General features: G+C 62.5%; 214 protein-coding genes and 3 pseudogenes (1 of these 217 only partly in view). 58 read left to right on the top strand and 159 right to left on the bottom strand.

The features are described 5' to 3' along the window. On the bottom strand, positions 1–223 hold the 5' end (the start) of the coding sequence (gene erdR / locus U873_RS0107850) for a response regulator transcription factor ErdR (RefSeq protein WP_025127722.1). The gene continues 428 nt to the left of window position 1, outside the view; only the first 223 of its 651 coding nucleotides appear in the window; the start codon lies at positions 221–223; the stop codon falls past the left edge of the window. Between erdR and U873_RS36610 the strand changes: the two genes are divergently transcribed. Together U873_RS36610 and U873_RS0107840 are read left to right on the top strand one after the other, a co-directional pair. Beyond that, on the top strand, positions 216–374 hold the full coding sequence (locus U873_RS36610; protein WP_157838069.1) for a hypothetical protein: 159 nt from the start codon (positions 216–218) through the stop codon (positions 372–374). The two genes, erdR and U873_RS36610, sit on opposite strands and share 8 nt — an antisense overlap. A gap of 87 nt (positions 375–461) precedes the next feature. After that, positions 462–1,370, top strand: coding sequence for a DMT family transporter (locus tag U873_RS0107840; RefSeq protein ID WP_025127721.1), 909 nt, complete (start codon positions 462–464; stop codon positions 1,368–1,370). Here U873_RS0107840 and U873_RS0107835 read toward each other — a convergent pair. Beyond that, positions 1,351–2,064, bottom strand: a complete 714-nt coding sequence (locus U873_RS0107835; protein WP_025127720.1) for a tRNA-uridine aminocarboxypropyltransferase — start codon at positions 2,062–2,064, stop codon at positions 1,351–1,353. The genes U873_RS0107840 and U873_RS0107835 overlap by 20 nt on opposite strands. 191 nt (positions 2,065–2,255) lie before the next feature. Here U873_RS0107835 and U873_RS0107830 point away from each other — a divergent pair, with 191 nt between their 5' ends. Beyond that, positions 2,256–2,681 (top strand): quorum-sensing-regulated virulence factor family protein, encoded by a 426-nt coding sequence (locus U873_RS0107830; protein WP_025127719.1) that lies wholly within the window; start codon positions 2,256–2,258, stop codon positions 2,679–2,681. Here U873_RS0107830 and U873_RS0107825 read toward each other — a convergent pair whose 3' ends face one another. Then, positions 2,682–2,876, bottom strand: a complete 195-nt coding sequence (locus U873_RS0107825) for a hypothetical protein (protein ID WP_025127718.1) — start codon at positions 2,874–2,876, stop codon at positions 2,682–2,684. A gap of 452 nt (positions 2,877–3,328) precedes the next feature. Here U873_RS0107825 and U873_RS0107820 point away from each other — a divergent pair, with 452 nt between their 5' ends. After that, the gene (locus tag U873_RS0107820) at positions 3,329–4,447 is read left to right on the top strand and encodes a TIGR00730 family Rossman fold protein (protein ID WP_025127717.1); all 1,119 of its coding nucleotides are present in this window, start codon (positions 3,329–3,331) and stop codon (positions 4,445–4,447) included. Positions 4,448–4,487: 40 nt separating this feature from the next. On the opposite strand, the gene recX is transcribed toward U873_RS0107820, so the two are convergent. From recX to U873_RS0107540, 55 genes and pseudogenes are all read right to left on the bottom strand, one after another. Next, positions 4,488–4,955: a recombination regulator RecX gene (gene recX / locus U873_RS0107815; protein ID WP_025127716.1), complete on the bottom strand. Its 468-nt coding sequence runs from the start codon at positions 4,953–4,955 to the stop codon at positions 4,488–4,490. A gap of 8 nt (positions 4,956–4,963) precedes the next feature. Further along, positions 4,964–6,016, bottom strand: a complete 1,053-nt coding sequence (recA, locus tag U873_RS0107810; protein ID WP_025127715.1) for a recombinase RecA — start codon at positions 6,014–6,016, stop codon at positions 4,964–4,966. A gap of 83 nt (positions 6,017–6,099) precedes the next feature. Beyond that, entirely contained in the window at positions 6,100–6,600 is a 501-nt protein-coding gene (locus U873_RS0107805; protein WP_025127714.1) for a CinA family protein, read from the bottom strand. A 176-nt stretch (positions 6,601–6,776) separates the two neighbouring features. After that, entirely contained in the window at positions 6,777–7,055 is a 279-nt protein-coding gene (locus tag U873_RS36605) for a hypothetical protein (protein ID WP_157838068.1), read from the bottom strand. Positions 7,056–7,285: 230 nt separating this feature from the next. Next, positions 7,286–8,128: a putidacin L1 family lectin-like bacteriocin gene (locus tag U873_RS0107795; RefSeq protein WP_025127712.1), complete on the bottom strand. Its 843-nt coding sequence runs from the start codon at positions 8,126–8,128 to the stop codon at positions 7,286–7,288. 8 nt (positions 8,129–8,136) lie between these two features. After that, positions 8,137–8,322, bottom strand: coding sequence for a Com family DNA-binding transcriptional regulator (locus U873_RS35070; protein ID WP_081818619.1), 186 nt, complete (start codon positions 8,320–8,322; stop codon positions 8,137–8,139). Between the two features lie 75 nt (positions 8,323–8,397). After that, a complete protein-coding gene (locus U873_RS0107790; protein WP_029978240.1) occupies positions 8,398–8,913 on the bottom strand; it encodes a hypothetical protein in 516 nt (171 codons plus the stop codon). A 156-nt stretch (positions 8,914–9,069) separates the two neighbouring features. Beyond that, entirely contained in the window at positions 9,070–9,633 is a 564-nt protein-coding gene (locus tag U873_RS0107785) for a glycoside hydrolase family 19 protein (RefSeq protein ID WP_025127709.1), read from the bottom strand. Positions 9,634–9,682: 49 nt separating this feature from the next. Then, positions 9,683–10,063, bottom strand: a complete 381-nt coding sequence (locus U873_RS35065) for a phage tail assembly chaperone (protein ID WP_025127708.1) — start codon at positions 10,061–10,063, stop codon at positions 9,683–9,685. Positions 10,064–10,358: 295 nt separating this feature from the next. Then, positions 10,359–11,190 (bottom strand): annotated as a pseudogene (locus U873_RS0107775) (phage tail protein); the annotation flags it as partial. Between the two features lie 11 nt (positions 11,191–11,201). Then, positions 11,202–11,801: a YmfQ family protein gene (locus U873_RS0107770; protein ID WP_025127707.1), complete on the bottom strand. Its 600-nt coding sequence runs from the start codon at positions 11,799–11,801 to the stop codon at positions 11,202–11,204. Continuing rightward, positions 11,789–12,829 carry a baseplate J/gp47 family protein gene (locus tag U873_RS0107765; RefSeq protein WP_025127706.1) on the bottom strand — a complete coding sequence of 347 codons (1,041 nt, stop codon included), beginning with the start codon at positions 12,827–12,829 and terminating at the stop codon, positions 11,789–11,791. The genes U873_RS0107770 and U873_RS0107765 overlap by 13 nt, the downstream gene beginning before the upstream one ends. Further along, entirely contained in the window at positions 12,819–13,217 is a 399-nt protein-coding gene (locus U873_RS0107760) for a phage GP46 family protein (protein ID WP_025127705.1), read from the bottom strand. The genes U873_RS0107765 and U873_RS0107760 overlap by 11 nt, the downstream gene beginning before the upstream one ends. A 2-nt stretch (positions 13,218–13,219) precedes the next feature. Then, complete coding sequence (locus U873_RS0107755; RefSeq protein WP_025127704.1) at positions 13,220–13,726, bottom strand: phage baseplate assembly protein V; 507 nt, start codon at positions 13,724–13,726, stop codon at positions 13,220–13,222. A gap of 57 nt (positions 13,727–13,783) precedes the next feature. Then, positions 13,784–14,824 (bottom strand): phage baseplate assembly protein, encoded by a 1,041-nt coding sequence (locus tag U873_RS0107750; protein WP_025127703.1) that lies wholly within the window; start codon positions 14,822–14,824, stop codon positions 13,784–13,786. A 3-nt stretch (positions 14,825–14,827) separates the two neighbouring features. Further along, positions 14,828–16,072: a DNA circularization protein gene (locus tag U873_RS0107745; RefSeq protein WP_025127702.1), complete on the bottom strand. Its 1,245-nt coding sequence runs from the start codon at positions 16,070–16,072 to the stop codon at positions 14,828–14,830. Then, positions 16,062–17,783, bottom strand: coding sequence for a hypothetical protein (locus tag U873_RS0107740; protein ID WP_025127701.1), 1,722 nt, complete (start codon positions 17,781–17,783; stop codon positions 16,062–16,064). The genes U873_RS0107745 and U873_RS0107740 overlap by 11 nt, the downstream gene beginning before the upstream one ends. Positions 17,784–17,913: 130 nt before the next feature. Continuing rightward, positions 17,914–18,210 (bottom strand): phage tail assembly protein, encoded by a 297-nt coding sequence (locus U873_RS0107730; protein ID WP_025127700.1) that lies wholly within the window; start codon positions 18,208–18,210, stop codon positions 17,914–17,916. Further along, the gene (locus U873_RS0107725) at positions 18,207–18,554 is read right to left on the bottom strand and encodes a phage tail tube protein (RefSeq protein ID WP_025127699.1); all 348 of its coding nucleotides are present in this window, start codon (positions 18,552–18,554) and stop codon (positions 18,207–18,209) included. The genes U873_RS0107730 and U873_RS0107725 overlap by 4 nt, the downstream gene beginning before the upstream one ends. A gap of 66 nt (positions 18,555–18,620) precedes the next feature. Next, positions 18,621–20,117 carry a phage tail sheath subtilisin-like domain-containing protein gene (locus U873_RS0107720; protein WP_025127698.1) on the bottom strand — a complete coding sequence of 499 codons (1,497 nt, stop codon included), beginning with the start codon at positions 20,115–20,117 and terminating at the stop codon, positions 18,621–18,623. Next, positions 20,117–20,299: a DUF2635 domain-containing protein gene (locus U873_RS0107715; protein WP_025127697.1), complete on the bottom strand. Its 183-nt coding sequence runs from the start codon at positions 20,297–20,299 to the stop codon at positions 20,117–20,119. The genes U873_RS0107720 and U873_RS0107715 overlap by 1 nt, the downstream gene beginning before the upstream one ends. After that, positions 20,296–20,880: a hypothetical protein gene (locus tag U873_RS0107710; RefSeq protein WP_025127696.1), complete on the bottom strand. Its 585-nt coding sequence runs from the start codon at positions 20,878–20,880 to the stop codon at positions 20,296–20,298. The genes U873_RS0107715 and U873_RS0107710 overlap by 4 nt, the downstream gene beginning before the upstream one ends. Before the next feature lie 220 nt (positions 20,881–21,100). Further along, a complete protein-coding gene (locus U873_RS36600; protein WP_157838067.1) occupies positions 21,101–21,820 on the bottom strand; it encodes a hypothetical protein in 720 nt (239 codons plus the stop codon). A 286-nt stretch (positions 21,821–22,106) separates the two neighbouring features. After that, positions 22,107–25,199 carry a host specificity protein J gene (locus tag U873_RS0107700; protein WP_025127695.1) on the bottom strand — a complete coding sequence of 1,031 codons (3,093 nt, stop codon included), beginning with the start codon at positions 25,197–25,199 and terminating at the stop codon, positions 22,107–22,109. 60 nt (positions 25,200–25,259) lie between these two features. Further along, positions 25,260–25,865, bottom strand: a complete 606-nt coding sequence (locus tag U873_RS0107695; protein WP_029978237.1) for a tail assembly protein — start codon at positions 25,863–25,865, stop codon at positions 25,260–25,262. Between the two features lie 62 nt (positions 25,866–25,927). Further along, positions 25,928–26,560 (bottom strand): tail assembly protein, encoded by a 633-nt coding sequence (locus U873_RS0107690; RefSeq protein ID WP_025127693.1) that lies wholly within the window; start codon positions 26,558–26,560, stop codon positions 25,928–25,930. Between the two features lie 55 nt (positions 26,561–26,615). Next, positions 26,616–27,392, bottom strand: a complete 777-nt coding sequence (locus tag U873_RS0107685) for a C40 family peptidase (protein WP_025127692.1) — start codon at positions 27,390–27,392, stop codon at positions 26,616–26,618. 2 nt (positions 27,393–27,394) lie between these two features. Next, entirely contained in the window at positions 27,395–28,078 is a 684-nt protein-coding gene (locus U873_RS0107680) for a phage minor tail protein L (protein ID WP_019093175.1), read from the bottom strand. A 63-nt stretch (positions 28,079–28,141) separates the two neighbouring features. Beyond that, complete coding sequence (locus U873_RS0107675) at positions 28,142–28,345, bottom strand: hypothetical protein (RefSeq protein ID WP_025127691.1); 204 nt, start codon at positions 28,343–28,345, stop codon at positions 28,142–28,144. A gap of 348 nt (positions 28,346–28,693) precedes the next feature. Next, positions 28,694–30,340, bottom strand: coding sequence for a pyocin knob domain-containing protein (locus U873_RS0107670; RefSeq protein ID WP_025127690.1), 1,647 nt, complete (start codon positions 30,338–30,340; stop codon positions 28,694–28,696). Further along, positions 30,337–30,675: a phage tail protein gene (locus U873_RS0107665; RefSeq protein ID WP_025127689.1), complete on the bottom strand. Its 339-nt coding sequence runs from the start codon at positions 30,673–30,675 to the stop codon at positions 30,337–30,339. The genes U873_RS0107670 and U873_RS0107665 overlap by 4 nt, the downstream gene beginning before the upstream one ends. A gap of 38 nt (positions 30,676–30,713) precedes the next feature. Then, positions 30,714–32,129, bottom strand: coding sequence for a phage tail tape measure protein (locus U873_RS0107660; RefSeq protein WP_025127688.1), 1,416 nt, complete (start codon positions 32,127–32,129; stop codon positions 30,714–30,716). A 58-nt stretch (positions 32,130–32,187) separates the two neighbouring features. After that, a complete protein-coding gene (locus tag U873_RS0107655) occupies positions 32,188–32,442 on the bottom strand; it encodes a hypothetical protein (RefSeq protein ID WP_019093181.1) in 255 nt (84 codons plus the stop codon). Positions 32,443–32,471: 29 nt separating this feature from the next. After that, positions 32,472–32,819 (bottom strand): phage tail assembly chaperone family protein, TAC, encoded by a 348-nt coding sequence (locus tag U873_RS0107650; protein ID WP_025127687.1) that lies wholly within the window; start codon positions 32,817–32,819, stop codon positions 32,472–32,474. 8 nt (positions 32,820–32,827) lie between these two features. Beyond that, positions 32,828–33,319, bottom strand: a complete 492-nt coding sequence (locus U873_RS0107645; RefSeq protein ID WP_025127686.1) for a phage tail tube protein — start codon at positions 33,317–33,319, stop codon at positions 32,828–32,830. Positions 33,320–33,409: 90 nt separating this feature from the next. Then, positions 33,410–33,601, bottom strand: a complete 192-nt coding sequence (locus tag U873_RS0107640; protein WP_025127685.1) for a hypothetical protein — start codon at positions 33,599–33,601, stop codon at positions 33,410–33,412. A gap of 67 nt (positions 33,602–33,668) precedes the next feature. Next, on the bottom strand, positions 33,669–34,805 hold the full coding sequence (locus U873_RS0107635; protein WP_025127684.1) for a glycosyl hydrolase family 18 protein: 1,137 nt from the start codon (positions 34,803–34,805) through the stop codon (positions 33,669–33,671). A gap of 50 nt (positions 34,806–34,855) precedes the next feature. Further along, complete coding sequence (locus tag U873_RS0107630) at positions 34,856–35,899, bottom strand: phage late control D family protein (protein WP_025127683.1); 1,044 nt, start codon at positions 35,897–35,899, stop codon at positions 34,856–34,858. Positions 35,900–35,960: 61 nt separating this feature from the next. Further along, a complete protein-coding gene (locus tag U873_RS0107625) occupies positions 35,961–36,167 on the bottom strand; it encodes a tail protein X (RefSeq protein ID WP_025127682.1) in 207 nt (68 codons plus the stop codon). Beyond that, positions 36,142–36,987 (bottom strand): phage tail protein, encoded by an 846-nt coding sequence (locus U873_RS0107620; RefSeq protein WP_025127681.1) that lies wholly within the window; start codon positions 36,985–36,987, stop codon positions 36,142–36,144. The genes U873_RS0107625 and U873_RS0107620 overlap by 26 nt, the downstream gene beginning before the upstream one ends. A 9-nt stretch (positions 36,988–36,996) precedes the next feature. Then, positions 36,997–39,570 (bottom strand): phage tail tape measure protein, encoded by a 2,574-nt coding sequence (locus U873_RS0107615; protein WP_025127680.1) that lies wholly within the window; start codon positions 39,568–39,570, stop codon positions 36,997–36,999. A 141-nt stretch (positions 39,571–39,711) separates the two neighbouring features. Continuing rightward, on the bottom strand, positions 39,712–40,017 hold the full coding sequence (locus tag U873_RS0107605) for a phage tail assembly protein (RefSeq protein WP_025127679.1): 306 nt from the start codon (positions 40,015–40,017) through the stop codon (positions 39,712–39,714). A gap of 13 nt (positions 40,018–40,030) precedes the next feature. Continuing rightward, a complete protein-coding gene (locus tag U873_RS0107600) occupies positions 40,031–40,540 on the bottom strand; it encodes a phage major tail tube protein (RefSeq protein ID WP_015634355.1) in 510 nt (169 codons plus the stop codon). 12 nt (positions 40,541–40,552) lie between these two features. Next, positions 40,553–41,719 carry a phage tail sheath family protein gene (locus U873_RS0107595; RefSeq protein WP_025127677.1) on the bottom strand — a complete coding sequence of 389 codons (1,167 nt, stop codon included), beginning with the start codon at positions 41,717–41,719 and terminating at the stop codon, positions 40,553–40,555. Positions 41,720–41,820: 101 nt separating this feature from the next. Further along, positions 41,821–42,270 (bottom strand): phage tail assembly chaperone, encoded by a 450-nt coding sequence (locus U873_RS35865; RefSeq protein ID WP_256244300.1) that lies wholly within the window; start codon positions 42,268–42,270, stop codon positions 41,821–41,823. Further along, complete coding sequence (locus tag U873_RS36595; protein WP_157838066.1) at positions 42,267–43,037, bottom strand: hypothetical protein; 771 nt, start codon at positions 43,035–43,037, stop codon at positions 42,267–42,269. The genes U873_RS35865 and U873_RS36595 overlap by 4 nt, the downstream gene beginning before the upstream one ends. After that, entirely contained in the window at positions 43,037–44,062 is a 1,026-nt protein-coding gene (locus U873_RS0107580) for a phage tail protein (RefSeq protein WP_025127674.1), read from the bottom strand. The genes U873_RS36595 and U873_RS0107580 overlap by 1 nt, the downstream gene beginning before the upstream one ends. Next, the gene (locus U873_RS0107575; RefSeq protein ID WP_025127673.1) at positions 44,059–44,664 is read right to left on the bottom strand and encodes a phage tail protein I; all 606 of its coding nucleotides are present in this window, start codon (positions 44,662–44,664) and stop codon (positions 44,059–44,061) included. Before U873_RS0107575 ends, U873_RS0107580 begins: the two co-directional genes overlap by 4 nt. Position 44,665: 1 nt before the next feature. Beyond that, positions 44,666–45,547, bottom strand: coding sequence for a baseplate J/gp47 family protein (locus U873_RS0107570; protein WP_025127672.1), 882 nt, complete (start codon positions 45,545–45,547; stop codon positions 44,666–44,668). Further along, entirely contained in the window at positions 45,544–45,870 is a 327-nt protein-coding gene (locus tag U873_RS0107565; RefSeq protein WP_025127671.1) for a GPW/gp25 family protein, read from the bottom strand. Before U873_RS0107565 ends, U873_RS0107570 begins: the two co-directional genes overlap by 4 nt. A 4-nt stretch (positions 45,871–45,874) precedes the next feature. Then, entirely contained in the window at positions 45,875–46,078 is a 204-nt protein-coding gene (locus U873_RS0107560; RefSeq protein WP_025127670.1) for a hypothetical protein, read from the bottom strand. Between the two features lie 90 nt (positions 46,079–46,168). Then, positions 46,169–46,759, bottom strand: a complete 591-nt coding sequence (locus U873_RS0107555; RefSeq protein ID WP_025127669.1) for a phage baseplate assembly protein V — start codon at positions 46,757–46,759, stop codon at positions 46,169–46,171. Beyond that, positions 46,756–47,277 carry a hypothetical protein gene (locus U873_RS0107550; protein WP_025127668.1) on the bottom strand — a complete coding sequence of 174 codons (522 nt, stop codon included), beginning with the start codon at positions 47,275–47,277 and terminating at the stop codon, positions 46,756–46,758. The genes U873_RS0107555 and U873_RS0107550 overlap by 4 nt, the downstream gene beginning before the upstream one ends. Positions 47,278–47,495: 218 nt before the next feature. After that, positions 47,496–47,846: a phage holin family protein gene (locus U873_RS0107545; RefSeq protein WP_025127667.1), complete on the bottom strand. Its 351-nt coding sequence runs from the start codon at positions 47,844–47,846 to the stop codon at positions 47,496–47,498. Positions 47,847–48,363: 517 nt separating this feature from the next. Beyond that, a complete protein-coding gene (locus U873_RS0107540; RefSeq protein ID WP_081818618.1) occupies positions 48,364–49,107 on the bottom strand; it encodes an XRE family transcriptional regulator in 744 nt (247 codons plus the stop codon). Positions 49,108–49,293: 186 nt separating this feature from the next. On the opposite strand from U873_RS0107540, the gene mutS reads away from it, so the two are divergent. Continuing rightward, entirely contained in the window at positions 49,294–51,873 is a 2,580-nt protein-coding gene (mutS, locus tag U873_RS0107535; RefSeq protein WP_025127665.1) for a DNA mismatch repair protein MutS, read from the top strand. A 142-nt stretch (positions 51,874–52,015) separates the two neighbouring features. Further along, entirely contained in the window at positions 52,016–52,339 is a 324-nt protein-coding gene (fdxA, locus tag U873_RS0107530) for a ferredoxin FdxA (protein ID WP_007924025.1), read from the top strand. Positions 52,340–52,853: 514 nt separating this feature from the next. On the opposite strand, the gene rpoS is transcribed toward fdxA, so the two are convergent. The 8 genes from rpoS to U873_RS0107495 form a co-directional block, all read right to left on the bottom strand. Further along, on the bottom strand, positions 52,854–53,861 hold the full coding sequence (gene rpoS / locus U873_RS0107525) for an RNA polymerase sigma factor RpoS (protein WP_016964675.1): 1,008 nt from the start codon (positions 53,859–53,861) through the stop codon (positions 52,854–52,856). A gap of 106 nt (positions 53,862–53,967) precedes the next feature. Beyond that, a complete protein-coding gene (locus U873_RS35060; protein WP_043274494.1) occupies positions 53,968–54,828 on the bottom strand; it encodes a peptidoglycan DD-metalloendopeptidase family protein in 861 nt (286 codons plus the stop codon). A 211-nt stretch (positions 54,829–55,039) separates the two neighbouring features. After that, complete coding sequence (locus U873_RS0107520; RefSeq protein WP_177330254.1) at positions 55,040–55,675, bottom strand: protein-L-isoaspartate(D-aspartate) O-methyltransferase; 636 nt, start codon at positions 55,673–55,675, stop codon at positions 55,040–55,042. A 41-nt stretch (positions 55,676–55,716) separates the two neighbouring features. After that, entirely contained in the window at positions 55,717–56,466 is a 750-nt protein-coding gene (gene surE, locus U873_RS0107515) for a 5'/3'-nucleotidase SurE (protein ID WP_025127663.1), read from the bottom strand. Beyond that, positions 56,454–57,512: a tRNA pseudouridine(13) synthase TruD gene (truD, locus tag U873_RS0107510; RefSeq protein WP_025127662.1), complete on the bottom strand. Its 1,059-nt coding sequence runs from the start codon at positions 57,510–57,512 to the stop codon at positions 56,454–56,456. Before truD ends, surE begins: the two co-directional genes overlap by 13 nt. Next, positions 57,509–57,982 carry a 2-C-methyl-D-erythritol 2,4-cyclodiphosphate synthase gene (gene ispF, locus U873_RS0107505; protein ID WP_025127661.1) on the bottom strand — a complete coding sequence of 158 codons (474 nt, stop codon included), beginning with the start codon at positions 57,980–57,982 and terminating at the stop codon, positions 57,509–57,511. Before ispF ends, truD begins: the two co-directional genes overlap by 4 nt. 52 nt (positions 57,983–58,034) lie before the next feature. Beyond that, positions 58,035–58,880: an S-formylglutathione hydrolase gene (gene fghA / locus U873_RS0107500; RefSeq protein ID WP_025127660.1), complete on the bottom strand. Its 846-nt coding sequence runs from the start codon at positions 58,878–58,880 to the stop codon at positions 58,035–58,037. A gap of 89 nt (positions 58,881–58,969) precedes the next feature. Then, on the bottom strand, positions 58,970–60,082 hold the full coding sequence (locus U873_RS0107495; RefSeq protein WP_025127659.1) for an S-(hydroxymethyl)glutathione dehydrogenase/class III alcohol dehydrogenase: 1,113 nt from the start codon (positions 60,080–60,082) through the stop codon (positions 58,970–58,972). 103 nt (positions 60,083–60,185) lie between these two features. Here U873_RS0107495 and U873_RS0107490 point away from each other — a divergent pair, with 103 nt between their 5' ends. Beyond that, positions 60,186–61,085 carry a LysR substrate-binding domain-containing protein gene (locus U873_RS0107490; protein ID WP_025127658.1) on the top strand — a complete coding sequence of 300 codons (900 nt, stop codon included), beginning with the start codon at positions 60,186–60,188 and terminating at the stop codon, positions 61,083–61,085. 113 nt (positions 61,086–61,198) lie between these two features. Here U873_RS0107490 and ispD read toward each other — a convergent pair whose 3' ends face one another. The 23 genes from ispD to rpsB all read right to left on the bottom strand — a co-directional run bounded on the left by ispD (position 61,199) and on the right by rpsB (position 87,334). Then, the gene (gene ispD, locus U873_RS0107485) at positions 61,199–61,906 is read right to left on the bottom strand and encodes a 2-C-methyl-D-erythritol 4-phosphate cytidylyltransferase (RefSeq protein ID WP_025127657.1); all 708 of its coding nucleotides are present in this window, start codon (positions 61,904–61,906) and stop codon (positions 61,199–61,201) included. Further along, positions 61,903–62,181 carry a cell division protein FtsB gene (gene ftsB, locus U873_RS0107480; RefSeq protein ID WP_011059544.1) on the bottom strand — a complete coding sequence of 93 codons (279 nt, stop codon included), beginning with the start codon at positions 62,179–62,181 and terminating at the stop codon, positions 61,903–61,905. Before ftsB ends, ispD begins: the two co-directional genes overlap by 4 nt. Positions 62,182–62,353: 172 nt before the next feature. Then, positions 62,354–63,643, bottom strand: a complete 1,290-nt coding sequence (gene eno, locus U873_RS0107475) for a phosphopyruvate hydratase (RefSeq protein WP_025127656.1) — start codon at positions 63,641–63,643, stop codon at positions 62,354–62,356. A 155-nt stretch (positions 63,644–63,798) separates the two neighbouring features. Beyond that, entirely contained in the window at positions 63,799–64,644 is an 846-nt protein-coding gene (kdsA, locus tag U873_RS0107470) for a 3-deoxy-8-phosphooctulonate synthase (RefSeq protein ID WP_025127655.1), read from the bottom strand. A gap of 5 nt (positions 64,645–64,649) precedes the next feature. Beyond that, entirely contained in the window at positions 64,650–66,281 is a 1,632-nt protein-coding gene (locus tag U873_RS0107465) for a CTP synthase (protein WP_025127654.1), read from the bottom strand. Between the two features lie 274 nt (positions 66,282–66,555). Next, entirely contained in the window at positions 66,556–67,872 is a 1,317-nt protein-coding gene (gene tilS, locus U873_RS0107460) for a tRNA lysidine(34) synthetase TilS (protein WP_025127653.1), read from the bottom strand. Between the two features lie 137 nt (positions 67,873–68,009). Beyond that, a complete protein-coding gene (locus U873_RS0107455; RefSeq protein WP_025127652.1) occupies positions 68,010–68,957 on the bottom strand; it encodes an acetyl-CoA carboxylase carboxyltransferase subunit alpha in 948 nt (315 codons plus the stop codon). A gap of 139 nt (positions 68,958–69,096) precedes the next feature. Beyond that, complete coding sequence (dnaE, locus tag U873_RS0107450) at positions 69,097–72,618, bottom strand: DNA polymerase III subunit alpha (protein ID WP_025127651.1); 3,522 nt, start codon at positions 72,616–72,618, stop codon at positions 69,097–69,099. Positions 72,619–72,687: 69 nt separating this feature from the next. Next, positions 72,688–73,320: a ribonuclease HII gene (gene rnhB, locus U873_RS0107445; RefSeq protein ID WP_025127650.1), complete on the bottom strand. Its 633-nt coding sequence runs from the start codon at positions 73,318–73,320 to the stop codon at positions 72,688–72,690. Between the two features lie 11 nt (positions 73,321–73,331). Beyond that, complete coding sequence (gene lpxB / locus U873_RS0107440) at positions 73,332–74,462, bottom strand: lipid-A-disaccharide synthase (RefSeq protein WP_025127649.1); 1,131 nt, start codon at positions 74,460–74,462, stop codon at positions 73,332–73,334. A 2-nt stretch (positions 74,463–74,464) separates the two neighbouring features. Further along, complete coding sequence (gene lpxA, locus U873_RS0107435) at positions 74,465–75,241, bottom strand: acyl-ACP--UDP-N-acetylglucosamine O-acyltransferase (protein ID WP_025127648.1); 777 nt, start codon at positions 75,239–75,241, stop codon at positions 74,465–74,467. Then, positions 75,238–75,678, bottom strand: coding sequence for a 3-hydroxyacyl-ACP dehydratase FabZ (gene fabZ / locus U873_RS0107430; RefSeq protein ID WP_007924058.1), 441 nt, complete (start codon positions 75,676–75,678; stop codon positions 75,238–75,240). Before fabZ ends, lpxA begins: the two co-directional genes overlap by 4 nt. 109 nt (positions 75,679–75,787) lie before the next feature. Continuing rightward, entirely contained in the window at positions 75,788–76,843 is a 1,056-nt protein-coding gene (gene lpxD / locus U873_RS0107425; protein ID WP_025127647.1) for a UDP-3-O-(3-hydroxymyristoyl)glucosamine N-acyltransferase, read from the bottom strand. A gap of 3 nt (positions 76,844–76,846) precedes the next feature. Next, complete coding sequence (locus tag U873_RS0107420) at positions 76,847–77,350, bottom strand: OmpH family outer membrane protein (RefSeq protein ID WP_025127646.1); 504 nt, start codon at positions 77,348–77,350, stop codon at positions 76,847–76,849. Between the two features lie 45 nt (positions 77,351–77,395). Continuing rightward, positions 77,396–79,786 carry an outer membrane protein assembly factor BamA gene (gene bamA, locus U873_RS0107415; protein WP_025127645.1) on the bottom strand — a complete coding sequence of 797 codons (2,391 nt, stop codon included), beginning with the start codon at positions 79,784–79,786 and terminating at the stop codon, positions 77,396–77,398. 74 nt (positions 79,787–79,860) lie between these two features. Further along, positions 79,861–81,213 (bottom strand): sigma E protease regulator RseP, encoded by a 1,353-nt coding sequence (gene rseP / locus U873_RS0107410; protein ID WP_025127644.1) that lies wholly within the window; start codon positions 81,211–81,213, stop codon positions 79,861–79,863. 49 nt (positions 81,214–81,262) lie between these two features. After that, complete coding sequence (gene ispC, locus U873_RS0107405; RefSeq protein WP_025127643.1) at positions 81,263–82,453, bottom strand: 1-deoxy-D-xylulose-5-phosphate reductoisomerase; 1,191 nt, start codon at positions 82,451–82,453, stop codon at positions 81,263–81,265. After that, positions 82,450–83,256, bottom strand: a complete 807-nt coding sequence (locus U873_RS0107400) for a phosphatidate cytidylyltransferase (protein WP_025127642.1) — start codon at positions 83,254–83,256, stop codon at positions 82,450–82,452. The genes ispC and U873_RS0107400 overlap by 4 nt, the downstream gene beginning before the upstream one ends. After that, positions 83,256–84,011 (bottom strand): polyprenyl diphosphate synthase, encoded by a 756-nt coding sequence (gene uppS / locus U873_RS0107395; RefSeq protein WP_025127641.1) that lies wholly within the window; start codon positions 84,009–84,011, stop codon positions 83,256–83,258. The genes U873_RS0107400 and uppS overlap by 1 nt, the downstream gene beginning before the upstream one ends. 15 nt (positions 84,012–84,026) lie before the next feature. Next, positions 84,027–84,584 carry a ribosome recycling factor gene (frr, locus tag U873_RS0107390; RefSeq protein ID WP_025127640.1) on the bottom strand — a complete coding sequence of 186 codons (558 nt, stop codon included), beginning with the start codon at positions 84,582–84,584 and terminating at the stop codon, positions 84,027–84,029. Further along, a complete protein-coding gene (pyrH, locus tag U873_RS0107385; protein WP_011059526.1) occupies positions 84,581–85,324 on the bottom strand; it encodes a UMP kinase in 744 nt (247 codons plus the stop codon). Before pyrH ends, frr begins: the two co-directional genes overlap by 4 nt. Before the next feature lie 207 nt (positions 85,325–85,531). Further along, positions 85,532–86,395: a translation elongation factor Ts gene (gene tsf / locus U873_RS0107380; RefSeq protein WP_025127639.1), complete on the bottom strand. Its 864-nt coding sequence runs from the start codon at positions 86,393–86,395 to the stop codon at positions 85,532–85,534. A 201-nt stretch (positions 86,396–86,596) separates the two neighbouring features. Further along, the gene (rpsB, locus tag U873_RS0107375; RefSeq protein WP_011059524.1) at positions 86,597–87,334 is read right to left on the bottom strand and encodes a 30S ribosomal protein S2; all 738 of its coding nucleotides are present in this window, start codon (positions 87,332–87,334) and stop codon (positions 86,597–86,599) included. Between the two features lie 406 nt (positions 87,335–87,740). Between rpsB and map the strand changes: the two genes are divergently transcribed. From map to dapC, 3 genes are all read left to right on the top strand, one after another. After that, entirely contained in the window at positions 87,741–88,523 is a 783-nt protein-coding gene (gene map / locus U873_RS0107370; protein WP_025127638.1) for a type I methionyl aminopeptidase, read from the top strand. 79 nt (positions 88,524–88,602) lie between these two features. Beyond that, the gene (locus tag U873_RS0107365; protein WP_025127637.1) at positions 88,603–91,305 is read left to right on the top strand and encodes a [protein-PII] uridylyltransferase; all 2,703 of its coding nucleotides are present in this window, start codon (positions 88,603–88,605) and stop codon (positions 91,303–91,305) included. Between the two features lie 39 nt (positions 91,306–91,344). Further along, positions 91,345–92,544, top strand: a complete 1,200-nt coding sequence (gene dapC / locus U873_RS0107360) for a succinyldiaminopimelate transaminase (RefSeq protein WP_025127636.1) — start codon at positions 91,345–91,347, stop codon at positions 92,542–92,544. A 72-nt stretch (positions 92,545–92,616) separates the two neighbouring features. Here the strand turns inward: dapC and U873_RS0107355 are convergent, their stop codons facing one another. Next, on the bottom strand, positions 92,617–94,263 hold the full coding sequence (locus U873_RS0107355; protein ID WP_025127635.1) for a Na+/H+ antiporter: 1,647 nt from the start codon (positions 94,261–94,263) through the stop codon (positions 92,617–92,619). A gap of 235 nt (positions 94,264–94,498) precedes the next feature. On the opposite strand from U873_RS0107355, the gene U873_RS0107350 reads away from it, so the two are divergent. From U873_RS0107350 to U873_RS0107335, 4 genes are all read left to right on the top strand, one after another. Then, entirely contained in the window at positions 94,499–94,861 is a 363-nt protein-coding gene (locus tag U873_RS0107350) for an ArsC family reductase (protein WP_025127634.1), read from the top strand. A gap of 33 nt (positions 94,862–94,894) precedes the next feature. Further along, entirely contained in the window at positions 94,895–95,929 is a 1,035-nt protein-coding gene (gene dapD / locus U873_RS0107345) for a 2,3,4,5-tetrahydropyridine-2,6-dicarboxylate N-succinyltransferase (protein WP_025127633.1), read from the top strand. Between the two features lie 236 nt (positions 95,930–96,165). Next, entirely contained in the window at positions 96,166–97,371 is a 1,206-nt protein-coding gene (locus U873_RS0107340; RefSeq protein WP_025127632.1) for an aminotransferase class V-fold PLP-dependent enzyme, read from the top strand. Beyond that, the gene (locus U873_RS0107335) at positions 97,368–97,784 is read left to right on the top strand and encodes a SufE family protein (protein WP_025127631.1); all 417 of its coding nucleotides are present in this window, start codon (positions 97,368–97,370) and stop codon (positions 97,782–97,784) included. Before U873_RS0107340 ends, U873_RS0107335 begins: the two co-directional genes overlap by 4 nt. Before the next feature lie 301 nt (positions 97,785–98,085). Here U873_RS0107335 and tcdA read toward each other — a convergent pair whose 3' ends face one another. Then, the gene (gene tcdA, locus U873_RS0107330; protein ID WP_025127630.1) at positions 98,086–98,898 is read right to left on the bottom strand and encodes a tRNA cyclic N6-threonylcarbamoyladenosine(37) synthase TcdA; all 813 of its coding nucleotides are present in this window, start codon (positions 98,896–98,898) and stop codon (positions 98,086–98,088) included. A 218-nt stretch (positions 98,899–99,116) separates the two neighbouring features. On the opposite strand from tcdA, the gene U873_RS0107325 reads away from it, so the two are divergent. The 4 genes from U873_RS0107325 to U873_RS0107310 all read left to right on the top strand — a co-directional run bounded on the left by U873_RS0107325 (position 99,117) and on the right by U873_RS0107310 (position 104,319). Then, positions 99,117–101,708, top strand: a complete 2,592-nt coding sequence (locus U873_RS0107325) for a glycosyltransferase (protein WP_025127629.1) — start codon at positions 99,117–99,119, stop codon at positions 101,706–101,708. A 186-nt stretch (positions 101,709–101,894) separates the two neighbouring features. Continuing rightward, positions 101,895–103,046: a succinyl-diaminopimelate desuccinylase gene (gene dapE, locus U873_RS0107320; protein WP_025127628.1), complete on the top strand. Its 1,152-nt coding sequence runs from the start codon at positions 101,895–101,897 to the stop codon at positions 103,044–103,046. Next, on the top strand, positions 103,046–103,855 hold the full coding sequence (locus U873_RS0107315; protein WP_025127627.1) for a putative RNA methyltransferase: 810 nt from the start codon (positions 103,046–103,048) through the stop codon (positions 103,853–103,855). Before dapE ends, U873_RS0107315 begins: the two co-directional genes overlap by 1 nt. Positions 103,856–103,941: 86 nt before the next feature. Then, positions 103,942–104,319, top strand: a complete 378-nt coding sequence (locus U873_RS0107310) for a hypothetical protein (RefSeq protein ID WP_025127626.1) — start codon at positions 103,942–103,944, stop codon at positions 104,317–104,319. A 102-nt stretch (positions 104,320–104,421) separates the two neighbouring features. Here U873_RS0107310 and U873_RS0107305 read toward each other — a convergent pair whose 3' ends face one another. Beyond that, positions 104,422–104,631 carry a cold-shock protein gene (locus U873_RS0107305; protein ID WP_011059510.1) on the bottom strand — a complete coding sequence of 70 codons (210 nt, stop codon included), beginning with the start codon at positions 104,629–104,631 and terminating at the stop codon, positions 104,422–104,424. 247 nt (positions 104,632–104,878) lie between these two features. Here U873_RS0107305 and plsB point away from each other — a divergent pair, with 247 nt between their 5' ends. The 3 genes from plsB to U873_RS0107290 are packed head-to-tail and all read left to right on the top strand — an operon-like array spanning position 104,879 to position 108,547. Further along, complete coding sequence (gene plsB, locus U873_RS0107300) at positions 104,879–107,383, top strand: glycerol-3-phosphate 1-O-acyltransferase PlsB (RefSeq protein ID WP_025127625.1); 2,505 nt, start codon at positions 104,879–104,881, stop codon at positions 107,381–107,383. 51 nt (positions 107,384–107,434) lie between these two features. After that, on the top strand, positions 107,435–107,833 hold the full coding sequence (locus U873_RS0107295; protein ID WP_025127624.1) for a YbaY family lipoprotein: 399 nt from the start codon (positions 107,435–107,437) through the stop codon (positions 107,831–107,833). Between the two features lie 24 nt (positions 107,834–107,857). Beyond that, the gene (locus U873_RS0107290; RefSeq protein ID WP_025127623.1) at positions 107,858–108,547 is read left to right on the top strand and encodes a DUF4197 domain-containing protein; all 690 of its coding nucleotides are present in this window, start codon (positions 107,858–107,860) and stop codon (positions 108,545–108,547) included. A 90-nt stretch (positions 108,548–108,637) separates the two neighbouring features. Here the strand turns inward: U873_RS0107290 and U873_RS0107285 are convergent, their stop codons facing one another. The 4 genes from U873_RS0107285 to U873_RS0107270 all read right to left on the bottom strand — a co-directional run bounded on the left by U873_RS0107285 (position 108,638) and on the right by U873_RS0107270 (position 114,942). Further along, positions 108,638–109,786, bottom strand: coding sequence for an aromatic ring-hydroxylating dioxygenase subunit alpha (locus tag U873_RS0107285; protein WP_025127622.1), 1,149 nt, complete (start codon positions 109,784–109,786; stop codon positions 108,638–108,640). A gap of 25 nt (positions 109,787–109,811) precedes the next feature. After that, positions 109,812–110,405: a TetR/AcrR family transcriptional regulator gene (locus U873_RS0107280; protein ID WP_025127621.1), complete on the bottom strand. Its 594-nt coding sequence runs from the start codon at positions 110,403–110,405 to the stop codon at positions 109,812–109,814. Positions 110,406–110,790: 385 nt separating this feature from the next. After that, on the bottom strand, positions 110,791–113,847 hold the full coding sequence (locus U873_RS0107275) for an efflux RND transporter permease subunit (RefSeq protein ID WP_025127620.1): 3,057 nt from the start codon (positions 113,845–113,847) through the stop codon (positions 110,791–110,793). 6 nt (positions 113,848–113,853) lie between these two features. Then, positions 113,854–114,942 carry an efflux RND transporter periplasmic adaptor subunit gene (locus tag U873_RS0107270; RefSeq protein WP_025127619.1) on the bottom strand — a complete coding sequence of 363 codons (1,089 nt, stop codon included), beginning with the start codon at positions 114,940–114,942 and terminating at the stop codon, positions 113,854–113,856. Positions 114,943–115,036: 94 nt separating this feature from the next. On the opposite strand from U873_RS0107270, the gene U873_RS0107265 reads away from it, so the two are divergent. After that, positions 115,037–115,681, top strand: coding sequence for a TetR/AcrR family transcriptional regulator (locus U873_RS0107265; protein ID WP_025127618.1), 645 nt, complete (start codon positions 115,037–115,039; stop codon positions 115,679–115,681). 108 nt (positions 115,682–115,789) lie between these two features. On the opposite strand, the gene U873_RS0107260 is transcribed toward U873_RS0107265, so the two are convergent. Next, complete coding sequence (locus tag U873_RS0107260; RefSeq protein ID WP_025127617.1) at positions 115,790–116,572, bottom strand: class I SAM-dependent methyltransferase; 783 nt, start codon at positions 116,570–116,572, stop codon at positions 115,790–115,792. A 93-nt stretch (positions 116,573–116,665) separates the two neighbouring features. Here U873_RS0107260 and U873_RS0107255 point away from each other — a divergent pair, with 93 nt between their 5' ends. Then, a complete protein-coding gene (locus U873_RS0107255) occupies positions 116,666–117,283 on the top strand; it encodes a hypothetical protein (RefSeq protein WP_025127616.1) in 618 nt (205 codons plus the stop codon). A gap of 9 nt (positions 117,284–117,292) precedes the next feature. Here U873_RS0107255 and U873_RS0107250 read toward each other — a convergent pair whose 3' ends face one another. The 7 genes from U873_RS0107250 to ppc all read right to left on the bottom strand — a co-directional run bounded on the left by U873_RS0107250 (position 117,293) and on the right by ppc (position 124,544). Next, the gene (locus tag U873_RS0107250; protein WP_025127615.1) at positions 117,293–117,991 is read right to left on the bottom strand and encodes an extensin family protein; all 699 of its coding nucleotides are present in this window, start codon (positions 117,989–117,991) and stop codon (positions 117,293–117,295) included. 12 nt (positions 117,992–118,003) lie between these two features. Beyond that, a complete protein-coding gene (locus U873_RS0107245; RefSeq protein WP_025127614.1) occupies positions 118,004–118,834 on the bottom strand; it encodes an oxaloacetate decarboxylase in 831 nt (276 codons plus the stop codon). A 33-nt stretch (positions 118,835–118,867) separates the two neighbouring features. Continuing rightward, positions 118,868–119,728, bottom strand: a complete 861-nt coding sequence (locus tag U873_RS0107240; RefSeq protein WP_025127613.1) for a DUF72 domain-containing protein — start codon at positions 119,726–119,728, stop codon at positions 118,868–118,870. Continuing rightward, entirely contained in the window at positions 119,725–120,027 is a 303-nt protein-coding gene (locus U873_RS0107235) for a hypothetical protein (RefSeq protein WP_025127612.1), read from the bottom strand. Before U873_RS0107235 ends, U873_RS0107240 begins: the two co-directional genes overlap by 4 nt. A gap of 195 nt (positions 120,028–120,222) precedes the next feature. Next, the gene (gene tsaB, locus U873_RS0107230; protein ID WP_025127611.1) at positions 120,223–120,897 is read right to left on the bottom strand and encodes a tRNA (adenosine(37)-N6)-threonylcarbamoyltransferase complex dimerization subunit type 1 TsaB; all 675 of its coding nucleotides are present in this window, start codon (positions 120,895–120,897) and stop codon (positions 120,223–120,225) included. A gap of 90 nt (positions 120,898–120,987) precedes the next feature. After that, positions 120,988–121,635 carry an adenylate kinase gene (adk, locus tag U873_RS0107225; RefSeq protein WP_025127610.1) on the bottom strand — a complete coding sequence of 216 codons (648 nt, stop codon included), beginning with the start codon at positions 121,633–121,635 and terminating at the stop codon, positions 120,988–120,990. A 278-nt stretch (positions 121,636–121,913) separates the two neighbouring features. Continuing rightward, positions 121,914–124,544, bottom strand: coding sequence for a phosphoenolpyruvate carboxylase (gene ppc, locus U873_RS0107220; protein WP_025127609.1), 2,631 nt, complete (start codon positions 124,542–124,544; stop codon positions 121,914–121,916). A 204-nt stretch (positions 124,545–124,748) separates the two neighbouring features. On the opposite strand from ppc, the gene U873_RS0107215 reads away from it, so the two are divergent. The 3 genes from U873_RS0107215 to U873_RS0107205 all read left to right on the top strand — a co-directional run bounded on the left by U873_RS0107215 (position 124,749) and on the right by U873_RS0107205 (position 126,632). Next, a complete protein-coding gene (locus U873_RS0107215; RefSeq protein ID WP_025127608.1) occupies positions 124,749–125,093 on the top strand; it encodes a hypothetical protein in 345 nt (114 codons plus the stop codon). 286 nt (positions 125,094–125,379) lie between these two features. Further along, a complete protein-coding gene (locus tag U873_RS0107210) occupies positions 125,380–125,793 on the top strand; it encodes a DUF4398 domain-containing protein (RefSeq protein WP_025127607.1) in 414 nt (137 codons plus the stop codon). Between the two features lie 50 nt (positions 125,794–125,843). Continuing rightward, entirely contained in the window at positions 125,844–126,632 is a 789-nt protein-coding gene (locus U873_RS0107205; protein WP_025127606.1) for an OmpA family protein, read from the top strand. A gap of 77 nt (positions 126,633–126,709) precedes the next feature. Here U873_RS0107205 and U873_RS0107200 read toward each other — a convergent pair whose 3' ends face one another. The 7 genes from U873_RS0107200 to prfB all read right to left on the bottom strand — a co-directional run bounded on the left by U873_RS0107200 (position 126,710) and on the right by prfB (position 133,594). Continuing rightward, positions 126,710–127,036 (bottom strand): hypothetical protein, encoded by a 327-nt coding sequence (locus U873_RS0107200; protein WP_025127605.1) that lies wholly within the window; start codon positions 127,034–127,036, stop codon positions 126,710–126,712. Next, positions 127,033–127,962 carry an alpha/beta hydrolase gene (locus U873_RS0107195; RefSeq protein ID WP_025127604.1) on the bottom strand — a complete coding sequence of 310 codons (930 nt, stop codon included), beginning with the start codon at positions 127,960–127,962 and terminating at the stop codon, positions 127,033–127,035. Before U873_RS0107195 ends, U873_RS0107200 begins: the two co-directional genes overlap by 4 nt. Before the next feature lie 149 nt (positions 127,963–128,111). Further along, a complete protein-coding gene (locus U873_RS0107190) occupies positions 128,112–129,389 on the bottom strand; it encodes a flavohemoglobin expression-modulating QEGLA motif protein (protein ID WP_025127603.1) in 1,278 nt (425 codons plus the stop codon). Between the two features lie 35 nt (positions 129,390–129,424). Then, entirely contained in the window at positions 129,425–129,970 is a 546-nt protein-coding gene (locus U873_RS0107185; RefSeq protein ID WP_025127602.1) for a hypothetical protein, read from the bottom strand. Positions 129,971–130,062: 92 nt separating this feature from the next. Then, positions 130,063–130,779: a TetR/AcrR family transcriptional regulator gene (locus U873_RS0107180; RefSeq protein WP_025127601.1), complete on the bottom strand. Its 717-nt coding sequence runs from the start codon at positions 130,777–130,779 to the stop codon at positions 130,063–130,065. A gap of 104 nt (positions 130,780–130,883) precedes the next feature. After that, positions 130,884–132,386: a lysine--tRNA ligase gene (lysS, locus tag U873_RS0107175; RefSeq protein ID WP_025127600.1), complete on the bottom strand. Its 1,503-nt coding sequence runs from the start codon at positions 132,384–132,386 to the stop codon at positions 130,884–130,886. Positions 132,387–132,498: 112 nt separating this feature from the next. After that, positions 132,499–133,594, bottom strand: a protein-coding gene (prfB, locus tag U873_RS35860; RefSeq protein WP_103741041.1) for a peptide chain release factor 2 whose coding sequence is annotated in 2 segments (ribosomal slippage) — positions 132,499–133,521 and positions 133,523–133,594 — 1,095 coding nt in all. Because the reading frame shifts where the segments join, the coding sequence is not laid out codon by codon here. A gap of 290 nt (positions 133,595–133,884) precedes the next feature. Between prfB and U873_RS0107160 the strand changes: the two genes are divergently transcribed. Further along, on the top strand, positions 133,885–134,403 hold the full coding sequence (locus tag U873_RS0107160) for a hypothetical protein (protein ID WP_025127598.1): 519 nt from the start codon (positions 133,885–133,887) through the stop codon (positions 134,401–134,403). 18 nt (positions 134,404–134,421) lie between these two features. On the opposite strand, the gene U873_RS0107155 is transcribed toward U873_RS0107160, so the two are convergent. The 8 genes from U873_RS0107155 to U873_RS0107120 all read right to left on the bottom strand — a co-directional run bounded on the left by U873_RS0107155 (position 134,422) and on the right by U873_RS0107120 (position 143,829). After that, positions 134,422–135,423, bottom strand: coding sequence for a PleD family two-component system response regulator (locus U873_RS0107155; RefSeq protein ID WP_025127597.1), 1,002 nt, complete (start codon positions 135,421–135,423; stop codon positions 134,422–134,424). 48 nt (positions 135,424–135,471) lie between these two features. After that, a complete protein-coding gene (locus U873_RS0107150) occupies positions 135,472–136,482 on the bottom strand; it encodes a chemotaxis response regulator protein-glutamate methylesterase (protein ID WP_025127596.1) in 1,011 nt (336 codons plus the stop codon). Then, positions 136,479–138,779 (bottom strand): hybrid sensor histidine kinase/response regulator, encoded by a 2,301-nt coding sequence (locus U873_RS0107145; RefSeq protein WP_025127595.1) that lies wholly within the window; start codon positions 138,777–138,779, stop codon positions 136,479–136,481. The genes U873_RS0107150 and U873_RS0107145 overlap by 4 nt, the downstream gene beginning before the upstream one ends. Further along, on the bottom strand, positions 138,776–139,462 hold the full coding sequence (locus tag U873_RS0107140) for a chemotaxis protein CheW (protein ID WP_025127594.1): 687 nt from the start codon (positions 139,460–139,462) through the stop codon (positions 138,776–138,778). The genes U873_RS0107145 and U873_RS0107140 overlap by 4 nt, the downstream gene beginning before the upstream one ends. Then, entirely contained in the window at positions 139,459–140,730 is a 1,272-nt protein-coding gene (locus tag U873_RS0107135; protein WP_025127593.1) for a CheR family methyltransferase, read from the bottom strand. The genes U873_RS0107140 and U873_RS0107135 overlap by 4 nt, the downstream gene beginning before the upstream one ends. Beyond that, positions 140,727–141,263 carry a chemotaxis protein CheW gene (locus tag U873_RS0107130; RefSeq protein ID WP_025127592.1) on the bottom strand — a complete coding sequence of 179 codons (537 nt, stop codon included), beginning with the start codon at positions 141,261–141,263 and terminating at the stop codon, positions 140,727–140,729. Before U873_RS0107130 ends, U873_RS0107135 begins: the two co-directional genes overlap by 4 nt. Continuing rightward, positions 141,263–142,885, bottom strand: coding sequence for a methyl-accepting chemotaxis protein (locus U873_RS0107125; RefSeq protein WP_025127591.1), 1,623 nt, complete (start codon positions 142,883–142,885; stop codon positions 141,263–141,265). Before U873_RS0107125 ends, U873_RS0107130 begins: the two co-directional genes overlap by 1 nt. Positions 142,886–143,100: 215 nt before the next feature. Further along, complete coding sequence (locus U873_RS0107120) at positions 143,101–143,829, bottom strand: tellurite resistance TerB family protein (RefSeq protein WP_025127590.1); 729 nt, start codon at positions 143,827–143,829, stop codon at positions 143,101–143,103. A 909-nt stretch (positions 143,830–144,738) separates the two neighbouring features. Between U873_RS0107120 and U873_RS0107115 the strand changes: the two genes are divergently transcribed. The 4 genes from U873_RS0107115 to U873_RS0107100 all read left to right on the top strand — a co-directional run bounded on the left by U873_RS0107115 (position 144,739) and on the right by U873_RS0107100 (position 148,149). Next, the gene (locus U873_RS0107115) at positions 144,739–145,149 is read left to right on the top strand and encodes a hypothetical protein (protein ID WP_025127589.1); all 411 of its coding nucleotides are present in this window, start codon (positions 144,739–144,741) and stop codon (positions 145,147–145,149) included. A gap of 35 nt (positions 145,150–145,184) precedes the next feature. Further along, complete coding sequence (locus tag U873_RS0107110) at positions 145,185–146,213, top strand: hypothetical protein (RefSeq protein WP_256244296.1); 1,029 nt, start codon at positions 145,185–145,187, stop codon at positions 146,211–146,213. Between the two features lie 134 nt (positions 146,214–146,347). Beyond that, positions 146,348–146,950, top strand: a complete 603-nt coding sequence (locus U873_RS0107105; RefSeq protein WP_025127587.1) for a TetR/AcrR family transcriptional regulator — start codon at positions 146,348–146,350, stop codon at positions 146,948–146,950. Then, a complete protein-coding gene (locus U873_RS0107100; RefSeq protein ID WP_025127586.1) occupies positions 146,947–148,149 on the top strand; it encodes a DUF418 domain-containing protein in 1,203 nt (400 codons plus the stop codon). The genes U873_RS0107105 and U873_RS0107100 overlap by 4 nt, the downstream gene beginning before the upstream one ends. Here the strand turns inward: U873_RS0107100 and U873_RS0107095 are convergent. Next, the gene (locus U873_RS0107095; RefSeq protein ID WP_025127585.1) at positions 148,146–148,679 is read right to left on the bottom strand and encodes a GNAT family N-acetyltransferase; all 534 of its coding nucleotides are present in this window, start codon (positions 148,677–148,679) and stop codon (positions 148,146–148,148) included. The genes U873_RS0107100 and U873_RS0107095 overlap by 4 nt on opposite strands. Before the next feature lie 198 nt (positions 148,680–148,877). Between U873_RS0107095 and U873_RS0107090 the strand changes: the two genes are divergently transcribed. Beyond that, positions 148,878–150,497 carry a glucan biosynthesis protein D gene (locus U873_RS0107090; RefSeq protein WP_025127584.1) on the top strand — a complete coding sequence of 540 codons (1,620 nt, stop codon included), beginning with the start codon at positions 148,878–148,880 and terminating at the stop codon, positions 150,495–150,497. A gap of 258 nt (positions 150,498–150,755) precedes the next feature. Here U873_RS0107090 and U873_RS0107085 read toward each other — a convergent pair whose 3' ends face one another. The 4 genes from U873_RS0107085 to U873_RS0107070 all read right to left on the bottom strand — a co-directional run bounded on the left by U873_RS0107085 (position 150,756) and on the right by U873_RS0107070 (position 155,330). Continuing rightward, entirely contained in the window at positions 150,756–151,862 is a 1,107-nt protein-coding gene (locus tag U873_RS0107085; protein WP_025127583.1) for an NADH:flavin oxidoreductase/NADH oxidase, read from the bottom strand. Between the two features lie 233 nt (positions 151,863–152,095). Continuing rightward, positions 152,096–152,479, bottom strand: a complete 384-nt coding sequence (locus U873_RS0107080) for a DUF6124 family protein (protein WP_025127582.1) — start codon at positions 152,477–152,479, stop codon at positions 152,096–152,098. Between the two features lie 541 nt (positions 152,480–153,020). Further along, positions 153,021–154,730 (bottom strand): single-stranded-DNA-specific exonuclease RecJ, encoded by a 1,710-nt coding sequence (recJ, locus tag U873_RS0107075; RefSeq protein ID WP_025127581.1) that lies wholly within the window; start codon positions 154,728–154,730, stop codon positions 153,021–153,023. 57 nt (positions 154,731–154,787) lie between these two features. Then, on the bottom strand, positions 154,788–155,330 hold the full coding sequence (locus U873_RS0107070; protein WP_025127580.1) for a YaeQ family protein: 543 nt from the start codon (positions 155,328–155,330) through the stop codon (positions 154,788–154,790). A 219-nt stretch (positions 155,331–155,549) separates the two neighbouring features. Between U873_RS0107070 and U873_RS0107065 the strand changes: the two genes are divergently transcribed. Together U873_RS0107065 and U873_RS0107060 are read left to right on the top strand one after the other, a co-directional pair. Beyond that, positions 155,550–157,286, top strand: coding sequence for a hypothetical protein (locus tag U873_RS0107065; protein ID WP_025127579.1), 1,737 nt, complete (start codon positions 155,550–155,552; stop codon positions 157,284–157,286). 68 nt (positions 157,287–157,354) lie between these two features. Beyond that, a complete protein-coding gene (locus U873_RS0107060) occupies positions 157,355–159,076 on the top strand; it encodes a hypothetical protein (protein WP_025127578.1) in 1,722 nt (573 codons plus the stop codon). Between the two features lie 29 nt (positions 159,077–159,105). Here the strand turns inward: U873_RS0107060 and U873_RS0107055 are convergent, their stop codons facing one another. From U873_RS0107055 to U873_RS0107030, 6 genes are all read right to left on the bottom strand, one after another. Then, on the bottom strand, positions 159,106–159,795 hold the full coding sequence (locus tag U873_RS0107055; RefSeq protein ID WP_025127577.1) for a phospholipase D-like domain-containing protein: 690 nt from the start codon (positions 159,793–159,795) through the stop codon (positions 159,106–159,108). Positions 159,796–159,976: 181 nt separating this feature from the next. Continuing rightward, positions 159,977–165,226, bottom strand: a complete 5,250-nt coding sequence (locus U873_RS0107050) for a DNA repair ATPase (RefSeq protein ID WP_025127576.1) — start codon at positions 165,224–165,226, stop codon at positions 159,977–159,979. 156 nt (positions 165,227–165,382) lie between these two features. Further along, positions 165,383–167,461 carry a flotillin family protein gene (locus U873_RS0107045; RefSeq protein ID WP_025127575.1) on the bottom strand — a complete coding sequence of 693 codons (2,079 nt, stop codon included), beginning with the start codon at positions 167,459–167,461 and terminating at the stop codon, positions 165,383–165,385. A gap of 36 nt (positions 167,462–167,497) precedes the next feature. After that, positions 167,498–168,139, bottom strand: a complete 642-nt coding sequence (locus U873_RS0107040) for an OB-fold-containig protein (RefSeq protein WP_025127574.1) — start codon at positions 168,137–168,139, stop codon at positions 167,498–167,500. Between the two features lie 66 nt (positions 168,140–168,205). Continuing rightward, positions 168,206–168,901, bottom strand: a complete 696-nt coding sequence (locus U873_RS0107035; protein WP_025127573.1) for a PspA/IM30 family protein — start codon at positions 168,899–168,901, stop codon at positions 168,206–168,208. Between the two features lie 15 nt (positions 168,902–168,916). Next, positions 168,917–169,537 (bottom strand): YjfI family protein, encoded by a 621-nt coding sequence (locus tag U873_RS0107030; protein ID WP_025127572.1) that lies wholly within the window; start codon positions 169,535–169,537, stop codon positions 168,917–168,919. A 95-nt stretch (positions 169,538–169,632) separates the two neighbouring features. Between U873_RS0107030 and U873_RS36590 the strand changes: the two genes are divergently transcribed. The 3 genes from U873_RS36590 to U873_RS0107015 all read left to right on the top strand — a co-directional run bounded on the left by U873_RS36590 (position 169,633) and on the right by U873_RS0107015 (position 172,006). Then, complete coding sequence (locus U873_RS36590; protein ID WP_157838065.1) at positions 169,633–169,815, top strand: hypothetical protein; 183 nt, start codon at positions 169,633–169,635, stop codon at positions 169,813–169,815. A 51-nt stretch (positions 169,816–169,866) separates the two neighbouring features. Then, a complete protein-coding gene (locus U873_RS0107020) occupies positions 169,867–171,066 on the top strand; it encodes a CaiB/BaiF CoA-transferase family protein (RefSeq protein WP_025127571.1) in 1,200 nt (399 codons plus the stop codon). A gap of 70 nt (positions 171,067–171,136) precedes the next feature. Beyond that, complete coding sequence (locus U873_RS0107015) at positions 171,137–172,006, top strand: TIGR02285 family protein (RefSeq protein ID WP_371261285.1); 870 nt, start codon at positions 171,137–171,139, stop codon at positions 172,004–172,006. A gap of 166 nt (positions 172,007–172,172) precedes the next feature. On the opposite strand, the gene U873_RS0107010 is transcribed toward U873_RS0107015, so the two are convergent. Next, positions 172,173–172,460 (bottom strand): DUF3509 domain-containing protein, encoded by a 288-nt coding sequence (locus tag U873_RS0107010; RefSeq protein ID WP_025127569.1) that lies wholly within the window; start codon positions 172,458–172,460, stop codon positions 172,173–172,175. A 209-nt stretch (positions 172,461–172,669) separates the two neighbouring features. Here U873_RS0107010 and U873_RS0107005 point away from each other — a divergent pair, with 209 nt between their 5' ends. Beyond that, positions 172,670–173,332 (top strand): response regulator transcription factor, encoded by a 663-nt coding sequence (locus U873_RS0107005; RefSeq protein WP_025127568.1) that lies wholly within the window; start codon positions 172,670–172,672, stop codon positions 173,330–173,332. Here the strand turns inward: U873_RS0107005 and U873_RS0107000 are convergent. The 6 genes from U873_RS0107000 to xerD all read right to left on the bottom strand — a co-directional run bounded on the left by U873_RS0107000 (position 173,329) and on the right by xerD (position 183,118). Further along, positions 173,329–174,591, bottom strand: a complete 1,263-nt coding sequence (locus U873_RS0107000; protein WP_025127567.1) for an EAL domain-containing protein — start codon at positions 174,589–174,591, stop codon at positions 173,329–173,331. The two genes, U873_RS0107005 and U873_RS0107000, sit on opposite strands and share 4 nt — an antisense overlap. A gap of 89 nt (positions 174,592–174,680) precedes the next feature. Beyond that, complete coding sequence (locus U873_RS0106995; RefSeq protein ID WP_025127566.1) at positions 174,681–178,289, bottom strand: ATP-binding protein; 3,609 nt, start codon at positions 178,287–178,289, stop codon at positions 174,681–174,683. A 97-nt stretch (positions 178,290–178,386) separates the two neighbouring features. After that, positions 178,387–179,796 carry a threonine synthase gene (gene thrC, locus U873_RS0106990; protein WP_025127565.1) on the bottom strand — a complete coding sequence of 470 codons (1,410 nt, stop codon included), beginning with the start codon at positions 179,794–179,796 and terminating at the stop codon, positions 178,387–178,389. A 104-nt stretch (positions 179,797–179,900) separates the two neighbouring features. After that, positions 179,901–181,205, bottom strand: coding sequence for a homoserine dehydrogenase (locus tag U873_RS0106985; RefSeq protein WP_025127564.1), 1,305 nt, complete (start codon positions 181,203–181,205; stop codon positions 179,901–179,903). A 135-nt stretch (positions 181,206–181,340) separates the two neighbouring features. After that, positions 181,341–182,072, bottom strand: coding sequence for a thioredoxin fold domain-containing protein (locus tag U873_RS0106980; protein WP_025127563.1), 732 nt, complete (start codon positions 182,070–182,072; stop codon positions 181,341–181,343). Positions 182,073–182,221: 149 nt separating this feature from the next. After that, complete coding sequence (xerD, locus tag U873_RS0106975) at positions 182,222–183,118, bottom strand: site-specific tyrosine recombinase XerD (protein ID WP_025127562.1); 897 nt, start codon at positions 183,116–183,118, stop codon at positions 182,222–182,224. 107 nt (positions 183,119–183,225) lie between these two features. Here xerD and U873_RS0106970 point away from each other — a divergent pair, with 107 nt between their 5' ends. Continuing rightward, the gene (locus U873_RS0106970; RefSeq protein WP_025127561.1) at positions 183,226–185,028 is read left to right on the top strand and encodes a sodium:proton antiporter; all 1,803 of its coding nucleotides are present in this window, start codon (positions 183,226–183,228) and stop codon (positions 185,026–185,028) included. Positions 185,029–185,095: 67 nt separating this feature from the next. Here the strand turns inward: U873_RS0106970 and U873_RS0106965 are convergent, their stop codons facing one another. The 6 genes from U873_RS0106965 to ffh form a co-directional block, all read right to left on the bottom strand. Next, entirely contained in the window at positions 185,096–185,509 is a 414-nt protein-coding gene (locus U873_RS0106965) for an acyl-CoA thioesterase (protein ID WP_025127560.1), read from the bottom strand. 91 nt (positions 185,510–185,600) lie between these two features. After that, positions 185,601–185,951 carry a 50S ribosomal protein L19 gene (rplS, locus tag U873_RS0106960; RefSeq protein WP_009047143.1) on the bottom strand — a complete coding sequence of 117 codons (351 nt, stop codon included), beginning with the start codon at positions 185,949–185,951 and terminating at the stop codon, positions 185,601–185,603. Between the two features lie 45 nt (positions 185,952–185,996). Further along, positions 185,997–186,770 (bottom strand): tRNA (guanosine(37)-N1)-methyltransferase TrmD, encoded by a 774-nt coding sequence (gene trmD, locus U873_RS0106955; protein WP_177330250.1) that lies wholly within the window; start codon positions 186,768–186,770, stop codon positions 185,997–185,999. Further along, entirely contained in the window at positions 186,752–187,288 is a 537-nt protein-coding gene (gene rimM / locus U873_RS0106950; RefSeq protein ID WP_025127558.1) for a ribosome maturation factor RimM, read from the bottom strand. Before rimM ends, trmD begins: the two co-directional genes overlap by 19 nt. 5 nt (positions 187,289–187,293) lie before the next feature. After that, positions 187,294–187,545 (bottom strand): 30S ribosomal protein S16, encoded by a 252-nt coding sequence (rpsP, locus tag U873_RS0106945; RefSeq protein WP_007927680.1) that lies wholly within the window; start codon positions 187,543–187,545, stop codon positions 187,294–187,296. 249 nt (positions 187,546–187,794) lie between these two features. Next, positions 187,795–189,171: a signal recognition particle protein gene (gene ffh, locus U873_RS0106940; RefSeq protein ID WP_025127557.1), complete on the bottom strand. Its 1,377-nt coding sequence runs from the start codon at positions 189,169–189,171 to the stop codon at positions 187,795–187,797. A gap of 208 nt (positions 189,172–189,379) precedes the next feature. Here ffh and U873_RS0106935 point away from each other — a divergent pair, with 208 nt between their 5' ends. From U873_RS0106935 to U873_RS0106925, 3 genes are all read left to right on the top strand, one after another. Beyond that, positions 189,380–190,192, top strand: coding sequence for a cytochrome c biogenesis protein CcsA (locus U873_RS0106935; protein ID WP_025127556.1), 813 nt, complete (start codon positions 189,380–189,382; stop codon positions 190,190–190,192). A 9-nt stretch (positions 190,193–190,201) separates the two neighbouring features. Beyond that, positions 190,202–191,431 (top strand): HlyC/CorC family transporter, encoded by a 1,230-nt coding sequence (locus U873_RS0106930; protein ID WP_025127555.1) that lies wholly within the window; start codon positions 190,202–190,204, stop codon positions 191,429–191,431. 353 nt (positions 191,432–191,784) lie between these two features. Continuing rightward, a complete protein-coding gene (locus U873_RS0106925) occupies positions 191,785–193,101 on the top strand; it encodes an MFS transporter (protein WP_025127554.1) in 1,317 nt (438 codons plus the stop codon). A gap of 77 nt (positions 193,102–193,178) precedes the next feature. Here the strand turns inward: U873_RS0106925 and purT are convergent, their stop codons facing one another. The 5 genes from purT to U873_RS0106900 all read right to left on the bottom strand — a co-directional run bounded on the left by purT (position 193,179) and on the right by U873_RS0106900 (position 196,451). Beyond that, complete coding sequence (purT, locus tag U873_RS0106920) at positions 193,179–194,360, bottom strand: formate-dependent phosphoribosylglycinamide formyltransferase (RefSeq protein WP_025127553.1); 1,182 nt, start codon at positions 194,358–194,360, stop codon at positions 193,179–193,181. 98 nt (positions 194,361–194,458) lie between these two features. Next, the gene (locus U873_RS0106915; RefSeq protein ID WP_025127552.1) at positions 194,459–194,926 is read right to left on the bottom strand and encodes a VUT family protein; all 468 of its coding nucleotides are present in this window, start codon (positions 194,924–194,926) and stop codon (positions 194,459–194,461) included. Between the two features lie 132 nt (positions 194,927–195,058). Next, positions 195,059–195,274, bottom strand: coding sequence for a DUF1289 domain-containing protein (locus U873_RS0106910; RefSeq protein WP_025127551.1), 216 nt, complete (start codon positions 195,272–195,274; stop codon positions 195,059–195,061). Further along, on the bottom strand, positions 195,271–195,795 hold the full coding sequence (locus U873_RS0106905) for a gamma carbonic anhydrase family protein (protein ID WP_025127550.1): 525 nt from the start codon (positions 195,793–195,795) through the stop codon (positions 195,271–195,273). The genes U873_RS0106910 and U873_RS0106905 overlap by 4 nt, the downstream gene beginning before the upstream one ends. Before the next feature lie 56 nt (positions 195,796–195,851). After that, on the bottom strand, positions 195,852–196,451 hold the full coding sequence (locus U873_RS0106900) for a CoA pyrophosphatase (protein ID WP_025127549.1): 600 nt from the start codon (positions 196,449–196,451) through the stop codon (positions 195,852–195,854). A gap of 148 nt (positions 196,452–196,599) precedes the next feature. Between U873_RS0106900 and U873_RS0106895 the strand changes: the two genes are divergently transcribed. From U873_RS0106895 to nagE, 7 genes are all read left to right on the top strand, one after another. Next, positions 196,600–197,151: an NUDIX hydrolase gene (locus tag U873_RS0106895; protein ID WP_025127548.1), complete on the top strand. Its 552-nt coding sequence runs from the start codon at positions 196,600–196,602 to the stop codon at positions 197,149–197,151. Positions 197,152–197,200: 49 nt separating this feature from the next. Next, the gene (locus U873_RS0106890) at positions 197,201–197,704 is read left to right on the top strand and encodes a murein L,D-transpeptidase family protein (RefSeq protein ID WP_025127547.1); all 504 of its coding nucleotides are present in this window, start codon (positions 197,201–197,203) and stop codon (positions 197,702–197,704) included. Between the two features lie 273 nt (positions 197,705–197,977). Further along, on the top strand, positions 197,978–198,709 hold the full coding sequence (locus tag U873_RS0106885; protein WP_025127546.1) for a GntR family transcriptional regulator: 732 nt from the start codon (positions 197,978–197,980) through the stop codon (positions 198,707–198,709). 29 nt (positions 198,710–198,738) lie between these two features. Then, entirely contained in the window at positions 198,739–199,845 is a 1,107-nt protein-coding gene (gene nagA / locus U873_RS0106880; protein ID WP_025127545.1) for an N-acetylglucosamine-6-phosphate deacetylase, read from the top strand. Further along, entirely contained in the window at positions 199,826–200,848 is a 1,023-nt protein-coding gene (locus U873_RS0106875; protein ID WP_025127544.1) for an SIS domain-containing protein, read from the top strand. The genes nagA and U873_RS0106875 overlap by 20 nt, the downstream gene beginning before the upstream one ends. A 29-nt stretch (positions 200,849–200,877) precedes the next feature. Next, complete coding sequence (gene ptsP, locus U873_RS0106870) at positions 200,878–203,412, top strand: phosphoenolpyruvate--protein phosphotransferase (protein WP_025127543.1); 2,535 nt, start codon at positions 200,878–200,880, stop codon at positions 203,410–203,412. Between the two features lie 22 nt (positions 203,413–203,434). Further along, positions 203,435–205,153: an N-acetylglucosamine-specific PTS transporter subunit IIBC gene (gene nagE, locus U873_RS0106865; protein WP_025127542.1), complete on the top strand. Its 1,719-nt coding sequence runs from the start codon at positions 203,435–203,437 to the stop codon at positions 205,151–205,153. Positions 205,154–205,267: 114 nt separating this feature from the next. Here nagE and U873_RS0106860 read toward each other — a convergent pair whose 3' ends face one another. After that, entirely contained in the window at positions 205,268–205,579 is a 312-nt protein-coding gene (locus U873_RS0106860; RefSeq protein WP_025127541.1) for a YqfO family protein, read from the bottom strand. Positions 205,580–205,584: 5 nt separating this feature from the next. Continuing rightward, positions 205,585–209,481 carry a phosphoribosylformylglycinamidine synthase gene (purL, locus tag U873_RS0106855; RefSeq protein WP_025127540.1) on the bottom strand — a complete coding sequence of 1,299 codons (3,897 nt, stop codon included), beginning with the start codon at positions 209,479–209,481 and terminating at the stop codon, positions 205,585–205,587. A 286-nt stretch (positions 209,482–209,767) separates the two neighbouring features. Between purL and mltF the strand changes: the two genes are divergently transcribed. Then, a complete protein-coding gene (gene mltF / locus U873_RS0106850) occupies positions 209,768–211,228 on the top strand; it encodes a membrane-bound lytic murein transglycosylase MltF (protein WP_025127539.1) in 1,461 nt (486 codons plus the stop codon). Positions 211,229–211,351: 123 nt separating this feature from the next. Here mltF and pdxJ read toward each other — a convergent pair whose 3' ends face one another. The 8 genes from pdxJ to lptF form a co-directional block, all read right to left on the bottom strand. After that, a complete protein-coding gene (gene pdxJ, locus U873_RS0106845; RefSeq protein ID WP_025127538.1) occupies positions 211,352–212,095 on the bottom strand; it encodes a pyridoxine 5'-phosphate synthase in 744 nt (247 codons plus the stop codon). A 49-nt stretch (positions 212,096–212,144) separates the two neighbouring features. Then, complete coding sequence (recO, locus tag U873_RS0106840; protein ID WP_025127537.1) at positions 212,145–212,834, bottom strand: DNA repair protein RecO; 690 nt, start codon at positions 212,832–212,834, stop codon at positions 212,145–212,147. A 118-nt stretch (positions 212,835–212,952) separates the two neighbouring features. After that, positions 212,953–213,855 carry a GTPase Era gene (gene era, locus U873_RS0106835; protein WP_019094760.1) on the bottom strand — a complete coding sequence of 301 codons (903 nt, stop codon included), beginning with the start codon at positions 213,853–213,855 and terminating at the stop codon, positions 212,953–212,955. After that, a complete protein-coding gene (rnc, locus tag U873_RS0106830) occupies positions 213,848–214,537 on the bottom strand; it encodes a ribonuclease III (protein WP_025127536.1) in 690 nt (229 codons plus the stop codon). Before rnc ends, era begins: the two co-directional genes overlap by 8 nt. A 216-nt stretch (positions 214,538–214,753) precedes the next feature. After that, positions 214,754–215,608: a signal peptidase I gene (lepB, locus tag U873_RS0106825; RefSeq protein WP_025127535.1), complete on the bottom strand. Its 855-nt coding sequence runs from the start codon at positions 215,606–215,608 to the stop codon at positions 214,754–214,756. A 5-nt stretch (positions 215,609–215,613) separates the two neighbouring features. Beyond that, complete coding sequence (gene lepA, locus U873_RS0106820) at positions 215,614–217,413, bottom strand: translation elongation factor 4 (protein ID WP_025127534.1); 1,800 nt, start codon at positions 217,411–217,413, stop codon at positions 215,614–215,616. 168 nt (positions 217,414–217,581) lie between these two features. Continuing rightward, a complete protein-coding gene (lptG, locus tag U873_RS0106815; protein WP_025127533.1) occupies positions 217,582–218,643 on the bottom strand; it encodes an LPS export ABC transporter permease LptG in 1,062 nt (353 codons plus the stop codon). Continuing rightward, positions 218,636–219,754, bottom strand: coding sequence for an LPS export ABC transporter permease LptF (lptF, locus tag U873_RS0106810; RefSeq protein ID WP_025127532.1), 1,119 nt, complete (start codon positions 219,752–219,754; stop codon positions 218,636–218,638). The genes lptG and lptF overlap by 8 nt, the downstream gene beginning before the upstream one ends. 306 nt (positions 219,755–220,060) lie before the next feature. On the opposite strand from lptF, the gene U873_RS0106805 reads away from it, so the two are divergent. The 5 genes from U873_RS0106805 to rlmF all read left to right on the top strand — a co-directional run bounded on the left by U873_RS0106805 (position 220,061) and on the right by rlmF (position 226,668). Next, positions 220,061–221,551 (top strand): leucyl aminopeptidase, encoded by a 1,491-nt coding sequence (locus U873_RS0106805; protein WP_025127531.1) that lies wholly within the window; start codon positions 220,061–220,063, stop codon positions 221,549–221,551. 60 nt (positions 221,552–221,611) lie between these two features. Then, positions 221,612–222,040 (top strand): DNA polymerase III subunit chi, encoded by a 429-nt coding sequence (locus U873_RS0106800; protein ID WP_025127530.1) that lies wholly within the window; start codon positions 221,612–221,614, stop codon positions 222,038–222,040. A gap of 7 nt (positions 222,041–222,047) precedes the next feature. Then, positions 222,048–222,503, top strand: coding sequence for a hypothetical protein (locus tag U873_RS0106795; RefSeq protein WP_025127529.1), 456 nt, complete (start codon positions 222,048–222,050; stop codon positions 222,501–222,503). 119 nt (positions 222,504–222,622) lie between these two features. Then, positions 222,623–225,469: a valine--tRNA ligase gene (locus U873_RS0106790; RefSeq protein ID WP_025127528.1), complete on the top strand. Its 2,847-nt coding sequence runs from the start codon at positions 222,623–222,625 to the stop codon at positions 225,467–225,469. A gap of 173 nt (positions 225,470–225,642) precedes the next feature. Beyond that, positions 225,643–226,668: a 23S rRNA (adenine(1618)-N(6))-methyltransferase RlmF gene (gene rlmF / locus U873_RS0106785; RefSeq protein WP_025127527.1), complete on the top strand. Its 1,026-nt coding sequence runs from the start codon at positions 225,643–225,645 to the stop codon at positions 226,666–226,668. Between the two features lie 95 nt (positions 226,669–226,763). On the opposite strand, the gene U873_RS0106780 is transcribed toward rlmF, so the two are convergent. Continuing rightward, complete coding sequence (locus U873_RS0106780) at positions 226,764–227,045, bottom strand: HU family DNA-binding protein (protein WP_003440137.1); 282 nt, start codon at positions 227,043–227,045, stop codon at positions 226,764–226,766. 394 nt (positions 227,046–227,439) lie between these two features. Here U873_RS0106780 and U873_RS0106775 point away from each other — a divergent pair. The 3 genes and pseudogenes from U873_RS0106775 to U873_RS0106765 form a co-directional block, all read left to right on the top strand. Then, a pseudogene (locus U873_RS0106775) lies at positions 227,440–227,724 on the top strand (nucleoid-associated protein); the annotation flags it as partial. A gap of 132 nt (positions 227,725–227,856) precedes the next feature. After that, on the top strand, positions 227,857–229,005 hold the full coding sequence (locus U873_RS0106770; RefSeq protein WP_025127525.1) for a site-specific integrase: 1,149 nt from the start codon (positions 227,857–227,859) through the stop codon (positions 229,003–229,005). After that, positions 229,005–229,503: pseudogene (locus tag U873_RS0106765) on the top strand (hypothetical protein); the annotation flags it as partial. The gene U873_RS0106770 and the pseudogene U873_RS0106765, both read left to right, overlap by 1 nt.

Here is a 229,503-nt window from a genome sequence, read left to right as displayed (position 1 = left end):
CGCGCAACAGCACCAGGCCGGAAAAACCATAGGCGCCGGGCATGTTCAAGTCCAACAGCACCAGGTCCCAATCGGCTTTTTCAGTGAGGCGGGCTTCCAGTTCGGCAATGCTCGCCACTTCCACCAGGCGCACATCGGGCCCGAGCCCCAGAGTGACAGCTTGATGCAGGGCTCCGCGAAACAGCGGATGGTCATCGGCAATCAGGATTTCGTATGTGGCCATTTTTCAGATGATCCTGTTTTTCATGGCAGGACTGATGCATTCAATCCTCACCAAAGCAACACGGGAGCGCGCCAGAATTCGGCACCCGAAGAGCACAAACACCGCGAAAAACCTGCACGGCGCGCGGGTCGAAACAGCGCTGGCGCCCTAATCGGCGCCAAGCATGCCCAGCGAAGCCGGGGTGGTCAAGCATGAAGCTTTGCGGCATCGTAGCCGGCTAACTAATAAGAGAGCCATCATGCGAAGCCAAGCCTTGCGTGCCGATGTCCTGATGCTGATTACTGCGGTCATCTGGGGTTCGGCGTTCGTCGCACAAACCTCCGGTATGGATCACATCGGCCCCTTCCTCTATTCCGGCCTGCGCTTCGCCCTGGGCTCGCTGTGCCTCTTGCCACTGGTGCTGCGCAGAACTTCCGCCGATCGCCAACCCGAGCCCTTGCTCAATCGCGGATTGTTGCTGGGCGGTGTACTGATGGGCCTGGCCCTCGCCCTGGGAATCAACCTGCAGCAAGTCGGGCTGATGTTTACCAGTGTCACCAACGCCGGGTTCATCACGGGTCTCTATGTCATTGTAGTGCCGCTGCTGGGGCTGTTGATCGGCCACAAGACTGGCCTGGGAACCTGGCTCGGCGCCGCACTGGCCGTGGTGGGCATGTTCCTGCTGAGCGTCGGTGACAGCTTTCATGTGGCTTCGGGCGATTGGTTGCAATTGATCGGCGCCTTTGTCTGGGGCGGGCACGTCATCCTGGTGGGTGTATTCGCCAGCCGGCATGACCCGATTCGCCTGGCATTCCTGCAATTTGCCACCTGCTCGGTGGCAAGCCTGATCCTGGCACTGTGCCTGGAGCCGATTCACTGGGACGCGATTGTCGCCGCGGGCCCTGCGATCCTCTACGGCGGGGTGATTGCCGTCGGCATCGGCTACACCTTGCAGGTGATTGCGCAGAAGGATGCGATTGCGTCACACGCCGCGATCATCCTGTCCCTTGAGGCGGTATTTGCCGCCATTGCCGGGGCCTGGCTGCTGGATGAGTCACTGCAGATGCGCGGCTACTTCGGCTGCGCACTGATGCTCTGCGGGATGCTGGTGGCCCAGCTATGGCCGCAGAAGCCCCAGCTGCCTCCCACTACGACACAAAAGGCTTGAGACGGGCATGCACCTCGTCATCCGGATCGATCGCTTTCTGGAACTTCGCCGACAGGTAGTGGGTACTGAACACATCCAGGTAGGCATCCACTACCTGGCTGACTTGTTCGTCCCCTGCCAGGTCCAGGCATAGGGCCGCCACTTCGGCGGTGCAGAAGTGATCATCACGCTTGGAACGGCGCAATTTGTAGCGCGAGAGCTTTTCGGAGGACAGGCTCAAGACCGGCAAATGCTCCAGGTAAGGACTCTTGCGGAACATCTTGCGGGCTTCGCTCCAGGTCGCATCCAGCAGGATGAACAGTGGGCGCTTGCCCGGCTCCTGCCTGACTTCGCCCACCACCCGCTCAGGCGCCACAAACTCCCCCGGGAAAACGATATAAGGCTGCCATTGAGGATCGGCGAGCAATGCCAACAACTGCGGATCGACCTCAGTACGGGCCCAGTGAAACGCCCAGGTGTCAGCAATCACATCGGCAATCAGCCAACCGGTGTTGCTCGGCTTGAGCGGTTCGACATCATGCATCACCAGGCACATGGCCGACTTGGCACTGACACTCGGCCGCCAGGCACACAGGCAATGGCTGGGAATCACCCGACAGCGCGAGCAACGTTCAGCCCGTGAGCCCCGTGCGAAGAAAGGCTTGAGCGAACGCTCCATACGTAAATCACGTAGACGGGATACCGCATGGCTCATCGCGGGCCACACCGGTACAGCAAAGGAATAGACACGGGAAACACTCAAGAGGGTAAAAAGTCGGACAAGTTTATCAGAGCTATCTGTTCAAACCTGTACCGCCTGCCTGGCACTCCCCCTATAATTCGTCGCCACTGAACGCACAGTCGAGTGGCGGGTCGAAGCATCAGTCACTGCACCAGGAGAGTTTCATGTTGCGCTTTACCATCCCTACCGTCGCCCTGCTGCTGGCCCTGCCCCTGGGCGTCCAGGCTGCGTCCCTGCAAGAGTTCGAACTGGGCAAAATGCTGGAAAAGGTCGCTGCGGAGAGCAACGTCGGCACTCCTCGGGAAATCAACGAGAACATTCTCGACCAGGGTTATACCGTTGAAGGCAAGGAACTGATCAACCACCTCAGCGTGCAGGCCGGCCACGCTGAACAGATGCGCGCCAACCCCAAGGCGGTCTACCTGCAACTAGGTGCCAGTGTTTGTCGCAACCCCAACTACCGCAAATTGATGGCCAAGGGCGCCATCATGCGGTACGAGTTCACCGAAAACCGCACCAACCGCCCGGTAGCCTCGGCGCGCTTTCAGGAGTCGGACTGCCCTTCGCAGGGTGCACAAAAGAAAAAGTGATCACGAACGGGTAGCGCGCCGCTGTTGATCATCGGCGCGCAACTCCGCCACCAGGGCCTGCAAATAACGCGAGGGCCGTTCTTCTGCGGCCAATCGGCGCCGACACTCTTGCTCCAGGCTCAAATGATGGGCCGCGGCTGCAGCTTGCAACAGCTGATACAGCGACGTATCGATATCCAGCATGACAGTCGTCATCCCTGCCTCCATGCCCTCGGCTGCACCGGTGAAAGCACCCTCGCCCTTGCCGGAGCACTTGCTCCTGAACCTGGGCTGTACCTTAGTAAATCAGAGCCTCGAACCCTTGCCACGCCTCCTGACCAGCGGCGCCGAGCCCCGTGGAATCAGCAAGAAGCGGTTGCCAGCCCAGACTTCATGGGCACATGATAAAGGCCTGTCCGAAACATGCCATTGATGGCTTATGGGCGGTTCAGGAGGCCGCCCCTTGGCGTCTTGCAGTGCAGTTGTTTTCTCAATAAAGGAAAGCAGGACCTCTGTGGATGACTTGAGCACTGCCCGGCAACTGTCAGCAGTGATCACGTTAGAAGAAGGCTCACCCGTTGAGCTGAGCAGACAGCGACACAGGCAGTGTCGTGGCACGTTCGAATATCTCGGCCGTGCACAAGGTTCTGTGCAGAAGGAGAATCTGAATGCCCTACCCATCGAACGATCTTTCAAACCGTCACATTGACAACGGCGGTGTCGACCTCACGAACCTGGTCGAATCACAGCTCAACCAGATTGCCCCCAACAGCCCCAATCTCCCCCTGTATCGCGACATGGTCCTGACCATCCTGCGAATGGCCGCGGACGACCTCAACCGCTGGAACGCCAAGATCACCCTGCAGGCGCTGCGCGAACTGGAACACGCTTTTCGGGTACTGGAACAGTTCAAGGGCCGACGCAAAGTGACGGTATTCGGCTCGGCACGCCCCCCCAGCGAACACCCGCTCTATGCCATGGCCAGGGAATTGGGAGCGGCTCTGGCTCGATCTGACCTGATGGTCATTACCGGCGCCGGCGGCGGCATCATGGCCGCAGCCCACGACGGTGCTGGGCTGGATCATAGCCTGGGATTCAACATCACCCTGCCTTTCGAGCAACATGCCAATCCCACGGTCGGCGGCACCGACAACCTGCTGTCATTCCATTTCTTCTTTACCCGCAAGCTGTTCTTCGTCAAGGAAGCCGACGCCCTAGTGCTCTGCCCCGGTGGTTTCGGCACTCTCGACGAAGCCCTGGAAGTACTGACCCTGATCCAGACCGGCAAAAGCCCACTGGTACCGGTGGTGCTGCTCGACGTGCCTGGCGGGCAGTTCTGGCAAGGCGCCCTGGACTTTATCCATAACCAGTTGGAGGCCAACCGCTACATCCTGCCCAGCGACATGAAGCTGGTCCGCCTGGTACACAGCACCGAAGAAGCCGTCGAGGAGATCCAGCAGTTCTATGCCAACTTCCACTCCAGCCGCTGGTTGAAGCAGCAGTTCGTCATCCGCATGAACTACAACCTCAATGAACAGGCCCTGCTGTCTATGCAGACGGTATTCGCCGACCTGTGCCTGAGCGGTCAATTTCAGCAACATGCCTACAGCGCAGAGGAACACGACGACGTGCAATTCAGCCACCTGGCACGGTTGTCATTCGCCTTCAATGCCCGAGATAACGGCCGGCTGCGCGAGTTGATCGACTTCATCAACCTGCCAGAGAACTGGTCCAGGCCTCAACCCAAGGCCAATCAACGCGAAAGAGAAACCAGCAAAACCATCTGACCACCGCCGGCGCCCGCTGCATCATGCAGCGGGTATGGCGTCAGTCGTCGATGTTTCGGCCACTCAACAAGCGGCCGATCATTTCCATGGAATAGCCGCGATAACTCAGAAAACGCCCTTGTTTGGCACGCTCCCGGGCATCCACAGGCAACTGCCCAGAAAACTTGCGCCGCCAGACATCTTGCAGTTGCTCCTGCCAGTCAATACCGCACTCGCGCAAGGCGAGTTCGATATCGCTGCGTTGCAAACCACGCTGGCTGAGTTCTTCACGGATACGCAAGGGTCCATATCCCGAACGGGCACGGTAGGACACAAAGCTTTCAAGGTAACGGGATTCGGACAGCAGCCCATCCTCCGTCAAACGGTCAAGGGCGGCTTCGATCATTTCAGGAGGGGCGCCGCGCTGACGCAGTTTACGCGTCAGCTCGACTCGACCGTGCTCGCGTCGCGCGAGCAGGTCCATTGCAGTTCGCCGCACCGCGACGAGGGTATCGAGTACGGCGGTCATTGGATCAATCAGATATCAGCGTCAGCCATGTCGTCTGACGTTTCTTTGACCGGGTTGGCCTTGACGTCTGGCGAAGCGGTCAGCAGCTTGTCGCGGATCTGCTTCTCCAGCGCGTTGCCGATCTCCGGGTTGTCCTGCAGGAACTTGGCCGAGTTGGCCTTGCCCTGACCGATCTTGTTGCCCTGATAGCTGTACCAGGCACCGGATTTTTCCAGGAAACCGTGCAGCACACCCAGGTCGATGATCTCGCCGTTGAGGTAGATACCCTTGCCGTAAAGAATCTGGAACTCGGCCTGACGGAACGGCGGAGCCACCTTGTTCTTGACGATCTTGACCCGGGTTTCGCTACCGACTACTTCGTCGCCTTCCTTCACCGCGCCGGTACGGCGGATGTCCAGGCGAACCGAAGCGTAGAACTTCAGCGCGTTACCACCGGTGGTGGTTTCCGGGCTGCCGAACATCACGCCGATCTTCATGCGGATCTGGTTGATGAAGATCACCAGGCAGTTGGCGTTCTTGATGTTACCGGTGATTTTACGCAGCGCCTGGGACATCAGACGGGCTTGCAGGCCCACGTGCATGTCACCCATTTCGCCTTCGATTTCAGCCTTGGGCACCAGGGCCGCCACGGAGTCGACGATGATCACGTCAACCGCGTTGGAGCGCACCAGCATGTCGGTGATTTCCAGGGCCTGTTCGCCGGTGTCCGGCTGGGACACCAGCAGGTCATCGACATTGACCCCCAGCTTGCCAGCGTATTCCGGATCCAGTGCGTGCTCGGCGTCGACGAATGCACACGTGGCGCCGGCCTTCTGTGCCTGAGCGATCACCGACAGAGTCAGCGTGGTTTTACCGGACGACTCAGGACCGTAGATTTCAACGATACGGCCTTTTGGCAGGCCGCCAATGCCCAGCGCGATGTCCAGACCCAGAGAGCCGGTGGAAATGGCCGGGATCGCCTGACGGTCGTGATCGCCCATACGCATTACGGCACCCTTGCCGAATTGACGTTCGATCTGACCCAGGGCCGCAGCCAAGGCTTTCTTCTTGTTGTCGTCCATTAAAGTCCTCACGTAATCAATAAGGCCTGACGGCCAACACCTGTATAAGTAGCCAGTATTATTCCACAGCGTTCGAGGATCGCCTACCCCTGATTTGCGATTTCTGCCGCGGCATGTTGCAGCAACCCCTCTAACGCGGCCTTCACCGTTTGTCGGCGGACCTCATCACGGTTGCCGGGAAAGTGTCGACACTCGGTGGTCAGCGTCTCTCCCGCGCCCCAGGCCAGCCACACCGTACCCACTGGCTTCTGCGCGGAGCCACCGTCGGGGCCGGCGATGCCACTGACGGCCACAGCGAAACGCGCATGGCTTTTGGCCTGAGCGCCCAGAACCATCGCCTCGACCACTTCGCGACTGACTGCACCGACCGACGTGAACAACTCCGTCGGCACATTCAGTTGCTGGGTTTTCTGCCGATTGGAATAGGTGACATAACCGGCCTCGAACCAGGCCGAGCTTCCCGGAATTCGCGTAATGGCCTCGGCGATCCCCCCGCCTGTGCAGGACTCCGCCGTGGTGACGTGGGCATTCAGAACCTGCAGACGCCTGCCGAGTTCAGCGGCAAGCTGGGTAATTTCTTTCACAGTCCTCTCCTGATGGGGCTGGCGTGTGCCTACCGTACACCAGGCGAGGTGGCTTGCAAGTGACAGGTTGTCAGGAAACCGGACGGCTCTGGAACACTGCTTCAACTGAACCTTGCGAGCATGCTTCAAGAAGCAGGAAGGCGCTCGTGCGAGATCGCGCGCGCCCGGCAGAAAGGTCAGGCCAGCAAGTCCCAGGTCAATGCGATTGCGCCGCCCGGAGTCGACGCGTATGCCCACAACGCCTGGCCCACGGGAATACGGATCGGGTATGGCATGACAATCTCGGAGTCACTGCCGGAAATGGTAGAGCCATTGCCAGAGAAGATGACGGCCGCATTGGAAATGGAAGAACCGGTCGGCCCCACATACAGGTCGACGACGCCTGTCGAGGTCTTGATCAAGCCCGTCTGGATGATCAGGCCACCTGTGTTTTGAGCAGCCGAAACGTTCTCCACAATCCCTTATGGGAATACGGTAATGAAGTGCTTGCCCATGGTTACTGCGTTCATATTTTTCACCTTTGAATGGCATGGTCGGTCACGGAAAGTGCCGTTTTCATGTCGCTCAAGGGCGATGAATTCGAAGCTCATGGCTTTCTCAATGGGCAAGCCGCGACGGCAAACCCACCGAGCTCTCGAAGAGGATCGGCAAAAGCCCCGCACCATCGCGAGGCTCCCGCAGGCTTTTAGAACACGTTATTCCAGGTGTAACTAGCCGTTTGCCACCTGTGATCCGGGTAGAAGACACGCGGAGGCTTGATGGTGGGGGTATAGCCGAAACGGGCCCAGATCGGCCGCTCGGTCACGATGGTGAAGCTGCCGTTGGCCTGCAGGCGAATGGTTGCGCCAGGACGGCCGCTCGTACCGCTTTGCCACACAACGGCATTGCTGGCCGTGTAGATCACCAGGTTGCCGTCTTCCTGCATGACGCAGCGCACACCCCCTTTGTTCTGGGTATAGGTCGCCCAGACAACGCTCGTGTTGGGACCGTAGACCACCAGGTTGCCATCGCCCTGGAAGACCAGGGAATGATCGCCCGCACGGTAGAACTGGCCCGGTACCAACTCCGTAGCGCCACCGATGATCATGGCCGCCCCGACTGCCGGAGTGAACACGCGACCGTTGGGTGCATACCAGTGCGGGATGGTGTCGACGGTCACGATGTTGCCGTCATCCTGAACCTGAGTGAAGGCACGCAAGGACGCATCCTCGCGAGAGCCCATGGTGGGATCGCTCGGTGTCGTCGACCAGATACGGCCACGCAGCGGGTCATCCAGGACGAAGCCATAGTTCATGAAGACCATCATCGGGTCTTTCTTGTTGCCCTTGCTCACATTGGTGAAGGGAGTGTTCTGGTCAGCGACCCAGGCCAACTGCGCACCGTCATAGAGCGCGAGATTGCCATCTGGCTGAAAGAGCAACTTGAAGCGCTTGTTGGGCGACTGCAGATACTGGTTCGGCGCCATGTAATAGCGAGCCGGGAGTACAGAAGAACCGTTATCGGTAAAGTCGTATCGAATCCAAGCCATAGTGATACCTATTGAGTCGAGTGATCAGTCGCGGGGAAGTCCGCTCCCATGTCGCTCATAGGCGATTGCCCGAGGCTCGAGGCCTTCACATGGTTCAAGGTTCCACAGCGGGAACACTTGATCTGGAGCTCAGTAAACTCACCCACGCGGGCGAGAAGCCGTTTGCAATGACCGCACCTGCATTCTTTTAACATCTAAAAATCCATTTAGTTTCAACCACTTAACGCGATTGTAAAAAGCCGCGACAGTGATCCATTTGCATACAAGCCTCAAGGCCGTCGTTGCATCGCCGGAGCACCTTGCAACAACGCCTGGGACTCCCGCACCCACTGCTGCAACGCCCTCAATTGCTCGGTATTGGCGTGGCATTGGCTGTAGTTGTCGACGACGCTGGCGGCGACGGTAGAGAGTGCAAGGCCCGAGGCGCTGCCATCAGTGACGCTGGGGCCTGCGGCCAGGGGCAGGTTGGCGGCGCCGGCGTCGTGCACCCGGACAAAACCGTCAGGCACGACACAAGCGTCATCCGCAGTTTTAGTGACATAGATAGGAACCTCTTTGATAAGGCTGGCGCCCGCCTGGTGGACCTTGACGATGCGATCGACGTACTCGACCACCACCTTTTCCTTGACCGTGCCCAAAGCCTGGCCTTGCTCAAAGGATTGCCTGAGCCGAGTCTCTTCAAGCGCCTGGTGGTTAATCCGCTCATTACTGGCACCGCTGACGTAGCCGAGGGCATAGAGCAGCCCGGCCGCGATGACGATGGCCAACCAGTTGCGTAGGTTCATCGCAAGGCTCCTTTGCCGAGATGAAGGACGAGATTCGGTAGCGCTGCGTTCGCCCCCAAAGAGGCGCCGCGGTTGATAGGACTGGACGCCTGCAGCCCGTGTCGCCCGAACCAAACCCGACTCTGTGGCAGCGCAGAAATACCTCCTGCCTACCGCTCAGATCGCCGGCAGACACAACACCGCCCGCGCCCTGGCCCAGAGCTGCAGGCGATCCTGCAGGCCGTTCAGACCGCCATTGATCCGCCGGGTAATGCTGTTGAACTCGTCGCGATCAGCCAGGGCATTGAGCCCGCCACGCTCCCAGAACCAGGCTGCCGATTCGGCAGCCCATTGCGCTTGCTCCAGCAACTCCGGCAATTCCAGCAGGCGTTCATCGCCGAACAGCCCGAGGCTGCATTGGCGATAGTTGCTGCGGCCGGTGATCTGGATCAGCCCACGCCCGCGATACCGCTGGCCATCGCCATCGGCCTCAGGTGTATTGCCCAGGCGCGCGGCGAGAGTGCCGGTGTCGTACTTGCTCAGGTATTGATCACTGCCGAGCTCGCGCACGTATTGCAGTTGCCCGGATTCGTGGCCGATCTGGGCGAGAAAGGCCGCCTGGCGCTTCGGCGTATCGATCTGCCGGTGGGCCATGGCGGTGTTGAGTGGAGAAACAAAAACGCCCGCTTGGCGGCGGGCGTTGGGGAGGATTTGTTGCAGTTGTTGTTCGGTGATAGGCATGGTCTGGTTTTCGAGGTTGGATAAAAAACGCCCCGACAATGCGGGGCGTCTACTCGGTCTGCTCGGCGGCCCAGGAAGGCGCCACAGGACGGTACTGGGTATCCGGAAAATCCGAGGACTGTGGCCAGTCGCGCAAGGCCTGCAGATACACAAGCAGCTCCTTGAATTGAACGGCCGTGAGTGTCGTCGTCGCTTCGATTTCCAGCTGATCGTGGTGACGCTCACGCAGCCACATCAACGAAGCCAACTCGGTATCACGCCAATTGCGCTCGCTACCCTGAGTCGCAGGCAATGATGCGGTTGCACTGTTGATGTAGGCTTGCACCTCTTGTTCGGACATCGGCACCAGATGGCTCGGAATGAAGTGCGCGAGGGCATCGTCATCATAAGCATGGACATTGTTTGCCTGGGGGTTATGGAAGTACTTCATGTACGTAGCTCCGACCAAAGCGGACTAACCGCATTATTAAGCGTCACCGAGTAGGTGGCACCGGCCGGTACAACGAACGTTGTGTAATATGCAATATTTGTCACAGTCACCCCCCCGCAAGTAGCAGAAACTGCACCGGAGTTTATTGATACCTGGACCTGAATTGGGCGGCCAGTGGTGTTGGTGTAGACGGTGCCTGAAACGCGGCTAGCCGTGACGTTCTGCCAGGTCTGCCCATCACCCAAGCCCCGGGGCCGAGCCTCCAACGCTGAGATGTTTACGGCCAAGCCGGAAATATCGATATTTCCCTGGTTAACAGCGGCATTCCAGGCTTTTATGCACCACATGACGGCCAAGTTGCGAGGACGTGTTTCTGTCGCGGTTCTAACAACTCTCGATGCATCAAAATTGACAACGGAGAGCCGCCCGCCGGCGCCTTGGAAACCACCGGCATCGGCGGTTGCATAAAAAGCCCCGCTCGGCAGCGTCGGAGCGCTATCGTTACGCACCCCTCCCACGTTACCTAAAATGTTCTGCAGCGCATCATTCTGATAGCTACCAAGCACCCGCCCAGCATCAACGCCCCGCCCATGATCCCACCCCCGCAGAAACTCCCCCCGCGACTCAGGCAACCGGAAACTCCCCGCCCCCTCGCCTCCGGTATTGAAAGCAGTCCCCAGGTACGCCGCCAGATCCGGATAAGCCGCAGCGCTCTGCACACTGCCATCCACCTCCAGGAACCCCGCCGGCACCGTGCCCTTGGGAAACGGCACCATGGCCCCCACCGGCAAGGCCGACATGTTCTTCAGCAGCGCCTCGATCTCGGCCTTGGTGTAGGTCACCGACTTGGTATAGGCATCGGTAATCCCATACTCGGCCAGGGTGGTACGAATCTTCTCCGGCGGAATCGAATCGCGGACGATCTTCTGGATCGCCGCCAGCAGCTGATCATGCTCGGCTTCGGCCGGCTGCTTGCCTCCGGCTCGAATTACATTGAGCAGTTCATCAGTCACCGCATTCCCCCACTCGGAAGAAATCAATGAGCCGACTTGCCCCGTGACCGGGTTCTCATCGACAAACTTGCCATTGACCAGCCCGACACTGGCCACACTCTTTGGATAATCCACTCGTTCATCCTCTAGTCATAGTTGATGTACACCTGGGTATGTGCCGGCGTACTGCGATGGATCAGGCACTCCAGGGCGCTGCCCGGGTTCGTGCCAAAACGTTCGCCCCAATAGCTCGCGCCGAAGCGCCGGCCCAGTTGCAAGCGCCCGCCGGTATTGAGGGTCCACATGAAGTTCGCTCGCCAGGTGCCAAAGTGCGCCTGGCCGAAGCGTGAACGCCCCATACGCGGGGTGCTCTGTTCGCTGACGCTGGCGTTGGGGTAACCCTGACTGCGGGCGATCTCGACGAAATAGGCGGCGCGTTGGCTGCCGACGGCCAGCAAGCGCCGGCGCACCGCCAGGCGCCGGTCTTCGAACAGCGGGGCCAGGCCCAGGCAGGGATCGGGCAGGTCCATGACCTTTTCCCAATCGGCCACCAGTTCGCTGACGCCGGCCGGATCCATCTCGTTTTGCAGGTCCACGGCTCGGGCGTCGATGCGCGCCAGCTCCTGGGACAGGCCCAGCAACACTCGCTCAAGCTCCGGCACCCGCTCCGGATCCCAGGCCGGGCCACTGGGCAGCAGGCTGCGCAGTTGCTCCTGGTACTGGGCGGCACTTCTCAGGGCTGCCATTCACAACCTCCGAATACCAGCAGTTGGTTGTTTCCGGCAGGGACATCGGCCAACGGTGCCAGCAGCCGGTGATCCTGCTCACCGGTGGCGCTGCTGATGGCTTCGCGGACATGACTCAACAGCAGGCTCTGGCCAAGGCCGGCCTCACGGCTGTGCAGGTCGCGCAACTGGTCCTCGACCGCGGCACGCACCGCGCTGGTGTCGGGAGTCAGGCGCAGTTTGTAGGTCACCGGCTGCATCACCGGGGCCAGCACATACACCTGGGCCGTCACCGGACGCAGTGGCTCGATGTAGGCCGCCACCAACGCCAGTTGCTCAGCATTGGGAATGGGTTGCGCATCGTCGTCACGCATGACAAACAGGCCCACGGTGCCTGGCCCCAGATAATTGCGTCGGCACCAGGCACGGGTGATTCCTGGACATTCCAGGGCCCAGGTTTCGTAGTCGTCTGCCGAGCCGCCGTGGGGAATGATCCGGTATGAGCGGATCACCCGGGCCCGCAGGGACTCGAGGCTTTCCTTGGCCACACCTCCGGTCAGGCCCGGGGCCTGCACCGTGAACGGGTTGCTGATGCCCTGCACTGGCTGTACCGCGATCAGGCTCAGGCCGGCATCGGCATTGCCCAGGGCGCCACCATCGACCGCCTGGATCGTGGTGCGGTTGAGCCCAGCGCTGGTGGTGCGGGCCGCGGTCACCTTGTAACTGCGACCGTCGCTGCTCTGCAGCAGCGTGTCGACATCCAGCACCGCACCGGCCGCAGCAGTGAAACTGACGCTGCCAGTGGCCGCTTGAGCAGCTTTGCGTGGCTGGTTCAAGCGCAGGGCAGCGATGCGCTCCAGGGTCGACTCATCGGCCTGGTCCGGTAGGATCTGCTCGGCGATCCAATCCAGGTAGCCATACAGGCCAAAGGCGGCCCCGCTCAGGGTGCGGGCCAGCACTTGGGCATCGGACTGGCGCAGCGAATCGCTGGCCAGGTCGCTTTGGGTGCGCTGAATCAGCACCGGCAGCGAAGGCGTTTCAAACGGCATAGGTCACCTGCCAACTGTGAATGGGGTTGATGTCCAGGCGCTCACCGTCGGCCAGGATCAGCACCGTGCGCAGGTTCAGGCGCTGGGCATCGAGGCGTTCGCTGAGGATCTCGATCGCCTTGCAATGGCCATCGTCGATCAGCCACTGCAAGGCCTCACGGGCATAGAACTCGGCGTCGAGCTGGGTCTGCCGGGTCAGCTTGACCCGGCGTAGCAGCCACAGCCGCGAGCCGATACGGTCGTCGGCCACGCTGGGAAAGCTGTCGCCCCACCAGCCATAGCGCTGGTCGTCGTCCAGGGCGTCGTCATCGGCGGCGCGGCGCCAGGTGAACAGGCTGATTTCCACCGCTCGGGTCAGGGCGTTCTTCAGGTCATAGGTGGCAAACATGCTTAACCTCCCACCGGCGCGCCGGTCTGCCCCGGGCCGGGTTGCACGCCGCTGTGGACGTGGTTGATCTGGCTGATGCCGGCGGCAACCTGATCGCCCTGGGAGACGATCTTGCCGCTCATGCTCAGGGTCGGGCTGTCGATGGTGACGCCGCTGCTGGCGCGGATATTCAAGGTGGCGGTGTCGATGTCGATGACCCGCCCGCGCTTGAAGTGGATCTTGTCGCCCTCGTCGGTGTAGATCGCCACTTCACCGGCGGCCAGGGCCTTGAGGCGATAGCGCCGGTCGGCGACCACCAGCACCACCCCATGGGAGCGATCGCCGCCGAGGAAGGTGGCGATGCCCTCGGCGCCAGCCAGGGGGTTGCTGGTAAAACCGTAAGGCTCGAAATGCTCCATGTCGTCGTTGACCTCGCCGGCGGTGAGGCGCATTTGCAGCGATTGCAGTTTGTTGGCCGAGTGGGCGAGCACCACGGTGCCCCGCGCCAACAGGCGTGTCAGTAGGCTCATGCTGGGTTCCTTCGGAGGGTAGGAGCCGGCTTGCCGGCGAACGGGGATTGCGCGGTTTCAGGCCTTGGGCGAGCCGGGGTTGGCGTCAAAGGTCTGCGGCGGCGCCACCTGCAAGGTGGTGATGGAACCCCGGTCGGACAGCGACCAGGTGACCTTGGAGATCAGCATGTCCTGGTCGAAACCCAGCACCGGGTCGATGACCCGCACCAAAGTGTTGTGTCGCCACAAATCACCATTGCTCTGGCGCCAGCCCTGCACCTGATAGGTGGTGGTCAGCGCCTTGCCGGTGCGGGTGCCGCACTCCCAGTCAGCCCGCTGCTGAGCCAGTTCGACACTCAGTTGCGCCGCTTCGTTGATCACCGTCACTCGCTTGCGCGGGGCGCTGGTATCGCTGGACTGGCCGGACACCTCGCAGACCGCGACACCGCTGCTCTGGTCGCTGCCCTTGTGCTGGCCGATCACCCGGTACTCGGAAAACACCGCGGAAAAGTCCATCGGCGCATTGGCCGAGAGAATGTTCTTGCCCAGCTCCAGCGCATCGCCGGCACGCCCGCCGCTGCCTGGTGCCGCCAACAGCAGGTAGCCGTCGGCATCATCGGTGGAGAACACCCGGTACAAGGTCAGCAAACGGTCGATGGAGGCGAACACTGTCTCCCCGGGCACGATGCTGTGGGTGTGCAACTTGCTGGTGGGTGCAATCTCGCTGCGCACTCCCACGCCGTAAGAGCCGGCCAGGGCGCGGACGATACTCAGCACATCCTGCTGGCGCCACTGGCTCGGCCGGTTGATCGCCGCGCAATCCACCAGATCCTGGGTCAGGGAGCTGCCCTGGATGCTCAGGCTGATCTGCTTGCCGTCGTAGCTCACCGGCGCCTGGTAGACATGCCCGGTGAGCACCAGGTCGCAACCGATGCGCACCTGGCAGCGAGCGCCCGGGCGGATCCGTACCTGCCCATCCTGCCCCGGCCATTGCCAGGTGATGTTGAGGCTGAAGGTGCGGAACTGGCGCTCCAGGTCCGCCGTGATCTCCACGCTTTTCCAGCCGCTGTAGTCCAGCCCGTCCACCGTCAGGGTGACGATATTTGCCAGTTCGTCCATGGATCACTCCCGCGCAATCTGCAGATCGGCCGGCGGCAGGAAGCCCGGATGGGCCACCCGGTTGCGCTGCACCACTTCGCCGACCCGCGTCGCATCGGCAAACCGCTCATAGGCCAGGACCAGCGCCGGCATGCTGCTTTTGGGGCTGAGGCTGACCAGCCGCACACCCGATGAAGCCACCGCATTGAGGTGGCCCTGCAACTGCTGACGCAGGGTGTTGAGCGCCTGGTAGTGCACGGGCTCGGCCTTGAGCGCAGCTTGCCAGATCACTTCGTTGAGCTGGTCGCGCAGGGCCAGTACATCGTCAGCCACTGGTACCTCCAGGCGCTGCACTGGTTGGCTGGCCTGCTGAGCCAGGGGCGGCGTGCTTTTGAGCTGTACCACCGGGGTGGCTACCGGCAAGGCCGACACCAACCGGGCGATCTGCACCAGCAGCGCATCCTGGACCAGGTTCGCCACCGCCTCGGCCGCTGCCGTGGTGTCCTTGCCGGTGGTCAGCTTCGGTGCATCGATGCGCCTGGCCGCCTCCACCTGCTGGGAAATATCGGCGAGCATCTGCCGATAGCCGGTACGGGCAAAATCCTTGAGCCCGCGCACATCCTCCAGCAACCCCTTGAACTCCGTGCTCAGCTCCTTGGGTATTTCCTTGACCGCCTTGACCAGGGTGTTGAGGTCGCCATAGAACTCGATCAGCGGCTTGAACTCGTGTTCGATCACCGCGTAGACCTCGGTCAATCCCTTGCGCAGCGAATCCACGCCGATCCGCGCCTGCTTGATCAGGTGGGTGGCGAACTCGAAACGCAGCAGCGCCGAGCCCAGCAAGGTATCGCTGGCCACCAGCACCTGCTGCTGGGTGTTGACCACCGCCGAAGGAAAGCGCAGCGGCAGGTCCGGGTAGAACTTCAGGCTGAAGGTCACCAGGCCGCCGTCCTGGCGGCTCTGGGTCATCTCGCACTCGCCGACCTTGACCTGCATCCGTCCAAGCCACGGATGCACCAGCTCGCCGCTGCCCTCCTCCAGGGCCTTGAGCAACTGGTCGCGCTGCTCCAGGCAATCGCTGCCGACAATAAAGGCCGTCAGGTCATGGACTTTCGCCTGCTGGCCCAGCCCTTCGAAAAATGGCTGGTCGCGCTGCGGGTATTCATGCAACTGGCCTTTTTGCCCCACCGGGGTTTTCGCCTGGTCGACCCAGAAGGGCACGCCGCGAAAGGATGCGGGCAACAAACGATCACGCCAGTTATCCGCCATGGGAACCTCCTAGGGAAAGTGAGCGATAGCCCAGAGTCGAAGCGATGTTCAAACCCGGTTGATTGGTCGTGGCCTGTTCGGCGCGCAGGCCAGCCGGGGCGTTTTCGAAACGCAGGGTCAAACCGCCTTCGAGTTGGGTGCGGTTGTTGGCGGCGTTGTGCTGGATCAGGGCACTGGAGCTCTGGGTCAGCGAGCTGCCCTGGGTGGCGGCAAAGGGTGAGGCCAGCCCGCCTGTACCCTCGGCATTGATCTGCTTTTGCGCCTCGGTAAAGCCTTCGACCTTGCCGGTGACAGTGGCAATCAGCCCGCCGAAGCCGCCCTCGAACAGCTCCTTGATCGGCACCATCAGTGCTTGAAGCTTGCTCCACAGCCCGGAAAACCAATCGGCGATGGGCGCCCAGTGGGTCATGATCAGCTCCATCGGCGACCAGTCGAACAGGGCTTCAATAACCTTCCTGATCGAGTCGATACCCGGTTGCAGCTCGGCCCAGACCGAACTGAAAAAGCCCGTGACCGCACCCCAGTTGTTGTAGAGCATCCCCAGCGGGGAAAAGTCGAACAGGGTTTGCAGAACCTTCTTGACCCCGTCGATACCCGGTTGCAGCGCCGCCCAGATCGAACCGAAGAAGCCCGTGACCGCGCCCCAGTTGTTGTAGAGCAGCACCGATGGGGAATAGTCGAACAGCGTCTGCAACACCGTCTTGATCGCCTGAATGCCCGTTTGCAACACAGCCCAAATCGACGCGAAGAAGCCGCTGACAGCCCCCCAGCTCTGGGTGATCAGGTCCATCGGCACCCATTCGAACAGGCCTTTCAGAAAGGCCATCGCCGGCACCGTCAAGGCCTTGAGGGACTCCCAGATAGAGGCGAACAGCCCCGTCAGCCCAGCCCAGTTATCGATGATCAGTCCCAGAGGCGACCAGGAGAACAGCTCCTTGAGGAAGCCGAACACCGAGGCCGTCATCGCCTTGATACTGTCCCAGAGCCCGGCAAAGAACGCCGTGATCGCCCCCCAGTTGCCAATCAGCATGCCCAGGGGCGTCCAGCTGAACAGGGTGCTCAGCACCTCCATCGCCTGCGCCGCGAAGCGCTTCACACCTTCCCAGAGGCTGACAAAAAAGGCCGAGATCGGCGTCCAGTTGGCAATGATCACCCCGGCGGCCAGAGCAATGCCCATGGCGATCAACATCACCGGGTTGGCCTTGGCCACGGCGCCCATCAGGTCGAGCACCTGGGTCGCACCGGTCACGGCGGTTTGCATCGCCGAGAAGGCGATGGCACCCATCGCCAGTCCTTCGACCAGCTTCGGGTTCTCGTCGAGCAGCGTGCCCACGCTGTTGAGCATGGGCTCCAGGCCGACCACCAGCGCCCCCACCGCCGGCACCAGCGCAGCATCAATGGCCGAGGACACCTTGGCCATCGACTGACTGAATACATTCATGCCTTTGGCCGCGTCGGCCGGCGCACTGGAATCGCCGACCTCGGTCAGCTTGCCCTTGAACGCATCGCAGGCTTTGATCCCGTCCAGAAACGGGGTGATCAGGCTGCCGCCCTTGAACAGGCCGCTGATGTCCAGCTTGCCCAGCCCGGTCTGCTCAAGTTTTTTCCTGAAAGAGTCGACCTTGCCTTGAAGGGCGACCAGTTTGGGTGACAGTTCGTCGATGCCGGTCAACAGCACCGACTTCTTCTCTACGGTTTGTGTCTCTGCCATCACTGCACCTGCTGCATCGCATTGATCCGTTGCGCGTGCTCCAGGGATTCGCGGAGCACATCCAGTGGCCTGGCCATCATCTGTTCGGGGTCAACCTTCCAGAACCAGGCCAGGTCATAGGCGACAGCGATCAGGTCGGCGATGGCTGCGATGCCGCACTCATGAAAAAACTCGCCACCGCCCAGCTCAGGGCGTTGAGGTCCACCAGGTCCAGCTGGTTCACCGAGGACGGTGGAATGCCGGCGCAGACCGCGATGTACTTGGCCGCGACATCCATGTCGAGGCTGACCTCTTCGCTCTTGTCGATCTTGTACGGCAGCGCCTTGATCGCCCGCACTTCCTGCACCGTCGGGCGGCGCAGGGCGAGTTCGGCCAGGGGCTCGCCGTGGGCCTCGATGGGCACCTGCAGCTTCACCAGGTTGCTCATTGCCAGGTCCCCTTCTGCCCTTCGAAGTTCAGCTCGATGCTGGCGTCGTCGCCCTTGGCCACCGGCTCATCCACCAGGTAGGCGCCGGCCAGCACGTAGACCTTGCCGTTGGCGAACTCGCAGGTGACGGTCATGTCGACGCCTTCGATCAGTGGCTTGAGCGGAAAGTCCGGGGTGTGCAGCGCGGTGACTTTGAACGACGGGGTGAGGTCGGTTTCCTTGTAGAAACCCGGAACCACGGTTTCCCGCTTGACGGCCATCAGCGGCGCTTCGCAGCCGCCGCTGATGGTCAGTTGGGCGCCGTCCACTTTGACGTAGCAGGTGCCCGCGATCAGTTGACCCATGATGTTTCTCCCAAAAAATAAGCCCGCTCATGGCGGGCTGAAAAAGCGTATTGATGCAGGTCCGGCTCAGGCCGCCGCGTCGTACTGCAGGCGGAATTGGTTGAGCAGCGCGAACACCCGCAGGCCGTTGATGTAGTCCGGCGGGAACAGCACGTTGACCCGGCTCGGGTCCTGCACGTCGCGTTCGACGATCAGGTGCTCGGCGAACAGCTCGGCGTTCTCCACATGGCCTTCCAGCTCCAGCTTGGCGTACTGGGCGATCAGCTCACCGCGAATGGTGCTCGGAGTGACGATCGGCTGGCCGGCGCCGAAGCGGGTGCCGTCGGCGGCCAGCTTGTGGCGTCCGTACTTGCTGGTGATCACGCTTTGCAGGCGACGCACGATGAACGCCGACTGGTGCATGGTTTCGCTGTCCAGGTAAGAGTTGTCGGCCTGGCCGTAGGCGTTCTTTTGGTAGGTGGTGATGGCCCGCTGAATGCGCATATAGCCGCCTTCGTAGTAGGCGGTGGCGATGCCGTAGTTCAGCAGCGACTGGCGTTCGGTCAAGGTGAAGCGCTCGCTGGCCGGCGCCGGATCGACGCCCGGCAGGCTGCCGCTCTGGGTCGGACGGCTGGCGTCGGCGGAGATGAACACCGAGGTCCGCGCCGCCAGGGCCGCGGCCTGGACCCACACCGGTTGCGGCACGCCGTTTTCCAGGGCCTGAAGGGTGATGTGCTGGTCGTTGCGTGCCTGACCGGCCGCCACCAGGGTGCCGACGGTGCCGCGCTTGGCGCTGTAGACATGGCCGAACAGCTGCTTGGCCCAGGACCAGCGACCGGTGCTGTCATCCATGACGGCTTGCCAGGCATTCAGGCTGGCGGTGTCGGTCCAGGGCATGCAGATGAACTCGAACGGCTCGTCGCCCAGGGCGGCCAGCGCCGCGACCTGATCCGGTACACCGGTGCCACCGGCCATCTTGCCCAGCACCAGGGTCAGGCCCGCCGGAGTCTGTTCGCCATTGCTCTTGCCCAGGCGATTGAGTTGCAGGCTGATGTCGTTGCCGCTGTCGCCGGTCCACTTGGCGTTCAGGGTCACAGTGCCCTCGACGGCGGTCGCAGTCACCGGCAGATCCAGCGCCGCGTTGACCTTCAAGGCCAGGGCGCTGGCCGCCTGGACCGCAGTGGTGCCGCTGACGATGGACGCCTGCACCCGCACACCGCCCACGTAGAGGTTGAGCAAGCCGCTTTCACTGGCAGCGCCGGTGATCTTCACTTCGGCCTTGGCCACGCTGCCTTCAGTGCTGTGCAGCGGCAGGCACCAGATCTCGCCCACCGGGTCGGTCTTGCGCCAGGTTTCGTACATCGAAGCAAGCATCGAACCTTGCCCACCAATGCTCTTGGCCAGGGCCACGCTGGACACCAGCACCAGCTTGCCGAGGTCGTCACCAGTCTGGTTGTCATTGACTTGGGCGACGATCAGCCGGCGCATGGCCGAAGACGCGCTATTGGCCGCAGAGTTGTCCATCTCGGCGTAGAACAGCGGTACACGGATGTCCGCCGGGATATTGCTGAAACCGATCGCCATTATTTGGCTCCTTGAGATTTCGCCGCTTTCACGGCTTTGCTAGTGATATCGCCATCGGCCAGGCGGCGACGCCACCAGGCGTTGTCTGGCACTTCACGGCCCTCTGCCGGCAGCAGATCGCCTGCTTGCGGATCGGGTACGGCACGGCCGGCAACCGGCAGCACGATGATGCGTTTGCTCATTGCTTCAGCTCTCCTGAGAAAGTCAGCTCCAGGCGCCCGTCGGGCCCCGGGCGTTGCAGATTGGGGTCCGCCGGATCGATGGCATCGACCCGCACCGTGACCCCGGTAAAGGACGGCAAGCCGTCGAGTTCACGCTCATGCCAGGTTTCCGCCGGCTGGCTGGGCAGGTTGCGGCCCAGCTGGAACTCGGCGAAAAAGCGCAGGCGGTAGAGCAGGCGGGTGGCGTCGAGGGACAGCAGTTCGCCGCCGTCGTACTGGATCGGGTTGTATTCGGGACCGGGCTTGAAGCCGACCAGGGCGCGCCAGACTTCGGCACGCATGTCGTGGAGTTGGTCCAGGGCTTGTTGTGGGTTGGTGGCGTCGAGAAGCAGGACGACTTCGAAGCAGTCGCGGATGGTTAAAGCGGCAGTGTTTTGAGTGGTATTACGAATCGCCCGATCAGCCAAGGGCAGGACATAAGCTAAGGGGGGGAACAGCGCACCACTACCTTCAAGAGTAGGCAGATCAATACTGACCATCAGCAAATTAAAATTGCTGGAACAACAAACTTTCAGTTGATTAAAGACTGGTGTTGACTTCACGTGGAACTCCACCAATTGTGATGGATCTGGCGGAAAGGTTCTGGATGGTGATTTCAACCATCAGATAGGCTCAGATCAAATTGAATTGCGGCAACCAGCAGTCAGTTCCCGAGAAAACTAGTCGTGATACTTTCCGCCAAAGGCTGAGAAACACCTATTCAAAGCAGACAGCAGTCCAACAAACGAACTAGCTAAACATCTGACCAGGTTTAAAAAAAGCTCAAATATTCAGAATTGGCATCGCTGGGAGATCATAAAAAACCGCCCCAGGGATACCACTTGGAAACATACCGGACGGAGCATCCATAAAAGATTCCAGATACAACGAAGGAACTCCAGAAGATGCCCAGCCCAGGCCGACTTCGGTAACAACAGAAACTTGCCCACGATTGGTATTTACAACTCCAAAAAAACTGTAAGGCAAAATTCCGATAGCAACATACTGACCGTTCTGCACCGAACTAAACTTATAATGATAAAGGTCATCACGACCATTAACATATGGACTTCCTCCGACTCTCATCCAGTCAGTTGTTTTTCCGGAAACCTCTCCAGAGAAGGTCAGCATCCGCCGGCCTGCATCAAACACTTTGTTGCCGCCTTCGTTGAAAACTGACAAGGTCCATTGTTCACCAGAAGGGAGGTCTGTAGCATAAACCTGCCATTGCAAGGAGATGACTGCGGTTCTCACACGGACCGAAAAACCAGACCATGCTCCTGGTACGCCAATAGCCGTAACCCCACCGATTTTCCCGCCTCCTGTCCATTGAGATGCACAGATGACAGGCGGACTATTTGAAGTTATCAAAAAAGAAAATTTGATATCAGTAACACCAACGCCACAAACAGTTACTCCCGATGTAGCCAATGAATAATTCAGAAATTTAGAATCAACCAGCATGTCTCCGTCAGTATTTTTTATAATTATTCCGAAGCTCATAATTTAACCACCAAAATCAACTCACTAGGACACAAATATGCTGGTCGGTAGTACCATGCATAGCTCCATACGATTTGACCATCCAAGAGATAGACCGAAACACCTACCTGCCCAGGAAGGCCTTTAGGTATTGAGTAAACGTAAGCATTATGAGGCCCATACCCAGGTACCAACTTGCTACCGGCCTCAATCTGACCAACCGAGAATCGCTCTACCACACGCAAAGCCCGACCGGTCATCGAATTTATGAGAGTTCCTTGGGAGTCAAATGTCGCCAGTCCGAAACTCATGCGCTCAAGTCTCCTATCTGTACACGCATCTTCCCAGCAAGATCGAAAACCTTGATTGCACGATTCGTTACCATCAAGCGCCCACCACCTGGTACCGAGCCGTTAAACTCAAGTTTCCCCATCTTGTCTAGACGCCAACCCTGCACATTTTCAACAAAGTCATCCGACTGAATATATTTACCGATCATGGCGTTCGTAATTGTCCCACTCTTGATAAAGGCGGTATCAATATAAGCAGCACCATCTTGAATGACGAATGGAGAGTAGATTTTATTAGAGTTCGGATCAACCACGGCAAATCGATTGGCCGCTATTAGTACTTGGCTAGTAATGTGACCTTTCTTGTTCTCAACCCCAACACCAATACCTGCCAAATAGGGTGTTCCGTCAACGGTAAGTTGGGTCTTGACCGAGTACATAGCTGCGAGTTCGGTTTTCAACGCATCAACTTCAACCTGAGCGCCTCCGCCTGAGTCGATCTTTTCCAGCAAGTGCTGGCTCAACTGAGTCTCGGTGATCTGGTCATTGAGGTAATCCAGAATCGGACCAGCATCAGCCGAAGACTGGCCCGTCACAGGCCCAAAGAACGCTCCCACGTTACCGATGCGATCCACCAAACGAGCCCAAAAGAAAAACCGCACGCCGGCAGCCAACCCCATGATCGTCAGATCCGTCTGCGGATAAGCGTAATCACCAAACTTGCTAGCCGTTCCGACGTCATTGGTCTGGCTGTACCAGATCTCGGTTCGCTGCAGATCCGCAGTGACAACACCCGCCGGAATGCCCCACTTCAACTTGATGCCAAACACAATCGACTCGGCGGTGAACGACGCCACCACCGGCGGGGGCGTGGTCTTGCCATTGAGTACGGTCTCAGTGGAAGTCGCGAACACCGAGCCAATATCCAGCGAATTGATCGCTCGCACCTTGGCCACATAACGACCGGCATAGATCCCGCTGACTTCAATCGAGGTCGCGCCAGTACGCCCGGCGAACACCCACTCACCCTCGTTCTTGCGCCAGTACACCTCGTAAGCAATTGCGTTTTCAGGTCGATCCCATTCAATGGTCATGACACTGACCGCGGTGCCCTGGTCGACAAAGTGATCATTGCTCAGTCGCACATTGCTCGGCGGTCGCTGCACACTCGGCGGAATCACCGTCACCGGGGGGTGCTCGATCCGCGCGCCGTTATCAATCGCCTCAAACTTGCTGGCTACGTGCTTGACCGCGCTGATGCTGTATTTGATGGCGTCATCGCTGAAGTCTTCAGCCACTGACAGCACCCGGAATTGTTGGGCTGCCAAGGTCGGCGAGTCGATCGCCCACATCGATTGCTCTGGCGGCAGCGCCTCCAGCTTCTTCTCCAGCACCACTCGCTGGACTTCAGCAGGAAAGCCGGTGGTATCGAAGGTTATGTCGCCGTTGTCCCAGGTGATCCCGGTGCTGTCCCAGGTCAGTGGATACCCCACCGACTTGATCAGCCGCGAGATGGCCTTGCCAGTGGACATGATCAGGGTGACGGTATCGCCCGGATAGGCCTTCACATCGGCGTCGAGCACCAGGGTATCCAAGGTCGCAGAACGCAGTCGCCCGCCAATCCTGCGCCCTGCCCTGTCGTTGTCCGCCACCCGGATGATCTGCCCCGGACGCGCCAGGGTGCCATCCAGGCCCACGGCGAAACTCACGCTTTCGGTTTCCAGGCGGTTGGTCAGCAGCGCCCATTTGCCAATGCGCTGGGCCTGGGCCTGGGAGGTGCAGCCGGTGGCGGTGATTTCGGTCTGTTGCACACCGTAGCGGGCTATGCCTTCGGGGTCATCGACGTACTGCACCTTCTGCCGGTAGAAGTCCGCCGGGTCGTTCCAACTGACCAGGGCCACGCTGAAGCGGGTTTTCTTCGCCGAGCCGCCGTAGACGAACTTGCCATCAACCACGTTGGCGTTGCTGTAGGTGTACACCGGGTCTTCGGGCATATCGGCCACGGCCATTACCGAGCCGGCACCCCAATAGGCCATGCCACGGAAGGTGGTGGCCAGGTCCTGTAGCACTTTCAGGGCGTCGGCGCGCACCGACAGGTAGAGGTTGCAGGTGAAACGTGGCTCGGTACCGCCCTTACCGTCGGAGACCGGTTGGTCGCAGTACTGACCGATGCGGTACAGCTCCCACTTGTCGACCTGGGCAGCGTTGAGCAAATGCCCCAGGCCATAGCGCTGGTGCAGCAGCAGGTCGTAGTAGATCCAGGCCGGGTTGTCGGTCCAGGCCGACTTGAAGGTGCCATCCCAGACGCCGCTGTAGATCCGGGTCTGCGGGTCGTAGTTGCTGGGCACACGAATGATCCGCCCCTGCAGTTCGAAGGAACGGGTTGGAATGGATTGGAACTGCGAGGCATCGAATTGCAGGCCGATAATCGCTGAACCCGGGTAGCGCAACTTGGCATCGATCACATCGGTGATGGACTCGACGCTGGTGGTGTCGGCAATCGCACCGCTGCTGGAGTTTGGCGTCAGGCGCCGCACACGAACCGTCCAGCCGGCAGTGGCCGTCGGCAGGTCAACGCGATGGGAGCGCTCGTACTTGCTCGAGGTCTTGCCACTGAAGGCCGCTTGCAGCACTTCCACGAAGGCACCGCCATCGGTGGAGAGGTCAATGGCATAGCGCACCGTATAGCCATTGGTGTCGCCGTTGCTGGTATTGGTCTGCGCCAGCCGCGAGACCGCCAGGCGAATGCGCACCGCCGACAACTGCAGGTTGGTGATGGCCTTGCTCCAGGGCTGATCGCTGCGCAACTCAACGGCCACCGAAGACTCGTTTTCCACCGCCGGAAATCCCGGGATGTAGGTCTGGTCCTGGCTGCCATTACGGACATCAAGGGTGACCCCGGAGAAGTTCAGGCTGCCGTCGGCGTTGGCCAGGGGCGTCTCGTTGAGAAACACAGAGCGCTTGCCGTTCTTCAAGCCCAGGATCTCGCCTTCGCTGACGAGGTCGAGGATCCGAGCATAAGCCGTGCTTTGCAGGCTGTCTGGCGCCTCCACGGAGGGACGGGGCTTGGAGCCGCCGCCTTTGCTGCCAGCGAGATTGAGATCAGTCATGACTTTCCTTCAGGCGAAATAAGGCCCGCGCAACGGCAGGCTGATGAAAGACGGATGTGTTTAGAGTTGGTCTTGGGCGTAGATGCACGCGCTGATCACCGCGCTGCCGACAGTCAATTGGCCGTACAGCAAACCCACTGGATTACCCTGAGCACTGATATTGGCTGGGCCATTGAAGCTGTAGCTGGGACGGTTTTCCGGACGGTCCTGGGCACCCAGCCCCTTGGCCTGAGGAGCCAGCATCTGCATTGCACCGCCGATCATCAGGGCTGCCCCCATCTGATAAAGAAACGGGGAAGATCCCGCCAGGGGGGTAAACGACAAGACAAATGCTGCCGCCACCAGTACCGCACCAACGATGGTTTGCAAGCCGCCAGCCCGTTTAGAACCGCAGATCACCGGCACAATGCGAATCGTTTCCTTACCGGTAGGCCGCTCCAGGTCTTCTTCGGCCAGGTTCTCTCGCCCCTTGAATACGGCAAACCGCAACCCTTTCTCGGCACTCCCCATCATGTAACGTTCAAAGCCCGGAAACTGCCGAAAATAGCTCATCACATCCTTGAAGCCCCCTGCCGTGGTCACTCGATGCTCACGGCCAAACAGACGTGCCAATGAGCCTGACAACAGCACGGTTTGCATTTTTTGTTGCTCTATCGCCAAGCCCATGGGTCTCTCCAGGCAATAAAAAACCCGCATCGGCGGGTTTCATCTAAATTGGGTGGCGTGGTTCACAGCTGATCCTGTGCATAGATCCCAGCACTGATCACTGAACTGCCCACAGTCAACTGACCGTACAGCAGCCCCACCGGATTGCCCTGGGCACTGGTATTGACCGCGCCATTGAAGCTGTAGCTGGCGCGGTTGTCGGGACGGTCCATGGCTCCCAGCCCCTTGAGCTGCGGTGACATCATCTGCATGACCCCGCCCATGGCCATCGCGATGCCCATCTGTGCGGCAATAGTCCACCCCGTGGTGCCCGTGGTACCGACAAATGTCGACGTTCCTCCAGCAGCCAGCGCACCACCGGAGAAGTAAGAAGCCGCCACCACCAACGCGACGCCAATGATCGTTTGCAGCCCACCTGAACGCTTGCTGCCGATCAAGACCGGCGCAATACGGATATCGCTGTTGCCACTGGGCGCGTTCAAACGGTCGTGACCGATATTGTCGCGCCCCAGAAACAGCGAGTAGGTCAGTCCGCGGTCCTTGGACTCCATCAGGAAAGCCTCGAATCCCGGAATCAGGATGCACAAGGCTCTTACCGCTTCCGAGGCATTGCTGACCGCCAGCCTGTGCACCCGGCCAAAACGTGCACCCAGGGTGCCGTAGAGGCGGATGACCCGGATTTTTTGCTGATTCATCACATCACTCCCGGGAACAAGATCCTCGGTTGAACTCAAGGAAAGGCGATGCACTTCAAGCCATCGCCATAAGCTGGCGATGTCGCCAGATGCTGACCGTTACCTCGTCCCAGTAACCGCCATAGATGTCGCGCTTGCTGTCACGTCCATAGAGGTGATGGAGGATCGAGCCCGGTGCGGGGAAATGCTCCGGTTCGCTCTTGAGCACGCCATCGGCCAGGTAGATCGCTGCGTGATTGGGCACCGGTGAGCGAATCTGCATCAGCACCACATCCCCCTGGCGCAGATCACTGACCCGCTCGAATCCGGCCTGGGGCAAATGCTCCAGATAGAGATTGCCGCCCTTGTCCCACCAACCGTCTTCACGCTGGTAGTTGCCCAGCTCGATACCCAGCTCCCGACGGTAGTAATCCAGGATGATGCTCAGGCAGTCGTGGATGCCATGGGCAAAGGCCCGGCCAATCAACGGCGCTTGATACCCGGTGGGTGCCAGGCTGGCCCAGTCGCCCTTATGCAAGGTGCCAGCATCGTCCTTGCGTACCTCCAGGATGTGCCAGGGCAGGCCCGAAGCCTCGCAGGCCACTCTGTCCGCCTCGCTGGGAGCCGGCGGGTAATCCGGGTGGCTGTGGATCACCGCCAGCACCTCGCCACGTTCTTCCGCCGCCGCGTAATCCTCGGGCGCCAGGCGAAAATGCTCGCTGGGCGTGGCAGCGGTATTGCGACAGGGCACATAGACCCGCTTGCGCCCCTCGCGGATCAACAGCCCGCAACACTCCTTGGGATACTCGGCCAGGGCATGGCGCTCGATGGCCGACAGGTTCGCTTTGTTCATGGTCAGCTCCGTAGCAGCCCGGCCGCTGGGAATGAACCGAAGGGCAACGGATTGTTTTCGCCGAAACGCAGCTTGCAGCTGCTCAATCGCCCACCGCATTTATCCTTGGCAGCATCGGTGACGATCACATCATTGAGATCCGCCACCGGGCCGCCGTTGTACCCGCAGTAAGGCCCGCGATACCCGCCACAACTGAGCCACCAGCAGACGTTGGCGACAATCTGCCGTCGTGGCAGTTGCACGCCGTTGAAGTCCAGGGCGCTGGCCAGTTCGAACTTCACCACCTCGTTGTCTTCGCTAGACTTGCGCTCGACATACCAGATATCCGGTGGCAACTCCTCTTCAGGGTCGGCTTCCGGCTGGCCATCCAGGTACTTGCCGAGGGTGCGGTGACGAATCAACCGGGCCCCGACCAGGTCCTCGAAGTACAGCACCAGGGCCGTGATAAAACCGCCGACGTTACCGACTGACAGCGTCGGTGTCGGCTGCGCGCCCTTGCCGGTCATTTCAAAACCCTCGGCCTGAATCGGCCAGGGTGAATACTCGAGCCCCTGCCAGAAGATCGACGACTGCTGGGGGTAACCGTGAAAGCGATAAAGCTCGGCGCCGAGGCTGGTGGCGTCGAGCTCAAAAAGCTCCACCCACGCGCCTGGCTCCAGGGTCTGGATATCGGCCGTGATCGGCATGGTGTTTCCTCGGGCAAAAAAAATCCCGCTCAAGGGCGGGCCTGTGGGGCTCAGCGTAGGAACCTATGGGGCTTCGATTCCTGCACCGATCATGGTGCGGGCTTGGGTGCGCTTGGCGGATACATTTTCTGGAATGGTCTTTCCAGTTTCCAACAACCGCATCACATACCAATCGGTTTCAAACAGGTACTTCCGGGCCTCGCGGTCCTCCTGCTCTTTCTGGATGCTCTCCTGGGTAGGTATCGGCTTGATCTTGGACAGGTCCATCTTTCAGTTCCTCGATGACTGGGGGGTGTTCTGGTTCCGGGTCAGGCTGTGGAAGGTCGACGGGACCGTCGCCGGTTGTTGTGACCTTCTCGGGGTACGCCATACGGCGCGGCGCCTGTAGTGGCGTCCTAAATAGAATGGTCAGGTGATACCCGTCCTCGCGGTGCTCGATACCCCCTCGGAAAACAACCTCGTGAACGTCGGCCCCATCAATCATGCTGCCGACCGGAATCGGCGACAGGTCGAAGTCCTGGCCGTCAATCGTGATCACGGCCCCTTTTACAGATATCGTTGTAGGTGTGTAATTGCTTACCTGTGCCTGGGGGCTCAGCTTGATATAGAAGTTCATTATTTCCACCTCCCGATGGCTACGCACGAAATATCAGCGGCTGCGCCAGAAATGACGGAAACAGTCCTAACGTCTAGAACACCGGTAAGTGACGCTACCGTGTTTGATATGCACCAGCAGGCGCTACCAGCAGGGTTATCAGCGGAAAACGACACTGCCGGCCTATCGCCGACAAACGGAATGGCCCATGAAAACCACGTACCAAGGTCAAGCCAGAGCGACCCTTGCTGTATTGACGTGTTAGATGATCTTTTTCTTGCCGTCCAGCAAATCATAGTCCCGTCAGCCAGCAGCACGGCGCGGCCGTTGACGTTCTCGACGTACTGGGTGTCAAGCCGGCGCCACGGAAGAACGGTCCCGTTGATTGATCCCCTAAACCCGAAGTAGCTTGCGTCAAGCGTCATACCAATCTGATTCCAGCTACCTGTTGGTACGTCATAGGTGACGTCGACAAGGGTCCCGAAGTGGTCGGATGGCCTCGCGGGAGAGCCCGGCTCAAATCTTGAGAACCCTGCGACTGGCGGTGTTGCCGTTCCGCTGTACGGAGTCGAGGCGGCTCCCAGCCCGAAGTCGCCAACCTTCAGGATCTCCATCCATGGACTGAAGGTGGTAGGAGTATTTGTGTAGGACCTGTACCATTTCTTTTCACCGAATGGGTGCCCTTGTGTCGCGGTAAACACCTGCGAGCCGCTAGTTGCCGAGTGTGGTGATACCTCAAGGCTCCCAAATACGTCCGCCCTTGGAGCGCCAGTCGCTCCAAGGGCGCAACTGTAGACGCCCTGAGTGAGCGCTTTGTTGAGGTCAGTGATCTTTGGCGGGGAGTTGGTGCCAATCCCGTAGTCACCCTGGAGAACGAGGCGAACTGGCGGCTGATCAACGCCAGCGCTCCAGCGCTTAAACCAGAGCTTGTCGGAGTTGATCGACATGATCAGCTTGCAGCCCCAGGCGGCAGCTCGGCTACCATGGATCGCAATTCCACCCTCGGTATTGGAAGGCGCCCCTGCGGTGTCAGCGGCCCACCCATAGATACCCGTTTCAGGGTTGGTCGAAAGGGTATTACCGGGGATCAGCGCGGTATCTTTGGTCCCGACCCCGTAGTCGCCAGTCTTGAGCACTCGACCCCATGGTCCGGGAGCCACCCCGGCCTGACTGCGAAGCCACATTGCAGCGCCTGCGCCTTGACCGAACGCGAGCTGGGTCCAAAAGCCGGGTGAGTGGGAGACGTGCTGAAGCGAGCACCCGCCCTGCCCTGGCTGGTTCAAGGTGGCAGACGTGACCTTGTGGTAGCCGCCCTTGGTGATCAGGTTGCAATCGTCTGCATCGGCGCCCGTGTCACCGCCCAGGCCGAACTCGCCCTTCTTGATGCTCTGGTTTATCTGGGCCTGCAACTTCGCAAAGGCCTGCAGGACTGTGTCCGTGGCCACGATGGCAGCATTAACCAGCGACCCCAGGCCAGCCAGCGTCGTCGAGCGCACACGGGCGCCAAGCTCAGAACCAGGCACTGCTGCATCAGCCTTCGCCTGTGCGGCCGCGGTACGGGCATCGAGTTGGGCGAAGTTTGCATTGATGATGGCACCGCCAGAACGCAGGTCATGGCCACTACCATCATTCGGCGTACTGCCGATGTTGACTGGATCAATACTCATGGATGAAATGCCTGTTCAAAAGTCGCACTGAGCGAATAAATTCCCGCCCCCAACGGCGAGGGTTGATAAGTCTTGCAGCGATACAAAGCCTGCTCGCCCAAGGGCGGCGTCCAGTAAAACGGCATCGCTCCGGCATGGGCGTCGATAAAGGCGACGATGGGTTTGATCGTCTTGTCGTCGCCGACAAAGGTCAGCGGCCAGGACTGACTCTTGTTGTTGATCCCGTCCTGGGCCACTTGCTGGTAACCGTCGCCAAAGCGCGCCGACTTGAGGCGAAATTCGACACTGCCCACGGGCTCGATCTTGGGTACCCAAGTGAATGTTTCGATAGTCATGGTGTTCTCCGGGCGTGAGCCGTTGCGGCCGCTGGGAATCAGCGGCCGTTGATGACGGACCAGATCTGGCCGCCCGGTTTCAGGTCACGCGCGATCTGCTCGGCAGCGCCCTGTTTTGCCGCGCTGGCGTAGGCATTGGCCAGGCTCTGGGAATTCATGCCGGCACCCGAAGCACCGGCTTGTCCGTCAGGCACGTTGATGGTCTGTTGGATCAGCACTTGCTGATTGCTGGTGGTGCCGGACTGTCCGCCACCCAGTGCAACGACCCCCAGCGAACCGTCGGCAGCGCGACTTAAGGGCATGATTGCCTCTGGGCCGGCTTCACCGAACAGGGCCATAGGAGCCAACATTGGAGCGGTGGCCACCGTGTTGGTGAAGGCACCGCCCTTGGCATGAGGGAATACAGGAGGGGACAGGCTGGACGCATCGATCTGCGGCTTGAATACAGTCGTGGCGCCATCAACCGTGAACGTGCTTGCAGCCGGAGCAGCGCTGGGCCAAAGGCTCATCACGGCCGAGCCGACCATTCCAAACAACGAACTCAAGGCTTTGGACGCCGCCGTCTTCGCCGCCAGCATCGCCATGTCCTTGAGCACCGACTTGGCAAAATCGGAGAAGGAAAACTTGCCCGTAGTGGCGAACTGGAGAATCGCCGCGTCCATCTGCTCGAAAGCGCTGGTGAACACCGCCTTCGACTGAGCGGCGACGTCACCGGCCTTGTTCATGTAATCGTCCCAGGCAGAGGAGGCACCATTTTTCCAGTCGCCGAGAGACTCGCTCATCTGTACATAGTTGCTTTGAATCTGCAGTGTCATGTCACTGTGCTTGGTCTTCAGCTCATCCAGTTTGATGGCATAGTCGTCGGCCCTCTCCGCGCCACGACCATAGGCATCTCCCGCTGGAAACCTGATTCCCGCTGTGTCGGCATAGGTCGCTGGTGCCTGAGTCGCGCCTTGTGGGTATTGCTTGTCCAGGGCCTCGCGTGCCAACGCATACTTTTCATCGTTGGCACTCAGTTGCGTGGCCAGGTCCTGCTGACGCCTCCCCCGCCCCAACTGAGAGGCGGCAAGGGCACCGGAAGTACGCAGTGACTCAAGCTCGGTGGAGTACGCCCGAAACTTTTTTCCAGATGCCTCCAAGGTTTGCGCATACTCGGTTCCAGCACTTTTGTTCTGCTGGAGCAGTGCGTTCAAGGAGCTTTGGCTTTTTGAAAAATCATCGGCCGCTCTGGCAGCCGGGTCGTAAGCCTTGCGTAGATCATCAAAGGCACTGGCAGTCGTATCCAGTGCCGAAGCCTGCGAGTTCGCCAGAGCAGCGGCGATTTTCCTGCCGGCCTCTTCGACCCGTAGCTGCATGTTGCGCATGCCTTGGTCGGTAATACGCTGGGCCTTGTTCAGGGTCCGCTCCAGGTCGCCAAGGTCCAGTTGCAGACTCCCTCGGGAAGCAGTTGCCATAGGTTTCTCCGGGTCATGAAAAAACCCGTCGAAACGGGTTTGGGAAAAGTGGCCTGGGTCAGCGCCACTCGTTCATTGCGCGTTCGAGCGAAAGCCCCAAACGTTGTTCGTGAGGCATGAAGTCCAGTAACTCCGCCATGCCTCCGCCCAGCCGGTGGGTCTGCAGCGCCACCAGGGCGCTGCCCGCCTCCAGCCGCCTACCGGTATGCAAGGAACCATATCGGTCGATATAGCGCCCCCATGCCAGGGCTTCCTGGTAGGTCATGCGTTCCTTGGCTTCGGCAATGGTCCGGCCGCCAACTCCGTTCAGCACCAGCTCGTGCCAGAACTCATCGGCGGCCGTCAGTTTTTTGCCGCACCACCGGTGCCATTGACCTCATTCACCGCATTGAGAATCAGGAAGCCCAGAGACGGTTCCAGCCCGTAGGCATCGTCATAGCTGAGAGCCTCCGAGCCGTCAGCACCCAGCGCTACCGACGCGGCGATGTAGCGGGCATTGCGGCTCAACTCGCCGTCACTCTCGGCAAACAGACGCTCGATGACACCGAAGGACTGTCGACGTACATGCAGGGTCAAGGTGTCAGTCACCTCCTTGCCGGTCTTGTGGTCGAGGTGGGTCCAGCTCACCTGTTTCTTCACGGGCAGGGCATCGACGATGCCGCCCTTGGCTTTCAGTTGTTTGAGGTTCATGACGTGGTTCAGGCCTTCTTGATCCAGGTGGAACCGCCGGTGCGCTGAATGGTGACGGTGGTGGTGACCACAGCGTTCAGCGCGAAGTTGAACGGGAAGTCCGAGACATAGCCATCGAAGGCGAACCAGGTGCGGGTCGCAGGCAGTTCGAAGTTGTCGCCCTTGGCGTTGACGGTCGGCAGCACACCCTTGCCATCGGACCAGCCGACGACCCATTTGACGCTGGTATCGCCATTGGCTTCGGACAGTTGATGCAGGCGGATATGGCTGGCGTTGGCCGGGTCGGCGTTCAGCCCCAGGCTGGCGGTGCCTGGGGTCCGCAGGCCCTTCTTGTAGCTGCGCTCTTGGGCATTGAGGCTGGTGTCTTCGATCTGCTCGGCAGGTGCACCGCCCGGATCGAAGGAAGTGGCGTGCTCGATTTCCAGCACCGTGTAGGGGCCGCTGCCAGTGACAGAGGGAACCAGGGCAAAGATTTGCGTACCTTGGGTAAGAATCGACATCAGGTGTTCTCCAGACAACATAAAAAAACCCGCGACGGCGGGCTGTGAGTGTTACTCGGGGAGGAAGCTCAAAACGCTGGAACCCTGGGTTCAGGGGGCCGGCGAGCCATCCAGATAAGGGGGAGCATTGGGGTCCGGCTCACGACTCTTGATCAGATCCACCAGCGCCTGGTTGCTGTGCGCCAGCAGGCGAATGGCGCTGTTCAAGGCAGTCTGTCCATCGGTCTGGACCTGAAGTGCGGCGATCAGCCGATTGATCGCCGCAAGGTCTTCGTCATTCATGGGGGCAGTCCTCTCTATCCGTCGAACGTTACCCGGGGCAGCCCCCGGAACTCTGGCGTAGCCAGGATCACTCGCGCCCTGCCGGCAAGAGTTCACTGCCGGCCTTGAGCCCGGACTGCAGCGCCGTCCAGAACTCGGCATTTTCATAGCCCATGGCCCAGACGCTGGTGCCAGCCAGGCCCAACCTGGCCACCAGGGCGGTCTTGGTCTTGATGCTGGCGGCGTCGTCGTACCAGAGCACCGGTTGCGCTCGCTGCGGGGTCCACTCCACGCCATCGGCGAAGGTCTGGACCGGGCCCCAGGTGGCGTAGGGCGTCGCGGAGGCTGGATCCCGATGAGTAACCGCCCGGTGTTCGACAATGATTTCCGAGTAGGCCGACCAGTGCACCCGGTTGCCGATGCTGTAGTCCTGGCCATAGGCGGGCAGCCCGGAAAGGACCTTGCTCGCCGGTACACGTGACACGGCGTAGCTCAGCAACGCCAGCTGCCAGTCAGCGCCCGATTCCGGGCCGGGCCAGACTTCACGGTGGAAGCCGCCACTGCTCCAGCCCGGCCCGACCTGGTCGTAGGTCATCACCTGGAAGTAGTCCACCGCCGCGCCCAGGGCCTTGTAGTCATAGCCTTGCAGGTATTCGGGCTGGGTGTCGCTGAGCTTGGGCGGGATGCTGATGATCAGCTTCTTGTTGCCGGCATGCAGGGCGTTGCCCAGGGCTTTGACGTAGGCGGAAAACGCCGCGCGGTTCCTCGGCTCGACCTTCTCGAAGTCCAGGTTGATGCCGGCGAATCCACCGTCCCTGGCCAGCTTGACCAACTGCTTGATGGTGCCCGTGCTCAAGGCCCGGTCGTTGAGGATGGAGTGGGAGATCGCCGGGTCGAAGGCGCCGATGTCTTCGTTGTAGTCGGAGACGGTCGGGTACAGCGCCAGGGATTGGCTCTTGGCAAAACGAATGATGTTCTGCGTGGTTTCGTTCATGCCGTCCTGGTGCAGCTTGCCGGTGACGGTCAGGCCGTAGGTGCTGCCCAGACCGACGGCAGACAGGTTGCGGTGGAACGCCTGCAGGTTGCTGTAGGACGCTTCGACCTGGCCGTCGGTGTAGGCCAGGACAAACGGAGCCCCATGGCTTGCGGTTGCCAACAGCAAGCTGCACGTGGCGATCAAGGTGCGGAAAAAATGCCGGATCGGCAGGGTGATACCTGGATTCATGAATACTCCTGGAGGCGGCTTGCCGCGTCAGTGGGGAAGATGATCAACGCTCAGAGCTGCTCGACCCTGAGGGGTTTGCGGGCCTGGGGCGGCTTGCCTTTGGCCTTGGCCTTGCCCTTCTTGCCGCCGTTGCACTCGACCGTGGTCGTCCACCCGGATGGGGTGAACAGCTGCTCGACCGAATCCACCAGGTAGTCGCCATCGAGCCCGGCCTTGAACCCCTGGGCATTGATCATGCGCTCGGCAAACAGATCGGTACGCCCCGCAAGGTCCAGGCGCAGGCTGGCGGTGCTGCGATTGAAGGCCGCCAAGCGAGCCTTGGCGGCCTGCTCGGCGGCGGCTTTGTTCGGGTACAGGTGGCGCTCGGTGTACACCGCCGGCGAATCACTCGGCGCGTCGTCGTTACCCAGGTCGATGACCCGCAGCTTTCCGCTCTTGGGGTCCTGGTGTCGGGTCTGCACCGCCTTGTGGGTGCTGCCGTCACTCAGGCGAAACTGGTAGCGACTGACGTCGCCGCGGCCGAGGGTGACAAGCCCCAGGGCCTTGCCGCTGGCACTCTGGCCGCCCTGGCGGGGCAGTACCAGCAGCTTGCCTTCGGCCACCTTGGCGGTGCAGTCGTATTGCCGGGCCAGGCGGGTGATGAAATTGAAATCGGACTCATTGAGCTGATCGATGCGCGGCACCTTGATGGCGAGCGGGCAGATCGGCTGCCAGCCGTTGCGCGCCGCCAGATCACGGACGATCAGCTGCAGCGGGACATTCTCCCAACTGCCACTGCGGCTGGTCTTGCCAATGCCGCGCATGTCGCTGGCCTTGCCGCGGATCTCGATGGCATCGGGCGGCCCGCTCACCACCACTTCATCCACGGTGTAGCGCCCCAGGCGGGTCAATTCCTGGCCGGCGTAGCCGAGGAAGACTTCGATGTTCGCACCCCGCCGGGGCAGGGCCACGGCACCGTCGCGGTCATCGATGCGCAGCTCGAATTCGTCCGACTCCATGCCGGGCTTGTCCGTGGTGCGCAGGGTCAGCAAGCGGTCGTTGATCTGCGCGGTGATGTCCCGGCCATCAGCGACGATTCGAAACGCTGGGGTCATGAACCTTGCTCCAGAAAAAGCCCACCCCGTACTCGACGGGGTGGGTGGATTGAACCCGGGCTCAGTCCCATAGCTGGACCATGGCCTCGGCGCGGGACGGCAGCTTTGGCAGCCGGATCAGTACCCCGGCGCGAAACGGCTGGGGCTCGTCGGCCAATCCCTGGTTGGCATCCAGCACCTCTTCGACACAGCCGTTGAGGTGGCCGTAGTACTGGTGGCACAAGGTATCGAGCAAGTCCCCGTCAGACGTTCTGCAAGTCGTCGCCATAGCTTACGAACTCCAATGAAAAACCTTGTTTGCGAGGGATGCCACCGGCCAGCAGATGGCTCTGATCTTCCTCGATGCTGGTGAGGCACCAGGTGCCCAGTACTTCTCCATAGCCCGTGGTCAGGCTCAGCGGCTGCAAGCGCTGGCCGATGCTGCGCAGGGTCTGCAACTGCCCCAGGCCGCCCTTGAACCCGGGGAACACCGCGCCCTTGAGGGTGATCCGCTCTTCGCCCTGGCCCACTGCTTGCTGGGCGACACTGCGGCTCAGGCGCTCCTGGCCGGCCCAGCGAAACCCGGTCTGGCGCCGCAGTTCCTCGAAGGCTGCGGTGTCGACGTTGAAGTAGTAAGGCTGGGCGCCCGCCCCAAGGGGCTGCAGGATCAACAGGTGGGGAAAAGGTTTTACCGCCTCGGCCGCCGGTGTGGTTTGTTCGACAAACGCCGCCGTCGGGAAGATGTTGCCCAGGGCGGGGCTGATCTGCCCGCCGATCCGGTTGACCGCCGCGCCAGCCTTGGCCACCTGTTCCTGCAGCGCGCCAAGGCGCTGCTGGACCTGCCCCGCCACCGTCACCGCCTGGCTGTATTGGGCCGCCACCTCTCCGACGGCCGACTGCGCGGCACTGATGCCACGCATCGTGCGCTGCAGCTTGGCGCCCAGCACCGGCCCGACCAAGGGCAGGTTCTCCAGCTCCAGGGCGGCGCCGCCGATGTCGCTGATGGCGCCGTTCATGGGCCCCAGCATTGCATCCGCGCTGCGCCGGCCCGCCTCTGCTGCCGCCACCAGGGAACCCAGCCCCGACTGCAGCTGTTCCATGTAAGCCATGCCTTCTCCTTAAACGTGTGCGGCGTCGAACAGCTGGCGAGCGGCAGCCTGGCGGCTGTACTCGTCGAACTGCCAGCGCAGGTGCGGTTCCAGTTCCCGAGCCAGTTGCGCAGGGTCGCGCACATCGCCCTGGACCGAGATCGACAGGTAGGGCGCGAAGCTGAACTGCTGTTCGATGACGGGGGGCAACTGAGACTTGAACGACTCCGGCGGATTGATCGTGGCCGGCGTCGCGGTGGACGCCAATGGACTGGCCATCGAACGCACTGCCTGCCCCATCAGCGGCGGTGTCTGACCGCTCTGGAAGGATTTCGCGATGTCGCCCATGACCGGCGGGAGGTTCTGCCCGGCGTTGCGCATCATCAGCGGACCGGCGGCGGGCATTTGCTTGAGCGACTCGTCAGAGCCAAACATCGCCTTGCCGGCATAGGCGCCCAGTGCGCCGCCGCCCCAGTAACCAAGAGCACCACCAAGGACGGTTCCTACAGCGCCGCCAAAGGCAGTGCCAAGCCCTGGTACGACAGAACCAATGGCAGCCCCGGCAGCCGCACCCATTTTCGCCCCCGCCCAAGCGCCGACCAACCCTCCAGCCGCGCCGCCATAGCCTTCGGCCTTCTCGTCGCGGGTCTTGGCATTCTGATAGGTGTCTGCGATCTGAAGACCGGCATCCAGTACCGACAGGACACCACCACGCTTGACTAGCGACTTGGCGCCACGCAACAGAGACATCAAGCCGTTCCCTGCAACCGTGCCGACTCTCATCCCAGCCTGGGCCAAACGGCTCAAATTGCCTGGGCTGAATACATTTTTCAGGGTCTGGAAAACGCGACCGAGCACGCCGCGCTTGGGCTTTGCGCCAGCGCGACCATTGCCGCCTTTGTTGCCCTTCCTGTTCCTGCCTCCGTCGAGGTCGTAATCACCCGCGCCCATTCCCAGTGCATTGGTGACAAACACGCGCTGGACAAGGTTGGGGTCGACCTTCAACCCACCCCGCAAGACATTCAGCAGGCCCTTGCCCATGGTGTAGACGGCCATGAGTTTTTTCACCGCGACATAAGCGGCGCCCAAGGCAGCCACACCCTGCACCAACGATGGGGTCTGTTCCGCCAGTTCGCTCAGCTTGCCGACCAATAGGGTGATGCCCTTGGCCGCTAGGTCCGTCGCGGGTCGCAGGGCCTCTCCCACCACCCGCTGGCCTTCGTCGATGGCCTGCTCGGCTTCAGCCCACAACTGCCTGGAGGCTTCTCGGCGCTCGGCGAGGTTCCTGGCGAGAACGCCAGAGGCGCTCAACGAATCCTTCTTCACTTGCTCGTACTGCTGCCGGCCCTGGGTCTGGGCCAGCAAGGCCGCCTTGATCTGCATATCGGTGAACAGGTCGCCGGTGCGCAGGGACTCTTCCAGAGCCTCAAGGGTTGCCTTGGCCTTGGCCGGGTCGGTTTCCTTGCTGATCTGCGCCTGGGCCTCGGCCATCTTCGCGGCCTTGGCCGGATCGATGGCCCTGACGTAACGCATGGCCAGGGCAAAGCTCGCCTCCAGGCTCGACATGCCCTTCTGGATGCCGGTGTTCAGCGAAGCCTGATAATCAATGCCGGCCTCTTCGTAGGCTTTGACCGCCTCACCGGAGCCGATCTTGCCTATCCAGTTCTGCAGTTGCCCCGCGGCCTGATCAGCACCGCCCGCGGTGTTCATCTGCACTTGCAGCATCGCCCCCAGCTGGCTCACCGCATCCATACCGGCAAGCCCTTGCGCGCTTGCGCTGTGGAGCAGCGCCGGGAGCAGACGCGCCATGTCGGCGGCTTCAAAATTGCCCGACTGCCCCTGCAGGGCGATAGCCTCCAGGGCCTGCTCCATGACCTTGGGATCACTGATTCCAGCTTTCAGCTCCAAGGCCCGCATCAGTTTTGCGGTGTCTTCGACACTCGCGCCCTGCCCCACCGCAAACTTGGCGGCCAACCCGGCGTAGCCTTGCGCCTTGTCCAGCGACATGCCGCTGCTGGTCATCTGGCTCACCAGAGCGGCCACGTCGTTACGGGCCATCCCCGTGTCACGCGAGGTCTGAGTGACCGTGCGGCTCAACTGTGCTTCCTGAGGCTGGTTGGCCACATTGGCCTTGATCGCGATGTCGCGGATCAGCGCCTGATAATCGGCATTGATCTTGACCGGGATGGCCAGCTTGCCGATCCCGTCCTTGGCCAAGCCATACGCCGCCTTGAAGTCAGCCTTGCCCTGGTCGATCTGCTGCTGCCCCCGGGCCTGCAGGGCGGAGCCACGGGCCACCTTACCCAGGGCCTGATACTCCTGACGCAGTTTGTGCACCTGCACACCCTGCTGACGCAGGCCATCCCGACTCTGCTCCAACCGGCGCAACAGCCCGGCGGCGGAAGCGGCGCCGGAGTCATGGGCCTTTTTCCATTGGTCCTGCAGGCGCAAAGTCTGGCCAATGGTCTGTTCCAGCACCCTGGCCTTGCTGCCCTGCTCCTGCAATTGCCTGATCCGGCCTTCCACTGTCTTGAAGGCGGCGTCCCACGTCGAACTGAGGGCAGTACCAATCACCACCAGTCCCGATTCCAGCTTGCTCGCCATCTGCTACTCCTGCTCTGTGGGTGATGGGCTCAATCCGTGAGCCACCAGACCATGTCGGAAAACCTCATGGTCATGATTTCCTCAGCGGCGAAATGCAGCTCGCTGGCGAGCCGCTTCGCCGCCATCTTCATCACCGCAGGGTCAAAGCTCGTCGTCTTGCACCAGGCGAAAATAACCGGCCTGCAGGCGCTGATAGTCCTTGAGCGCCATGCCCTCCAGGTCCTTGGCACTGATTTGCGCCAGGCTGGAAAACAGCATCAGCTCGCGCTGTTCGTCATCACCGGAAGCCCCGGCATTGGCCGCGCGCACATCACGCACAGTGGGGGCGCGCAAGGTGACCTGGTCGCAGACCACGCCGTTCATCTCCACCGGCTTGCTGAGGCTGATCACCACGTTTTCCGCGCTCAGGGTCATCCACGCCGGGGTCTTGCTGATTGCTTGAGACATGCTGGTGGTTTCCTTACAGGCCCAGGGCCGAACGTTGCGCCGCCAGTTGGTCGACACCGTTGATCACGCGCTTCATGCCCAGGGCATCGATCTCGTAGATCAGGCGACCGTCGACTTCCAGCTTGTAGTAGGTCAGGGCCACGTTGTGCTTGACCTCGGCCTTGTCGCCGGACTTCCAGTCGCCCATGTCGACCTCTTTCAGCAGGCCGCGCAGGGTGACGATCACCGGGGTCACCTTGCCCTTGAGGCCCTTGAAGGCGCCACGGAACACACCGTTGAAACCGCTGCCATCGGCCAGGCCGAACATCTTCAGCGACTCGCGGCGCACGCCGGTGGTGGTGAAACCGGCCTCTTGTTTCTCCATGCCCATGTCCAGTTCCACCGGCACATCCATGCCGCCGACGCGATGCTCCTCGGTCTTGAGGGTCAACTTGGGCAGGGTCAGGCTCGGCACGTCGCCTTGAAAGCTGATGCCATCGACGAACAGGTTCATGTTCGCCAGGGTTTCGGGAATCATTGCCATTGCTGCTGCTCCTTAAGCGGTGTGTTCGAGGACTTCGGTCAGCCATTGGTTGGTGACCTCGACGCGGAAGTTGGGGTTTTCCGCCGGTGGCACGTCGGTGAAGCGGATGTTCCAGTACACCTTGCCCTGCTCCAGCTGGCTGGCGGTGTTGAGTTCGGTGTCGGCGTAGACCTCGAAATTGATGATCGCGCCCTGGTTCTTCAGATCACGCATGAACGCCTGCAGGCCCTCGGTGACGTCCTTGACGTAGGTCGCGGTGATCGAGCGGTCCACTGCCCATTTGTGGCCGTAGAGGATCGCGTCCATGACGATGTCCATCGTCCGTACCCGAGTGACAAAGGCCCACTTCGGATCGCTGGACAAGGTGCGGTTGCCCCACAGGCGGAAGCCGTCGTCGCGAATGATGGTGGTGATGTTGGCGTTGTTCAGCAGGTTGGCGCGGCAGGTTTCATCACCGTCCAGGAACTCGATGGAGCGGGTGGTGCCGGTGATGCCGACGAACTCCTTGTTCGACGGCGAGGCCCAGAAGCCGTACTCGTTGTCGGTCCAGGCAAACAGGCCCGCAACCCAGGCCGAAGCCGGCGCATCGACGCTGGCGCTGGCGCCGTTGTCCCAGTACTGAATGCCCGGGTCGACCATGTAGGCGCGCTTGGCACCGAAATTCTTGGCATACGCCATGGCCGCTTCGTCGGTGCTGTTGGGGCCATCGATGATCGCCAGGCCACGCAGCTTGTCGGCCAGGGCCACCAGCGCAGTGCCGACCGCCTGGGTCGAACTGTGCTTGGGGGTGACCAGCAACCGCGGCTGGGCGTTGAAACGGCTCTTGCCGTCCAGCAGCGCCTGCAGGCCGGTGCGCTTGCCGTCGGCCAGCACCCCGCCGATGATCGCCGAGGTCTGCTCGGCCGCGTCCGCCACCTTGGCCACGCCACAAGCGACGATCACCGCCTTGGCCCGCTGATAGATGGCCTGGCAGGCCTTGGTGATGGCCGCATCCGGGCCCCAGGCTGCAATGGCCTCGCGCTCGTTGGTGATCAGCAGCAGGTCATTGACCTTGGCAGTGGCGGTCGGACCTTCGGTGAAGGTGTCCACCAGGCCGATGATCGAAGACGACGGCAGCGAAATAGTCCGCGTGCCGGTGTCGACGTTGGTGACGGTAACGCCGTGGAAAAAACCACTCATGGATAAACTCCAGACATGAAAAAGCCCCGGGTGAAGGGGGCTGTAAGGGATGTTTGATTAATGGGAAGCGGGAAGGAAAACGCCCCGGCGGTGCGGGGCGTTTATTGGCTTTGTTCGGCGATCCAGGACGGGGCCACTGGACGCTGCTCGATCTGCGGAAAGTCCGGGGATTGCGGCCAGTCGCGCAGGACTTGCATGTACACCAGCAGCTCGGTGAACTGCTGATCCGAGAGGTTGGTGGGTGCCTTGATTTCAAGCTGATCACGGTGACGATCGCGCAACCAGGTCACCGCAGCGAGCTCGGCCAGGCGCCAGGCTCGTTCATCATCCAGGTTGAAGGGTTCCACTATTGCCTGAAGTGCTGGTGGCAGTTCCAGGGTGACCGCAGGAGCCGGACGCATGCCCTCGATCACATTCGCCAAGGCCAATGCATCGATGTCGGGAGAAGTTAAGATTTCTTGGGGGATATAGTGGTTCAGCGTCACATTGCCCCAGTCGACAAGCATGGTGCCAGCGCTAGCCGACACCGAGAGAACTTTAAATCCGCTCATAAGATATTCCCCTTTACTCGATCGGGGCTATTGCCCCCTTCAAAGATCAAGTTGTTGCCATTTTTCTCAATCGAATAACCGCCAGCACCACCTGGATTGCTTGACGCAGCACCAGGGGCACCCGGTGCACCGCCGGCACCACCGTTCCATCCAGCCGTGTACCAACCACCGGCACCACCAGCATCCAGACTGCCAGCCGCTGGGTAGCCGTATCCGTAAGTCGAGTTTTGATACATCCCACCACCCGCGCCACCGGGGCGTCCCGCGCCGCCGCCACCACCGGTATGCAGTACGTTGGGCCAGTAGGCATCCCCACCACCGCCGCCACCGCCGAAAATGTAACCGTTGCGGTTGTCCAGCGTTGCTGGGTAATCCAGTACAAAGGCTGTGGCCCCAGGCAAGGGACGAGGAGGATAGGCACCTGCTCCGCCCGCACCACGGATGTAGTGCTCATTAATGATTTTCAGCGTGGAACCTGGTGGGAAAACACCCGTTCTCAACGAATACCCCGCACCACCGCCGTAGATCATTGCACGGTTGATAAAGAGGTAATTTCGCGCCTTGGTCGGTTTGCCCATGAGCTCGAAAATGCTCGCACCCGCTCGTTCCACCGTATTGATGAACACAACGGTTCGTCGCCAGACCGTGCGCCACCCATTTTCGGTTTTGATGAACAGTTCCGCTCCCTCTCGCCAACCCTCTGCAAGCTTTACATAAGGCATGACACCCGGCCGGTAACCGCCATCGAGTTTTACGTGGAAATTCATTAGGGTTCCTCGTATTGCAGCCAAAGCGTTCCGACCGAGCCGTCAGTTGGAGCAGGGGCGTTTCGAGAATAGATAAAACGGTTCGCCGGCAGTGCATCGGTGATGCCATACCCCGCAAGCGTGGTCGCCTTGTCCGCTTTTCGCGCCGGGTCAAAATTGCCGGAGTTCCATAGCAGGTTGCCAAAGACGGTTGCGGTCTTGTCTGGAAGACTCAAAAGAAGTGGCGTCGTTGTCTCGCCGCCATAACTTGAAAAGATCCTCACGTTGTTGTTCACAAGGTCCATGCGGGCTTCACTAGTGGGCGTCACCCAGCCAAACTCCGGCGAATCGCTACTGTCATTCGACAGCAGTATCGACCCGTTCAGCCGTCCACCCGTAATGGGAAGCAACTTGCTGACTGCACTCGCCAGCTCTGTCTTTGTTGCCCCATCTGCAATGCCATAACCGGACAGTGTCGTTGGGTTGTTACCACTGATAACAATGCCTCGCCTATCGATCGTGACCTGCCGATAAGTGCCTGCAACCTTATCCGCCGCAAGTGCCACTGCCAGGGAGTCGTCCACGTACTGGCGGGTAGCAAGCACCACCGCCGGATCGATCTTCAGCACGATCTGCGCCGTATTGGCCACGATGAAATTCATGCGGATGATCTGGGTCTTGCCGGTACCCTGGACCAGCAGGGGCTTGAAGCTTGGGGCGCAGTTGGCCACCGCCACCAGGTCGCCATCAGCGTCGAACAGGCCGATTTCACGGATCCAGCGCCCGCCGACATCCGGCGGGATCACCTGCTCGGTGATGATGATGTTGGGATTTGCCGGATCGGTACGCACCTGGTTCACCGAGGCACGGCGCCATTCATTGATCAGCTTGGTCTGGGTCTTGCTGGGGATGGGGTCGGTGCCATTGGCATCCCCCACAGCCATCTCCTTGAAGGTCCAAGAGGTGCCCAGGGCGGTGGCGTTGGCCTGTTTCGCCTCGCCCACCGCAGTGAGGATGGCGAAGAACTGACTGTTGGAATCGATCATGAGTACACATCCAGGGTGTCTGTTTCATCAATGCACATGACCTGGCCGTATCGACCGGTCACTTCAATATCGCGGGGGGTCGGGGGATACACGTCGAGCACTTCGCCCTGATCCACGTAGGCGCCGTAGCCGATCACCCCGGAGGTTTCAAGGCTGATGGCCAGGCCCGTCATGTGCCGGCTCACGGGCCTGGCGTCATCGATCAGCCGGGTTAGCTCCTGGTACATCTCTTCGGTGATACCGGTATCCAGCACCCCAACTTTCAGGGCGAAGGTAGCGGCCTCGCCCAGAGGGACCGTCTGCCACCATTCGACCACTTCAATCAGGTAACCCAGCGGCTCCACCACGCGGCGCAGCGCACCGATGGTGCCCTTGCGGGCATGGATGAAGAACGAGGCGCGAATGGCGTTACGCTTGACCGTCTCGCTCCAGCGCGGGTCCCAGCGATCCACCGACCAGGCCCACGCCAGCTGGGGCAGCAGGTGCACGGGGCAGGTCGAGGGGTTGTACAGAGTGCGCAACATGGTGGCGGTGTCACCGCCGTGAGTCGCCTCCAGGGCACGCTCCAAAGGTGTGCTGTTAATCGGCAGCAGGCTGGTCATATCAACTCCCCAGAGTGACGCTGTAACCGGTGCAATACGCGGCCTGGGCCTTGCTTGGGACTATGTCTTGCCACCCACGCAGCTCAACCCGGGCCACGCCGGCCACATGCAGCTGGGCATCGATGGCAGAACGCGCCACTTCGATACCCAGGCGCCGACGTGGGTTGACCCAGGCGGCCAGCTTGCGCTCGGCCTCTGCCAGGGCGGCGTCGCTTTCCGGGCCCGGCCCTTTCATGTGCAGCACCGCATCGATGCGATACGGCAGGACCTGGGCACTGTTCACCGTGACCCGATCCCCCAGCGGTCGCACGTCTTCATCGTTGAGCGCCGCGGCAACCGTCGCCAGCAGTTCGGGCGCGGCGGCACCGTCACCTTCCAGGCTCAGCACCGTGACCGTGACACAGGCCGGCGACGGGCTTTCGGCCTCCGCATCCGCCACCAGGGCCGAGGCGTTACGGGCATGCAGGATGTAACTGTTGCGCGGCCCGGCGGTGGTCAGCCCTTCGTAGGCCAGTTGGACCCGTTCACGCAGCGCGTCGTCGGCTTCCTTGACCTGCGCCAGCGGCGGCACCGCCTGCGGGTCACCGGCCTGAATCACCAGGCGCTGCAGGTTGACGTTGGCGGCCAACTGGTCCAGGTCCGTGCCCTTGGCATGGGCCAGCAGCAGCGCCTTGGCCGCATCGTTGATCCGGGCCCGCAACAGCATGTCGCTGTAGGCAGACAGCTCCAGCTGCTTGGTGACCGGGTCGCTTTCCAGGTTGGCCGTCCAGTTGTCACCCATGTAGCGGCGAAAGGTCGCCAGCTTGCCCTGGTACAGCACTTCAAAATCCTGGGCTTCCAGCACCTGCGGTGCCGGCAGTGCCGACAAGTCCAGCATGCTCATGCCGTCACCTCCAAAACCACATCGTTACCCAGGTAGCGGCCCGTCAGTTGGAAACTGACCTGGCCCTCCACCACCGCTACAACCCCTACCCGCTCCAGCTTCAAGCGGGGTTCCCAGCGCAACAGCGCCCTGGCCACCTCGGCCTGCACCGCGCTCTTCCAGCCGCCGGTCACCGGCAAATCAACATAACGGCGCAGGTTGCTGCCGTATTCAGGGCGCATTCGCCGGCTGCCCAAAGGCGTGGTCAGGATGTCCTCGATGGACTGCCGCAGATGCTCGATGCCGGACAGCGGCAAGCCGGTACGGCGATCCATTCCGATCATCGTGTTACTCCTGCAATTGAAAGTCCGGATGCTGTTCCAGGTAGTTCCGAGCGAAGGTGTCGCTGGCCGGTACCGAGACCGCACCCTGGGCCACCGACAGCTCGCGGCCATCCGTCAGGATCAGAAGGCGCGATGTGTAGAGGGTGTCGCGAAACACCGCAGCGCCAGTGGTGGCCGTGCGGCCGGGCTTTTTTTTCGGGGTTGCCATGTTTTTCTCCGGGTACAAAAAATCCGCATTCGGCGGATTGATCGGGTTTATCGGCGTTGTAGGGGGGAGCCGGCATTGATCGCCAAGGCATCACTGCGGCGTGGCAGTCGCTCCCGGGCCGGGCATCACGCCCTGGTGGATATGGGTCGAGCCGACATTCACCCCGTTGTGCTTCAAGCTCGCGCCGTTGATCTGCACGTCGCCATTCAAGGTGATTGCTCCTGTCAGGGTGATGCTGTCGGCCCTGCCGGTGATGGCGCTATCCGTCACCACGGCCGAGCTGTCGCCCACTTGAATCGAAACCGTACCGCTGGGCAGGCTGATGCTGTAGCGCTTGGCTTGCCAGTCGTAGACCAGCGAGCCGCCATCGTCGAAACGCCAGACCTCGACATGCTCGCGGTTGTCCGGCGCAGCACCGGCATCTCCATACAGTCCCGGCACAAAGGTGCCCTGCGCCGGTTCACCACTGGGGCTGATCAGCACGCCCTGCTCGCCCAGGCTCGGCGCCCGCCAGTGTCGGGCCTTGCCCGCGGCCTGGCTGTGCCAGCGCACCCAGGCACTGGTCCAGCCGGCGCCGTCGGATACCCGGACTCTGGCGCTGGCCAGGTCCACGCCGATGACACTGCAGGGGATGATCAGGCCGGCGAGCATGCGGTCGTGAGCGGAGGAAACGTAGCTCATTGCATGTGCTCCGGTGACTGATAGGCATCCTCGCTCCCTGGTCCGGTATCGGGAGCAAAACCGAATGCCAGGGAGCCCGGGCCTTGATTGGGCCAGGGCCATTCCTCCTGGCCAAAGTAGATGATCTGCTGCCACTGCACCGTCCAGCTCAGGTAGTGCAACGACTGGGTCGAAACATTTGTCGGCATGGCCCGGACCGCGGTGGTCCCCTCGACAAACTCGAGGCCCCAGGCCTGCAGCCGCAGAAGATCCACCAATTGCGCCGCCAGATTGACGGCCGCCAGCGGGGTGTGAGGAAGATTGGCATCAACCAGCACCCTGGCCTCAAAGGTGACCTTCACCCCACTGCGCCCATCGCCCGGGTCTGCTCCCGGGTCCATCCCGGTGAGCGCAAAGGCAATCGCCGGTTTCGTCAGCCCATCCAGCCCCTCGGGGAAGGCTTCAACCGTCTCCACCTGTGGCATCGCGGCCTTGATGGTGGCGGTGATTGCGTCATGCAAGGTCGTCAGCTCGTTCATTATCCATTCCCGCAATCAAGTCGACCGCGCCACCACCTTCGGGCACGAGCCGGTAAACCCTGCGACGCCAATTTCCGCCAGCTCGCGCAAGAGCGCGGCGCAGGAAGCGGCGTCACTGTCGATCAACCCAGGAGAAGAACCCGACGCTCGGCAACGTGTCGGAAGCCGTGCGGGGTGTTCTCCTGAAGTCCTGCAGATTTGCTCCATCGTTGATAGGATCAAGACCGATCCGAGTGAGAATCACGGTCCGGGGTTTCACACACGCCAATGCGCCTGGCGGCCCAGCGCTCGTAGAGGCCAATGGCGACATCAGCACCCGCCATCGCCGTCAGGCAGCCGAAGGCGCAGGCGGTCCAGATCGACAGGCCGGCGCCGTACAGCAGCATGATTGCCGAAACCCCGCAGACCACACAGGCGCCGGAGCGCAGTGCCAGGCGTCGTACCAGCGACCAGCCGCGGGCGCCCTCCTTGTCGGCGCGCCACATTTCGCCGGAGACGCCACCGACCAACGCCAGGACGATGACCAGCCAGATAGGCATGTCCAGCAACGCTTGTTGCTCGTTTGTCATTCACGTCTCCCGTGCGGATTGGGGCCAGCAAAGTGGCCCGTTATGGAAAGCTGAAAAAGCGGTTTCAAAGGGTCCCTGTCTGTCAGTGGCCCACATTAGGCAGGCATTCCAAAAAGCCCGGTCGCCCGGGCTTTTCAGTAATGCAAACCTTGATCTTTCGGCGCTACTGGCGCGGTACGGATCCATTTAGATTGTTCCTCCGACCGCGACCCTGTCCGCCGGATAACTGCTTCTGGTGCTTTACGCTGCACACCCGGGTCAGTTGCCAACCCTCTGAACCGTCGAGGCCGGTTCATCGCTGCCTTTGCTTTGTCACTAAAGAGCGTCTTTGCAGCCGCTTTCGTGCGGCTTGGGGCTCATATTATGCATTCATGCATATGCAGTCAATGCAATGATGCATTTATTTATGCAGAGAATTTGCTGAAATGCATGGAAGGCGCATAAGCAAAGGGCGCGGGACATTTCGCAGGCGAAAAAAAAGCCCGCTCAAGAGCGGGCTTTATCTGACGGTAATGGGTTAGCGGGCGTACATGCCCCACCAGAAGACGTGACCGAGGATGCTGATCTGCTCCTCCTGGATCTCCTGGAAGCTGTAGTCCTCATCCGGATGCTCATCGCGGTTGAAGCTGCGCAGGCGAATCCCCGTGGGCAGGCGATACAGCTGCTTCACCCGCAACTGGCCGTTGTGGTTGATCGCGTAAAGGTCACCATCGACGATATCGCCAATGGCGCACTTGCCAGCATTGACTCCGACCGTGGCGCCGTCCCGCAGTACCGGCAACATGCTGTTGCCGCGCACCGTGACGCACTTGGCCTGGTCGAACTGCACGCCGTTGTGCCGCAGGCTGCGCTTGCCGAAGCGCAGGCTGGCGCGTTCGCTTTCCTCGATGACGAATCTTCCTGATCCAGCAGCCAATTCAACCTCACGCAGAAAGGGAACCGACACCTCGTCGTCATCGACAGGGGTGTCGTCGTCCCACAGGCTTATGTCCTTGAGTTCCGAATGAATCTCGTCACGGGTAGCTGGCCGGGCAGACGCGATATCCACGCGCCCACGCAGTTGATCGGTGCTCACCTGGAAATAGTCGGCGATCCGCGAGATGTGTTTATCCGAGGGATCGACGATCTTCCCGCTGAGAATCCGCGAGAGGGTGGATTGAGGCACGCCGGTGCGACGGTGAAGCTCCGTGGGGGAGATTCCGTCGCGATCCAGCAGCTCTCTTAAGACGGTAGAAACGTTGCGTATTTGCATAGAACGCATAGTGCTTGATCTTTTTCTCAATGACAAATGCTGTTTTGCATGTTTGTAATGCATTTGCCGGACAAACGCAGTAGCGCCTTGGTGCCTGCGAGGCCAGGGCGCCCATGGTAACCTTGCCGCCATCTGCAAAAAGCCGAGCCCAGTGCTCCTTTGTGTCACCCATTCAACGAATCCGCCTGAATACCAATGAGTAAAAATACCTCCGATCTGTCCTCCCACACGCCGATGATGCAGCAGTACTGGCGCCTCAAGAACCAGCACCCTGATCAGTTGATGTTCTACCGCATGGGCGACTTCTACGAGATCTTCTATGAGGACGCGAAGAAGGCCGCCAAGTTGCTGGACATCACCCTGACGGCGCGCGGACAGTCGGCAGGCCAGGCAATTCCCATGTGCGGCATTCCCTACCACGCCGCCGAGGGCTACCTGGCCAAGCTGGTGAAGCTCGGCGAGTCGGTGGTGATCTGCGAGCAGGTGGGCGACCCGGCGACCAGCAAGGGCCCGGTGGAGCGCCAAGTGGTGCGCATCATCACCCCGGGCACGGTGAGTGACGAGGCGCTGCTGGATGAGCGTCGCGACAACCTGATTGCCGCGGTGCTGGGCGATGAGCGCCTGTTCGGCCTGGCGGTGCTGGATATCACCAGCGGCAACTTCAGCGTCCTGGAAATCAAGGGCTGGGAGAACCTGCTGGCCGAACTGGAACGGATCAACCCGGTTGAGCTGTTGATCCCCGATGACTGGCCACAGGGCCTGCCGGCGGAAAAACGCCGCGGCGTGCGGCGTCGTGCCCCATGGGATTTCGAACGCGATTCCGCGCACAAAAGCCTGTGCCAGCAATTCTCTACCCAGGACCTCAAGGGCTTTGGCTGCGAGAGCCTGACCCTGGCTATCGGCGCCGCTGGTTGCCTGCTGGGCTATGCCAAGGAAACCCAGCGCACCGCCCTGCCCCACCTGCGCAGCCTGCGCCATGAGCGTCTGGACGATACCGTGGTGCTGGACGGCGCCAGCCGGCGCAACCTGGAACTGGACACCAACCTGGCGGGCGGGCGCGACAATACCCTGCAATCGGTGGTCGATCGCTGCCAGACCGCCATGGGCAGCCGCCTACTGACTCGCTGGCTGAACCGCCCGCTGCGCGACCTCAAGGTCCTGCAGGCGCGTCAGTCCTCCATTACCTGCCTGCTGGACGGTTACCGCTTCGAACGGCTGCAACCGCAGTTGAAGGAAATCGGCGATATCGAGCGGATCCTCGCGCGAATCGGCTTGCGCAACGCCCGTCCGCGCGACCTGGCCCGGCTGCGCGATGCCCTGGCCGCACTGCCGGAGCTGCAAGAGGCGATGACTGAACTGGAGGCGGACCACCTCAAGCAACTGGCGGTCACCACCAGCACCTACCCGGAGTTGGCAGCACTGCTGGCCAAGGCAATCATCGACAACCCGCCAGCCGTGATCCGTGATGGCGGCGTGCTCAAGACCGGCTACGATGCCGAGCTCGACGAACTGCAATCCTTGAGCGAGAACGCCGGGCAGTTCCTGATCGACCTCGAAGCCCGCGAGAAAGCCCGTACCGGCCTGGCCAACCTCAAGGTCGGCTACAACCGCATTCACGGCTACTTCATCGAGCTGCCCAGCAAACAGGCCGAACAGGCGCCGGCAGACTACATTCGCCGTCAGACCCTCAAGGGCGCGGAGCGCTTCATCACTCCAGAACTCAAGGAGTTTGAAGACAAGGCGCTGTCAGCCAAGAGCCGCGCTCTGGCTCGCGAAAAAATGCTCTACGACGCACTGCTGGAAACCCTGATCAGCCACTTGCCGCCACTGCAGGATACGGCCGGCGCTCTGGCCGAGCTGGACGTCCTGAGCAACCTGGCCGAGCGCGCACTGAACCTGGACCTGAACTGCCCGCGCTTTGTCAGCGAGCCTTGCATGCGCATCACCCAGGGCCGTCACCCGGTCGTGGAGCAGGTATTGACCACGCCGTTCGTGGCCAACGACCTGAACCTGGACGACAACACCCGGATGCTGGTAATCACCGGGCCGAACATGGGCGGTAAGTCCACCTACATGCGGCAAACCGCGCTGATCGTGCTGCTGGCCCATATCGGCAGCTTCGTCCCTGCGGCAAGCTGCGAACTGTCGCTGGTGGACCGGATCTTCACCCGGATCGGCTCCAGCGACGACCTGGCCGGTGGACGCTCGACCTTCATGGTGGAAATGAGCGAAACCGCGAACATCCTGCACAACGCCACCGAGCGCAGCCTGGTGCTGATGGACGAAGTGGGGCGCGGCACCAGTACTTTTGACGGTCTTTCCCTGGCCTGGGCTGCGGCAGAACGTCTCGCCCACTTGCGTGCCTACACCCTGTTCGCCACCCACTACTTCGAACTGACCGTACTGCCGGAAAGCGAACCGCTGGTAGCCAACGTGCATCTCAATGCCACCGAGCACAATGAGCGTATCGTCTTCCTCCACCATGTACTGCCAGGTCCTGCCAGCCAGAGCTACGGTCTGGCCGTAGCCCAGCTGGCCGGGGTTCCCAGCGCAGTCATCGTCCGCGCCCGTGAGCATCTGAGCCGCCTGGAAACCACCAGCCTGCCCCATGAAACACCGCGACCAGCACCGGGCAAGACCGCGGCGCCACAGCAAAGTGACATGTTCGCCAGCCTGCCGCACCCGGTACTGGACGACCTGGCCAAGCTGGATCTGGATGACATGACGCCACGCCGTGCACTGGAAATGCTCTATACATTGAAGACGCGCATCTAACGCGAACGCCTTCAAGCTGTTAGAATCTCGCGCGGTTTGGGATGCTGCGGACTATTAGCCTGGTCCGCAGACTATCGCTCCCAAACCTGGCGACCCCGTCATGTAGGGGCTCCGCTGCCGCCGCCTGAGGAGAGAATTAGAAATGACCTTCGTCGTCACCGACAACTGCATCAAGTGCAAGTACACCGACTGCGTAGAAGTCTGTCCGGTGGACTGCTTTTACGAAGGCCCGAACTTCCTGGTGATTCACCCGGATGAGTGCATTGACTGCGCGCTGTGCGAGCCTGAATGCCCTGCTGTAGCCATTTTCTCCGAGGATGAAGTCCCGGAAGAGATGCAAGAATTCATTCAGTTGAACGTCGAGCTGGCAGAGATATGGCCGAACATCACTGAAAAGAAAGATTCGTTGCCGGATGCCGAAGAGTGGGATGGCGTCAAAGGCAAGATCAAAGACCTCGAGCGCTGATTGCCCCGAGTTCAAGAAAAGGCCCCTTGCGGGCCTTTTTGCATTTCTGGGTTCCGGGTTACGGCTGGCGGGGTTTTCGACAGGCAAAAAAAAGGGGCGGTATGACCCGCCCACATTTTTCCCTAGTCCCTTTATTCCTTTTCATCGTCCTGATGAATCGCTTCCTGCGATGTCCTGACCATCATCCTTGATGGCTGGTCTATCCGTCGACACAGGGCTGATATTAAAGAGTTCCCTGGTAAGAGCAATCGCACTATTCGTAGGAAACTTTGTCGAACTCAGCATTACAGAATTAATAAATCCTTATAAATCAATAATATAAAAAATGTCCTAGGCCAAACTAGACAAGTAAGAAGCAGTCGCGAAACGAACACCTACAGAAAAGTAATCTTTGGCTTACACGTCAGTTAAGAATAATCCCAGCCCCTATCAGAACTAGAGAACTTTGAAACAAAACCAGCGGGCAATAAAAAGCCCCGACTGGATCGGGGCTCTTATGGATCAACAAGAATAGCTACTGAAACAGCGACTCGCTGGACAGCCCATTCTTTTCAAGGATCTCCCGCAGTCGCTTGAGCCCCTCAACCTGAATCTGCCTAACCCGCTCACGGGTCAAGCCGATCTCCAGGCCAACATCTTCAAGGGTGCTGCTCTCGTGCCCGCGCAGACCAAAGCGGCGCACCACCACTTCGCGCTGCTTCTCGGTCAACTCGGAAAGCCATTGATCGATGCTTTGCGAGAGGTCATCGTCCTGCAACAGTTCACAGGGATCCGTAGGACGGTCGTCGGTCAGGGTGTCTAACAAGGTCTTGTCGGAATCCGGTCCCAGCGAGACATCAACCGAAGAAACCCGCTCGTTCAAGCCGAGCATGCGTTTGACTTCGGCCACCGGCTTCTCCAGCAGGTTGGCGATTTCTTCGGGAGAGGGTTCATGATCGAGTTTTTGCGTCAACTCACGAGCTGCGCGCAAGTAGACGTTGAGCTCCTTGACCACATGAATCGGCAACCGGATGGTCCGGGTCTGATTCATGATCGCGCGCTCGATGGTCTGACGAATCCACCAGGTGGCATAGGTCGAGAATCGGAAGCCGCGTTCAGGGTCGAATTTCTCCACCGCTCGGATCAGCCCGAGGTTCCCCTCTTCGATCAGGTCCAGCAGCGACAAACCACGATTGACATAGCGTCGGGCGATTTTCACCACCAGTCGCAAGTTGCTTTCAATCATGCGCTTGCGCCCTGCCGGGTCGCCACTCTGCGATAAACGCGCAAAGTGCACTTCCTCTTCGGGAGAGAGCAATGGAGAGAAGCCGATTTCATTGAGATACAACTGCGTCGCATCAAGTGCACGCGTGTAATCAATGTACTTGTGTTGCTTGAGTGAAGCGGAGCTTTTGGATTTGGCGCGAACGGAAGGTGGAGTTGCCCCCTCATTATTCGACATCGAATCCATATCGATGCTGCTCTCCATAAGGAGAACCTCATCGTCGATGTCAAACTCCGGCACTTCTTTACTGAGAGCCATTGTTATAGTCCTTTGGTGAGTTCGACCTCAGGCTCAAGCGGCGCCTTTATCCCTGGCAACGCTGGAGCCTGTTCCCTCTACGTGAGCGGAACAGGCTGGTAACGGATCAACGACGTGGCAGGAATTGCAGCGGATCTACAGGTTTACCTTGTCGGCGAATCTCAAAGTGCAGTTTCACCCGGTCTGTACCAGTTGATCCCATCTCGGCAATTGTCTGTCCGACTTTGACCTGCTGTCCCTCCCGAACCAATAGCTTGCGGTTGTGGCCGTAAGCACTGACGTAGGTTTCGTTGTGTTTGATGATGACTAATTCGCCGTAGCCCCTTAAGCCACTCCCGGCGTAAACCACCGTCCCATCAGACGCAGCTAAAACAGGCTGTCCCAAATCCCCGGCGATATCAATGCCTTTATTCAAACTACCGTTTGAAGAAAATTTTCCAATCAGAACACCGCTGGAAGGCCAGCCCCAGCCCGTCGGAGCAGGGCCTGCAGGCGTGACCGGAGTGGGAGCCGGCTTGCTCACCGGAGTCGTTGCAGCACCTGCAACTGGGGCCGTTGCAGTGCCCGCCGGGCGACGAATAACCGTGGTCTTGCTGGAAGACGAAGCCCCGGACTGGGTGCTGGTCACTACCGTGGTCGGCGCCGCACCCGTACGCCCATCAAAGCGGATGGTCTGCCCCGGATGAATGGTGTAAGGCTCGGCAATGTTGTTGCGAGCCGCCAGCGCCTTGTAGTCCCAGCCATAGCGGAAGGCAATGGAAAACAGCGTATCGCCGCGACGTACGACATATTGTCCGGTGGTCACCGTTGGCCGTTGCGGCGCTGCAGTATGGCTGCGCTCAACCACGCCCACGCTGCTGGACTTGGTGCTGGAGCAACCGACCAACAAGGAACTCAAGACAAGGCCAATCATCAGTCGCTGAAAGCTTGATATACCCATACGCTGCGCAATGACTGTGAGACTCACCCGCCGCTCCCTTTGTGGTGGTTGACGATATAGATTGCCTGGCAAAGGCATGAAGTAACGCCAGTATAACTGCACGCCGAGGCTTTACCGCTGGCAAAGCGCTAGGGACCGTTGCAAGTGGGTGCTACTGATCGGCGCTCCACTCATTGACGATCAATACGCCACTAAGACACAGCCAAACAGACAGAATTCACCCAGGCTCGATAAATGCTCAGGCCAGCGGCCCATTAAGCAGGGGCACAAAACGCACCGCTCCCAGCACATGCCGGGCAAAGCCGTGTTCTTCACGAACGATCAGCATCAGTTGCTGTACTTCCCCGGCCCCTACCGGAATCACCAGGCGCCCGCCAGGGGCCAGTTGATCGAGCAGGGCCTGAGGGATATCCGTGGCCACGGCGGTGACGATAATGCCGTTGTAGGGCGCCAGTGCCGGCCAGCCTTCCCAGCCATCGCCCCAACGGAAGACCACATTGCGCAGGTTCAACTCCTGCAGGCGCTCCTTGGCTCGATCCTGCAGGACCTTGATCCGCTCCACCGAAAACACCCGCTCCACCAGTTGCGACAGGACTGCCGTCTGGTAGCCGGAACCGGTGCCGATCTCCAGCACCTTGTCCAGCGGGCCGGCCGCCAGCAGCAGCTCGCTCATGCGCGCCACCATATAGGGCTGGGAAATGGTCTGGTTGTGGCCGATGGGCAGCGCCGTGTCTTCATAGGCACGATGGGCCAGTGCTTCATCGACGAACAGGTGCCGCGGCGTGCGCCGAATGACCTCCAGGACCTGCGGGTTGGACAAGCCCTCGTCATACAGGCGCTGAATCAGGCGTTCACGGGTGCGCTGGGAGGTCATGCCGATCCCCCGGCGCAACAGATCATCTTGTTCGCGAGCCATCAGTTGAGCCCCTCCAGCCAGCCATCCAGGCTCCTGAACGCCTCATTGAAAGTGCGATCCAGCTGCAGTGGGGTGATGGACACGTAACCTTGCATGACGGCATGGAAGTCGGTACCCGGACCACCATCCTCGGCGTCGCCGGCGGCAGCTATCCAGTAACCCGACTTGCCCCGGGGGTCGACGACCTTAACCGGAGCCGCAGCACGGGCGCGATGACCCAGGCGGGTCAATTGGATGCCGCGGATATGATCAAGCGGCAAGTTGGGAATATTCACGTTCAACACCGTCCGTGGTGGCAAATCCAGCAAGCCCTGCGCCTGCACCAGCTTGCGCGCGAAATAAGCGGCGGTCGCAAGGTTTTCCACCTGCCGCGACACCAGTGAAAAAGCCATGGCCGGGCGCTGCAGGAAGCGCCCTTCCAGCGCTGCGGCGACAGTCCCGGAGTACAGCACGTCATCACCGAGGTTGGCCCCCAGGTTGATGCCCGACACCACCATGTCCGGTTCGAGCTCCAGCAGGCCGTTGAGCCCCAGGTGCACACAGTCGGTCGGTGTGCCATTGAGGCTGATGAAACCGTTGCCGAGGGTCTGCGGATGTAACGGACGGTCGAGCGTCAGCGAGCTGCTGGCGCCGCTTTTGTCTTGATCCGGTGCGATAACCACACACTCGGCATAATCCGCCAGCGCAGCATGCAGCGCAGCGATACCGGGTGCAGTTACCCCATCATCGTTAGAAATCAGAATACGCATGAGCTGTCCGTCTGCCCCACCGGCACCAGATCGACGAGTTCACGCACCAAGGCGGTGGCGAAACATCCGGCCGGCAGGACGAATTCCAGTTGCAGAATATCAGGCACGGGATAATGCCACGTCAAACCGCCAATGGGCAGCCGCAGGATGCGTCGTTCGTGACCCATGCCGGCTTTTATCAGCCAATCACAGAGTGCCGCCTCGCGCAGGCCGATCTGCTGCTCGAGCTCGTGGGCCTTACCACTCGCTGGAGAGGGGCCTTCGCCCCACAGCGGGCCGGTCGGGTGCAGATCGAGGATCGCCAGGCGCGGGTCCGAACATTCGGCCTCCCCGGCCATGAAGAAACTGCGACTGTCGGTAAACGCCAGCAGGTCGCCCACCTGGGCCTGCTGCCAGCTGCCATCGGCCACTCGCGCCGCCAGCACTTGGTTGAACAGGTAGCTGCGGGCCGTGGACAACAGCCGCGAACGCACATTGCGCTGCTCCGGCAGTGCTTGCCGCGCCGCCCAATCACGGGCATCCACGAGATTGCCGCCGTTATGGCCGAAACGCTGGGCACCGAAATAGTTGGGGATTCCCTGCTGGGCAATCAGCTTCAGGCGCTGGTCAAGCGCCGCCGGGTCCGCCTTGAGCTCTGTCAAACGCAGGGTAAAGCCATTGGCCGCATGGGCGCCGCGCTGCAACTTGCGCTTGTGGCGGGTGGCCTTGAGGATTTTCAGGGTGTCATTTTCCGCAGCGCCAAGATCCGGATCGGCCTTGCCAGGGAGTTGCACACTGAACCATTGGCGAGTCAGCGCCTGTCGATCCTTGAGCCCGGCGTAACTGACCGTGCGCAGCGGCACTCCCGCGGCCTTGGCGATTCGACGCGCCGCCTCCTCGGTGTTCAAGCCGCGCTTTTCCACCCATAACCACAAATGCTCGCCCTCACCGCTCAGCGGGATGTCGAGCACCTCATCGACCTGGAAGTCTTCGGCAGTGGCCTTGAGTACGGCGCTGCCCAATGCGTTGCCATAGGCCCGCGGGCCCAAGAGTTGCAGTTCGTTCATGAGCGCAGCAACAAGGCTACGGAATGCACTGCAATACCTTCCTCACGGCCGACGAAACCAAGCTTTTCGGTGGTGGTAGCCTTCACGTTCACTTGATCCAACTCAACTTGCAGATCCGCGGCGATCAAGGCGCGCATCGTTTCAATATGGGGAGCCATCTTCGGCGCCTGGGCAACAATGGTGTTGTCGACATTGCCGATCTTCCAGCCCTTGGCGTGAATCAGCGCGACAACATGACGCAGCAGGACGCGGCTGTCAGCGCCCTTGAACTGCGGATCGGTGTCTGGAAAATGCTTGCCGATATCCCCCAGCGCGGCGGCGCCGAGCAGGGCATCACTGAGCGCGTGCAACAGCACGTCGCCATCGGAATGGGCCAGCAGGCCAAGATGATGGGCGATACGCACACCACCCAAAGTGATGAAGTCGCCTTCAGCGAAACGGTGCACATCGTAGCCGTGGCCAATACGCATAAAAAAACGCCCCGAAAAAGTCAGGGCGTGATTCTACCTGCTTTGGCCGGCATTAGGCGTTTAGAGCACGCCCATGATGCTGCAGGTGGTCGTCAATGAAACTGGCGATGAAGAAGTAGCTGTGGTCATAACCGGGTTGCAGCCGCAAGGTCAGTTCATGACCGGCATTCTTCGCCGCCTGCTGCAGGGTTTCGGGCTTGAGTTGAGTGGCCAGGAAGTCATCGCGATCGCCCTGGTCCACCAGCAATGGCAGTTTCTCACTGGCCTCGGCAATCAGCACACTGGCATCCCATTCGCGCCAGCGCGAGCGCTCCTCTCCCAGGTAACGGGAAAACGCCTTTTGCCCCCAGGGACAATCCATCGGATTGCTAATGGGAGCAAAAGCCGACACCGACTGATAACGGCCCGGATTACGCAGCGCGCAGACCAGCGCCCCGTGCCCGCCCATGGAGTGGCCACTGATGCCGCGCTTCTGCGAGGCAGGGAAGTGCGCCTCCACCAACGCCGGCAACTCACTGACCACATAGTCGTGCATGCGATAGTGCTGAGCCCATGGTTCCTGGGTGGCATTCAGATAGAACCCTGCCCCCAGGCCAAAGTCCCAGGCCCCATCGGGATCACCCGGAACACCGGCACCTCGAGGGCTGGTGTCCGGAGCCACGATGATCAACCCGAGCTCGGCGGCCATGCGCTGGGCGCCGGCCTTCTGCATGAAGTTCTCGTCGGTGCAGGTCAGGCCGGACAGCCAGTACAGCACCGGCAGCTTGCCACCTTGCTCGGCCTGGGGCGGCAGGTACACGGCGAACACCATGTCACAGCCCAGCACCTGGGAATGATGCTTGTAGCGCTTGTGCCAGCCGCCGAAGCTTTTCTGGCAGGAAAGGTTTTCCAGAGTCATGGCAGACCTCAAGCCGCAAACTTCAGGCCTCAAGCTGCAAGTGGGGATCCCCCTCTTGTCGCTTGAGGCTTAACGCTTGCCGCTGCTTTTTAGAAATGGATGACGGTACGAATGCTCTTGCCTTCGTGCATCAGGTCGAATGCCTTGTTGATGTCTTCCAGGCCCATGGTGTGGGTAATGAAGGTATCCAGGGGAATCTCGCCGCTCTGGGCCATTTCCACGTAGCTAGGCAGCTCGCTGCGGCCACGCACGCCGCCGAATGCCGAGCCGCGCCATACGCGGCCGGTCACCAGCTGGAACGGGCGGGTAGCGATTTCCTGGCCAGCACCGGCGACGCCGATGATCACCGACTCGCCCCAGCCCTTGTGGCAGCACTCCAGTGCCGCGCGCATCAATTGCACATTGCCGATGCACTCAAAGGAGAAGTCGACCCCGCCGTCGGTCATGTCGACGATGACTTCCTGGATCGGACGATCGAAGTCCTTCGGGTTGACGCAATCGGTGGCGCCCAGTTGCTTGGCGATCTCGAACTTGGCCGGGTTGATGTCGATGGCGATGATGCGCCCGGCCTTGGCCTTGACCGCACCGATCACCGCCGACAGGCCGATCCCGCCCAGGCCGAAGATGGCGACAGTGTCACCGGCCTTGACCTTGGCCGTGTTGATCACCGCACCGATGCCGGTGGTTACACCGCACCCCAGCAGGCAGACCTTCTCCAGCGGCGCTTCCTTGGGGATCTTGGCCACGGAGATTTCCGGCAGCACGGTGTACTCGGAAAAGGTCGAGGTGCCCATGTAGTGGAAAATCGGCTGGCCCTTGTAGGAAAAACGCGAGGTGCCGTCAGGCATCAGGCCCTTGCCCTGGGTAGCACGAATGGCCTGGCAGAGGTTGGTCTTGCCCGACAGACAGAATTTGCACTGGCCGCACTCCGGGGTGTACAGCGGGATCACGTGGTCGCCCACCGCCACGGAAGTCACGCCCTCGCCCACCGCCTCCACCACCGCGCCACCTTCATGGCCGAGGATTGACGGGAAGATGCCTTCCGGATCCGCACCCGAGAGGGTATAGGCGTCGGTGTGGCAGACACCGGAAGCGACGACCCGCAGCAGGACTTCGCCGGCCTTGGGCATGGCGACATCCACTTCGACGATTTCCAGGGGCTTCTTGGCCTCGAAGGCTACGGCAGCACGTGACTTGATCATCCTGACTCTCCAGTGAATAAAACGAGACAGTGAGTGTAAATCAGCGCCGCGCGATGAATAATCCAGGTGAAAGCAAAACATTATTGCCACACAGGGATAATCAATGAGTGAAAACCGCTGGGAAGGCATCGACGAGTTTGTCGCGGTCGCCGAATGCTGCCAGTTCACCGCTGCCGCCGAGCGCCTGGGCGTGTCCTCGTCCCATATCAGCCGCCAGGTGGCGCGCCTTGAGGAACGTTTGCAGACCCGCCTGCTGTATCGCAGCACCCGCCGGGTCACCCTGACCGAAGCCGGGCAAACCTTTCTCCAGCATTGCCAACGCTTGCAGGATGGTCGCGATGAGGCGCTGCGGGCCGTGGGCGATCTGACCAGCGAACCCAAGGGCATGCTGCGCATGACCTGCGCCGTGGCCTACGGCGAGCGCTTCATCGTGCCACTGGTGACTCGATTCATGGGGCTGTACCCGCAATTGCGGGTAGACATCGAGCTGAGCAACCGGCCATTGGACCTGGTGCACGAAGGCCTCGACCTGGCCATTCGCCTCGGGCGGCTGCAGGACTCGCGCCTGGTGGCCACCCGCCTCGCGCCGCGGCGCATGTACCTGTGCGCCTCGCCGTCCTATCTGGAGCGCTACGGGCGCCCCCACAGTCTCTCGGAGCTGAGCCGCCACAACTGCCTGATCGGCAGTTCGGACATCTGGCAACTGGAACAGGATGGACGCGAGTTCTCGCAGCGGGTCCAGGGCAACTGGCGCTGCAACAGCGGGCAAGCCGTACTGGATGCAGCGTTGCAGGGGGTGGGTTTGTGCCAGTTGCCGGATTACTACGTACTGGAACATTTGCAGAACGGCACGCTGATTTCCCTGCTGGAAGCCCACCAGCCGCCCAATACCGCGGTCTGGGCGCTGTACCCGCAACAGCGCCACCTGTCTCCCAAGGTGCGCAAGCTGGTGGACTATCTCAGGCAGGGCCTGGCCCAGCGTCCGGAATACCAGGACGTGTAGGCCGCTGAAAGGCCGCTTGATCGGTGGAAAAGTCGGTGCTGTTTTCGCTCGATCGCGCCCGCACCAAGGCCACGGCAGTGGCTACAGAAAGGTTGGCGGACGCAGGAGCGGACTCAGCGGCGATTGGACCAGCGCTGGCGCAGCCACTCCAGGTCCTCGGGACGAGTGACCTTGAGGTTGTCGGACCGCCCTTCGATCAATCGTGGCGCCAGCCCGGCCCACTCCATTGCCGAAGCTTCGTCAGTGATAGAAACATCGGCCACCAGGCTGTCGGCCAAGGCACGATGCAGGGCTCCCAGGCGAAACATCTGCGGCGTATAGGCCTGCCAGATCAGGCTGCGATCCACGGTTTCCAGCACCCGTCCGTGTTTGTCCACCCGTTTGAGGGTGTCGCGGGCAGGAACCGCCAGCAGCCCTCCGACGGGATCGTGCGCCAGCTCACCCAGGAGCCTGTCCAGGTCATCACGGGACAGATTGGGTCGCGCGGCATCATGGACCAGCACCCAGTCTTCATCCCCGGCGCCCGCCGCATGCAAATGCAGCAAGGCATTGAGCACCGAGCCGGAACGCTCCGCGCCGCCTTCGACCCGCTGGATTCGCGTGTCATGGGCACTGGGCAGGGTTGGCCAGTAGGGATCATCAACTGCGAGGCTGACCACCAGCCCCTTGAGGCCTGGGTGATCAAGGAAACAGCCAAGGCTGTGTTCGAGAATAGTGCGTCCGCCCAGTTGCAGGTACTGCTTGGGACGGTCCGCGGCCATGCGGGCACCGATGCCCGCGGCAGGAATCACGGCCCAGAAGGCCGGTAGCGCGTTACTCATTGGGCCAACTGGTAGAGGGTTTCACCCTCCTTGACCATGCCCAACTCATGGCGAGCCCGTTCTTCAACGGTCTCCATGCCTTTCTTCAGCTCCATGACTTCCGCATCGAGTACGCGATTACGCTCCAGCAGACGCTCGTTTTCAGCGTGCTGGTCAGCAATCTGCTGAGTCAGGTCGGCCACCTGCGCCAAGCTGCCGTTCCCCACCCACAGGCGGTACTGCAAGCCAGCCAGCAGCAAGAGCAAGACCAGGAACAACCAATTGGGACTGCGCATCGAATATCGGGTATCCAGTGAAAAAAGACAGCCATGCCAACAACTTCGAACCTACTGATAGCACGAAGCCTGGAAGAACCAGGCTTGTGCTCTTAAGGCATCAGATTAGTGGTAAAAAACCCGCTTTTGCGACTTTCCCGACACAATCCGTTGTCTTTTTACCATCTACTGCTCAGCCGCGAAACTCGCTGCGACCGTTGTACTTGGCCTTGCCGTTCAATTGCTCTTCGATACGCAGCAATTGGTTGTACTTGGATACGCGGTCGGAACGGCACAGGGAACCGGTCTTGATCTGGCCAGCCGAGGTGCCCACGGCCAGGTCGGCGATGGTCGAATCTTCGGTTTCACCGGAACGGTGGGAGATCACTGCGGTGTAGCCGGCAGCCTTGGCCATCTGGATGGCTTCCAGGGTTTCGGTCAGGGTGCCGATCTGGTTGAACTTGATCAGGATCGAGTTGGCGATCTTCTTGTCGATGCCTTCTTTCAAGATCTTGGTGTTGGTCACGAACAAGTCGTCACCCACCAGTTGCACCTTCTCGCCGATCTTGTCGGTGAGGATCTTCCAGCCGGCCCAGTCGGACTCGTCCAGGCCATCTTCGATGGAGATGATCGGGTAGCGCTGAGTCAGGCCTTTGAGGTACTCGGCGAAACCTTCGGCGGTGAACACCTGGCCTTCGCCGGACAGGTTGTACTTGCCATCTTCATAGAATTCGCTGGCGGCGCAGTCCAGCGCCAGGGTCACGTCGGTGCCCAGGGTGTAACCGGCGTTGGCCACGGCTTCGGAGATGACTTTCAGGGCGTCTTCGTTGGAAGCCAGGTTCGGCGCGAAACCACCTTCGTCACCCACTGCGGTGTTCAGGCCACGGGCCTTCAGCACAGCCTTGAGGTGATGGAAAATCTCGGTGCCCATGCGCAGGCCTTCGGAGAAGGACTTGGCGCCAACCGGCTGCACCATGAATTCCTGGATGTCGACGTTGTTATCAGCGTGTTCGCCACCGTTGATGATGTTCATCATCGGTACCGGCATCGAGTAGACGCCCGGGGTACCGTTGAGGTTGGCGATGTGGGCGTACAGCGGCAGGTCCTGATCCTGGGCGGCAGCCTTGGCCGCGGCCAGGGATACGGCGAGGATCGCGTTGGCGCCCAGAGTCGCTTTGTTCTCGGTGCCGTCCAGCTTGATCATGGCCTGATCCAGCGCCTTCTGGTCGATCGGGTCTTTACCCAGCAACAGGTCGCGGATCGGACCGTTGATGTTGGCTACCGCCTTGAGCACGCCCTTGCCCAGGTAGCGGGTCTTGTCGCCATCACGCAGCTCCAGCGCTTCACGGGAGCCGGTGGAGGCACCGGACGGTGCGCAGGCACTGCCGATGATGCCGTTGTCGAGAAGCACGTCCGCTTCGACAGTGGGGTTGCCACGGGAGTCGAGAACTTCACGACCTTTGATGTCGACGATTTTTGCCATTGTTGTAAACACTCCAAAGTTGACGAAAACGACGCAGCTGTAGGAAATCTTTTACCGTCGGCAAGGCGGGGAAAGCGGGCAGACTTGCAGACGATAAGGCTCAGGCCCGGGGGCCTGAGCAATAATCGTGCGGTACTTTACCGGAGAAATCGGTTTTACGCGGTCTCTACCGTCGGAAAACTCTTGACCAGTTCGTCCAGGGCCTTGAGCTGGGCCAGGAACGGCTCGAGCTTGTCCAGGCGCAGGGCGCAAGGACCGTCGCATTTGGCGTTGTCCGGATCCGGATGGGCTTCCAGGAACAGGCCAGCCAGGGACTGGCTCATGCCGGCCTTGGCCAGGTCGGTGACCTGGGCCCGGCGACCACCGGCCGAATCGGAGCGACCGCCCGGCATCTGCAGGGCGTGGGTGACGTCGAAGAACACCGGGTACTCGAACTGCTTCATGATGCCGAAGCCGAGCATGTCCACCACCAGGTTGTTGTAACCGAAGCTGGAACCACGCTCGCAGAGGATCAACTGATCGTTGCCCGCCTCTTCGCACTTGCTCAGGATGTGTTTCATTTCCTGGGGCGCAAGGAACTGGGCTTTCTTGATGTTGATCACCGCACCGGTCTTGGCCATGGCCACCACCAGGTCGGTCTGCCGCGACAGGAAGGCCGGCAGCTGGATGATGTCGCAGACTTCGGCGACCACGGCGGCCTGGGCCGGCTCGTGGACGTCGGTGATGATCGGCACGCCGAACGCTTGCTTCACGTCCTCGAAAATCCGCATGCCCTCTTCCAGGCCAGGGCCACGGTAAGAGGTCACCGACGAACGGTTGGCCTTGTCGAAGCTGGCCTTGAATACGTAGGGGATGCCGAGCTTCTCGGTCACCCGTACGTACTCTTCACAGACCTGCATCGCCATGTCGCGGCTTTCCAGCACGTTCATGCCACCGAACAGCACCATCGGCTTGTCGTTGGCGATCTCGATGCTGCCTACGCGGATGATCTTCTGCGCCATCAGGTTCAAGCCTTCTTCTGGTGTTGAGCCAATGCTGCCTTGACGAAACCGCTGAACAGAGGGTGACCGTCACGTGGCGTCGAGGTGAACTCGGGGTGGAACTGGCAAGCGACGAACCATGGATGATCCGGAGCCTCGACCACTTCAACCAGGGCGCCATCGCCGGAGCGACCGGAAATCTTCAGGCCGGCATCGATCAGCTGTGGCAGCAACTTGTTGTTCACTTCGTAACGGTGACGGTGACGCTCGATGATCACGTCCTTGGCGTAGCAGTCGTGCACCTTGGAGCCAGGCTCCAGCAGGCAGTCCTGAGCGCCCAGGCGCATGGTGCCGCCCAGGTCGGAGGCTTCGGTACGGGTTTCAACTGCACCGGTGGCATCTTCCCACTCGGTGATCAGGCCCACCACTGGGTGGCCGCTGGCACGGTCGAACTCGGTGGAGTTGGCGTCTTTCCAGCCCATGACGTTACGAGCGAACTCGATGACCGCCACTTGCATGCCCAGGCAGATCCCCAGGTACGGCACCTTGTTTTCACGGGCGTACTGCACCGCGGTGATCTTGCCTTCCACGCCGCGCAGACCGAAGCCGCCCGGAACCAGGATCGCGTCGACGCCGTCCAGCAGCGCGGTGCCCTGGTTCTCGATGTCTTCGGAATCGATGTAGCGCAGGTTGACCTTGGTCCGGTTGGTGATGCCGGCGTGACTCATCGCTTCGATCAGCGACTTGTAGGCGTCCAGCAGCTCCATGTACTTGCCGACCATGGCGATGGTGACTTCGTGCTCTGGGTTGAGCTTGGCGTCGACCACTTTTTCCCACTCGGACAGGTCGGCACCATTGCACTGCAGGCCGAAACGCTCGACGACGAAATCGTCCAGGCCCTGGGCGTGCAGCACGGCAGGAATCTTGTAGATGGTGTCGACGTCTTCCAGGGAGATCACCGCACGCTCTTCAACGTTGGTGAACAGAGCGATCTTGCGGCGCGAGGACACATCCACCGGATGGTCGGAGCGGCAGATCAGCACGTCTGGCTGCAGGCCGATCGAACGCAGCTCTTTTACCGAGTGCTGGGTCGGCTTGGTCTTGGTCTCGCCCGCAGTGGCGATGTACGGAACCAGGGTCAGGTGCATCAGCATCGCGCGCTTGGAGCCGACTTCGACCCGCAGCTGGCGGATGGCTTCGAGGAACGGTTGCGACTCGATGTCGCCCACGGTGCCGCCGATTTCCACCAGGGCCACGTCGGCATCGCCGGCACCCTTGATGATGCGACGCTTGATTTCGTCGGTGATGTGCGGAATCACCTGGATGGTGGCGCCCAGGTAATCACCACGGCGCTCCTTGCGCAGCACGTGCTCGTACACGCGGCCGGTGGTGAAGTTGTTGTTCTGGGTCATGGTCGTGCGGATGAACCGCTCGTAGTGGCCCAGGTCCAGGTCGGTCTCGGCGCCGTCGTGGGTGACGAACACTTCACCGTGCTGGAACGGGCTCATGGTGCCCGGGTCGACGTTGATGTACGGGTCCAGCTTGAGCATGGTGACCTTAAGTCCCCGCGCCTCCAGGATGGCCGCCAATGAAGCCGAGGCAATGCCTTTCCCCAATGAAGAAACAACACCGCCCGTGACGAATATGTAGCGCGTCATGAAAAACCCTAGAAGTCTGCGTTAAAGCGGTCAGTGCCGCCGGGGAAAGCGAAGGAAGGCCGAAGCCCCCGATCACCTGCATTAATCACAGTGCACCTTTCAAAAAAACCGCCGCGTGGTGACAGACCGGATGCAAAAACACCGGTAGGTTGCTCGCTACACATTTTTTGGAATCGCCCAGCAAAGACTGCTTGGTAATCGGCAACTCCTGCAATTCAGGCGAATCCACAGAAGTTGTATCAAGAAGGGAGCGTAGTCTACCGGAAAGCCCCTTTCAGCTCAAACCTTGATCGCTGGTCGGTGGCAGCCAGTGCAATTGCCAGTCCGCCTGAGGGTTTGCGCCGGGCACCGCCAGGTTCGCCAGGCCCAGCAGCCGCTCCTCCTGATACAGCAGCGGCAATCTGCCACGGGCAAATCCCGGCAGCCCGGTTTCGTTCAGCACACGCTTCAGATCGCGGTGGCCACGCCCTGCCACCAGCAGGACTTCCCCGCCCTGGCGGTAGCGAATGCGCAGCGGCCCATGCGGCGGCGTGCCCTTGAAAACAACCTGGCCATTGCCTGGCAACGACAATGGGCTCGCCGGGTCGAGCCATTCAATTTCACCGCCGATCGGCTGCAACCAGGTACCGGACAGCCACCAGATCCGTCCGCCGCCACGATGCAACTCGCCATCAGCCAAACGCCAGATGGGCCGAGCTTCGACTCCGGCATCCCGCAAGCTGTCCCAGCCGGCCCAATGATCGGTGTCCGGCAAGCGGCCAAAGCCGTTCAGCCAATGACTCAAGGCATTGCGCTGCCGCGCCGGTGACAATGACTGCAAAGGCCCCAGTGCCAGCGAGGGCAACCCCAGCCAAGAGAATTGCGCGCCCTCCCCGGCTGCCGCCAAATCCAGTTCAGCCAGTTCATCGAGCAAACCCTGGGCTTGCGCCAGGTGCGCAGCACTGCGGCTCATGCTGGCCAGTGCCTGGGGCCAGCGCGCAATCAGCGAGGGCATGACCTTGTGCCGCAAGTAATTGCGCGAGTGGTGATGATCGGTATTGCTCGGGTCCTCGACCCAACTCAGCCGCTGCTCCTCGGCATAGCGTTCAAGATCGGCACGCGACACCCCAAGCAACGGCCGCAACAGAGTCCCGTCCCCCAACGCCCGGCTTTCCGGCATGGCCGACAGCCCCCGGACTCCGGCACCGCGCAACAGGCGAAACAGCAGGGTTTCCGCCTGGTCATCCCGGTGCTGCGCTGTCAGCAGCACCTCATTGGCCGCGATCACTTGCTCGAAGGCGCTGTAGCGCGCCTCCCGGGCCGCTTGCTCGAGGCTCGCCCCGACTTGCACCTGAACATGAATGACCCGCAAAGGTACGCCCAAGGCATCACAGATCGCCTGGCAATGCTTGGGCCAGGCGTCAGCCGCCGTTTGCAGCCCGTGATGAACATGCACAGCCGACAACAGCGGAAGGGGGTGATGGCGCGCCAGCTCGGCCAGCAGATGTAGCAAGACAGTGGAATCAAGCCCGCCGGAGAAAGCGACATGCCAGGCCGAGGCTTCACGCCAGGGCGCCAGGCGTTGCAGCAGTTTGGCGCAAAGAGCATTCATCAATCGATCAAGACCTGTAGGAACAGCCGGGAGCGGCATTGCACTGGCCGGTGGAAACCAAGAACGCCGTGATCGAGTCGATCGACGGCGTCCGTTTCGCGAACTGGCTTGCTCCTACCCGAGAGAACCTCGGTCGATCAGAGACCGTAGCTCATCAGGCGGTCATAACGACGGGCCAGCAAGGTGTCGTTATCCATTTCCTTGAGCATTGCCAGTTGGGAAGTGAGCTCGGCACGGATCGATGCCGCAGCAGCGGCCGGGTCGCGGTGGGCGCCGCCCAATGGCTCGCCAATCACCTTGTCGACAATCCCCAGGCCTTTCAGGCGCTCGGCGGTAATGCCCATGGCTTCGGCTGCATCAGGTGCCTTTTCCGAAGTTTTCCACAGGATCGAGGCACAGCCTTCCGGCGAGATCACCGCGTAGGTGGAGTACTGCAGCATGTTCAGCTGGTCACAGACGCCGATGGCCAATGCGCCGCCGGAACCACCTTCACCGATAACGGTGGCGATGATCGGAGTCTTCAGGCGTGCCATGACCCGCAGGTTCCAGGCAATGGCTTCACTCTGGTTGCGCTCTTCGGCGTCGATGCCCGGGTAGGCGCCCGGGGTGTCGATGAAGGTCAGGATCGGCATCTTGAAACGCTCGGCCATTTCCATCAGGCGGCAAGCCTTGCGATAGCCTTCCGGACGCGGCATGCCGAAGTTGCGGCGTACCTTCTCGCGCACTTCACGGCCCTTCTGGTGGCCGATGATCATCACCGGCTGGTCGTCCAGGCGAGCAATGCCGCCCACGATCGCGGCGTCGTCGGAGAAGTGGCGATCGCCATGCAGCTCGTCGAACTCGGTGAAGATGTGCTGGATGTAGTCCAGGGTGTACGGACGACGCGGGTGACGCGCCAGACGTGCGATCTGCCAGCTGGTGAGCTTGCCGAAGATGTCTTCGGTCAGGGTGTTGCTCTTGTCCTGCAGGCGGGAAATCTCATCGCCGATATTCAGCGAATTGTCATTACCGACCAAGCGCAACTCTTCGATCTTGGCTTGCAGGTCGGCGATCGGCTGTTCGAAATCAAGAAAATTCGGGTTCATAGGCGTCCGTCTGGGGTCGACATCCAAGGGAACTGGGGCCGGCCGGTTGTCTATTCGCGCCCTACCTTAAGGGACGGGCGCGTTGAGGTCGAGATTAAAAATTCATGTGGCGATGAGGCGCAATGATGGCACCTCAGCGTCAACGGTATTGGAGGAAGACGTTGTCTCGCCCGAACTGGTCACGCAGGGCTTGAATCAAGGCGTCTGCCGGGTCGATCCGCCAGTTTTCGCCAAACTGCAGCACGGCCTTGGCGTCTTCGCGGGTGTATTCCATGGTGATCGGGCAGGCGCCGCGGTGGCGCTTGAACAATTCACCCAGCCAGCGTAGCTGATCGCCCTTCAGGGCATCGCTGTGGACTTTCAGGCGCAGGCTTTCCGCCAGGTTGGTTCGCGCATCCTCCATGCTCATCACCCGCTTGACCCGCAGGCGCAGGCCGCCGGAGAAGTCGTCGTTGCTGACTTCCCCCTCGACCACCACCATTGCGTCGGTCTGCAACAGCGGTTGCGCCGAGTGGAAAGCATCGGCAAACAGCGACGCTTCAATCCGCCCCGAGCGATCGTCGAGGGTGATAAAGCCCATCTTGTCGCCCTTTTTGTTCTTCATCACCCGCAGGGCGATGATCATGCCGGCCACCGTCTGGGTATCCCGTGCCGGCTTCAGGTCAATGATGCGCTGACGGGCGAAACGGCGAATTTCACCTTCGTATTCATCAATCGGGTGTCCGGTGAGGTACAGCCCCAGGGTATCTTTTTCGCCCTTCAGACGTTCCTTGAGGGTCAGTTCCTTGGCTTTGCGATGGCTGGCGTAGACATCTGCATCCTCTTCCACGAACAAGCCGCCAAACAGGTCGGCGTGCCCGCTGTCGTGGGTGCGCGCAGTCTGTTCGGCCGCCTTGATCGCCTCTTCCATGGCCGCCAGTAGCACGGCGCGGTTGCGGTCGATATTGGCCTGGTAAGCCTTGGGCTCATCATGGAAATACGGACCGAGACGGTCCAGGGCACCACTGCGGATCAACCCGTCGAGGGTACGCTTGTTGATGCGCTTGAGATCCACCCGGGCACAGAAATCAAACAGGTCCTTGAAGGGCCCCTCCTGACGCGCCTCGGTAATGGCCTCGACCGGCCCCTCGCCCACCCCCTTGATCGCACCCAGGCCATAAATGATCCGTCCCTCTTCGTTCACCGTGAACTTGAACTCGGAAGCGTTCACGTCCGGTGCATCGAGGCGCAGCTTCATGGTCCGCACTTCTTCGATCAAGGTCACGACCTTGTCGGTGTTGTGCATATCCGCGGACAGTACCGCCGCCATGAACGGCGCCGGGTAATGCGCCTTCAGCCAGGCAGTCTGGTAGGACACCAGGCCGTAAGCGGCAGAGTGGGATTTGTTGAAGCCATAACCGGCGAATTTTTCCACCAGGTCGAAAATGTTGCCCGCCAAGTCCGGGTCGATATTGTTGCCCACGCAGCCTTCGATGAAGCCACCACGCTGCTTGGCCATTTCCTCGGGTTTTTTCTTACCCATGGCGCGACGCAGCATGTCCGCACCACCGAGGGTGTAACCGGCCATGACCTGGGCAATCTGCATCACCTGTTCCTGATACAGGATGATGCCGTAGGTCGGCGCCAATACGGGCTTGAGGCCTTCGTACTGGTAGTCCGAGTGCGGATAGGCCAGTTCGGCGCGGCCGTGCTTGCGGTTGATGAAGTCATCCACCATGCCCGATTGCAGCGGGCCCGGACGGAACAGGGCCACCAGTGCGATCAAGTCTTCCAGGCAGTCGGGCTTGAGCTTCTTGATCAGCTCCTTCATGCCGCGGGATTCAAGCTGGAACACCGCCGTGGTTTCGGCTTTCTGCAGCAGGTTGTAGGTCGGCTTGTCGTCCAGCGGGATGAAGGCGATATCCAGCGCTTGTTCACCGGCCTTGGCACGGTCGCGGTTGATGGTCTTCAGGGCCCAGTCGATGATGGTCAGGGTCCGCAGGCCGAGGAAGTCGAACTTCACCAGGCCGGCGGCCTCGACGTCGTCCTTGTCGAACTGGGTAACCAGGCCGTCACCCTCTTCATCGCAATAGATCGGCGAGAAGTCGGTGAGCTTGGTCGGCGCGATCACCACGCCACCGGCGTGTTTGCCGACGTTACGCACCACGCCTTCGAGCTTGCGCGCCATCTCCCAGATTTCCGCCGCCTCTTCATCGACCTTGATGAAGTCGCGCAGGATCTCTTCCTGCTCATAGGCTTTTTCCAGGGTCATGCCGACTTCGAAGGGGATCATCTTCGACAAGCGGTCGGCCAGGCCGTAGGACTTGCCCTGGACCCGAGCCACGTCCCGTACCACCGCCTTGGCCGCCATGGAACCGAAAGTGATGATCTGGCTGACCGCGTTGCGGCCGTACTTCTCGGCCACGTAGTCGATGACCCGGTCACGACCGTCCATGCAGAAGTCGACGTCGAAGTCGGGCATGGAAACCCGTTCCGGGTTAAGGAATCGTTCGAACAGCAGGTCGTATTCCAGGGGGTCGAGATCGGTGATCTTTTGCACATAGGCCACCAGCGATCCGGCACCCGACCCACGGCCGGGACCTACCGGCACACCGTTGTTCTTGGCCCACTGGATAAAATCCATAACGATCAGGAAGTAACCGGGGAAGCCCATCTGGATGATGATATCCAGCTCGAAATTCAGCCGATCGACATAAACCTGACGCTTGGCATCGTAGTCTTCGGTGGTGTCCTTGGGCAGCAACACCTCAAGGCGTTCTTCCAGGCCGTCAAACGACACCTTGCGGAAATACTCGTCGATAGTCATGCCATCGGGAATCGGGAAGTTGGGCAGGAAGTGCTTGCCCAGCTTGACCTCGATGTTGCAGCGCTTGGCAATCTCGACCGTGTTTTCCAGGGCTTCGGGCAGATCGCTGAACAGCTCGGCCATTTCCTCGGCGCTTTTCAGATACTGCTGATCGCTGTAGTTCTTCGAACGTCGTGGGTCGTCGAGGGCCCGGCCTTCGCCGATGCAAACGCGGGTTTCGTGGGCCTCGAAGTCTTCCTGCTTGATGAAGCGCACATCGTTGGTGGCCACCAGGGGCGCACCGATCTTGTCGGCCAGAGCCACGGCGGCGTGCAACTGCTCTTCATCGTTGGGCCGGTTGGTGCGCTGTACTTCCAGGTAGAAGCGATCTGGAAACACCGCCATCCACTCGCGCGCCAGGGTCTCGGCAACCTCGAGATCGCCAGCGATCAGGGCCATGCCGATCTCACCTTCCTTGGCCGCCGAAAGCATGATCAGGCCTTCTGCGGCCTCGGCCACCCACTCGCGCTCGATGATGATCTGGCCGTTGCGCTGGCCATCGATGAAGCCGCGGGAAATCAGCTCGGTGAGGTTGCGATAGCCCACTGCGTTCATTGCCAGCAGGCTGATGCGGCTCAGGGGGTTGTCCGGGTCCTTGTTCGACAGCCACAGGTCGGCGCCGCAGATCGGCTTGATCCCTGCGCCCATGCTGTTCTTGTAGAACTTGACCAGGGAACACATGTTGTTCTGGTCGGTGACGGCCACCGCCGGCATGCCCATGCCGGTGAGGGCCTTGACCAGCGGCTTGATCCGCACCAGACCGTCGACCAGAGAGTATTCCGTGTGCAGGCGCAGGTGAACGAAAGAAGCCGACATAGTGATCCTGTAGAAAGCGCGAAAACAACAAGGCCCGGATTGTACCGGGCCCCGACTAAAACATCAGCCTCAGGACGGTATCTTGTCCAGGCGCTCGAGCGCCTCGTAGGCCAAGCGCACGGGAGCAAAGGAGCGCCGGTGAATGGGCGTCGGTCCAAGGCGCGCAAGGGCCTCAAGATGCACTGGCGTCGGGTAGCCCTTGTGCCCACCGATGCCGTAGCCCGGGTAGATCAGTTCAAAGGCGGCCATCTCACGATCGCGACTGACCTTGGCCAGAATCGACGCCGCGGCAATCGCCGGCACCTTGCTATCCCCCTTCACCACGGCTTCAGCCGGCATGGCGAGGCGTGGACAGCGGTTGCCATCGATCATCGCCAGCTTCGGGGTCACACTCAGTCCTTCCACCGCCCGCTGCATGGCCAGCATGGTGGCATGGAGGATGTTCAGCTCATCGATCTCCTCGACCTCGGCCCGGGCAATGCACCAGCTCAGGGCCTTTTCGCAGATCTCGTCGAACAGTTTCTCGCGACGGGCCTCGGTGAGTTTCTTCGAGTCGTTGAGACCGACGATCGGTCGCTTCGGATCAAGGATCACCGCTGCCGTGACCACTGCGCCACACAAGGGGCCGCGGCCGACCTCGTCGACACCGGCCACCAGGTCCTCGGCATCCGCCACCAGGGTGAAATCCAGGCCCATCTGCATCTTTGCGCTACTCACAGCGGTTTACCTATCAGTTCGAGCACCGCTTGCGCGGCCTGGTTGGAGGCGTCGCGACGCAGGGTCCGATGGATCTGGTCAAAACCGCGGGTCTGTTCTTCGCCACCTTCGATCAACGGTGACAGGGTCTGGGCCAGGGCTTCGGCAGTCGCCTCATCCTGCAGCAGCTCGGGCACCAGCAAACGCTGGGCCAACAGGTTCGGCAGGGAAATATAAGGACTCTTGACCATGCGCTTGAGAATCCAGAAGGTCAGGGGCGCCAAGCGATAGGCAACCACCATCGGACGCTTGTAGAGCAAGGCTTCGAGGGTGGCCGTACCGGAGGCGATCAGCACCGCGTCACAGGCCGCCAGGGCCTTGTGGGACTGTCCATCGAGCAGGGTCAGCGGCAGGTCGCGGCTGGCCAGCAGCTCTTCCAACTGAACCCGCCGCTCCGGGCTGGCGCACGGCATGATGAAGCGCACACCGGGGCGCAACGCTCGCAGGCGCTGAGCGGCGTCGAGGAACAAGGCCCCCAGGCGTCCCACTTCACCGCCTCGACTGCCGGGCATCAAGGCCACCAGCGGGCCATCGGGCAGGCCCAGTTCGGCGCGTGCCGCGGCCCGATCGGCCTCAAGCGGAATGGCATCGGCCAGGGAGTGACCGACGAACTTCACCGGCACGCCCTTCTCTTCGTAGAACCTGGCCTCGAAGGGAAACAGGGTGAGCATCAGATCGCAGCCTTCACGGATCTTCAGGACCCGTTTCTGCCGCCAGGCCCAGACCGACGGGCTGACGTAATGCACGGTCTTGATCCCGGCCTGACGCAGTTTGAGCTCGATGTTCAGGGTGAAATCAGGAGCGTCGATGCCGATGAATACATCCGGTTTTTCGGCAATCAGGGTCTGGATCAGCTTCTTGCGGCGAGCCAGTAACTCACGCAGCCGCCCGAGCACCTCCACCAGCCCCATGACCGCAAGGCGCTCCATGGGGAAGTAGGACGTCAGGCCTTCGGCCTGCATCAACGGACCGCCGACACCAATGAATTCGACGGTCGGATGCTGGGCCTTGAGGGCACGCATCAAACCGGCGCCGAGAATGTCGCCGGAGGCTTCGCCAGCCACCAGCGCAATACGCAGAGTGCTCATGATTAACGGGTAATGCCGCGAGTCGAAGACTGGATCGAGTCGCGAAAGACCGCGACTTCGGGAAACTGGGCAGCAGGCTCGGCCAACTCGGCCAAGGCTTGATCAACAGTCAGCCCCTGGCGGTAGACCACCTTGTAGGCACGGCGCAGGGCATGGATCGCATCCTCGCTGAAACCGCGACGACGCATGCCCTCGAAATTCATGCTGCGGGCTTCTGCAGGGTTGCCGAACACCGTGACGAACGCCGGTACATCCTTGCCGATGGCAGTGCCCATCCCGGAAAAACTATGGGCGCCAATATGGCAGTACTGGTGCACCAGGGTGAAACCGGAAAGAATCGCCCAGTCGTCCACGTGCACATGGCCGGCCAAGGCAGTGTTGTTGACCAGGATGCAATGGTTGCCGATGACACTGTCATGCCCGATGTGGGCATAGGCCATGACCAGGTTGTGATCGCCCAGGGTGGTTTCCGCACGATCCTGGATGGTGCCACGATGAATGGTCACGCCTTCGCGGATCACATTGTGATCACCGATCACCAGGCGGGTTTCCTCGCCCTTGTACTTCAGGTCAGGGGTGTCCTCACCTACCGATGAGAACTGGTAGATGCGGTTGTGCCTGCCAATCCGCGCAGGGCCCTTGAGAATCACATGGGGCCCGATCACAGTACCCTCGCCGATTTCCACACCAGCGCCGACGATCGACCACGGGCCGACCTCAACGTCGTCGGCCAGCACGGCCGTCGGATCGATGATTGCGCGAGGGTCAATCAAACTCATAGTTTGCGTTCCGCGCAGATGATTTCCGCGGAGCAGACCGGCTTGCCATCTACCGACGCCTGGCACTCGAACTTCCAGATCTGGCGCTTGCAGCTGATGAACTTGGCTTCCAGGATCAACTGGTCACCCGGCAGTACCGGCTGGCGAAAGCGCAGCTTGTCGGAGCCGACGAAGTAGTAGAGGGTGCCGTCGGCGGGTTTCACGTCGAGCATCTTGAAGCCGAGAATGCCCGCAGCTTGAGCCATGGCCTCGATGATCAGCACGCCTGGCATGATCGGGTGCGCAGGGAAGTGACCGTTGAAAAACGGCTCGTTGATGCTGACATTCTTGTAGGCACGAATGCACTTGCCCTCAACATCCAGATCCACCACCCGATCCACCAACAGGAAAGGGTAACGGTGAGGCAGGTATTCGCGAATCTCGTTGATGTCCATCATTTCGGGGGGAAGCCTGTAGTAAAGAGTGGGAGCGCGCGACTAATGCACGCTCCTCTAGCAAATCAAGGAGGCAGTCTAGCGGCTGTGCACACTTGATATGGAAATGGTATCAGCCATCTGATGAAGCATTGCCATCAGGGGTCACGCCCCCAACGCGCTTTTCCAACTGACGCAGACGCCGTGCAAGGTCATCAAGCTGGCGGATACGTGCCGCACTTTTGCGCCACTCGGCAGCAGGCTGCATGGCAGTGCCGGAAGAGTAGGCCCCCGGCTCGGTGATCGAGTGGGTCACCATGGTCATCCCGGTGAGGAACACGTTGTCGCAAATCTCGATGTGTCCCACCAGGCCTACACCACCCGCGAGCATACAGTGCTTGCCGATCTTGGTGCTGCCGGAAATCCCCACACAGGCGGCCATGGCGGTGTGGTCACCGATCTGGACGTTGTGGGCGATCTGAATCTGGTTGTCCAGCTTCACACCGTTGCCGATCACGGTATCGGCCAGGGCGCCGCGGTCGATCGCCGTGTTGACGCCGATCTCCACATCGTCACCGATGGTCACACCGCCAATCTGCGCGATCTTCTGCCAGATGCCCTTTTCGTTGGCAAAACCAAAGCCTTCGCCACCCAGTACTGCGCCCGACTGAATCACCACGCGCTTGCCGATACGCACATCGTGATACAGGGTCACTCGCGGTGCCAGCCAGCCACCTTCACCGATCTCGCAGCGGGCGCCGATAAAGCAATGGGCACCGATGGTCACGCCAGCAGCAATCCGCGCACCGCTCTCGACCACCGCAAATGCACCGACGCTTGCAGCAGGGTCTACCAGCGCATCAGCAGCGATCACTGCAGAAGCATGGATACCGGCCGCAGCCTTGGGCTTGGGATCGAACAGGTGGGAAATGCGTGCGTAGGACAGGTAAGGGTCTGCCACCACCAATGCGTCACCGACATAGGCTTCGGCATCGGCGGCCTTCAACAGCACCGCACCGGCCTGACAGTCCACCAGGTATTTGCGGTACTGGGGATTTGCCAAAAAGCTCAACTGAGCTGGGCCAGCCTCCTGCAAGGTGGCTAGCCCAGTGATTTCCTTCTCCGCGTCGCCACTCAAGGTGGCGCCGAGGAACTCGGCCAACTGGCCGAGTTTTATAGTCGCGGTCATGGCTTACTTCAGCTGATTCATACGCTCGATAACCTGGCGAGTGATGTCGTACTGAGGTTTGACATCGATCACTGCGCCACGCTCGAAGACCAGGTCGAAAGCACCTTTCTTGATGACTTCTTCAACCGCGCTGTCCAGCTTCGGCTTCAGCTGCTTGAGCATCTCGCGGTCAGCAACGGCCTTGGCTTCGTTCAGCTCCTTGGATTGGAACTGGAAGTCGCGAGCCTTTTGCTTGAACTCAAGCTCCAGACGTTCGCGCTCGCCCTGCTGCATCTTGTCACCACCGGCAACCAGGCGATCCTGGATACCCTTGGCACTGCTTTCCAGCGTTTTCAGCTTGGTCAGTTGTGGGCCGAACTTCTTCTCGGCGTCCACTGCGTACTTCTTCGCCGCATCGGATTCCAACAGGGCCATCTGATAGTTCAGGACAGCGATTTTCATTTCGGCAAATGCCGGGCTCGCGACCAGAACGGTGGCCAGGAGAACCAATTGAGTCAACTTACGCACGATGCACTCCTACAAAATCCATTGTCGTTATCTAGGGTCAGGCTATTAGAAAGTCTGACCAAGGGAGAATTGGAACACCTGGGTTTCAGCGTCATCCGGTTTCTTGATCGGCATCGCCAAGGCAAAACTCAGTGGACCCAGGGCGGTAACCCACGTCACACCGACACCCACGGAACTCGCCAGATTGCTCAGGCTGATATCGTTGCACTGAGTTTTTACATTCGACGCAGCAATGGTGTTGGACGTGCTTTCACAGCGGGAGTTGAAGACATTACCCACATCCCAGAACAGCGAGGTCCGCAAAGAGCGTTGATCCTTGACGAATGGCAGCGGGAACAGCAGCTCGGCACCACCCTGGATCAACACGTTGCCACCGAATGGCAGCGGATCCTGATCAGGGTCTGCAGCAGTGCCGGAGTTACCGGTTACACCCACGCCACGGCTCGGAGTACTGCGCGGGCCCAGGGTACTGTCCTTGAAGCCGCGAACCGAGTTGAAGCCACCAGCATAGTAGTTCTCGTAGAACGGCAAGCCTTTGGTGTCGCCGAAACCATCGCCATAACCCAATTCGGTATGGAAGCGCATGGTGTAGTTCTCACTCAGCGGAGTGAACAACTGGCCACGGTAGTCGAGCTTGAAGAACGACAGGTCGCTGCCTGGCGTAGTGGTTTCCAATACCAGGCTTTGCGAGTGACCACGGGTCGCCAGCACGCCTTTGTTCAGGGTCGACTCGGACCAGCCGGCCGAGGCCTTGAAGTTGAGGTAGTTGTCGCCCTGCTTGTTCACAAAGTCGAAAATTTCATCGACGGTGTACAGGCCGGTCTTGATCTTGTCCTGCTGCGCGGTCAGGCCGAAGGTCAGACGCGAAGTCTCACTGATCGGGTAGCCCACGCTGACGCCGGCACCCAGGCTGTCCACCGCGTAGCTGGCCACGTCGACGTCGAGGTCTTTGTAGTCAGTGGTGCGATAGAAAGCGTTGTAGCCCAGGCTCACGCCATCGGCGGTCCAGTAGGGGTCAACGTAGCCGAAGTTGTAGCGGCTCTGGTATTCGCTGCGGGTCAGGCCGATGCTGACCTTGTTACCGGTACCCAGGAAGTTGTTCTGGGTAATCGAGCCACCGAGGATCAGACCGGCGCTCTGGGCGAAACCAACGCTGGCGGTGATCGAGCCGGAGGCCTGTTCTTCAACGGCGTAGTTCACGTCGACCTGGTCGTCGACCCCCGGAACCGCCGGAGTCTCGACGTTGACTTCCTTGAAGAAGCCCAGACGCTCGAGGCGGGTCTTGGATTGGTCGATCAGGTAGGTCGAAGCCCAGCCACCTTCCATCTGACGCATCTCGCGACGCAACACTTCGTCCTCGGACTTGGTGTTGCCACGGAAGTTGATGCGGTTGACGTAGGCACGCTTGCCTGGATCCACCACGAAGGTGATGTCCACGGTGTGGTCTTCATCGTGTGGCTGAGGCACGCCGTTGACGTTGGCGAAGGTGTAGCCTTCGTTACCCAGACGGCGGGTGATCAGTTCGGAGGTGGTGGTCATCAGCTTGCGCGAGAACACCTGGCCCTTCTCCACCAGCAACAGCGCCTTGACCTGGTCTTCAGGCACTTTCAGGTCGCCGCTGAGTTTCACGTCACGAACGCTGTACTTCTCGCCTTCGTTGACGTTGACGGTAATGTAGACGTGCTTCTTGTCCGGGGTGATGGACACCTGGGTCGAAGCGATATCCATGTTGATATAGCCACGATCCAGATAATAGGAACGCAGGCGTTCCAGGTCACCGGAAAGCTTTTCACGGGCGTACTTGTCATCGTTCTTGAAGAACGACAGCCAGTTGGTGGTCTTGAGTTCGAACAGGCCGATCAGGTCCTCGTCGGGAAAGACCGTGTTGCCCACCACGTTGATGTGCTGGATGGCAGCGACCGTACCTTCGTTGATGTTGACCTTCAGGCCGACACGGTTGCGCGGCTGCGGTACCACTTCGGTCTCGACGGTGGCCGAGTAGCGGCCCTGAGCGACATATTGACGCTGCAGTTCGTTACGCACGCCTTCGAGGGTCGCACGCTGGAAGATTTCACCTTCGGACAGACCGGACTGCTTGAGGCCTTTCATCAGGTCTTCAGTCGAGATCGCCTTGTTGCCTTCGATCTCGATACTGGCAACCGACGGCCGCTCGACTACTGTGATGACCAGGACGTTGCCATCGCGGCCCAGCTGGATGTCTTGGAAGAAGCCGGTTTTGAACAGCGCACGAGTGGATTCCACCAGGCGACGGTCATCCGCCTGCTCGCCGACGTTCAACGGCAAGGCCCCAAAGACGCTACCCGCGGAAACGCGCTGAAGCCCGTTGACCCGGATATCGGAGATAGTGAAGGACTCGGCGTGAACTTCGGCGATCATCAATACGGTGAGAACCGCAGTTAGCAGCAGACGTTTCATGAAGTCCTTTCTTATTCCAACTGGCAATAAACAAACTGCCGCAAAATGCGGCAGATTCGCAATTCAGCGAAGCGTTACAGACGACCCAGATCGTTGACCAGAGCAAGCAGCATGACTCCGACCACCAAGCTGATACCGATCTGTATCCCCCAACCCTGCACCCGATCCGACAAGGGACGACCACGCGCCCACTCGATCAGATAAAACAACAAATGCCCCCCATCCAGTACCGGGATGGGCAGCAAATTCAGAACACCCAGGCTAATACTCAGATAAGCAAGGAAATTCAAGAAATCAGCAATGCCCGACTGGGCAGAAGCGCCCGCCACTTTAGCAATGGTTATCGGTCCACTCAAGTTTTTTACCGAGAGCTCGCCGAACAACATTTTCTTCAGTGATTCCAGGGTCAGGACGCTCATGGTCCAAGTGCGCCGGGCGCCTTCGCCAATCGCTTGCAATGGCCCGTAGCTGACCTCGCGGAGCATCTCTGGCGGCCAGTCGACAGCTTTTACCCCGGCTCCCAGGTAACCATTTGGCGCCTTGCTTTCGCCGCGACTGGCCAGGGTCACCGGGACGGCGATTTGAGCACCATCACGTTCGACATGCAGCACAATTTTGGTATCAGGGTGTACACGCACCCAATCCACCACTTGCTGCCAGTCGGTCAGCGCCTGCTCGTCAAGCGCCAGCAGGCGATCGCCTGTCTTCAAGCCGGCAGCCTGGGCCGGGCCTTTCGGATCGAGTTCGGCCAGCACCGGCGGCAACGCCGGGCGCCACGGGCGGATCCCCAGCGAACGAATCGGATCAGGCTCATCAGCCCCCTTGAGCCACTTGTCCAGCATCAACTGGCGCGGCGAGTCCACGCTCGCCCCCTGCTCGCGCACCAGCACTTGCAAGGTACCGCTTTCACCCAGGCGCCGAACCAACTGCAGATTCACCGCCGCCCAACCTGTAGTGGGTTCACCGTCGATCGCGACGATTTCCTCGCCCGCACCGAGGCCGGCCTTGGCCGCGATACTGCCCGCCTCGACATCGCCGATGACCGGCCGCACCTGCTGGCTGCCCAGCATCGCCAGCGCCCAGAAGAACACCAGGGCCAGAAGGAAATTGGCAATAGGGCCTGCAGCAACAATGGCGATGCGCTGGCGCACGGACTTGCGATTGAAGGATTGGTCCAGCTCTTCGGCCGCCACCTCGCCCTCACGCTCGTCGAGCATCTTCACATAGCCGCCCAGGGGAATGGCGGCGATCACGAATTCGGTGCCACGATGATCGTGCCAGCGCAACAGAGGCATGCCGAAGCCCACGGAGAACCGCAGGACCTTGACGCCACAGCGACGTGCGACCCAGAAGTGGCCGAACTCGTGGAAGGTGACCAGCACGCCCAGGGCTACCAGGGTGCCGACAATCATATAGAGCGCGCTCATCTAGTTTCTCCGCAATCCTATTCGCCGCCACTCGCCCCGGCCGCGCATCCTATCGCCCGTTACGCTGCAACCATTGTTGCGCCAGGCCGCGGGCCTTGGCGTCTGCCGCAAACACTGCATCGAGCTCATTGACTGCGACTGCAGGCTCACGAGCCAAAACCTCATCGATGATACTCGCGATCTCGGGGTAACGGATGCGCCGTTCGAGAAACGCCGAAACCGCCACTTCATTGGCCGCATTCAACATCGCCGGAGCACTGCCCCCCGCCTCGGCAGCTTGGCGCGCCAGGCGCAGGCAAGGGAACCGCTGTTCGTCGGGCGCCTGGAAATCCAGGCGAGCGATGGCGAACAGATCCAGCGGGGCCACCCCGGAATCGATGCGCTCCGGCCAGGCCAGGGCATTGGCGATAGGGGTCCGCATGTCAGGGTTGCCCAACTGCGCCAGCACCGAACCGTCGACATAGTCCACCAACGAGTGGATCACGCTTTGCGGGTGCACCACCACTTCGACCTGGGAAGGCTTGGCATCGAACAGCCAGCAGGCCTCGATAAGCTCCAGCCCCTTGTTCATCATGCTTGCCGAGTCCACCGAGATCTTGCGCCCCATGGACCAGTTCGGGTGAGCACAGGCCTGCTCCGGCGAGACATGCTCGAGCTCGGCCAGCGGTGTCTGACGGAATGGACCACCCGAGGCGGTCAGCAGAATCCGCCGCACCCCCACCTGACTCAGCCCGCGGGAGAAGTCCCCGGGCATGCATTGAAAGATCGCATTGTGCTCACTGTCGATGGGCAGCAGCACCGAGCCGCTCTTGCCCACCGCCTGCATGAACAGCGCGCCGGACATCACCAGCGCTTCTTTATTGGCCAGGAGGATCTTCTTGCCTGCCTCCACGGCGGCAAGCGTGGGACGCAAGCCCGCCGCCCCGACGATCGCCGCCATTACTGCATCGACTTCGGGCGCCGAGGCGACTTCACACAACCCCTGCTCACCCACCAGCACTCGGGTCGCCAGCCCGGCCGCTTGCAGATCTTCCTGCAAACGCCTGGCTGCGGCAGCCTCAGGCACCACGGCAAAGCGCGGCACATGGCGCACGCACAAGGCCAGCAGCTCAGGCAAACGGCTGAAGCCGGTGAGGGCGAACACCTGATAGCGGTCCGGATGCCGAGCGATGACATCCAGCGTACTCAGGCCGATGGAGCCGGTAGCCCCCAGAACCGTGATCTGTTGCACAGCACTCACGGCGCAGCCATCCACAGCAGCACCGCGAATACCGGGATGGCAGCGGTCAGGCTATCGATCCGATCGAGCACGCCGCCGTGCCCGGGCAGCAGGTTGCTGCTGTCCTTGATCCCGGCCTGGCGCTTGAACATGCTCTCGGTCAGGTCACCGACCACCGAGATGAAGACCACGATGGCCGCGCCCAGCAACCCCAGAAGGATCTGCCCCAGGCTCCAGCCTCGCACCAGCCCGACCACAGCGGTGATCACCAGGCTCAAGGCCAGGCCGCCATACACGCCCTCCCAGCTCTTGCCGGGGCTGACCTGTGGCGCCAGCTTGCGCTTGCCGAAGGCCTTGCCGGAGAAGTAGGCGCCGATATCCGCGCCCCACACCAAAACCATCACCGCCATGATCAGCCAGTTGCCCAGGGGCAACTGCTTGATGAACACCAGGCCCTGCCAGGCCGGCAGCAGGATCAACAGACCAATCAACAGCTTGGGTGCAGCACCGGACCACTGATCACGGGTACGCGGGTAGGTGAGCACCAGGAAAGTCGCCAACCCCCACCACAGCACCGCCGCCCCCAGGACCCAAGGCGCGACGCCGGGCACCAGGTGCATCACGAACAACAGCGCCGCTATCGCCACTGCGTAGGCCACCCGGGCCGGCTGCGCCTCGAAGCCTGCCAGGCGCGCCCATTCCCAGGCACCCAGGCTGACGACCACGCCGATGAACAGGGCGAACCCCGAACCTTCGAGCAGGAAGAACCCGCACAAGGCGATCGGCAGCAGGATCAGCGCAGTAATGATTCGTTGTTTAAGCATTAAACCCGGGCTCCAGCCTCGACCTGCTCGCTCGTCTTACCGAAGCGGCGCTGCCGAGAGGCGTAATCGGCCAATGCAGTACGCATGGCTTCGTGTTTGAAGTCCGGCCAATACAGGTCGGAGAAATACAGTTCGGCGTAAGCCAACTGCCACAACAGGAAGTTGCTGATGCGATGCTCACCACCGGTCCGGATGCACAGGTCGGGCAATGGCAGATCGCCAGTGGCCAGGCAGGTCTGCAACAGGCCCGGCGTGATGTCCTCGGGCCGCAAGTGCCCGGCCTGGACTTCGCGTGCCAGGCGCTGGGCGGCCTGGGCGATATCCCACTGGCCGCCGTAATTGGCGGCGATCTGCAGGATGAAGCGGCCACTGCCGGCAGTGATGGCTTCCGCTTCACGCATCGCCGCTTGCAACTCGGGATGAAAACGCGAGCGATCGCCAATGATCCTCAGGCTGATGTTGTTCTCGTTGAGGCGCTTGGCCTCACGGCGCAAGGCCTTGAAGAACAGATCCATCAAGGCACTGACTTCCTCGGCCGGGCGCTGCCAGTTTTCACTGGAAAAAGCGAACAGGGTCAGCACCTCGACCTTGGCCTCGGCACACACCTCGATGACTGCACGCACCGCGTCAACACCCGCTTTATGCCCGGCAACCCCCGGCATAAAGCGTTTTTTTGCCCAGCGATTATTACCGTCCATGATGATCGCGACGTGTCGCGGTACCGAGGACGATACAGACTGCTTGGTCTTTTCCATGAAAACGCCTGACCCTTATACGGCCATCAAGTCCGCTTCTTTCTGCTTCACGGCCACTTCGATTTCCGCCACGAACTTGTCGGTCAGCTTCTGGATCTCGTCAGCCGCACGACGCTCGTCGTCCTCACTGATTTCTTTTTCCTTGACCAAGTCCTTGAGCTGGCTCAGGGCGTCACGACGCACGTTGCGCACGGCAATACGGGCATCTTCAGCCGCTTCGCGAGCCTGCTTGGTGAAGCCCTTGCGGGTTTCCTCGGTCAAGGCCGGCATGGTGATCAGCAACAACTCGCCCAGGTTGGTCGGGTTGAAGCCCAGGCCGGAGCTCTGGATTGCCTTGTCCACGGCTGCCAGCATGTTGCGCTCGAATGCCACGACCTGCAGGGTACGAGAATCCTTGACGGTAACGTTGGCCACCTGGTTGATCGGGGTGTCGGCGCCGTAGTAAGGCACCATCACGCCCGCCAGAATGCTCGGGTGAGCCTGGCCGGTACGGATGCGGCTGAACGCATGCGCCAGGGACTCCAGGGATTTCTTCATGCGCTCTTGAGCGTCTTTCTTGATTTCGTTGATCATTGTTCGCCTTCCTCGATCAGGGTTCCTTCAGCGCCACCATGCACGATATTCAGCAGGGCGCCGGGCTTGTTCATGTTAAATACCCGCAGCGGCATCTTGTGGTCGCGGCACAGGCAGATGGCCGTCAGGTCCATCACTCCCAGCTTGCGATCCAGCACTTCATCGTAAGTCAGATGATCGAACTTCTCGGCATGCGGGTCTTTGAACGGATCTGCAGTGTAAACACCATCCACCTTGGTTGCCTTGAGCACGACATCGGCATCGATCTCGATGGCTCGCAGGCAGGCTGCAGAGTCGGTGGTGAAGAACGGGTTGCCGGTACCGGCCGCGAAGATCACCACCTCTTTGGAGTTCAGGTGGCGCATGGCCTTGCGGCGATCATAATGATCGGTCACGCCGACCATGGAAATGGCCGACATCACGATGGCCGAGATATTCGCACGTTCCAGCGCATCGCGCATGGCCAGGGCGTTCATTACAGTGGCCAGCATGCCCATGTGGTCACCTGTGACCCGATCCATCCCGGCGGCACTCAGTGCGGCACCACGGAACAGGTTGCCACCACCGATCACCAAGCCTACCTGAACGCCGATACCGACCAGTTGGCCGACTTCCAGCGCCATGCGATCCAGCACCTTGGGATCGATCCCGAACTCTTCCGAGCCCATCAGGGCCTCGCCGCTAAGCTTGAGTAGAATGCGTTTATAGCGAGCTTGATAACCACTGCCCTGCTGAGCCATTGCGAATCTCTCCTGCGGCGTATTTTAAAAATTCTTTGCGGACTGTTTACAGCCTGCGTTCACTCTAGCTTGACGCTGTCACAGCGCCATCAGAACACGACTTTGTAAACCGGTTCCGAAGGTCAATCACTAAATTGTCCTGCCCATTTGAAAAGAGGCTGCGCGCGTGAGCGGGCAGCCTCTTCTGGGCGACAGTTGAAAACTGTCTTATTGCTTGCTGGCAGCCAGCTGAGCAGCAACTTCTTCAGCGAAGTTGTCCACTGGCTTCTCGATGCCTTCGCCCACTTTGAAGTAGGTGAAGGAAACGATTTCAGCGCCGCCCTGCTTGGCCAGAGTACCTACGGTGATCTCTGGGTTCTTGACGAAGGCTTGCTCAACCAGGCTGGCTTCAGCCAGGAACTTGCTGATGCGACCGGCAATCATCTTCTCGACGATTTCGGCAGGCTTGCCCTTCATCTTGTCTTCGTTGAGGCTCATGAACACGCCTTTCTCGCGCTCGATGGCTTCAGCGGAAACTTGCGATGGCAGCAGGAACTCAGGGTTGCTGGCTGCTACGTGCATGGCGATGTCCTTGGCCAGCTCGGCGTTGCCGCCTTTCAGAGCGACCACAACACCGATCTTGTTGCCGTGCAGGTACGAACCCAGTACGTCAGCTTCGATGCGCGCCAGGCGACGGATGTTGACGTTCTCGCCGACTTTGGCAACCAGCGCTTCACGAGCCGATTCCTGAGCGGCGATCAGCGGAGCTGCGTCGGTCATTTTTTCAGCGAAGGCTTTTTCAACGCATGCGTTGACGAAGTTCTTGAAGTCGTCTTGCAGGGCCAGGAAGTCGGTCTGCGAGTTGACTTCGATGATCACGGCAGCCTTGCCGTCTTCCTTGATGGCGATGGCGCCTTCAGCAGCAACGTTGCCTGCTTTCTTGGCAGCCTTGATCGCGCCGGAAGCACGCATGTCATCAATGGCTTTCTCGATGTCGCCGCCGGCCTTGGTCAAGGCCTTTTTGCAATCCATCATGCCTTCGCCGGTACGCTCGCGCAGTTCTTTAACCAGCGCCGCAGTAATCTCTGCCATTTTCAAAATCCTCTTGGATAGGTTTTCAACCATTCCACCCGATCGAACGGGCGTTCAATTCTTGGGCCTTGCCCCGAAGTCATCTCATAGCAGCCGCCCATTACAGAAACTGCAGGGGGCTCGACAAAATGATTTTCGAGTTGGCAAAAAGGGGGCCAAGCCCCCTTTTTGCGTACTGAGTAAACGCTAAGCGTCAGTTACTCAGGCTTCAGCCGCCGGTGCTGCAGCTTCTTCGAACACTTCGGTGCCGCCAGCAACGTTGTTGCGACCACGGATCACAGCGTCAGCCATCGAACCCATGTACAGCTGGATGGCGCGGATGGCGTCATCGTTGCCTGGGATGATGTAGTCAACGCCTTCCGGGCTGCTGTTGGTGTCGACAACGCCGATGACCGGGATGCCCAGCTTGTTGGCTTCGGTGATCGCGATGCGCTCGTGGTCAACGTCGATCACGAACAGTGCGTCAGGCAGACCGCCCATGTCCTTGATACCGCCCAGCGAACGATCCAGCTTTTCCAGATCGCGAGTGCGCATCAGCGCCTCTTTCTTGGTCAGCTTGGCGAAAGTACCGTCTTCGGCCTGTACTTCAAGGTCACGCAGACGCTTGATGGAAGCACGAATGGTCTTGTAGTTGGTCAGCATGCCGCCCAACCAGCGGTGATCGACGTACGGCGAACCGCAACGTGCTGCTTCTTCAGCAACGATCTTGCCAGCGGAACGCTTGGTGCCGACGAACAGAATCTTGTTTTTGCCCTGGGCCAGACGCTCTACGAAAGTCAGAGCTTCGTTGAACATTGGCAGGGTTTTTTCAAGGTTGATGATGTGAATCTTGTTGCGCGCGCCGAAAATGTACTTACCCATTTTCGGATTCCAGTAACGGGTTTGGTGACCGAAGTGCACACCGGCCTTCAGCATATCGCGCATGTTGACTTGGGACATGATAGTTCCTTAATAAGTCGGGTTAGGCCTCCACGTATCCCAATGACCAACCAACAGCTTGTGCTGAGGGCACCCAGGTCATCGTGTCGACACGTGTGTGGGTTTGGGCTTTTCGGGGCATCCCCGGAAAGCGGCGCATTTTATACCACAGCAAGGGCGAAAACGGAACCCGGATTCACATCCACTGATCCGTGCACTTTTTGCCCCGCCCTTGGAATCGCGCCAGAATGCACCATTGTATAGAGAGAAGCGCCAGCAGAACCTCAGATTTACGCTGGCCGTCTGTTAGAATCGCACCTTTGCGGCTTCTGAAAACCTCACCGGCCCACCGTAGGCCCCGCTTTGCAACTGCAGGTTTTCAAGCCATTCCGTGTTTATCGCGCCCCTGAGCGTCAAGAGAGCCTGTATGACCGTCACCCTCAAAACTCCCGAGGACATCGCCAAAATGCGTGTCGCCGGCAAACTGGCCGCCGACGTGCTGGAAATGATTGCCGAGCATGTCAAACCCGGTGTGACCACCGAAGAACTGGACCGCATCTGCCATGACTACATCGTCAATGTGCAGGGTGCGATCCCTGCCCCGCTGAATTACAAGGGGTTCCCCAAGTCCATCTGCACCTCGATCAACCACGTGGTGTGCCACGGCATTCCCAACGAGAAGCCGCTGAAGGATGGCGACACCCTGAACATAGACGTCACTGTGATCAAGGACGGCTACCACGGCGATACCAGCCGCATGTTCCACGTCGGCAGCGTGCCGGTGTGGGCCGAGCGCCTGTCGCAGATCACCCAGGAATGCATGTACAAGGCCATCGAACTGGTCAAGCCGGGCTGCCGCCTGGGCGACATCGGTGAAGTGATCCAGAAGCACGCGGAAAAGAACGGTTTTTCGGTGGTCCGCGAGTTCTGCGGCCACGGCATCGGCAAGGTGTTCCACGAAGAGCCGCAGATCCTGCACTACGGGCGTGCGGGCACCGGCATGGAACTCAAGGCCGGCATGACCTTCACCATCGAGCCGATGATCAACCAGGGCAAGGCCGACACCAAGGTGCTGGGCGACGGCTGGACCGCCATCACCAAGGACCGCAAGCTTTCGGCACAGTGGGAACACACCCTGCTGGTGACCGAGACCGGCTACGAGATCTTCACCCTGCGCAGCGACGACACCATCGCCCGGGTTTCTGCCTGACTCCCCGGGGTCTGTCGCCGCAGGGTGACAGACCCAAGCGCCGCGTCCCGACCTTATAGATAGAAAGGAAAGCCGATCGATGCCGCAGGTGGATCCCGAACTCTTCGACCGTGGTCAGTTCCAGGCGGAACTGGCGCTGAAAGCCAGCCCCATCGCCGCGTTCAAGAAGGCCATTCGTCAGGCACGGGAAGTGCTCGATACCCGCTTTCGCAGTGGGCGGGAGATCCGCCGGCTGATCGAAGACCGCGCCTGGTTCATCGATAACATCCTGCAAAAGGCCTGGGATCAGTTCAGCTGGAGCGAGGACGCCGACATCGCTCTGGTGGCGGTCGGCGGCTACGGTCGCGGCGAACTGCACCCCTACTCCGATATCGACCTGCTGATCCTCCTGGACAGCGCCGATCACGAAATCTTCCGCGACTCCATCGAACGTTTTCTGACCCTGCTCTGGGACATCGGCCTGGAAGTCGGGCAAAGCGTGCGCTCGGTGGACGAGTGCGTCGAAGAGGCGCGGGCCGACCTGACGGTGATCACCAACCTGATGGAAAGTCGCACCATCGCCGGCCCCGAGCACCTGCGCCAGCGCATGCTGGAAGTCACCAGCACCGCGCACATGTGGCCGAGCAAGGACTTCTTCCTGGCCAAGCGCGCCGAGCAGAAGGCCCGGCATCACAAGTACAACGACACCGAATACAACCTGGAACCCAACGTCAAAGGCTCCCCGGGTGGCCTGCGGGATATCCAGACCATCCTCTGGGTCGCCCGGCGCCAGTACGGCACCCTGAACCTGCGAGCCCTGGCCGGCGAAGGGTTCCTGGTGGAAAGCGAGAACGCCCTGCTGGCCTCGTCCCAGGAGTTCCTGTGGAAGGTGCGGTACGCCCTGCACATGCTCGCCGGGCGCTCCGAAGACCGCCTGCTGCTCGACCATCAGCGCTCCATCGCCACCCTGCTGGGCTTCGAAGGCGATGACGCCAAGCAATCCATCGAAAGCTTCATGCAGCAGTACTACCGGGTGGTGATGAGCATCGCCCAGTTGAGCGACCTGATCATCCAGCACTTCGAAGAGGTGATCCTCGCCCCCGATGACGAGGCCCCGCCGCAACCGATCAACCCGCGCTTCCAGCTGCACGATGGTTACATCGAGGCGATCAACGACAACGTGTTCAAGCGCACGCCGTTCGCCATGCTGGAAATCTTCGTGCTGATGGCCCAGCACCCGGAAATCAAGGGCGTGCGTGCTGACACCATCCGCCTGCTGCGCGAGCACCGGCACCTGATCGACGACGACTTCCGTCACGACATCCGCAACACCAGCCTGTTCATCGAGCTGTTCAAGTGCGAGATCGGCATTCACCGCAACCTGCGCCGGATGAACCGCTACGGCATTCTCGGACGCTACCTGCCGGAGTTCGGCTTCATCGTCGGGCAGATGCAGCACGACCTGTTCCACATCTATACCGTGGACGCCCATACGCTGAACCTGATCAAGCACCTGCGCAAAATGCAGTACACGCCGATCTCGGAGAAATTCCCCCTGGCCAGCAAGCTCATGGGCAAGCTGCCCAAGCCCGAGCTGATCTACCTGGCCGGCCTGTACCACGACATCGGCAAGGGCCGGCACGGCGACCACTCGGAAATCGGTGCGGTGGACGCCGAAGCCTTCTGCGTGCGCCATCAGTTGCCACAATGGGACACCCGGCTGATTGTCTGGCTGGTGCAGAACCACCTGGTGATGTCCACCACCGCCCAGCGCAAGGACCTGTCCGACCCGCAGGTGATCCACGACTTCGCACAGTTCGTGGTCGACCAGACCCATCTTGACTACCTCTATGTGCTGACCGTCGCCGACATCTACGCCACCAACCCGACCTTGTGGAACTCCTGGCGCGCCAGCCTGCTGCGCCAGCTCTACACCGAGACCAAGCGCGCCCTGCGCCGCGGCCTGGAAAACCCGGTGGACCGGGAAGAGCAGATCCGCCAGACCCAGAGCGCCGCCCTGGACATCCTGGTGCGCAATGGCACCGATCCGGACGAGGTCGAGCAACTCTGGTCGCAATTGGGCGACGACTATTTCCTGCGCCATACCGCCGGCGACGTGGCCTGGCACAGTGATGCGATCCTCCAGCAACCGGCCGACGGCGGCCCGCTGGTGCTGATCAAGGAAATCGCCCAGCGCGAATTCGAGGGCGGCACCCAGATCTTCATCTACGCCCCGGACCAGCACGACTTCTTCGCCGTGACCGTAGCCGCCATGGACCAGCTCAACCTGAACATCCACGACGCACGGATCATCACTTCCAGCAGCCAGTTCACCCTCGACACCTACATCGTCCTGGACAACGACGGCGAGTCCATCGGCAACAACCCCGAGCGGGTCGAACAGATCCGCAAAGGCCTGACCGAGGCACTGCGCAACCCCGACGACTATCCAACCATCATCCAGCGTCGAGTGCCGCGCCAGCTCAAGCATTTTGCCTTCGAACCCGAGGTGACCATCCACAACGACGCCCAGCGCCCGGTCACCGTGCTGGAACTGAGCGCCCCGGACCGCCCGGGCCTCCTGGCGCGAATCGGCAAGATCTTCCTGGAGTTCGACCTGTCGCTGCAGAACGCCAAGATCGCCACCCTGGGCGAGCGCGTGGAAGACGTGTTCTTCATCACCGACGCGCACAACCAGCCCTTATCCGACCCCCAGCTGTGCAGCCGCTTGCAGGATGCGATCGTCGAACAGTTGAGCGTCCGCCACGAACCGACTATCGAAATGACCCGCCTGAGCATCTGACAGGTCATGAACCGCCGCCTTGTGTGAGATACCGCACCGATGAACAACGCTCTGAACCAGTTGCAGCCCTACCCGTTCGAAAAGCTTCGCGCCTTGCTCGGCAGCGTGACGCCCAACCCGGACAAGCGTCCGATCGCCCTGTCCATCGGCGAACCCAAGCACCGCTCGCCAAGCTTCGTCGCCGAAGCCCTGGCCAACAACCTTGAGCAGATGGCGGTCTACCCCACCACCCTGGGCATCCCGGCCCTGCGCGAAGCCATTGCCGGCTGGTGCGAACGACGCTTTGGCGTTCCAACCGGCTGGATCGATCCGGCGCGCAACGTGTTGCCGGTGAACGGCACCCGCGAAGCGCTGTTTGCCTTCACCCAGACCGTGGTCAACCGCGGCGACGATGCCCTGGTGGTCAGCCCCAACCCCTTCTATCAGATCTACGAAGGCGCGGCCTTCCTCGCCGGAGCCAAGCCCCACTACCTGCCCTGCCTGGACGAAAACGGCTTCAACCCGGACTTCGACGCCGTGCCGGCCGAGATCTGGCAGCGCTGCCAGATCCTCTTCCTGTGCTCACCGGGCAACCCTACCGGCGCGTTGATCCCGATGGACACCCTGAAGAAGCTGATCGCCCTGGCGGACGAACATGACTTCGTGATCGCGGCCGACGAGTGCTACAGCGAGCTGTACTTCGACGAGCAGACCCCACCGCCGGGCCTGCTCAGCGCCTGCGCCGAACTGGGCCGCCAGGACTTCAAGCGCTGCGTGGTGTTCCACAGCTTGTCCAAGCGCTCCAACCTGCCGGGCCTGCGCTCGGGCTTCGTCGCTGGCGACGCGGACATCCTCAAGGGCTTCCTGCTGTACCGCACTTACCACGGCTGCGCCATGCCGGTGCAAACCCAACTGGCCAGCGTCGCCGCCTGGAACGATGAAGTACACGTGCGCGCCAACCGCGCCCTGTACCGCGAGAAGTTCGACGCCGTGCTGGCGATCCTCGCGCCGGTACTGGACGTGCAACGCCCGGATGGCAGCTTCTACCTGTGGCCGAACGTGGCCGGGGATGACGCGGCCTTCTGCCGCGACCTGTTCGAGCAGGAGCACGTGACCGTGGTGCCGGGCTCTTATCTGTCGCGGGATGTGGACGGTACCAACCCGGGCGCCGGGCGCTTGCGCATGGCGTTGGTTGCGCCGCTGGCGGAGTGCGTGGAAGCCGCCGAGCGAATTCGCGACTTCGTGTTGCGTCGCGCTTGAGGGCCTTCGCCGGCAAGCCGGCTCCTACATCCCCGCTGTAGGAGCCGGCTTGCCGGCGAAAGCGTCATCCGCTCACTTCACCTGCCCCAGATTGGCCTCGCTCAAATCCAGGTCCGCCAATACCTCGCGCAGCACATCGTCACCAATCTGGTGATGCCGGCTCAGTCGGTACAACTCCAAGCGTTGCGCGCGCAAGGCCTTGAGCCGCAGGCGCCGCTCCAGCAGGTCCATCTGCAACGCCATGGCCTGGGCCTCGGCCGAATCGTTATAGACCTCCAACTGATGCCGGTACTCGGCCATCAGGCGCCCCTTGAGCTCGGTGGCCAGGGCCGCCTGCGCCGCATCCGGGGCCTCGGTGCCTTCGGCCACTTCTTCGGCCTCCAGGGCATGGATCGCCGCTTCGGCGGTCTTGCGCCAGGCATCACGCACCTCGCCTCGACGCTTGTCGTCCGGACTCTTGGGGATGCCGCGCAACAGCAAAGGCAAGGCGATACAGGCCGCGACCAAGGACAGCAGAATCACCCCGGCAGCGATGAAGATCAGCAGGTCCCGTTCCGGGAACGCTTCCCCAGCCCCCAGGAACAAGGGCACCGACATCACGCCCGCCAGGGTCACCGCCCCACGCACCCCACCCACAGTCAGCAGCCAGCAGGAGCGCGCCGTCGGCACCAGGGTCAATTCACCCTTGCCACGCCAGCGCCGCAACAGGCCGGACAGACGCCAGATGCTCTGCACCCAGATGAAGCGCAGCACCAGCAACACCAGGAAGATCGCCACCACATCCAGGCAGCGATAGAACAGGGTTGGCCACAGCGAGGTCTCGTGACTGACCACCGCCTTGATGATGTCCGGCAGTTGCAGCCCCAGGAGCAGGAAGATCAGGCCGTTGAAGGCGAATTCCAGCAGCGACCAGACACTGCGGTTGAGCAGTCGGGTGCTGGTCTGGCGCGGCAGCAGGTCGAGCCAGCTCTGCATCATCCCCGCCGCCACCGCCGAGAGAATGCCCGAGGCGCCCAGGCGCTCAGCCAGGACGTAGGCCGCGAAGGGCAACAGCAGCATGAACACCACGTGGGTCGCCGGGTCATCCCAGCCACGGGCGATCATCCAGGCCCGCAGGCGCCCCACCAGCCAGCTCAAGGCCACACCGACCGCCAGCCCGCCCACCGCCACCAGGACAAAGGTCAGGCTGGCATTGGCCAGGGAGAACACCCCGGTGATGGCCGCCACCAGGGCGAACTTGAAGGTCACCAGGCCCGAGGCGTCGTTCATCAAGGCCTCGCCCTGCAGCATGTGCATCAAGGGGGTCGGCAGACGGTTCTGGGAAATGGCCGAAACCGCCACCGCGTCCGTGGGCGAGAGCACCGCGGCCAGGGCAAAGGCCACCGGCAGGGGAATGGTCGGCAGCAGCCAGTGAATGAAGTACCCGGCACCGACCACGGTGAACAGCACCAGGCCCACCGCCAGGGTCAGGATCGGCCCGCGCAGGCGCCAGAACTCACGCTTGGGCATGCGCCAGCCATCGGAAAACAGCAACGGCGGCAGGAACAGGAAGAGAAACAGTTCCGGGTCCAGGGCCACGTGCAAACCCAGGGTCGGCCAGGCCAGCAAGGCCCCGGCAGCGATCTGCACCAAGGGCAATGGCAGCGGGATCACCCGCCCGACAAGACGCGAGAGGCTCACCAGCATCAACAGGATGAGCACGGTATAAGCGGTTTGCATAAAGCGAAAATCCAAGGCTTAACAAGAAAAATCGTACATATATGAGCGAAGAGTCGCCGACGAAGTGCCATATTAGCCTCTTAAGCTCACACTCGACCGCTGCACAAAAGTCGCAACCGCCTGGGCGCCTTGCAATAACCTGCGACAAAGCCGAATTCAGGCCGACGCCGAAGCGCCGCGGTCGTGGCATAATCCGTGGTCTTTTATCTCCAGCAACTCCAAAGGGGGCAATTCCTTGACCGCTTCAAGCAAAACGTTGCACCTTTTCGGCATCAAAGCCTGCGACACCATGAAAAAGGCGCGCACCTGGCTCGATGAACACGCTGTCAGCTATGACTTCCACGACTACAAGACCTCCGGCATCGACCGTGAGCACCTGAACCAATGGTGCGACGAGCACGGCTGGCAGGTGGTGTTGAACCGCGCGGGCACGACCTTTCGCAAACTCGATGACGAAAGCAAAGCCGATCTCGACCAGGCGAAAGCCGTTGAACTGATGCTCGCGCAACCCTCGATGATCAAGCGCCCGGTGCTCGATCTCGGTGACAAGACCCTGATTGGCTTCAAGCCAGACCTTTACGCGGCAGCGCTCCAGTAAGCCTGCTCACTCAATTTCGCAAGAGGTAACTGCATGTCCACTACCCTGTTCAGCCTGGCATTCGGTGTCGGCACCCAGAACCGTCAAGGCGCTTGGCTGGAAGTGTTCTACGCCGCGCCACTGCTCAAGCCTTCCAGCGAAATCCTTGCTGCGGTAGCGCCGATCCTGGGCTACAGCGAAGGCAACCAGGCCATCACCTTCACCACCGCCCAGGCCGCGCAGCTGGCCGATGCCCTGAAAGGCATCGACGCCACCCAGGCCGCCCTGCTGACCCGCCTGGCCGAGAGCCACAAGCCGCTGGTCGCCACCCTGCTGGCTGAAGACGCCCAGCTGAGCTCCACCCCGGAGGCCTACCTCAAGCTGCACCTGCTGTCCCACCGCCTGGTCAAGCCCCACGGCCTGAGCCTGGCCGGGGTGTTCCCGCTGTTGCCGAACGTGGCCTGGACCAGCCAGGGCGCCATCGACCTCGGCGAGCTGGCCGAGCGCCAACTCGAAGCGCGCCTGCGCGGCGAGCTGCTGGAAGTGTTCTCGGTGGACAAGTTCCCGAAAATGACCGACTACGTGGTGCCGAGCGGCGTGCGCATCGCTGACAGCGCGCGGATCCGCCTGGGCGCCTACATCGGCGAAGGCACCACCGTGATGCACGAAGGCTTCGTCAACTTCAACGCCGGCACCGAAGGCCCGGGCATGATCGAAGGCCGCGTCTCGGCCGGCGTCTTCGTCGGCAAGGGCTCGGACCTGGGCGGTGGCTGCTCGACCATGGGCACCCTGTCCGGTGGCGGCAACATCGTGATCAAGGTTGGCGAAGGTTGCCTGATCGGCGCCAACGCCGGCATCGGCATCCCCCTGGGCGACCGCAACACCGTGGAGTCGGGCCTGTACGTGACTGCCGGCACCAAGGTCGCGCTGCTGGACGAAAACAACCAGCTGGTGAAAGTGCTCAAGGCCCGTGAGCTGGCCGGCCAGCCGGACCTGCTGTTCCGTCGCAACTCGGAAACCGGCGCCGTGGAGTGCAAGACCCACAAGTCGGCGATCGAGCTGAACGAAGCGCTGCACGCTCACAACTAAGCCTGTAGGAAAACTCGCTGGGCGATCAGCCAAGGCAAAAGCCGGCGAGGAGGCGCGTGTAGGGACCTACATGAGCATTCCGAGCCTGCTTCTGCTTAGTGCCGAAGGCGCCCAACGCGCCGCCTGGTCGCAGCGCAGGCAGTTTTCCTGCAGAGCCGAAGCAGCGATTCGGTTTCATCGGAACCTGCCGGGCGCTTATCATCAGCGCCCGGCCTGTTCAAACGAGTCCTCCCACCATGCTTGTGCCCTCCCCCTGGCGCGCCGACTTCCCGGCCATCGCCACCCTGCAACGCCAGGACCAGACCTACCTGGACAACGCCGCCACCACGCAAAAGCCCCAGGCCCTGCTGGACGCCCTGGTGCACTACTACGCCAATGGCACGGCCAATGTGCATCGTGCACAGCATCTGCCCGGCGCCCACGCCACCCAGGCGTTCGAAGACAGCCGCAGCAAGGTCGGCCAATGGCTGAATACCGGTGACAGCGGGCAGATCATCTTCACCCACGGCGCAACCAGTGCCCTGAATCTCCTGGCCTACGGCCTGGAACACCATTTTCAAGCGGGCGATGAACTGGTCATCAGCGCCCTCGAACACCACGCCAACCTGCTGCCCTGGCAGCAGTTGGCACAGCGCCGCGCACTCAAGCTGGTGGTCCTGCCCCTGGGCGCCGACGGCTTGATCGACCTCGACGCTGCGGCCGACCTGATCGGCCCACGGACCCGACTGCTGGCGGTAAGCCAGCTGTCTAACGTGCTCGGTGCCTGGCAGCCACTGCCGCCACTGCTGGCCCTGGCCAAGGCCCATGACGCCCTGACCGTGGTCGATGGTGCCCAGGGCGTGGTCCACGGGCGCCACGATGTACAGGCCCTGGGCTGCGATTTCTACGTTTTTTCCAGCCACAAGCTGTACGGCCCCGACGGGGTCGGCGTGCTGTTCGGCCGTCATGAGGCGCTCAAGGGCCTGCACCACTGGCAGTTTGGTGGCGAGATGGTCCAGGACGCCGACTACCAGCACGCCAGTTTCCGGCCGGCGCCCCTGGGCTTCGAGGCTGGTACGCCGCCGATCGCCAGCGTCATTGGCCTGGGCGCCACCCTCGACTACCTCGGTACCCTGGACCAGGACGCAGTCAACGCCCATGAAAGCGCGCTGCACGCCTATCTGTTGCAGGGCCTGCAGGCGCGCAAGGGCATCCGCCTGGTGGGCACGCCAAAACTGGCCCTGGCCAGCTTCGTGGTCGACGGGGTGCACAACTCCGACTTGGCGCACCTGCTGACCGAACAAAGAATTGCCGTGCGCGCCGGGCATCACTGCGCCATGCCACTGTTCAAGGGGCTGGGCCTGACCGGTGCGATTCGCGTGTCGCTGGCGCTGTACAACGACTCTGAAGACCTGGAGCGCTTCTTCGAAGCCCTGGACCAGGCCCTGGAGTTGCTGCGATGAGCCTGCCCGAGGCAGCCGCTGCAGCACTGAAAGTCTTTGAGCAAGCGGCCGGCTGGGAGCAGCGCGCCCGACTGCTGATGCAATGGGGCGAACGTCTGCCGGTGCTGGAGGAAGCCGACAAGGTCGAAGCCAATCGGGTCCACGGCTGTGAAAGCCAGGTCTGGCTGCTGGCGACCGTGGAGGATGGCCACTGGCAGTTCGCCGCAGCCAGCGATGCGCGGCTGATCCGCGGCCTGGTGGCGCTGCTGCTGGCGCGGGTCAACGGCCTGACCGCAGAGCAGTTACGGGAAGTGAACCTGGCGGACTGGTTCAATCAGCTGGGCCTGTCGCGCCAGCTCTCGCCGTCGCGCAGCAATGGCCTGAATGCGGTATGGCAACGCATGAGCGAACTGGCCAGCGCCCCCACTGCGTAACCGTGTAGGAGCCGGCTTGCCGGCGAACAAGGCCTCAAGCCGAGCATCGCCCTCTGGGCTCCTTTCGCTGGCAAGCCAGCTCCTACAACAGCTCAAACCCGCCTCAGCACTTGCCGGCGCAAAGGACTTGATGCCTTGCATCGCCCTCTGGGCTCCTTTCGCTGGCAAGCCAGCTCCTACAACAGCTCAAACCCGCCTCAGCACTTGCCGGCGCAAAGGGCTTGATGCCTTGCATCGCCCTCTGGGCCCCTTTCGCTGGCAAGCCAGCTCCTACAACGGCCTGCGTCTGGGCGAGCGGGTCTTATGCGCCGGGTTTGCTGCGCTCGGACGGACGGCGCACGCCGGCGACAATCTTGTCCACCGCCTTGGTCGCGGCCACCATGCCGAAGGTCGCGGTCACCATCATCACCGCACCAAAGCCACCGGCGCAGTCGAGCTTGACGCCGTCACCGACAAAACTCTTCTGCAGGCAGATGCTGCCATCGGGCTTCGGGTAGCGCAGCTGTTCGGTGGAGAACACGCAGGGCACGCTGTAATGCCGAGTCACGGTGCGCGAGAAGCCGTAGTCACGGCGCAGGGTGGAGCGCACCTTGGAGGCCAGCGGATCATTGAAGGTGCGATTGAGGTCACAGACCTGGATCAGGGTCGGATCGATCTGCCCGCCGGCGCCGCCCGTGGTGATGATCTGGATCTTGCGCCGCTTGCACCAGGCAATCAGCGCCGCCTTGGCATTCACGCTGTCGATGCAGTCGATCACGCAGTCGATGTTCGGGGTGATGTACTCGGCCATGGTGTCGCGGGTCACGAAGTCCGCCACCGCATGCACGCTGCAATCGGGGTTGATGCCCCGCAGGCGCTCGGCCATGACCTCGACCTTGGGCTTGCCGACGGTACTGTCCAGTGCGTGCAGCTGGCGATTGCTGTTGCTGACGCAGACATCGTCCAGATCGAACAGGGAGATTTCGCCCACGCCACACCGGGCAATGGCTTCCGCCGCCCAGGAACCGACGCCACCGACACCGACAATCGCCACATGGGCCGCGCGCAAGCGTTCCAGCCCCTCGATGCCATACAAACGGGCGACGCCGGCAAACCGCGGATCTTCTGTACTCATGACCACCACCTGAAAAAACCGGCGCGCATTATAGGGCTTCGCAGCGACAAGTTTTAAGCAACAAGCTACAAGTTAAGAACTTAAGTTCAAATGCAGTGCCCAAGGTCCGGCTTTCCTCTGTGCGCTGTACGCTCAGTCGAGGCCCGGTGTAGGATGCCCGCCGTTTGGCGCCAGCCGACCTTCCCCTCGTTCCACACCTTTTGGAACCCGAAATAGCTATGTCATCGCGTAAATTTGGACTCAACCTGGTGATAGTGCTGGCCATTGCCGCGCTGTTCACTGGTTTCTGGGCGTTGATCAATCGCCCGGTCTCGGCCCCCAACTGGCCGGAACAGATCTCCGGTTTCTCCTACTCGCCGTTCCAGCAGGGCCAGTTCCCGCAGAAGGACCAGTACCCGTCCGACGATGAAATGCGTCGCGACCTGGAGATCATGAGCAAGCTGACCGACAACATCCGTACCTATTCGGTAGACGGCAGCCTGGGGGATATTCCCAAGCTGGCGGAAGAGTTCGGCCTGCGGGTGACCCTGGGGATCTGGATCAGCCCGGACCTGGAACGCAACGAGCGGGAAATCGTCCGCGCCATCGAGCTGGCCAACAGCTCCCGCAGCGTCGTGCGGGTGGTGGTGGGCAACGAGGCGATCTTCCGCAAGGAAATCACCGCCGACCAGTTGTCGGTACTCCTGGATCGGGTCCGCGCCGCGGTGAAGGTCCCGGTGACCACCTCGGAACAGTGGCACGTCTGGGAAGAGCACCCGGAACTGGCCCAGCACGTCGACCTGATCGCTTCACACATCCTGCCCTACTGGGAGTTCATCCCGGTGGACAAGGCCGGGCAGTTCGTCCTCGACCGCGCCCGGGACCTGAAGAAGATGTTCCCGAAAAAGCCCCTGCTGCTGTCCGAAGTGGGCTGGCCGAGCAATGGCCGCATGCGCGGCGGCGCCGATGCCAGCCCGGCGGACCAGGCCATCTACCTGCGTACCCTGGTCAATGAACTCAACCGCCAGGGCTACAATTATTTCGTCATCGAGGCCTTCGACCAGCCGTGGAAGGCCAGCGATGAAGGTTCGGTGGGCGCCTACTGGGGCGTGTTCAACGCCGCGCGCCAACAGAAGTTCAACTTCGAAGGCCCGGTGGTAGCGATTCCCCAATGGCGGGTGCTGGCCATCGGCTCGGTGGTACTGGCCCTGCTGTCGCTGACCCTGCTGATGATCGACGGTTCGGCGCTGCGCCAGCGTGGCCGCACCTTCCTGACCTTTATCGCGTTCCTCTGCGGTTCGGTGCTGGTGTGGATCGGCTACGACTACAGCCAGCAATACAGCACCTGGTTCAGCCTGACCGTGGGCTTCCTCCTCGCGTTGGGGGCGCTGGGGGTGTTCATCGTGCTGCTGACCGAGGCCCATGAACTGGCCGAGGCGGTGTGGATCCACAAGCGCCGGCGCGAATTCCTGCCGGTGGAAGGCGATTCCAACTACCGACCGAAAGTGTCGATTCATGTGCCCTGCTACAACGAACCGCCGGAGATGGTCAAACAGACCCTCAACGCACTGGCCAACCTCGATTACCCGGACTTCGAAGTCCTGATCATCGACAACAACACCAAGGACCCGGCGGTCTGGGAACCGGTGCAGGCCTATTGCGAGACCCTGGGCCCGCGCTTCAAGTTCTTCCACGTCGCGCCCCTGGCCGGTTTCAAGGGCGGAGCACTGAACTACCTGCTGCCGCACACCGCCAAGGATGCCGAAGTGATCGCAGTGATCGACTCGGACTACTGCGTCGACCGCAACTGGCTCAAGCACATGGTGCCGCACTTCGCCGATCCGAAAATCGCCATCGTGCAGTCGCCCCAGGACTATCGCGACCAGAACGAAAGCACCTTCAAGAAGCTCTGCTATGCAGAATACAAAGGCTTCTTCCATATCGGCATGGTCACCCGCAACGACCGTGACGCGATCATCCAGCACGGCACCATGACCATGACCCGGCGTTCGGTACTCGAAGAGCTGGGCTGGGCCGACTGGTGCATCTGTGAAGACGCTGAACTGGGCCTGCGGGTGTTCGAGAAAGGCCTGTCGGCGGCGTACCACCACGAAAGCTACGGCAAGGGCCTGATGCCCGACACCTTCATCGACTTCAAGAAGCAGCGTTTCCGCTGGGCCTATGGCGCGATCCAGATCATCAAGCGCCACACCGCCAGCCTGCTGCGCGGCAAGAACACCGAGCTGACCCGGGGCCAGCGCTACCACTTCCTCGCGGGCTGGCTGCCGTGGGTCGCCGACGGCATGAACATCTTCTTCACCCTCGGTGCCCTGCTGTGGTCGGCGGCGATGATCATCGTGCCCAAGCAGGTGGACCCGCCCCTGCTGATCTTCGCCATCCCGCCGCTGGCGCTGTTCGTGTTCAAGGTCGGCAAGATCATCTTCCTCTACCGCCGTGCGGTGGGGGTCAACCTCAAGGACGCGTTCTGCGCGGCCCTGGCGGGCCTGGCCCTGTCCCATACCATCGCCAAGGCGGTGCTGTACGGTTTCTTCACCAGCAGCATCCCGTTCTTCCGCACGCCGAAGAACGCCGACAACCACGGTTTCTGGGTGGCCATCTCCGAAGCCCGGGAAGAGTTGTTCATCATGCTGCTGTTGTGGGGCGCGGCGCTGGGGATCTTCCTGGTGCAGGGCCTGCCGAGCAACGACATGCGTTTCTGGGTGACCATGCTCCTGGTGCAGTCCCTGCCCTACGTGGCGGCGCTGGTCATGGCATTCCTCTCGTCGCTGCCCAAACCGGCGGAAGAAAGCCTGCCGGCCCCAGCCAGCTAAATCGATCCAAAGCACTAAACGGCGGCCTCAGGCCGCCGTTTTGCTTTAAGATACCCGCCATTTTGCGCGCCTTGCCCACCACCTGTAGGAGCTGGCTTGCCAGCGAACAAAACAACGCGGTATCTGTGTTCAACCGCCCTCGCCGGCCCGCCGGCTCCTACACAATGCCTTGCACCGGAGTTCCCCATGACGGCCCACGCCGACCTTTCGCCGACCCTGCAACTCGCCTGTGACCTGATCCGCCGTCCGTCGGTGACACCAGTGGACGCCGACTGCCAGAAGCTGATGATGCAGCGCCTGGGCGATGCCGGTTTCAAGCTGGAACCGATGCGCATCGAGGACGTGGACAACTTCTGGGCCACCCATGGCAAGCACCCAGGCCCGGTGCTGTGCTTTGCCGGTCACACCGACGTGGTGCCGACCGGCCCGGTGCAGGCCTGGCAGAACGATCCGTTCGATGCGCTGATCGATGAGCACGGCATGCTCTGCGGCCGTGGCGCGGCGGACATGAAGGGCAGCCTGGCGGCGATGCTGGTGGCCGCTGAGCGTTTCGTCACCGACTACCCGGACCACAAGGGCTCGGTAGCCTTCCTCATCACCAGTGACGAAGAAGGCCCGGCGCATCATGGCACCAAGGCCGTGATCGAACGCCTGGCAGCACGCCAGGAGCGCCTGGACTGGTGCATCGTCGGCGAACCTTCGAGCACCAGCCTGGTGGGCGACGTGGTGAAGAACGGGCGCCGTGGCTCCCTCGGCGCCAAGCTCACGGTGCGCGGCGTGCAGGGCCACGTGGCCTACCCGCACCTGGCCAAGAACCCGATCCACCTGGCGGCCGCGGCCCTGGCGGAACTGGCGGCCGAGCACTGGGACGACGGCAATGCGTTCTTCCCGCCCACCAGCTTCCAGATCTCCAATCTCAATTCCGGCACCGGCGCCACCAACGTGATTCCCGGTGAACTGACCGCGCTGTTCAACTTCCGTTTCTCCACCGAATCCACGGTGGAAGGCCTGCAACAGCGGGTCGCGGCGATTCTCGACAAGCATGGCCTGGACTGGCATGTGGAATGGGCCCTGTCCGGCCTGCCGTTCCTGACCGAACCCGGCGCCCTGCTGGACGCGGTGTCGGCCAGCATCAAGCAGATCACCGGCCGCGAAACCCAGGCGTCCACCAGCGGCGGCACCTCCGATGGGCGCTTCATCGCCACCCTGGGCACCCAGGTGGTGGAGTTGGGACCGGTCAACGCCACCATCCACCAGGTCAACGAGCGGGTCCTGGCCAGCGACCTCGATGTGCTGACCGAGATCTACTACCAGACCCTGATCAAGTTGCTCGCCTGATGCTCGCCTGTCCTCTTTGCAGCGCTCCACTGGACACTGTGGACAATGGCGTGGTGTGCCCGGCCGGGCATCGTTTCGACCGGGCGCGCCAGGGCTACCTGAACCTGTTGCCGGTGCAGCACAAGAACAGCCGCGACCCGGGAGACAACCAGGCCATGGTCGAGGCCCGCCGCGACTTCCTCAACGCTGGGCATTACGCCCCGGTGGCCCGGCGCCTGGCCGAACTGGCAACACAACGTGCGCCGCAGCGCTGGGTCGACATCGGTTGTGGCGAGGGTTACTACACCGCACAACTGGCCGAGGCCCTGCCCGGCGCCGACGGCTACGCCCTGGATATCTCCCGGGAAGCGGTGAAGCGCGCCTGCCGGCGGGCCCCGCAACTGACCTGGATGGTCGCCAGCATGGCGCGCATCCCCCTGGCCGATGCCAGCTGCCAGTTCCTCGCCAGCGTCTTCAGCCCCCTCGACTGGCTGGAAGCCAAGCGCCTGCTGAGCCCCGGTGGCGGCCTGATGAAGGTTGGCCCCACCAGCGGCCATTTGATGGAATTGCGCGAGCGCCTGTACGACGAAGTGCGCGAATACACCGACGACAAGCACCTGGCCCTGGTGCCTGCAGGCATGGCCCTGGCCCACAGCGAGACCCTGGAGTTCAAGCTGCACCTGGAGCGCCCGCAAGACCGCGCCAATCTGCTGGCCATGACCCCCCATGGCTGGCGCGCCAGCGCCGAGCGCCGGGCCGCGGTAATCGACCAGCCCGAGCCTTTCGAGGTCAGCGTGTCGATGCGCTACGATTATTTCGTGCTGCAATAACCCCCTATCAACCCAAGGTCTCGAGCATGGGCTTGAGACCGACTAAATCCGCGAATGGATTTTTCACACCGGCAATGAGGACATCCATGCGCCAGCCCGATATCGAGATTTACCTGAAAGACGCCGACGTCGACTACAAGGCCATCGCCGCCTGGCTGGGCAGCGTGTTCGGCCCCTGCAGCGAATGGGTACAGAAGGGCCAGACCTACAAATGCACCGCAGGCCAGGTGCCGGTGACCTGGCTGCCCAAGGCCGTGGGCAAGTGGAACAGCCTGTACCTGGAAAGCGACCAGACCCCATGGGACGACGACATCGCCTGTGCCCGCGCCGCTTTCGCCGCGCTGAATGTCGAGGTGCGCTGCGCACCGGGTACCTGGGTCGAGGAAGAGGGTGAAGAGACAGCCGATCGCTGGATTCGCATCAGCGCCGACGGTGAGGAAGAGATTACCTGGCGTACCGCCTGAACCCTAAACCCGTAGGAGCCGGCTTGCCGGCGAAGGGGCTCCTGAGCCTTGCATCGCCAGCGCGCGCCAAAGTCGCTGGCACGCCAGCTCCTACAGAGTCGGTTACAGGCCGACGACGTCTTCGGCTTGCAGACCTTTCTGGCCTTCGACCACGGCGTACTCCACCTGCTGGCCTTCGGTCAGGGAACGGTGGCCTTCGCCACGAATCGCCCGATAGTGAACGAACACGTCCGCCCCACCTTCACGCTGGATAAAGCCGTAGCCCTTGGCGTCGTTGAACCACTTCACGTTGCCGGTCTCACGAGTAGTCATGAATCCATACCTCATTTTTTTATTATTGGATTGGCTCACTGCAACCAAACCTTGAGAACTTTCCCTCGACCAGCGTCTCTATGAGTGGAGGCGATACGACCGCGGGAGAGTCGGCCGAGTATATGACAGGCGCTAAAACTCTCAACTCAATATTGTTTGGGGGCTTTTTTGCCGATTTTCGACGAATCCGGCACACTACCGGCCCCGAGCAGTTGCTCGGTTTTTCAATCACTCACGCAGAAGCCGTATGACCCGCTCCCCGATCCGCCGTCTTGTGTTTGGCACCCTGCGCCGACTGCTGTACCTCTGGGTTCGCTCGGAAACCATCAACCAGTCGTCCTTCACCCTCGACCTCGACCGCAGCCGACCGGTGTTCTACGTCCTGCAAAACCCGTCCCTGACTGACCTTGCGGTGGTGGACACCGAATGCACCAAGGCCGGCCTGCCACGTCCGGTGCTGCCGGTGTCGGTGGGCAACCTGCTGGAGCCGGCGGCGTTCTTCTACCTGACTCCGGAGCCGGACTGGCTCGGCCGCCAGGACAAGCGCGGCGCGCCGCCGACCCTGACCCGGCTGGTCAGCGCCCTGACCCAGAACGCTGCCGAAGATGCGCAGATCATTCCGGTCAGCGTGTTCTGGGGCCAGTCGCCGGACAGCGAATCGAGCCCGTGGAAGCTGCTGTTCGCCGACAGCTGGGCGGTCACCGGGCGCCTGCGCCGCCTGCTCAGCATCATGATCCTGGGGCGCAAGACCCGGGTGCAGTTCTCCGCACCGATCAACCTGCGGGAACTGATCGAGCACAACAAGGGCCACGAGCGCACCGTGCGCATGGCCCAGCGCATCCTGCGGGTGCACTTTCGCAACCTCAAGGCCGCGGTCATCGGCCCGGACATTTCCCACCGGCGCAACCTGGTCAAGGGCCTGCTCAACCAGCCCCTGGTGAAGCAGGCCATTCTGGATGAGGCCGAGCGCGAGAAGATTTCCCCGGAAAAGGCCAAGGCCCAGGCCCTGCGCTATGGCAATGAAATCGCCTCGGACTACACCTACACCGCGATCCGCTTCCTCGAAGTGGTGCTGAGCTGGTTCTGGAACAAGATCTACGACGGGATCAAGGTCAACCACTTGGAAGGCGTGCAGAAAATCGCCCCGGGCCACGAGGTGATCTATGTGCCCTGCCACCGCAGCCACATCGACTACCTGCTACTGTCCTACCTGCTGTTTCGCAACGGCCTGACCCCGCCGCACATCGCCGCCGGGATCAACCTCAACATGCCGGTGATCGGCGGCCTGCTGCGGCGCGGCGGGGCCTTCTTCATGCGCCGTACCTTCAAGGGCAACCCGCTCTACACCTCGGTGTTCAACGAGTACCTGCACACCCTGTTCACCAAGGGTTTCCCGGTGGAGTACTTCGTCGAGGGCGGCCGCTCGCGCACCGGCCGCATGCTGCAACCCAAGACCGGGATGCTGGCCATCACCCTGCGCAGCTTCCTGCGCTCCTCGCGCATGCCCATCGTCTTCGTGCCGGTGTACATCGGCTACGAGCGGGTCCTGGAAGGCCGCACCTACCTGGGCGAGCTGCGCGGCGCGAGCAAGAAGAAGGAATCGATCTTCGACATCTTCAAGGTCGTCGGCGCCCTCAAGCAGCGCTTCGGCCAGGTGGCGGTGAACTTTGGCGAACCGATCAAGCTGGCGGAGTTCCTCGACCAGGAACAGCCGGACTGGCGTACCCAGGAGCTGGGCCCGCAATACCGTCCGGCCTGGCTCAACGAAACCACCAATCGCCTCGGCGAGCGGGTAGCCCAGCACCTCAATGAAGCCGCGGCGATCAACCCGGTGAACCTGGTAGCCCTGGCCCTGCTCTCCACCAGCCGCCTGGCCCTGGACGACCGCGCCATGGCCCGGGTCCTGGACCTGTACCTGGCGCTGCTGCGCCGGGTGCCCTACTCGCCCCATACCACCCTGCCCGAAGGCGATGGCCAGGCGCTGATCCAGCATGTGAAGGACATGAAGCTGCTGGCCGAGCAGAGCGACGCACTGGGCAAGATCCTCTACCTGGACGAGCAGAACGCCGTCCTGATGACCTACTACCGCAACAACGTGCTGCACATCTTCGCCCTGCCGGCGCTGCTGGCGAGCTTCTTCCAGAGCTCGTCACGCATGAGCCGCGAACAGATCCTGCGCTACACCCGCGCGCTCTATCCCTACTTGCAGGCGGAGCTGTTCATCCGCTGGTCCCTGGAAGAACTGGACGCGGTGGTGGACCAGTGGCTGGAAGCCTTTGTCGAACAAGGCCTGCTGCGCTTCGAGAACGAGGTGTATCAGCGACCGGCACCCAGCTCGCGGCATTTTGTCCTGCTGACCCTGCTGTCCAAAAGCATCGCCCAGACCCTGCAACGCTTCTACATGGCCATTTCCCTGCTACTCAACAGCGGGCAGAACAGCATCAGTGCCGAAGAGCTGGAGGATCTGTGCACGGTCATGGCCCAGCGCCTGTCGATCCTGCATGGGCTGAACGCCCCGGAGTTCTTCGACAAGAGCCTGTTCCGTCACTTTATCCAGACCCTGCTGGACCAGGGCGTGCTGCGTCGCGACGAAGCCGGCAAGCTGAGCTACCACGAAATACTCGGGGAGCTGGCCGAAGGCGCCGCCAAGCGCGTACTGCCGGCGGAGATTCGCCTGTCGATCCGCCAGGTCGCCCTGCACCGCAGCGAAGATGCCGCCGACCAGCTCGCGGCCCCCACGCAAACCGACTAGATTCTTATCGGCGCCGCAGAGCCTGCGGCGCCCTCGATACGGAGATCCGTCATGAACAAACTCATCCTGCTGGCAGCCACCGCGCTGCTTGGAGCCTGCCAAGCCATGCACCCTGCAGCCAAAGCCAGCCTCGATGGCGAAGTCTTCTATCTGCAGCGCATCGCCCTGCCGCCTGCCGCCACCTTGAGCGTGAGCCTGCAGGACGTGTCCCTGGCGGACGCACCGGCGGTGGTCCTGGCCGAGCAGAGCGGCCCGGTCAAAGGCCAGGTGCCACTGCCCTTCCACCTCAGCTACGACCCGGCCCAGGTCAAGCCCGGCCACCGCTACGCGGTCAGCGCGCGGATCGAACTGGACGGCAAGCTGATGTTCATCACCACCGAACACAACGGGGTCAATCTCGACGGCAAGGACCCCCAGCCGTTGAAACTCCGTGTCGACGCCGTACGTTAATTCTCATTGCCCAAGGAAGCCGCCATGCTCCGTACTTCGCTCCGTTTCACCAGCCTGTGTGCTGGCCTGCTGATTTCCGCCAGTGCCCTGGCCCTGTCCCTTAGCGACCTGTCCCAGGGTGACGCCAGCGGTGGCCTCAAGGACGCCCTGACCCAGGGCGCGCAGATCGCCGTCAAGCAGTTGGGCACCCCCGGGGGGTTCAGCAACAACCCCGATGTGCGCATCGAATTGCCGGGCAACCTCGGCAAGGTGGCGAAGAAAATGAAGCAGTTCGGCATGGGTGACCAGGTCGATCAACTGGAAACCAGCATGAACAAGGCCGCCGAAGCGGCGGTACCGCAAGCCCAGGCGCTGCTGGTGGATGCGGTGAAGAAAATGACCGTGGCTGACGCCAAGGGCATTCTGGCCGGTGGCAAGGACTCCGCTACCCAATACCTGGACAAGAGCAGCCGCGAGCAGATCCGCGCCAAGTTCCTGCCCATCGTCAAGCAGGCCACCGATCAGGTCGGCCTGGCCAAGCAGTACAACTCCTTCGCCGGCCAGGCCGCGACCCTGGGCGTGCTGGATGCCAAGAGCGCCAACATCGAGAGCTACGTGACCGAGCAGGCACTCAATGGCCTGTTCGAGATGATCGGCAAGCAGGAAGAAACCATCCGCCAGAACCCGGCGGCCGCCGCCACCAGCCTGGCGAAGAAAGTCTTCGGCACCCTCTGATCAGCCCTTGGCCCCGGTCCGCCACACCGCGGACCGGGGCCGCGAACAGCGCTGTCGCCTCAACGATCGAGGCCAGTTGCCAACTGCCCCTCAGCCCCCCTCCGGCAAATCCTCCAGGGCCGCATCGAGCTCCTGGTGAAACCAGCGCAACGCCACCTCATACCGTCCGTGCCACAGTTGTGGGCTGGCGCCGGCGCGAATGCCAGCCTGAACCCGTGCCGCCATGGCGAAGTCTTCCTCCAGCGCTCCATAGAGAATCTGGTTGTTCCTCTGGAAATAGCGCAGTGCCTTGTCACTGGCCGGCGCCTGCTCCAGTAAAGTGTGCCCGAGCACCCGCGTGGCCAGGGGGCCCTCGGGAAAGACCGTGGAAAAGTCCAGGTGATCGGGCTCCACCAGCACCAGGGTGTTGGGCCAGATGAAATACAACAGGTTGCCGTGGCGGCGCAGGTTCCACTGGCTCTCGGGCAACTCCCGTAATTCGCGCAGGTTGCGCTTCACATAGAAGTTGCGGATATGCCGACCATGGCGCTCGAACAATCCCAGGTTGGGCCAGAACAGGTGGTCGATGGTCGCCTGATGCGCCTTGGCGACGTGATAGTTCTCCAGGAAGGTATCAATGGTCAGCTTCCAGTTCACCGGGCGACGGATATCCTGCGGGTCGAACAGCACGTGGGACTCGACGGCAAAGCTGTCGAAGTCAGCGATGATCTGTTCGCCAAAAAATCGCTCCAGGTCCAGGGCCGGCCCCGGTGAATGGCGCACCCAGACAGCACCAAAGCGCTCGGCCAGCGGCACCTCGGTAAGGTTCAGGCAGGCACGCTCGATATCGGCAAAACCATAGGCGTGGGGAATCCCCCGCAATTGTCCGTCCGGGTTATAGGACCAGCCATGGTAGGGGCAGACGAACACTCGATTGGGCCCCGAGGCCTCGCTCACCAACTGCGTGCCCCGGTGCTTGCAGACATTCAAGAAGGCCCGCAGCCGCCCGCTGGCATCACGACTCAGGAGCAGCGGCGCCAGCAGGTCCCGGGTCAGAAAATGCCCGGCGGCGATCTCCGTCGAACGCGCTACCAGCAAGGGCTCCTTGAACAGTACCTGGTCGCGCTCACGCAGATAGCGCGGTTCATCGAGGTAGCGACTGACCGGCAGGGCAGACGCCGTCTCTGCGCCATCGGAAAGGCCCTGGTCGGCCAGGGCCAGGGCCTTCTTGAGCAGCTGTACCTGGGTCGCGTGGTGCATGGACGCCTCCGGTGATCAGGTTCCCTTAAACGGGTGCCAGGGCACCCCGGATGAAATGCCAGAGCTGGTGCGCCAGTTGTTCCTGGGGCGGTCGCGGTCTGCGCCCGAGGGCCTCCAGCAGCGCCTGGTGCATGCCCCCCAGGACCATTGCCGCCACCAGTTGCGGGTCCAGTCCTGCTGGCAACTGCCCGGCGGCCTGGCCACGGCGGATGTTGTCGGCCCCCTGGCGGATGTTCTCGGCAATGCGTTGTGCTTCGAGGCTCGCGACTTCCGGCTCCCGTGCCAGGCTCACCAGCAGCAGTGGCGCCAGCGGTTCGGCATAGAGAAACTGCACCGCGCGATGCACCCTCCGCTCTTCCCGCTGACACCAGTGCGCAGCGCCCGGCAGCGGATCGGCCACCATCACTTCAGCCTGGTAACGGTCGTGGAAGTCCTCCACCACTGCCGCCAGCAACCCTGCGCGGGAGTTGAAGTAGCGGTAGATCAGCCCGACCGACACCCCAGCCCGCTCGGCGACCCGGCCCACTTCCAGGGCACCGCCGTGCAGCAGCAGTTCTTCCCGGGCGGCGTCCAGCAAGCGGCTTCGGGTACGCAAGGCCTTGGTGGAGAGGTCGGGCATGGAAAAATCCAGAGCGCGTCAAAAGTGAAGTGAATTCAGTTTAGATCTGAATCGCCATACGCCAAGTTTCATCAATAAAAAACACCTTGGGCTGCCTTGCGACAGAACCCAACGCGCGCGGCGGGCTTTTGCCCAAGGATATTGGCGAGCGGGATGCACCAGGCAGGCAATGGCAGACAGCCGCTCGGGAAGGCGCCGGTGCTCCATCGCCATTGGCGCTGCGCCTCTGGAGAAGCCGCCACACCTCAACCGTCAATGGCGCGGCCTGCGCTTGAAGCGCGGTCCAGCAGCACTGTGCTTAGTTGCTCCTCGCGCCCCTAAAAAAACCAAGGCCGGGACATTGCTGCCCGGCCTTCGTCCTTGCCTCAAGCGATGATTGCCGCGGTCAGTCCTTGCGCACCCGGAACCACGCCGCATACAGCGCCGGCAGGAACAGCAGGGTCAAGGCCGTGGCGACAATCAGCCCGCCCATGATCGCCACCGCCATCGGCCCGAAGAACACGCTGCGCGACAAGGGAATCATCGCCAGCACTGCCGCCAGGGCCGTCAGCACGATGGGCCGGAAACGCCGCACCGTGGCTTCGATGATGGCGTCCCAGGGCTTCAGCCCGGCCCTGATGTCCTGTTCGATCTGGTCCACCAGGATCACCGAGTTGCGCATGATCATCCCGGACAGGGCGATGGTGCCGAGCATCGCCACAAAGCCGAAGGGCTGGCGGAACACCAGCAGAAACAGGGTGACCCCGATCAACCCCAGGGGCGCGGTGAGAAACACCATGGCGGTGCGCGAGAAGCTGCGCAGCTGGATCATCAGCAAGGTCAGCACCACCACGATGAACAGCGGCACGCCGGCCTTCACCGAGTTCTGGCCACGGGTCGAATCCTCCACCGTGCCGCCGACTTCCAGCAGGTAGCCGTCCGGCAGTTCGGCGCGCACCGGCTCCAGGGTCGGCAGGATCTGCTGCACCAGGGTCGCCGGCTGTTCCTTGCCATAGATATCGGCACGCACAGTGACCGTAGGCAGGCGATTACGGTGCCAGATCACCCCTTCCTCGAAGCCATACTCCAGGGTTGCGACCTGGGACAGCGACACGCTCTGACCATTGTCGGTAGGCACCGCCAGGCTTGGCAGCAACGACAGCTCGGTGCGCTCCTCGCGGGTGCCCCGCAGCAGGATCTCGATCAGTTCGTTGTCTTCGCGGTACTGGCTGACGGTGGAGCCGATCAGCGAACTCTGGAGGAACTTCGACAGGTTGGCGGTGCTGACCCCAAGGGCGCGGGCCCGGTCCTGGTCGACGTTGAGGTAGACCACCTTGCTCGGCTCTTCCCAGTCCAGGTGAACGTTGACCACGTGGGGGTTCTCCCGCACCTTGGTCGCCACCTTGCGTGCCAGGGCACGAACTTCCTCGATGTGCTCGCCGGTGACCCGGAACTGCACCGGGTAACCCACGGGCGGGCCGTTCTCCAGGCGCGTGACCCGCGAACGCAGGGCCGGGAACTGCTCGTTGAGGGTGCCGATCAGCCAGCTGCGCAGGCTCTCGCGATCCTCGATGGTCTTGGCCAGCACCACGAACTGGGCAAAGCTGGTGGCCGGTAATTGCTGGTCCAGGGGCAGGTAGAAACGCGGCGAACCGGTACCCACGTAAGCCACGTAGTTATCGATGCCCGGGTGATCCTTGAGCATTGCCTCCAGGCGCTTGACCTCATCGGCGGTGTTGCTCAGGGAAGCGCCTTCCGCCAGCTTCAGATCGACCATCAGCTCCAGGCGGCCCGAGGCCGGGAAGAACTGCTGGGGCACGAAACGGAACAGCGCCACCGAGCCGACAAAAAGCAGGATGGTCAGGACGATCACCGTCTTGCGGTGCTGCACACACCAGCCCACCATCCGGCGCACCCGCTGGTAGAACGGCGTACCGTGGGGATTGGAGTCGGCGCCGTGCTTGGCGGCGTGGATCTTCGCCAGGTCCGGCAGCAGTTTTTCCCCCAGGTACGGCACGAACACCACCGCGGCGATCCACGAAGCCACCAGGGCAATGGTCACCACCTGGAAAATCGAGCGGGTGTATTCGCCGGTACCGGACTGGGCGGTAGCGATCGGCAGGAAACCCGCCGCGGTGATCAGGGTGCCGGTGAGCATCGGGAAGGCGGTGCTGGTCCAGGCAAAGCTGGCGGCCTTGATCCGGTCGAAGCCCTGCTCCATCTTGATCGCCATCATCTCCACCGCAATGATCGCGTCGTCCACCAACAAGCCCAGGGCCAGCACCAGGGCCCCGAGGGAGATCTTGTGCAGGCCGATGCCCAGGTAGTACATGGTGGCGAAGGTCATCGCCAGCACCAGGGGAATGGCCAGGGCCACCACCATCCCGGTGCGTACCCCCAGGGAGAAGAAACTCACCAGCAGGACGATGATCAGGGCCTCGGCCAGGACCCGGACGAACTCGCCGACCCCGGTCTTCACCGCCGCTGGCTGGTCGGACACCTTGCGCAGCTCCATGCCCGCCGGCAGGCTGTTCTGCAGCCGTGCGAACTCACCTTCCAGGGCCTTGCCCAGCACCAGGATATCGCCACCATCCTTCATTGCCACGGCCAGGCCGATGGCGTTTTCCCCCATGAAACGCATGCGCGGTGCCGGCGGATCGTTGAAGCCGCGGTGCACATCCGCCACATCACCGATGCGGAAGGTGCGTCCGGCCACCCGGATCGGGAAGTTGCGAATCTGCTCCACGGTCTGGAAATTGCCGGACACCCGCAGTTGCACCCGCTCGCTCGGCGTCTCGAAGAACCCCGCGGTGGACACCGCGTTCTGTTCCTCAAGCGCTTGCTGCACCGCTGCCAGGGGCAGGCCCAGGGTCGCCAGCTTGACGTTGGACAACTCGATCCAGATCTTCTCGTCCTGCAGGCCCAGCAGGTCGACCTTGCCCACGTCCTTAACCCGTTGCAGCTGGATCTGGATGCGGTCGGCGTAGTCCTTGAGCACCGCGTAGTCGAAGCCCTGCCCCGTCAACGCATAGATATTGCCGAAGGTGGTGCCGAATTCATCGTTGAAGAAAGGCCCCTGGATTCCCGGCGGCAAGGTCTGGCGGATGTCGCTGATCTTCTTGCGCACCTGGTACCAGAGTTCGGGCACCTCGTTGGAGTGCATGGAATCCCGGGCGATGAAGGTCACCTGGGACTCACCCGGCCGGGAGAAGGATACGATGCGGTCGTACTCACCGGTTTCCATGAGCTTCTTCTCAATCCGCTCGGTAACCTGGCGCGACACTTCCTGGGCCGTGGCCCCCGGCCAGTTGGTGCGGATCACCATGGCCTTGAAGGTGAACGGCGGGTCTTCACTTTGTCCCAGCTTGGTGTAGGAAAGTGCTCCGACAATAGCCAACAGCAACATCAGGAACAGGACGATCTGGCGATTGCGCAACGCCCAGGCGGAAAGGTTGAAACCCATTGGGGATTACTCCTTGGCCGTCAGGTTGACCACGCGGTTGGAGCGATCCACCGGGCGCACCTGCAGGCCCTCGTGCAAGACATGCACCCCGGCAGCCACCACCCAGTCGTTGGCACCCAGGCCTTCCAGCACCGGCACGCTCTTCTCGCCGAAGGCACCGACCCGCACCGGGGTCTTGTGCAGGGTGCTGTTGGCATCCACCCGCCAGACGTAGGTCGCACCTCCCTCGGCGGACAGCGCCGAGAGCGGCACCGATAGCGAGACCGCATCAGCGTTCTGGATGAACACCCGGGCGCTCTGCCCCAGTTCGGCCGGAACCTTGCCGGCACTGAAAGCGATGCGCGCGGCAAAGGTTCTGGACTTCGAGTCGGCAGCCGGCGACAGCTCGCGGATACGGCCATCGAAACGCTGGCCCGGCTGGCTCCAGAGTTCCACCGACACCGGCTCGCCGATCTTGAAGCGGCCAAAATTCTGTTCGGGGACGCTGATCAGCACCTCGCGCTCACCGTCGGTGGCCAGGGTGAAGACTGTCTGCCCAGCCGCCACTACTTGCCCGACTTCCACCGCACGCTTGGCCACTACGCCATCCTGTGGCGCACGCAGCACGGCATAGCCGGCCTGGTTGTTGGCCACGTCGAACTCGGCCTTGATCTGTTTCAGGCGCGCTTCGCCGGCGCGATAGAGGTTTTCGGCATTGTCGTATTGGGAACGGCTGACCATCTGCCGATCCAGCAGGGTCTTGTAGCGATCTCGTTCGGCACGCACCAGGTTGAGATTGGCGGTGGCTGCGGTGACCTGGGCCCGGGCAGCCTCGAGTTGCAGGCGCACATCCTGCGGATCGAGTTCGGCCAGGGGCTGGTTGGCCTTGACCCGTTGGCCCTCCTCTACCAGCCGTCGACTGACCTTGCCGCCGATACGGAATGCCAGGTCTGGCTCATAGCGGGCCCGCACCTCGCCGGGGTAGCTCTCCGAAGCCCGCGCCGAAGGCTCTGGCTGGACCACCATGGCCGGCCGGATGCCGATTTGGACGGGCTCTTCATGCCCACAAGCAGACAGAAAAAAAGCCAGGCTGACTGGCAAGGCATAGCGGAACATGGCGGCGACCTTTCGCTAATGGTGCTTGGAATAATTATACTGGCGGGTATGTTATTAATAGCAAACTCACCAGTCCAGTAATAAAAGTCGAAAAATGTCCGACAATAATTCCGCAAGCATTGGGCCAGGCAGGCCCAAGGATCTGGCCAAGCGCCAGGCCATTCTCGAAGCAGCGAAAAATCTGTTTCTGAGCAATGGCTACGCCAGTACCAGCATGGATGCGGTCGCCGCCGAAGCCGGTGTTTCAAAGCTCACGGTGTACAGTCACTTCACGGACAAGGAGACGCTGTTCAGTGCCGCCGTGGTGGCCAAGTGCGAAGAACAATTGCCCACCCTGATCTACGAGTTGTCGGCAGACACCCCGGTGGAAAGCGTGCTTTTGAATATCGCCCGAGGCTTTCACCTGCTGATCAACAGTGACGAGTCGGTCAACTTGCACCGCTTGATCATGGCGCTGGGCAGCCAGGACCCCAAGCTCTCGCAGATTTTCATCGAGGCCGGGCCCGAACGCGTGCTGCAAGGCATGGAACGGCTGCTCTGCAAGATCAACCTGCTGGGCACCTTGCAGATCGACAAGCCGCGCAACGCCGCCGAGCATTTCTTCTGCATGCTCAAGGGCGGTGCGAACTTCCGCCTGCTGTATGGCTACGGCGAGCCCTTGACCGGCGCCGCCGCTGAAGAGCATGTGCAGGAAGTGGTGGCCTTGTTCATGCGCGCCTACCGCCCGGACCCGGCCTGAAACCGCGCCCCGCGCACAACCAATGGACAGGCGCTTGCCGGCCGAGGCGCCCCACAGGGGCTAGCACCTTCGCCGCAGGCGTCGCCGGTTGGCCGGCACTGACGGCAATCAGGCCTTCAATGCCTTCTTCGGATAGATGTCGTAGCGGCTGGACTTGCCCTCCAGCCCATGACTGGGTTTGGGCCCCTCGATGCAGGGCGCCTTGCGCGGGCGCTTGACCACCACCCGGTGGGTTGCCAGGGCCAAGGCCGCCGCCAGCAGGGCCGGAGCGTCGTTGTCGTCGCCCACCAGTGGCCGGAACAGGCGCATTTCCTTTTTCACCAGGGCACTTTTCTCCCGATGGGGGAACATCGGGTCCAAGTAGATCACCTGGGGCGGCTCGCCTTGCCAGTTGCGCATCAACTCGATGGAGTTGCCCTTGAGCAGATGCATGCGTGCAACAATGGGCGCCACTTCGGCATCCAGCGCACCGCGGGCCAAGCCATCTTCAAGCAATACGCCAATCAATGGCTGGCGCTCGATCAGGCTCATTTCACACCCCAGGGTCGCCAGCACGAAGCCGTCCTTGCCCAGGCCCGCGGTGGCGTCCAGCACCCTAGGCCGCACCCCCTGGGCCACGCCCACCGCCTTGGCGATCATCTGCCCGCTGCCGCCGCCGTACAGACGTCGATGGGCCGCACCGCCCTCGACGAAGTCCACGCGGACCGGTCCCGGCGCGTCCGGCCCCAACTGCTGCAATTGCAGCCCCTGCTCCCCGACCTGCAGGGCGAACTCGGCGGCGTCGATCTGCAAGGGCAGTCCGAGGCGCTCGGCCCACTGCCGGGCCTGGGTCTCGAACCCGCTGTCCAGGGCCTCGACGTTGATGCGGCAGGCCGCAGGTTGCTCACTCATCTGAAAACACACTCAAAAAATTAATGATCGGCAAAAACGGCCGATAACTGAACTATCGGCCATTTTGCCAGAGCTCAGCGTCGACCGAGAGCAATGTCAGACATTCAACGCACATCGATAGGTTATATCTCGCCCCATGGCGACTATGGCCTGCGCAACTCCCAGGCACTGAGCGGCGTCAGCCATCTGTGGCAGGACTTCTTTGCCCAGGCCCTGGCCGAGCAACGGGGAGAAGGTGCCAGCGTTGAAGCCATGCCTGCGGTGGCCATCGACGGCCCCGTGGAACCGGTCGGCGGCACTGAGCTGTTGACCCAGATCGTCAACCAGCGCCACTGCGATGTGCAAGACACCGAGGTCCGCCCACCCGAGCCCCTGTTCCTGCCGATCGCCGAATTCGAGACTGAACTGCTGGACAAACCCGCTCCGCCCTACCCGCCCGAAGAGATCATTGCCCAGCAACGCCAGCAGGATTTCGAGAGCGGCTGGGTCCGGCCGATCGTGCTCAACGCCGGCCAGCCAGTGCCCGCTCCCGGCCCGGCGCCGGAACCACGTCCATTGCACCTGCCGATCGCCGAGTTCGAACTCGATCTGCTGGACAAGCCGGCCAAGCCGTTCCCACCGCAAGAGCTCATCGAGCAGCAGAAGCAGATGGACTTCGACATCGGCTGGGCGCGCCCACTGATCCTGCAGAACCTGCGCATCGCCGCCTGAGCCCCGCTTTCAGCGACACACCCACCAGGGCCCGACATCCAGATGAAAGTGGTTGCGATGGGCAGCGTTGTAATCCGGCCCCAGGACCACGTTGAACGCCTCGCAGGCGCCATCCCGGGCCAGCCTTAGAAAACGTCCCTCATTGCTGTCCTTCGGCCAATCCCTGAGCACGCTGATGCTGCGTCCGTCCGCCAGGCGAAAGCCGGCGATGTCCAGGGCATTGGCCGTGGCATGCTGGCTGCGAGCGCCGTTCTCACGGCTGTACATGTTGCGGCAGGCGAAGCTGCCCAGATGATCGACCCGCGCCACTCGCTGGCCATACACCGTCTGCGCGGCCGGTTGCAGGCCATGGCGCTCGAACAGGGCAAAGGCCACCGCCAGCGGGCAACTGGCAAGAAAGCTGCTGCTCAAGGCCACCTCAGCGCCCTGCACCCGCAAGGTATTGCTCAAGGGACAGGCCACATCGCCCCGGCTGTCAGGCTGACGGCTGGTACGCAGGCCGGAGCGCGCGAGCACCTCATCGCACAATGCCGGATCATCCCGCAGCCGTGACAGCTTGAATCGAGTCAGCAGATTGGGCTTGGCCCGAACGTCCAGCGGCGCCCAGGGATTCCAGGCATCCGCCACTGGCAGCCAGCCCAGGCGAATGCCGAGCAACAACAGGGCCCCTAGCAACAGCAAGGCACCGAGAACTTTCAACCCGCGCACAAACACTCCCTTTTATGGCTGCTTGAACAATTGATTGATCTGCCCGAACGGCATCGCACGATCGGCAAAATCAAAGCGGCCATGCTCGCGGATATCCTCCGCGGCCCGATAGAACGCACCGTACGCTGCCCGGGCCAGGGCCGAGCCGACACTGATGCGCTTGACCCCCAGCTTCGCCAATTGCGCCACGCTCAGGTTGAGACCGCCGGACATCAGCACGTTCACCGGCTTGGGCGCCACGGCCTGAACGACCTGGAGAATCTCCTCGGCGCTGCGCAGCCCCGGTGCATAGAGCACATCGGCGCCAGCTTCAGCAAAGGCCTGCAGGCGCCGAATGGTGTCCGCCAGGTCCTCACGACCGTGCAGCAGGTTCTCCGCCCGGGCGGTCAGGGTGAAGGCAAAGGGCAAGCTACGTGCGGCAGCGACACAGGCCTCGATACGTTCCACCGCCAGTTTGAAATCATAGATGGGGTCGTCGGCACGGCCGCTGGCATCCTCGATCGAACCGCCGACCACGCCGCTGGCAGCCGCCAACAGCAGTGCCTGGGCACAGCCTGCAGGGCTGTCGGCAAAGCCGTTCTCCAGGTCCACCGCCACCGGCAGGCTACTGGCCCCGACTATTGCCCGCACGTTGTTCAGGGTGTCCTCCAGGCTGACCGCGCCCTCGGCATCCGGACGCCCCAGGGAGAACGCGTATCCGGCGCTGGTGGTGGCCAGGGCTTCGAAGCCGAGACTGGCCAGCATGCGGGCGGAACCGGCATCCCAGGGATTGGCAATGACAAAGGCACCGGCCCGTTCATGCAGGGCCTTGAAGGCATTCGCTCGCAGGCTTTGCGCGTCCATTTGCTCGCTCCTGAAAAAGACCATGAGACCGTCTCAGAGCAAACCGAGCTGCTCCGCGACGGGTTCTCTGTATAACTCAGGCAATCCGGGCAAGCCAGGCAAACGTTGCATCAGCCGGGCATGAAAACGCCGGGCCAGTTCGGCGGCCAGGCGGTTGTCCGAGGTGTGCAGGAACATGTAGGGCGTGCGCCCCTCTTCGATCCAGCCGGCGACCTTGTCGATCCACGGCAACAGAAACGGATCATTGGCCTCCAGCTGCGGATGACCGATGAATCGCACCTGGGGAAACTGGGTAAAGGCCGCCGGACGCGGTGGCACTTTGGGCTTCTTCGACTGTGCATGGAGCACCGCGGGATCCGTCGAGGTGCAGCTGAACAGCGCCCGCGGATCCAGGCAAATGCGCTCTACGCCCCGCTCGCGCAACAGTCGGTTGAGCCTGCGTTCGGCATCGCCCTTGGCGAAGAACTCCGGATGCCGCACTTCCACCGCCAGCGGCCGCTCCAGGCCGTCGATGAACCCTGCCAGCTCCGCCAGGCGCTGCGGGGCGAAACTGGCCGGCAATTGCAGCCACAAGGGCGACACCCGCGCCCCCAAGGGGCTGAGCAACTGGATGAAGGTTTCGGCAGCGCTCAGTTGCTCGCGCAGGTCGCCGCCGTGACTGATGTCACCGGGAAACTTGGCAGTGAAGCGAAAGCCTTCGGGCATGATCTGTGCCCAGCGCTGCACGGTGCTCGGCGCAGGTCGGGCGTAGAAGGTGGTGTTGCCTTCGACGGCGTTGAAGACCTGCGAATACAGGCCGAGAAAATCGTTCGGTCGTGCACTTTCCGGGTACAGGTACTCACGCCAGGCGTTTTCGCTCCAGGAAGGACAACCGAGGAAATAAGGCAGCATCAGATGTGCAGGTCGAGACCCACCACCTCCATATCCCAATCGACAAAACCGGCGGTGGTCAGGTAGCTGGCCAAGGCATTGGCCACGCTCTTTTTCATCGCCCGCTGAAAGATCATGTCCTGCGGGCGGGCGGGGAGATTGGCGGTACGGGGAGCCGCAGCCTGGGAGCGATTCTGGATCGCAGACTCGGGCTGGGCTTCAATGGCGTCGGCATCGTCCTGGGAGTCGTCCACCAGCACCAAGCCTTTGCGCGGCTTGCGCTTGATGGGGTAGGACTGAGAGGAGATGCCGTCTATGCGCATACTGAAAAGCCCGGGGTCGATGATGGCAATTTAGCGGCACTGCTACGACTTAGCAAATACCCAAGTGATAACTAGAACACAGAACAGCCAAAAGGTTTAAAACCGGGCAGGATCAACGCTGAAAACCAGACGATTGGCGGTTGTAGCAGGAGATGTCTGAACAACCGCGGGCCATCGATGAAAAGAGAAAGGGCCTCAACGGGCCTTGGGCGTGGCGACCTTGTCTCGCAGGTAGACCGGCTGCGCATCATCGGCGGCGATCGCCTCACCCCGTGCCCAGGCAAACCGGGCCAGGGTCAGCAGGTCTTCGGCGTGGGGCAGCATGCTGGCATCCTGGCCACTGAGGTTGACCGCAATGCGCTCGCCATAGCCCCAGCCAGTGCCTGCCCCAAACCACTCACCGTGCGCATCCACGGGCAAGGCCGCAGCTTCCGGCGCCTGAACAGCCTCGACACCGACCAGGCGCATCTCGCCAGCGGTCTCCTGGTAGCAGCCCCAGTAGACCTCATCCATCCGCGCATCGATGGCCGCCGCTACCTGGGTCGCACCGTGCTCACGCAGGGCGCGCTGGGCCAGCACCGCCAGGTTGGACACCGGCAACACCGGGCGGTCCAGAGCGAAGGCCAGCCCCTGCACCACGCCAACGGCAATTCGCACACCGGTAAAGGCTCCCGGCCCGCGACCAAAGGCGATCGCATCCACCGCCTGCAAGGTGGTGCCGGCACTGGCCAACAGCTCCTTGATCATAGGCAGCAACTTCTGCGCATGCAGACGCGGGATCACCTCGTAATGGCTCGTGACCTTGCCGTCATGCAGCAAAGCAACGGAGCAAGCTTCAGTCGCGGTGTCCAGGGCCAGCAAGGTGCTCATCGGGGGTTCCATAGGCATTGAAAAAGGGACGCATTATAAACAGCAACGGCCCGCAAGCGGGCCGTTCAACGATCAATCCGATCAGGTGACTCAGCTCAGGGCTTCGAGCACCTTGGCGGTGATCACTTCCACCGAACCCACGCCCGGAATATGGCTGTACTTCGGCTTGCCCTGGGTAGCGGCCAACTGCTGGTAGAAGGCTACCAACGGCTTGGTCTGGGAATGGTAGACCGACAGGCGATGACGCACGGTTTCTTCCGTGTCGTCCTTGCGCTGCACCAGGTCTTCACCGGTGATGTCGTCCTTGCCGGCGATCTTCGGCGGGTTGTAGACGGTGTGGTAAGTCCGGCCCGAGGCTTCGTGCACACGGCGACCGGCGATACGCTGGACGATCTCTTCGTCGTCGACGGCGATTTCCACCACGCTGTCCAACTCGACACCGGCCTTGACCAGTGCTTCAGCCTGAGGAATGGTGCGCGGGAAACCATCGAACAGGAAGCCTTTGGCGCAGTCCGGCTGGCTGATGCGTTCCTTGACCAGGTTGATGATCAGGTCATCGGAAACCAGACCACCGCTGTCCATCACGCTCTTGGCCTTGAGGCCCAGTTCGGTGCCGGCCTTGACCGCCGCACGCAGCATGTCGCCGGTGGAGATCTGTGGAATGCCGAACTTTTCGGTGATGAACTTTGCCTGAGTACCTTTACCGGCCCCGGGAGCTCCCAGCAGAATTACGCGCATCGATGTGCTCCTCAATTTTTTATTTAGAAACGCTCGGATTCGCCTCGTGGGGCCAATCTCAAAAATAGGGTTGTGGCCGCCCAAACGGCCAAAGGCTGATCAAGATACACAGCCGACACAGCGCACACAAGCAGTCGAAAGTCGGAGGAACCTGGCCCTTTTGTGCCCCCCGGGCCAGGTAGAACAAGTCGCAACCCGATAACAAAGTGTCGCCAGCGGGAGCCGGGCGCCACCCTGAGATTGGCTTGGACAAAGCCGTCCGTGCGGGTTGTCGAACCTCAGCCGGTATTGCGCAAGCCGGCAGCGATCCCCGCCACGGAAACCAGCAGCGCCTGTTCCACGGGGCTTCCTTGGGGCGCGTCCTGGCGGCGCGAGCGTGCCAGCAGTTCGGCCTGCAACAGGTGCAGCGGATCGAGGTAGGTATTGCGCAGACGGATGAACTCCAGGGTGTCGGGGCTGTGGGCCAGCAGTTGCGACTGCCCGGTCAGGCCCAGCACCACCGCGCAAGCCTGCGACAATAGGTCGCGTAGATGCGCACCCAATGGCAGCAGTTCAGCCTCCACCAGACGCTCGTCATAGGAGCGGGCAATGTCCGCGTCGGCCTTGGCCAGGACCATTTCCAGCATGTCGATGCGGGTGCGGAAGAACGGCCATTGCTCACGCATCTGCGCCAGTAAATGGCCTTCGCCCCGGGCCAGTGCCTTGCTCAGCGCCGCCTCCCAACCCAGCCAGGCCGGCAGCATCAGGCGGGTCTGGGTCCAGCCGAAAATCCACGGGATCGCCCGCAGGCTTTCAATGCCCCCCGCACGGCGCTTGGCCGGCCGGCTGCCCAGGGGCAGGCGCCCCAGTTCCTGCTCCGGAGTCGACTGGCGGAAGTACTCGACGAACTGCGGATTGTCCCGTACCACTTCGCGGTAGGCCTGGACCCCGTCACTGGCCAATTCGTCCATCAGATGGCGCCAGGCCGGCTCCGGCGGTGGCGGCGGCAACAGCGTGGCTTCCAGCACCGCGGCCAGGTACAGGTTGAGATTCTGCTCGGCGATGTCCGGCAGGCCGAATTTGAAACGGATCATTTCCCCCTGCTCGGTGGTGCGGAACCGTCCCGCCACCGAACCCGGCGGCTGCGACAGGATTGCCGCGTGAGCCGGACCACCGCCGCGCCCCACGGTGCCGCCGCGACCGTGGAACAGCAGCAACTCCACCTGCTGTTCACGGCAGATGTCCACCAGCCGTTCCTGGGCCCGATACTGCGCCCAGGCCGCGGCGGTGGTGCCGGCATCCTTGGCCGAGTCGGAATAGCCGATCATCACTTCCTGGGGCCCTTGCAGGCGCGAGCGGTAACCCGGCATGTGCAGCAGCTTCTCCATCACCGGGCCGGCGTTGTCCAGGTCCGCCAGGGTTTCGAACAGCGGCACCACGCGCATTGGCCGCAACACCCCGGACTCCTTGAGCAGCAACTGCACCGCCAGCACATCGGAGGCGGCGCCGGCCATGGAGATCACGTAGGAACCCAGGGACGCCGCGGGTGCGAGGGCTATCTCGCGACAGGTGGCGAGTACCTCCGCGGTGTCTGCCGAAGGCTTGAAATAGCCCGGCAGCAAGGGGCGCCGGTTGCCCAGCTCGCGCATCAGGAAGGTGATGCGATCCTCTTCGCTCCAGTCCTCATAACGCCCCAGGCCCAGATAGTCGGTGATCTCGGTCATGGCCGAGGAGTGCCGGGAAGAATCCTGGCGCACATCGAGGCGCACCAGGAACAGGCCAAAGGTCACGGCCCGGCGCAGGCAATCGAGCAACGGACCGTCGGCGATCACCCCCATCCCGCATTCGTGCAACGACTGGTAGCACAGTTGCAAGGGTTCCAGCAGTTCACGGTTGCTCTGCAAGACCTCGGGCCCGGCCGGCACCGGCGCAGCGAGCGCCGCATGGGCCCAGTTACGGGTGGCTCGCAGGCGTTCGCGCAATTGCTTGAGCAGCGCCCGATAGGGCTCGGCACTGTCTCCGGCCTTGGCCAGCAAGGCGGCGCTGGCCTGTTGCATGGACAGCTCGGCAGCCAGGTGATCGATGTCCCGCAGATACAGGTCGGCCGCCATCCAGCGGGCCAGCAGCAACACCTCACGGGTCACCGCCGCGGTGACATTGGGGTTGCCGTCCCGGTCGCCCCCCATCCACGAGGCAAAGCGGATCGGCGCCGCCTCCAGCGGCAGGTGCAGGCCGGTGGCGGTGAACAGGGCCTGGTCGGCCTTGCGCAGATAATTGGGGATGGCTTGCCACAGCGAATGCTCGATCACCGCAAAGCCCCACTTGGCCTCATCCACGGGGGTTGGCCGGGTCCGGCGGATTTCCTCGGTGTGCCAGGCTTCGGCAATCAGGCGTTGCAGGCGCACCTGGATCTGCCCACGTTCGGCGCTGGTCAGGTCGCGATGGTCCTGGGCCGCCAGTTGCGCGGCGATTGCATCGTACTTCTGGATCAGGGTGCGGCGCGCCACTTCGGTGGGGTGCGCGGTCAGCACCAGCTCGATCTCCAGCCGTCCCAATTGCCGGGCCAGAGCATCGGCGCCATGCCCTTCGGCACGCAGGCGGGCCAGCAGCTCCGGCAGCACCCGGGCTTCGAACGGGGCCGGCTGCGACTCGTCGCGGCGGTGGATCAACTGATACTGCTCGGCGATATTCGCCAGGTTGAGGAACTGGTTGAAGGCCCGGGCCACCGGCAGCAGCTCCTCCTCGCTCAACTGGTCGAGGCTGGCACTCAACTCGGCCCCCGCGGAGCCGCCCCGGTCGGCCTTGGCGCCCTTGCGGATCTGCTCGATCTTGTCGAGGAACCCCTCGCCGTACTGATCACGGATGGTATTGCCCAACAGCTCACCCAGCAGGTGAACGTCTTCGCGCAAGCGCGCATCAATATCGGTCATCGAGGTGTTCTCCAGCAGACTCAAGGCGGCACGGAAGGCTCAAGAGTGCCGCTTGCACGCGCCGCTTAGCAAGCGCGCGGCAAACCGGCAGCCAACCTTTGTCGTTGAGGCTAGTCTGAAGTACAGGCCGTACAAGGGCCGCGCACCGGCCCGGGCCGGTCACTCAACCCAACCTGCCACAAGCAGGTGTTCATTGAGGTCATCATGAAAATCCGTGAACTCGCACAACACTGGGAAGAAAACGCCAAGGGTCGGCTGACCAAGACCGGCTACCGGATTCACCTGGATGTGGAAGCCGCCGCACGCCTGGCCGCCCTCGCCGAGATGTACCCCAAACGCCAGACCGAGGAGCTCCTTGGCGAGCTGATCGGAGCCGCCCTGGAAGAGCTCGAGGCGAGCTTCCCCTACATCCAGGGCCAGCACGTGGTCGCCACCGATGAAGAGGGCGATCCGCTGTACGAAGACGTCGGCCCCACCCCGCGTTTCCTGAGCCTGTCACGGCAATACCTGCAGGTTCTGTCGAGCCAGGCAGACAAGCCGAAACACTGAATCCAGCCCACCTTCCCCTCTGGAAGCGACACTGTTCCCGGCCCTGAAAAGGGCCGGGAATACCCCTGCGCACGGCGAAAGTTCCCGCTCTAGAGCCCTGTTTCCGCGGTGTAATTTTTTTCCGGCCAATCGCCATCTTTCTCTGAACTATTCAAAAAAGCCTCGGGTCACACCCATTAACCATCGCTGGAACGGCCGTTTCAAATTTCGCCATCAGCGCCTGTTGTCACTCAGCGTGACGGCGCCAGAACCGGGATGGATTTTGATGTTTTCCAGGAGTTACCCAATGGAGTTGAAGACCATGAAGATCAGCACTGCCAAATCCTCGTTCACCTCTCTGCGCGGGCTGAAGCTGGCCGCGCTGGCCCTCGGTAGCAGTCTGGTACTGGCCGGTTGCGCCGGGAACCCGCCCAGCGAGCAGTACGCAGTCACGCAATCTGCGGTCAACAGCGCAGTGAGCGCGGGCGGCACTGAATTTGCCGCGGTGGAAATGAAGTCGGCACAGGACAAGCTCAAGCAAGCCGAGATTGCCATGCACGACAAGAAGTACGACGAGGCCCGCCGCCTGGCCGAACAGGCCGAGTGGGACGCCCGAGTCGCCGAGCGCAAGGCCCAGGCCGCCAAGGCCGAGCAGGCGCTGAAAGACTCGCAGAAAGGCGTTCAGGAACTGCGTCAGGAAGGCATGCGTAGCGTGCAGTAAGCCGCCGCCGACTCCCACGTACTCGTAATCGAATGAAAGGACGAACCATTATGCGCAAACAACTGATGATCCCTGCCCTGCTGGCCATGAGCGTAGCCCTGGCGGCCTGCTCCACCCCGCCCAACGCCAACCTGGAAAACGCCCGGACCAACTTCTCCGCGCTGCAGGCCAACCCGCAGGCCAGCAAGGTTGCCGCCCTGGAAACCAAGGACGCCGCCGACTGGATGGACAAGGCCGACAAGGCCTACCTGAACAAGGACGACGAGAAAAAGGTCGACCAACTGGCCTACCTGACCAACCAGCGGGTTGAAGTGGCCAAGGAAACCATTGCCCTGCGCACGGCCGAAGCCAAGCTCAAGGACGCTGGCGACCAGCGTGCCCGCGCCATCCTTGATGCCCGTGACGCGCAGATCAAGCAACTGCAGAACAGCCTCAACGCCAAGCAGACCGACCGCGGCACCCTGGTGACCTTCGGTGACGTGCTGTTCGCCACCAACAAGTCCGACCTGAAATCCAGCGGCCTGGTGAACATCAACAAGCTGGCGCAATTCCTCCAGCAGAACCCGGACCGCAAGGTGATCGTCGAGGGCTACACCGACAGCACCGGCAGCGACTCCTACAACCAGTCGCTGTCCGAGCGCCGTGCCGGCTCCGTGCAGATGGCCCTGATCCGCATGGGCGTCGACCCATCGCGCATCGTCAGCCAGGGTTATGGCAAGGAATACCCGGTAGCCGATAACGGCAGTGTCTCCGGCCGCGCCATGAACCGTCGTGTGGAAGTGACCATTTCCAACGACAACCAGCCCGTGGCACCACGTTCGGCCGTCAGCCGCAACTGATAGCGCCACCGGGCAACGGAAAAGCCCCGCCTTTAAAGGCGGGGCTTTTTTATTCGCTGCCGAAGCTGCTGGCTGGCTTACTGCTCCAACTGCGGGGTTTCCTGGCCCATGCAGCGCACCGCCTGCTTCTTCTTGTTGACCAGCACCCCGGTCAGGCCCTTCTGCTGGGTGTCGAACAGCACCAGCACGCCATCGAAACACTGGGCCACTTCATTGGCCGGCTCCAGGGAGACCTTGTAGTCCTCGCCGGGTACGGTCTTGAGCATGGTGAAGTCGCTGAGCAGCAACGCATCCTCCGGTTTGGCGAAGTGCAGGTAGCCGTAATACCACAGGCAGGCCACGGTGCCGATGATGCTGCAGATACCGGTGATGATCAGGGGGATGGCGTTACGTTCTTCACTCATTGCGGACTCTCTGGAAGTTCAACTGCTGAATTCGGCGTCGCCGGGTAATTGGGGATTTCCCCCAGGCGGCGCAACCCGTCGAAATGCTGCGGATCGTCGAGGTAGCGCAGCATCACGCGGCGCCAGATCGGATCGGCAAAGGTTTGCACATGGCCGCCGCGAGTCAGTTGCAGCACCCGGGGCGGGGGGGCAGCTTGATACACACGGATGCCGTTGGAAAGGGGCACGATCGGATCGTCGATGCTGTGGTAGATCAGTTTCGGCACTCCGCTCAGACGCGGCAGGGAGTGAACCGCACTGTCGGCGTCCGGCACCAGCCACGACAGCGGCACCTGGAACGGCCACGTCAGCCAGGAGGTGCTCAGGGCAAAACGCCCGACATCGCGGTAGCTGGCCGGCACCCCGTCCAGGACTATGGCCTTGAGCTGGCGCTGGCGCTCGGGATGCTCCACCAGGTAATGAATGGCCAGGGCGCCTCCCAGGCTTTGCCCAAGCACCACCAGCGGTTTGCCTTGTACCTCGGGGGCCTGGTCCAGCCATTTGAAGGCGGCATCGATATCCTGGTAGATCGCCGGCAGGCTCGGCGCGCCCTCGGACAGGCCATAACCGCGATAATCCACCAGCAACACCTGATAGCCCTGCTCCGGCAGCCACCAACTGCCACCCAGGTGCCAGGCCAGGTTGCCGCCATTGCCATGCAGGTGCAGCACCGTGCCCTTGATCGCCACTCCCGGCTTGGCCGGCAGCCACCAGCCGTGCAGCTTGAGCCCGTCGGCGGTGGTCAGGGTGACGTCGCGGTAATCCAGCTTGGCCCGCTGAGGGGTGAACGGCAGGCCCGGCTCGGGATAGAACAGCAGCGAGCTGCAACCGTTGAGCCCCAGCAACAGCGTGCAGACGACAAGGCACCGGAGCACAAGCCGGGTCATCCCGCACTCCTTGTCGCCACCGCTGCAGGCGGCAAGCACAGCGGAGCCCGCCAGGGCCTGGGCGCCCGCTCGGGCACGGCCCCCGAAGGCGACTCCGGGCAGCGGCTGAAAGTCTCGGTGAATACGTCCATGTGCGGCCCCATGAAGGTTTACAGGATGTTGGAGTAGTCCGCCTCGATCCGATCCAGGCTAAGGTGATTGAGGAAGTTGGAGAAACACATCCAGGCCGACAGGGCATTCATGTCACGAAATTGATCCGGCAGGTACTTGGGCGCCACCACCAGCCCCTCGTCCACCAGTTGGCGCAAGGTGCGCATGTCTTCCAAGGTGGTCTTGCCACAGAACAGCAGCGGCACCTGCTCCAGCTTGCCCTTGCGCACGGCCAGCTGAATGTAGTTGTAAACCATGATGAAGCCCTTGAGATAGGACAAGTCTTTGGTAAACGGCAAGCCGGTCGGCGTCGATCCGCGGAACACCCGGCTGGCGTTGCCGTAGCTCTCGGCCATCTCGAAACCCTGCTCGCGGAAAAACTCGAACACCTGCAGGAAGTCCGCGCCCTCCTCCACCATGTGAATGGCCCGGGTGCGGTTGGTCAGCTTGCGCAGGCGGCTGGGATAGGAGGCAAAGGTGATGATCTCCATGAGGATCGCCAGGCCTTCCTGGGTCACTGTGGACGAGGGCGGCCCCTTGGCCAGGAAGGTGCAGATCGGCTGGTTGAGGCCGTTCAGGGTGGTGCCCACATGCACCAGCCCCTCATGCACCTCCAGGGCCCGCACATCACGGTTGTTGAACATCGCGTCGCTGCGGATCTTGATGTAGTCGGCGCCCGCCGCGGCGTCGGCGACGATGCCGTCGGACTCGAACACGCGGATGGTTTCCTCGGCCTCGCCGAACACCTTGTTCAAGCGCCCCTGCAGCAGGCTCACCGCGTCCTTGGCGCTCAGAGTCTTGGGTTCGTCCTTGAGGTCGCCACGGCCGTCGATGTTGTTCAGGTAGTCGGACATCATCAAGCCGAGGTCCGCCAGGGTCGGATCGCCGGCGTGGAAGGCATCGGACGCGGCGCCGTAGAGCTCCTGGGAGATCAGCCCGAAATCACCGGTGCCCCGGGCTTCGAGCATGCGCACCACCATGCGGTATTCCTTGCACATGCGGCGCATGATCTGTCCCACCGGGTTGAACTGGCCCAGTTGGCGGGTGATGTCGCGCTCGATGTTCTGGAACTCCAGCTTCACTGCGCCGGAATCGAAGGACAACGGCCGCCCTTCGTAATAGGCGCGGTCCACCGCCGGCATTTCCTTGCCCTTGGCCTTGAGAAAGCCCTTGCGCACGTTCTCGTCCCACTTCACCGCATCCAGCACGCGGATCGGTGTCTGGGCCAGCACTATGCGATCGGACAAGGTGCGTATGGTCTGCTGGTAATCGTCCACCCGAAGCTCCTATTGAATGGGTCAGTAGCGCGGGGTCACTTGCCCGCACGCTTGAAGCGCGCCGCCTCGACAAACAGGTCGGAGTTGGCAGGGTCGTCAAGGTAGGCGAAGACCTCGGGCAACGGGCTGCTGATCAGCACGCCATCGCCTTCGGCCGTGGTCATGGTTGCCCCGCTCAGGGCCTTTTGACCCAAGGCCTGGCGCATCTGTTCCAGGTCGAGGGTGTAGAGCACCAGTTCGTGTTTTGCGTTCAGCTCGAAGCCGGCAATGCTGTAGTGCCCGCCAAAGGCCTGGGGCACGGCGGCCGACAGGTACCAGCGGTTGCCATGCCGGGACACGGTAAAGTCGTAGGCATCACGCGGTCGCGCAGTGCCACCGGGATAGCTCAGGGCCCGGTAGCGGTTGGCGCCGACGCGGCTGAGCTCGATGTTCAGCGGTTCGCCCCAGGCGTTCTTGCTCGCCCACTTGCCGAGCAATCCCGCAGGCGCGGGCTGCTCGGCCGGCAGGGGCTCGGTGAAGGACACCAGGCAGCCGCTGAGCAGCAGAAACGACAGGGCCAGCAGGATGCGCCAGGTTTGCATGCAACTCTCCTATGAACACCAGATTCACTGTAGTCGCTGGCGTCGGTGGTGAACGTTCGCACCGCCACCCGCCGCGGCCTGCGGTGAGCGGATCAGACCGAAGCCAGAACCAGATGCATGTAGCGCGTGAAGATACCGAGCATTTCTTCTTGCGCCAGGGGCTCGGCGCCATTGAGCAGGCCCTGATATTCCATCCGGCCGATTATCGACGTCAACACCTTGGCATCCTGTTGCGGCTCCCGTGACCCCAGGACCTGGAAGAACTGGCAGGTGCCCTGGAGCAGGATCTGCTGGTGCGAGCGCACCAGCAGCGCCAGGCGCGGGTTGAGCAGCGCCTCCTGGCGGAAGGCCTGCTCGGCCATCAGGTGTTCGCGACGGCTGTGCAACTGATAGTGCACATAGTCGGCGGCCAGCCGCGCAATGTCGTCGGCCAGCTGCGAACGCGCGGCCGGGCTGCCGTCGCCATAGGCCACCATCTCGCGCAGCAGGCCTTCGTTGTTGGCCCACAGCTTGGCCATGAACGCCGCGCTACGCTCGACATACTGGGCGAAGGTATCGGTGAGCAAGTCATCGATGTCCTTGAAGTAATAGGTGGTGGCCGACAACGGCACAGCGGCTTCGGCGGCTACCGCGCGGTGGCGCACGGCCCGCACGCCGTCACGCACGACAATGCGCATGGCGGCATCGAGGATCTCCTGTCGACGTTGCTCACTGCCCTGGCGGCTGGCCTTGCGGCCCTGGTACTGAACACTTTCAGCCACCGCAGTGGCGATGCCAGCTGCACCTTCTTGAGCAATTGCACGGTTCACGACAGATATTCCTCTTAAAAATCACACAGAATTAGAAGCGGTACGTCAGTTCCAACCAGACAATAAAAAGCCGCCTGATAAAGGCGGCTGATTATTCACAGCAGTTACGCTTGCGGCCGCATGTGCGGGAACAGGATCACGTCGCGGATCGACGGCGAGTTGGTCAGCAGCATCACCAGGCGGTCGATGCCGATGCCCTCACCGGCCGTTGGCGGCATGCCGTATTCCAGGGCGCGGACGAAGTCGGCGTCGTAGTGCATGGCTTCGTCGTCGCCGGCGTCCTTGTCCGCCACCTGGGCCATGAAACGCTCGGCCTGGTCTTCCGCGTCGTTCAACTCGGAGTAGGCATTGGCGATTTCGCGACCACCGATGAACAGCTCGAAACGGTCGGTGACGTTCGGGTTCTGGTCATTGCGACGGGCCAGCGGCGAGACCTCGAACGGGTACTGGGTAATGAAGTGCGGCTGCTCCAGCTTGTGCTCCACCAGCTCTTCGAAAATCATCACCTGCAGCTTGCCCAGGCCTTCGAAGCCCAGCACCTTGGCCCCGGCCTGCTTGGCGATGGCGCGAGCCTTGTCGATGTCGTTCAGGTCATCGGCGGTCAGCTCGGGGTTGTACTTGAGGATCGAATCGAACACCGACAGGCGCGCGAACGGCTCGCCGAAGTGGAACACCTTGTCGCCGTACGGCACGTCGGTGCTGCCCAGGACCAGCTGCGCCAGCTCGCGGAACAGCTCTTCGGTGAGGTCCATGTTGTCTTCGTAGTCGGCGTAGGCCTGGTAGAACTCGAGCATGGTGAACTCGGGGTTGTGCCGGGTCGAAACACCTTCGTTACGGAAGTTGCGGTTGATCTCGAAGACCTTCTCGAAGCCACCGACCACCAGGCGCTTGAGGTACAGCTCCGGGGCGATACGCAGGAACATTTCCATGTCCAGGGCGTTGTGGTGAGTCTCGAACGGCTTGGCCGCGGCGCCGCCCGGGATGGTCTGCAGCATCGGCGTTTCCACTTCCAGGAAATCGCGCTGCATCAGGAAGCTGCGGATATGGGCGATGACCTGGGAGCGCACGCGGAAGGTCTCGCGCACTTCCTCGTTGACGATCAGGTCAACGTAGCGCTGGCGGTAGCGCTGCTCGGTGTCGGTCAGGCCGTGGTGCTTGTCCGGCAGCGGGCGCAGCGACTTGGTCAGCAGGCGCACGTTGGTCATCTCGACGTACAGGTCGCCCTTGCCGGAACGAGCCAGGGTGCCTTCGGCGGCAATGATGTCGCCCAGGTCCCAGGTTTTCACCGCGGCCAGGGTTTCTTCCGGCAGGGTCTTGCGGTTGACGTAGACCTGGATACGCCCAGTCATGTCCTGGATCACCATGAACGAGCCACGGTTGAGCATGATGCGACCTGCCACCTTGACCGGGATCGCCGCTGCTTCCAGTTCTTCCTTGGTCTTGTCGGCGTACTGCTTCTGCAGGTCGTTGCAGTAGCTGTCGCGGCGGAAGTCATTGGGGAAGGCCTGGCCCTTGGCGCGCTCGGCAGCAAGCTTTTCCTTGCGCAGGGCGATCAGGGTGTTTTCTTCCTGTTGCAGGGCTTGCGGGTCGAGTTGTTGGTCGCTCATGTCTTTTGAAATTCCATCACAGGTTCATTGCCCCCAGGCCTTCGGCCCGGAGATCGCCGGCAAGCCGGCTCCTACGGGATCGCACCGTGTCAGCCGATCCCGTATTGCAGTATTACAAGCCCGATTTCAGGCTGGCTTCCAGGTATTCGTCGATGTCGCCGTCGAGCACCTTGTCGCAGTCACTGCGTTCGATGTTGGTGCGCAGGTCCTTGATCCGCGACGCGTCAAGCACGTAGGAGCGGATCTGATGACCCCAGCCGATGTCCGACTTGGTGTCTTCAAGGGCCTGGGAAGCGGCGTTGCGCTTCTGCATTTCCTGCTCGTACAACTTGGCCCGCAGCATTTTCATGGCGGTGTCCTTGTTGGCGTGCTGGGAACGTTCGTTCTGGCAGCTGACCACGGTGTTGGTCGGTACGTGGGTGATACGTACGGCCGAGTCGGTGGTGTTTACGTGCTGACCACCGGCACCGGAGGAACGATAGGTGTCGATCCGCAGGTCTGCCGGGTTGATTTCGATTTCCACCTTGTCGTCGATCTCGGGCGAGACGAACACCGCGGAAAACGAGGTGTGACGACGGTTGCCGGAGTCGAACGGGCTCTTGCGCACCAGGCGGTGCACGCCGATCTCGGTGCGCAGCCAGCCAAAGGCGTATTCGCCCTTGATGTGCACAGTAGCGCCCTTGATCCCGGCCACTTCACCGGCCGACAGCTCCATGATGGTGGCTTCGAAACCGCGTTTGTCGGCCCAGCGCAGGTACATGCGCAGCAGGATGTTGGCCCAATCCTGGGCCTCGGTGCCGCCGGAGCCGGCCTGGATATCCAGGTAGGCGTTGTTCGGGTCCATTTCATGGCTGAACATGCGGCGGAATTCCAGCTTGGCGAGGTTTTCCTCGAGACGGGCCAGCTCGGCGACGACATCGCCCACTGCGCCTTCGTCTTCTTCTTCGACGGCCATGTCCAGCAGGTCGCGGCAATCGGCCAGACCACTGTTCAACTCGTCCAGGGTCTCGACGATCTGGGCCAGCGCAGCGCGCTCGCGGCCCAGCTCCTGGGCGTATTCAGGCTTGTTCCAGACACTCGGATCTTCAAGCTCGCGATTGACCTCGGTCAGACGCTCATGCTTTTGATCGTAGTCAAAGATACCCCCGAATAGTTTCGGAGCGCTCGGACAGGTCCTTGATGGTGTTCAGGATCGGGTTGATTTCCATGGGGGGCGGCACTCGTTGGCGAACTTTTGAAAGCCGGAGATTATAACGGAATCACCGATTCACGGCAGCCCGCTTAGCGGCTTTAGAGGCCAATCGGCCATCTAATTTCAACGACAGGCCCCAGGAAATCCCGGTGCCCCCTAAAATTTATTGCCCCCAGTTACCTGCCTGCCCTGCTGCGCAAGCCCGCCCCCTTCGATACCCGAAGGTTGCGATGGGCACTCACGGCGCCCTGGAAGCCGGCCAGCGCGATACAATCCCCCGCTAAACGACACGCAAACAGCAGGCTCATGGGACGCACACTCAACAACGCCGAGATCGAAGGCATCCAGCGCAGGGAGCGCCGAAACCAGAAAGGCGTCCAGGCGTTTTTCGCCGCGCTCTTCAGCGCGCTGGCCTGTATACCGTTGATGGGAATCTGGCTGCTGGTCTCACCGGCGCTGGCCTGCGCCCTGGTCGTGCCCTGGCTGATCTTTTTGTGGTGGTGGATCTACTACCGCACAAGAATGCTGGTGGATGAAGTCGATGAGCGAACCCAATGGCTGCAGGCCAGGTTCAGTTGTCGCTGGGTCCACGTCCACAAGGGTGGCTACATGGACTACAGCTTTGGCGACTACCCGATCGCCCCCGGCAACCTGCTGAACAACTGGTTCATCGACAACACACTCGACACCTGCACCACCTACCGCATCGAAGCGGTAAGGCTCAGGTGCCGACACACCGCGAGCCACAGCTACTACCTGTTCCGAGACACCCTGGTGGAGGTCCCAGCGGATCAGGCGCCGGCCACGGAAATGGCTGACGCCTAGAGCGCAGGCCGAAACCGCCTACTCGATCCCGACCTGATTGCGGCCATTGTTCTTCGCCAGGTAGAGCCCCTTGTCCGCTGCCGAAATCAACTGTCGGCAATGGCTGTTGGGCTGCGGCGTGATGGTGGAAAGACCGATGCTGATGGTCAGACTGGCGCCCTCCACCGGTGCGATATGGGGGATTTTCAGGGCCTCCACGGTCTGGCGCAGCTTCTCCGCCACCAGTCGCGCCCCGCCCGGCGAGGTGTTGGGCAGCACCAGCACGAACTCTTCGCCGCCGTAGCGCGCCGGCAGGTCGGAAGGCCGGCTGCTGGCCTCGCGAATCGCCGTGGCCACCTTGCGCAGGGCTTCGTCGCCCTCCAGGTGGCCAAAGGTGTCGTTGTAGGTCTTGAAGTAGTCGACGTCGATCATCAACAGCGACAGCTGGCTCTGCTCACGCATCGCCCGACGCCATTCCAGCTCCAGGTATTCGTCGAAGTGCCGGCGGTTGGACAGCCCGGTCAGGCCGTCGGAGTTCATCAGCCGCTGCAGCACCAGGTTGGTGTCCAGCAACTGCTGCTGGCTGACCCGCAGGGCGCGGTAGGCCGCGTCACGCTGCAACAGGGTCATGTAGGAACGCGAGTGATAGCGGATGCGCGCCACCAGCTCGATGTTGTCCGGCAGCTTGACCAGGTAGTCGTTGGCCCCGGCGGCAAAGGCCGCACTCTTGATCAGCGGGTCTTCCTTGGTCGACAGGACAATGATCGGGATGTTCTGGGTCGCCGGGTGGTTGCGGTATTCGCGCACCAGGGTCAGGCCGTCCAGGCCGGGCATTACCAGGTCCTGGAGAATGACCGTGGGCTTGATGCGGATCGCCTGGGCAATGGCCTGGTGCGGATCGGCGCAAAAGTGGAAGTCGATGTTTTCTTCATTCGCCAACCCACGCCGAACCGCCTCGCCGATCATGGCCTGGTCATCTACCAGCAACACCATGGCGGCGTTTTCATCGGTCTTGAATTCGTCGAGCTGTAAATCATTCATGGGTTGTCACCTGAGTTGCTACCTGGCCAGGACAGCTGCGTTTATCAGTCATTTGGCAAATATCTCCAGCAAACGTGGAGCGATCTTGTCCAGTGGGCGAATCTCTTTTGCAGCGCCGATGGCGGCGGCTGCCTTGGGCATGCCATACACCGCGCTGCTGTGCTGATCCTGAGCGATGGTCAGATAACCCTGATCCCGCATCAGCTTCAAGCCCTGGGCGCCATCACGGCCCATCCCGGTCAGCAGCACCCCCACCGCATCGCCATTCCAATAGGTGGCGACGCTCTCGAAAAACACATCGATGGAGGGGCGGTAGATCTCGTTCACCGGTTCGGCGGTATAAGCCAGGGTGCCGTTCTTCAACAGCCGGATGTGATGGTTGGTACCGGCCAGCAAGACCGTGCCGCTTTGTGGCGGCTCGCCTTCCCGGGCCAGACGCACCTGCAGGCCGGAGGCACTGCTGAGCCACTCGGCCATGCCCGCGGCAAACACCTGGTCCACATGCTGGACCAGCACGATGGCGGCGGGAAAGTCCTTTGGCAAGCCCTTGAGCAGCACTTCCAGGGCCGCCGGGCCACCGGCAGAGGAGCCAATGGCCACCAGGCTCTGGCGCGCCGCGCCACTGCGCAGCGGCACCGGTGCCGCGCGCACCCGGCTGCCACGCTGGCCGATCAGCCAGCCAATGTTGAGGATCTTGCGCAGCAGCGGCGCTGCCGCCTCCTGGGCATTGCCTGCTCCCAGGGCTGGGGTATCGACCACGTCCAAGGCGCCATGGCCCATGGCCTCGAAGACCCGGTGCACGTTCTGCTGGCGGTCGACGGTGACAATCACGATGGCGCAAGGCGTCTCGGCCATGATGCGCCGCGTCGCCTCGACCCCGTCCATCACCGGCATGATCAGATCCATGAGGATCAGGTCGGGGGTCATTTCGGCGCAATACTTCACCGCCTCCGCACCATTGGTCGCGACCCAGACCACCTCATGGCTGGGATCGAAGGCCAGGGCCCGGCGCAAGGCCTCCACCGCCATGGGCATGTCGTTGACTATTGCTATCTTCATGCCCGCGCTCCTCCAATCAGTTCCACCACCGCATCCAGCAGGGCGTCGTCATGGAAACTGGCTTTGGCTAGATAATAGTCGGCGCCGGCATCCAGTCCACGGCGCCGATCCTCCTCACGATCCTTGTAGGACACCACCATCACCGGCAAGGACTGCAGGCGGTTGTCCCGACGCAAGAGTGTGACCAATTCAATTCCATCCATTCGCGGCATGTCGATGTCGGTAATCAGCAGGTCGAAGCTTTCCGAACGCAGGGCATTCCAGCCGTCCATGCCGTCCACCGCCACGGCTACGTCATACCCGCGGTTGATCAGCAGCTTGCGTTGCAGTTCACGCACCGTCAGCGAATCGTCGACTACCAGAATACGCTTGCGCACCGCCTGTGCATGCTGCTGATGGTGCCGGGCGATGCGCTCGAGACGACCGGTATTGAGCAGCTTGTCCACCGAGCGCAGCATGTCCTCGACATCGACGATCAACGCCACCGAACCGTCATCGAGCAAGGCACCTGCGGAAATATCCTGGATCTTGCCCAGGCGGTCGTCGAGGGGCAGCACCACCAGGGTGCGCTCGCCGATGAAGCGCTCCACGGCAATCCCGTACACCGCGTCGCGCTCGCGAATCACCACCACCTTCAGGGTTGGCGCGCTGTCCTGGGTCGCCGGCCGCTGCAACAGCTGGCTGGCCGCCACCAGGCCGACATGCCGGCCTTCGTGCCAGAAGTGCTGGCGCCCTTCCACCTGCACGATGTCCTCGGGTTCCAGGTCGCACATGCGCTCGATATGGGCCAACGGAAAGGCGTAGGCCTCGTCACCGACGGTCACCACCAGGCTGCGCACCACCGACAGGGTCAGCGGCACCTCCAGGTGGAAACGGCTGCCCCGGCCAGTGGCCTGCTCCAGCACCACCGAGCCGCGCAGTTGCCGCACCATGTGCTGCACCGCGTCGAGGCCGACGCCCCGGCCAGAGACCTCGGTGACCTTGTCCCGCAGGCTGAAGCCGGGCAGGAAAAGGAACGTCAGCAGTTCTTCCTCGCTGAGCTGGGCCGCTGTCTGCGCGGGTGACAACTGGCGCTCGACAATGCTCTGACGCAGGCGCTCCAGATCCACGCCGTTGCCGTCATCGCTGAGCTCCAGCACCAGCAGGCCGGCCTGGTGGGAGGCCCGCAGGCGGATCACCCCTTCCGCGGCCTTGCCCGCCAGCAGGCGCTGCTCGGGCAACTCGATGCCGTGATCCACAGCGTTGCGCAGCAGGTGGGTCAGCGGCGCTTCGAGCTTCTCCAGCACATCGCGGTCGACCTGGGTCTTTTCACCCTCGATCTCCAGGCGCACCTGCTTGCCCAGGCTGCGGCCCAGGTCGCGGACCATGCGCACCTGGCCACTGAGCACATCGGCAAAGGGCCGCATGCGACAGGCCAGTGCGGTGTCATAGAGCACCTGGGCGCGCTGGCTGGCCTGCCAGCCGAACTCATCGAGCTCGGCGGTTTTCTCCCCCAGCAGTTGCTGGGATTCGGCCAGCAGCCGGCGCGCATCGCCCAGGGCCTCCTGGGCTTCGAGGCTCAGGGCGTGCTCCTTGAGGTGCAGGTTGAGGTTTTCCAGGGCCGCGAGGCTGTTGCTCTGAATCCGCTTGAGGCGCTGCAGGGCCGTCAGATAGGGCTTGAGCCGCTGGGTTTCCACCAGGGACTTGCTCGACAGGTCCAGCAGGCTGTTGAGGCGCTCGGCAGTGACCCGCAGCACGCGCTCGCCGCCCTCGGTCATGCGCTTGCCGGGGCGTGCTGTGCCCGGCGTGAATTCCAGGGACGGCTCGAGCGCCAGCGGCAGGGCGTCGGCTTCGCCCTGGGGTTCCGGGGGCAGGAGCGGCGCTTCTGGCTCGGGCAACGGCAGCGGCGTACCGGCCCCTGCCGGGCCTTGCGCCAACAAGCGCTCCATCAGCACCACGTAGGCCTGGACGTCCAGCGCCACGATCTCGGCGCCGCCCGGGGTGGCGATGCGCATCAGCAGGTCGGTGCCCTGCAGCAAGGCGTCGATATGCTCGGGGCGCAGGTACAGCCGCCCTTCCTGGGCGCTGACCAGGCAGTCTTCCATCACGTGGGCAACGCTGACCCCGGCGTCGACCCCGACAATCCGTGCCGCGCCCTTGAGCGAGTGAGCCGCCCGCATGCAGGCTTCCAACTGGTCGGCCTGGGTCGGGTTGCGCTCCAGGGCCAGCAGTCCGGCGCTGAGCACCTGGGTCTGGGCCTCGGCTTCCAGGCTGAACAGCTCCAGCAATGAGGCGTCGCGCATTTGATCGGGGGTCATGTCAGGCTCCGGGCCACGGCCGAGAGCAATTGCTCCTCGTCCAGCAAACGCAGGCTGCGTCCCTGCCATTGCAGCACGCCACGGGTGTACTTGGCATTGGCCTGCTCGCCAGACGCCGAGGCACCATTGAGAATTCGTTCGTCGATGGCGTGAATGCCGTGCACTTCATCAACTGGCAGCACCACTGGGCCGCCCTCGGCACCGATGATCAGAATCCGCGGCATGATCCGCCCCGACGGCGCGACCGCCGGCGTGCCGTCGAGCCCCAGCAGTTCGGTCAAGGACAGGCAGGCCACCAGTGCCCCACGCACATTGGCCACCCCCAGCAGCGCCCGCGAACGCTGGTGGGGCAAGGAATGAATCGCCTGCAACGGCGCCACTTCCAGCAGGCAGCGGGTCGCCAGGCCCAGCCATTCCTCGCCGAGACGGAACATCAGCAGCGAACGGGCGACCACATCGCTATCGGCTTTGAGCACTACCGAATGTTCGCGGTCCTCCTGGCGCAAGGAGTAGCGGTCCAGCAGGCGCGTGGCGGCGGCGGAATACACCGCGCAGTTGCGGCAATGGATGTGCTCGACCAGCAGCGGGCAGGACTTGTCGCCGTGGATGCCGATGCGGTTCCAGCAATCATCGATGGCGTGCGCCTCTTCATGGGTCACGTCCAATGAGTAGGATTGGCTCATCGTTTCAACTCACTGTCGGCAGAGCGGCTGCTGCGGGCGGCGCGCTCCTGCAATCGTTGGGCACCTGCGACATCGCCCTGGGACGCCAGCAGCGTGGCCAGGTGCACCAGGGCTTCGGGATGCTGCGGCTCCAGGTACAAGGCCTTGCGGTAGAAACCCTGGGCCTCCATGGCATTGCCGGCCACATCACTGAGCAGGCCCAGCCAGTAGAACACCTGGGCCACCGGTTCATGGTGCTGCAGGTAGCGCTCACAGGCCAGGCGAGCCTCGGCGCTCTTGCCCTCGTTGGCCAGGGTGGCAATGCTGGCCAAAAGGCTGGCCGCATCGCTGACCGGCGGCGGGCTTGCGGCCACCGGCAGCGGCGCCACTCGGGCGGTAAAGGGCCGTTGACGCGGTGCAGGAGGCACCGCGTGACGCGGCGGTAGCGGCAACGGCAGGGGCAAGCTGACCGGCGCCGGGACAGGCTCGGGCTCGCTGTGCCGGCTGAAAGCGAAGGACTGCGGGATGCCGATGGAGCGCATGCCCAGGCGCCCGAGCAGGCTGCCCTCGGCAGGGCCGATGAACAGCACCCCCTCCTCATGGGTCAGGCGCTTGAGCACCTCGAACACCTGGCGCTGGGTCGCCTGGTCGAAATAGATCAGCAGGTTGCGACAGAAGACAAAATCGAAGGCCGGCTCAGCCGCCAGCAAGCCCGGATCCAGGACATTGCCCACTTGCAATCGCACCTGTTCGCGAACCCGCTCGCTCAAGCGATAGCGGTCGCCCTCGGCCACGAAGTGGCGCTCACGGAACTCGGTGTCCTGGCCGCGAAAGGAGTTCTTGCCATAGACCGCCGCCCTGGCCCGCTCCACCGACAGCGGGCTGACGTCCAGGCCATCGACCTTGAACTGGTGCGGCGCCAGCCCGCCGTCCAGCAGGGCCATGGCAATCGAATAGGGTTCCTCGCCGGTGGAACAGGGCAGGCTCAACAGGCGCAAGGCGCGCATGCCCTTGATCTGGGCCAGGCGCGCCTTGGCCAGCTTGACCAGGGTGGCGAAGGATTCCGGGTAGCGGAAGAACCAGGTTTCCGGAACGATCACCGCCTCGATCAGGGCCTGCTGCTCATCTCGCGAGCCTTGCAGCTTCTGCCAGTACTCATCGCTGCTGTGGGCATACAGGGCGTTGCAACGCTGGCGCACCGCGCGCTCGATGATCGCCGGCCCAACGGAGGCGACATCCAGGCCGATACGTTCCTTGAGAAAGTCGAAGAACCGTTGCTCGTCACTCATCGAGGCTCCTCAAGCGACGCCGGGTCCAGGGGCACTGCGGGGAACAGCAGCTCGCGCACTTCGGGGCCCAGCAGGTCGTCGACCCGGACCCACTGCTGCAGCCCCTGGGCATCTTCGCGCACCGGCCCCAGGTACGGCGCCTGGCGGTTGTCCAGGCCGTAGGGCTGGAACTCTGCTGGGTCACAACGCAAGGTGTCGTTGGCCTGCTCCAGCAGCAGTCCGAGCACTCGGGCAGGCTGCCCGGGCTCGCCACGGTAGTGCACCAGCACCAGCCGGGTACTGGTGCGCAGTTGGGCCGGCCGGCCGAAGGTCAGCTCGCTCAGGTCGATGACCGGCACCACCGCACCACGGTAGGCAAAGACCCCGGCGACCCAGGCAGGTGCGTGGGCAATCGGCTTGAGCTGCAGGCGCGGCAGCACCTCCACCACATCCACCGCCTGCAGTGCATAGCGCTCGTCCCCGATGCGAAACACCAGGAACAGCGTGTTCCTCACCGCTGCGGCAGCATTGCGCTTGTGCGCGAGCTCATCCATCAGACTTTGAAACGCGAAACGCCACTGCGCAGCCCCACGGCCACCTGGCTCAGTTCATCGATGGCGAAGCTGGCCTGGCGCAGCGATTCGACGGTCTGGCTGCTGGCATCGCCCAGCTGTACCAGGGCGTGGTTGATCTGCTCGGCGCCGGTGGCCTGGGCCTGCATGCCCTCATTGACCATCAGCACCCGCGGCGCCAGGGCCTGGACCTGATGAATGATCTGCGACAGCTGCTCGCCCACCTGTTGCACTTCTGCCATGCCGCGGCGCACTTCCTCGGAAAACTTGTCCATGCCCATGACCCCCGCCGACACCGCCGACTGGATCTCGCGAACCATCTGCTCGATGTCGTAGGTGGCGACTGCGGTCTGGTCCGCCAGGCGCCGCACTTCGGTGGCCACTACGGCAAAACCGCGGCCGTACTCGCCGGCCTTCTCGGCCTCGATGGCTGCGTTCAGCGACAGCAGGTTGGTCTGGTCGGCTACCTTGACGATGGTGACCACCACCTGATTGATATTGCCGGCCTTCTCGTTGAGGATCGCCAGCTTGGCATTCACCAGGTCCGCCGCGCCCATCACCGAATGCATGGTGTCCTCCATGCGCGCCAGGCCCTGCTGGCCGGAACCGGCAAGCACCGAGGCCTGGTCGGCCGCACTGGAAACTTCGGTCATGGTGCGCACCAGGTCCCGCGAGGTCGCGGCAATTTCCCGCGAGGTCGCGCCGATTTCCGTGGTGGTGGCGGCGGTCTCGGTGGCGGTGGCCTGCTGCTGCTTGGAAGTGGCGGCGATCTCGGTCACCGAGGTGGTGACCTGCACCGAGGAGCGCTGGGCCTGGGAAACCAGGGCCGTGAGCTCGGTCATCATGTCGTTGAAGCCGGTCTCCACGGCACCGAACTCGTCCTTGCGGTCCAGGTTCAGGCGGCCGCTCAAATCACCGGTCCGCATGATTTCAAGAATCTCCACGATGCGGTTCATCGGTGCCATGATCGCGCGCATCAGCAGCAGGCCGCAGAGCCCGGCAGCCAGCACCGCCAGCAGCAACGAGATGCCCATGCTGACCTTGGCCGCGGCCACGGCATCGTCGATGGCGGCGGTGGCGGAATCGGCCACGGCCTTGTTTTCGCTGATGATGTCGTTGAGTTTCATCCGCCCGGCGGTCCAGGCCGGGGTCAGTTGCTCATTGAACAGGCGGATCGCCTCGGCTTCCTGGCGGCGCTGGTGCAGATCGAGCACGGCCGTCTGGATGCGGTTGAATTCCTGATGGTCCTTCTCGAAGGCATCGAACTCGGTCTGGTCTTCACGGCTGTTGATGGTCTGCTTGTAATTGGTCATCTGGGTCTGCAGGCGCTCTTCGAACGCCTTGAAGTCCGCCTTGTCCTCGGCGCTGATGTCCTGGTCCTGCTTGAGGCCGATGATTTCCTGGGTCTGCAGGTAGGTATCGACCCAGGCACTGCGGATCATCGAACTGAAATAGACTCCGGGCACGGCGTCATTGCGCATGCGCTCTTCGCCCGCCTCGATTTTCAACAGCCGCGAGTACGAGACGACGACCATCAGCAGCATGATGGCGATAATCACCGCAAAGCTCGCCAAAATGCGTTGGCGCAACGTCCAGTTCTTCACAGTCAGTCCTCGAGGCCATCAAAAATGGGGGGAGTATAGCCGAGGACGATGCAGGTTTTATGGGTGGTTTAACGACATGGGTGGCATTTTCGATAAATTTGTGCGCCCGCTCTGGATGGCGGCTTAGCAGGGGATTTCAGGCCTTGCGAAAGGCATTTCGGCAAATCCCGCAGGCATAACCGCCACCCTCGACCCCGGGCGGCGCCCGGAGTGTTTCAGAGGCTGCTCTGGCGCACCTGGTTTTCCAGCTCGGCCTTGAGCCCCGGCGCCAGTTGCAACTGGCGCGCCAGCTCATCCAGATAGGCCTTTTCCATGAAGTGCTCTTCGTCCACCAGCATCACGCTGGCCAGGTACATTTCAGCGGCCATCTCCGGGGTGCTGGCCGCCCGGGCGACATCCGCCGGGTCCAAGGGCTTGTTCAGCTCGCTGTGCAGCCAGTGCTGCAGTTGCGGATCGTTGTCCAGCTTGCGGAATTCGCCCTCGATCAGCGCCCGTTCGCGCTCATCCACATGGCCATCGGCCTTGGCCGCGGCCACCAGCGCCTTGAGGATTGCCTGGCTGTGTTGTTCCACCTGGGGCGCCGGCAGGCGATCGAGGGTCTGCGGCTCTTGTCGCGGGGCCTGGCCCTGCTGTGCATTCCAGTTGCCATAGGCCTTGTAGGCCAGCACGCCAAGTGCTGCCAGGCCGCCATAGGTCAGGGCCTTGCCGCCGTACTTGCGAGCCTTCTTGCTGCCCAGCAGCAGAGCCATGGCGCCGCCTGCCAGGGCCCCACCGCCCGTGCCGCCGAGCAGGCCACCCAGGCCACTGCCCTTGGCAGCACCGAGCAAGCCGCCAAGGCCACCCTGCTCGGATCCGGGTTTGTTGGTCGGCGCCGAACCCGCCTTGTCTTGCAGGAACTCCTGGCCGGATTTGAGCAATTGATCGAGCAGTCCACGGGTGTTCATCTGTCGTCTCCTGAAAGAGGTGTCAAGCAGACACATAAGGCCGTAAGCCTAGAGAGAAGTGCCCCGATCCAGTTGAAGAGTGTGCTTCAGAATGTTGCTTTCGCCGGTGCTGGGGGATGCGGCCGAGCCCCGGCAGGTTGTGACGGGTGGCGCCTGCCTTGCGGGCCTCTTCGCCGGCAAGCCGGCTCCTGCAAAAACACCGGGCGCACAACACTCCTGTAGGAGCTGGCTTGCCAGCGAAAGCGTCGTCACGGACGGCACCCGCCTTGCGGGCCTCTTCGCCGGCAAGCCGGCTCCTACAAAAATACCGGGTGCACAACACTCCTGTAGGAGCTGGCTTGCCAGCGAAAGCGTCACCACGGACGGCACCCGCCTTGCGGGCCTCTTCGCCGGCAAGCCGGCTCCTACAAAAATACCGGACGCACAACACTCCTGTAGGAGCTGGCTTGCCAGCGAAAGCGTCACCACGGACGGCACCCGCCTTGCGGACCTCTTCGCCGGCAAGCCGGCTCCTACAAAAATACCGGGCGCACAACGCTCCTGTAGGAGCTGGCTTGCCAGCGAAAGCGTCGTCACGGACAGCACCCGCCTTGCGGGCCTCTTCGCCGGCAAGCCGGCTCCTACAAAAATACCGGGTGCACAACACTCCTGTAGGAGCTGGCTTGCCAGCGAAAGCGTCGTCACGGACAGCACCCGCCTTGAGGGCCTCTTCGCCGGCAAGCCGGCTCCTACAAAAATACCGGGCGCGCAAAGATCCTGTCGGCGCCAGTGGATAAGCGCACCGAGTTGCGGCAATATCCGCCGCCTGAAAATCGCCGGCGCCCCTGACCGGAATTGCTCAATATCCTCCGGCAGCAAGGATGCGCCCATGCCCCGCCCTACTCCTACCGCCGCCCGCGAGTGTCAGCCATGAGCTTGGACGCCATTGGCCAGTATCAGGTCAAACGCATTCTCATCGGCCTGCTGCCCCATTCACTGCCGCCGCTGCTGTTCTACCTCGCGCATATCTGGGGCGTGCCGGTATATCGCAGTCATTTCGGTGCCATCGCCAAGGCCTTCGGCATGGGAATGATGGTGGAGCTGCTACTCCAGCTGCTGATCATTGTCAGCTTTTTGCTGGCCCTGCTGCCTGGCCTGAAGGTCAAGCTGGGCCTGATCGGCGCCTTGGCGCTGTTCACCGCCTGGGCAATGTTTCCCCAGCATCCGATACGCGGCTATGTCTATTGCTTGCTGGTGACGGTACCGCCCCTGCTCGCGATCTGGCTGACGCACTGGCTGTGCCAGCGCTTCCTGTCGATGCCTGCGGCGGACACGCCATGACCGCCGCCCTGCCCTCGCCCCCAATGAGTTCGCCGATGACCGCCCCCCGTCACCTCTTGCGCCAATGCCTGGCCGGCCTGCTGCTTGGCGCCGCCACCCCTGTGGCCCTGGCTGCCGCCCCCAGCTGCCCCTCCAGCGACCTGTCGACCTTCGTCCAGGCCTTTGCCAGCAGCCCTGAGTTGCAGCAGGCCTTCAGCGAATCGCCGTTGATCGAGCAACGTCCGGCCCTTGACGACCAGGGCCGGGCGGTCACCACCCGGCACAAGCTGACGGGCGATACCCGCAGCCTGCTGGCCCTGCTCGATCCCCGCGCCCAGGCCGAGGCGGGGCTGCAGACGTTCTGGGAAGGCAACACCCTGGTGGTGCACCAGCCGCTGGGCGAGGTGATCCAGGCCTTCGTCTTCGAACAGGGCGCCTGCTGGCAACTGGTGCGGGTGGATCAATGGTCCATGGACGGCCTGCTCAAGCAGAACCCACCGGCCGGTGAAACCGCTCTGGAGCGGCAGATGCGCAAGGCCGACCTGCTCCTGGGCTATGGCAGCCGTGAGCAGTACCCCTTGACCGCCTACTTCTTCGAAGTCGGCCAGCGCATCCTGCTGGACGCCGCCAGGCACGGCTCGGCCAAGGCGGCGGTGCAGGCGGTGAGCCTGGGCTACTCGGGCATGGCTCCGCAGCTCCAGCCCGGAGAACCGGAACAGCTGTTGCTGCCTTACGCCCAGACCGATGCCGAGGCGGCGTTGATGCTTGCCATGTACTACTGCGACCCCCTCGGCGACGACTCCATCACCCAATGCCAACACCCGCGCCAATCCGAAGACCTGATCAAGCGCACCGCCCGGGAACTGGACTCGGGCACCGCCTACTACTACCTGGGCAGCGGCTACGCCGATGGCCAATGGGGCGTCACCGACCTGCCCCGGGCCCTGGCCTGTCATCAGCAAGCGATCCAGCGCGGTGACCTGCACAGTCTAGGGGCCCTGACCTGGTGGACCCAAAAAGGCCAGATGCCGGCCAGCGGCGCCCAGTGCCTGGAAGATTCTCCCCCAACGCCAGGCGGGGCCTGAAACGGCACGCCAAGTGCCCGGCCCGGCCCTTGACCAGCTACTTATTGACGATTTTTAACAAGTGTCTTCTTGCCCTGCCACACCCCGATCGAGTTAATTGAGCAATCACTCAATTAACTCGAAAGCCCCCTCCCATGCGCCCCGCCAATCTTCAACAACGCGAAGCCCGACGCCAGGCCTTGCTGGACGCCGCGGCCCGCTGCTTTGCCGAAAGCGGTTTTGTCGCCACCCGCACCGCCGACATCTGCCTGCAGGCCGAGATGAGCGCCGGCAACCTGTTCCACTACTTTTCCAACAAACAGGCGCTGCTGCTGGCCCTGATCAGCCGCGAAGGGCAGCAGATCGAGCAAGCCATGGCCGAGTTGCTGCTCGAAGCGGATCCCCTGGCGGCGCTGCTGGCCTTCTTCGAACACGTCTGCCAGTTGGCCCAAGACCCGCAGTACACCGGACTGGCCCTGGAGATCGCCGCCCTGAGCCACCGAGACCCACAGGTGGCGCAGCAGGTGCGCCACAACGACTGGCTGCTGCGCCAGGGCCTGGCTGCCCTGGTGCAACGGGCCAACCAGCAAGGGCAAATTCACAGTGCCCTGGGGACAGAGCAGATCGCCGGCTGGCTGGCGGCCTTGATCGATGGCCTGTTCACCCGAGTCGCCGTCGACCCGGAGTTTCACCCCGCCCACCAAGTGCAGGTCCTGCAGCAGTTAGTACTGCACCTGCTCCAGGGACACTCGACATGAACACCCCTGCAACCGCTCCCGTCACCCGAACCGCTCGCCTGGAACAAGTGGATGCCCTGCGCGGCTTCGCCCTGTTCGGCATCCTGATGGTGAACATCTGGGCCTTCGCCGACCCTTACTACGCCTCGGCAAGCAGCAACCCGGACTACACCAGCGCCACCGACCATCTGATCCGCTGGCTGGTCTCGACCTTCTTCGAGGCCAAGTTCTACCTGTTGTTTTCCTTTCTGTTCGGCTACAGCTTCACCCTGCAAATGGCTTCCGCGGAACGGGCCGCCGAGCCCTTCGTGCCGCGCATGCTGCGTCGCCAACTGGCGATGCTGGGCATTGGCCTGGTGCACGGGCTGCTGCTGTTCGACGGCGAAATTCTCTCCCTCTATGCCCTGCTGGGCCTGCTTCTGCTGGGCCTGCGCGGGCTCTCGGCGGCGAGCGCCAGCCGCCTGGCCCTGATCCTGCTGAGCTGCGCCGGGCTGTTGATCATTGCCCTGGGGGCCGGGCTGCTGAGCCTCGGGGCCTACACCGGCGCAGCTGGCGACGAGCCCCTGCTCAAGGCCGCGGCCCTGGGCGGCAGCGCCCTGCAGACCCTGGAGTTCAACGCCGGTCACTGGCTGGAAACGCTACTGGCCCTGTGGCTACTCCAGGGCCCCAGCACCCTGGCGATGTTTCTCCTGGGCTATGTGGCCGGTCGCAAGGAACTGCTGGTAGCGCCCTTCAGCTTTGCCCAACGGACTGCGCAATGGCTGGCCATCAGCCTGCCCATCGGCCTCGGCGGCGCCATGCTCTATGCCTACTGGGCCGCGTTTTTTCCGGGCGCCGGGCTGGAGGTGATCGGCTACGGCATCAGTCAGTTGACCGCACCACTGCTCACGGTCAGCTACGGGCTGTTGCTGCTCAACCTGTTCCAGAGCGACCTCGGCCAGCGCCTGTGCCGGCGCCTGGCCCCCCTGGGGCGGATGTCCCTGAGCAACTACCTGCTGCAGTCGCTGCTGCTCAACCTGCTGTTCAGCGGCTACGGCCTGGGATTGGTCAATCGCGTCGCGCCTCCCTGGATCCCATTGCTGGTGATCGCCCTCTACCTGCTGCAAATGCAGCTCAGCGCCCACTGGCTGCGGCACCATCAGTACGGGCCCTGCGAGTGGCTGCTGCGAGCCATCACCCTCGGCGCCTGGCCCAACTGGCGCAAGGTCACCAAGGCCTAGGCCAGTGGCAGGTACAGGTGGATGTCCTCAGGCTCGATGCGCAGCAGCGTCGGGTCCGGGGCGGCCAACAGCCTGCAGCCAAGGCCGATATAGAAATCCACCGTATGCCGCGATGGCGTGGCCGACACATACAGGCCCTGGCCGCCCAGGGCCAGGGCCTGCTCCCTAGCCAGGGCAAAGAGCTGCCGCCCCAGGCCCAGGCCACGGTAGGCCTGGCTCACATGCAGAAACTTCAATTGCCGCAGGTCCAGCCCGGCGTTGTCGATTGGCAGGCAATCCACCACCGCTGCCGCCACCAGTTGCGGCCCATCGAAGACTCCGTACAGCCAGCCTCCCCGTTGGTAACACTGCTGCAAGATCAGCGCATCATGCTCGGCTTCACCTTCCGGCCAGCCCGGCACCACTTCATGCTGTGGATAACACTGCAACTGCCCGTCCTGCAGGCAGTAGAACTCATCGATCACCTCGGCACGGTCAATCAGTTTGAGCAGGGGAATGTCGTCTTCGGTGAGCAGGCGCGAGTGCAGCATGGGGCCGGTTCCTGGCGGTGATCGGGAAGTTACCAATGGACACAAGCTAATCATTTTTTTGCCCTGGGCGAACCGTTTATTCTATTGCGCATCTGTTTAAAGACCGTTGTGTTTGGCCGATGGCATGACCGAACCTCTATTCGCAGATCCCTCTGCAGCCAGGAACGGCCCGGGATCTTTTCAGCACAAGGTTCACCCATGCACCGCAGGCATCTCCTCAAAGCATCCATGGCCCTGGCGGCCTATACCGGCCTCTCGGCCAGCGGTCTGCTGGCCGCGCGGGCCTGGGCCGGCGCCGCTGATGGCGAAGCCCTGGCGTTCGACTTCGAACGTCTCAAGGCCCAGGCCAGGCAGTTGGCCGGCAAGCCCTACGTCGACACCAAGCAGGTGCTGCCGCCAACCCTGGCGAAAATGACCCCGCAGCACTTCAACGCCATCCAGTACGATGCCAAGCATTCGCTGTGGAACGAGCTCAACGGCCAATTGGACGTGCAGTTCTTCCACGTTGGCATGGGCTTCAAGCAGCCGGTACGCATGCACAGTGTCGACCCCAAGACCCGCCTGGCCCGGGAGGTGCACTTCCGCCCTTCCCTGTTCAACTACCAGAACACCAGCGTCGACACCGCCCAGCTCAAGGGCGACCTGGGCTTTGCCGGCTTCAAGCTGTTCAAGGCCCCGGAGCTGGACCGCCACGACGTGGTGTCCTTCCTCGGCGCCAGCTACTTCCGCGCGGTGGACGGCACCGGCCAGTACGGCCTCTCGGCCCGGGGCCTGGCCATCGACACCTACGCCAAGCGCCGTGAAGAGTTCCCCGACTTCACCCAATTCTGGTTCGAGACCCCGGACAAGGACAGCACCCGCTTCGTGGTCTACGCCCTGCTGGATTCGCCAAGCGCCACCGGCGCTTACCGCTTCGACATCGACTGCCAGGCCGAACGGGTGGTGATGGAGGTCGACGCCCATATCAACGCCCGCACCGCCATCGAGCAACTGGGCATTGCGCCGATGACCAGCATGTTCAGCTGCGGCACCCATGAACGGCGCATGTGCGACACCATCCACCCGCAGATCCACGACTCCGACCGCCTGGCCATGTGGCGCGGCAACGGCGAATGGATCTGCCGGCCGCTGAACAACCCGGCCAACCTGCAGTTCAACGCCTTCGCCGACAAGGACCCGAAAGGCTTCGGCCTGGTGCAGACCGACCACGAGTTCGCCAACTACCAGGACACCGTCGACTGGTACAGCCGCCGTCCGAGCCTGTGGGTCGAGCCGACCACCGCCTGGGGCGAAGGCTCCATCGACCTGCTGGAGATCCCCACCACCGGCGAGACCCTGGACAACATCGTGGCCTTCTGGACCCCGAAACAACCGGTGGCCGCGGGTGACTCCCTGAACTACGGCTACAAACTCTACTGGAGCGCCCTGCCGCCGGTGGGCACGCCCTTGGCCCGAGTGCACGCCACCCGTTCCGGCATGGGCGGCTTCGTCGAGGGCTGGGCCCCGGGCGAGCATTACCCGGAAGTCTGGGCCCGGCGTTTTGCCGTGGACTTCACCGGCGGCGGCCTCGACCGCTTGCCGCCGGGCACCGGCATCGAGCCGGTGGTCACCGCCTCCAACGGTGAGGTCAAGGACTTCAGCGTACTGGTGCTGGACGAGATCAAGGGCTACCGCATCCTCTTCGACTGGTACCCCAGCAACGACAGCGTCGAGCCGGTGGAACTGCGGCTGTTCATCCGCACCCACGACCGTACCCTGAGCGAGACCTGGCTGTACCAGTACTTCCCGCCGGCGCCGGACAAACGCAAATACCCGTGACCCGCTGAGCGCGCCAGGCTCCGGGGCCTCTTCGCCGGCAAGCCGGCTCCTACAGATCAGCGGCGCCCGTGTAGGAGCGGGCTTGCCCGCGAAGGCGTCGGTACATATCGCGCCAGCTTCAAGGGCCCCTTCGCCGGCAAGCCGGCTCCTACAGTTCGGCGGCGTACGTGTAGGAGCGGGCTTGCCCGCGAAGGCGGCCTGACGCCAGATACAAAAAAACCGGCCCACACGGGCCGGTTTTTTTACGCTTGAACGAGCTTAATCCCGCAGGTCCGACTCGTGAATCGGCTGGTCCCTGTGGGTCGCCCGCTGGTACTGCGCCGGCCAGGTGGCCTGGCGGCCGCCCAGGTCATCGTCGGCATGCAGCGGCCAGTAAGGATCACGCAGCAGTTCCCGGGCCTGGAGGATAATGTCCGCCTGGCAGGTGCGCAGAATATGCTCGGCCTGGGCCGGCTCGGTGATCAGGCCCACGGTGCCGGTGGCAATCCCCGACTCCTTGCGCACCCGCTCGGCAAAGCGCGTCTGGTAACCCGGCCCGGTGGGGATCTCGGCGTTGGCCGCGGTGCCCCCGGAAGACACGTCGATCAGGTCCACCCCCAGGGCCTTGAGCCGCCGCGCCAGCTCCACGGTTTCATCCGGGTTCCAGCCGTCCTCCACCCAGTCGGTGGCCGACACCCGCACGAACAGCGGCAGTTCTTCAGGCCATACCGCCCGCACCGCTTCGGTCACCTGCAGCACCAGGCGAATACGGTTTTCAAACGAACCGCCGTACTGGTCCTGGCGCTGGTTGCTCAGGGGCGACAGGAATTGATGCAACAGGTAGCCATGGGCGGCATGCACCTCCACCACCTTGAAACCGGCCACCAGGGCTCGTTTGGCGGCGTCGACGAAGGCCTGGACGATCTCGCCTATCTGCCCCTCATCAAGCTGGGTAGGCGGCGTGTGCTGGGGGTCGAAGGCAATCCGCGACGGCCCCACCGGCACCCAGCCGCCGTCTTCCGGCTTGACGCTGCCGGACTTGCCGAGCCACGGCCGATGGGTGCTGGCCTTGCGCCCGGCATGGGCCAGCTGGATGCCGGCCACGGCGCCCTGGGCGGTGATGAAGCGGGTGATGCGTTGCAAGGGCTCGATCTGCGCGTCGTTCCACAGGCCCAGGTCCTGGGCGGTGATCCGGCCGTCGGCGGTGACCGCCGTGGCCTCGGTGAAGATCAGCCCGGCGCCACCGACAGCGCGGCTGCCCAGGTGCACCAGGTGCCAGTCGTTGGCCAGCCCGTCCACCGACGAATACTGGCACATGGGCGACACCGCGATGCGGTTGAGCAGGGTCAGTTGACGCAGGGTATAGGGTTCAAGCAGCAGACTCATGGGGCACCTCTCGGTCAATGGTCAGGCTCCAGGGTTCTGTTTGAACGGTCGACGAGTGACTGCGAAGTGAAGCGCCCGCCCCCGCGGGTAGAAGAATGACAAAAGGTCACAAGGCCAATCAGACAGTGCTTAGAGACTAGTCGACAACACTGCCGTCGGCAGGGTTCCTGACACGGCACCGGGCAAAAAACCTGTTGCACTGGCCGCTGCCAGCGGCAGCGGCCAGGCCAATGTCAGCCAAGCGGGGCGCGGCGATTGCCATCGAGCAAGGCATCCACCACGCCACGGGCCATTTCCACCGAATGCACCAGCGACCAGATCAGGCCACGCTCGATGCCGCTGGCGTGCTCGGTGATTTCATCGGACACCTCCTCGGCAGACTTGAGCAGCATGGAAACGTGAATCAGTGCTTCTTCGGCGGTAATGCCGGGGCGCACAGCGAAGGGGTTATCAGGCCCTGCAGGACCGGCCACGGTGGGTTGCAGAGTCGCGATCAACGAGCCGTTTACGCAAGTGTTGGCCAGGGCATGGCGCACGACTTCATTGGCCAGATCGTGGTCTGGATTACGACGGGAAGAAGGATGGAGAACCGGCGGATCGGGGACGATCTTTTTCATGGTGCAGCTCCTTGGAATGGAGCCACCACCCCACGCTGCTAAACGTAAGGGTGGCAGCTGTACGCGGGTTAGCAGACCGGTCCAAGGAACCCGGCGCACCCAAGGGCGCCCCACGCACAGCCGCCATAACAGAACACAGCAGGCAGGAAAGCCAACTGGGCTTACGGCAACATTCACGTGTCTTGGTCACAGGCTGCTAAACCCGATCACTGAAAATTCAGTGATGATCCGAGCCTAGTGAGCCGAATACCCAGCCGCAAGCGCCCGAGAGTGTCTCGGAAACCCCTTACAAAAGAAAGAGACGTGCCGCCGCCCCGCTTTCCCAAAGTCTGGAAAATTCACCCGCGCCGCCTACTACCAGTCAGTCAAGGTCAAGCACTGTGCTTGCTCCCGTGGGACCGGCCGGCGCTCCGGGCCGTAGCAGCCCCATTTTTAGGGCCGCTGCGCGCTGGTACGCCAGCCCGGCCCAGCGGGAGCAAGCTCCCTCGCCACAGGTTCTCTTTCGCTCGCTCCAGCGCTGAGCCGATCGGCACTACCCGCCTCAGCGCGGTTCGATATGGGCAATCATCAACTGCACGGTTTCCTGGCCACGGAACTCGTTGAGGTCGAGTTTGTAGGCCAGCTCCACCCAGCGGATGGTCGGGTTGGGCCAGACTTCGCGGTCGATGCCGAAGGCGATGCCGTCCAGCTTCAGCGAGCCGCATTCGCTGCGCAGCACCACCTTCAGGTGGCGTTCGCCAACGATGCGCTGTTCCACCAGTTCAAACACGCCATGGAACATCGGCTCGGGGAAGTGCTGGCCCCAGGGGCCGGCATGGCGCAGGGCACGGGCCAGTTCCAGGTGGAACTCTTCCACGGCCAGGGTGCCGTCCGACAGCAGGCGCCCGGTGAGGTCTTCCTCTTGCAGCTGGCGCCGCACTTCTTCGTCGAAGGCTTCGGCAAAAGCCGGGAAGTTCTGCTCCGGCAGCGATAGGCCAGCGGCCATGGCGTGGCCGCCGAACTTGCTGATCAGTTGCGGGTGGCGCGCGGCCACGGCGTCCAGGGCATCACGGATATGGAAACCCGGCACCGAGCGCGCCGAGCCCTTGAGCATGCCGTCGCCGGCATCGGCAAAGGCGATGGTCGGCCGGTGGTAACGCTCTTTCAGGCGCGAGGCGAGAATCCCGATCACCCCCTGGTGCCAGTCGGCATCGAACAGGCACAGGCCGAACGGCATGGATTCCACCGGCAGTTCCTTGAGCTGGGCCAAAGCTTCGCGCTGCATGCCCTGCTCGATGGATTTGCGGTCCTGGTTCAGCTCGTCGAGCTGGGCGGCCATGGCCCGGGCCGCCGAGACGTCATCGCTGAGCAGGCATTCGATGCCCAGGCTCATGTCGTCCAGGCGCCCGGCAGCGTTGAGCCGCGGGCCGAGGATAAAGCCCAGGTCGGTGGAGGTGATGCGCGAATGATCGCGCTTGGCCACTTCGAGAATCGCCTTGAGACCGGGCCGGGCACGGCCGGCGCGAATCCGCTCCAGGCCCTGGTGCACCAAGATGCGGTTGTTGGCATCCAGGGGCACCACGTCCGCCACGCTGCCCAGGGCCACCAGGTCCAGCAGTTCGCCGATGTTCGGCTGCGGCCGGCTTTCGTAGCGCCCCAGGCTGCGCAGGCGCGCGCGCAGGGCCATCAGCACGTAGAAGATCACCCCGACCCCGGCCAGGGCCTTGCTGGGAAATTCGCAGCCCGGCTGGTTGGGGTTGACGATGGCGTCCGCCGCCGGCAGTTCATGGCCGGGCAAGTGGTGGTCGGTGACCAGCACTTGCAAGCCTGCCGCCTTGGCCGCCGCCACGCCCTCGACGCTGGAGATGCCGTTGTCCACGGTGATCAGCAACTGCGGCTGGCGCTGCAGGGCCACGGCGACGATTTCCGGGGTCAGGCCGTAGCCGTATTCGAAGCGGTTGGGCACCAGGTAATCGACATGGGCCGCACCCAGCAGGCGCAGGCCCAACAGGCCCACGGTACTGGCGGTGGCGCCGTCGGCGTCGAAGTCACCGACGATGAGGATGCGCTGGCGCTGGTCCAGGGCCGTTACCAGCAGGTCCACCGCGGCATCGATACCTTTGAGTTGCTGGTACGGGATCAACCGCGCCAGGCTCTTGTCCAGCTCCTCCACCGACTGCACGCCGCGGGCGGCATAGAGGCGGGTCAACAGCGGCGGCAGGTCGCCAAGGAAAGGCAGGACGGCGGGCAACTCACGGGGTTCGATACGCATGGGGTAACTGGGGCTTCTCTTGAGTAAGGTAGGTCGATCAGGGCCGGGGATCGGCGATCAGCCGCGGTCGCCCAGCAGCCATTCGAGCTGGACTTCGTGCTGGCCGCGATCGTCGGTGACGAAGATCGTGCCTTCGCTGATCATCACGTCCCACTTGATCACCCGCGGCATGTCCTTGGCCAGGGTTTCCAGCACTTCCTGGGGCACGCCGGCGATGTTGAGGTTCTTCAGGTTCTTCACCGCGTCCACTACCCGGGTCTGCCAGACCCGCAGGCTGCCGTAGGCCAGCAGGCTGGTGCGTTCGGTACGGCGCGAGCACCAGGTCAGGCGATCGGCATCCGGCTGGCCGACTTCGATCCAGTGCAGCACGCGGTCATCCAGGCTCTTTTCCCACAGGGCCGGCTCATCCACATCCGACAGACCCCGACCGAACGACAGGTGCTCGTTGTACCAGAAGGCGTAGGCCAGCAGCCGCACGGTCATGCGCTCTTCGGTTTCCGAAGGGTGACGGGCAATGGTCTGCTTGACGCTTTCATAGACCCCGCGGTCGAGGTCGGTCAGGTTCAGTTCGAATTTGTAGGTGGTGGACGGCTGGGCCATGTGCGGGCTTCTTGAGTGTGCGAAAAGGCGGCAAGTCTAACCCGAAACCTGCCGCCCTGCCCGACCGCTGACCGGGCCGCCCCCGCCCTGGATGACATCCGCTGAAACGCATTGCCTGGGTAAAGTCGGTTGCCAGCCCGTAACCATGGCTTTATAACCCCGCGCAAACCGGCTGGCGCGCACCGCGCCAGAGCCGCTGTGCAATAGAAAAGGACGTCCATGACCCTCTTTGTCACCCTGCTCGTCATCGTGCTGCTGTTCATTGCAGCGATTCTGTACTTCCGGCAGAAATCCGCCGACCAGCAGCAGTACCTGGAACAGACCGGCAACCTCACCGCCCAGATCAATCAGACCCTGCTGATGAGCAAGGCCGAGCCGCAGCTGGCCCTAGAACTGGCGCTGCAACTGCCGGAGGGCGAAGCGCAGCAGTTGGGCCTGCAACTGGTGGCCAGCGAGCTCTATGTGGCGGGGCACAAGGCCCAGGCCACGGCGATCTACCAGCAACTGCCGCCTCACGCTCGGGAATACGTGCTCAATACCCTGATTGAAACGCTGCTCGACAGCCAGGATACCCAGGCCTGCCTGGAGCTCCTGGAGCACTGGGGCGAATCCCTGCCCAGCTGGCCGCTGCTGCAGGTGCCAATCCTCCAGGCCCGCGGTGAACAGGCGCGCGCCCTGGCCCTGATCGGCGAGCTCGGCGACCCGAAAAACCCTGCGGCCCATGAACGCCAGAGCATCGGCAATCTGCTGATGCTGTCGCGCCTGCAATTTCAGGCGGGCATGCAAGACGCCGCGCTGATCAGCCTCGAACAGGCCTGGGCGAGCTTCCAGCAACCCGGGCAGGAGCGCTATCACACTGTGCTGCGCAGCCTGTTCGACGCCTTCGCCACCCAAGGGCATGCCGAGCGGATTCTGGCCCACTCGGCCGTACTGCCGGCCGAGGAACAGGTGCAGGCGCTGATCGCGCTGTTCGATGCCGGCCAGGTGGAGCCGGCCTTCAGCTTGCTGGCCGACAACGGCACCCTCTACTCCTCGACCTACAGCGACCTGATGGACTCGGCCCTGAAACGCCAGCCAACCGAAACCGCCCTGCGCCTGCTGGACCTGACCCCCGAGATGCACCAGCACAGCCTGCTGCTGCAACTGCTCAACCATCTGGCGGCCCAGGGCCAGACCGCCGAAGCCGAGGCCCTGCTGCAGGCGCGAGCCAGCCACGAGTCGCAGCGTCCGGGGCTGATGCTCAACCTCTGCGATGAGTTGCACCAGGCGCAGCCGCAATGGACCACAGCCCTGCTGGCCCAGGCCCTGCAACTGATCGAGGGCTACAAGAATGAACACGAGTTCTACAACAGCTTGCGCATGCAGGCCCTGCAAACCCAGCTACTGATGCAAAGCCACCTGCCAGCTCATCGCCGGGACAGCTGGCTGGTGCGCAGCAGCATCGAGGAAATGCACCGCCTGCGCCAGCAAATGCCCGGTGACGAGCAATTGCTGCACCTGTGCGACCAGGCCAAGCTGTTGCACGCCCTGGACCAGACCGCCCAGGCCAGGACCCTGCTGGAGCAGGCGGTGCAGCTACTGGATGGCGAGCCGCTGCCGGATGTGGATGAGATGGACACCCGCTTCTACCTGGAGGACATCGCCAGCGCCTACCTGAGCATCGACGACGTACAACAGGCCCAGGCCCTGCAGGAGCGGCTCAACGCCGAGGATTCGGGCAGTCGCATCCTGGAAGAGGAACTGCTGCTCAACCATATCCAGCATCAGCGTTACGCCCAGGCCATCGAGGGCCTGAACCTGGGCAGCCTGCTCAGTGACAAGCAGCCCCTGTCGCTGCTGTACCAGGCCCTGGAAGACCTGCAGCAGCGTGCCCCCGAACGTGCCGGCGAGCTGAAACAGCAACTGATGACGCGCATTGCCAACGGCCAGATCTGGCTCAATTCCCAGACCAACTGACGCCCCCGGTTGCGCGCCCTTGGCGGGGCGCGTCACCGGCCAATAGCCGCACCCGAGGAAGATTGATCATGGAAGTACTTGTCATCCTGCTGCTGATTACCGGCGTGATAACGCTGCTGGTGGTCTATGCCAACAAGCGCAGCGCCGACAATGACCTGGGCATCACCCTGGACGAGGCCGCGCAGATCAATCGCGCGGCGCACCTGAGCGCCATCGAACCGCAAGTGGGCCTGCAACTGGCCCAGCGCCTGACGGGCAAAGCCCGGCAACTGGGGCTGCTGCAAATGCCCGCTGCGCTGTACCGGCAGGGAAACCAGGAACAGGCCCTGGCAGTACTGGCCGAGCTGGATGAAACCTACCAGCCCATGGCACTGAACCAGTTGCTCGAAACCCTGCTCGACAACGACGGCCCGCAGGCTGTGCTGGGCTTGCTGGAGCGCCTGCATCAACCACTGCCGTCAGCGCCACTGCTGCGCATTCCACTGCTGCTGGCCAAGGGTGAACAGGAACAGGCCCGCGCCTTGCTGGTGACCTTCGGCGTCAAGCAGTTGAGCCCGGACTCCCCCGCTGAGCACCGGCAACTGGCCGCCCTGCAACGTAGCTTGGGCCTGGCCGACCAGGCCGCCACCAGCATCGGCCTGGCCTGGCAACTGCTGCTCAAACAGCCGGCCAACGAACTGGACCTGCATGAAGTGGAGCAGACCCTGCGCGAGTACCGTGCCCAGGGGCAGGATGCGCAGTTCCCGGCCATGGCCGCGCAATTGCCAGGCTCGGCCCAGATCATCGTCGTGACCTTGCTCATGGAAGCCGCTGAATTCGATGCCGGGCTCGAACTGCTGGCGCAGAACCCCGAGCCTGACGGCTACTACGCTTACCTGCCGTTGCTCAAGCTGATCCTGGATGCCAACCGCCCGGACCTGGCTCCACGGCTGATCGCCCAGATGCCGGAAAGTTACGCCAGCGATCTGCTGCTGAGCCTGTTGAACTGGCATGTCGGGCGCAATGAAAGGGCCGAGGCCGAGGTGGCCCTGCAGGCCTGCGCCGTTTCGCCCTCGCAGCGTATCTGGTGCCTGATCTGCCTGTGGGGCAGCTACGTCGAGGAACACTCGCAATGGTGCGCCCATCTGCTGGAACAAGCCTTGCTGACCCTGGAAACCCTGCGCGGCGATGAGCAATGGCCGTGGTTGCGCCTGCTGATCCTGGAAACCCAACTGCGGGTACAGGCCGACCTGCCGCGCCTGCGTCGAGACAGCTGGCTGATTCGCAACAATCTGGAGGAAATGGCGCGCCTCAACAGCCAGCTCGAATACACCGATCGCCCGATGAAACTGGCCTTGCAGGCCAAACTGCTGCACGACCTGGAGCAGACCCGGCAAGCCGGCGAACTGCTGGACCAGGCCGTGCAAGCCCTCGACGACGACCATCAAAGTGCGACGCTGGACCCGGCGGAAAAAACCTTCTTCCTGGAACAGCTGGCGCTGAGCTACGTCTACATCGACGACCAGGCAAAAGCCGCCGAGCTGAAGAACCGCCTGGAGCAGCAGGCGGCCTATGCCAGCCAGTTGAGCCAGGCCATGGTGCTGAACCATATCCGCCAGCAACGCTTCGAGGAGGCGATTGCCGGCCTGGAACTGCGCAACCTGTTCATCGGCGAAAACCCGGTGCAGCAGTTGCACCTGGCCCTGGAAACCCTGAGCCAGAGCGCCCCGGAAAAAGCCCAGGGGCTGCGCCAGAAGCTGATCGACAGCCTCGCGGCCGAGAGCGCCTGGGGTTACCCGAACGCCGCCTGAGGCCGTATCGAGGCCAGCCGCTGCACGCCTTAACGCGGCGCGTAGCGGCTCCAGAGCTCGTTGAACTCCTTGAGATAACTGGCCACCAGTTGTGGATGGTCGATCACCAGCAGGTTTTCCTCATTGCCGGTGGTGGCGCTGCGGGTCCAGTTGAAGCTGCCGTTGAGCAGGGTGCGGCCATCGAACACGGCGAACTTGTGGTGCATGTGGAACGGCGTGTCGTCGATCCGCACCGGCACCCCGGCCTCCCGTAGCGCGGCGATGTCGCTGCCGACATCGAACTGCTTTTCACTGTCGCTGATCACCCGCACCACCACGCCGCGCTTATGGCAGGCGCGGATCTCGTCGCTCAGCTGATCGTCGGAAATGGTGAACACACAGATATCCACCGAGATCCGGGCCTGGCGGCACAGGTCGCGGATCTTGCGCCGGCAGTCCTCGCCGGGGCTGAAGTGGGCACTGGCCATGTCCCGCACCGGGGCGCTGTGGGTGTCCAGGGTCTTGATCACCTGCTCCAGCCATTTCAGCGCCGGCAGCACATTGGCGCTGTCGGCCAGGCTCAACTCGCGCACCAGATCAAAGGCCCGGTTGCGCAGGTAGCGCACCTGGTCGCTGCCGAGCTCACTGCCCAGTTGGCGCAGCTCGTCGCGCTCTTCATTGCTCAGTTTCAGGTCCTGCAGGCTGTCGCGCAGTTGCTGGTCCAGGTGGGCAAAATCCATGTCGTGATCCTTGGGTGTTCGCCGGCAAGCCGGCTCCTACGCAGGCTGTGTGAAAACGTCACGAGTGAAGGCAAGACAAGGCAAAAACAGGCGAGGAAGCGGAGTTTACTAGCTGTAAATGAGCATTCCGAGCCTGTTTTTAACGCAGTATTGCCAAACGCAGTAGTTTTCACACGGCCTGCTACGGTTGGGGGTCCTTGAGGGTCGGAACCTCGCCGTTGCTGAGCATGCGGCTCAGTTCGTCGAGACGGTTGGCAATGTCGCTGATGCGGTGATGACCGTGCAGATCGACGTCGATCTTCTTGTGCATCACCTTGATCAGCGGCAGGAAGCTGTTTTCCAGCTGCTCGACCAGGCCTTCCAGCACTTCACGCATGCCTGGCTGTTCCGGCGTTTGCAGCTCAACTTCGATATGCGGCGCCTGCTGCCCCAGCCGCTCCAGGCCGGCCAGCAGTTCACGCCAGGGCTTGGCCGCCTCGGCCTCGTCCACCGGCGGCCGGGCCAGGCCACGCACGCCCTCGACCAGGTCATTGAGTTGGGCCACCACGCGGGTGCCGACATCGCTGTCGCTGCCGCCCATGGCGCGGTTGCGCACGAAGTCGCGCTTGATCTGCGCCCAGCGCTGGCTCTGCTCCGGGGTCTGGTTACCGCGCAGCTCGGCGAGCTTGAGCAGGTTTTCCTCGGCGCCGGTGGTCAGCAGCTGGGACTCGCCCTGGTAGTGGTCGGCCAAGAGTTGCAACAGCTCGGCGTCGTTCATCACCGCCGAGATCTTCTCCGCCATCTTGTTCATGTTGCGGTAGCTGCCCTGCAGCTTGAACGGCGGCTCGCTGCGGTACTGGTCGGCCTGGGCGGCGCTGGCGATGTACTGCTGGTTGACCCGCAGCACCACGTCGCGCACCTGCATCAGGCGTTGCAAGGTGGTGGTGATCTCGTTGATCTCGGCGCCGCTGTAGCTGTGGCTCAACTCGTTGCTGGAGAAGGCCTTGCCTTCGGCCTTGGCGACAAAGCGGTAGACGTCCGCCATGTCGCGGGTAGCCAATGGCGCCAGCACCGGGTTGGAGGTCAGGCCGTTCTCGATGTAACTCAGGGAGAAGGCTTCCTGCATGCCGCCCAGGGTGTCGCCGAGGTTATAGATGTCGGCCCGGTTGGCCAGCATGTCGGGGATCTTGAACACCTCGCCGGACTCGGTGTACGGGTTGCCCGACATCACCACGCAGAACTTCTTGCCGCGCATGTCGTAGGTCTTGGTGCGGTCTTTCCACACGCCCTCGATGCGTCGGGTGCCGTCGCACAGGGAGATGAACTTCTGCAGGAACTCCGGGTGGGTGTGCTGGATGTCGTCGACATAGAGCATCACGTTGTTGCCCATCTCCAGGGCCAGGTTGAGCTTTTCCAGCTCCTGGCGCGAAGTGGCGTCCGGCGCCTGGGCCGGGTCCAGGGAGCGCACCTGGTGGCCCAGGGCCGGGCCGTTGATCTTCATGAAGATCAGGCCCAGGCGGTGGGCCACGTATTCCATCAAGGTGGTCTTGCCGTAGCCCGGTGGCGAAATCAGCATCAACAGGCCCATGAGGTCGGTGCGCTTGTTCTCGCCCACGGTGCCCATCTGCTTGGCCAGGTTGTCGCCGATAAAGCCCAGGTACACGTCGTTGATCAGCTTGTTGCGCACGAAAGAGCTCAACGGCCGCGGCTTGAATTCGCTGAGGCGCAGGGCCGAGCGTTCGCGGCTGATGATGCCCTGGCGCAGGGCCTGGTAGCGCTGCAGGCCGGGGAGGAACTGTTCGCGGTGAGCTCGCAGGCGGGCGAAGAAACCGTCCACGGTGAGGGACAGGCTGCGCTCCTGGATGCGCGGGTGTTCGCCCATCAGGTTGTCGACCTTGAACCGCAGATCGACTTCGGTGATGCGCTTGGCAAAGTCCTCACCCAACAACGACAGGGCCACGGCCTCGGGCACGTAGTCGCTCCATTCAGCGAACTCGCCCTCGGCGCACAAGGCCGCCAGCCAGTTGCCGGCCAGCGCCCACTGCGCGGCGGGGCGTTCTGCCAGCTGGGCCAGGGCCTGCTGGTAGTCGTCCCACATGCGTGCGCCCTGCAGGCGCAGGGTCAGGGCCTCCTGCAACTGCTTGGCGTACTTGCTGAAGGTGAACTCGATGCGCTGCGCCGCGAGCTCCTGTACCAGGTATTCGGCGGCTTCCGGCAGCAGCTCCAGCGGCAGGCTGAAGGCCTGCTGCTGGCGCCAGTCCTGCAGCGCCAGGAAGATTTCTTCCTGCAACTGCAGCAAGCCTTCACGGCGGCCGAACAGTTGCTGGATATGCCGGCTGGTACGGGCTCGCTCGGCCCATTGCCGGGGTTGCGGCTGGTGCTGCTGGCGATCCCAGAACAACGCGGCGAAGGCCCGCGCCGCCGCGCCGAAGCGCAGCAGGCCGGCGCTGTCGCGCAGGGGCAGCAGTTGCAGGAGGATCGCCGCGGCGTCGTGGTCGTGAATGCCTTTTTCGTAGCCTTCCTTGTAGCGCGGCGCGGCAAAGTCGCGGATCACCCGCGCCAGCTCGTCAGGGTGCGCCAGCATCGGCTTGAGGCTTTCCAGGCTCAGGCCTTCCTGGCCCCGGTCGGCGGCGTCCAGCACTTGCCCGGCGAGGTATTCGGCGCGGTACAACTGGGCCGATTCCGACTCCAGGGCCACCTGCCAGAAGTCCCGCAGGGCCTCCAGCTCAGGGTCGCGCAGGGGTTCGAGGAAGTCCGTGCCGGTGAGGTGCAGGTGCAGCTCATCGCCCCGGGGCATCAGGGTCAGGTCCAGTTCCTGGGTGTTGACGCTGAAGCGGTGGCGCGGCCCCAGCTTGATGACATTGCCGCCCTCTTCGAACAGCTCGGTCTTGTCCCGCAGGGCGCGCACGGCCTGGTCCCGGGCGCCCTTGAGGCGCGATTCGACGTCATCGGCCTTGACGCTGTCCTTGAGCTCGCGCAGGCGCTCGGCCAGCTCCCGCAACTTGAGGATCAGCGGGTCGGCGGCGAAGAAGGCGTTGAGCTCCTCGGCCTGGGTGAACTTGGCGGTGCGCCGGCCGAGGCTGTCGAGAATCCGTCGGGCTGCGTCCAGCAAGCCCTGGGCCTTGCGCTGGCGCTCGTCGAGCAGCGATTGCTTGTGGGCCTCGAAGGTTTCCAGCAGCTCCTCGCGCTTGCCGAGGATGTCGCCGAGGAACTGTTCATGGTCGCCAAAGCGGCTTTCCAGTTCCTCCAGCTGCACCAGCAACCGCGACAGCTGCTCATCGCAACGCTCGGGGTCCTGGGCCTGGGCCAGGGCATTGGTGATGCCCTGGCTGAAGAGTTTGAACTGGGCGCCGAACTGCGCCACGGTCTCGGTCGAGCCCAGGCCCTTGCGCCGTTGTTCGGCGCGGGCCTTGGCCTGGTTCAGGCGGGCGTAGATCTGCGAGATGGATTCGATGATCCGGGTGCGCTGAGTGGCGTCGTCGATCTGCAACGAGGCCATCAGGCTCGACAGCATGTCCAGGTCGCCAGCCATGGCTTGCAAGGCCCCCAGGGGCTCGCTGAGCTGGGCCACGGTTTCGGCTTTCTGCGCCTGGGCGTCCAGGGTTTCGAGCTGGGTGACGAAGGGTTGCAGGGCCTGCTCGCTGGCGAGGAAGGTCGCGGTGCCGGCGGCGGTGCGTTCCTGGGCCTTGAGCAGCTCGACTTCCATGGCGTCGATGCGCACCACGTCGATGTAGCGGTAATCGCGGATGGTCAGCAGCAGGCCGCGCTGGGCGGTGATGCCGTTCAGCGCATCGACGAAGCTCTGCACCTGGTCCCAGCTGTCCACCAGCAGGCTGTCCAGCAGGGCTTTCTGCTTGGCCTCGGCGGCCACCATGGCCTGCTCCGACTGGCGGCGGATGCTCTCGACCTTCTCGTATTCATCCAGCACCAGCTCCGAGGTGGCCGCAACCTCACGCAGCAGCGGCGCCAGGTTGTCGAGCTCGTCGCTGCCCAGCCAGTGGTACACATCGAACAGCCGACGGGTGTTCTGGCACAGCAGCGAGTAGCGCTGCACCGAAACGGCCGGGGTGTCGATCTCGCGGCACAGGTCGTAGAGGTCGGACACGCTGCGCACCAGTTCGGCGTTGCCGATGCGCCCGAGGAAACCGCTGCGGGTCGGTTGCCGCGCAGCGTATTCCTCGGTGAAGAACGGCGTCTGCCAGACCTGCATCGGGTGCACCCGGGTCGGCTCGTCGCCTTCGGCGGCGAAGATCACCATGCGCCCGTCTTCCAGGCGCGCGTAACCGTGGCCGAACAGCGGGTTCTGCAGCTGGCGGTTGATCATGTTGTAGGTCAGCAGCACCGAGCGGCCCTGCTCCGGGTGGTAGAAGATGTACTGCACATCTTCACCGTTGGGCGAGCGCACCGAGCGCTTGTAGCGCATGCCTTCCATGGACTGCTCGAAGGTCTTGTACTCGCCGCTCTGCAGGTAGTAGCCGCCGGGGAAGATGATCCCGTGGTCTTCCGGCAGCTGCACGCAGGCCAGGCCGATGGCGTCGATGCGCTCCACCTGGCGGGTCAGGCTGTTGAACACCAGGTAGCGCCACTGCTCTTCGCGGTATGGCAGGACCTTGAGCAGGATCAGGCTGCCCAGGCGGGCAAACTCGATCTGCGAATCGTCCAGGGACTGGGTCTTGTCCAGCACTTCTTCGCGGTAGATGCCCAGACCCGACTCGGTGTTGTTCTCGACCTTGATGGTCAGGTCGCCGCCGATGGTCTCGACGAACACCGTGTCGAGGATATTCAGGTGCGGAAAGCGGCCTTCGACCACCATCTCGCGGGTGGCTTTCTTCCATTCGAAATCGAAGGGCGCCGGCAGGGCGATATCGCGCTCGCCGCGGTTGTCGATGTAACGGACATCATGCCCGTCCACCGAGATCGACCAGCGGAACACCCGCACATCGGTGACCCGCTCGCCGATCTGGAAACTCGCCAGCAGCTTGCCGTCGCGGATCGCCAGCTGCAGCAGGCGGGTGTTCTTGTAATAGGTATAGAGCTCGTTGAAATCGTTGAGGAAGCCCTGGGCTGCCAGAAAGCTGCCTTCCAGGGGCACGGGCTCGGCTTCGTAGCCTTCGCCCTCTTCCACCAGCCGGTAGAGGGAAAACACGTCGGCGACGCTGGTTTCCTTCTTCAGGCCGATAAACACGTTGTAGCCGAACAGCAGGCAATCGCCGACCTGGACGATGTCCCGGGCGATGCAGTTGTTCTCGCTACGGATGCGCACCCGCCCGACCACTTCCATGCGGCTGTTGCCGAACTCGTCGAGACGTCGCTGGTTGAGGCCGTCCGTGGTCTGCCGCAGGCGCTGGCCCTGGTCCAGCAGGCGCTTGTGCAGCACCTCATAGGCGCCGCCTTCGGCGACGGCCTTGTCCAATACGTCCTGTGGGGGAGTTGCGACTTGAGCGTCCGACATCGTGGCCTTCCTGGATCTACGGCGGTGTGCAAAAAAACGGGGACGGGCGCCGGATATCTATCGGCACAGGTCCGCCCCGGTGTACGGCGATGCTTCGAATACCCGCCAGCAGCGCCCGGGCGCAGAGAGCACCCGGGCGCTGCTGGCAGGGATCGATCAGGCTTCGGCGGCTGGGGTTTCGAGCTTGCGCTCGACCGCGGCAGCGGCCAGCTCAGCGGCTACAGCAGCCGGTGCGCTCTTGCCGTTGAGCAGGCGTGCCAGGACGTCCTGGACCACCGGGCTCTTGCCCACCACGCCCTCGATGGCCTTGCCCACCGACAGCGACTTGGCGAAGGAGTTGAAGAAGTCGCCTTCGCCGCCGACGATCTCGATCTTGGCCTTGCTGAGGGCGGCCGACAGCACTTCGGCCTGGTCCTTGGCGATTTCCTTGTTGGCGGCGATGGCGGCCATCGCTTCCTCGAAGTTCTTCTCCAGTTGCATGCGGAACTCTTCGTGGGAACGCGCGCTGTCGCTGAGGGAATCCAGGGCACCGAACTTCTTGCCCAGGCCTTCGGCCTCGGCGTTCAGGCGCTGCAGCAGCACTTCGGCTTCGGCCGAACCCAGGTCCTTGGTGGCCTTGGCCTTGGCCGCGCCCAGTTGCTCTTCGCCACGGGCCTGAGCCCCGAGCTTCTCTTCCATGACCTTGGCTTCCGCCAGGCCGTCCTTCTCTTTGGCAGCCGCCTGGGCTTCCATGATGCGGGCGTCGGCCAGGCCTTTTTCCTGCTCGCCGCGGGCTTCGGCAATCAACTGCTCGGTGCGTACGCGAGCTTGTGCCAGGCCTTCTTTTTCCTGGGCTGCTGCGGTGATTTCCAGCACTCGGGCATCGGCCAGGCCAGGCGCGGCGCGCTCGGCTTCCAGGCCTTCGGCCAGGCGTTTCTTGGCTTCGGCCTGCTTGGCCGCAGCTTCCAGTTCGGCCTGGGCCAGGTTGTTGATTTCCACCGCCTTGTGCTTGGAACGGGTCTCGTCGGCTTCGGCCTGCTTGACCTGGCGCACCAGGTCCTGCTCGGCTTCGGCCTGGGCCTGGATCACCACCACCTGCTTGGCGCGCTCGGCTTCGGAAACCTCGCGTACTTCCTTGATCCGCTCTTCTTCCTGGGCCACGGTCTTCTCTACCGCTACCCGCTCACGGATCACCGTGGCGATGTTCTTGCGCTGTTCTTCCAGGGCCTTTTCTTTCTCGATGCGCTGCAGCTCCACTTCACGCTCGCGGGCCACTACTTCCAGGTCCTTGGCGCGGGTGACTTTCTCCACCTCGATGACCACCGCGCGCTGGCGGTTCTGCTGGGCCACTTCGACTTCGCGCTGATGGTTCTCGGTGCGTACGTCGATTTCCTGCTGGGTCTGGATGCGGGCCTGCTCGGACTTCAAGCGCTCCTCTTCCTTGACCTTGGCCGTCTCGGCTTCTTCACGGGCACGGATGGTCTCGATCTCGCGCTTCTGCCGGGCTTCGGCGTCGGCCTGCTGGCGCTCGAGGGACAGCGAGGCTTCGCGGGTCTCGACGTTTTTCTTCTGGATCGCCAGTTCCTGGTTGCGCTCCAGTTCATTGGTGATGACGTTCTGGGTCGCGGTCAGCTCGGTGATCTTGCGAATGCCCTCGGCGTCGAGGATGTTGCTCGGGTCCAGGGAATGCTTGGCGGTCTGTTCCAGGTAGTCGATGGCCACGTCCTCCAGCACATAGCCGTTGAGGTCGTTGCCGATGATCTCGATGATGCGGTCGCGGAAGTCCTGGCGGTTCTCGAACAACTGGACGAAGTCGAATTGCTTGCCCACGGTCTTCAGCGCTTCGGAGAATTTGGCGTTGAACAGCTCGTTGACCGCAGCGCGATCGGAAGCACGGTCGACACCAATGGCCTTGGCCACCTTGAGCACGTCTTCCTGGGTTTCATTGACGCGCAGGTAGAAGGCCACGGTGATGTCGGCACGCATGTTGTCGCGGCAGATCAGACCGTCCTTGGCCCGGCGATCGACTTCCAGGGTGATCAGCGAGATGCGCATGAACTCCTTGAGGTGGATGACCGGGTACACCAGGGCGCCGGTGAAGTGCACCTTGGGGGTCGAGGACATGTCGTTGACGATCAGCGCCGTGCCTTGGGGGACCTTGATGTAGAAGGCCTTGAACAGGGCCAACAGGCCAAAGACCACCAGAACGACGAGGCCGACCCCGAACAGGATGGGCAGCAGCGACGGTAAATTCATGCAATCAATCTCCTTTGATTCTGAGGGAGTCCGGGCTCATTGGCCGCGAAACTCGTCCTCGGTAATGACCCGATAGGCATGTTGCGCCTCCAGATACTCCAGTAACACGACGCGATCGCCGCGTTTGAAAGCTCGTGCCTCATCGGCACGCACACGCAGGATCAGGCCCGCGCCACCGTCCTCGAGCACGGCTTCGCCGTGTTCCAGGGTGACTCTGCCGCTGCGTACCACGGCGGTCTGCCCCAGCACCGACTTGCTGCTGGTGGCTTCCATCTTGCGAAACAGCGGGCGCAGCGGGCTGCAGATCGCCGCACTGATGGGCGCCGCCAGAAACAGCGCGCCCACGGCCAGCAGCAAGCCCAGGGGATAGCGCAGCCAACCCAGGGGCAGGTGACTGAGAATGAAGAGTTCGGCGAAATAGGTCAGGAACCAGCTGAAGAACATCAGCAGGGTCAACACCAGGGTGACCGGCACCCCGTTGAGCTTGAACTTGATCAGCAGCCCGGCCAGGCCTTCGGTGGCGTGGGCGCTGTCGAGCAGCGAGTCGGCCTCGAAATCCAGCAGGTCAACCTCAAGCATGCCCAAGGCCACCACGGCCCAGTAGATCACTGCCAGGCAGAGCATGAAGCTGAACAGCACCGTGGGAAACGACAACACTGTCTGCAGGAAGATTTCCATTGCTTTCCTATCCCTGAAAAAGCCGGGCAAGGCCAACCGGCCCCACCCTTACAACACAACGGTGAATCAGGACTTGCCGCGGTCCTTGAGGCGCGCCAGCACGCTGTCGGCGCTGGTGCTGCCGGCAACGATCCCGGCTTCGCGCAACTTGGCGTCCAGGGCATCGTCCGGGCTGCTGGTGCTGGCCAACTCCGCCGCCGCGTCCATCTTGGCCGCGCGTTCGGCCTGCTTCTGCTTGATCCGCTCCAGGGACTCAACCGCCGTGTGCAGCTTGCTCTGGGAGCCGCCGTAGCGCTGGGCCACCGCCTGCTGTGCCCGTTGCACACTCTCGGTGGCCTTGACGGTATCCACCTGTTGTTTCAAATGCTTGATATTGCCCTCGGCCTGGGTCACGGCCTTGCGCAACTGGGCCACGCTGGCGGCAAAACCGTCGGCCTGTTCGCGCTCCACGGCCAGGTCATTTTCCAGGTTGGCGATCTTCTGCGCCACTTCCTGGGCCAGGGTTTCGTTACCTGCCTCCAGGGCCTTGAGGGCGTAGCTTTCATATTCGGCGACCTTGGCCGCGCTGCTGTTGGCGCGCTCAGCGGCGAGTTTCTGCCGGGCCATGATCTCGGCCAGGGCCTCCTTGGACTTGCGCAGTTCCTGATCGGCGTCGCGGATTTCCTGATCGAGAATCCTCAGGGCCTGGCTATCCACCAGGGCCTCGCCCGCCTCATTGGCACCACCGCGCAGGGCGGTGAGCAACTTGCTCCATACGTTCATGTGCATTCCTCCAGGTCAGGCCTGAGCCTTCAGGTAGCCTTCGTAGGCCTCGGTGGCCCTGATCACGTTGCTGGCCAGGGTTTCGATCTCGTAGAGCACGTTGGAGAGGATCGAGGTCGCGCTCAGGGCACCGAACATCATGTAGAAGCGCTCGCCACCCAAGCGGGTTTCCAGGCCGATGCTCGACAGCGGAAACAGTTGCCGGCTGACCAGCACCTCTTCGTTGAAGGCCACCACGTCGGTCACTTCGCTTTGCGGCCAGAGCAGCCCTTCCACCAGGATCTGCTCGCCGGACAGGGCGATGAACAGCGGCAGGTCGCCGTATTCGCGCATGGTCACGTGCAAGCTCGGCTCGGCGCCGTCGAGCAGTTCAACACTGGCTTCGCCACCGCTGAACAGCTCGGTGGCCGCCAGCGCCTGGCACAACGATCGGGCATTCCAGATCTGCGGCATGCTCATTTCTCCATCCTTTTCCACAGGAGCCAGCCCCTCGAGGGGCTGACGCAGTTTGCGTTCAACCGCCAGCAACGCCTGGGCGTTCTCCGGCAGTATCCAGACTTCCTTTTTCACCAGGCCCTGATCACGTAGGCGCTGACGGAATAAACGTTGGTAATGGGCTGAGGATTTGTTTTCCATGGTGCAGAGACTAGAACATCACATGTAAGACTTTCAACTCATCACATGTAATTTTTGCAGGCGGTATTTGTAACAAAAATTTTCGGGAATACTGAGTGGCCTCACCCGCGCAAAAACTACCGAATGAGCGACAGGGCACCGTTGCAGCCATGCCCATCGAAACCGCCCTTTTCACAAACGGCGACATTAAACCCGCCACCGAAGAGAATGAGAAGCACGATGATTGGCAAACCGGCAGGCAAATAATCAATCAACCCGGCCACCCGGCGCTGCCTTAATGACGACCAATGGTCTAGGCTAGGCGGATTTTCTTGCCCAGCGGATGCCCCATGAACAGCCTCAGCAAGCCCCTCGCCGGCGTCAAAGTGATCGAACTCGGCACCCTGATCGCCGGCCCCTTCGCCTCGCGCATCTGCGCCGAGTTCGGCGCCGAAGTGATCAAGGTCGAGTCCCCCGATGGCGGCGATCCGCTGCGCAAGTGGCGCAAGCTGTATGAAGGCACCTCGCTGTGGTGGTTCGTCCAGGCCCGCAACAAGAAATCCCTGACCCTGAACCTCAAGCACCCTGAAGGCCTGGCCGTGCTCAAGCAACTGCTGGCCGAGGCTGACATCCTGATCGAGAACTTCCGCCCCGGCGTGCTGGAGAAACTCGGCCTGGGCTGGGACGTGCTGCACGCCCTGAACCCGAAGCTGGTGATGGTGCGCCTCTCGGGCTTCGGCCAGACCGGGCCGATGAAGGACCAGCCCGGCTTCGGCGCGGTAGGTGAATCCATGGGCGGCCTGCGCTACATCACCGGTTTCGAGGACCGCCCGCCAGTGCGCACCGGCATATCCATCGGCGACTCCATCGCCGCCCTGTGGGGCGTGATCGGCGCCCTGATGGCCCTGCGTCATCGCGAGGTCAACGGCGGCCAGGGCCAAGTGGTGGACGTGGCACTGTACGAGGCAATCTTCGCCATGATGGAAAGCATGGTCCCGGAGTTCGACGTGTTCGGCTTCATTCGCGAGCGCAGCGGCAACATCATGCCCGGCATCACCCCATCGTCGATCCACACCAGTGCCGACGGCAAGCACGTGCAGATCGGCGCCAACGGCGATGCGATCTTCAAGCGCTTCATGCACATCATCGGCCGCGAAGACCTGGCCAACGACCCGACGCTGGCCAGCAACGACGGACGCGACACACGCCGCGACGAGCTCTACGGAGTCATCGATCGCTGGGTCGCCTCCCTGCCCCTGGACCAGGTACTGCAACAGTTGAACCAGGCCGAGGTCCCGGCCAGCCGGATCTTCAGTGCCGAAGACATGTTCCACGATCCGCAATTCCTCGCCCGGGAAATGTTCCTGCAGGCCAAGCTGCCGGACGGCAAGGCCTTCAAGATGCCCGGCATCGTCCCCAAGCTGTCGCAAACCCCCGGCTCCGCGGAGTGGGTGGGACCGCAGCTTGGCGAACACTCCGACGAAGTCCTGGCGAGCCTGGGCTACAGCCCCGAGCAGATCCGCAATTTACGCAGCCTTGGGGCAATCTAAGCTGAAATACCGGCTCTCTACAGGCGCGCCGCTGCGGGCCATCCGACATTGGTTGCTACCCCGGTCACGCTTGCGTGAATGGCGCGCGGCGACCTTGCTGCTTGCCCTGCTCTGGCTGCCGAGCGCCACCAGCGCGCCACAGGAGTCGCTGCTCTGGCTGCTGCGGGACTTGCCGCCCCTGACGATTTTCGAGGGCGAGCAGAAGGGCCAGGGCGTCATCGACCTGCTGATGCCCCAGCTCATCGCCAGCCTGCCCGAATACCCGCAGCAAATGGTTCGGGTCAACCGCGCCCGGGGCATGCAGATGCTTCGCGAGGCGACCTTCGTCTGCGACCCGTCGCTGATCATGAACAAGGAGCGCGAGCAGTGGGTGACCTTCTCCATCACCGCTTTTCGCATCCTAAGCAATGGCCTGGTGATCCGCCGCAGCGATCATGAACAGCTGGCGCACTTCATCCAGAACGGCAGGATCGACCTGCATGCCCTGCTCGACAGCGGCCAGGAAAAAGTCGGTGTGGTCGCCGAGCGCAGCTACGGCCAGCAGGTCGACAACCTGCTGTCGCAGGCGCCGGAAGGTGCGGTCAATGCCCACCACGGCAACGATGCCCTGGGCAGCCTGCTGCAGATGCAGCGCCTGGGGCGCCTGCGCCTGCTATTGGGCTACTGGCCGGAAATCCGTTATCAGGCCACGCAGCAAGGCATCGACCCACAGGACCTGGAGTTCTATCCGATCCAGGGCACCGAGAAATACCAGGAGATCCACATTGGCTGCAGCAAGACCGCCCAGGGCCAGCAAGCCATTGCCCGGATCAACCAGGCCCTGCGCAAACTGCGCGAGGATCGCCTGGTCGAGCTGTACGCCACCTGGCTGGAGCCCGGAATGCGCGATGCCTACCGCGCCGACGCCCGCAGCTATTTCCAGGGCCTGAAGGACCACTGACAAACGCCGGGCAAAAAGAAACCCCGAGAAGTGGGGAGACGACTCGGGGTTAAACCTGGTCTATGAAGACCCGTACCAGCAGGCTACAAACACCGGAGCACAATGCCTGATCCTGCTGATACTGAGTCTGACTGACGGGATGACGAGAAGGTTCCGTAAAAAAACATCAGTTGTGCTGATCGAAAACCCTGCCCTGCGCAGCATGGCGCAATGCAGCAATCACGCAGGGCTCCAGCCGGCCCTCAGCGATCAACACATCACGGTGCAGGCCATCGACGACATCGGTGAGCAGGCGCTTGTCGGTGAGCTGGGCCCGATTCACTTCACGCTCCACCACCAGTGCCCCCGCCGCGTTGCGCAAGCTCACCAGGCTTTCGCCCTGGGCGCCGCTAGGGGTCAGTGTGACCTGGTAGGGACTCAGCGCCTCATTCAATAAAAGACTGATACTTTCCATCTAGATCACCACTCAATAGCTCGAATTAAAGGTTCGAAAACAAAAATGCCGGTAGCTTTCTGACATTCAAGTGACCGTCGCTCAGAGAGGAAAGTTCGCTACACCTACTGCTGCCGACCTGAGTCAATCGAGCATGCACGGCTAACATGACAGTTGAAAAATCCACCGACCAGGCGCAAACAACACAGCCTTCGCACCGGAGCCCTGCTTTGAAAGCAACGTCGAACAACCGCTTGCGCATCATCCTTGCCGACGACCACCCGATCTTTCTGATCGGCCTGCGTGCCGTGCTGGAGCAGGACCCCAGCCTGTCCATCGTCGGCGAGGCCACGTCTCCCTCAGCCCTCATCCAACGGGTACAAGAGATTGAATGCGACGTGCTGGTGACCGATTTCATGATGCCCGCCGAACAGCAGAACGATGGCCTGCGCCTGATCGAACAGTTGCGTCGGCATCATCCCGAGTTGCCGATCGTGGTGGTGACCATGCTCAATCACGCCGGGCTGTTTCGCTCGATCCTCGACCTGGGGGTGATGGGCCTGCTGAGCAAGGCCAGCCTGGCGGAGGAGTTGCCGTCGGCCATCGCCCGGGCGCGCCAACACAAACCCTATGTCGCCCAGGCCATCCAGCGGGCCCTGAGCCTCGCCGGCGAGGTCGGGCCGGACCGGCTGGTCTCGGCGGATCAGCTATCCCCCCGAGAGCTGGAGGTGATTCGCCTCCTGGCCGCGGGCCATGCAGTGGGTGAGATCGCCAGCCGACTCAGCCGCAGCAAGCAGACCGTCAGCGCGCAGAAAGTCAGCGCCATGCGCAAACTCGGCCTCTCCAGCGAAGCCGCGCTGTACATCTACGTCCAGGAGCACGGCCTGGCCTAGACACAGACGCAGGCCGAGGACGCATTGGGGCACTCATCCTCGGCCAGGCTTTCGAGCAGCCACTGGCGCACCTCGGCAGCACTCATGGGCGGGGCAACGAAGCAGCCCTGCAGGTGCGCGCCTCCCAGGGCCTTGGCGGCCAGGCAATCGGGCTCGCTCTCGATACCCGCCACGACCACCTCCAGGGACATACGCCGCGCCATGTTCATCGCGCCCCCTACCAGGGCCAATTTGCGTTCGTCACTGGCCAGGCCAACCACGAAGCTTGGCGGGATCTTCAGCTCGGTAAAGGGCAACTCCAGCAGGCGCTGCAGACTGGTGCCGCCAACGCCGAAATCGCCGATGGACAGCTTGCAGCCGATCATCCGCAGGCGCAGCAAGGCTTCCACATGGGCGGTATCGGTCTGCAGCTGTGTGGTGTCGATGAGCTCCAGGGTCAGCAGCCGTGCCGGCACTTCGAAGCGCCGGAGCAAGGCCTCCAACAGCCGGGGAAACATCGGCCGCTCGAGAATGCCGATGGGAATGTTCACCGCCACCGCCAGCGAGTAGCCCATGACCAGCCTGACCCCGGCCGCCAGCTCCAGCGCCTGCTCCAGCATGTGCCAGGTGAAGATCTCCTGCAGGCCGGCGAACTCAAGCAGGGGCAGGAATTCGCCGGGCATCAGCAGCCCGCGCTCCGGATGCTGCCAGCGGGCCAGGGCCTCGACGCCCCGCAAGCCGCCGTGTTGATGGACCACCGGCTGGAAATGGGCCACGCCATGGCCCAGCACGGCTGCCAGCCCTTCTGCCTGGCTCACCGGCTCCAGGGAAAAAGGATCCAGGGTCAGCAGTTCACGGAGCAGGGCCTGGTTCTGCGCCGGGCTGCCCTGGCGGGACTGCTGCCGGTAGGCGGCGAGCAAGTCTCCGAGCACCGTGGCCGAAGCCGGCTTGGACAGGCAGCCGAGCACCTTCAGCCCCAGCTCGCGGGCCATGCCCGCCGTGCCCTCGAGCACATCCGGCTCGGCGTCGCTGAGAATGATCAGCGCCCCGGCCAACTGCTGCTGCGCCAGATCACGAATCAACTCCAGGCCGTCACTCTGCTCCAGGTACAGATCACAGATGGCAATGTCCACCGGCCCGCGGTTTTCCAGCGAACGCAACGCCGCCTGCACACTCTCGGCGGCCAGCACGTTGAACACGCCATTGGCGTTGAGCATCTGGTGCAAGGCCATCAATTGAAAGGAGTTATCTTCGAGAATCAGCACATTGAGCGAATGCATGGGGCAACCTCCGGTACGGCGCAGGCAGGGACAATCCCTACCGGCCGCCACGGTAATCAGACAAATCCTAATCACACATAGGACAAGTCTTAATCGTTCAGGGCCGCCTGAATATCTGCGCGCAACCTTTCGATGACCTCCTGCAAGATCACCCACTGCTTGCCAAGGGCCTGCTCCTGCCGCGCCTTGACCAGGCTCTCGAACTCCAGGCAGGCCTTGGCCAGGGGCAAGGCATCGATCAGGCAGCAGACCCCCTTGAGCCGGTGCAAGGTGCCGCTAAGGCGCCACCAGTCAAGCTCCGCCAGCGCCGCCGCCAGGGCCTGTCGCTCCTCGACCAGGTTGCGCAGCAGCTCGTGCAGCATCCGCTGCAACACCTGCTCGTCAGCCTGGGTCATGGTCCGCAGGGTCTGGATATCGAAGGACAGCGCCGGCAGGAAATGCGCGAGGGACTGGGCCAACTGGTCGAGGGTCACCGGCTTGACCAGCAACTGATCCATGCCCGCCCGATCGCAGCGCTCGCGCTCATCCTCGAAGGCATTGGCGGTGCAACCTATCACCGGGCAACGCTCACGCCCCTCTTCGGCTTCCCGGCGTCGGATCGATTCGGTCAACTGGTAGCCACTCATGCCCGGCATGTTGCAATCGGTCATCACCAGGTCGAAGGTGCCGGATTGCCACTGCATCAACGCGTCCTCCCCGTTGTCGCAGGCCACCACCCGGTGCCCGAGGAACATCAGCTGCTGGCTCAGGACCATGCGATTGGCGCTCAAGTCGTCCACCACCAGCACCTCGATGCTGCGACTGGGCGGACGCTCGGCAGGCACCTCCTGCGACCGCTCCAGATCATCACTGAGGCGCTCCAGATACAGCTCGATGGTCACCAGGGTGCCAGCCCCGGGCTCGCTGGCCAGGTGAATCCGCCCGCCCATCAGTTCCACCAGTTGCCGACAGATACTCAAGCCCAGCCCGGTACCGCCATAGGCCAGGGAGGTCGTGGCATCAGCCTGGGCAAAGGGGGTGAACAGCCTGGCCTGCTGCTCGGCACTGATACCCGGACCGGTATCGGCAACACTGATACGCAGGCACTCGACACCGGAAGCGTCGGGGTGGCGCTCGACCATCAGCCGTACTTCACCTTCGGCGGTGAACTTCAGGGCGTTGCTCACCAGATTGTGCAGGACCTGGCGCAGGCGCAATGGATCGAACAGATAGCGGCCCCGGGCTTCTTCATTGAAGACCAGCAGCAAACGCACCCCCTGGTTGCGCGCCGTCACCTCGAACAACTGCCGGATGCTGTCGAAAAACGGCTTGAGCGCGGTGACTTGCGGCGCCAGCTGCATGTAGCCGGCCTCGATCTTGGCCAGGTCGAGGCTGTCGCCCATCAGGCTGATCAACTCCTGGGCAGACTGATAAGCCACCCGCAAGGCCTCGGAGAAAGGTACGCCACGCACCCTGGCCTGCTCCTTCTCCAATTCCAGCAGGCCGATGATGGCCGTCATGGGAGTGCGGATCTCGTGGCTCATGGTGGACAGAAACGCACTTTTCGCAGCATTGGCCTGGTCGGCGGCCTGGCGCGCATCCACCAACTGGTTCTCCAGGCGCTTGCGCTCGGTGATGTCGATCCAGCCCCCCAGCAGGCCCTGCAACTGCCCCTGGGCACTGTAGAACGGCACCGTCCATTGATAGACATCGATCGGCCCGTCCCGGGACTCCACCTGCCGGTCGTTGAACACCGACTCTTCGGACTCCAGCAACTGCATGATCTCGCCGTGCAACTGGCGGGCGGTTGCCGGCGGCAGCAGGTCCAGCTCCGTCAGCCGACGCCCCTGGATCAGGTCCAGACGGGTCCCCAGCTGTTGCTCATAACTCCTGTTGCAGGTAATCAGCCGCCCTTCCAGGTCCCGGACAAAGATCGGGTTGGGAATGCCATCGAGCAAGGCACGCTTGAACACCAGTTGATCGCTGAGCCGTTGTTCGGCCTGCACTCGCTGCTGGATCTGGCGCTTGAGCCGGCTGTTCCAGACCAGGGAGATCAGCCCGAACAGCAGCGCAGTGGTAATGACCCAGTACACCCAGGTCGGCACCCGTTGCCAGACCGGCATCGGCACCGGCGTGGCTCCCAGCCACTTCAGGCGGATGGCGCTGAGTTCCGCCACCGGCAAGGCCTCCAGGGCCTTGTTGAGGATGCTCAGCAGCTCGGGCTGGTCCTTGCGCACGGAAAACTCGTCGGCGGACCAGGTGCCCTCGACACTGCGCCCCACCCGCAGGCCATCGTCGGCAGGGCCCAGGGCCTGGACCTGGACTTCGTTCTGGATGGTCGCCATGGCCTGGCCACTGCGCACCAGGGCGCGGGCCTCCTCATAGCTGGCGACACTGCGCAGGCTGATATCGGGATAGTTGCGACGAATATAGCTCTCCAGGGTATGCCGGGCCGGAAGCGCCAATACTTCCCCGGCCATCTGCTTCAGGCTGCTCAAGCGCCGATCCTCCGGGCGCACCACGAACACCCAGGCAGCGCCACCGAAGGTATGGGAGAAATTCAGGAACAGGCGCCGATCATCACTGGCGGTCAGGGTCGAGGTCATCTGTGCCTGGCCGCTTTCCAGCAGCTCCAGGGTCTGCGCGGTGGACTGGCTTTCCTTCTGCACGAACTGCAGCCCGGTCATCAGCGAGATACGGCTGAGCAGATCGATGTTCAGGCCAACCCAGCGCCCTTCCTTGTCCTTGAACACGTGGGGCGGGTACTGCTGGGAGGCCACCAGCACATGCTGGTGCTGAAGAATCCAGGCCTGCTCCTGGGCGCTGAGCTCGATCCGCTCGCTGGAAATACTGGTCCCGAGACCGGTGGTCCAGCGCGCCTGGATTTCCCGGCGTATGGACTCGTCGATGCTTTGCAGGGCCTGCTCCAGCATCTGCGCCAGCTGCGGGTTACTGTCCCGGGTGGCGAAGGCGAAGCCGGTGGGCGGCAAGCGGCTTTCAACGCGGATCCGCACCGCCAGGTAGGGGCGCAGGGCCTTGTAGGCGCGAACAATCACCTCGTTGCCGATAAAGGCGTCGGTATCCCCCTGGTTCAGCGCCTCCAGGCCACTGTAGAGGTTCGGCGAGAGCATGACCTGGCTGTCCGGGTAGGCGGCGTGGACTTGGGCGGCGTTGGCGTAGCCATCCAGCAGCACCACTTTCTTGCCCCGCAGATCATCACCCAGATCCGGCTCGTCGCGGCGCACCACCACCACGGAACGGTCGGGCATGTAGTCACTGGTAAACCGCAGCCCGGATACGCCACGCTCGTAGCCATTGGCACTGGTCAGCACATCGATGGTGCCGTTGCGCAGCGCCTCCACCGCCTGTTCGCGCTCGGCAAAGCCCAGCACCTCCATCCCGACTCCCAGCCGCTCGCCCACCAGGCTCAGGTAGTCGGCGCTGATGCCCTGGTAACGGTTACGATCGCGGGTGATATCGATGGGCTGGTAATCGTCGATCGCGATCCCCACTCGCAGGGTCGGGTGGGCCTGCAGCCACTGGCGCTGGGCTGGCGCCAACTCCAGTGGCTCCAGATCGACAAAGGCCCGCACCAATTTGAATGGCAGGCTCTTCGCCACGCTGGCCAGGGCCGGCTCCCAGGGCAATGACCAGGCCAGCAGGCAGGCGACAAGCAGGCACAAGCCCCTGGGCATCCGAAAAGTTCGGCGATTCATCATCCAGGCCTCCCTGCCCCTGACGGGCCCCGCCCGTGCAGCAGCTTGAAAAAACAAAGCCCGTCAGAAGACGGGCTTAGTGGTCGACAAGGCCAATCTATCAGAGCGGCTTGCCACGGTTGCCGTGCTGGCTGACAAAAGCCTGCACTGCTTTCAGGTCGTTGGCCAGGACTGTGCAGCGCTCTTCACGCTGAAACAGGTCGGTCAGGTGGGCCGGCAGCTCCAGGGCCTTGCCGACACCGGCCTTTTCCACCGCTTCCGGGAACTTCACCGGGTGCGCGGTGCCCAGGATCACCATCGGTGTATCCAGGCTGCGGCGGCACTCGCGAGCGGCCTTGACCCCTATCGCGGTGTGCGGATCCAGCACTTCACCGGTCTGGGCGAAGACCTCGGCAATGGTCTCGCAGGTCTCTTCGTCATTCACCGCCAGGGAGTCGAACAGCTTGCGCGCTTCGGTCCAGCGATCTTCCTCGACGCTGAAGCCGCCGCCCTGCTTGAAACTCTCCATCAGCCCGGCCAGGGCCGCGCCATTGCGTCCGTGCAGGTCGAACAGCAGGCGCTCGAAGTTCGACGAGACCATGATGTCCATCGATGGCGACAGGGTCGCGTGCAGGGTTTCCTTGACGTACTGGTTGCCGCTCATGAAGCGGTGCAGGATGTCGTTGCGGTTGGTGGCGACGATCAGCTGGCTGATGGGCAGGCCCATGTTGCGCGCCAGGTAACCGGCGAAGATGTCGCCGAAATTGCCGGTGGGCACCGAGAACGCGATGGAGCGCGCCGGGCCGCCCAGCTGCAGGGCCGCGTGGAAGTAGTAGACGATCTGGGCCATGATCCGCGCCCAGTTGATCGAGTTCACCGCCACCAGGCGCGTGCCTTTGAGGAAGCCCTGGTCGGCGAAGCTGGCCTTGACCATTTCCTGGCAGTCGTCGAAGTTGCCTTCGATGGCGATGTTGTGGATGTTCTCGCCGAAGATGGTGGTCATCTGCCGACGCTGCACCTCGGACACCCGGTTGTGCGGGTGCATGATGAAGATATCGACGTGCTCGCAGGCCTTGCAGCCTTCGATGGCCGCCGAACCGGTATCACCGGAAGTGGCGCCCATGATCACCACGCGCTCGCCGCGCTTGGACAGCACATGATCAAGCAGGCGACCCAGCAGCTGCAGGGCGAAGTCCTTGAACGCCAGGGTCGGGCCGTGGAACAGTTCCAGCACCCACTCGTTGCCGTTCAGCTGGCGCAGCGGCGCCACGGCGCTGTGGGCGAAGACGCCGTAGGTTTCCTCGAGGATCTTCTTGAAGTCGGCGTCGGCAATGCTGCCGGTGACGAACGGGCGCATCACCCGGAACGCCAGCTCGTGATACGGCAGGCCGGCCCAGGAGGCGATCTCTTCCTGGGTGAAGCGCGGCAGGTTCTCCGGCACATAGAGACCGCCATCACTGGCCAAGCCGGCCAGCAGCACATCTTCGAAATTCAGGGCCGGTGCCTGGCCACGGGTACTGATATAGCGCATAAGTGCAAACCTTCGGTTTGAGCTGCAAGCTATCAGCTACAAGCTGCAAGCCAGGGCCGCTCGGCTCCTGACTTGCCGCTGGTTGCTTGAAGCTTGCCGCTGCTTCAATTGAGATGTTCGACGCGGATACGCATCACTGGGCCAACGACGCCCTGCAGGGCTTCCAGGGCGGTGATCGCATCGTTGATGTGCTGCTCCAGAACGCGGTGGGTCAGCAGGATCATCGGCACCAAGCCGTCCTGCTCTTCCACTTCCTTCTGCATGATCGACTCGATGTTGATGCCACGCTCGGAAAGGATGCTCGCCACCTGGGCCAGTACGCCTGGGTGATCCTTGGCCTGGATCCGCAGGTAATAGGCACTTTCGCAGGATTCGATCGGCAGGATCGGATGATCCGACAGCGAGTCGGGCTGGAAGGCCAGGTGCGGCACGCGGTTTTCCGGGTCGCTGGTCATGGCGCGGACCACGTCCACCAGGTCGGCCACCACCGAGGAAGCGGTCGGTTCCATGCCGGCGCCAGCGCCGTAGAACAGGGTCGAACCGGCAGCATCACCATTGACCATCACCGCGTTCATCACGCCGTTGACGTTGGCGATCAGGCGATCGGCAGGGATCAGCGTCGGGTGCACCCGCAGCTCGATGCCGGCCTCGGTGCGGCGCGCCACACCCAGGTGCTTGATGCGGTAGCCCAGGGCCTCGGCGTAGTTCACATCGGCGGTGGTCAGCTTGGTGATGCCTTCGGTGTAGGCCTTGTCGAACTGCAGCGGGATGCCAAAAGCGATGGACGCCAGGATGGTCAGCTTGTGGGCAGCATCGATGCCTTCGACGTCGAAGGTCGGATCGGCCTCGGCATAACCCAGGGCCTGGGCCTCGGCCAGCACGTCTTCGAAGGTGCGGCCCTTCTCGCGCATTTCCGAGAGGATGAAGTTGCCGGTGCCGTTGATGATCCCCGCCAGCCAGTTGATGCGGTTGGCCGACAGGCCTTCGCGGATCGCCTTGATCACCGGAATGCCACCGGCCACGGCCGCTTCGAAAGCGACGATCACGCCCTTCTCCTGGGCCTTGGCGAAAATCTCGTTACCGTGCACAGCGATCAGCGCCTTGTTCGCGGTAACCACGTGCTTGCCGTTCTCGATGGCCTTGAGCACCAGGTCACGGGCCACGGTGTAGCCACCCACCAGCTCGATGACGATATCGATCTCGGGATTGGTGGCCACGGCGAAGACATCGTTGGTAATCGCAATACCGGTCGTTTGGAACTGCGGCTTTGGCGTACGGGTAGCAATCTGCGCTACTTCGATTCCACGCCCGGCACGGCGGGCAATCTCCTCGGCGTTGCGCTGAAGTACGTTTAGGGTACCGCCACCGACAGTACCCAGCCCACAGATGCCTACTTTGACCGGATTCACTCTGAACTCCCCATAAAACGGCCGACTCTAGGCCGGCCGTGGAATACAGCCGCAAACTGCGCGGCTCTCTATTAATGGCCCGCCCGCTTTCACCGGCGAGCCATGATCGTCAAAGGCTAGCGTGACGATGCAGGATTATTTCGCACCCAGTGCCAGTTTGGCGATCTGCGGTGCCGGCTGATAGCCGGGAATCACTTGCCCATCGGCGAGGACGATGGCCGGGGTGCCGTTGACACCAATCGACTGGCCCAGGGCGAATTGCTTGGATACCGGGTTGGCGCACTTGGCGGCCTTGATTTCCTTGCCGTCGACCATCTTGTCCATGGCGGCTTTCTTGTCCGCCGAGCACCAGACCGCCTGCAGCTGTTCATCACCCGGGGAACCCAGGCCCTGACGCGGGAAGGCCACATAACGCACTTCAACGCCCATCTTGTTCAGCTCGGGCACTTCAGCGTGCAGCTTGTGGCAGTACGGGCAGGTGGTGTCGGTGAACACGGTGATGTGGGTCTTGGTCTCGCCAATGGCCGGATAGACCACAGTTTCCGCGACCGGAATGCCATTGATCAACTTGGAAATGCCCAGGCGCTCGGTTTTTTCGGTCAGGTTGACCGGCTTGCCGTCCTTGAGCTGGAACAGATAGCCCTGGACCACGAACTGGCCGTCGGCGCTGGCGTACAGCACCCGGCTGCCCTTGAGCTTGACTTCGTACAGGCCGCCCATGGGGCTGGCGGTAATGCTTTCCACCGGCGTTTCGAGCTGCAGGGTCTCGAGGCTCTTGCGGATGGCTTTCTCGGCACTGTCATCGGCCATGGCGAAGGTGCTGAGCAGCGCCAGGGAGGCGGCGGCAAAAATCTGGGTCAAGCGCATGGGAACTCCTGAAGGCGGGCAAATGGGCCACTCGCGGCGATCACCATGGCAACCGCTCGCAAACAGCCGTTTTGCAAACCGGCAAAGCCTATCACATCTGTTTGCCGGCACCGACTACGGGCGACGCAAAGCGCGGCCCGGAAGGCAAATCAACCCCGCGGATGGTGCTTGGCGTGCAGATCTTGCAAACGGGCACGGGCCACATGGGTATAGATCTGGGTGGTGGACAGGTCGCTGTGGCCCAGCAGCATCTGCACCACTCGCAGGTCGGCGCCGTGGTTGAGCAGGTGGGTGGCGAAGGCATGGCGCAGGGTATGGGGCGACAGCGCCTTGCCGATCCCCGCCACCTTGGCCTGGTGCTTGATCCGATGCCAGAAGGTCTGCCGGGTCATCTGCTCGCCCCGCAGGCTGGGGAACAGCACGTCGCTGGGGCGCCCGCCCAGCAGCTCGGCCCGGGCATCGCGCATGTAGCGCTCGACCCAGACAATCGCCTCCTCGCCCATGGGCACCAGGCGCTCCTTGCTGCCCTTGCCCATGACCCGCAATACACCCTGGCGCAGGTTGACCTGTTCAAGGGTCAGGCTGATCAGTTCGGTAACCCGCAGGCCACAGGCATACAGCACTTCGAGCATGGCCCGGTCGCGCTGGCCGATGGCCTCGCTCAAGTCCGGTGCGGCCAGCAGCGCGTCCACATCCGCTTCCGACAGTGACTTGGGCAGCGGACGCCCCAGCTGTGGCATGTCGATCTGCAGGGTGGGATCGATTTCGATCAGCTTTTCTCGCAGCAAATAGCGATAGAAACCACGCACGCCCGAGAGAAACCGCGCCGTCGAGCGAGGCTTGTAGGCCTGCTCCACACGCCAGGCCAGGTGATCGAGAATCAGCTCGCGCCCGGCCCGAGGCAGCTCCAGCCCTTGCTCCTGCAGCCAGCCATTGAACAGCGCCAGGTCGCTGCGGTAGGCATCGCGGGTATTGTCGGACAGGCCTTTCTCCAACCACAGGGCGTCGAGGAAACGGTCGATCAGGGGATGGTCGATGGCAGGCATAAAGACTCGAAAGACGCGACCCAGGGGCCGCGCGCAAAAAAATAGTGAACTGCGCGGAGGGTCGCTAGTCTTTCATAGCCAGCCATTTTCAGGAACAGGGTGCATTGATGAGCGAACAACAGATTCTGCTGGCTTTCGGCGGCATTGGCGCGGCAGCGCTGGGCTGCCAGTGGCTGGCCTGGCGATTGAAGCTGCCGGCCATTCTGTTCCTGCTGCTGAGCGGCATTCTTGCCGGGCCCATACTGGGCTGGCTCGACCCCCAGGAAATGTTCGGCCCGCTGCTGATGCCCCTGGTGTCCCTGGCCGTGGCGCTGATCCTGTTCGAGGGCAGCCTGACCCTGCACCTCTCGGAATGGCGCGAGATCGGCAGCGTGGTGCACCGCCTGGTGACCGTCGGCGCCCTCTCCACCTGGGCGGTGATCACCCTGGCGACCCACTGGCTGCTGGGGTTCGACTGGATGCTGGCGCTGCTGTTCGGCACCCTGACCCTGGTCACCGGACCGACGGTGATCGTGCCCATGCTGCGGGTGGTACGGCCCAAGGCCTCGATCGCCAATATCCTGCGCTGGGAAGGCATCGTCATCGACCCCATCGGCGCCCTGCTGGCGGTGGTGGTGTACAGCTTCATCATCGCCAGCGCCGCCGGCGAAGGCCTGAGCCACAGCCTGCTGACCTTCGGCGGGGTGATTCTCTGCGGCAGCCTGTTCGGCATTGCCGGAGGCTGGGTGCTGGGCAGCATCATGCGCCGCCAGTGGCTGCCGGAATACCTGCACAACCTGGCAACCCTGGCCGCGGTGCTGGGCATCTTCATCGCCTCCAACCAGGTGATGCACGAATCCGGGCTGCTGGCGGTGACCCTGATGGGCATGTGGATGGCCAACATGAAGGGCGTGGATGTACGACACATCCTGCACTTCAAGGAAAACCTCAGCGTGCTGCTGATTTCCGGACTGTTCATCCTCCTGGCGGCGCGCCTGGACCTCAAGGCGCTGATCGCCCTGGGCCCGCTGGTGCTGATCCTGCTGCTGGTGATCCAGTTCATCGCCCGGCCACTGAACGTGCTGCTGTCCACCGCCGGGTCGAGCCTCAACTGGCGCGAGCGCGCCTTGCTGGCCTGGATCGCGCCGAGGGGTATCGTCGCGGCCGCGGTGTCGGCGATCTTCGCCATCCGCCTGGATGAAGCCGGCCATGAGGGGGCATTGCTGCTGGTGCCCCTGACCTTTGCCGTGATCATCGGCACCGTGGTTCTGCAAAGCGCCACGGCGCGGCCCTTGGCGCGCCTGCTGAAAGTCGCCGAGCCGGCCCCCAGCGGTTTCCTGATCGTCGGTGCCAACGGCCCGGCGCGGACCATCGGCAAGGCCTTGCAACAGCTGGGCAGCCGGGTGCTGTTGACCGATTCGAGCTGGGAAAACATTCGCGCCGCGCGCATGGAAGGCCTGCCCATCTATTTCGGCAATCCGGCCTCGCAGCACGCTGACGCCCATCTGGACCTGGTGGGCCTGGGCCACCTGCTCGCGCTTTCGCCCTCAGGCGAATTGAACACCCTGGCCGCCATGCGCTTTCGCCACGACTTCGGCCACCAGCGCCTGTTCGCCCTGGCCAACAGCCAGGAAAGCCGGCGCACCGACAAGCACCGCGCCAGCCATGAACACCGCGGCCAGTTGCTGGGCAGCGAGGCCCTGACCTACACCAAGCTGGCCAGCCTGCTGGGCCAAGGCGCCGAACTGTACAGCACCCACCTCACCGAAGGCTTCGGCTGGGACGACTACCAGGCCCTGCATGGCGAACGCGCCACCTTGCTGTTCGCCCGTGACAGCAGCGGCTGGGTGCATGTGGTCACCCCGGAAAGCAGCCTCAAGCCCGCGGCGGGCTGGACCCTGCTGGCCCTGGTCCTGCCCGAGCCCCTCTAACCCCCCCTTGTAGGAGCTGACTTGCCAGCGAAGAGGCCCGAAAGCGCCCTCGCCGGCCAGCCGACTCCTACACCGCGAACCCTGGCAACACCGGCACCGGACGCTTGTCGTCATCGATGGCGACAAAGCTGAACAGACCATGGATGGCCTTCTCCCGCCCGTCGCAGCTCATGCTTTCGACAAAGACTTCCACCTCGACCTTGAGGCTGGTATTGCCCACCTTCACCACCCGCCCCACCAGCTCGACAATGGAGCCGGCGGCAATCGGGTGATTGAAGTCGATACGATCGGTGGACACCGTGACCAAAGGCAGGCGGCAGAAACGCGTGGCGGCGATAAACGACACTTCGTCCATCCAGGCCAGGGCGGTGCCGCCGAACAGGGTGTTGTGGTGGTTGGTGGTGGACGGGAATACCGCCTTGGTCACCCGGGTCACCGAGAGCTCGGTCCGACGGGTGATTTCTTGCTCGCGAGGGGACATGGATCGACTGCCTGAAACACTGGAAAGGGATAAATGACGGGCAACAAAAAAGCAGCCCGTAGGCTGCTTTTTTCTGCATCGGAAGCTGGACTTAAGCCAGTTTTTCCTTGATGCGAGCTGCTTTACCCGACAGGTCGCGCAGGTAGTACAGCTTGGCTTTACGCACGTCACCGCGACGCTTGACAGCCATGCTGTCGATCTGCGGGCTGTAGGTCTGGAAAGTACGCTCTACGCCAACACCGTTGGAGATTTTACGTACGGTGAACGCGCTGTTCACACCGCGGTTGCGCTTGGCGATAACTACGCCTTCGAACGCCTGCAGACGGGAACGATCGCCTTCCTTCACTTTCACCTGAACGACAATGGTGTCGCCCGGGGCAAAGGCTGGGATCTCTTTGGTCATCTGCTCTGCTTCGAGTGCAAGGATGATTTTGTTGGTCATGCTGTGCTCCTAAGGTAAATCGTCGGATCTACCATCGATACGTTGTTAACTATCGTCCCGCTCGCGGAGATATTCCTCGAGCAGCTTCTTCTCTTCTCCAGAAAGCGAGCGGCTTTCCAGAAGATCGGCGCGTCGTTCATAGGTCCGACCAAGGGACTGCTGTAAACGCCAACGCCGGATGTGTGCGTGGTTGCCACTTAGCAACACGTCGGGAACACGCTGATCCGCATACACCTCCGGTCGGGTGTAGTGCGGGCAATCCAGCAGACCGTCCGTGAAGGAATCTTCCTCCGCGGAATCCACATGCCCTAAAGCTCCGGGCAGCAGTCGCGTAACCGCATCAATCAGGACCATCGCCGGCAGCTCGCCACCGGAGAGTACATAGTCGCCAATCGACCACTCTTCATCGACATGAGCTTCAATAAAACGCTCGTCAATGCCTTCATAACGACCAGCAATCAGGATCAATGCATCCTCGTTCGCCAACTCGCGTACCGCCGACTGATTCAGTTGGCGGCCTTGGGGCGACAGGTAGATCACCTTCGCACCCTCCCCGGCTGCGTTCCTGGCCTGTACCAGTGCATCCTCCAGGGGCTTGATCTTCATCACCATGCCAGGGCCACCGCCAAACGGGCGATCGTCCACAGTGTGATGTCGATCCGTGGTGTAGTCTCGCGGATTCCAACAGGTGAGCTGCAACAGCCCCTGTTTCACCGCGCGGCTGGTTATGCCGTAGTCGCTGATGGCGGAAAACATCTCGGGAAACAAACTGATCACTTCTACGCGCAAATTAGCCACGTTTAGAAGTCCGCGTCCCATTCCACCTTCATCTCGCCCGCGGCCAGGTCGACGGCCAACACGCATTGCTCGGTATAGGGCAACAGGCGTTCGCGATCATCCAGGCTGCCAGCGCAAGGCTTGACCACCATTACATCGTTCGAGCCGGTCTCCAGCAGGTGATCGACCTGTCCGAGCAGTTGCCCGAGGGTGTCGATAACCTTGAGACCTTGCAGCTGGTACCAGTAGTACTCGCCGTCGGTCAGTTCAGGGAACAGGCTGCGGGGCACGCAGATCTCGTAACCGGCCAGAAGACGAGCTTCTTCACGATCATCAAGACCCTTGAGCTTCGCGACCAGGAACTTATCGTTCCCGCGTCCACTGACCAGCTCAACCTGCTTCACGCTACCTTCGCGCTTGAGCGTCCAGGTTTTGTAGTCCAACAGGTTTTTAATCGGATCAGTAAAGGAAAAGACCTTCACTTCGCCGCGAACGCCATGAACAGAGTAGATTTTGCCGATAACGATCAAATCATCAGCAGGAGCTGGCGTCGCGTTCATAGGGTTCAGGCTGCAGCCTTAGCCGATTCCTTCAGCAACTGAGCAACACGCTCAGAAGGCTGTGCACCCACGCTCAGCCAGTAGGCTACGCGCTCTTGGTTCACGGACAGGCGGACTTCTTGACCACGAGCGATCGGGTTGAAGAAGCCAACTTGTTCCTTGTGCGAACCGTCACGTGGGTTACGGCTGTCGGTTACGGTCAAGTGGTAAAACGGGCGCTTTTTGGAGCCGCCAAGGGCAAGACGGATTGTTAGCATGTGAACATCGTTCCTGTAGTCGGTGCTGCAAATCTAAATGCACAGCGGGCATGGGTGCCCGAAAGGCCGCATATTCTAAGGAATATCCGGACTTTTGCAAATGACTTTTTCCGGCGCCCATCGGCCGCCACTCAGATTTGCCATGGAGCCGTCGCAAGCGACAGCGGGTCAGCGCGCCTCGGGTGGAGGCTGGCTGGAGATTCCACGTCCCCGTGGAAGAGCGCCGGCATGACTGCCGGCGCGGATTCTTTACATTTTCGGCATGCCGCCGCCGGGCAGCATACCGCCCATGCCGCGCATCATCTTGGCCATTCCGCCCTTGGCGGAGAACTTCTTCATCATCTTCTGCATCTGCTTGTGCTGCTTGATCAAGCGACCGATGTCCTGCACCTGGGTGCCGGAACCCATGGCGATCCGGCGCTTGCGCGAACCGCTGATCAGTTCAGGGTCGCGGCGCTCGGCCGGGGTCATGGAGTTGATGATGGCTTCCATCTGCTTGAACTGCTTCTCGGCTGCGCCCTGGGCATTGCCCATCTGCGCCAGGTTGACGCCACCGATGTTCGGCAGCTTGTCCATCAGGCCACCGAGGCCGCCCATGTTCTTCATCTGTTGCAGTTGGTCGCGGAAGTCTTCGAGGTCGAAGCCCTTGCCCTTCTTCAGTTTTTTAGCAAGCTTGTCGGCTTTGTCTTTATCGAGGGTCTGTTCGGCCTGCTCGATCAGGCTGAGCACGTCGCCCATGCCGAGAATCCGCGAAGCAATACGCTCCGGGTGGAACGGTTCCAGGGCTTCGGTCTTCTCGCCCATGCCGATGAACTTGATCGGCTTGCCAGTGATGGCCCGCACCGACAGCGCGGCACCGCCACGGGCGTCACCGTCGACCTTGGTCAGGATCACCCCGGTCAGCGGCAGCGCGTCGCCAAAGGCCTTGGCGGTGTTGGCGGCGTCCTGACCGGTCATGGCGTCGACCACGAACAGGGTTTCCACCGGTTTGACCGCAGCGTGCAGGGCCTTGATCTCGCCCATCATCTCTTCATCGATGTGCAGGCGACCGGCGGTGTCGACGATCACTACATCGATGAACTTGAGTTTCGCTTCCTTTATAGCCGCTTCGGCGATGGCCACCGGCTTCTGGCTCAGGTCCGACGGGAAGAAGGTGACGCCGATGTCATTGGCCAGGGTTTCCAGCTGTTTGATCGCCGCCGGACGGTAGACGTCCGCGGACACCACCATCACACTCTTTTTCTTGCGCTCCTTGAGAAAGCGCGCGAGTTTGCCGGCGGTGGTGGTCTTACCGGCACCCTGCAGGCCGGCCATCAACACCACGGCGGGCGGCACGGCACTCAGGTTCAGGTCTTCGTTGGCCGCGCCCATCAGGCTTTCCAGCTCGGCCTGGACGATCTTCACAAAAGCCTGGCCCGGGGTCAGGCTGCGGGACACTTCGGTGCCGACCGCACGCTCCTTCACCGAATTGACGAAGTCCTTGACCACCGGCAGGGCAACGTCGGCTTCGAGCAACGCCATGCGCACTTCACGCAGGGTGTCTTTGATGTTGTCCTCGGTCAGCTTGGCCTTGCCGGTGACATGGCGCAGCGTCTGCGAGAGACGGTCGGTTAGGTTTTCAAACATGCTCGATCCTTTCAGGCCCAGGGTAGACCGGGGTAATGGCGGCCCAGAGCGTGATAAACAAGTGCTCGATGAGCCTGCGGCGTGGGCAGGTCGCGGATTATAGCGAAGACTGTGCGTGCCGGACACCTCGCCGTCTGCTTGGGTGGTCTTTCAGGGCTGTGGGTTCTATGCCAAACTCAGCGGCTTTCGGGCTTGCCTAACAGGATTTATGCTCCCCTTGTCACCCAGTTTGCTACCCACCCTCGCCGCCGCCGTCCTTTATGCCGCTGCGACCCTCTATCAAGGCTCTCGCCTGGCTTCCGGCGCCAAGGCCGAGAAACGCCTGCTGGTCACTCTCGGCGTACTGGCGCTGCTCGCCCACGCTGCCAGCCTGGTCACCCACCTGGTGACTCCGGTCGGCCTGGGCCTGGATTTCTTCAGTGCTGCCAGCCTGATCGCCGCCGCGGTGATTGCCCTGAGCCTGCTGGCCTGCTCGCGGATTCCCGTGGAGAACCTGCTGGTGCTGCTGTTCCCCCTCGGCGCCCTGACGGTGCTGCTGGCGCAGTTCGTGCCTACCGGCACGGTGCCGGTGATCGACGAGGAACCCGGGATCCTGGCTCACATCCTGCTGTCGATCCTGGCCTACGGCATGTTCACCATCGCGGTGTTCCAGGCCTTGCTGCTGCTGGTGCAGGATCACCAGTTGAAGAACAAGCATCCTTCCGGACTGATCAGGAACTTCCCGCCGCTGCAGACCATGGAAAGCCTGCTGTTCGGCTTCCTGTGGGCCGGCTGGACCCTGCTGTCGCTGTCGCTGATTTCCGGCTGGTTGTTCGTCGAGAACCTGTTTGCCCAGCACCTGGTGCACAAGACCCTGCTGGCCTGCCTGGCCTGGGTGGTGTTCAGCGTGCTGCTGTGGGGCCGCAACCGCCTCGGCTGGCGTGGGCACAAGGCGATTCGCTGGACCCTGGCGGGATTCTGCCTGCTGATGCTGGCGTATTTCGGCAGCAAGCTGGTTCGTGAATACATCCTGCACATCTGACGACCGGCCATGACCGATTCCCTGCCCTCCGGGCCCATGCTTGCGGTAATTGCCCTGCTCATCGTCTGGTCGGGGTTGTTCACCGCCATCGATGCCGCCCAGCAGCACTTGCTGACCTTGCGCAACGGCTCGCGCCCGGGTGACAAAGCCACAGCACGCCTGGCCTTCCCCAAGGAAAGCCTGATTCTGTGCAACACCTTGTGCCGAGTGCTGGCGGTGATCATCAGCACCTTGCTGGCCCTGTTCTACTGGGCCGAGAGCGGCCCCTGGCTGGCCTGCCTGATCAGTACCTGCTGTCTCCTGGTGCTGGCCGAATACCTGCCGCGAACCCTGGCCACACGCTATCCCGAAGGGACCCTGAGCCTGGGCAACAGCCTGCTGGCCATCCCGATGAAGATCGTCTACCCCCTGGCCTGGCTGCTCAATGCCATCGGCCAGTTGCTGCTGCGGCCGTTTGCCGCCAAGGCCAACGCGGTCAAGCACAGCGACGACGACCCGGCCTTGCTCGACGACGAGCCCGCCAGCCAGGAGCCCCACGCCCTGTCCGGCATCCATGCGCTGGACAACATCACCGTCAATGACATCCTGGTGCCCCGCAGTGAAGTCGACGGCATCAACCTGGACGACTCCATCGACGAGATCATCGCCCAGCTGCGCCTGAACAGACGCACGCGCCTGCCGGTGTTCCACAGCGATATCAACCAGGTGGAGGCCGTGCTCAACACTCGACAGATCCGCCACCTGCTGCCTGACGCCAGCCTGACCAAGGAGGCCTTGCTGGCCGCCTGCCACGAACCCTATTTCGTTCCGGAAAGCACCCCGCTGCAGCTGCAACTGCTCAACTTCCACAAGCAGAAGCGCCGCCTGGGCATGGTGGTGGACGAATACGGCGAAGTCCTCGGCATCGTCACCCTGGAGGACATCCTCGAAGAAATCGTCGGCGAATTCGAAAGCGAGCACAGCCTGGACAACCCCCACATCCATCCCCAGGCCGACGGCCGTTACGTGGTGGAAGGCGCGGCGTCGATCCGCGAGCTGAACAAGAGCCTGGGCTGGCACCTGCCCAGCGACGGCCCCAAGACCCTCAACGGCCTGGTCACCGAAGCCCTGGAAACCATTCCCGACAGCGCCGTGTGCCTGAAGATCGGCCGCTACCGCCTGGAGATCCTCGAGACTGAGGAAAACCGCGTCAGCCGCGTGCTGATCTGGCACACCAGCAGCCTCCCCGCCCTCATCTGACGCCCAACCGCGACCCGCACTGACCGTCATGCTCATGCACACACCGCAAGCCCTGGTGGTTGCAGCAGGATCACCCCGGCTTCGCCCCTGGGCCGCCAGTTGCATCAACTGACTGCCGCTCTGCCCGCGCTTTAATCCTTGTTTGATCGTTAGGGGCCTTTCTATAATCGAGCGGCTTACCCAAGCCCCGCAGCCCCGCGTGCTATCCGCACTCCGCGAGATCCTGCACCACCGATCCGCCCCAAGTTCGACGTCGTTCCCATCCCGAACGACGAACGCACCAAACCCACATCCCTGGGTGCTCGACCATAATAATTCGCTCCACTGGAGCACAGACTGTCAGGGATAACCGCATGACGACCAGCACCACCTACAGCGCCTCCGCGCCTGCCCAACCGACCAACTCCGCCAGCCGGGTGGCCACTGCCAGCTTTATCGGCACCGCCATCGAGTTCTACGACTTCTACGTCTACGCCACCGCCGCCGCGCTGGTGATCGGCCCGGTGTTCTTTCCCCAGACTTCCGGCACTGCGCAGATGCTCTCGGCGTTCCTGACCTTCGGTATCGCCTTCCTCGCCCGCCCCCTGGGCTCGGCCCTGTTCGGTCACTTCGGCGACCGCATTGGCCGCAAGTCGACCCTGGTCGCCTCGTTATTGCTGATGGGGGTCTGCACCACCCTGATCGGCGTGCTGCCGGGCTACGCCAGTATCGGCGCCTGGGCCCCGATCCTGCTGTGCGTGCTGCGTTTCGGCCAGGGCCTGGGGCTGGGCGGCGAATGGGGGGGCGCCGCCTTGCTGGCCACGGAGAATGCCCCGGAGGGCAAGCGCGCCTGGTTCGGCATGTTCCCGCAACTGGGCCCTTCCATCGGCTTTCTTGCCGCCAATGGCCTGTTCCTGGGCCTGGCCATGGGCCTGGATGATGAACAGTTCCGCTCCTGGGGCTGGCGCATTCCCTTTCTGCTCAGCGCTGCCCTGGTGATGGTGGGCCTGTATGTGCGCCTGAAACTGCATGAGACCCCGGTCTTCGCCAATGCCGTGGCGCGCCAGGAACGGGTAAAGATGCCGCTGGTGGAACTGTTCACCCAGTACTGGCAGCCGGTGCTGCTGGGCGCCGCGTCGATGGTGGTGTGCTACGCACTGTTCTACATCTCCACCGTGTTCTCCCTGAGCTACGGCGTCGCCACCCTGGGCTACAGCCGGGAAACCTTCCTCGGCCTGCTGTGCTTCGCGGTGCTGTTCATGGCGGCGGCCACGCCCTTGTCGGCCTGGGCCAGCGACCGTTACGGGCGCAAACCGGTGCTGATCGTTGGCGGGGTACTGGCAATTCTTTCCGGTTTCACCATGGAACCGCTGCTGACCCAGGGCTCCACCGCCGGGGTGGCGCTGTTCCTGTGCATCGAGCTGTTCCTGATGGGGGTGACCTTTGCCCCGATGGGCGCCCTGCTGCCGGAACTGTTTCCGACCCACGTGCGTTACACCGGCGCTTCGGCGGCTTACAACCTGGGGGGTATTGTCGGTGCTTCAGCGGCACCCTTTTTCGCCCAGAAGCTGGTGGCGATGGGTGGCTTGAGCTGGGTTGGGGGGTATGTTTCGGGGGCGGCGATCCTGAGCCTGATCGCGGTGCTGTGCCTGAAGGAAACGCGGCACAATGATTTGAATCGGGTGGCCTGAGCGGCCGCTTCGCGAGCAAGCTCGCTCCTACAGGTTCAATCCGGACCTTGTAGGAGCGAGCTTGCTCGCGATGCTTTTTACAGCTCGACCACTACCGCTTGCGCAGCACGGGTCGCCTTGGCCCTAGCGGCCTCGATCGACTCGTCCCGCGCCAGGGCAACGCCCATGCGCCGCTGGCCGTTGACCTCAGGCTTGCCGAACAAGCGCAGCGCGGTGTCTGGCTCGCTCAGGGCGACGCCGAGGTTGGCGAAGGCGGTCTGGGTGGATTGCCCTTCCACCAGGATCACCGCCGAAGCCGAAGGCCCGAACTGACGGATCAAGGGAATCGGCAAGCCGAGGATCGCCCGCGCATGCAGGGCGAACTGCGACAGATCCTGGGAAATCAGGGTCACCAGGCCGGTGTCGTGAGGGCGCGGCGACACTTCGCTGAACCATACCTGGTCGCCCTTGATGAACAGCTCCACGCCGAACAGGCCGCGACCACCCAAGGCTTCGGTGACCGCCTTGGCCACCCGCTCGGATTCCGCCAGGGCTTTCGGGCTCATGGCCTGGGGCTGCCAGGATTCCTGGTAGTCGCCCTTCTCCTGACGATGGCCGACCGGGGCGCAGAAGGTGGTGCCGCCTACATGGCGCACGGTCAGCAGGGTGATTTCGTAGTCGAAGTCGATAAAGCCCTCGATGATCACCCGGCCCTTGCCGGCACGCCCGCCTTCCTGGGCGTAATCCCAGGCCTTCTGCACGTCATCGACGCTGCGCAGCAGGCTCTGGCCCTTGCCCGAGGAGCTCATCACCGGCTTGACCACGCACGGGAAGCCCAGGTCTTCGACGGCCTTGGAATAGTCTTCGAAGGTATCGGCGAAGTGGTAGGGCGAGGTCGGCAGGTCCAGTTCTTCAGCGGCCAGGCGACGGATGCCTTCGCGGTTCATGGTCAGCGAAGTGGCGCGCGCCGTCGGGATCACGGTAAAGCCTTCGGCTTCCAGTTCCACCAGGGTCGCGGTGGCGATGGCTTCGATCTCCGGCACGATGAAGTGCGGCTTCTCCGCCTCGATCACCGCCCGCAGGGCCGCGCCATCGAGCATGTTGATCACGTGGCTGCGATGGGCCACCTGCATCGCCGGGGCGTTGGCGTAGCGGTCCACGGCAATCACCTCGACCCCCAGGCGCTGCAGCTCGATCACTACTTCCTTGCCCAACTCACCACAGCCACAAAGCAAGACGCGGGTCGCGGTTGGCGACAATGGAGTTCCGATACGAGTCATCTGAAGGTCCTCAAAGGAGCGGATCATCGAGGGCCGAGCGCCAGGCGCGCGACCCATGGGAGAAAGCGCGGCATTTTACATGAACCGCAAGCCTTGGCTCAGCTGGCGCACGCCGCTTTGCGCAAACGCCAGGCCATGGCCAGCCAGACCACGGTGACCCCGGCGAACTTCGAGCCCAGGGCGGTCAGGATCACGCCCGGGGTCAGGGCATCGATCATGCCGAAGAAGATGAAGGTGTCCAGGGGAATGCTCAGGGCCGAGCTGATCCACAAACGGTCGTGCAGCGGCCGCTTGGTGATGCTGAACACCAGCCAGTCGATGCATTCGGAAACAGCGAAGGCCGTGGCGCTGGCCAGGGCAATGGTCGGATCGGACGTCACATAGGACAGCACCAGGGCCGCCAGCATGGCGATGATGGCGCCGTGGCCGAAGCGGGTCTGCACCATGTCCCGCAGGACGAACACCAGCCCACCCCAGGCCGACCAGATGATGTCCAGGTGCGGAGCGGTGGAAAAGGCGTAGTTGATCAGCACGACACTGCTGATATAGGCGATCAGGAAGAGCATGGGGGCGAAGAGTACCTGTCAGGAAGGTGTACAGGTTACTGCAGGCCCGGGGCTGGGCCAAGAAAGCCTTTCGCCGGCAAGCTGGCTGCTGCACAAGATTGCAGGAGCCAGCTTGCCGGGGAAACGAGCGGATCAACTTGCCGAGCTGGAGCCGATCATCCACAGCAGGCCACTGGACTTGGCCCGCTCATGACACAGGGCCAGGACCGCACGCCGCTCGGTATTGTCCATGCGGCTCCAGCGGGTGATTTCATCCACGGTGCGCTGGCAGCCGGTGCAGATATCCTGCTCATCCAGGGCACAGATGCTCACGCAAGGCGAGGCGACGGGTCTTTCCGGGGTAGTCATGACTCTTGCTCAACCAGGTCTCGGGCATAACGTTGAGCATTATGAACGTAGTGCGCGGCGCTGGCCTCAAGCATTTTCTTCTGCGGCTCGGTGAGTTCGCGCACCACCTTGCCCGGCGAGCCCATGACCAGCGAGCCATCGGGAATCTCCTTGCCCTCGCCGATCAGCGAGTTGGCGCCGATGATGCAGTTCTTGCCGATTTTCGCGCCGTTGAGGATCACCGCGTTGATGCCGATCAGGCTGTAGTCGCCCACGGTGCAGCCATGCAGCATGGCGTTATGGCCGATGGTCACGCCGGTGCCGATGGTCAGTGGAAAGCCCATGTCGGTGTGCATCACCGTGCCATCCTGGACGTTACTGTCCTTGCCGATCAGGATCAGCTCGTTGTCGCCCCGCAGCACCGCGTTGAACCACACGCTGGCCCCCTCTTCCAGCTTGACCTTGCCCACCAGCGTGGCATTCGGGGCTACCCAGCTCTGCGGATGGGTGTCGACTCGGGCATCGCCCAGGCGGTATTTCATCTTGTTATCCTCATGGCTCAGGCAGCCGCGGGTTCAGGCCATACGAAGGGATGGCTTCAGGTGTTGATAAAGTTTTTCGGCGGGTGGTGCAGGCTGATCCTGGCGTCGTACAGCAGGTTGACCAGCTCGACGATCATGATCGCGGTCAGGCCCCAGATCTTGTATTCGCCGAAGCGGTAGCTGGGGACGTACCAACTGCGGCCCTGGTAATCGATACGGTGGGTATGCTCGCGAGGGTCCTGGCGAAAGAACTCCAGCGGCACGCTGAAAACAGCGGCGATCTCGGCGTCGTTGGCCAGGTATTCGACATAGTCGGGAATCACCCCGACGTAGGGCGTGACCTTGATGCCGTGCAGGGATATCAACGGACTCAAGGGACCTATGACCTCGACCAGCCCCGGCGGCAGGCCGATCTCTTCCTCGGCCTCGCGCAGGGCGGTGAAGATCAGGTCCGGGTCTTCCGGGTCGCGCCGCCCCCCGGGAAAGGCCACTTCACCACCGTGGGTCGACAGCCCGCTGGCGCGCAAGGTCAGGACCATCTCCGGTTCGTCGCTGCGAGTGATGGGCACCAGCACCGCGGCCTCGGGAAAACGTCGGTCGGTCTCCAGTGTTCGCGGTGTGTATTGGCTTACCCGATGAAGTAGCTCGTCCAGCATGAGGCATCTCGATCTGTTGGCTACCGTGCATCATGCACCAATCCAATCTTCGGCCCAACCCCCGCACCCGGGGCATGTCGCTTAACGACAACTTGCCGACAACGGGGCCGCCGCGCCAAGATAGCCCCAGCCTTTTCGGATACCCAGCATGAAATTTTGCAGCCAGTGCGGCAACCCGGTGACCCAGCGCATTCCCGAAGGCGATTCACGCCTGCGGTTTGTCTGTGATCACTGCCAGACCATTCATTACCAGAACCCCAATATCGTGGCCGGATGCCTTGCCACCTGGGAGGGCAAGGTACTGCTGTGCCGCCGTGCCATCGAGCCGCGCCTGGGCTACTGGACCCTGCCGGCAGGCTTCATGGAGAACGGCGAAACCGTGGAACAGGCAGCCACCCGCGAAACCTTCGAGGAAGCCTGCGCCCGGGTACGCCACCTGAACATCTACACCCTGATCGATGTGCCGCACATCAGCCAGGTGCACGTGTTCTTTCGTGCCGAGCTGGCCGACCTGGACTTTGCCGCCGGCCCGGAAAGCCTGGAAGTGCAACTGTTCGACGAAGCCGACATCCCTTGGTCCGAGCTGGCTTTTCGCACCGTCGGCCGTACCTTAGAATGCTTCTTCGCTGACCGGCGAGCAGCGGCATTTCCAGTGCGCTGCGAATCCATTCCGCCGCTCTCTCAGCCTGCCATCACTTAAACAATAAACGTGCACGCAAGCTCCGTGCGCGCCTGGGGATATCGTGTCAATGCGCTGGTTGCTTGCCCTTCTGTGCTGTTCCGTCGTTACCCTGTCCCAGGCCTCCATGGTGGAAACCCTGGATGGCAAAGTGATCGAAAAGGTCCTGGTCCTCAAATCCGCCCACCAGCTGCAATTGATCAACAACGGCAAGCCGTTGAAGACCTACCGGATTTCCCTGGGCAAGAGGCCCAAGGGCACCAAGCTCATGGAGGGTGACAAGCGCACGCCCGAAGGCCTGTACTGGCTCGACTGGCGCAAGACCAGCGACCGCTACTACCTGGCCATGCACATTTCCTACCCGAACATCACCGATGCCGCCCGCTCGCGGCGTGAAGGCGTGGACCCGGGAGGCATGATCATGATCCACGGCACCCCGGACACCGAGGAGTTTCCGGAGCAGTACTTCCATACCCTGGACTGGACCGATGGCTGCATCGCCATGCGCAACGTCGACATGCGCGAGATCTGGAACCTGGTCAAGGACGGCACCATGATCGAAATCCGCCCTTAAAGCCCTTGCGGGCAAAAATATTTCACTCCCTCCTGCCCTGCCTGGGCACGCATACCACTTCGCGACCCGCCCGGGGTCGCGAGCAGAAGAATGGCTACCACTGCCAGACCGCTCTAATACCACTCGCCTCCTCCCCCCTTGATCCCGCATAAAAAACACCCGGTTTATGGCGCCTTCAGCTGATCAGTGGCGTTGACATGGTATTTAAGTGGTATTAGTTTTTCGCCACTACCGGGCGACAACAACCTAAATAACCGCATCGGAAACCTACTGATGAACCAGCTCCTGACCCTGCGTCCCGACGACACCCAGCCCACCCCGCTGTACCTGCAACTGGCCCGCAACCTGGAAGCGGCGATCCACGCCGGCCAGTGGAAAGCCGAGCAGGCGCTGCCTTCGGAACGCAACCTCAGCGAACTGCTGGGCATCTCCCGGGTCACCGCCCGCAAGGCCCTGGAAGTGCTGTTCGAACAAGGCCTGATCCGCCGCAGCCAGGGCTCCGGCACCTTTATCACGCCACGCCTGGAGCAACCGCTCTCCCGGCTCTCGGGCTTCAGCGAGATGCTGCGCCTCAAGGGGTTCGTGCCAGGTTCGCAATGGCTCGAGCGCACCCTCACCCCGCCCACCCATGAAGAACTGATCCGCCTCGGCCTGTCGCCCAACGACAAGGTGGCGCGGCTCAAGCGCCTGCGCAAAGCCGACGACACGGTGATGGCCATCGAGATGAGCACCCTGCCGGCCCACATCATTCCCCACCCTGAGGCAGTCGGCGACTCGCTCTACGAATACCTCGACAGCATCCGCCGCCCCGTGGTCCGCGCCCTGCAACACATCCAGGCGATCAATGCCTCGGACGAGTTTGCCGCCCTGGTGGGGATCGCCCCGGGCACTGCGATGCTGCTGATGACCCGGGTCGGCTACCTGGAAGACAACACGCCGATCGAAGTCACCGACACCTATTGCCGCAACGACTACTACGACTTCGTCGCTGAACTGCGACGCTGACCCGCGCCCCTGGTGCCAGAGAACTCCCCATGTCCGAAGACAATATCCTCACCCCCCAAGGCTGGATCCGCGGCCGCCTGGTCCACCGCGACGGCAAGGTCCTGAGCATCGAGGGCCAGCCTTGCGATCCGGCAGACAACGACCTGCCCTACCTGCTGCCGGGCTTTATCGACCTGCATGTGCATGGCGGTGGCGGCAAGGACATCATGGAGGGCACCGCAGCGTTCGATACCATCACCCGTACCCACCTGCGCTTCGGCACCACGTCGCTACTGGCCACCACCATGACCGCGCCGACCGCCGAGATCACCCGGGTCCTGGGCGAGCTGGGGACCTACGCCGAACAACGCCCCCAGGGCTGTGCCCGGGTCCTGGGCGTGCACCTGGAAGGCCCCTACATCAACCCCGGCAAACTCGGCGCCCAGCCCAACTTCGCCCACACCGCGCTGCTGGCGGAGGTCGAGCAATACCTTGCCCTGGCGCCGATCCGGGTGATCACCATCGCCCCGGAAATCGCCGGCCACGACGGCCTGATCCGCGCCCTCAGTACCCGGGGCGTGCGCATGCAGATCGGCCACACCCTGGGCAGCTACGAAGAAGGCGTGGCCGCCCTCGCCGCCGGAGCCACCAGCTTCACCCACCTGTACAACGCCATGAGCCCGCTGCATCACCGTGAGCCAGGCATCGTCGGTGCCGCCCTGGCCCATGCCCAGTACGCCGAATTGATTCCCGACCTGCTGCACGTCCATCCCGGTGCCATGCGCGTGGCCCTGCGCTCGATCCCGTGCCTGTACTGCGTCACCGATTCCACGGCCGCCGCCGGCATGCCGGACGGCGAATACAAGCTCGGCAGCCACACCGTGACCAAGTGCCTGGGCGGGGTGCGCCTGCCGGACGGCACCCTGGCCGGCAGCACCCTGACCATGGACCAGGCGCTGCGCAACCTGGTGAAGATCGGCCTGCCCCTGGCCGAAGCCTCGCAGCGACTTTCGCAATATCCCGCCGACTACCTCGGCATACCCGAGCGCGGCCGCCTGCAGCCCGGCAGCTGGGCCGACAGCGTGCGCCTGGACCGCGCACTCACACTGACCGCCGTCATGGTCGAAGGAGAAGACATTGACTTCAAAAATGCTTGAAGAGGCGCTGTCCTCGCACACGGCCGTGCACAGCCAGTTGCTGCACCTGGACCCGTCGCTGATCGAGGTCGCCGGCCGCCTGCGGCGCCAGCCGCCGCAAGTGGCAATGACCGTGGCCCGGGGCAGCTCCGACCACGCCGCCAGCTACTTCGCCTACCTGACCATGCAGCAGGTGGGTATCCCGGTGGCCTCGCTGCCGATGTCGGTGGTGACCATGCAACAGGCCCCGCTGCGGGTCAGCGGCCAGGCGGTGTTCGCCTTCTCGCAGTCAGGGCAGAGCCCGGACCTGGTGAACAGCGTGCGCCTGCTGCGCAAGCGTGGCGCCCTCAGCGTGGCCATGGTCAATGCGGAGAACAGCCCGCTGGAGGCCGCCAGTGAATTCTCCCTGCCGCTGTGGGCCGGTGCCGAACAGAGCGTGGCCGCCACCAAGAGTTTTATCGCCACCCTCAGCGCCAGCGCCCGCCTGATCGGCCACTGGAATGACGACCCTCAACTGCTCGAGGCCGGCCTGGCCCTGCCCGAAGGCCTGCAGCAGGCGGCAACCCAGGACTGGAGCCTGGCGGCCCACGCCCTGCGCGATTGCCAGCGGCTGATGGTGATCGGCCGCGGTGCCGGCTTTGCCATCGCCCAGGAAGCCGCGCTCAAGCTCAAGGAAACCTCGGCCATCCAGGCCGAGGCCTTCAGCAGCGCCGAGGTCCGTCACGGTCCGATGGCACTGATCGATCACGACTACCCGCTGCTGGTGTTCGCCCCCCGTGGCGCAGAACAGGGTGGCCTGCTGAGCCTGGCCGCCGACATGCGCCAGCGTGGCGCCAAGGTGCTGCTGGCGGCACCGGACGACATCGAGCAACGCGACCTGACCCTGAGCCGCGCGGAGCATCCGGTGCTCGACCCGATCCTGGCGATCCAGAGTTTCTACGTCATGGCCGCCAGTCTCGCCGAGGCCCGTAGCATGGACCCCGACCAGCCGCGCCACCTGAGCAAAGTGACCCGCACTCACTAAGCCCCCCTTTGATCGATGAGTACTGCGCCATGCACAACAACAATAACGAGCTGACGCTCAGTGCCCCGCTCAGCGGGCCGGTATTGCCCCTGCGCGATGTCCCCGACCCGGTGTTCGCCAGCGGCGCCATGGGCGACGGGATTGCCATCGACCCCCTCAACGACACCCTGCACGCGCCCTGTGCCGGCCAGGTGATCCAGGTCGCACGCACCGGCCATGCCCTGACCCTGCGGGCCGCCAACGGCGCCGAACTGCTGCTGCACCTGGGCCTGGACACCGTCGAACTGCAAGGCGAAGGCTTTGCCTTGCTGGTGGAGGAAGGCCAGCAAGTCAGCGCCGGCCAGCCCCTGCTGTGGGTCGACCTGGACCATGTGGCGCAACACTGCAGGAGCCTGATCAGCCTGCTGATCCTGACCAATGGCGAAGAGTTCGAGCTGCGCCCCCTGGCCCGGGACAAGGTCAAGGTGGGCGAGCCCTTGCTGCACATCACCCGACGCCTCAATGCCCAGGCGCAGGGCTCATCACAGGCCGCGTCCCAGGTGGCACCCGATGAGCAGGCCAGCGCCCGGGTCAAGGTCGCCCATCACGGCGGCCTGCATGCTCGCCCCGCCGCCCTGGTGCGCCAGGCAGCGGCAAACTTCAACAGCCGCTCCCAGCTGACCTTCAAGGGCCAGAGCGCCCCCTGTTCCAGCCTGATCGCCCTGCTGGGCCTGGGCATCGGCGAACAGGATGAGGTGCTGGTCAGTTGCCAGGGCGCCGATTGCCAGGAAGCCTTGCAAGCCTTGCTCAAGACCCTCGGCACCCCGCTGGCGACCGCGACTCATGCCCGCAATGCGGCGCCTGCTCAGGTCCTCGAACGACCGATCGAGGACGGTATGCTGCAAGGTGTCTGCGCCGCTCCAGGGCTGGTTTGCGGCCCGCTGTTTCGCCTCTCGGCCATGGAACTGCCGGAAGATCCGGGCCAGCATCCGCCCGCGCCCCAGCGACAGGCCCTGAGCACGGCCCTGGACAAGGTCCGCGGCGATGTCCAGCACACCCTGGAACAAGCCAGGCAGCGCCGGGACCAGGACGAACAGGACATCTTCAATGCCCATCTGGCCCTGCTCGAAGACCCGACCCTGCTGGACGCCGCCGACCAGGCCATCGCCCAGGGCCAGGCCGCCACCCACGCCTGGAGTGCGGCCATCGCCGAGCAGTGCCTGGTGCTGCAACAGCTGGGCAACCCGCTTCTGGCGGAGCGTGCCAATGACCTGCGCGACCTGCAGCAACAGGTGCTGCGCGCCCTGTTGGGGGAAGCCTGGCACTACGAGCTGCCACCCGGGGCCATTGTCGCCGCCGAGGAACTGACCCCGTCCGACCTGCTGCAACTCAGCGCCCAGGGCGTGGCCGGGCTGTGCATGGCCGCCGGCGGCGCCACCTCCCACGTGGCGATTCTCGCCCGGGGCAAGGGCCTGCCCTGCCTGGTGGCCCTGGGTACACCGTTGCTGGGCCTCGACAACGGCCAGCACGTGGTGCTCGATGCCGACGCCGGGCGCCTGGAACTGGCGCCGGACTCGCAACGCATCGAACAGGTGCGCCAAACCCATGAAACCCGTCGGCAACGGCGCCAGCAGCAACAGCAGCACGCCCATGCCGCCGCCCTGACCCGGGACGGCCGGCAGATCGAGGTGGCCGCCAATGTCGCCTCCAGCGCCGAAGCCCGGGACGCCCACCAGAGCGGTGCCGATGGCGTCGGCCTGCTGCGCACCGAGTTTCTCTTCGTCGATCGCCACACCGCCCCGGATGAGGCCGAGCAACGCCAGGCCTATCAGGCCGTGCTGGACGCCATGGGCGACAAGCCGGTGATCATTCGTACCATCGACGTCGGCGGCGACAAGCAACTGGATTACCTGCCGCTGCCGGCGGAGGCCAACCCGGTGCTCGGCCTGCGGGGCATTCGCCTGGCCCAGGCCCGGCCGGAACTGCTGGATCAGCAATTGCGCGCATTACTCCAGGTGAGCCCCGTGGCGCGCTGCCGGGTGATGCTGCCCATGGTCACCGAAGTGGCCGAGCTGCTGCATATCCGCCAGCGCCTGGATGCCCTGGCCGGCGAGCTGGGCCTGACCCGGCGCCCGGAGCTGGGGGTGATGATCGAAGTCCCGGCCGCCGCGCTGATGGCCGAGCAACTGGCGGAGCACGCCGACTTCCTGTCCATCGGCACCAACGACCTGTCCCAGTACACCCTGGCCATGGACCGTGACCACGCCGGGCTGGCGGCCCGGGTCGATGCCCTGCACCCCGCCTTGCTGCGGCTGATCGCCCAGACCTGCGCCGGCGCCCAGCGCCACGGACGCTGGGTCGGGGTGTGCGGCGCCCTGGCATCCGATCCCCTGGCCACTCCGGTACTGATCGGCCTTGGGGTCAGCGAGCTGTCGGTCAGTGCGCCCCAGGTGGGCGAGATCAAGGAGCGGGTACGCCAGCTGGACGCCGCCGAGTGCCAGCACCTGGCCCAGTCGCTGCTCAACCTTCCCGGCGCCGCCGCAGTCCGTCAGGCCTGTGCGCAGCATTGGCCTCTGCACCCATAACAAGAACTCCCGGAGAGACGCCATGTACCAGTATTTCATCGAGGGCCTGCAACGCCTCGGACGGGCACTGATGCTGCCCATCGCCATCCTGCCCATTGCCGGCCTGCTGCTGCGCCTGGGTGACACCGACCTGCTGAACATCGCGATCATCCACGACGCCGGACAGTCGATCTTCGGCAACCTGGCGCTGATCTTCGCCATCGGCATTGCCGTAGGCTTTGCCAAGGACAACAACGGCACTGCCGGGCTGGCCGGGGCCATCGGCTACCTGGTGATGATCTCGACCCTCAAGGTGCTCGACGCCAGCATCAACATGGGCATGCTCGCCGGGATCATCAGCGGCCTGATGGCCGGCGCGCTGTACAACCGCTTCAAGGACATCAAGCTGCCGGAGTACCTGGCATTCTTCGGCGGCCGGCGCTTCGTGCCCATTGCCACCGGTTTCACCGCCGTGGGCCTGGGGGTGGTGTTCGGCCTGATCTGGCCGCCGATCCAGCACGGCATCAACAGCTTCGGCCAACTGCTGCTGGAGAGCGGCAGCTTCGGCGCCTTCGTCTTCGGCGTGTTCAACCGGCTGCTGATCATCACCGGCCTGCACCACATCCTCAACAACATGGCCTGGTTCATCTTCGGCAGCTTCACCGACCCGGCCACCGGCGCGGTGGTCACCGGCGACCTGACCCGCTACTTCGCCGGCGACCCCAAGGGCGGCCAGTTCATGACCGGGATGTTCCCGATGATGCTGTTCGGCCTGCCCGCCGCCTGCCTGGCCATGTACCGCAACACCCCGCCGGAACGGCGCAAGGTGATGGGCGGGATTTTCCTGTCCATGGCCCTGACCTCGTTTCTCACCGGGGTCACCGAGCCCATCGAGTTCGCCTTCATGTTCCTCGCACCACTGCTGTACCTGGTGCACGCACTGCTCACCGGCATGGCCATGGCCCTGACCAACCTGCTGAACATCCACCTGGGCTTCACCTTCTCCGGCGGCGCCATCGACATGGCCCTGGGCTGGGGCCGCTCCACCAACGGCTGGAAGGTGTTTCCGGTGGGGCTGCTGTACGCGGTGGTGTACTACCTGGTGTTCGATTTCTGCATTCGCCGCTTCAACCTGAAGACCCCGGGCCGTGAAGACAGCCCTGCCGGTGAGAAGGCCGAGCTCGGCAGCGAGCAACGCGCCGACGCCTATATCCAGGCCCTGGGGGGCGCCGGCAACCTGATCACCGTCGGCGCCTGCACCACCCGCCTGCGCCTGGAACTGGCCGACCGCAACCGCGCCTGCGATGCGCAACTCAAGGCCCTGGGCGCCATGGCCGTGGTGCGCCCGGGCAAGGGCGGCAGCCTGCAGGTGGTGGTCGGCCCGCTGGCCGACAGCATTGCCGATGAGATCCGCCAAGCCTTGCCGCTGGCCACTGGGGAGCACTCCGGCGTCGCCGCCGCGCCCGATGACGAACCTGCGCCACCGGTGCACATTGGCGAACAGGAAGCCCGGCATTGGCTCGCAGCCCTTGGCGGCGCAGGCAACCTGTTGCAGCTGGATTGCGTAGCCCTGACCCGCTTGCGCGTCAGGGTCGACGACAACCGTGCCCTCTCGGAACCGGCACTCCAGGCCCTGGGCTGCCGGGGTTTGCGCCACCTGCAGGGGAATGTCTGGCATGTGCTGATCGGCGAAAAGGCCACGGGGCTCAACAGTGCCCTGCAACCCCTGCTGGACCCGCGCCAGGTCGGCGCTAACGCCTGAGGCGCAGGCGCCTCGCCAGCCTGATGCACAGCCTGCGGCTGGCGCTCGCTCCCTGGGCATAAAAAAGCCCGCTGACCGTTTCCGGTTCAGCGGGCTTTTTGTCTGTGGATAGCTTCAGAACGTTTCCAGGCGCCACACCTCATAGGCCGGCGTCTCGTAGGGATGGCTCTGCTTGAGGGCCATCACCACACTGCGGATCAGTTCATCGGCCACCACCAGCTCGACCTTCCACTCCTCCACATGCTCCACCAGGCCGGTCTGCCCGAGAAACGGCTGGCTGCCGTCCAACGGGCGGAACTGCCCCTGGCCGAGCACCTGCCAGGCGCACTGGTCATAATCACCGATTCGGCCGCCACCGGCGGCGAACACGGCATTCTTGACCTGCTCCACATGGCTGGGAGGCACGAAGAAGCTGAGCTTGTACATCAGCCTCAGTTCACCCAGACGCGAGCGTTGCGGAACATGCGCATCCACGCCGCATCTTCGTTCCACTCTTCCGGACGCCAGGAGTTCTGCACGGCACGGAACACTCGCTCAGGGTGCGGCATCATGATGGTGACGCGGCCGTCGCGGCTGGTCAGGCCGGTGATGCCCCGTGGCGAACCGTTCGGGTTGGCCGGGTAACGCTCGGTGACCTTGCCATGGTTGTCGACGAAGCGCAGGGCCACGCAACCGGACAGGTCGGCTTCCAGCAAGGCTTCCTCGCTCTCGAATTCCGCATGGCCTTCGCCGTGGGCGATGGCGATCGGCATCCGCGAACCGGCCATGCCCTGCAGGAAGATCGAGTTCGACTCCTGAACCTGGACCATCGCCACCCGGGCCTCGAACTGCTCGGAACGGTTACGCACGAAGTGCGGCCAGAACTCGCTGCCCGGGATCAGCTCGTGCAGGTTGGACATCATCTGGCAACCGTTGCACACACCCAGGGTGAAGGTGTCGTTGCGCTCGAAGAAGCCCTGGAAGGCATCGCGGGCGCGGCTGTTGAACAGCGCCGATTTGGCCCAGCCTTCACCGGCACCCAGGACGTCGCCATAGGAGAAGCCGCCGCAGGCGACCATGCCCTTGAACTCGTTGAGGTCGACCCGACCGGCGAGGATGTCGCTCATGTGCACATCGATCGCGTTGAAACCGGCACGATCGAACGCTGCAGCCATTTCCACCTGGCCATTGACGCCCTGCTCACGCAGGACCGCCACCTGGGGACGCACGCCCTTCTTGATATAAGGCGCGGCGATGTCCTGGTTGACGTCGAAGCCCAGCTTGACGCTCAGGCCCGGGTTGTCTTCCTCCAGCAGCACGTCGAACTCTTGTTCGGCGCAATCGGCGTTGTCCCGCAGGCGCTGGATCTGGTAGCTGGTCTCGGCCCACTGGCGTTGCAGCAAACGACGCTCACCGGCAAACACGCTTTCGCCGTTGAACTCGATATTGATGTGACCGTTGTTGACCGGCTGGCCGATCACCGCCACGCAGTCGCCCAGGCCGGCAGCGCTGAACTGGGCCAGTACGTCCGCAGTGGCATCCTGGCGAACCTGGATCACCGCGCCCAACTCTTCGTTGAACAGGATCGCGGCGATTTCCGCGGAAGTTTCCGCCAGGCCGTCGAGGTTCAGGCTCAGGCCGCAATGGCCGGCGAAGGCCATTTCCACGGTGCTGACCAGCAGACCACCGTCGGAGCGGTCGTGGTAGGCCAGCAGGTGACCGTCGGCGTTGAGGCCCTGGATCACCGCAAAGAAAGCCTTGAGGTCTTCGGCGTCGTCGACGTCCGGAGCCTGCTTGCCGAGCTTGCCGTGGGTCTGCGCGAGAATCGAGGCGCCCATGCGGTTCTGTCCGCGACCGAGGTCGATCAGGATCAGGTCGGTGATGCCCTTGTCCATGCGCAGCTCTGGGGTCAGGGTCTGACGGATGTCCGCCACCGGGGCGAAACCGGTCACGATCAGCGACAGCGGCGAGGTCACGCTCTTGTCTGCGCCTTCATCGCTCCAGCGGGTGGCCATGGACATCGAGTCCTTGCCCACCGGAATGGTCAGGCCCAGCTCAGGGCACAGCTCCATGCCGACCGCTTTGACGGTGTCGTACAGGCGCGCGTCTTCACCTGGGTGACCGGCAGCGGACATCCAGTTGGCCGACAGTTTGATGTCGGAGATCTTGTTGATCCGCGAAGCGGCGATGTTGGTCAGGGTTTCGCCGATGGCCATGCGGCCCGAGGCCGGAGCGTCCAGCAGGGCCAGCGGAGTGCGCTCGCCCATGGCCATGGCTTCGCCGGTGTAGACATCGAAGCTGGTGGCGGTGACGGCAACGTCAGCCACCGGGACCTGCCACGGGCCGACCATCTGGTCACGGGCCACGAGGCCGGTGATGGTGCGGTCGCCGATGGTGATCAGGAAGCTCTTGCTGGCCACGGCCGGGTGATGCAGGACGCGCTCGACGCTGTCGGCGATGTCCAGGGTCGACGGATCGAAATCGTCGCCCAACTCGTTCTCGCGAACCGCCGAGCGGTGCATGCGCGGGGCCTTGCCCAGCAGCACTTCGAGGGGCATGTCCACCGGGCTGTTGCCGAAGTGGCTGTCAGTCACGGTCAACTGCGGCTCGGCAGTGGCTTCGCCGACTACCGCGAACGGGCAGCGCTCGCGCTCGCAGATGGCTTTGAAGCGCTCGAAATCGGCCGCGCCCACCGCCAGCACATAACGCTCCTGGGATTCGTTGGACCAGATCTCGTGGGGCGCCATGCCCGGCTCGTCATTGGGAATATTGCGCAGCTCGAAACGCCCACCACGGTCGCCATCGTTGACCAGCTCGGGGAAGGCGTTGGACAGGCCGCCGGCACCCACGTCGTGGATGAAGCTGATGGGGTTCTTGTCACCCAATTGCCAGCAACGGTCGATGACCTCCTGGCAGCGGCGTTCCATTTCCGGGTTTTCGCGCTGTACCGAAGCGAAGTCCAGGTCGGCCGAGCTGGTGCCGGTGGCCATCGAGGAAGCAGCGCCGCCGCCCAGGCCGATCAGCATGGCCGGGCCACCGAGGACGATCAGCTTGGAGCCGACCTCGATCTCGCCCTTCTGCACGTGTTCGGCACGGATGTTACCCATGCCGCCCGCCAGCATGATCGGCTTGTGGTAACCGCGAACCTCGTCGCCACGGGGGGTGGTGATCGACTGCTCGAAGGTACGGAAGTAGCCGGTCAGGGCCGGACGGCCGAATTCGTTGTTGAACGCGGCGCCGCCCAGCGGGCCTTCGATCATGATGTCCAGCGCGGTAACGATGCGCTCGGGCTTGCCGTAAGGCACTTCCCACGGCTGCTCGAAACCCGGGATCTGCAGGTTGGAAACGGTGAACCCGGTCAGGCCGGCCTTGGGCTTGGCGCCACGACCGGTAGCGCCTTCGTCGCGGATCTCGCCACCGGAGCCGGTGGAAGCACCCGGGAATGGGGCAATGGCGGTCGGGTGGTTGTGGGTCTCGACCTTCATCAGGATGTGCACAGGCTCCTGTACCGCGCCGTACTGGCGGGTCTCAGGGTCCGGGAAGAAGCGACCGGCAACGTTGCCCACGATCACCGAGGCGTTGTCCTTGTACGCGGACAGCACACCTTCACTGTGCATCTGGTAGGTGTTCTTGATCATGCCGAACAGGGATTTTTCCTGGCTCTGGCCGTCGATGTCCCAACTGGCGTTGAAGATCTTGTGGCGGCAGTGCTCGGAGTTGGCCTGGGCGAACATCATCAGTTCGATGTCGTGGGGGTTGCGCTTGAGCCCCTGGAAGGCGTTGACCAGGTAGTCGATCTCGTCTTCGGCCAGGGCCAGGCCCAGCTCGACGTTGGCCTTCTCCAGGGCTGCGCGGCCACCACCGAGGAGGTCGATGGCGGTCAGCGGCTTGGGCTCGGCGTGGCTGAACAGGCCGGCAGCCTGGTCCAGGTTGGCCACCACGATCTGGGTCATGCGGTCGTGCAGCAGGTCGGCGATCAGTTGCGCGTCGGCATCGCTGAATTCTCCGGCCACATAGAAGGCAATACCGCGCTCCAGGCGCTGGATCTTGCTCAGGCCGCAGTTGCGGGCGATGTCGCTGGCCTTGCTCGACCAGGGCGAGATGGTGCCGAAACGCGGCAGGACCAGGAACAGGCGACCTGCAGGTTCTTGTACCGGAACGCTGGGGCCGTACTTCAGAAGGCGCGCTAGCACCTGCTGTTCGTCGCCGGTCAGGACGCCGGTAACCTCGGCGAAGTGAGCGAATTCAGCATACAGGCCACTGACAGCCGGGATCTTCTGGCTCAGTTGCTCAAGGAGTTTGCTGTGGCGAAAGGCAGAAAGGGCAGGAGCGCCGCGCAGGATCAACATCTTCGGGACAGCCTCGGGAAGGGGGTGTGCTTTGAGGCCGTGCATTCTAACGTAAACCGCTGGCATCGGCACTCGAAACCCAATCCCGGGTGCCTCCGAATGTCGGCCTGGCCCCCTCGCCCTATAACAAAGGCTCATCAGGGTCATTTCGCCGGGTTATTTCAATTGTCACATGAAGGGCGCAAGCCCCATTCTTGAGGCCTCCAGAGCCACTCGCCGATCGCTAGCAGACAAGCCCTTCGCTGTCGAGATATGGCGGCCGTTGTCCTTTGCGTATACTGCGCCAATGTTTTCCCCTATGGCTTTACGTCCGCGCTGCGCCAAATGGCTCATCGTAACCGGACTCTTCCTGATGCTCGGCGCCTGTGTTGAAAAACCCAGCACCCTGGAGCGCGTAAAGGAGGATGGCGTGCTGCGGGTGGTCACCCGCAACAGCCCCGCCACCTACTTTCAGGATCGCAATGGTGAAACCGGCTTCGAATACGAGCTGGTGAAACGCTTCGCCGATGATCTGGGGGTCGAGCTGAAGATCGAGACCGCCGACAACCTCGACGACCTGTTCGACCAGCTGGGCCAACCCAAGGGCCCGGTCCTGGCTGCCGCCGGCCTGGTGAGCAGCGAGCAGCGCAAGCAGCAGGTGCGGTTTTCCCACCCCTACCTGGAAGTCACCCCCCAGGTCATCTATCGCAACGGCCAGTCACGCCCCACCACGCCACAGAACCTGGTGGGCAAGCACATCATGGTGCTCAAGGGCAGCACCCACGCCGAGCAGCTGGCGGAACTGAAACTCAAGTACCCCGGCATCGAATACGAAGAGTCGGACGCCGTCGAGGTAGTGGACCTGCTGCGCATGGTCGACGAAGGACAGATCGACCTGACCCTGGTGGACTCCAATGAGCTGGCGATGAACCAGGTGTACTTCCCCAATGTGCGGGTGGCCTTCGACCTCGGTGACGCCCGCAGCCAGAGCTGGGCAGTGGCGGCCGGCGAAGACAACAGCCTGCTCAACGAAATCAACGCCTTCCTCGACAAGGTGGAGAAGAACGGCACCCTGCAACGCCTGAAGGACCGTTACTACGGCCACGTCGACGTGCTCGGCTATGTCGGTGCCTACACCTTCGCCCAGCACCTGCAGCAGCGCCTGCCCAAGTACGAGAAGCATTTCAAGGCCTCGGCCAAGCAGGAGAAGCTCGACTGGCGCCTGCTGGCCGCCGTCGGCTACCAGGAATCGATGTGGCAGGCCGAGGTGACCTCCAAGACCGGCGTGCGCGGGCTGATGATGCTGACCCAGAACACCGCCCAGGCGATGGGCGTGTCCAACCGCCTGGACCCCAAGCAGAGTATCAGCGGCGGGGCCAAGTACCTGGCCTATATCAAGGAACAGCTGGACGACAAGATCGAGGAACCGGACCGTACCTGGTTCGCCCTCGCCGCCTATAACGTCGGCACCGGCCACCTGGACGATGCCCGCAAGCTGGCGGAGAAAGAAGGGCTGAATCCGAACAAGTGGCTGGATGTGAAGAAAATGCTGCCGCGCCTGTCGCAGAAGCAGTGGTACAGCAAGACCCGCTATGGCTATGCCCGAGGCGGTGAGCCGGTGCATTTCGTGGCCAACATCCGGCGTTACTACGACATCCTGACCTGGGTGACCCAGCCGCAGCTGGAAGGCGATCAGGTCGCCGAAGGCAATCTGCACGTGCCCGGGATCGACAAGACCAAGCCGCCAGAACAAACCCCGCCACTGTGAAACCGCTCACGCCCTGTTGATAGCTGCCGCCGCCGGAACAGCGGCGGCTCGAACCGCTGCAGGCTCCAGCGCCTGCAGCAATCTGTCGCCATCTGCCTGCGGCGACTGCCGAGTAGCCTTGCCTCAGGCCTTGGCAGCGGCCAGGATCAGCGCCTTCATCTCGGCTACTGCGCCCTTGAAACCGACGAACAATGCATGGGCCACCAGGGCGTGGCCGATGTTCAACTCATTGATGCCGTTGATCGCCGCCACCGCCTCGACGTTGTGGTAATGCAGGCCGTGGCCGGCATTGACGATCAGGCCCTGGGCCAGGCCCACCGCCACACCGTCGACGATGCGCTGCAGTTCGTCCGCCACTTCGCTCGGGGTCTGGGCATCGGCGTAACGCCCGGTGTGCAGTTCGATGGCCGGTGCACCGACCCGTTTCGAGGCTTCGATCTGGCGCTCGTCGGCGTCGATGAACAGGGACACCTCGGAACCGATTTTCGACAACCGCTCCACCGCGGCCTTGATCCGTGCCTCTTGTCCGGCGACGTCGAGGCCACCTTCGGTGGTCAGCTCCTGCCGGGTTTCCGGCACCAGGCAGATGTGCGCCGGGCGGATGCGTTCGGCAAAGGCCATCATTTCCTCGGTGACCCCCATCTCGAAGTTCATCCGGGTCTGCAGCACGTCCTTGAGCACCAGTACGTCGCGCTCCTGGATATGCCGGCGATCTTCGCGCAGGTGCACGGTGATGCCGTCGGCGCCCGCCTCTTCGGCGTCCAGCGCTGCCTTGACCGGATCAGGGTAACGGGTGCCCCGGGCCTGGCGCAGGGTGGCAACGTGGTCGATGTTCACGCCAAGAAGAATGCGATTGCTGGTGGTCACGGAAGCGCTCCTGAAAAAATGAAGATTCGGCGCACAGCATACGGGGAGACTAGGGCTTGCGAAACAACTCGCGACTGACCAGTGGCCGGCCGCCCAGGTGCACCGCCAGTGCCTGACGCATCAAGCGCTTGGCCGCCGACAGCGCACCAGGCGCGCTCCAGTCGGCTTCGGCCATGGCCAGCAGCTCGGTGCCGTTGAACAGCCCCGGCTGCAACAGGAACACCTGCTCCAGCCCGGCATCCACCTGCAACCGGTACAGGCCGTCGGCGGCAATGGGCGCGCCATGGATGTCGCTGTCCAGGGCAAAGCCGTAGCCCAGGTCGTCCAGCAGCCGCCACTCAAAAGCCCGCAGCAAAGGCTCCAGGGGACGGCCTTCGGCCAGGGCCAGCAAAGTGGCGGCGTAATGCTCGAACACCGCCGGGTGCGGGTCTTCCGCCGGCAGCAGGCGAATCAGCAGTTCGTTCAGGTAGAGGCCGCTGAACAGCGCCTCGCCATTGAGCCAGGAAGCGATCCCTGCGCTCTCCATGCGCCCGACGTTCTTCAGCTCCCCGCGCCCGCGAAACTCGACTTCCAGGGGCACGAAGGGCCGCGCCAAGGTCCCGGCCTTGCCCCGGGCACTGCGCAGCACGGCACGCAGGCGGCCTTGAGGGGTGAGGAAGTCCACCAGGGCGCTGCTTTCGCGGTAGGCGCGGCTGTGCAGGACGTAGGCGAGTTGGCCGACAGGGGCGTTGCTGGACATGGTTGCGGGGGATCTCAGGGCAAGAGAGGGAACCGGGTCCGGAGAAGGAGGTGAAGCGGTTCGCCGGCCAGCCGGCTCCTACGGGTAGGTGTAGGAGCCGGCTGGCCGGCGAAAGGTCTCAGAGGTCGCCGTAGCCCAGGGAGCGCAGGGCGCGCTCGTCGTCGGACCAGCCGCCCTTGACCTTGACCCAGAGGTTGAGCATGACCTTGGAGTCGAACAGCAGCTCCATGTCCTTGCGCGCTTCCATGCCGATACGCTTGATCCGCTCACCCTTGTCGCCAATGATGATTTTCTTCTGGCCGTCACGCTCGACGAGGATCAACGCATGGATATGCAGGGTCTTGCCCTGCTGCTTGAACTCTTCGATTTCCACGGTGATCTGGTAAGGCAGCTCGGCACCCAGTTGGCGCATGATCTTCTCGCGCACCAGCTCGGCGGCGAGGAAGCGGCTGCTGCGGTCGGTGATCTGGTCTTCCGGGAAGAAGTGATCGTTTTCCGGCAGGTGCTTGGCAATCAGGCCTTCCAGGGCTTCCAGGTTATGCCCCTGCTGGGCCGACACCGGGACGATCTCGGCATTGGGCAACTGCTCCTGCAACCAGGTCAGGTGCGGCATCAGCTCGGCCTTGTCCTCGATGCGGTCGGTCTTGTTGATCGCCAGGATCACCGGGCCCTGCACGTACTGCACGCGCTCCAGCACCAGCTGGTCTTCGTCGGTCCACTTGGTGCGATCGACCACGAAGATCACCACGTCGACGTCTTTCAAGGCCGCCGAAGCGGTCTTGTTCATGTAGCGGTTCAGCGCCTTCTCGTTGCTCTTGTGCATGCCCGGGGTGTCGACGTAGATCGCCTGGATGGCGCCTTCGGTCTTGATCCCGAGCATGTTGTGGCGCGTGGTCTGCGGCTTGCGCGAGGTGATCGCCAGCTTCTGGCCGAGGATGTGGTTGAGCAGCGTCGACTTGCCCACGTTGGGGCGGCCGACGATGGCGACATAGCCACAGCGTGTTGCAGTTGAATCAGTCATGGCCATTCTCCACGCCCAGGGCAATCAGTGCTGCGGCGGCCGCTACCTGTTCGGCAATACGACGGCTCATACCCTGACCTCGGCTTTTTTCATTCAATAAGGTGACTTCACATTCAACGAAGAATGTCCGGCAGTGCGGTTCGCCCTGGATATCCACCACTTCATAGCGTGGCAGTTCACAGGCGCGGGACTGGAGGAACTCCTGCAGCCGGGTCTTGGGGTCCTTGTTGGTGTCCACCAGGGTCAGGCTCTCGAACTCCGAGGTCAGCCAGGACAGGACACGGTCACGGGCAGTTTCCATGCCGGCGTCCAGGTAGATCGCACCAATCAGGGCTTCCAGGGCATCGGCGAGGATCGATTCACGACGAAAACCGCCGCTCTTCAACTCACCGGAACCCAGGCGCAGGTATTCGCCCAGGTCGAAACCACGGGCCAGTACCGCCAGTGTTTCACCTTTCACCAGGCGCGCGCGCAAACGCGACAACTGGCCTTCGCGAGCCTGGGGAAAGCGCTCGAATAGCGCCTCGCCGGCAACAAAATTGAGAATGGCATCACCGAGAAACTCCAGGCGCTCGTTGTTGCGCCCGGCAAAGCTGCGGTGAGTGAGAGCCAGGAGCATCAGTTCCTGGTCCTTGAAGGTATAACCGAGCTGACGCTCGAGACGGCTCAAAGAAACGCTCACGGTTTACCCACGCTGGTTTCGTCGCCGAAACTCGCCATCCTAGGGGCCGCGCACGGGGAGCGGGTGGCAATTAACGCTGTGTTCAAATCCACATCCTGAATATCGTTGACTGCATGCTTCTGGCGATAAGGCTGTTACGGGCTGCGCCAAGGCAGGTCCGTTTTATACAAGAGCCAGAAAAGCATTCGGCGCTGTGTTCAACAGCGCCGTGTGTGATTACTTGATCAGACCAACCCGCGAGAAATTCGGCAGGTGGCTGAGTTTCGGTTCGGGCCAGCTCATCCAGACTGCGAAGGCCTTGCCGACGATATTCTTGTCGGGAACCATGCCCAGCAGGTCCTTGGGAATACTCGGATCGTCCCAGTAGCGACTGTCGTTGGAGTTGTCGCGGTTGTCGCCCATCATGAAGTAGTGCCCGGCAGGCACCACCCAACGGCCGTCCGGAGTCGCGCGGTAGCGGCTCATTTCCTTGCGGATCAGGTGCTCGGCCTCGCCGAGTTTTTCCTTGTACAGCTCCGCGCTGCCCAGGGTGCCAGGTTCAGCCCCGACCAACTGCTCTGCCACCGGCTGACCGTTGACGAACAGGTGCTTGTCGCTGGTGTAGCGCACTTCATCCCCCGGCAGGCCCACTACACGCTTGATGTAGTTGACGTTCGGGTCGCTTGGGTAGCGGAACACCATCACATCGCCGCGCTGCGGATCACCCACCTCGATGACTTTCTTGTCGATCACCGGCAGGCGGATCCCGTAAGAAAACTTGTTCACCAGGATGAAGTCGCCCACATCCAGGGTCGGTTTCATCGAGCCCGAGGGAATCTGGAACGGTTCCACCAGGAACGAACGCAGCACCAGGACGATGAACAGCACCGGAAAGAACGACTTGCCGTATTCAACCAGCAGCGGTTCCTTGCCGAGCTTTTCGACCACCAGCCCGTCCGGCTGGCTGACGCTGCCCTGATAGTTGGCAATGGCCGTGCGCCGACGCGGTGCCAGAAACACCAGGTCGAGCAACGCCAAGAGACCGCAGACAAAGACAGCGATGACCAGCAACAGCGGGAAATTTAGTGACATAGGACCTAACTATCCAACCTGAGCACGGCAAGGAAGGCTTCTTGTGGAATTTCCACGTTGCCCACTTGCTTCATGCGTTTCTTACCGGCCTTCTGCTTTTCCAACAGCTTGCGCTTACGGCTAACGTCACCACCGTAGCATTTGGCCAGCACGTTCTTTCTGAGGGCCTTGACGGTTGTCCGCGCCACAATCTGCCCGCCGATGGCGGCCTGGATTGCCACGTCAAACATCTGCCGAGGAATCAGTTCTTTCATCTTCTCGGTCAACGCACGCCCTTTGTAGTGGGCGTTGTCGCGGTGCACGATCAACGCCAGGGCGTCGACCTTCTCACTGTTGATCAGTACATCGAGCTTGACCAGATTAGCCGACTGGTAGCGATCGAAGTGGTAATCCAGTGAAGCATAGCCACGACTGGTGGATTTCAGGCGATCGAAGAAGTCCAGCACCACTTCGTTCATCGGCAGATCGTAGGTCACCTGGACCTGGCTGCCGAGGAACAGCATGTCGTGCTGCACACCGCGTTTCTCGATGCACAGGGTTATGACGTTGCCCAGGTGCTCTTGCGGCACAAGAATATTGGCCCGCACGATCGGCTCGCGCATGTCTTCGATGGCCGACAGATCCGGAAGCTTGGACGGGTTGTCGACGTAGATCGTTTCACCGTTCTTCAGCAGCAGCTCGAAGATTACCGTCGGCGCAGTGGTGATCAGGTCCAGGTCGTACTCGCGCTCCAGGCGCTCCTGGATGATTTCCATGTGCAGCATGCCGAGGAACCCGCAACGGAAGCCGAAGCCCAGGGCGTCGGAGCTTTCCGGGGTGTACTGCAGGGACGAGTCGTTCAGGGTGAGCTTCTGCAGGGCTTCGCGGAAATCCTCGAAGTCGTCGGAGCTGACCGGGAACAGGCCGGCGTAGACCTGCGGCTGGATGCGCTTGAAGCCGGGCAGCACCTCCACGTCCGGGGTCGAGCTCAGGGTCAGGGTGTCACCTACCGGTGCCCCGTGAATGTCCTTGATGCCGGCGATGATGAAGCCCACTTCACCGGCCTTGAGGTCGGCGGTGGCGGTGTGTTTCGGGTTGAAGACGCCGACGCTGTCCACCAGGTGGACCTTGCCGGTGGATTTGACCAGGATCTTGTCGCCCTTCTTCACCCGGCCGTGGCGTACACGCACCAGGGACACAACGCCCAGGTAGTTGTCGAACCAGGAGTCGATGATCAGTGCCTGCAGCGGATCTTCGATGTTGCCGGTCGGGGCTGGAATGGTGGTCACCAGGCGCTCGAGCACCTCGTCCACGCCCAGGCCGGTCTTGGCGCTGCAGGTCACGGCGTCGGTGGCATCGATGCCGATGATCTTCTCGATCTCTTCCTTGACCCGCTCAGGATCGGCCTGGGGCAGGTCGATCTTGTTCAGCACCGGCATCACTTCCAGGCCTTGCTCGATGGCGGTGTAGCAGTTGGCAACCGACTGGGCTTCGACGCCCTGGCCGGCATCGACCACCAGCAAGGCGCCTTCACAGGCCGCCAGGGAACGGCTGACTTCATAGGTGAAGTCCACGTGGCCCGGGGTATCGATGAAGTTCAGCTGGTAGCTGATGCCGTCTTTGGCCTTGTAGTAGAGGGTGACGCTGTGGGCCTTGATGGTGATCCCGCGCTCACGCTCAAGGTCCATGGAGTCCAGGACCTGGGCTTCCATTTCGCGCTCGGCCAGGCCGCCGCACATCTGGATGAAGCGATCGGCCAGAGTCGACTTGCCATGGTCAATGTGGGCGATGATGGAGAAATTGCGGATATGACTCAAATCACTCACGGATGAACACTCAAAAAGGCTGCAGGCAGGGCCCGCCGAAAAATAGCCGGGAATTGTACCTGATACTCGGCACAAGCGTCACGCTCGCCTGTCAGCGTTTGTCAAATGCAAAAACGCCCCGGTCTGTCGACCGGGGCGCTGCCGTGAAACCCTGGCAAAGCCCCAGGATCAGCCGGCTCGACGCAGCATCCAGAAGCCGGCAATCGCACAGATTCCCGCCGGCACCAGCACCGCGAACAGCGGCGAGAAGCCGAACACCAGGCTCGAAGGGCCCAGCAGGTCCTGGGCAATGCGGAAGGTGAAGCCCACCAGTACGCCGGTAAACACCCGCTGACCGAGGGTCACCGAACGCAGCGGACCGAAAATGAAGGAAATCGCCATCAACACCAGCGCCGCAGTGACCAGCGGCTGCAGAACCTTGACCCAGAATGCCAGCCAGTAGCGGCCGTTGTTCAGGCCCTGATCGGCCAGGTAGTGGATGTAGCCCCACAGGCCACTGATGGACAGCGACTCTGGCGCCATGACTACGGTGCTCAGCAATTGCGGGCTCAGTGCCACGTCCCAGCGCTCTTCAGGCACTTTGATGACTTCGGTATGACCGTCACGGAAGTAGGTGGTGGTGACGTCGGTCAGCTGCCAGTAGTTCTCGTGGAAGCGCGCCTGGCGGGAGAAGCTCGACGACAGCATGTGGCGCTGGCCATCGAAGTGGTAACGGGTCACGCCATACAGCAGGCCGTTGGGCTGCACCGCGTTGATGTGGATGAACTCATCACCCTGGCGGTGCCACAGACCATGCTTGGAGCTCTGCGCATCGCCAGAACCCTGGGCCAAGGCACGACTGGCCTGGGCTTGGGTCTCGGTGGCCGGAGCCACGTATTCGCCTACCAGCACGCCCACCAGCATCAGCACCAGCATCGGCTTCATCACCGACCAGACGATACGGCCGACCGAGACACCGGCGGCACGCATGATGGTCAGCTCGCTGTTGCTGGCCAAGGTCCCGAGGCCGATCAAGCAGCCAATCAGGCCGGCCATCGGCAGCATTTCATAGACCCGACGCGGCGCGGTGAGAACCACGTAGCTGAGGACATCGATCACGGTATAGGTGTCGCTGACGTTGCCCATTTCATCGATAAAGGCAAACAGCGAGGCCAACCCGAGGATGATCCCCAGGACCGCAAGAATGGCCATGAACACACTGCTACCGATGTAGCGATCAAGCTTAACCACGAGCCATCTCCTTCATGCTGCGACGACTCGCCAATTTCAAACGCAAGGGTTCCCAGTACATCAGTCCCAGGCCGATCACCAGGAACAGCGCGTGGACCCACCACAGACCCAGAGTGGGCGAAATCTTGCCTTTCTCCAGCGCACCGCGCACGGCAATCAGGATGGTCAGGTAAGCCATATAAAGAAGGATCGCCGGAATCAGCTTGAGGAAGCGGCCCTGACGCGGGTTGACCCGGGACAGCGGCACCGCCATCAGGGTCACGATGAACACCAGCAGCGGCAGGGACAGGCGCCATTGCAGCTCGGCACGGGCCCGCAGGTCATCCTTGCCGATCAGGTCGGCGGTGGGCATGGCGTCACGGTCGGTGACTTCGTCACTGATGTCCGGCCGTTCCAGCAATACGCCGTAGGTATCGTATTTGATCACCCGGTAGTTGGCCTCGCCCGGATTGCCATCATAGCGATAGCCGTTCTCCAGGATCAGGTAGCGGTTGCCGTCGGGGCGAATGTCCTGATGGCCCTTCTCGGCCACCAGCACCGAAATGCCCTGGTCCTTCTTCTCTTGGTTCAGGCGCTTCTCGGAGATGAACACCCCGGAAAGGTTGGCCCGATCATCAGACAGCTGCTCGGTATAGGTCACCCGAGTGCCGTCGTTCAGCGCTTGGAAGCGGCCCGCCACCAGGGTGTCGAACTCGGTCAGGGCATCCTGCTTGTTCAGCAGCAACTGGAACTGGTTGGCCCCCTGGGGCGCCAGGCTCAGGCTCAACCAGGCCACCAGCAGGGCTACCAGGGTGGCCGGGATCATGGTCAGGCCCAGCAGGCGCTGCTGGCTCATGCCAGTAGCCGACAGCACGGTCATCTCGCTTTCGAGATAGAGCCGGCCATAAGCCAGCAAGATGCCGAGGAACAGCCCCAAAGGCAGGATCAGCTGCAAGAAGCCTGGCAAACGAAAACCCATGACCAGGAACAGCGAGCCCGGATCCAGGGCTCCCGAGGCGGCTTGGGCGAGAAACTTGACGAGGCGCCCGCTCATGATGATGACCAGCAGCACCGCACTCACGGCACTCAGGGTCAACAGGACTTCGCGGGACAGATAACGAAAGACGATCAAACCAGACACTCCAGGGTTGTCAGGCTAAGGCGGCCGAACAAGCAAACGTATCGAGCCGGCCCCAGATGCAGGGCCGCCGAAAAAAGATGGCGCATTATCCTGTGATTGCGTGCGCCTGTCACGGAGGACGCTCACCCGACGCTCTAAAGCGGCGAACTTGGGTGATGCGAGGGTTGTCAGCCGCAACCGGCGAGGTTCAAACTGGCGGCTTTGTCGTCGGCAGCATGCGGCGTCTTCTTCTATATAGATAAGCTCGGCGCAGGATACCTTCCTGCGCTCTTTGACCATTTATTCAGGGAACCGGACATGGAACTGGTTGTAAAAAGCGTTAGCCCGGAAACGTTGAAGACCGCCACCCTGGTGGTCGCCGTCGGCGAAGGCCGCAAGCTCGGCAACGTCGCCAAGCAGCTCGACGAACTCAGCGGCGGTGCCATCAGCGCCGTACTCAAGCGCGGCGACCTGACCGGCAAGGTCGGCCAGAGTCTGCTGCTGCACGGCCTGGCCAAGCTCAAGGCGGAGCGCGTGCTGCTGGTGGGCACCGGCAAGGATGGCGAACTGGGCGACCGTCCGTTCCGCAAGATCATCAGTGGCGTGCTCGCCACCCTCAAGGGCCTGGGCGGCAGCGACGCCGTGCTGGCTCTGGACGAAGTCGTGGTCAAGGGCCGCGACAGCTACGGCAAGACCCGCCTGCTGGCCGAAACCCTGGTGGACGGCGGCTATGTCTTCGACCACTACAAGAGCCAGAAAGCCGAACCCCGCGCCCTGAAGAAAATCACCCTGCTGACCATCAAGGCCGCCCAGGCTGAAGTCGAGCGCGCCGTGACCCATGCCCAGGCCATCGCCAATGGCATGGCCTTTACCCGCGACCTGGGCAACCAGCCGCCGAACGTCTGCCACCCGACTTTTCTGGGTGAACAGGCCAAGGCCCTGGGCAAGGAGTTCAAGGGGCTGAAAGTCGAAGTGCTCGACGAGAAGAAGATCAAGGAACTGGGCATGGGCTCGTTCTATGCCGTGGGCCAGGGCAGCGACCAGCCGCCACGCCTGATCGTCATGCAATACAACGGCGGCAAGAAGTCCGAGAAACCCTACGCCCTGGTGGGCAAGGGCATTACCTTCGACACCGGCGGCATCAGCCTCAAGCCGGGCGCCGGCATGGACGAAATGAAGTACGACATGGGCGGCGCCGCCAGCGTGTTCGGTACCCTGCGCGCCGTGCTGGAACTGAAGCTGCCGATCAACCTGGTGTGCATCCTGGCCTGCGCCGAGAACATGCCCAGCGGTGGCGCTGCGCGCCCTGGTGACATCGTCACCACCATGAGCGGCCAGACCGTGGAAATCCTCAACACCGACGCCGAAGGCCGCCTGGTGCTGTGCGATGCCCTGACCTACGCCGAGCGCTTCAAGCCCCAGGCGGTGATCGACATCGCCACCCTGACCGGTGCCTGCGTGGTCGCCCTGGGTGCTCACACCTCGGGCCTGCTGGGCAACAACGACGAGTTGATTGGGCAACTGCTCAGCGCCGGCCAGCAAGCCGACGACCGCGCCTGGCAACTGCCGCTGTTCGATGAATACCAGGAACAGCTGGACAGCCCGTTCGCCGACATCGCCAACATCGGTGGCCCCAAGGCCGGGACCATCACCGCAGCCTGCTTCCTGTCGCGCTTCACCAAGAACCTGAATTGGGCGCACCTGGATATCGCCGGCACTGCCTGGACCAGCGGCGGCAAGGACAAGGGCGCCACTGGCCGCCCCGTACCCCTGCTGACCCAGTACCTGCTGGACCGCGCCAACGCCTGAAAACCATGACCGCGGAGGGCGCCGCCAGCAGGCGGCGCCCTCCAAGGCTCAGGAACCCCCATGACCAAAGTCGACTTCTATATCCTTCCCAGCGCGGACCCTGCTGCGCGCCTGGACTTTGCCTGCAAGCTCACCGACAAGGCCTGGCGCATGGGCCACCGGATCTACCTGCATTGCAGTGATGCAGCGCAACGGGAAGAACTGGATGCCCGCCTGTGGCGGTTCAAGGGTGAAACCTTCGTCCCCCACGGCCCGGCGGAAAGCGAGCCCGAAGGCCTGATCGTGCTCGGCCTTGGCCAGGACTGCGGCGACCATACCGACCTGCTGGTGAACCTGGACCTGAACGTCCCCGCCTTTGCCCAGCGTTTCGCCCGGATTGCCGAGGTGGTGGTGGAAGACCCGACTATTCGTCAGGCTGCCCGCGAGAGTTTCCGCTTCTATCGCGAACAGGGCTATTCTCTGCAAGATCACCGTTTACAGCGACTCTGAGCACCCGATGGACACTCCCAACCCGCTGCAAAAGCCCGCGCACCTGCTGGACGACCTCGAGTCGATCCGCCAACTGCTCGGCGATGACAACCTGCAACCGCCGCTGCTCACCGAAACCGTGAGCAGCGAAGTGCAAATCCCTCTGCTGTTCGACATGGTGGGCAGCCAGCAACCTGCCGAAACCGCAGCCGCCCCCGCAGCGCAAGCCACACCGCAAGCGGCACCGACGCCGACTCCCGTTCAAGTGGCGGCACCAGCTCCTGCTCCTGCAGCCAAACCCGCCCCTGCCAGCAACAGCGCCGACGCTCTGCTGCACCTGGACAGCGAACTGCGCGCCGCCGCACAACTGATCATGCAAGACGTGATCGACGATTTCGCCCCGCACATCGAAACCGAAATCAAGCGCCGCCTCGACGCTCGCCTGGAACGCCTGCTCGCAGCAGCGACCAGCGGCAAACCATAAGCCACACGCAAAAGCCGGGCATGGCCATCTTGTCGCTTGCCGCTGGTGGCTTGCAGCTGCCCCCCTCCGCTATACTTCCCGGCTTTTCCTGAATAAATGCCAATAGGGTCCCGCCGCGCATGGATAAGACCTACCAGCCGCACGCCATTGAAACTTCCTGGTACCAGACCTGGGAGTCCGAGAACTACTTCGCCCCGCAAGGCGCGGGCGATTCCTACACCATCATGATCCCGCCGCCGAACGTCACCGGCAGCCTGCACATGGGCCACGGCTTCAACAACGCGATCATGGACGCCCTGATCCGTTTCCGTCGCATGCAGGGCCGCAACACCCTGTGGCAGCCAGGCACCGACCACGCCGGTATCGCCACGCAGATGCTGGTGGAGCGCCAGATCGAAGCCCAGGGCCAGAATCGTCACGATCTGGGCCGGGAAAAATTCCTTGAAAAGGTCTGGGAGTGGAAGGATCAGTCCGGTGGCAACATCAGCCGCCAGATCCGCCGCCTGGGCTCTTCCGTGGACTGGAGCCGCGAGCGCTTCACCATGGACGACGGCCTCTCGGAAGCGGTGAAGGAAGCCTTCGTACGCCTGCACGAAGACGGCCTGATCTACCGCGGCAAGCGCCTGGTGAACTGGGACACCAAGCTGCACACGGCAATTTCCGACCTCGAAGTGGAGAACCACGACGAGAAGGGCTTCCTGTGGAACCTCAAATACCCACTGGCCGACGGCGCCAAGACCGCTGAAGGCAACGACTACCTGATCGTCGCCACCACCCGTCCGGAAACCATGCTCGGCGACTCCGCCGTGGCCGTGAACCCCGAAGACGAGCGCTACAAGGCGCTGATCGGCAAGTTCGTCGAACTGCCCCTGGTGGGCCGTCGCATCCCGATCATCGCCGATGATTACTGCGACCCCGAGTTCGGCACCGGCTGCGTGAAGATCACCCCGGCCCACGACTTCAACGACTACGAAGTCGGCAAGCGTCACAACCTGCCGCTGCTCAACATCTTCGACAAGAACGCCGCCGTGTTGCCGGCCTGCCAGGTGTTCAACCTGGACGGCAGCCTGAACGAAACTGTCGATGGCAAGATCCCGGCCGAGTACGCCGGCCTGGACCGCTTCGAAGCACGCAAGCAGATCGTCGCCGCGTTCGACGCCGCCGGCCTGCTGGTGAGCGTCGACGACCACGCGCTGAAAGTGCCCAAGGGCGACCGTTCCGGCACTGTCATCGAACCGTGGCTGACCGACCAGTGGTACGTTTCCACCAAGCCCCTGGCAGAACCTGCCATCGCCGCCGTGGAAGACGGCCGCATCGCCTTCGTGCCCAAGCAGTACGAGAACATGTACTTCTCCTGGATGCGTGACATCCAGGACTGGTGCATCAGCCGCCAGCTGTGGTGGGGCCACCGGATTCCGGCCTGGTACGACGAGTCGGGCAAGGTCTATGTCGGCCGTGACGAAGCTGAAGTACGGGCCAAGCACAACCTCGGCCCGGACGTTGCCCTGCAGCAGGACAACGACGTGCTCGACACCTGGTTCAGCTCGGGCCTGTGGACTTTCTCCACCCTGGGCTGGCCGGAGCAGACCGACTTCCTCAAGACCTTCCACCCGACTGATGTGCTGGTGACCGGTTTCGACATCATTTTCTTCTGGGTCGCCCGGATGATCATGCTCACCATGCACCTGGTGAAGAACGAAGACGGCACGCCGCAAGTTCCGTTCAAGACCGTGTACGTGCACGGCCTGGTCCGCGACGGCCAGGGCCAGAAGATGTCCAAATCCAAGGGCAACGTCCTCGATCCGCTGGACATCATCGACGGCATCGACCTCGAAACCCTGGTGCAGAAGCGCACCACCGGCCTGATGCAGCCAAAACTGCAGAAAGCCATCGAGAAGCAGACCCGTGCCGAATTCGCCGATGGCATCGCCAGCTACGGCACCGACGCCCTGCGCTTCACCTTCTGCTCCCTGGCCACCACCGGTCGCGACATCAAGTTCGACATGGGCCGCGTAGAAGGCTATCGCAACTTCTGCAACAAGATCTGGAACGCCGCGCGCTACGTGCTGGACAAGGGCGAGGACTGCGGCCAGAACGGCGAGGCCTACGAGCTGTCCCTGGCGGATCGCTGGATCATCTCGCAGCTGCAGCGCACCGAAGCCGAAGTCACTCGCCAGCTCGACCAGTTCCGCTTCGACCTGGCCGCCCAGGCCCTGTACGAGTTCATCTGGAACCAGTACTGCGACTGGTACCTGGAGCTGTCCAAGCCGGTGCTGTGGGACGAGAACTCGCCGGTTGAACGCCAGCGCGGCACCCGTCGCACCCTGGTGCGCGTGCTGGAAGTGGCGCTGCGCCTGGCCCACCCGTTCATGCCGTTCATCACCGAGGAAATCTGGCAGCGCCTGGCACCGCTGGCAGGCAGCACGGGCAAGACCATCATGCTGCAGCCTTGGCCGGTGGCCAATGAAGCACGCATCGACCAGGCCGCCGAAGACGACATCGAATGGCTCAAGGGCCTGATGCTCGGCACCCGCAACATCCGCGCGGAAATGAACATCGGCCCGGGCAAGCCCCTGGCCCTGTTCCTGAAAAACGCCAGTGCCGAAGACCAGCGCCGCCTGACCGAGAACGAAGCCCTGCTGAAGAAGCTGGCCCGCCTCGAATCCATCACCGTGCTGGGTGCCGGCGACGAAGCGCCGCTGTCCGCCACCGCTTTGGTGGGCGAGATGGAAGTGCTGGTACCGATGGCCGGGCTGATCGACAAGGGTGCCGAACTGGCACGCCTGGACAAGGAAATCCAGCGCCTGCAAGGCGAAGTGCAGCGGGTCGGCGGCAAGCTGTCCAACGCCTCCTTCGTCGACAAGGCTCCAGCCGAAGTGATCGAGAAGGAACGCGCCAAGCTGGCCGAGGCCGAACAGGCCCTGGGCAAGCTGGCGGAGCAGCACGCACGAATTTCCAGCCTGTAACGGCGATTCGCGCAGTGTGAAAAAGGGAGGCCCGCATAGGCCTCCCTTTTTTATGCACCTTGTCTTATGCAGCGAGGAGGCACGCTTGCATCACTTGTCGCTCGTTGCTTGAAACTTACCGCCGCTCCTGTGGGACAATGCCCGCCACTTTGAACCACCCCGAATCGATCCCCATGACCGCCCCCAGCACACCCAAGCCGCCGCGCAAGAAGCCCAAGCCCGCCACCGCCGCCAAGGCCGCCGCACCTCGGGAGAAAGCCAGCCTGCACCCGCGCAATCGCCATCAGGGGCGCTACGACTTCCCGCAGTTGATCAAGAGCACCCCGGAACTGGGGCAGTTCGTGATCCTCAACCCCTATGGCAAGGAAAGCATCGACTTCGCCGATCCGGCCGCGGTGCGGGTGTTCAACCGCGCTTTGCTCAAGGCGTTCTACGGCATTGCCCACTGGGACATCCCGGCGGACTTCCTCTGCCCACCGGTGCCCGGTCGCGCCGACTATGTGCACTTTCTGGCCGACCTGCTGGCCAGCCACAACCAGGGGGAAATCCCGCGTGGCGCGGCCGTGCGGGTGCTGGATGTCGGGGTCGGCGCCAACTGCATCTATCCACTGATCGGCTACAGCGACTACCGCTGGCAGTTCCTCGGTTCGGACATCGACAGCACGGCCCTGGCCGCTGCCAAGGCCATTGTCCAGGCCAACGGCTTGAACAAGGCCATCGGCCTGCGCCAGCAGGGCAACCCCAAGCAGATCCTCGGCGGCCTGCTGGACAGCACCGAGCGTTTCGACCTGACGATGTGCAACCCGCCCTTCCATTCCTCTCTGGACGAAGCCACCCGCGGCAGCCAGCGCAAATGGCGGGCCCTGGGCAAGGCCGATCCCAAGCGCAAATTGCCGGTGCTGAACTTCGGCGGGCAGGCCCGGGAGCTCTGGTGCGAAGGCGGCGAGATCCGCTTTGTCAGCCAGTTGATCAGTGAAAGCGCCAGCGTCGGCCAGCAGGTACTGTGGTTCAGCACCCTGGTGTCGAAGGCCGCTAACCTGCCGGCGATCGAAAGCGCGCTGAAAAAGGCCGGAGCCCTGGAAAGCCAGGTGGTGGAAATGTCCCAAGGGCAGAAGCAGAGCCGCTTCGTCGCCTGGACCTTCAAGGACAAGGCACAGCAACAAGCCTGGAGCCAGGAGCGTTGGGTCAGGAAGAGTTAGGAACGCGGGGGGATTGTGCGGCGATTCACCTTGCGTGAACCGGTGTTACTCAAACCGTGCCCGGAAAGCTTCTGAGCACGGTTTCACTGCAAGTATTACTTGTTAACAGCGTCGGTCAGGCCTTTAGCCACAACCAGCTTGATAACTTTCTTGGCAGCGATTTCGATGGCAGCGCCAGTCGATGGGTTACGGCCAGTACGGGCAGGACGCTCGGTCACTTTCAGTTTGCCGATACCTGGCAGAGTGATTTCGCCGCCATTTTCCAATTGATCAGCAACGATCTGAGCCAGCTGGTCCAGGGCGTTACGCGCGGTGGTTTTCGGCGCGTCGATAGCTTCAGCGATATCAGCGATCAGTTGGTCTTTAGTAATAGCCATTGTGGTGTTCCTTCCCTATCAAATTCATTTGGATTGCAGAGTGCAGTGTCAGCCATCGAGCCAGATCTTGTGGACCTGGCACCCCGGTTACAACCACGACGGATCGGGGTTATAGATACCGAAATCAGAGTTTGGTTCGACCCGACAAATGCTGAATGCACGCTTAACGCTGAGACATCGCGTAAGACGGGGCAAAACTAGCACACAGACGGGGAAATATCCGCCTCTACCTAGCCATTTGGTCAGCTTTATTGCTCTAAATCGGTAAAAAATTGCATAAGCCTTACCGACGAGCCGTTCATCGCCCGGCAAACCGCGCCAAAACCAGCGGGTGCGGTACACTGGGCACTTTTTCGGGGAGCCCGCCCTCCCCCTTCAACCAGCCGAGAAGCCCATGCCGATCCGTCATTGCATCGTCCACCTGATCGACAAAAAACCCGACGGCAGCCCTGCAGTTCTCCACGCTCGCGATTCCGAACTGGCAGAGTCCGCAGCCATCGAGAACATGCTTGCCGACCTCAATGAAAGCTACAACGCCAAACAGGGCAAAGCCTGGGGGCTGTTCCATCCCGAGTCCGGTGCTTTTCCCTTCAGCGGCTGGCTGAAGGAGTACCTGGACGGCGGCCAGGACTTCACCGCCTTCAGCAAGATGGCGGTGGAACACCTGCAGAAGCTGATGATCCGGTACCTGGAGAACGTTAAATATTTATGCTATTTGTTACAGACATTTAAAAGCTCAGGCGCTTCAAGACTGCTTAATGTCCCTAGCTCTGCTTGAGACCGCGCTAGGCGCCAATGCTGGGGGCCTCAGATGGAACTTGTGTGGGCTACTGAAGATTTGGCTATCGCCGGGCAACCCTACCCAGGGTTTCCTATTCTGCTTTGGGACTCGATGGAGAGTTGCGCCCCCGCCAATCAGTTCTTTCGTCACTACTTGCTTCGTGGAGCCATTGGCTCTAAGCGATCTTGGCCCAGTACTGGACGCGCACTGTACGACTTCTTCAGCTTCCTTGAAGCCCATAGTATTGGCTGGCTCGACGTAGAGCGTGGCGAGGCCAAAAGCCTTGTGGCGGCCTATCGGGACTATTGCTTGGCGACATGCAAGCTGGCGCCGAACACCACTCGCCAACGCCTGACTTATATTTGCAAGTTCTACGAATATGCGCTGAAACAGGGTTGGGTGAAACGCCTCCCCTTCGCCTACGAAGAACGCACCGTACGAAGCAAAAAAACCTTCCTTGAACATATCGATGTCAGCGGCGGCAAGTCCATTACAAACGATGTAATGCCGCGTAGCCATAAGGCCCTGCCCAAGTTTTTGAGCATGCCTGAGATCAAGTCGCTCCTGGCCGCAGCGGAAAATCCCCATCACCGGATGATGATGCGCCTGGCGTTGCACACTGGCCTGCGCCGCGAGGAAATCGCCGCCTTCCCGACGGCCTATGTCTTTGATCCGGACAAGGCGGGACGAACCGAGCGTAACCTCCGCATTTGTCTCGACCCCTTTGACGGAAGCGGCATGGTGACGAAGGGCTGCAAGCCGCGAACTATTCACCTCAGTCGCACGTTCATCGCCGAACTCTATCGCTACGTGGCCAAGGTACGTGGCGAGCGCGTTTCACTGAGCAAGCCCCCGCAAAAAGCGCTATTTCTCAACCAATTCGGGGCCCCCTATGCAGAGGATGGCAAGAGCCTCAACCGGATCATCAGCGAAACCGGTATGCGGGCTGGCATTAAAGTCCATACGCATATGCTCCGGCATACCTACGCTACGCACACGCTGGTCAGCCTTCAGCGGAACACCGCGAACGGACTTGATCCACTTGTGTTCCTTCAGCGACAACTCGGTCACAGCTCGATTCAGACGACTATGGTGTACCTGCATTTGATCAACGAAATGGCCGACGAAGCTGTGCTGGCCTACGACGATGAGTTGAACACACTGGCGGGGACAGCCTGATGAGCAAGCGCAAGGCGTTTATCATGACCGACCTCAGCGTTCCCCAGGTCGAACACCACCACGACGCGGCCGGCAATGTGACCATCCTGCCCCAGTCTATCTCTGAGATTAACACTATCGTCGAGTTTGGACTGAATACGTCTAGGAGTCGTCGCTTCGACTTTGCTCGCTGGTACGGCGTCGGCATTGATACCATCACTTACGCATGTCAGCGCCAAATCGAACGCTTCCTCGCCGGGCAGGATGGCGCCATCACCTCCACCACCGTGGCGGGCTACTGCGTAAATGGAATGCGCAACTTCCTCGACTGCTGCATGCTGCGGGCAATAGCTTTTGGCCGTGACTTACTTTTGACCGACATAAACCGGGACTTGATCGACGGTTACCTCGGGCATCTGGCAGGGCTAGGCGTAGCAACAACGTCTCAAAAGGCGCTTTACACGCAAACTAAGCCGGCACTACTTGCCTTGGGGCGACGTGAATCGCCCCGGGTTTCCT

The sequence above is a fragment of the Pseudomonas sp. PH1b genome (assembly GCF_000633395.1).
Lineage (GTDB): Bacteria > Pseudomonadota > Gammaproteobacteria > Pseudomonadales > Pseudomonadaceae > Aquipseudomonas.
Note: the sequence above shows the minus strand (reverse complement) of the source record. Positions and strands in the feature narration are given on the sequence as shown.

Excerpts from the sequence above, each read along its gene's own strand:
- dapD (WP_025127633.1), top strand. The coding sequence starts at position 94,895 with ATGTCCACTACCCTGTTCAGCCTGGCATTCGGTGTCGGCACCCAGAAC.
- U873_RS0107255 (WP_025127616.1), top strand. The coding sequence starts at position 116,666 with ATGTCAGACATTCAACGCACATCGATAGGTTATATCTCGCCCCATGGC.
- U873_RS0107140 (WP_025127594.1), bottom strand. The coding sequence starts at position 139,462 with ATGAGCCAATCCTACTCATTGGACGTGACCCATGAAGAGGCGCACGCC.
- U873_RS0106895 (WP_025127548.1), top strand. The coding sequence starts at position 196,600 with ATGAAATTTTGCAGCCAGTGCGGCAACCCGGTGACCCAGCGCATTCCC.
- U873_RS0107570 (WP_025127672.1), bottom strand. The coding sequence starts at position 45,547 with ATGAGCATGCTGGACTTGTCGGCACTGCCGGCACCGCAGGTGCTGGAA.
- U873_RS0107720 (WP_025127698.1), bottom strand. The coding sequence starts at position 20,117 with ATGGCGATCGGTTTCAGCAATATCCCGGCGGACATCCGTGTACCGCTG.
- purT (WP_025127553.1), bottom strand. The coding sequence starts at position 194,360 with ATGACTCGTATCGGAACTCCATTGTCGCCAACCGCGACCCGCGTCTTG.
- lpxB (WP_025127649.1), bottom strand. The coding sequence starts at position 74,462 with ATGAGCACTCTGCGTATTGCGCTGGTGGCTGGCGAAGCCTCCGGCGAC.
- U873_RS0107115 (WP_025127589.1), top strand. The coding sequence starts at position 144,739 with ATGAGCTTGGACGCCATTGGCCAGTATCAGGTCAAACGCATTCTCATC.
- U873_RS0106860 (WP_025127541.1), bottom strand. The coding sequence starts at position 205,579 with ATGTACAAGCTCAGCTTCTTCGTGCCTCCCAGCCATGTGGAGCAGGTC.
- dnaE (WP_025127651.1), bottom strand. The coding sequence starts at position 72,618 with ATGTCGGCTTCTTTCGTTCACCTGCGCCTGCACACGGAATACTCTCTG.
- fdxA (WP_007924025.1), top strand. The coding sequence starts at position 52,016 with ATGACCTTCGTCGTCACCGACAACTGCATCAAGTGCAAGTACACCGAC.
- lpxA (WP_025127648.1), bottom strand. The coding sequence starts at position 75,241 with ATGAGTTTGATTGACCCTCGCGCAATCATCGATCCGACGGCCGTGCTG.
- U873_RS0107010 (WP_025127569.1), bottom strand. The coding sequence starts at position 172,460 with ATGGAAAGTATCAGTCTTTTATTGAATGAGGCGCTGAGTCCCTACCAG.
- U873_RS0107635 (WP_025127684.1), bottom strand. The coding sequence starts at position 34,805 with ATGAATCCAGGTATCACCCTGCCGATCCGGCATTTTTTCCGCACCTTG.
- dapC (WP_025127636.1), top strand. The coding sequence starts at position 91,345 with ATGAACAACGCTCTGAACCAGTTGCAGCCCTACCCGTTCGAAAAGCTT.
- U873_RS0106800 (WP_025127530.1), top strand. The coding sequence starts at position 221,612 with ATGACCAAAGTCGACTTCTATATCCTTCCCAGCGCGGACCCTGCTGCG.
- U873_RS0106935 (WP_025127556.1), top strand. The coding sequence starts at position 189,380 with ATGCTCCCCTTGTCACCCAGTTTGCTACCCACCCTCGCCGCCGCCGTC.
- U873_RS0107660 (WP_025127688.1), bottom strand. The coding sequence starts at position 32,129 with ATGGCAACTGCTTCCCGAGGGAGTCTGCAACTGGACCTTGGCGACCTG.
- U873_RS0107685 (WP_025127692.1), bottom strand. The coding sequence starts at position 27,392 with ATGAACAAAGCGAACCTGTCGGCCATCGAGCGCCATGCCCTGGCCGAG.
- U873_RS0106925 (WP_025127554.1), top strand. The coding sequence starts at position 191,785 with ATGACGACCAGCACCACCTACAGCGCCTCCGCGCCTGCCCAACCGACC.
- U873_RS0107205 (WP_025127606.1), top strand. The coding sequence starts at position 125,844 with ATGCGCAAACAACTGATGATCCCTGCCCTGCTGGCCATGAGCGTAGCC.
- U873_RS0106780 (WP_003440137.1), bottom strand. The coding sequence starts at position 227,045 with ATGGCTATTACTAAAGACCAACTGATCGCTGATATCGCTGAAGCTATC.
- tilS (WP_025127653.1), bottom strand. The coding sequence starts at position 67,872 with ATGAATGCTCTTTGCGCCAAACTGCTGCAACGCCTGGCGCCCTGGCGT.
- U873_RS0107355 (WP_025127635.1), bottom strand. The coding sequence starts at position 94,263 with ATGCAAACCGCTTATACCGTGCTCATCCTGTTGATGCTGGTGAGCCTC.
- U873_RS0107820 (WP_025127717.1), top strand. The coding sequence starts at position 3,329 with ATGCCCTACCCATCGAACGATCTTTCAAACCGTCACATTGACAACGGC.
- U873_RS0107215 (WP_025127608.1), top strand. The coding sequence starts at position 124,749 with ATGAAAATCCGTGAACTCGCACAACACTGGGAAGAAAACGCCAAGGGT.
- U873_RS0107200 (WP_025127605.1), bottom strand. The coding sequence starts at position 127,036 with ATGAGTGAAGAACGTAACGCCATCCCCCTGATCATCACCGGTATCTGC.
- U873_RS0107790 (WP_029978240.1), bottom strand. The coding sequence starts at position 8,913 with ATGAACCTACGCAACTGGTTGGCCATCGTCATCGCGGCCGGGCTGCTC.
- U873_RS35070 (WP_081818619.1), bottom strand. The coding sequence starts at position 8,322 with ATGTTAAAAGAATGCAGGTGCGGTCATTGCAAACGGCTTCTCGCCCGC.
- era (WP_019094760.1), bottom strand. The coding sequence starts at position 213,855 with ATGACTGATTCAACTGCAACACGCTGTGGCTATGTCGCCATCGTCGGC.
- U873_RS0107280 (WP_025127621.1), bottom strand. The coding sequence starts at position 110,405 with ATGCCCGACCTCTCCACCAAGGCCTTGCGTACCCGAAGCCGCTTGCTG.
- fabZ (WP_007924058.1), bottom strand. The coding sequence starts at position 75,678 with ATGATGGACATCAACGAGATTCGCGAATACCTGCCTCACCGTTACCCT.
- U873_RS35065 (WP_025127708.1), bottom strand. The coding sequence starts at position 10,063 with ATGAAGTACTTCCATAACCCCCAGGCAAACAATGTCCATGCTTATGAT.
- U873_RS0107400 (WP_025127642.1), bottom strand. The coding sequence starts at position 83,256 with ATGCTTAAACAACGAATCATTACTGCGCTGATCCTGCTGCCGATCGCC.
- U873_RS0107325 (WP_025127629.1), top strand. The coding sequence starts at position 99,117 with ATGTCATCGCGTAAATTTGGACTCAACCTGGTGATAGTGCTGGCCATT.
- lpxD (WP_025127647.1), bottom strand. The coding sequence starts at position 76,843 with ATGACCGCGACTATAAAACTCGGCCAGTTGGCCGAGTTCCTCGGCGCC.
- U873_RS0107095 (WP_025127585.1), bottom strand. The coding sequence starts at position 148,679 with ATGCTGCACTCGCGCCTGCTCACCGAAGACGACATTCCCCTGCTCAAA.
- rlmF (WP_025127527.1), top strand. The coding sequence starts at position 225,643 with ATGACCGCCCCCAGCACACCCAAGCCGCCGCGCAAGAAGCCCAAGCCC.
- U873_RS0106790 (WP_025127528.1), top strand. The coding sequence starts at position 222,623 with ATGGATAAGACCTACCAGCCGCACGCCATTGAAACTTCCTGGTACCAG.
- U873_RS0107465 (WP_025127654.1), bottom strand. The coding sequence starts at position 66,281 with ATGACGCGCTACATATTCGTCACGGGCGGTGTTGTTTCTTCATTGGGG.
- U873_RS0107580 (WP_025127674.1), bottom strand. The coding sequence starts at position 44,062 with ATGATCGATTCCAACAGTCAGTTCTTCGCCATCCTCACTGCGGTGGGC.
- U873_RS0107295 (WP_025127624.1), top strand. The coding sequence starts at position 107,435 with ATGAACAAACTCATCCTGCTGGCAGCCACCGCGCTGCTTGGAGCCTGC.
- recO (WP_025127537.1), bottom strand. The coding sequence starts at position 212,834 with ATGTCCAGCAACGCCCCTGTCGGCCAACTCGCCTACGTCCTGCACAGC.
- U873_RS0107595 (WP_025127677.1), bottom strand. The coding sequence starts at position 41,719 with ATGAGTGGTTTTTTCCACGGCGTTACCGTCACCAACGTCGACACCGGC.
- U873_RS0107675 (WP_025127691.1), bottom strand. The coding sequence starts at position 28,345 with ATGGACCTGTCCAAGATCAAGCCGATACCTACCCAGGAGAGCATCCAG.
- U873_RS0107245 (WP_025127614.1), bottom strand. The coding sequence starts at position 118,834 with ATGGACGCGCAAAGCCTGCGAGCGAATGCCTTCAAGGCCCTGCATGAA.
- U873_RS0107665 (WP_025127689.1), bottom strand. The coding sequence starts at position 30,675 with ATGACTATCGAAACATTCACTTGGGTACCCAAGATCGAGCCCGTGGGC.
- U873_RS0107785 (WP_025127709.1), bottom strand. The coding sequence starts at position 9,633 with ATGCCTATCACCGAACAACAACTGCAACAAATCCTCCCCAACGCCCGC.
- fghA (WP_025127660.1), bottom strand. The coding sequence starts at position 58,880 with ATGACTCTGGAAAACCTTTCCTGCCAGAAAAGCTTCGGCGGCTGGCAC.
- lysS (WP_025127600.1), bottom strand. The coding sequence starts at position 132,386 with ATGAGCGACCAACAACTCGACCCGCAAGCCCTGCAACAGGAAGAAAAC.
- U873_RS0106915 (WP_025127552.1), bottom strand. The coding sequence starts at position 194,926 with ATGCTCTTCCTGATCGCCTATATCAGCAGTGTCGTGCTGATCAACTAC.
- U873_RS0106770 (WP_025127525.1), top strand. The coding sequence starts at position 227,857 with ATGGAACTTGTGTGGGCTACTGAAGATTTGGCTATCGCCGGGCAACCC.
- U873_RS0107335 (WP_025127631.1), top strand. The coding sequence starts at position 97,368 with ATGAGCCTGCCCGAGGCAGCCGCTGCAGCACTGAAAGTCTTTGAGCAA.
- U873_RS0106885 (WP_025127546.1), top strand. The coding sequence starts at position 197,978 with ATGAACCAGCTCCTGACCCTGCGTCCCGACGACACCCAGCCCACCCCG.
- U873_RS0107520 (WP_177330254.1), bottom strand. The coding sequence starts at position 55,675 with ATGACCTCCCAGCGCACCCGTGAACGCCTGATTCAGCGCCTGTATGAC.
- U873_RS0107275 (WP_025127620.1), bottom strand. The coding sequence starts at position 113,847 with ATGGGTTTCAACCTTTCCGCCTGGGCGTTGCGCAATCGCCAGATCGTC.
- surE (WP_025127663.1), bottom strand. The coding sequence starts at position 56,466 with ATGCGTATTCTGATTTCTAACGATGATGGGGTAACTGCACCCGGTATC.
- U873_RS0107755 (WP_025127704.1), bottom strand. The coding sequence starts at position 13,726 with ATGAGCCTACTGACACGCCTGTTGGCGCGGGGCACCGTGGTGCTCGCC.
- ptsP (WP_025127543.1), top strand. The coding sequence starts at position 200,878 with ATGCACAACAACAATAACGAGCTGACGCTCAGTGCCCCGCTCAGCGGG.
- U873_RS35865 (WP_256244300.1), bottom strand. The coding sequence starts at position 42,270 with ATGAGCGGATTTAAAGTTCTCTCGGTGTCGGCTAGCGCTGGCACCATG.
- U873_RS0106965 (WP_025127560.1), bottom strand. The coding sequence starts at position 185,509 with ATGTCCCCTCGCGAGCAAGAAATCACCCGTCGGACCGAGCTCTCGGTG.
- plsB (WP_025127625.1), top strand. The coding sequence starts at position 104,879 with ATGACCCGCTCCCCGATCCGCCGTCTTGTGTTTGGCACCCTGCGCCGA.
- U873_RS0107210 (WP_025127607.1), top strand. The coding sequence starts at position 125,380 with ATGGAGTTGAAGACCATGAAGATCAGCACTGCCAAATCCTCGTTCACC.
- U873_RS0106795 (WP_025127529.1), top strand. The coding sequence starts at position 222,048 with ATGGACACTCCCAACCCGCTGCAAAAGCCCGCGCACCTGCTGGACGAC.
- U873_RS0107105 (WP_025127587.1), top strand. The coding sequence starts at position 146,348 with ATGCGCCCCGCCAATCTTCAACAACGCGAAGCCCGACGCCAGGCCTTG.
- U873_RS36595 (WP_157838066.1), bottom strand. The coding sequence starts at position 43,037 with ATGAATTTCCACGTAAAACTCGATGGCGGTTACCGGCCGGGTGTCATG.
- U873_RS0107835 (WP_025127720.1), bottom strand. The coding sequence starts at position 2,064 with ATGAGCCATGCGGTATCCCGTCTACGTGATTTACGTATGGAGCGTTCG.
- U873_RS0107555 (WP_025127669.1), bottom strand. The coding sequence starts at position 46,759 with ATGAGCTACGTTTCCTCCGCTCACGACCGCATGCTCGCCGGCCTGATC.
- uppS (WP_025127641.1), bottom strand. The coding sequence starts at position 84,011 with ATGGAAAAGACCAAGCAGTCTGTATCGTCCTCGGTACCGCGACACGTC.
- U873_RS0107100 (WP_025127586.1), top strand. The coding sequence starts at position 146,947 with ATGAACACCCCTGCAACCGCTCCCGTCACCCGAACCGCTCGCCTGGAA.
- U873_RS0107615 (WP_025127680.1), bottom strand. The coding sequence starts at position 39,570 with ATGGCGAGCAAGCTGGAATCGGGACTGGTGGTGATTGGTACTGCCCTC.
- U873_RS0107760 (WP_025127705.1), bottom strand. The coding sequence starts at position 13,217 with ATGTTTGCCACCTATGACCTGAAGAACGCCCTGACCCGAGCGGTGGAA.
- U873_RS0107035 (WP_025127573.1), bottom strand. The coding sequence starts at position 168,901 with ATGAACGTATGGAGCAAGTTGCTCACCGCCCTGCGCGGTGGTGCCAAT.
- U873_RS0107495 (WP_025127659.1), bottom strand. The coding sequence starts at position 60,082 with ATGATCAAGTCACGTGCTGCCGTAGCCTTCGAGGCCAAGAAGCCCCTG.
- U873_RS0107795 (WP_025127712.1), bottom strand. The coding sequence starts at position 8,128 with ATGGCTTGGATTCGATACGACTTTACCGATAACGGTTCTTCTGTACTC.
- ffh (WP_025127557.1), bottom strand. The coding sequence starts at position 189,171 with ATGTTTGAAAACCTAACCGACCGTCTCTCGCAGACGCTGCGCCATGTC.
- U873_RS0107575 (WP_025127673.1), bottom strand. The coding sequence starts at position 44,664 with ATGACCAGCCTGCTGCCGATTAACAGCACACCTTTGGAGCGTGCCCTG.
- U873_RS0107600 (WP_015634355.1), bottom strand. The coding sequence starts at position 40,540 with ATGGCAATGATTCCCGAAACCCTGGCGAACATGAACCTGTTCGTCGAT.
- purL (WP_025127540.1), bottom strand. The coding sequence starts at position 209,481 with ATGTTGATCCTGCGCGGCGCTCCTGCCCTTTCTGCCTTTCGCCACAGC.
- U873_RS0107650 (WP_025127687.1), bottom strand. The coding sequence starts at position 32,819 with ATGAACCTCAAACAACTGAAAGCCAAGGGCGGCATCGTCGATGCCCTG.
- U873_RS0107315 (WP_025127627.1), top strand. The coding sequence starts at position 103,046 with ATGCTCGCCTGTCCTCTTTGCAGCGCTCCACTGGACACTGTGGACAAT.
- U873_RS0107680 (WP_019093175.1), bottom strand. The coding sequence starts at position 28,078 with ATGCCGATCACGGCCGATATCCAGACCCTGGAGCCAGGCGCGTGGGTG.
- U873_RS0107060 (WP_025127578.1), top strand. The coding sequence starts at position 157,355 with ATGGAAGTACTTGTCATCCTGCTGCTGATTACCGGCGTGATAACGCTG.
- U873_RS0107185 (WP_025127602.1), bottom strand. The coding sequence starts at position 129,970 with ATGCAAACCTGGCGCATCCTGCTGGCCCTGTCGTTTCTGCTGCTCAGC.
- U873_RS0106995 (WP_025127566.1), bottom strand. The coding sequence starts at position 178,289 with ATGATGAATCGCCGAACTTTTCGGATGCCCAGGGGCTTGTGCCTGCTT.
- thrC (WP_025127565.1), bottom strand. The coding sequence starts at position 179,796 with ATGCGCTATATCAGTACCCGTGGCCAGGCACCGGCCCTGAATTTCGAA.
- U873_RS0107070 (WP_025127580.1), bottom strand. The coding sequence starts at position 155,330 with ATGGCCCAGCCGTCCACCACCTACAAATTCGAACTGAACCTGACCGAC.
- mutS (WP_025127665.1), top strand. The coding sequence starts at position 49,294 with ATGAGTAAAAATACCTCCGATCTGTCCTCCCACACGCCGATGATGCAG.
- U873_RS0107150 (WP_025127596.1), bottom strand. The coding sequence starts at position 136,482 with ATGAAGATAGCAATAGTCAACGACATGCCCATGGCGGTGGAGGCCTTG.
- U873_RS0107285 (WP_025127622.1), bottom strand. The coding sequence starts at position 109,786 with ATGCACCACGCGACCCAGGTACAGCTGCTCAAGAAGGCCCTGGCCCTG.
- U873_RS0106900 (WP_025127549.1), bottom strand. The coding sequence starts at position 196,451 with ATGCTGGACGAGCTACTTCATCGGGTAAGCCAATACACACCGCGAACA.
- U873_RS0107110 (WP_256244296.1), top strand. The coding sequence starts at position 145,185 with ATGACCGCCCCCCGTCACCTCTTGCGCCAATGCCTGGCCGGCCTGCTG.
- U873_RS0107160 (WP_025127598.1), top strand. The coding sequence starts at position 133,885 with ATGGGACGCACACTCAACAACGCCGAGATCGAAGGCATCCAGCGCAGG.
- U873_RS0107235 (WP_025127612.1), bottom strand. The coding sequence starts at position 120,027 with ATGCGCATAGACGGCATCTCCTCTCAGTCCTACCCCATCAAGCGCAAG.
- bamA (WP_025127645.1), bottom strand. The coding sequence starts at position 79,786 with ATGAAACGTCTGCTGCTAACTGCGGTTCTCACCGTATTGATGATCGCC.
- U873_RS0107725 (WP_025127699.1), bottom strand. The coding sequence starts at position 18,554 with ATGGGTCAACTGATCGCGGGCACCTGCTACGTCAAAGTGGACGGCGCC.
- tsaB (WP_025127611.1), bottom strand. The coding sequence starts at position 120,897 with ATGAGCACCTTGCTGGCCCTGGACACCGCGACTGAAGCTTGCTCCGTT.
- nagE (WP_025127542.1), top strand. The coding sequence starts at position 203,435 with ATGTACCAGTATTTCATCGAGGGCCTGCAACGCCTCGGACGGGCACTG.
- U873_RS0107020 (WP_025127571.1), top strand. The coding sequence starts at position 169,867 with ATGAACAGCCTCAGCAAGCCCCTCGCCGGCGTCAAAGTGATCGAACTC.
- xerD (WP_025127562.1), bottom strand. The coding sequence starts at position 183,118 with ATGCCTGCCATCGACCATCCCCTGATCGACCGTTTCCTCGACGCCCTG.
- U873_RS0107715 (WP_025127697.1), bottom strand. The coding sequence starts at position 20,299 with ATGAGCAAACGCATCATCGTGCTGCCGGTTGCCGGCCGTGCCGTACCC.
- recX (WP_025127716.1), bottom strand. The coding sequence starts at position 4,955 with ATGACCGCCGTACTCGATACCCTCGTCGCGGTGCGGCGAACTGCAATG.
- U873_RS0106970 (WP_025127561.1), top strand. The coding sequence starts at position 183,226 with ATGAGCGAACAACAGATTCTGCTGGCTTTCGGCGGCATTGGCGCGGCA.
- U873_RS0107065 (WP_025127579.1), top strand. The coding sequence starts at position 155,550 with ATGACCCTCTTTGTCACCCTGCTCGTCATCGTGCTGCTGTTCATTGCA.
- rpoS (WP_016964675.1), bottom strand. The coding sequence starts at position 53,861 with ATGGCTCTCAGTAAAGAAGTGCCGGAGTTTGACATCGACGATGAGGTT.
- U873_RS0107045 (WP_025127575.1), bottom strand. The coding sequence starts at position 167,461 with ATGAATTTACCGTCGCTGCTGCCCATCCTGTTCGGGGTCGGCCTCGTC.
- U873_RS0106910 (WP_025127551.1), bottom strand. The coding sequence starts at position 195,274 with ATGACTACCCCGGAAAGACCCGTCGCCTCGCCTTGCGTGAGCATCTGT.
- rnhB (WP_025127650.1), bottom strand. The coding sequence starts at position 73,320 with ATGCAGATGGGCCTGGATTTCACCCTGGTGGCGGATGCCGAGGACCTG.
- U873_RS0107625 (WP_025127682.1), bottom strand. The coding sequence starts at position 36,167 with ATGGCGACGACTTGCAGAACGTCTGACGGGGACTTGCTCGATACCTTG.
- recJ (WP_025127581.1), bottom strand. The coding sequence starts at position 154,730 with ATGCGTATCGAACCCCGTGAGTTGCCCGCCGTCCTGCCTTTCCTTGGC.
- U873_RS0107630 (WP_025127683.1), bottom strand. The coding sequence starts at position 35,899 with ATGACCCCAGCGTTTCGAATCGTCGCTGATGGCCGGGACATCACCGCG.
- ispD (WP_025127657.1), bottom strand. The coding sequence starts at position 61,906 with ATGAGTAACGCGCTACCGGCCTTCTGGGCCGTGATTCCTGCCGCGGGC.
- U873_RS0106805 (WP_025127531.1), top strand. The coding sequence starts at position 220,061 with ATGGAACTGGTTGTAAAAAGCGTTAGCCCGGAAACGTTGAAGACCGCC.
- U873_RS0107620 (WP_025127681.1), bottom strand. The coding sequence starts at position 36,987 with ATGGCTTACATGGAACAGCTGCAGTCGGGGCTGGGTTCCCTGGTGGCG.
- mltF (WP_025127539.1), top strand. The coding sequence starts at position 209,768 with ATGTTTTCCCCTATGGCTTTACGTCCGCGCTGCGCCAAATGGCTCATC.
- U873_RS0107310 (WP_025127626.1), top strand. The coding sequence starts at position 103,942 with ATGCGCCAGCCCGATATCGAGATTTACCTGAAAGACGCCGACGTCGAC.
- ppc (WP_025127609.1), bottom strand. The coding sequence starts at position 124,544 with ATGACCGATATTGATGCGCGCTTGCGCGAAGACGTTCACCTGCTGGGT.
- U873_RS0107455 (WP_025127652.1), bottom strand. The coding sequence starts at position 68,957 with ATGAACCCGAATTTTCTTGATTTCGAACAGCCGATCGCCGACCTGCAA.
- U873_RS0107550 (WP_025127668.1), bottom strand. The coding sequence starts at position 47,277 with ATGAACGAGCTGACGACCTTGCATGACGCAATCACCGCCACCATCAAG.
- tsf (WP_025127639.1), bottom strand. The coding sequence starts at position 86,395 with ATGGCAGAGATTACTGCGGCGCTGGTTAAAGAACTGCGCGAGCGTACC.
- U873_RS36600 (WP_157838067.1), bottom strand. The coding sequence starts at position 21,820 with ATGAGCTTCGGAATAATTATAAAAAATACTGACGGAGACATGCTGGTT.
- U873_RS0107605 (WP_025127679.1), bottom strand. The coding sequence starts at position 40,017 with ATGTCTCAAGCAATCAGCAAGACCCCGGCGTGGATGACCCTGAGCGCG.
- U873_RS0107545 (WP_025127667.1), bottom strand. The coding sequence starts at position 47,846 with ATGACAAACGAGCAACAAGCGTTGCTGGACATGCCTATCTGGCTGGTC.
- U873_RS0107085 (WP_025127583.1), bottom strand. The coding sequence starts at position 151,862 with ATGAGTCTGCTGCTTGAACCCTATACCCTGCGTCAACTGACCCTGCTC.
- U873_RS0106905 (WP_025127550.1), bottom strand. The coding sequence starts at position 195,795 with ATGAAATACCGCCTGGGCGATGCCCGAGTCGACACCCATCCGCAGAGC.
- pyrH (WP_011059526.1), bottom strand. The coding sequence starts at position 85,324 with ATGGCTCAGCAGGGCAGTGGTTATCAAGCTCGCTATAAACGCATTCTA.
- U873_RS0107830 (WP_025127719.1), top strand. The coding sequence starts at position 2,256 with ATGTTGCGCTTTACCATCCCTACCGTCGCCCTGCTGCTGGCCCTGCCC.
- trmD (WP_177330250.1), bottom strand. The coding sequence starts at position 186,770 with ATGGGACGCGGACTTCTAAACGTGGCTAATTTGCGCGTAGAAGTGATC.
- U873_RS0107290 (WP_025127623.1), top strand. The coding sequence starts at position 107,858 with ATGCTCCGTACTTCGCTCCGTTTCACCAGCCTGTGTGCTGGCCTGCTG.
- rplS (WP_009047143.1), bottom strand. The coding sequence starts at position 185,951 with ATGACCAACAAAATCATCCTTGCACTCGAAGCAGAGCAGATGACCAAA.
- U873_RS0107560 (WP_025127670.1), bottom strand. The coding sequence starts at position 46,078 with ATGGCAACCCCGAAAAAAAAGCCCGGCCGCACGGCCACCACTGGCGCT.
- lepB (WP_025127535.1), bottom strand. The coding sequence starts at position 215,608 with ATGTCACTAAATTTCCCGCTGTTGCTGGTCATCGCTGTCTTTGTCTGC.
- U873_RS0107145 (WP_025127595.1), bottom strand. The coding sequence starts at position 138,779 with ATGACCCCCGATCAAATGCGCGACGCCTCATTGCTGGAGCTGTTCAGC.
- U873_RS0107055 (WP_025127577.1), bottom strand. The coding sequence starts at position 159,795 with ATGGATTTTGCCCACCTGGACCAGCAACTGCGCGACAGCCTGCAGGAC.
- U873_RS0107270 (WP_025127619.1), bottom strand. The coding sequence starts at position 114,942 with ATGTTCCGCTATGCCTTGCCAGTCAGCCTGGCTTTTTTTCTGTCTGCT.
- eno (WP_025127656.1), bottom strand. The coding sequence starts at position 63,643 with ATGGCAAAAATCGTCGACATCAAAGGTCGTGAAGTTCTCGACTCCCGT.
- U873_RS0107750 (WP_025127703.1), bottom strand. The coding sequence starts at position 14,824 with ATGGACGAACTGGCAAATATCGTCACCCTGACGGTGGACGGGCTGGAC.
- ispF (WP_025127661.1), bottom strand. The coding sequence starts at position 57,982 with ATGCGTATTGGCCACGGCTACGATGTGCACCGTTTCGCTGAAGGCGAC.
- U873_RS0107155 (WP_025127597.1), bottom strand. The coding sequence starts at position 135,423 with ATGAATGATTTACAGCTCGACGAATTCAAGACCGATGAAAACGCCGCC.
- U873_RS0107490 (WP_025127658.1), top strand. The coding sequence starts at position 60,186 with ATGAGTGAAAACCGCTGGGAAGGCATCGACGAGTTTGTCGCGGTCGCC.
- dapE (WP_025127628.1), top strand. The coding sequence starts at position 101,895 with ATGACGGCCCACGCCGACCTTTCGCCGACCCTGCAACTCGCCTGTGAC.
- U873_RS0107740 (WP_025127701.1), bottom strand. The coding sequence starts at position 17,783 with ATGGCAGAGACACAAACCGTAGAGAAGAAGTCGGTGCTGTTGACCGGC.
- U873_RS0107050 (WP_025127576.1), bottom strand. The coding sequence starts at position 165,226 with ATGTCGGACGCTCAAGTCGCAACTCCCCCACAGGACGTATTGGACAAG.
- map (WP_025127638.1), top strand. The coding sequence starts at position 87,741 with ATGACCGTCACCCTCAAAACTCCCGAGGACATCGCCAAAATGCGTGTC.
- U873_RS0107565 (WP_025127671.1), bottom strand. The coding sequence starts at position 45,870 with ATGATCGGAATGGATCGCCGTACCGGCTTGCCGCTGTCCGGCATCGAG.
- U873_RS0107825 (WP_025127718.1), bottom strand. The coding sequence starts at position 2,876 with ATGACGACTGTCATGCTGGATATCGATACGTCGCTGTATCAGCTGTTG.
- rpsP (WP_007927680.1), bottom strand. The coding sequence starts at position 187,545 with ATGCTAACAATCCGTCTTGCCCTTGGCGGCTCCAAAAAGCGCCCGTTT.
- U873_RS0106930 (WP_025127555.1), top strand. The coding sequence starts at position 190,202 with ATGACCGATTCCCTGCCCTCCGGGCCCATGCTTGCGGTAATTGCCCTG.
- U873_RS0107090 (WP_025127584.1), top strand. The coding sequence starts at position 148,878 with ATGCACCGCAGGCATCTCCTCAAAGCATCCATGGCCCTGGCGGCCTAT.
- rseP (WP_025127644.1), bottom strand. The coding sequence starts at position 81,213 with ATGAGCGCGCTCTATATGATTGTCGGCACCCTGGTAGCCCTGGGCGTG.
- recA (WP_025127715.1), bottom strand. The coding sequence starts at position 6,016 with ATGGACGACAACAAGAAGAAAGCCTTGGCTGCGGCCCTGGGTCAGATC.
- U873_RS0107305 (WP_011059510.1), bottom strand. The coding sequence starts at position 104,631 with ATGACTACTCGTGAGACCGGCAACGTGAAGTGGTTCAACGACGCCAAG.
- tcdA (WP_025127630.1), bottom strand. The coding sequence starts at position 98,898 with ATGAGTACAGAAGATCCGCGGTTTGCCGGCGTCGCCCGTTTGTATGGC.
- U873_RS0107080 (WP_025127582.1), bottom strand. The coding sequence starts at position 152,479 with ATGAAAAAGATCGTCCCCGATCCGCCGGTTCTCCATCCTTCTTCCCGT.
- U873_RS0107130 (WP_025127592.1), bottom strand. The coding sequence starts at position 141,263 with ATGGATGAGCTCGCGCACAAGCGCAATGCTGCCGCAGCGGTGAGGAAC.
- kdsA (WP_025127655.1), bottom strand. The coding sequence starts at position 64,644 with ATGGCGCAGAAGATCATCCGCGTAGGCAGCATCGAGATCGCCAACGAC.
- U873_RS0107540 (WP_081818618.1), bottom strand. The coding sequence starts at position 49,107 with ATGCGTTCTATGCAAATACGCAACGTTTCTACCGTCTTAAGAGAGCTG.
- U873_RS0107340 (WP_025127632.1), top strand. The coding sequence starts at position 96,166 with ATGCTTGTGCCCTCCCCCTGGCGCGCCGACTTCCCGGCCATCGCCACC.
- U873_RS0107040 (WP_025127574.1), bottom strand. The coding sequence starts at position 168,139 with ATGGAAATCTTCCTGCAGACAGTGTTGTCGTTTCCCACGGTGCTGTTC.
- U873_RS0107765 (WP_025127706.1), bottom strand. The coding sequence starts at position 12,829 with ATGCCGTTTGAAACGCCTTCGCTGCCGGTGCTGATTCAGCGCACCCAA.
- U873_RS0107195 (WP_025127604.1), bottom strand. The coding sequence starts at position 127,962 with ATGACCCGGCTTGTGCTCCGGTGCCTTGTCGTCTGCACGCTGTTGCTG.
- U873_RS0106890 (WP_025127547.1), top strand. The coding sequence starts at position 197,201 with ATGCGCTGGTTGCTTGCCCTTCTGTGCTGTTCCGTCGTTACCCTGTCC.
- U873_RS0107770 (WP_025127707.1), bottom strand. The coding sequence starts at position 11,801 with ATGGCAGCCCTGAGAAGTGCCGCCCAGTACCAGGAGCAACTGCGCAGC.
- U873_RS0107730 (WP_025127700.1), bottom strand. The coding sequence starts at position 18,210 with ATGAGCAACCTGGTGAAGCTGCAGGTGCCCATCGAGGCCCACGGCGAG.
- U873_RS0107120 (WP_025127590.1), bottom strand. The coding sequence starts at position 143,829 with ATGAACACCCGTGGACTGCTCGATCAATTGCTCAAATCCGGCCAGGAG.
- rimM (WP_025127558.1), bottom strand. The coding sequence starts at position 187,288 with ATGAACGCGACGCCAGCTCCTGCTGATGATTTGATCGTTATCGGCAAA.
- U873_RS0107645 (WP_025127686.1), bottom strand. The coding sequence starts at position 33,319 with ATGTCGATTCTTACCCAAGGTACGCAAATCTTTGCCCTGGTTCCCTCT.
- U873_RS0107690 (WP_025127693.1), bottom strand. The coding sequence starts at position 26,560 with ATGAATCAGCAAAAAATCCGGGTCATCCGCCTCTACGGCACCCTGGGT.
- U873_RS0107840 (WP_025127721.1), top strand. The coding sequence starts at position 462 with ATGCGAAGCCAAGCCTTGCGTGCCGATGTCCTGATGCTGATTACTGCG.
- U873_RS0107365 (WP_025127637.1), top strand. The coding sequence starts at position 88,603 with ATGCCGCAGGTGGATCCCGAACTCTTCGACCGTGGTCAGTTCCAGGCG.
- adk (WP_025127610.1), bottom strand. The coding sequence starts at position 121,635 with ATGCGCGTAATTCTGCTGGGAGCTCCCGGGGCCGGTAAAGGTACTCAG.
- U873_RS0107640 (WP_025127685.1), bottom strand. The coding sequence starts at position 33,601 with ATGAATGACGAAGACCTTGCGGCGATCAATCGGCTGATCGCCGCACTT.
- U873_RS0107260 (WP_025127617.1), bottom strand. The coding sequence starts at position 116,572 with ATGAGTGAGCAACCTGCGGCCTGCCGCATCAACGTCGAGGCCCTGGAC.
- U873_RS0107265 (WP_025127618.1), top strand. The coding sequence starts at position 115,037 with ATGTCCGACAATAATTCCGCAAGCATTGGGCCAGGCAGGCCCAAGGAT.
- U873_RS0107000 (WP_025127567.1), bottom strand. The coding sequence starts at position 174,591 with ATGCATTCGCTCAATGTGCTGATTCTCGAAGATAACTCCTTTCAATTG.
- frr (WP_025127640.1), bottom strand. The coding sequence starts at position 84,584 with ATGATCAACGAAATCAAGAAAGACGCTCAAGAGCGCATGAAGAAATCC.
- U873_RS0107030 (WP_025127572.1), bottom strand. The coding sequence starts at position 169,537 with ATGGAAAACAAATCCTCAGCCCATTACCAACGTTTATTCCGTCAGCGC.
- U873_RS0107700 (WP_025127695.1), bottom strand. The coding sequence starts at position 25,199 with ATGACTGATCTCAATCTCGCTGGCAGCAAAGGCGGCGGCTCCAAGCCC.
- rpsB (WP_011059524.1), bottom strand. The coding sequence starts at position 87,334 with ATGTCCCAAGTCAACATGCGCGATATGCTGAAGGCCGGTGTGCACTTC.
- nagA (WP_025127545.1), top strand. The coding sequence starts at position 198,739 with ATGTCCGAAGACAATATCCTCACCCCCCAAGGCTGGATCCGCGGCCGC.
- U873_RS0107135 (WP_025127593.1), bottom strand. The coding sequence starts at position 140,730 with ATGAGTGACGAGCAACGGTTCTTCGACTTTCTCAAGGAACGTATCGGC.
- truD (WP_025127662.1), bottom strand. The coding sequence starts at position 57,512 with ATGAACGAACTGCAACTCTTGGGCCCGCGGGCCTATGGCAACGCATTG.
- U873_RS0107695 (WP_029978237.1), bottom strand. The coding sequence starts at position 25,865 with ATGGGCTTGGCGATAGAGCAACAAAAAATGCAAACCGTGCTGTTGTCA.
- U873_RS0107745 (WP_025127702.1), bottom strand. The coding sequence starts at position 16,072 with ATGGCGGATAACTGGCGTGATCGTTTGTTGCCCGCATCCTTTCGCGGC.
- U873_RS0106980 (WP_025127563.1), bottom strand. The coding sequence starts at position 182,072 with ATGCGCTTGACCCAGATTTTTGCCGCCGCCTCCCTGGCGCTGCTCAGC.
- U873_RS0107670 (WP_025127690.1), bottom strand. The coding sequence starts at position 30,340 with ATGAGTATTGATCCAGTCAACATCGGCAGTACGCCGAATGATGGTAGT.
- ftsB (WP_011059544.1), bottom strand. The coding sequence starts at position 62,181 with ATGCGCAGTCCCAATTGGTTGTTCCTGGTCTTGCTCTTGCTGCTGGCT.